This is a genomic window from Streptomyces sp. NPDC091371, from assembly GCF_040684275.1.
In the GTDB taxonomy this organism is placed as follows: domain Bacteria; phylum Actinomycetota; class Actinomycetes; order Streptomycetales; family Streptomycetaceae; genus Streptomyces.
The window spans coordinates 229,354-458,873 of the sequence record NZ_JBFBFP010000002.1 but is presented as its reverse complement, the minus strand read 5'-3'; the positions used below and the strand labels follow the sequence as shown (position 1 = coordinate 458,873).

Genomic DNA, 229,520 nt, shown 5'->3' with positions numbered 1-229,520 from the left:
GATCGCCCGTACCCCACGTCTCGGACGACGGCTCGGACCCAGTGGTTCGTGGACCCGCACATACAGACTCGCTTGTTCTTGGAAAAATTGAACTTGCGTTTCACAGTGTGAGACGCGAATATCGTTTCATGGACAACTCTAGCGGCGTCGGCGTTCTCGACAAGGCAGCTCTGGTATTGAGCGCACTGGAGTCCGGTCCGGCCACCCTCGCCGGGCTGGTCGCGGCGACAGGGCTCGCACGACCCACGGCACACCGGCTGGCCGTGGCACTGGAACACCACCGGATGGTGGCGAGGGACATGCAGGGCCGGTTCATCCTCGGTCCGCGGCTGGCGGAGCTCGCCGCCGCGGCCGGCGAGGACCGCCTGCTGGCCACGGCGGGACCGGTACTGACCCACCTGCGCGACGTGACGGGCGAGAGCGCGCAGCTCTACCGCCGTCAGGGAGACATGCGCATCTGCGTGGCGGCCGCCGAGCGGCTGTCGGGCCTGCGGGACACCGTCCCGGTGGGCTCCACGCTCCCGATGAAGGCCGGCTCGGCCGCGCAGATCCTGATGGCCTGGGAGGAGCCCGAGCGGCTCCACCGCGGCCTGCAGGGCGCGCGCTTCACGGCGACGGCGCTCTCGGGCGTACGGCGCCGCGGCTGGGCGCAGTCGATCGGCGAGCGGGAGCCCGGCGTGGCCTCCGTGTCGGCGCCCGTGCGCGGGCCGTCGAACCGCGTGGTGGCCTCCGTGTCGGTCTCCGGGCCGATCGAGCGCCTGACCCGCCACCCGGGCCGGATGCACGCCCAGGCCGTCATCGACGCGGCCGCCCGCCTCACGGAGGCCCTGCGCCGCTCCGGCTGACCCTGCACCACCTTCCCCCGTCCACTTCCGGGCCCGGGGGCGCGTACGACGCCGCACACGTCCGAACACGCGCCTCCGGGCCCGCACTTGTGAGGTGTGCGCGGACAAAGCGAAGAGGCCCTCCGCGATGAACGCGGAGGGCCTCTCCTGTGCGTACCCCCGACCGGATTCGAACCGGCGCTACCGCCTTGAGAGGGCGGCGTGCTAGGCCGCTACACAACGGGGGCTTGCAGGTACTGCGCTGGGCTACCAGGACTCGAACCTAGAACAAAGGAACCAGAAACCTTCGTGTTGCCAATTACACCATAGCCCAAGGGTGGTCTAGACCAGACCACAGTACCCCCGACCGGATTCGAACCGGCGCTACCGCCTTGAGAGGGCGGCGTGCTAGGCCGCTACACAACGGGGGCCCTAGCGATCCTGCATCAAAACATCCGGGTGCGACCCTGGAGATCTCGCGGGAAGGATCTGTACCCCCGACCGGATTCGAACCGGCGCTACCGCCTTGAGAGGGCGGCGTGCTAGGCCGCTACACAACGGGGGCAAAGCACTGCGTTACTGCTGCACTGCGCTGGGGTACCAGGACTCGAACCTAGAATAAGGGAACCAGAAACCCTCGTGTTGCCAATTACACTATACCCCACTGAAAGTCAAGCCCTTGGGGGGATTTTCTTTCGAGTGGCGCCCCCGTCCGGCCTTTCGGCCCGCTCCGGCGGCGCAGAAAGAACATTACCGGATGCCTGACCGTGCTCCAAAACGGGTATCTGCCGCCAGCAGCTCCGGGAGCTGGTCGAGGCCCTCGATCCGGTGTGCGCCCTCGGGTCCCGGCCCCCGGCCGCCGGTCCTGTCGAGCCAGAAGGCCCGCAGGCCGGCATCACGGGCCCCGCGGGCGTCGATCTCGGGCTGGTCCCCCACGTACGCCACCTCGCCCGGCGGCAGCCCGAGCGCCTCGCACGCCGCGAGGAAGGCGCCCGCCTCGGGCTTGCTCACCCCGAGCTCGACGGCGCAGACCAGCACTTCGAAGCGGTCGCGCAGGCCGAGGTCGCGGAGCTTGGGGTCCTGGTTGACGAGGGAGGAGTTGGAGAGCACCCCGTGCCGGTAGTCCGCCGCGAGGGTGTCGAGTACGGGCACCACGTCCGGGAAGACCTTCCAGCCGGCCTTGTAGTGCTCGACGTACTGGTCGAACCAGGCATCGGCCTCGTCATCGGTCATCCCGGGCTCCTCCAGGAACTCCCGCACCCGGTCCCGGCGCTGCCCCTGGAAGGTGCCCTCACCGGCCGCGAACCGCTCCCAGTACCGGTCGGTGATCCGCCGCCACAGCGCGAGCGCCTCCACGGGGGTCCCGTACCGCTCCGCGATCCCCTCGGCCGCCAGCTGCCGCGCGAGCCCGGCGGCGTCGGCCCCGGTGTAGTCGAACAGGGTGTCGTCGATGTCCCACAGCACGGCGCGGATCGGCATGGTGCCGAGCCTACGCCCGGCGCGCGTCCTCGGTGGGCACGACGAAGAAGTCCGTCAGGAAACAGGTGATCTCCCCCGCGGCGTCCCGGCCGACCCAGGTCGGGTAGGCCCCGTCGCCCCAGCCGGACGTGAAGGCGGCGAGGTTGTGCCCGTCCCGTCCCTCGGCGAGGAACATCATGGGGCCGTCCCCGGCGGCCTCCATGGCCGCCCAGACCGGCCCTTCCTCCTCCTCGGTGCCGGGGAACGCCCCGTCCGCGGAGGGGTCGTAGAAGCAGCCGGTGCCCGCGTCCACTCCGTAGCCGTAGAACTCGTCCTCGCCGAGCTCCGCCGGGTCCTGCCCCTCCTGGAGTGCGATCTCCCAGGTCACCGCGGGGACGTCACGGATCACGAGGCGGGCCGCGGCGACCCGGGTGTGCGGGCGCGCCGCCGCGGGCTCCCCCGGACGCGCCAGCGTGGCGATCGCGGCCTCCACCCGGTAACGGCCCGGGGGCACCTGCGCGGTGAAGGGCTCGACGTCGCCCGACCCCAGGTAGACGAACGGGTCGCAGGCCACGACCCGGCCGGTGGGCAGCGACAGCTCGCCCACCCCGACCGTCGCCATGGTCCCCGTCACGCCGCTCTCGTACGAGAAGGTGTGACCGGGGGTGAAGTGCAGGGAGTAGTCGGGGGCGGTCATGGGCACGGCTGCGGCCTTCCTGGTGGGGCGGAGATCAACTGTGCGCACCATAGGGCCCGGCTCCGACAACGCCACAGGGGGCGGCGGCCGGAGGTCCGGGCGCCGCCCCCTGTGGGACGTACGGGAAAGCTACGCGGAGAGCTTCGCCAGGGCCGCGTCGATGCGGGACAGGGAGCGGTCCTTGCCCAGGATCTCCAGGGACTCGAACAGCGGCAGGCCGACCGTGCGGCCGGTGACCGCCACGCGGACCGGGGCCTGGGCCTTGCCGAGCTTGAGGCCGTGGGCCTCGCCGGCGGTCAGGACGGCCTGCTTGAGGGACTCCGGGTCCGACCAGTCGGCGGCGGAGAGGTTCTCGCGGGCCGTGGTGAGGAGGGCCGCCGGCTCGCCCTTCATCGCCTTGTCCCAGGACGCCTGGTCCTCCACCGGCTCCTTGAGGAACAGGAAGTCGACGTTGGCCGTGATGTCGGAGAGGACCGTGACGCGGGTCTGGGCGTACGGGGCGATGCGCGCCCACGCCTCGGTGTCGAAGTCCTCCGGCGCCCAGTTGGCGTGCGGGGCCTGGAGCCACGGGGCGCAGCGGTCCGCGAAGACCTTCGGGTCGAGCAGGCGGATGTGGTCGCCGTTGATCGACTCGGCCTTCTTCAGGTCGAAGCGCGCCGGGTTGGCGTTGACGCCGTCGATGTCGAACTTCGACACCATCTCCTCGATCGAGAAGACGTCCTGGTCCTTGGAGAAGGACCAGCCGAGCAGCGAGAGGTAGTTCAGCAGGCCCTCGGGGAGGAAGCCGCGCTCGCGGTACAGGTTGAGCGAGGCCTCGGGGTCGCGCTTGGAGAGCTTCTTGTTGCCCTCGCCCATCACGTACGGCAGGTGGCCGAAGGCGGGGGTGGTCTTGGCGACGCCCAGCTCGATCAGCGCCTTGTAGAGGGCGATCTGGCGGGGGGTGGAGGAGAGCAGGTCCTCGCCGCGCAGGACGTGCGTGATCTCCATCAGCGCGTCGTCGACCGGGTTGACCAGCGTGTACAGCGGGGCGCTGTTGGCCCGGACGATGCCGAAGTCCGGCACGTTGTCCGGGGTGAAGGTGAGCTCGCCGCGGACGAGGTCCGTGAAGGTGATCGGCTCGTCGGGCATCCGGAAGCGGACGATGGCCGCGCGGTGCTCGCCCTCGTACGCCTCCACCTGGACCTGGGTCAGCTCGCGGCAGTGGCCGTCGTAGCCGGAGGGCTTGCCGGCGGCGCGGGCGGCCGCGCGGCGCGCGTCGAGCTCCTCGGTGGTGCAGTAGCACTTGTAGGCGTAGCCGCCGTCGAGGAGCCGCTGGGCGACGTCCTTGTAGATGTCCATGCGCTCGGACTGGCGGTACGGGGCGTGCGGGCCGCCCACCTCGGGACCCTCGTCCCAGGTGAAGCCGAGCCAGCGCAGCGAGTCGAGCAGCTGGTCGTACGACTCCTCGGAGTCGCGCGCCGCGTCGGTGTCCTCGATGCGGAAGACGAACGTGCCGCCGTGGTGGCGGGCGAACGCCCAGTTGAAGAGTGCCGTGCGGACCAGGCCCACGTGGGGGTTGCCGGTCGGGGACGGACAGAAACGTACGCGGGGGGTCGCGTTAGCCACGCTTGATCACCTTGTTGGTGAGAGTGCCGATGCCTTCGATGGTGACGGCGACCTCGTCGCCGACGTTGAGGGGGCCGACTCCGGCCGGGGTCCCCGTGAGGATGACGTCGCCCGGGAGCAGCGTCATGGCCTCGGTGATGTGCACGACCAGGTCCTCGATGGAGCGGACCATGTCGCTGGTGCGGCCGAGCTGGCGCTGTTCGCCGTTGACCGTGCACTGGATGGTCAGATCGCTCGGGTCCAGGTCGGTCTCGATCCAGGGGCCGAGGGGGCAGGAGCTGTCGAAGCCCTTGGCCCGCGCCCACTGCTTCTCGCGCTGCTGGACGTCGCGCGCGGTGACGTCGTTGGCGCAGGTGTAGCCGAGGATGACGTCCTTGACGCGCTCGCGCGGGACCTCGCGGCACATGCGGCCGATGACGACGGCGAGCTCCGCCTCGTGGTGGAGGTCCTGGGAGAAGGAGGGGTACGCGATCGGGTCGCCCGGGCCGACCACCGAGGTGGAGGGCTTGAAGAAGGTGATCGGAGCTTCCGGGACCTCGTTGCCGAGCTCCGCCGCGTGCTCCGCGTAGTTGCGGCCGATGGCCACGACCTTGTTCGGGAGCACCGGCGGCAGCAGCCGGACCTTGCTCAGCGGGACCTTCGTGCCGGAGAGCTCGAAGTCCGCGAACGGGATGCCCTTGATGATGTCGAGGACGAGCTCCCCCTCGGCGCCGGGGGCGGCGTCGCCCTCGACCGCGCCGAAGGCGACATTGCCGTCGATCGAGAACCTGGCGATGCGCACGTGTTGCGTCTGCCCCTCTTGTGTTTCCGCTGGCTGGAGTCTGCGGACTCCAGGCTAACGCGCGGGGCTGGGGCGCTTCGCGTTGATTCCGGGGGCGGCTACGGCGCGGCGGTGACGACCGGCGCGTCCATCAGGACCGTGCGGCGCGGGTTGGCGGTCTGGGCCGGCAGCTCGACGGAGTGCTCCGGGGTGGCCGGGGCCGCCTGCAGCTCCTCTGCGTCCTTGAGGTGCGCGAGGGTCGTGCGGCGGGGGTTGGCTATGTTGCGGAACATCGACGTCGTCTTCATGGGAGCTTCGGGCCTCGGCTAGGTCGGTGAGGGTCGGTTGACGCGGCCGTCAACCGTGTAAAGGGCAAGGCTAAACATCTAAATCCCTCGCCGAACCGGTAAGTAATGGCCAGGGCTATGTGAGTTTGCTCACCAGCGACCCGGCAATACGGGCATAACAGGCAGTCAATACGCCCCGAAGAAACGGACATTGCGCCACTGAATGCTCCATTCCGCTCCTGATCATCTCGACTGGGACACCCCATAGCCCTTGACGTTTGGGCGATGTACGTCCGGTTTCTCCCGAAAGGGACTCCACATCCCGTAGCACGGCTGTCACAAGCCGTCACCGACTCTCCGGGCCGACACGCGCACCTTGTTGGAGATCCGCCACTGTGCTGGAATTCGCGGGACCACCGCGGGAATCAACCGGCGCGCAGGTGGCGCGACTAGCGCCGAGCGCGGTGGCACATGAGAGGGAGACGCGCCGGTCACCGACGACCACCATGGGGCCGTTAGTGCCCCACGACTCGACACCGTTCCACCGGTCGCCCGGGGGAACGCCTGGTCCAGAGGTTGCGACGCTAGTGCAGGGACGATTCAAGAGGGATGGCAAGGGGTCTCCCCAGGCCCGCCAGGGCCGTGGGGATGCCGCGGCCGAGCAGGAGCCGCGCGGGACCGACCGTGGCACCTCGCCCCAGCACGCCCAGAACCGCGGGCCGGCTGTCGAAGGCGCGGGCCACGACGCCTCCGCCACGGTGAAGGCGAAGGGCCGCGGGAAGCCCGCCAAGGCCGGGCAGACCGAGCAGCAGGACACGGCGATACCGAAGGCCCCCAGCGGGCCCGGTTCCCGTCTCGCCATGCAGAACTGGCGAATCAGCACGCGCCTCGTGTCGCTGCTGACCCTGCCCGTCGTCGCCGCCACCACGCTCGGTGGCGTCCGTATCAACGACTCGCTCAACGACATCGCGCAGCTGGAGCACATGCAGCTGCTGACGACGATGACCCGGCAGGCCACCCACCTGGCCGCCATGCTCCAGGAGGAGCGGGACATCTCGGCGGGTCCGCTCTCGCTCTCCCAGGGCAAGAGCAACAGCACGGTCGACGGCAAGCGCCAGGAGACCGACAACGCGGCGAAGGCCTTCGCCGCCGCGACGGACAAGATCGAAGACGTCGAGGGCAAGGACGACACCCTCAAGTCGATCCGCAACAACATCCTGCAGATCGCCCGTCAGCTCGGCAACATCGAGGACATCCGCAAGCACGCGTACGCCAGCGGTGCCCAGCAGACCGTCACCGAGTACAACGCGCTGATCGTCTCGCTGCTCTCCCTCTCCCAGGACATGGCCCAGGCCACCTCCAACCCGGAGATGATCAAGCGCACGCGCGCCCTGGCGGCGTTCTCCTCCGCCAAGGAGTACGCCTCCATCCAGCGCGCGATCATCGCCGCCTCGCTCCCCGAGACCTCGGACCGGCAGGGCAACCTGAAGGAGAACGACCGTCTGTACGCGCTCTCCGCCCAGCGCGGTGAGCAGCAGTCGAAGAAGACCTTCGAGCTCGTCTACCAGGGCAGTTCCACGGAACTCCTCGCCGGCCTCGGCGACGGCAACTCCGAGATCGCCACCGCCGACCACTACGCGCGCCGCGTGCTCTCCACCCAGGACGCCTTCCTCCGCGAGAAGAACCGCTCCTGGCTCGACTGGTACGACGCCGACGGCACCAAGCTCTCCGCCATGAAGCAGATCGAGCTCAGCCTGCTCGAGGACATGGAGCAGAAGGCCCGCGAGCTCAAGCAGGAGTCGCAGCAGGACGCCATCATCAACGGTGCCCTGATCCTCCTCGTGCTCGGCGTCTCCCTCGTCGGCGCCTTCGTCATGGCCCGCTCGATGATCCGCTCGCTGCGCCGGCTCCAGGACACCGCCACCCGCGTTGCCCAGGACCGCCTGCCCGAGCTCGTCAAGCAGCTCTCCGAGTCCGACCCGCAGGACGTCGACACGTCCGTGGAGTCCGTCGGCGTGCACACCCGCGACGAGATCGGCCAGGTGGCCGCGGCCTTCGACGACGTGCACCGCGAGGCCGTCCGCCTCGCCGCCGAGCAGGCCCTCCTGCGGGGCAACGTCAACGCGATGTTCACCAACCTCTCGCGCCGTTCGCAGGGCCTCATCCAGCGTCAGCTCTCGCTCATCTCCGAGCTGGAGTCGCGCGAGGCCGACCCGGACCAGCTCTCCTCGCTCTTCAAGCTCGACCACCTCGCGACCCGCATGCGCCGTAACGGCGAAAACCTCCTCGTCCTCGCGGGCGAGGAGCCGGGCCGCCGGTGGACCCGCCCCGTCCCGCTCGTCGACGTGCTCCGTGCCGCCGCGTCCGAGGTGGAGCAGTACGAGCGCATCGAACTGGCCTCGGTGCCGGGCACCGATGTCGCCGGCCGCGTCGTCAACGACCTCGTGCACCTCCTCGCCGAGCTGCTGGAGAACGCCACCTCGTTCTCCTCCCCGCAGACCAAGGTCAGGGTCACCGGTCACGCGCTTCCCGACGGCCGCGTGCTCGTCGAGATCCACGACACCGGCATCGGCCTCTCCCCCGAGGACCTCGCCGCGATCAACGAGCGCCTCGCGGCGCCGCCGACCGTGGACGTCTCCGTCTCCCGCCGCATGGGCCTGTTCGTGGTCGGCCGGCTGTCCCTGCGACACGGCATCCGCATCCAGCTGCGCCCCTCCGACTCGGGCGGTACGACGGCCCTCGTCATGCTTCCGGTGGACGTCGCCCAGGGCGGCAAGAAGCCGGGTGGTCCGGGCGGCCAGGCTCCGGCCGGCGGCCCCGCCGCGCAGGGCTCCGTTCCCGGTCCGGCCGCACGCCAGTCCGTCGGCGCGGGTCCGCAGCGCGGCCAGGTCGGCGCGGGCGGTCAGCGTGCCGCGCTGCCGGGCCGCGACGGCAATGGCGGCCCGCAGGGTGGCCGGCCGCAGCAGCCGTCCGGTCCCGGTGCCCGCCCGCAGCAGGGCGGCCAGGGCGGCTTCGGCGGCGGTGCTCCGACCGGTCCGACCGGCACGGGCCAGGGCCAGGGTGCTTTCGGCGGCGGTGCTCCGCTGCCGGGCCGCGGTGCGGCCGGCGCGGGTGCCGGCGCTCCGGGCTTCACGGGTGCCGGGCTGTCCGGTGGCCCGCAGGCCCGTCCGACGGCCGGCCCCTCGGGGTTCCCGCAGGGCAACGGCTTCGAGCGCCCGCAGCAGCAGCCGCAGGCCCCGCAGCCCCAGCAGCAGCCGCAGCAGCCGCAGCCGCAGCCGCAGCCGCAGCCCCAGTCGTTCCAGCAGCAGTCCGCCCCCGCGGCGCCGGCTCAGAACGGCCAGCGGCCGCAGCTGCCGCCGCGCGGCGGTGCTCCGCGTGCGGAGCTTCCCGCCCCGCAGACCACGAGCTGGGGTGCCGACCAGGCCCGCGGCCACGACGAGCTCTCGGGCCCCGGCTCCACTGCCGAGTTCGCCCGCCCGGACTTCAACGCCCCGCTCCCCCAGGGGAACGCCGGCAACAGCACGACCGGGCAGTTCGAGCGTCCGGACGTACGGGGCTTCCAGGACCAGTCGACCACCGGCCAGTTCGAGCGCCCGGGTGCTTACCAGCCCCAGCGTCCCGGCGGCCCCGGTGTCGGCGGGTACGCTCCGCAGCAGGCCCCGCAGCAGCAGCCGCAGGCTCCGCGCCTTCCGCAGGCGCCGCAGCCCGAGGCCCTGCCGCCGGCCCCGAGCCGGGGCGAGGCCCGCAGCCCGATCTTCGACACGCTGGAGTCGAACTGGTTCCGCGAGGAGGGGCAGCCGCCCGCCCCGCAGGCACCGGCCACGGCGATCCCCCAGCAGGGTCAGCAGCCGCAGCAGTCCGCCCCCGCGGTCCCGGCCCCGCAGCAGCACCAGCTGCCGCAGCGCGGCCAGGAGCACGCGGCCGAGCCCGCCGCGGCGACGACCGGCGCCACGCCGACCGTCAGCTGGCGCTCCTCGCCGAACGACGAGCTGATGCGGCAGGCCGAGCGCGTGCGCCAGCCCGCCGCCGGCGGGATCACCACCTCGGGGCTGCCCCGCAGGGTCCCGCGGGCGAACCTCGTGGCCGGTACCGCGCAGCAGCAGTCCGACGCGCAGGCCGGTCCGCAGGTCTCGCGGGCACCCGACGACGTCCGCGGCCGTCTGACCAACCTCCGACGGGGTATTCAGCAGGGTCGCCAGGCCGGCAACAGCGGTCCGGCGACCGGCAGTTACCACATCGACCCCACTTACCAGCAGGAGCGTTAGTTGAGTTCGATGAGCCAGGCGGCACAGAACCTGAACTGGTTGATCACCAACTTCGTGGACAACACCCCCGGGGTGTCCCACACGGTGGTGGTCTCCGCCGACGGCCTCCTTCTGGCGATGTCCGAAGGCTTCCCCCGCGACCGCGCCGATCAGCTGGCGGCCGTGGCCTCCGGTCTGACCTCGCTGACCGCAGGAGCCTCCCGCATCTTCGAGGGCGGCGCCGTCAACCAGACCGTGGTCGAGATGGACCGCGGATTCCTCTTCCTGATGTCCGTCTCCGACGGATCCTCGTTGGCCGTGCTCGCGCACCCCGAATGCGACATCGGCCTCGTGGGCTACGAGATGGCCCTCCTCGTGGACCGCGCCGGCAGCGTCCTCACCCCGGACCTGCGCGCGGAGCTGCAGGGAAGCCTGCTCATCTGACTGCCCGCCTCCCGGTCGGCCGGTACTGCCGGCCGGGAGCCCGGGGCCCCCGACCCGGAACCCAGTACACCCGACAGGCCGTCATACCGTCCCCCCACCGGCCGCCCCGTCAGACGGCACGCTGACCACTGCTGTCCAGCCCGGAGGATCAATGACCCCGCCCCCCGCCTACCCCGATGCGTACGGAGATTCGTACTCGGAAGGCGAACAGCCGCTGGTGCGTCCGTACGCGATGACCGGCGGCCGTACCCGGCCTCGCTACCAGCTCGCCATCGAGGCCCTGGTCAGCACCACGGCCGATCCGATGCACCTGTCCGGCCTGCTCCCCGAGCACCAGCGCATCTGCACCCTGTGCCGTGAGGTCAAGTCGGTCGCCGAAGTCTCCGCACTGCTGTCGATGCCGCTCGGTGTCGCCCGGATCCTCGTCGCCGACCTGGCGGAGGCCGGAATGGTGGCCATCCACCAGCCGGGCAATGGAGAGGCCGGCGGCACGCCGGACGTGACACTGCTCGAAAGGGTGCTCAGTGGACTTCGCAAGCTCTAACGGAGGGGCGGCCCGCTCCACCACCTCCGCGAAGATCGTGGTGGCGGGCGGCTTCGGCGTGGGCAAGACCACGTTCGTCGGCGCGGTCTCCGAGATCAACCCGCTGCGCACCGAAGCCGTCATGACCAGCGCCTCCGCCGGTATCGACGACCTCACGCACACCGGTGACAAGACGACCACCACGGTCGCCATGGACTTCGGCCGCATCACCCTGGACCAGGACCTGATCCTGTACCTCTTCGGTACCCCCGGACAGGACCGCTTCTGGTTCATGTGGGACGACCTCGTTCGCGGCGCCATCGGCGCGATCGTGCTGGTCGACACCCGTCGTCTCGCCGACTGCTTCCCTGCGGTGGACTACTTCGAGAACAGCGGCCTGCCGTTCGTCGTGGCCCTCAACGGCTTCGAGGGACACCAGCCGTACACCCCGGAGGAGGTGCGCGAGGCCCTGCAGATCGGTCCCGACGCACCGATCATCACCACCGACGCCCGCCACCGCGCGGACGCCAAGAGCGCGCTCATCACACTCGTCGAGCACGCCCTCATGGCACGCCTCAAGTAACACCCACACCGCCTGGCCGGCTCAAGCGGCACCACTCAAGTACCACCGGTTCTTCACAACGTGAGAGGGCGGGCTGTGTCATAGAACACGGCCCGCCCTCTTCGTTCATAACGTTTCGACAGACAATTGCGGCCAGTTCGCCACAGGGCGCGTTCGTTTGATGCCGCTGCGCTCACAACTCCCCCCATTTTTGCCGCGGGACGCTCTTTATGTCCGTTTTACGTGGGGCATACGGCTCTGGGAGCGGCCGGTTTCAACTGTTTGGAACACAGCCGTCAACCGTGCTGGAATTCAACGAACTAGCTAGTAGCACCGCCGGAAGGTTGTTGGTCGAGTGAGGCGAAGCAACGCAAGCCCCGCGGATGAACCCGCGCGCGGCAACTTCACCCCGCCGCCGCGAGCGGCCGCGTCGCCCGTCGACGTGCCCGTGGCCCCGCCCGTGAGCAGCGGGAGCACCTCCAGGTTCTCCCCCCGCAACTGGCGCGTGCCGACCCGTCTGAACGCCATCCTGCTCGTGCCGGCCCTCGTCGGCCTGGTCATGGGCGGCTTCCAGGTGAAGGGCTCCGTCGACACCTGGAACGAGGCCAAGGACGCCGAGAAGATAGCCAGGGTCGTCCAGGCGGCCTCGGAATACAGCCAGGCGTTGCTCAACGAGCGTGACCTCACCGCCGAGCCCCTGCTGTCCGGCGATTCCAAGAACGACATCGTCACCAAGGTGCGCGGGACGACCGACTCGGCCAAGCTGAAGTTCGACCAGGCCGTCAAGGACGTCCCCAAGAACCACGGCCTGGAGCGTCGCCTGGAGCTCTTCCGCGCGGAGGAGCCCAAGCTGACCCAGGTCCGCGACAAGGCGTACCAGGCGGCACTCGAAACCCAGAAGAAGAACCTCGCGAACGGCCAGCCGGGTCCCATCCCGACTGAAGAGGGGTACGTGCTGGTCCAGCACTACCTCATGCAGTTCGCGAACGAGCTCGGCCTCGGCACCGGCAACGTGACCTCGTACGGCCGCATGGTCTACGCGATCCAGCTCGCCAAGGCCGCGAACTCGCTGCAGCGTTCCGTCGGCACCCACCTGCTGGTCCGCCCGAACCCGGACGAGAACATACGCAAGTCCCAGCTCGTCGCCTTCTCCTCCTACGCCTACCTCGAGGAAATCGCCATCGGCGAGTACGTCGCGGCGGGCACCGAGGAGGACGTGAACCGGCTCAAGCAGGTCATGGCCGAGAAGTCCAAGGCGGGCGAAGCCCGGCTGGCCGCGGCCAAGGCGCAGGCGGAGCAGGCCGGCGTCAAGTTCGTGCCGCCGCCGGTCGGGGCCAACAACTCCCCGCTCGCCGGCATGACCGACGCGATCGCCAGCGGCGCCTCCAAGAAGACGCTGATCGACGGCGGCACCACGCCCATGGCCTGGCAGGCCGCCGCCACCGCGAAGTTCGACGGCTACGACGACGTCGAGAAGGAACTCCTCGACAAGGCCGTCAAGGACGCCGTCGCGGTCTCCGAGGACGCCCGCAACGAGGCCATCACCAACGGCGCCATCGTGGTCGTGGCCCTGCTCGCGGCCTTCATCCTCGCGGGCCTCATGGCCCGCCAGATGGGCCGTGCGATGCGCCGCCTGCGCTCCGCCGCCTTCGACATCGCCGAGCAGCGCCTGCCGTCGCTCGTCGACCAGCTCTCGCGCACCGACCCGGGCAAGGTCGACACCCGCGTGCACCCGATCCCGATCGACTCCGCGGACGAGATCGGCGAGGTCGCCCGCGCCTTCGACCAGGTCCACCGGGAAGCGGTCCGGCTCGCCGCCGAGCAGGCGCTCCTGCGAGGGAACGTCAACGCGATCTTCACGAACCTCTCCATGCGCAACCAGTCGCTGATCGAGGGCCAGCTGACCCTCATCACCGACCTGGAGAACAACGAGGCCGACCCGGACCAGCTGGAGAACCTCTTCCGCCTGGACCACCTGGCCACCCGCATGCGCCGCAACGGCGAGAACCTCCTCATCCTCGCGGGTGAGGAGCCGGGCCGCCGCTGGGACCAGCCGGTCCCCCTCGTCGACGTCCTGCGCGCCGCCTCCTCCGAGGTGGAGCAGTACGAGCGCATCGAGCTCTCCGGGGTCTCCGACGCCGAGATCCACGGCCAGGCCGTGACCGACCTCGTGCACCTGCTTGCCGAGCTGCTGGAGAACGCCACCACGTTCTCCTCCCCGCAGACCAAGGTCCGCGTCAACGCGACCCGTCTGCCGGACGGCCGCGTGATGATCGAGATCCACGACAAGGGCATCGGCCTCACCGCCGAGGACTTCGCGGACATCAACCACAAGCTCGCCAACCCGCCGACCGTGGACGCCGCGATCTCGCAGCGCATGGGTCTGTTCGTGGTCGGCCGGCTGGCGGACCGCCACAGCATCCGCGTCCAGCTGCGCCCCTCGGGCGAGGCGGCCGGAACCACCTCGCTGATCATGCTCCCGGACGCCATCACCCACGGTGGCGGCGGCGAGGGCATGCCGGAGGACGACTTCACGGTCTCCTCGATGATCCCGCAGCAGCAGGCCCAGCAGGCCGCCCCGCTGCGCACGGCCGCCGAGCTCGGCTTCGACGACTCGCGCTATGACCAGCAGGGCTCCGACGGTCGCGACCTCGACCCGGTGGGCCGCTCCCTCGTCCGCGAGGAGCGCCGTGCCGCGCTGGAGGCCCAGGCCCAGGGCGGTTACCCGCAGGATCAGCAGCAGGGCTATCCGGAACCTCAGCCTGAACACGGGTACCAGCCGTACCAGGGCTACGAGCAGCAGGCCGAGCAGGGCTACGACTCCCCTTACGAGGCTCAGCAGCCGCAGCAGGGCTACGAGGCCTACCAGCAGCAGGACTACGGCTATGCGGAAGCCGGCTACCCGGACCCGCAGCAGGCCGGGCAGAATTACGACGGCGGCTACGAGGCCCAGCAGGAGCAGGCCGAGTGGCCGGAGCGGAACTCCTACCAGCCGGCGTACGAGCAGGACTACCGCACCGAATCGGAATCCCCTGCCGTACCCGAACAGGCCCCGGAGCGCGTAGGCTTCGACCGTCCGGGCGCCGCTGCGGACACCGGTCACGCGATGACCGGAGCGGGCCTGCCGCGCCGTGGCAGCCAGCAGCAGTGGCAGCCGGCACAGCAGGAAGCGGAGTCCTCCGGATCCCTCTTCGAGCAGCGGCCGCCGCGTCAGCAGCAGCCCGCGGCCGCGGAGCGGGAACCGGAGAGCACGGAAGACGGCGGCGCGTGGCGCTCGGGCAACGACGAGCGCTGGCAGCAGGCCGCCAAACTCCGTGAGCCGAAGGCGGGCGGGGTCACCCCGTCCGGTCTTCCTCGGCGGGTGCCCAAGGCCAACCTGGTCGAGGGCGCGGCGGAGACGACCCCGCAGGGAGGCCCCCAGGTCTCCCGCGCCCCGGAGGACGTCCGCGGCAGGTTGAGCAACCTGCGGCGGGGTGTCCAGCAGGGACGCAACGCGGGTTCCGAGCAGTCAAGTAACAGCTATGACCAGGAGCGTTAGTGTGAGCGCGATGAGCCAGGCGGCGCAGAACCTGAACTGGTTGATCACCAACTTCGTGGACAACACCCCCGGGGTGTCCCACACGGTGGTGGTCTCCGCCGACGGCCTTCTGCTGGCGATGTCCGACGGATTTCCGCGCGACCGCGCCGATCAGCTGGCGGCGGTTGCCTCCGGTCTGACCTCGCTGACCGCAGGAGCCTCCCGCATCTTCGAGGGCGGCGCCGTCAACCAGACCGTGGTCGAGATGGACCGCGGATTCCTCTTCCTCATGTCCGTCTCCGACGGGTCCTCCCTCGCGGTGCTGGCGCACCCCGAGTGCGACATCGGCCTCGTGGGCTACGAGATGGCCCTTCTGGTGGATCGCGCGGGCAGTGTCCTGACCCCGGACCTGCGTGCGGAGCTGCAGGGAAGTCTTCTCAACTAATAGACAGGCAGTGTGTTTCGCGTCATCGCACCGTAGGGTGCGGTGGCGCGGTTCCACAGGGAGTACTGCGTTCTTGGAGTCGGAGGAGGAAACGTGACAACACCCGGAGGACATCCTTATGGCGGCGCGCAGCAGCCGCAGGGTGGGCACGACCAGAACCGCTTCAACTTCCCCTCCGCTCCCAGCCGGCCCATGCCGGAGCACAACCCGTACCAGCAACAGCCGTACGGACAGCCCCAGCAGCCCCAGCAGCCGCACATGCCTCCGCAGCAGCCTCCGCGCGCTGCGCGGCAGCCGGCTCCCAAGGCGCACAACCCGCTGGTGCGCCCGTACGCGATGACCGGCGGCCGTACCCGGCCGCGCTACCAGCTCGCCATCGAGGCGCTGGTCAGTACCACGGCCGATCCCGCCCGGCTGCAAGGGCAGTTGCCCGAGCACCAGCGCATCTGCCGCCTGTGCCAGGAGATCAAATCCGTCGCGGAGATCTCGGCACTTCTCTCCATTCCTCTTGGTGTCGCCCGCATCCTCGTCGCCGACCTGGCGGAGGCGGGCCTTGTCGCCATTCACCAGCCCGGCGGCGACGAGTCTGCCGGCGGCCAGCCAGATGTGACACTGCTCGAAAGGGTGCTCAGTGGACTTCGCAAGCTCTAACGGCGGAGCGGCTCCCGCTCGCTCCACCACCTCCGCGAAGATCGTGGTGGCGGGCGGCTTCGGCGTGGGCAAGACCACGTTCGTCGGCGCGGTCTCCGAGATCAACCCGCTGCGCACCGAAGCCGTCATGACCAGCGCCTCCGCCGGAATCGACGACCTCACCCACACCGGTGACAAGACGACCACCACGGTCGCCATGGACTTCGGCCGCATCACCCTGGACCAGGACCTGATCCTGTACCTCTTCGGTACCCCCGGACAGGACCGCTTCTGGTTCATGTGGGACGACCTCGTCCGCGGCGCCATCGGCGCGGTGGTCCTCGTGGACACGCGCCGCCTGGCGGACTGCTTCCCCGCGGTGGACTACTTCGAGAACAGCGGCCTGCCGTTCGTGATCGCGCTCAACGGCTTCGACGGCCACCAGCCGTACACCCCGGAGGAGGTGCGCGAGGCCCTGCAGATCGGCCCCGACGCACCGATCATCACCACCGACGCCCGCCACCGCGCGGACGCCAAGAGCGCGCTCATCACGCTCGTCGAGCACGCCCTCATGGCACGCCTGCGGTAGGCGAGCCCGCCGGAACCCGACGAAGGCCCCCGTGTCGTACGACGCGGGGGCCTTCGCCCACGTCTCCCAGGCTCCCGGCGCCGGACACGCGGAAGGCCCCGCACCCATCAAGGGTGCGGGGCCTTCTCGGCTACTCGGCCAGGGGGATCAGCCCTGCCAGCTGTGCGGGGCGCGGAAGCCCGGGGTGCGCTCCAGGCGGCGCCAGCCGGCCTGGGAGCGGGGGGTGGTGACGGCCTCGGGGGTGGCGGCGGCGCGGGCCAGCAGGATCGCGGTGATCGCGGCCAGCTCCTCGGGGGCGGCGTTGCCCTTTTCGACGCGCAGCAGGGTGTCGGTGCTCATCGGTGGCTTCTCTCCTTTACTGCGGCGGGTTGCCGTGCTTGCGGGACGGCAGGTCGGCGTGCTTGTTGCGGAGCATGGCGAGGGCGGCCACGAGGGTCTCGCGGGTCTCGGCGGGGTCGATCACGTCGTCGACGAGGCCGCGCTCGGCCGCGTAGTACGGGTGCATCAGCTCGGCCTTGTACTCCTTGACCATGCGGACGCGCATGGCCTCGGGGTCCTCGGCATCCGCGATCTGCTTGCGGAAGATGACGTTGGCGGCACCCTCGGCGCCCATGACGGCGATCTCGTTGGTGGGCCAGGCGTAGGTGATGTCGGCGCCGATGGACTGGGAGTCCATGACGATGTACGCGCCGCCGTAGGCCTTGCGCAGGATCAGCGAGATCCGCGGGACGGTGGCGTTGCAGTACGCGTACAGCAGCTTGGCGCCGTGGCGGATGATGCCGCCGTGCTCCTGGTCGACGCCCGGCAGGAAGCCGGGGACGTCCAGGAGGGTGATGATCGGGATGTTGAAGGCGTCGCAGAGCTGGACGAAGCGCGCCGCCTTCTCGGAGGCGTGGATGTCCAGGACGCCGGCGAGGTGGCCGGGCTGGTTGGCGACGATGCCGACGACCTGTCCGTCCATCCGGGCCAGGGCGCAGATGATGTTGCGGGCCCAGCGCTCGTGGATCTCCAGGACGTCGCCCTCGTCGACGAGCTCCTCGATGACCTTGAGCATGTCGTACGGGCGGTTGCCGTCGGCGGGCACCAGGTCCAGCAGGACGTCGCTGCGGCGGTCGGCCGGGTCGCTCGTCTCGTGGACGGGCGGGTTCTCGCGGTTGTTGGAGGGCAGCATCGAGATGAGGTAGCGGACCTCGGAGATGCAGGTCTCCTCGTCGTCGTACGCGAAGTGCGCGACGCCCGAGGTCTCGGCGTGCACGTCGGCGCCGCCGAGGCCGTTCTGGGTGATCTCCTCGCCGGTCACCGCGCGGACCACGTCCGGGCCGGTGATGAACATCTGCGAGGTGTCCCGGACCATGAACACGAAGTCCGTCAGGGCCGGGGAGTACGCGGCGCCGCCGGCGCACGGGCCCAGCATGACCGAGATCTGCGGGATGACCCCGGAGGCCTTGGTGTTGCGCTGGAAGATGCCGCCGTAGCCGGCGAGGGCGGAGACGCCCTCCTGGATGCGGGCGCCGGCGCCGTCGTTCAGGGAGACCAGCGGGGCACCGGCCGCGATGGCCATGTCCATGATCTTGTGGATCTTCGTGGCGTGGGCCTCGCCCAGGGCGCCGCCGAAGATGCGGAAGTCGTGTGCGTAGACGAAGACCGTGCGGCCCTCGACCGTGCCCCAGCCGGTGATGACACCGTCGGTGTAGGGCTTCTTGGCCTCCAGGCCGAAGCCGGTCGCGCGGTGGCGGCGCAGCTGTTCGACCTCCTTGAAGGAACCTTCGTCGAGCAGCAGCGCGATGCGCTCACGGGCGGTGAGCTTGCCCTTGGCGTGCTGGGTCTCGGTCGCCCGGTCACTGGGGCCGCGCTGCGCCTGCTCGCGCAGGGAGTGCAGCTCGGCCACGCGCCCGCGGGCGTCCGTCGGCTCGCTCGGGGTCTGGTCCACAACGGTCATGTACCGACCTTACGAAGCGCGCCATCAAAAACCTCCGTTCATTCCACACAGTCTCGGGAGTCTTCCGCTGTCCGGCCCGCACAGTACGGCGGAGGGATGCAAGGACTCCACCAGAGGGGACCTTCGTCCTTTGTGGGCCTTCCACAAAACGACCTGACACCCCCACTAGATGTTGAAATTTGAACGGAATGGGTCTAGCGTCATTCCCGTTGAAGTCGTTGAAGATTCAACAGGACACAGACCAAGGAGCACGTCATGGGCATCTTCAGCCGCCGCAGCCAGGAGAACACCGCCGTCGCCACGCCGGAGGTCGACCCGGCACTCGCCGCCCTCACCGGCGACTACGCCATCGACCCCGCCCACAGCAGCATCGGCTTCACCGTCCGGCACGCCATGGTGACCAACGTCCGCGGCGGGTTCGACGCCTTCGAGGGCAGCCTGCACCTGGACGGCAGCGAGCCCGCCCGTTCCACCGCCTCCATCGACGTGACGATCGGCTCGGTCAGCACCGGCATCGCCGACCGCGACGCCCACCTGCTGGGCAGCGACTTCTTCGACGCCGAGCTGTTCCCGAAGATGACCTTCCGCTCCACCGGGGCGGCCCAGCTCGGCGGCGACAAGTACCGCATCACCGGTGAGCTGACGATCAAGGACGTGACCCGGCCGCTCTCCATCGACCTGGAGTTCAACGGCTCCGCCACCGACGTCTACGGCAGCGAGCGCGTCGGCTTCGAGGGCTCCGCCGAGATCCTGCGCTCCGAGTGGGGCCTGACCTGGAACGCCGCGCTGGAGGCCGGCGGTGTCATGGTCAGCGACAAGGTCAAGCTGACCTTCGACATCTCCGCGATCAAGCAGGCCTGACCGGCGTGACCCGGGGGCGGCTAGAAGCCGCCCCCGCCGTCGAACCCGCCGCCCCCGTCGAATCCTCCGCCGCCGCCCCAGTCTCCGCCGCCGAAGTCGGAGCCGTTGAAGTCGGCCCCGGAGACGTCCCCGCCCTCGAAGCCGTTGCCGCCGCCGAAATCGGAGGCGTAGGCGGGGCTGGACATCATCGAGCCGAGCATCGTGCCCATGAGCAGGCCGGGCAGGATGCCGCCGCCGAAGTAGCCGCCGGCCCAGGGACCGTACGCCGGGCCGGCGTCGTAGTAGGGGCGCGGCCCGTACTCGGTGTCGACCGTGCGGACCGCCGGGTCCAGGCCGTCGCGCAGCCGTACGGCGTCCGCGGTGCAGACGGGCACGGTACGGGCGGCCCCGCCGGCCGGAGCCCAGGTGGCGTCCTCGGTGCTCGGCCCGTGCCGCGGGTCGAAGAAGCAGGGCGAGCGGCGCTCGGGCAGCGGCTTGCCCTGCCGGCGCGCGTCCAGGCAGGCCAGCGCGTACCGGCCGTCCTCCAGGGCCTGGGTCACGCCCTTGACCTCTTCCGGGTACTGGACCGAGGCCATGATCTGCTTGGCCCTCTCGTACGAGTCGAGCCCCTGGCCGTAGTCCTTGCGCATGGCATCGTCGGCGCCGGGCTCGCCGGGGTGGAAGTCGAGCCGGTCCAGCTCCTCGCCGAAGGCCGTGATGTCCTCGTCGACGACCACGCCGAGCCGCTCGATGGCCTCGCGCCGGGTCTCTTCCTTCTTCTTCCGGTTGCGCCGCACCAGCGCGTACGCACCGCCGCCGCCGATCGCGGCCACCGCGCCGAGGGTGATCAGCCCGCCGACGGGGACACCGCTGTCGGTGCCCGTGCCGGCCCAGGAGGCCGGGGCGCCGCCCTTGGCCTGGCTCAGGGCCTGGTCCACGAAGTTGTCGAGCTGCGTGGCCGCGTCCGGCGACCCCACCTTCACCGCGTCGGTGAGGTTGCGCACGGCGTTCACCGGCATGACCGCCGGGTCGGCTCCGGCGTTGAAGCCGTCGCCCAACCGGATCCCGTAGACCCCGGTGATGCCGGTCTCGGCGCGGACGGCGCTGAGCACCTTGTCCTGCGGGAACTCGGCCGTGGCGGGCAGCACGGCGATGAACACCGGCTTCCCCGCGTCCTTGATCTTCTGCGCGAGCGCGTCCGCCTCGGCCTTCGGCAGCTGGGCCTCGGCCCGGGGGTCGACGTACACCGGACCCTCCTTGAGGGCCTCTCCCACGGCGGCGACTCCGGTGTCGGCCGATGCCTGTGGGGCGACCGCGAGAGCGGTCGCCGACAGTGCCAGCAGCAGACCGGACAGTATCGATCCCAAACGTACGGATATCAGCCTGGTCCTCATACTCACGAAACTACCCGAACGGGCTAATTCGCGTGTGAGTAGGACATAAGCCCGCCCGGCGAAGGGACTACTCGGCCGGTTCCACGCCCGCGTGCAGGAGGCCGTAGGTGAAGGCGTCCTCCAGGGCCTGCCAGGACGCCGCGATGACGTTCTCGCCCACGCCGACCGTGTTCCACTCGCGGGTGCCGTCCGTCGTGGCGATCAGGACGCGGGTCGTGGACTCCGTGCCGTGGGTGCCCTCCAGGATGCGGACCTTGTAGTCGGTCAGCTCGAACTTGGCCAGCTGGGGGTAGAACCGCTCCAGGGCCACCCGCAGCGCCCGGTCCAGGGCGTTGACCGGGCCGTTGCCCTCCGCCGTGGCGACGATCCGCTCGCCCTTGGCCCACAGCTTGACCGTGGCCTCGTTGGCGTGGGTGCCGTCCGGGCGGTCCTCGACGATCGCGCGCCAGGACTCGATGCGGAAGTACTTGCGGGCCCGCCCCTCGGCCTCGGCGCGCAGCAGCAGCTCGAAGGAGGCGTCGGCGGCCTCGTAGGTGTAGCCCTTGAGCTCCCGCTCCTTGACCCGCTCCACGACGCGGGAGATCAGCGCGCGGTCCCCGTTGAGGTCGACGCCGAGCTCCTTGCCCTTGAGCTCGATGGAGGCCCGGCCGGCCATGTCGGAGACGAGCATCCGCATGGTGTTGCCGACCCGCTCGGGGTCGATGTGCTGGTAGAGGTCCGGGTCGACCTTGATGGCCGAGGCGTGCAGGCCGGCCTTGTGCGCGAAGGCGGAGAGGCCGACGTAGGGCTGGTGCGTGGAGGGGGTGAGGTTGACGACCTCGGCGATGGCGTGCGAGATCCGGGTCATCTCGGCGAGCGCGCCCTCGGGGAGCACCTTGCGCCCGTACTTGATCTCCAGGGCGGCGACGACGGGGAAGAGGTTGGCGTTGCCGACGCGCTCGCCGTAGCCGTTCGCCGTGCACTGGACGTGCGTGGCGCCGGCGTCCACCGCGGCCAGGGTGTTGGCGACGGCGCAGCCGGTGTCGTCCTGGGCGTGGATGCCGAGGCGGGCGCCGGTGTCGGCGAGGACGGTGGCGACGGTCGCGGTCACCTGGGCGGGGAGCATGCCGCCGTTGGTGTCGCAGAGGATGACGACGTCGGCGCCGGCCTCGTGGGCGGCGCGTACGACGGTCTTCGCGTACTCGGCGTTGGCCCGGTAGCCGTCGAAGAAGTGCTCGCAGTCGACGAAGACGCGGCGCCCCTGTCCGACCAGGTAGGAGACCGTGTCGCGGACCATCTCCACGTTCTCTTCGAGGGTGGTGCGCAGGGCGAGCTCGACGTGGCGGTCGTGGGACTTGGCGACGAGGGTGATCACCGGGGCGCCGGACTCCAGCAGGGCCCGCACCTGCGGGTCCGTGGCGGCCGAGCCGCCGGCGCGGCGGGTCGCGCCGAAGGCGACGAGCTGGGCGTTCTTGAAGTCGATCTCGGCCTGGGCGCGGGCGAAGAACTCCGTGTCGCGGGGGTTGGCGCCGGGCCAGCCGCCCTCGATGAAGCCCACGCCGAAGTCGTCCAGGTGCCGGGCGATCGTCAGCTTGTCGGCGACCGTGAGGTTGATGCCCTCGCGCTGGGCGCCGTCGCGCAGGGTGGTGTCGAAGACGTGGAAGCTGTCGTCGAGGACCGCTGCTGCCTCTGGTGTCGTCGTCATGCTGATCTGACTCCTGTCGGATGAGTGGTTCCGGAGATCCGGGATCCACTGCCCCCATCATCGCGCGCGTTCACGTCCCGGCAGGGATGAGGCCGGGAAACGAAAAAACCTCTCGCGGGTGCGAGAGGTTTGCGCGCGGGTCTGGGGCACGGTGGCCGCTTCCCGCGAAGGTCTTCCACGGTTCAGCGGCCACTGAGGACCGGCGCGCTGCTGGCGATAATCATGAGCTGAGCAGGCACGCTCGCAGTGTGCCATAACGCTCGCCGCGGATGGACGGGGATCTCACCATGCGGGCACCGCGCCGGACCCGCCCGGGTGCGGCGCCGTTGCCGGGGCTCCGCCCCGGACCCCGCGCCTCAAACGCCGGCGAGGCTAGTGGTTCGGGGTCAGGGCTTCGGTGAGGAACTCGCGGACGTGGTCCAGGATTTCCGCGCGGTCGACCGTCGGCAGACCCACCGCCAGCTGGATGCTGAAGCCGTCGAGCAGCGCACGCGTACGGGCGGCCAGGCGGTCCGGGTCCACCGCCCGGAACTCGCCGCGCGAGATGCCCTCGGCGAGCAGGGCCACCAGGTCGCGGTGCCAGGCGCCCTCGATGGCCGCCTGCCGGTCGCGTTCCTCGGGGCCGGCGTTCTGGGAGCGGTTCCAGACCTCCAGCCACAGCGTCCAGTGCGGGTCGCGGGCCCCCGTGGGCACGTAGAGGTCCACGTACCCCTGCAGGCGCTCGCGCACCGGGCCGCGCCGGGACAGCAGGGCGCGCCGCTCCGTGCCCAGTTCGGCCTCGCTCCACTCCAGGGTCTGCAGCAGGAGCTCGTCCTTGCTGCGGAAGTAGTAGAGGAGGTGGCCGCTGCTCATGCCGACCTCACGGCCCAGACCCGCCATGGTCAGGCCTTCCAGCCCGCGCTCGGCGATCGTGGCCATGGCGGCGACGAGTACGTCCTCGCGCGGGGGCGCGTTCTTGCGCGCCGCCCGTACCGGTACTCCACCCGCCACCATGGTCCACTCCTTCGAACGTGTCAGCCGCGGGTCAGACCTTCGGCTGCTGCTGGGTGATGCAGTGGATACCGCCACCCCCGGCGAAAATCGTACGTGCGTCGACGAGGGTCACCGTCCGCTCCGGGAACAGTCCGCGGAAGATCTCGGCGGCCTCCTCGTCGCGCGGGTCGTCGAAGGCGCACAGAACAACACCGTCGTTGCACAGGTAGTGGTTGATGTACGAGTAGTCCACCCACTCCCCGTCCTCTTCGAGCACGGTCGGCGCCGGGATCTCCACGACCTCCAGCAGCCGGCCCTGGGCGTCGGTGGACGCGCGCAGGATGGCGGCGATGGTCTTGCAGCGCTCGTGGTCCGGGTGCGCCGGGTCGGGCTGGGAGTGCACCATGACGACGCCGGGGCGGGCGAAGGCGGCGACGATGTCGACGTGGCCCTGCGTGCCGTAGGTGCCGTAGTCACCGGCCAGGCCGTACGGGAGCCAGATCGCCTTGGTGGTGCCGAGGTGGGCGTGGATCTCCTGCTCGACCTGCTCGCGGGTCCAGTCGGGGTTGCGGCCCTTGCCCAGCTGGACGGTGTCGGTGAGGAGCACCGTGCCCTCGCCGTCGACGTGGATGGCGCCGCCCTCGTTGACGAGCGGGGTGCTGTAGGTGCGGGTGCCGATCGTGTCCGAGATGTGCCGGGCGATCTTCGAGTCGTGCTCCCAGCGGGCCCATTCCTGGGCGCCCCAGCCGTTGAAGGTCCAGTCGACGGCCGCCAGCTCGCCGGCGCCGTTGGTGACGAAGGTGGGGCCGATGTCGCGCATCCAGGCGTCGTCGAGCTCGCGCTCGACCAGCTCGATGTCGTCGCCGACGATGGCGCGGGCGCTGTCGGCGTCACCGGGCGAGACGACCAGGGTCACGGGCTCGTACGAGCGGACCGCGCGGGCGACTGCTCCCCAGGCCTGGCGGGCCTCGGCGAGCTCCTGCTCGTTGGTGAAGGTGGGGTTGGGGCTGGGCCAGGCCATCCAGGTGCGCTCGTGGGGCATCCACTCGGCGGGCATCCGGAATCCGTCGTTCACGGGCTTGTTCGTGGTCATGGCAGGGTCCTTACGGGCTTTACAGGAAGTACAGGCGGTTGAGGGAGACCGAATCGGCCGCTTCGGAGCGCAGCGGTTCCCCGTCGAGGGAGACGAGGCCGCTGCGCGCGTCCACATCGACCGCGCCCACCCGGGAGTTGAGGAGCAGGTCCTTGGGGCCGATCCCGCGGGTGCCGCGGACGGCGACCCGGCGTCGGCGGGTGGGCATCTCGTCGCTGCCGAGGGCCGCCGCGGCGGCCGAGACGAAGGCGACGGAGATGTCCGCGGCCGTGGCCCCGTACGAGCCGAACTGCGGGCCGAGGACCAGCGGTTCGCAGGTGTCGGTGGCGGCGTTGGGGTCGCCGGTGACGCCGTAGGCCGGGAAGCCGGACTTGAGGACCAGCTGGGGCTTGGCGCCGAAGAACGGGGGGCGCCAGAGCACGATGTCGGCGAGCTTGCCGACCTCGATCGAGCCGATCTCGTGGGCCAGGCCGTGGGCGATGGCCGGGTTGATCGTCAGCTTGGCCATGTAGCGCAGCACGCGGGCGTTGTCGTCGCCCTCGCCATCGCCGTCCAGGGGGCCCAGCTCGCCCTTCATCTTGGCGGCCATGGCGAAGGTGCGGCGGACGGTCTCGCCCGCGCGGCCCATGCCCTGGGCGTCGGAGGAGGTGATGCCGATCGCGCCCAGGTCGTGCAGCACGTCCTCGGCGCCCATGGTGCCCGCGCGGATCCGGTCGCGGGCCATGGCGGCGTCGCCCGGGAGGTCGGGCTTGAGGTCGTGGACGGAGACGATCATGCCGTAGTGCTCGGCGACCGCGTCCCGGCCGAAGGGCAGGGTCGGGTTGGTGGAGGAGCCGATGACGTTCGGCACGCCCGCCATCTTGAGCACGTTCGGGACGTGCCCGCCGCCGCAGCCCTCGATGTGGAAGGCGTGGATGGTCCGGCCCTCCAGCACCCGCAGGGTGTCCTCGACGGAGAGGCACTCGTTCAGGCCGTCGCTGTGCAGGGCGACCTGTACGTCGTGCTCTTCCGCCACCCGCAGAGCGGTGTCCAGGGCGCGGGTGTGGGCGCCCATGTCCTCGTGGACCTTGAAGCCGGATGCGCCGCCCTCGGCGAGGGCCTCGACCAGGGGGGCGGCGTCGGAGGAGGAGCCGCGGGCGAGGAAGCCGATGTTGACGGGCCAGGCGTCGAAGGCGTTGAAGGCGTGCTTCAGCGCCCACGGGGAGTTGACGCCGACGCCCCAGACCGGGCCGAACTCCTGGCCGATGATCGTGGTGACGCCCGCGGCGAGCGAGGCCTCCATGACGCGCGGGGAGAGCAGGTGGACGTGGGTGTCCACGGCTCCGGCGGTGGCGATGAGGCCCTCGCCGGAGACGATCGACGTGCCCGTGCCGACGACCACGTCGACGCCGTCGAGGGTGTCGGGGTTGCCGGCCCGGCCGATCGCGTGGATCCGGCCCTCGCGGATGCCGATGGACACCTTGCGGATACCGAGCACCGCGTCGATCACCAGCACGTTGCTGATCACGACGTCGCAGGTCTCGCGGACGGCCGCGGCCTTCAGGTGCAGGCCGTCACGGGCCGTCTTGCCGAAACCGGCGAGGAACTCGTCACCGGGCTTCTGCGCGTCCGACTCCACCCGGACGGTGAGCCCGGAGTCGCCGAGCCGCACCCGGTCGCCGGCCCGGGGGCCGAAGACGGAGGCGTACTCGTGCGGGTCGATGTGCCGGCTGCCTGGTGCGCAGTGCGCGCTGTGGTCGGTGTGGGGGGTCTGACGGCTCACGCCTGGTCTCCGTCCTCGTCGGGGGCGGTCACTCCGAGGTAACCGCAGGCCGCCGCGCGGCGCAGGGCCTCTTCCTTGGCGCCGGGGGCGTCCAGGGGGCCGTCGACCAGGCCCGCGAAGCCGACGGCGATGCGGTCGCCGCCGATCGGGACCAGGCCGACCTCGCCCTCGCCGTGGGGGTCGAACCGGACGGACGAGCCCGCCGGCACGCACAGCCGCATGCCGTAGGCGGCGGCGCGGTCGAAGTCCAGGCGCGGGTTGGCCTCGAAGAAGTGGAAGTGCGAGGTCACGCTCACCGGCACGGAGGCCGTGTTGCGCACCAGCAGGTGCAGGACGGGCTCCGGCTGGGGGACGCCGGGGCCGGGCACGACCGCGCCCGGGGCGTCGTCGCCGAGCCGCACGGCGCCCTGGATGGGCGACGAGACCACCGCGAGGCGGGATCCGTCGTCGAAGACGGCCTCCACGTGCACCTCGGCGACCACGTCGGCCACGCCGGGCAGGACGTCGTCGGGGCCCAGCACGCCGCGGGCCTCTTCGATGGCCTCCGCCAGCCGCTTGCCGTCGCGCGCCGCCTCGCAGACCGTGTCCGCGATCAGCGCGGTGGCCTCCGGGACATTGAGCCTGAGGCCCCGGGCCCGCCGGGCCCTGGCCAGTTCAGCAGCGCTGCGGAGCAGCAGCCGGTCGCGCTCCGTAGGGGTCAGCCGCACGCCGATCCACCACCTCTTGAGTCGATGGGTTAGAGCATCACTCTAACTCTTCATTTCCTCGCAAGGAATCATTGACCCGAGACCAGGGAGTAAGTCACATTGAATGTCGCTCAAACGAATGCGCAACCACCCCCCGCCCTGCCAAGGGAGTCCCCCCATGCCCATCGAACAGCGCGGAGTCGACACGATCCCGGAAGAGGAGCGGACGAGCGGTCCCCGTGACCTGATCTCGATCCTCCTCGGCTCCAACCTCTGCCTCGGTGTGATCGTCTTCGGCTGGCTGCCCCCGTCCTTCGGGCTGGGTCTGTGGCCTTCGGTCACCGCCATCGTGACCGGCACCCTCGTCGGGATCGCCTTCACCGCGCCGCTCGCGCTCGTCTCGCTGCGGACCGCCACCAACCTCTCCACCTCCAGCGGAGCGCAGTTCGGCGTCCGGGGCCGGCTCGTCGGGTCGGTGGTCGGCCTGCTGCTCTCGCTCGGGTACACGGCGCTCACCCTGTGGATCGGCGGCGACGTGATGGTCGGCGTACTGTCCCGGCTGACCGGGCTGCCGAACAGCGGCGTCTCGCGGGCCGTGATGTACGGCGTACTCGCCGCCTGTACCGTCGTCGGGGCCGTCTTCGGCTACCGGCTGCTGCTGCGCATGAGCAAGGTGCTGTCCATCGGCATGGTGGTGCTGCTGGCCATCGGCATCTACGCCTACGCCCCCGACTTCACCACCGCCGCCCCGCCGGACACCGAGCTCCTGCTCGGCTCCTTCTGGCCGACCTGGCTGCTGGCGGCCGTCGCGGCCGGGCTGAGCGGTCCCGTCGCCTTCATCACCCTGCTCGGCGACTACACCCGCTACATCTCCCCCCGCAAGCACAGCCCCCGCAAGGTGTACTGGGCCACCGGTCTCGGCCTGCTCGTCGGCCTGCTGATCCCGCAGCTGTTCGGCACCTACACCGCGCTCGCCGCCAAGGCCGGCGCCGACTACGCGGGCCCGCTCGTGGACGCCGCGCCCTTCTGGTACCTGGTTCCGCTGCTCGCCGCCGCCGCGGCCGGCTCCGTGGGCAACGCCGGGCTGATGCTCTACTCCATGGGCCTCGACCTCGACGCGATCGTCCCCAAGGCCACCCGGACCACGGCCACCCTGGTCGCCGCGGCCGTCGCCACCGCCTTCGTCTTCATCGGCTCGTTCGAGTGGGACGTCCAGGCCGCGATGACCTCGTTCGTCCTGCTGCTGACCGCGATCGGCACCCCGTGGGCCGTCATCACCCTCATCGGCTACCTGCGCTGCCGCGGCCAGTACGACGCCGACGCCCTCCAGGTCTTCAACCGCCGCTCGGTGGGCGGCGTCTACTGGTACCGCGGCGGCTGGAACATCGCCGCCACCGCCTCCTGGGCGATCGGCGCCGGGGTCGGCCTGCTCGCCGTGACCACCCCGTTCTACGAGGGCCCGCTGCTCGCCCTCACCGGCGGCGTGGACTGCTCCTTCGTCCTCTCCGGCCTGGCCGGCGGCCTCGTCTACACGGCCCTGACCGCCCGCACCGCCCCGGCCGCCGTCGTCACCGAGCAGCCGGAGCCGGAGCCCGCGGCCGCCTGAGCCGCCCGCATGCGCGCAGGGCCCGCCTCCCCATCGGGAGGCGGGCCCTACCCGCGTACGAAGCGCTACGCGTCCACCGCCCGCGCCAGCGCGAAGCCGCCGCCCTGCATGTCCTCGCACAGGGCGCGGCAGCCGCCGAAGTGTTCGGCGAACTCGGGCTTGTCCTGCCAGGCCTTCATCGCGTCGACATCGCGCCAGGAGGCGAAGGACACGTAGTGGCCCGGATTGCCCAGGTCTCGGATCAGGCGGGCGAAGAGGAACCCCTCGTTCGCTTCCTTGGTCCAGGTCAGGAAGGCCGTCCAGCGGTCGACGAACTCGTCTTCCTTGCCCTCGGAGACCTTCCAGTTCCCTGAAGCCCAGTAGTTGCTCGCCTCGGACATCGCACACCACCTCGGTACGGTCCCCCACCTTCAGGTTCCCCGGTTCGACCTCGGTGTTCAACCGTCGGGCCTCCGGTGGCGTCTACAGGTACAGCGGCGGCCGACAGAACGGGGCCGCCACGAACAACACGGGGAGACGTCGTGGAAGAACTCGCATACGTGGCCGGCAAGATCGTCAAGGGGTTCGCGGGCCTGGCCTACGCGTTCGGCGACACCCTGGTGGGCCTCGGCCCGGAAGGGAACGACCGGGAGCGGAAGAAGAAGCGCGAGGGAGAGGCCGAAGAGGAGCGCTGACCACGCCCCTCCCGCCGCCCGTCACGACTGAAGGCCCCCGCGCAGCGCGCGGGGGCCTTCAGTGCGTTCGGGGCTGGACGGGCTAGCCCAGCGGGTGCATCCAGCCGTGGGCGTCGGCGGCGTGGCCGGTCTGGAGCTCCAGCAGGGCCTTGCGCAGGCGCATGGTGACCGGGCCGGGCTCGCCGTCGCCCTGGGTCCAGTTGGCGCGCTCGGACTTGACCGAGCCGACCGGGGTGATCACAGCGGCGGTACCGCAGGCGAAGACCTCGGTGAGGCTGCCGTTCGCATTGTCGCGCTCCCAGTCCTCAGTGGTGATCCGGCCCTCCTCGGCGGTGTAGCCGAGGTCGCGGGCGATGGTGAGGAGGGAGTCGCGGGTGATGCCCGGGAGGAGCGAGCCGGTGAGCTCGGGGGTGACGATGCGGTCGCCGTACACGAAGTACAGGTTCATCCCGCCCATCTCCTCGATCCAGCGGTGCTCGACCGCGTCGAGCCAGACCACCTGGTCGCAGCCGTGCGAGGCGGCCTGGGCCTGGGCGACCAGGGACGCCGCGTAGTTGCCGCCGGTCTTGGCCGCGCCGGTGCCGCCCTTGACGGCGCGGACGTACTCCTCGGAGAGCCAGACGGAGACGGGCTTCACGCCGCCCGGGAAGTACGCGCCGGCGGGCGAGGCGATGACGATGAACAGGAACTCGTTGGCCGGGCGGACGCCGAGGCCGACCTCGGAGGCGAACATGAAGGGCCGCAGGTACAGCGAGGCCTCGCCGGAGTCCGGAACCCAGGCGCGGTCCTGCTGGATCAGGGCGTCGCAGGCCTGGATGAACAGCTCGGTCGGCAGCTCCGGCATGGCCATGCGGCGCGCGGAGGACTGGAAGCGCTCGGCGTTGGCCTGCGGGCGGAAGGTGGCGACGGTGCCGTCGGGCTGCTTGTACGCCTTGAGGCCCTCGAAGATCGTCTGCGCGTAGTGCAGGGTCATGTTCGCCGGGTCGATCGACAGCGGGGCGTACGGGACCAGCTCGGCGTCGTGCCAGCCGCGGCCCTCGGTCCACTTGATCGTCACCATGTGGTCGGTGAAGTGGCGGCCGAAGCCGGGGCTGGCCAGGATCGCCTCGCGCTCCGCGTCGGACAGCGGGTTCGAGGAGGGCTTGAGCTCGATCGTGGGCGTCGTCATGAGTGCTTGTCCTTCACCGGTTGTGTATGGCGGACCGCGCTCACGGCGTACTAGGACGTCCGAGCTTCCCCGCATTCCGCGGCCTCGCGTTCGATTATCGCGCGCACGAGGACTTCGGAGAAGCGGGGGTAGCGGCCCAGGGGAGATGGTGGCACCCGGGGCCGCGCAGGAAAAGCCGCCGGGTCCCCTATGTGACCCGACGGCTTCCTGGAGTGGTGCGGCCGGGTCAGCCGGCTACGCGCGCGGCGAGGGCGTCGCCGATCTCGTCGGTGGAGCGGAAGGTGCCGTCGCGCTCCGCGAGGTCGGCGGAGACCGCGTCCTCGATGCGGACGGCCTGGGCCTCGTAGCCCAGGTGGCGCAGCAGGAGGGCCACGGAGAGGATCGTCGCGGTCGGGTCGGCCTTGCCGGTGCCCGCGATGTCCGGGGCCGAGCCGTGGACGGGCTCGAACATGGACGGGAACGCGCCGGTCGGGTTGATGTTCCCGGAGGCGGCGAGGCCGATTCCGCCGGTCACGGCGGCGGCCAGGTCGGTGAGGATGTCACCGAAGAGGTTGTCCGTCACGATGACGTCGAAGCGCTCGGGCTGCGTGACGAAGAAGATCGTCGCGGCGTCGACGTGCAGGTAGTCGGTGGTGACCTCGGGGTACTCCTGGCCGACCTTGTCGAAGATGTTCTTCCACATGGTGCCCGCGTACACGAGGACGTTGTTCTTGTGGACCAGGGTCAGCTTCTTGCGGGGGCGGGCGTTGGCCCGCTCGTACGCGTCGCGGACGACGCGCTCGACGCCGTACGCGGTGTTGATGCTGACCTCGGTGGCCACCTCGGCGGGGGTGCCGGTGCGCAGGCTGCCGCCGTTGCCGGTGTAGGGGCCCTCGGTGCCCTCGCGGACCACGATGAAGTCGATGTCGTGATCGCCGGCCAGCGGGGTGGCCCCAGAGGGATTGAGCGCAGTCGGGAAGAGCTTCGACGGGCGCAGGTTGATGAAGTGGTCGAAGGCGAAGCGGAGCTTCAGCAGCAGGCCGCGCTCCAGCACGCCGGACGGGACCGACGGGTCGCCGATGGCGCCCAGCAGGATCGCGTCGTGGTGCTTGAGGGCTTCGAGCTCCGCGTCCGGGAGGGTCTCACCGGTGCGGTGCCAGCGCTGGGCGCCGAGGTCGTATTCCTTGGTCTCCAGCTTCACATCCTGGGGCAGGACCGCGGTAAGGACCTTGAGGCCCTGAGCCACGACTTCCTGGCCGATGCCATCACCGGGGATCACTGCGAGATTGATGCTGGTCGACATGGCGAAACCGTACTCCCTGTCCCAGCCCTCAGACATATCGCGTCCACCATCTGGACGCTGGATCGCAATATGTCCGATGAGCGGGTTGGTCAGTGGCCGGTCGATCCGCCGTTGTCACGGCGGTCGAGAGCCCGCTGGAGGGCGGCGGCGGCGTTCTTGCGGTCGACGTCGGCCGGGGAGGAGCGGCGGACGCGGCGGGCTGCGGTGGTGACGGTGTTCATGGGGATGCGACTCCTTGAGATCACGGCGTGGCGGGGCCACGGATGAGGGGTTCCTTCAAGGCGCCGGAAGAGGCGGGGAGCGGTGCGCCGCAGGGGTTGCCTGCCGGGGGCGCGCGCTCTCTACCGCCATTCGCCTGATCGGCGACACGTTCGGCTTCTACAAAGCTAGGGCAGGTCCCGCTGTCTGTCTCCGCAATTACTCGGACTTCCTACTATCTGAGACGCGGAACCGCCCGGAAAGCCGCTCAGGGGGCTCCGTTTTCAGCCGTTCGCGGAGCGAAGTTCCCTGATCAGAGCCCTTACGGCGGAGGTGGAAGCAGATTCCGGCGTGGTGACGTACCCCACGCGCCTCACCGGCCCCCGGGGACCCAGACCGGTGATGTCGACCGCCCCGGTCGCCTCCCGGAGGGACAGCTCGGGCATGATCGCCATCCCGAGCCCGCGGCCGACCATGGTCAGCACCATCGCGTCGTCCTCGGCCTTGACGGTGGCCCGCGGGATCCAGTCCTGCGCCAGCCACCAGGAGCGGGTGTAGGAGCCGCAGTTCTCGTCCCAGTCCATCAGCGGCAGCGCCTTCGGGTCCGGATGTCCGGCCGGGTGCACCAGGGCGTACGCCTCCTCCACGAGCACCCCGCTCAGCAGGCCGGGCGGCAGGTCCTGAGCGCCGCCCAGGGTGGCGATGCCGAGGTCCGCGCGGCCCGCGGCCACCTCCCCCGCCGTGCCGGGGCCGATCTCCCGGACCACCCGGACCTCGGGACGGATGCCGGGGTGCCGGGCGGCGAGCCGCTCCAGGGCGGGCGGCAGCAGGTGCAGGGCCGCGCTGCGGAAGGCGGCGATGCGGAGCACCCCCTCCGCCGGGTCCGCGCCCCGGCCCGCGGCACGCGCCTCCGCGCCCATCACCTCGTACAGCCGCAGGATCCGGCGGGCGTGGCCGACGGCCCGCTCCCCGGCCGGGGTGGGGCTGGCCCCGGCCCGGCCGCGCTCGAAGAGGACCGTGCCGAGCTTGCCCTCGCTGCCGCGCACCGAATGCGAGACGGCCGACTGGGTGAGGCCGAGCGCGCCGGCCGCGGCGGAGAAGCCGCCCGTCTCGGCGACGGCGACCAGGACCCGCAGTTCCTGCGGCCCCAGTTCGGCGGCTGCCATGGCCTTCACCTCGTTCTATGAGCGTCGTTCATGGACGTGCGGCTTCCATGAGGCGAACCCCCTGCCCGGCCCGGTGATTCCCTCCTAGCGTCAGGGCCATGACCACGAACACCGCTTACGCCGTCCACCAGATCGCCCGCCCCACCGGCTTCCCCGAGGCTTCCGACTTCACGTACGTCCGCACCGCCGTACCCGAGCCGGGGCCCGGGACCGCCCTCGTGCAGAACCTGCTGCTCTCCGTGGACCCTTACCACCGCGGAATGATGGACGGCGGCGACGGCGGATTCGCGCTCGGCACCCCGCTGGAAGGCCGCTCCGTGGGCCGGGTCGTCGCCTCCCGCGACCCCGGCCTGGCGGAGGGCGACCTGGTCTTCCACCGCGCGGGCTGGCGCACGCACGCCCTCGTCACCCTCGGCGTGGACGGCACGCGCAGGCTGCGCGGGCACGAGGGGGTCCCCCTGGAGGCGTACCTCTCCATCCTCGGCGGCACGGGGCTCACCGCGTACGCCGCCCTGACCCGGACCGCGGCCCTGCGCGAGGGCGAGGACCTCTTCGTCTCGGCCGCGGCCGGCGGGGTCGGCACGGCCACCGGCCGCATCGCCCGGCTGCTCGGCGCCCGCCGGATCATCGGCAGCGCCGGCTCGGCGGCGAAGGTCCGCCACCTGACCGGGACCCTCGGGTTCGACGCGGCCTTCGACTACCACGACGGCCCGGTCGGCGAGCAGCTCGCGCAGGCCGCGGCTGTCAGTGGGGGCGGTATCGACGTGTACGTGGACAACGTGGGCGGCGAGCACCTGGAGGGCGCGATCGACGTGCTGCGCGAGTTCGGGCGGATCGCCTGGGTCGGCGCCCTGTCCACCTACAACGGCGACCGGTCCCCCGCCGCGCCCCGGAACCTCTTCGAAGTCGTACACAAGTCACTGCGGCTGGAAGGGGTATTGGTTCGCCATCACACCAATCTCCAGGACGAGCTGGAGGACTTCCTCGTCCCGCATCTGCGCAGCGGCCGGATCGGCACCGACACCACGGTTGTCCAGGGGTTCGACCACACGGTGGACGCCTTCCTGGGCCTGTTCCGAGGGGACAATCTGGGCAAGATGCTCGTGCGGATCAACGACTGAATCCAGCCACCCGGATGTTCACCGAGTTCTTACCGCACGGATGTAGACCTTTGCAGCGGCTGCCGCCACTCTGTGCGTCAATGTGCCAACCGGGCACTGGAGTTGGAGGCGAGGACTCAGTGACACCGATCAGCCGCAGAGGTTTCGTGGGAATCGGCGCGGGACTGGTGGCGGGGGCGGCCCTGCCCCCGCTCCTGCCGACGACGGCGGCCGCTGCCGCCGCGACCGGCACCATCACCGACGTGAAGCACGTGGTGATCCTCATGCAGGAGAACCGCAGCTTCGACCACTACTTCGGCAGGCTGAAGGGTGTCCGCGGCTTCGGCGACCGCGCCGCCGGCAACATCCCGGGCGGCTGGGGCACGTTCAACCAGTACAACTGGGGCGGCCGGCAGTACCCGTGGAAGCTGTCCGCCACCCCGCCGGCCGGCGGGGCCGACAGCGAGACCCTGGCCCAGTGCACCGGCGACCTCCCGCACAGCTGGGGCTCGCAGCACGGCGCCTGGAACAAGGGCCGGATGGACAACTGGGTCACCGCCGTCGGCAAGACCCACACCCTCGGCTACCTCGACCGCGGGGACATCCCCTTCCACTACGGGCTCGCCGACAACTACACCATCTGCGACGCCTACTTCTGCTCCACGCTCAGCGCGACCGGCCCGAACCGCACGTTCCTGTGGAGCGGCAAGATCGACGCGGGCAGCAAGGACGGCGGCGAGGAGTCCGGGCTCACCTGGGAGACGTACGCGGAGGCCCTGCAGCGGGCCGGGATGACCTGGAAGGTCTACCAGAACGCCCAGGACAACTACGGGGACAACGGGCTCGCCTACTTCAAGAAGTTCACCGACGCCAAGCCCGGCGACCCGCTGTGGGACCGGGGCATGGGCTCGGTCCCGAAGGCCACCGGTTCCACCCCGGACGACATCGCCGCCGCCATCCGCGCCGACGTCGTCGCCGGGACCCTCCCGCAGGTCTCCTGGGTCGTGGCGAACGAGGCCTTCTCCGAGCACCCCTACGCCCCGCCCGGCGACGGCGCGCACTTCGTGGACCTGGTCTACCGGGCGCTCGCCGCGAACCCGGAGGTCTTCGACTCCACCGTCCTCTTCCTCAACTACGACGAGAACGACGGCTTCTTCGACCACGTGGCCCCGCCCGTCGCCCCGCCGGGCACCCCGGGCGAGTACATCGACGGCACCCCGATCGGGCTCGGCTTCCGCGTCCCCATGCTGGTGATGTCCCCGTGGACGCGCGGCGGCTGGGTCAGCTCCGAGGTCTTCGACCACACGTCCGTGCTGCGCTTCATGGAGACCTGGACGGCCGCCCTGGGCACCCCCGCCACCTGCCCGAACATCAGCGCGTGGCGCCGCAAGGTCGTCGGCGACCTGACGGGCGTCTTCGACTTCGCGCACCCGGTCTACGGCGTGCCGGCCGGCCTCCCCTCCACGGCCAAGGTCATCGGCCAGTCGACCTGCGGCCCGCTGCCCAACCCGGCGCCCCAGGACAACGCCCTCCCGGCGCAGGAGGCCGGCACGCGTCCCGCCCGTTCCCTCCCCTACCAGGTGAACGGCAACATGGACCGGCTGGAATTCGGCGCGTCCGGCAAGATCCTGGCCTGGTTCTCGATGACCAACCAGGGCACCGAGGCGAAGCGGGCGGCGCACTTCTCGATCCACCCGCACCAGTACCGGGACACGGCCGCCTGGCAGTACACGGTGGACCCGGGCGCCGCCGCCTCCGACTACTTCAACATCGGGCTCGGCCACGGCTCCGGCAAGTACGACATCTCCATGTACGGCCCGAACCGCTTCCTGCGCCGCTTCCTCGGCGACGCGACGAAGCCGGGCAAGTCCCTGGAGGTCGCGGCCCGCTTCGCCGTCGAGCCGGGCACGGGCAAGACGGCGGTCTACTTCAAGATGACGAACGCATCGGCGGCCCCGGTCACCTTCACGATCCGCTCCAACGCCTACCGCACCGACGGCCCATGGACCTACACCGTCCCGGCGAACTCCTCGCGCGAGGACTACTTCAACGCGGTGGCGTACAGCAACGGCTGGTACGACTTCACGGTCCTCGCGGACTCGGACGGCACCTGGTCGCGCCGCTACACGGGCCACATCGAGACGGGCGCCGCCAGCGTCTCGGGCTCGTAGCCCCCGACGGCTACAGCACGTCCCCGTCGCGCCAGTCGAAGTCGAGCCGCCCGGCCGGATCCAACCGGACCCCGCCGGGCGGCGTCCACACGTAGGTGGACCCCTCCTCGTCCGGGAGCCGCACCGGCCCGTCCGGGGAGAGCGTCCCAATCCGGCCCGGCCACACGGCCCAGCCGCGGCTGAGGTACAGCCCGGCCCCGTCCTCGGACGCCGAGAGCGCCCCGAGCACGTAGGCCCGACCGATCACCGCCTCCAGCGCGGCCATGACGGTGTTCCCGTACCCCCGGCGCCGATGGTCGGCCCGTACGGCCACCGCCTCGACGTACCCGGTCCGCAGCGCCCGCGCCCGGTGCAGGACCCGCCGCTGCACCACGCTCCCGTGCGCGACGAGCCGGCCGTCCTCACGGACCAGCACGTGCATCCCGCCGAGCGCGTGCTCGAAGTCCTCGTCGGCGAAGTCCCCGTCGAACGCCGCGTCGAGCAGGTCCCGCACCTCACGCAGCTCACCGGCGGCCAGCTCCGAAGTGTGCGCGGTCCGCGTGTCCATCACTGCTCCAGCCAGTCGGTGTACCAGGTGCGGAAGTCCGGGCTCTCGGGCACGCAGCTCCCGAAGTCCTGGTCCACGTGCCAGACCTGGCCGGCCCGGGGGCCGGTGACGACGAGCCGGGAGTACGTGCCGCAGCCGTGGTCGGCGAGGACGAGCGTGCCCCGGGTCACCCCCTCGCGCTCGTCGAACCGCCGGTTCGCGTCAAAGGGCCGCGGTTTGTCCATCGGGCAGGGCGCGGCCAACCGTCCCGGCTGCCGGTCCTGCTCCCACTCGTCGTCCACCGCCCAGTCGTCGGCGGGGCGCGGGGTGAGCAACGGCATCAGCCCGTACCCGGGACCGGCCGGGCCGTCGCCGACGGTCGCCACGAAGGCCCGGTACGAGGCCGGCAGCCGGATCCCGTGTTCGTCCTCGAAGGCACGGATCCGGGCCTCCGGGAGCGGCGGGGACAGCTCGTACCCGTGCCATCCGTCGTCCCTGCTCCTGGGGCCGCGCGCCGCCCTCTGCCGCAACCGTGCCCGCACGGCGTCCGCGTCCCAGTCGCTCATCCACGGACCGTAGCAAGGCGCGCATTGCGGACGCGAGGTGATTCGGGGCTGCCGGAATCGGCCGACGCGGCTCTGGCGGTCTGGACCATTGGCTCGGCAGACTCGCCCCATGTCGCCCGATACCGAAGCCTGGACCCCGATCCACGGCCAGCCGTACCGCCCCGCCGCCTACCGCCCCGCGCGGATGCCGACCGCCGAATCACTCGCCCGAGCAGCCGAGTTGCGCGCCCGGATGGACGAGCGCCGCACCGTGCGCCACTTCTCCCCCGACCCCGTGCCCGAGCAGGTGGTCCGCGACGCCATCGCGTGCGCCGCGACCGCGCCCTCCGGGGCGCACCAGCAGCCGTGGACGTTCGTGCTGGTCAAGGATCCCGCCGTGCGGGAGCAGATCCGGGCCGCCGCCGAGCAGGAGGAGGAGCTCTCCTACGACGGCCGACTCGGCGACGAGTGGCTCGCCGCCCTGCGCCCCCTCGGCACGGACGCAGTGAAGACCCACCTCACCGACGCCCCGGCGCTCATCGTGGTCTTCCAGCAGCGCTACTGGCTCGGCCCGGACGGCGCGAAGCGCAAGCACTACTACGTCGACGAGTCGGTCGGCATCGCGGTCGGCATGCTCCTCTCCGCCCTGCACCTGTCCGGCCTGGCGGCCCTGGTCCACACGCCGAGCCCGATGCGCTTCCTCTCCCACGTCCTGCGCCGCCCCGAGAACGAGAAGGCCTTCGCGGTGATCCCGGTGGGCTACCCGGCGGACGACTGCGAGGTCCCGGACCTGGTCCGCAAGTCCCTGGACCAGGTCATCGTGGAGGTCTGACCGGCTCTCTCCGGGAATGGAAACCGCCCCCGCTCCGGACTTGGGGGTACCGGAACGGGGGCGGGGTTCAGCCGGGCGGGAGGTCAGCCCATGTGGGGGTAGCCGTACTCGGTCGGGGCCACCAGGGTCTCCTTGATGGAGCGGGTCGACGTCCAGCGCTGGAGGTTGGTCGCCGCGCCGGCCTTGTCGTTCGTGCCCGAGGCGCGGCCGCCGCCGAAGGGCTGCTGGCCGACCACGGCGCCCGTGGACTTGTCGTTGATGTAGAAGTTGCCCGCCGCGAAGCGGAGCTTCTCCATCGCGTCCGCGGCCGCGTAGCGGTCGGCGGCGATGATCGAGCCGGTCAGGGCGTAGGCCGAGACGGACTCCATCTGGGCCAGCATCGCGTCGAAGTCGGCGTCCTCGTAGACGTGCACGGCGAGGATCGGGCCGAAGTACTCGGTCGTGAAGACCTCGTTCTCCGGGTCGGTGCAGGCGATGACGGTCGGGCGGACGAAGTAGCCCTCCGAGTCGTCGTACGTGCCGCCCGCGATGATCTCGCAGGTCGGGTCGGCCTTCGCGCGGTCGATGGCGGCCTTGTTCTTCGCGAAGGAGCGCTCGTCGATGACGGCGCCGATGAAGTTGGTCAGGTCGCGGACGTCACCCATGGCGATGCCGTCGACCTCGGCCGCGAAGGCCTCCTTGAAGCCGTCGTTCCAGATGGAGGCCGGGACGTAGGCGCGCGAGGACGCCGAGCACTTCTGGCCCTGGAACTCGAAGGAGCCGCGGGTCAGGGCGGTCTTCAGGACGGCGCGGTCCGCGGACGGGTGCGCGACGACGAAGTCCTTGCCGCCGGTCTCGCCGACCAGGCGCGGGTAGGACTTGTACTTCTCGATGTTGTTGCCGACCGTCTTCCACAGGTACTGGAAGGTCTTGGTCGAGCCGGTGAAGTGGATGCCGGCCAGCTCGGGGTGGTTCAGGGCCACCTCGGATACGGCGATGCCGTCTCCGGTCACCAGGTTGATGACGCCCTTGGGCAGGCCGGCCTCCTCCAGCAGCTCCATGAGGAGGACCGCGGAGTGGGTCTGCGTCGGGGAGGGCTTCCACAGGACCACGTTGCCCATGAGGGCGGGGGCGGTCGGCAGGTTGCCGGCGATGGCCGTGAAGTTGAACGGCGTGATCGCGTAGACGAAGCCTTCGAGCGGGCGGTGGTCGCTGCGGTTCCACACGCCGGCGGAGTTCGCGACCGGCTGCTCGGCCAGGATCTGGCGGGCGAAGTGGACGTTGAAGCGCCAGAAGTCGACGAGCTCGCAGGGGGTGTCGATCTCGGCCTGCTGGGCGGTCTTGGACTGGCCCAGCATGGTCGAGGCGGCGAGCTTCTCGCGCCACGGGCCGGACAGCAGCTCGGCGGCGCGGAGGATGATCGCGGCGCGGTCGTCGAAGGACATCGCGCGCCAGGCCGGGGCGGCGGCGAGGGCGGCGTCGACGGCCTCCTGCGCGTCGGCCTGGGTGGCATTGGCGTAGGTGCCGATGACCGACTTGTGGTCGTGGGGCTGGACCACGTCGAAGCGCTCGCCGCCGCCCATCCGCTTGACGCCGTTGATCGTCATCGGGAGGTCGATCGGGTTCTCGGACAGCTGCTTGAGCTGCGTTTCGAGACGTGCGCGCTCCGGGGTGCCGGGGGCGTACGAGTGGACCGGCTCGTTGACCGGAGCGGGGACCTGGGTCACAGCATCCATGGCTCAGTTAACTCCTTGACCTGGGGTGGGCTAGTTCTTGGTGATCATCGAGCGGACGAAGAAGAGGAGGTTGGCCGGCTTCTCCGCGAGGCGGCGCATGAAGTAGCCGTACCAGTCCGTCCCGTACGCGGTGTAGACGCGCATCCGGTGGCCTTCGGCGGCGAGCCGCAGGTGCTCCTCGCTGCGGATGCCGTAGAGCATCTGGAACTCGTACTCGTCCAGCTTGCGCCCTGCCGCCCGGGCGAGCTCCTGTGCGATGGCGATCAGGCGCGGGTCGTGCGACCCGATCATCGGGTAGCCCTCGCCCTCCATCAGGATCTTCATGATGCGGACGTATGCCTTGTCGATCTCGGCCTTGTCCTGGTAGGCGACCTCGGCGGGCTCCTTGTAGGCGCCCTTCACGATCCGGACGCGGCTGCCGGCGGCGGCCAGGCGGCGGGCGTCGGCCTCGGTGCGGAAGAGGTACGCCTGGATCACGCAGCCGGTCTGCGGGAAGTCCCGGCGCAGTTCCTCGTGGATGGCGAACATCGAGTCGAGGGTGGTGTGGTCCTCGGCGTCGAGGGTCACGGTGGTGCCGATGGCGGCGGCGGCCTCGACGACGGGGCGGACGTTGGCGAGGGCGAGCTCGTGGCCGCCCTCCAGTGCCTGGCCGAACATGGACAGCTTCACGGACATCTCGACGGTCTCGCCGAGGCCGAGCTCCGCGAGGCGCTCGATGAGCTGGAGGTAGGCGTCGCGGGCGGCGTGCGACTGGGCCACCTCGGTGATGTCCTCGCCGACGACGTCGAGGGTGACCTCCAGGCCCTTCTGCGTGAGGTCCTCGACGATCGGGATCACCTGGTCGACCGTCTCACCGGGGATGAACCGGTTCACCACGGGCTTGGTCACCGGGGCGGCAGAGACGATTCGGCGCATCTTGTCGCTGCGCGAAGCGGCGAGGATCACGGGACCCAGCACGGGGGCACCTCCAGCGGGTGGCAGAAGAAAAGCTCAAGTAAAACCTCCGTGAAACCTAAGGATCGCTTCGATGCTCTGCCATCGACAGCTGTCACGCATCCGTGTCCCGGATCTCATACATCTGTCTGAAGAGTCGGTGCGCGGGTGGGAGAATGTCCGGGTGAAGGGCGATTACCAGGACCTGGTGGACGAGATCTCGGCGCTGCTCGGCGCCCCGGCGACGCTGGAGAACCGGGACTTCCGCCTCATCGCCTTCGGCGCGCACGACAGCGAGGACGACGCGGCGATGGACCCGGTCCGGACCCGGTCGATCCTGACGCGGCAGTCGACGGCGGCCGTCCGCTCCTGGTTCGAGGGCTTCGGCATCGCCCGCGCCACCGGGCCCGTCCGGATCCCGGCGGCCCCCGACGCGGGGGTGTTCCGCGGGCGGCTGTGCCTTCCGGTGCGGTACCGGGGCATCGTGCAGGGTTACGTGTGGCTCCTCGACCCGGAGCCCGGCACCGCCCCCGGCACCGGCCCCGGGCCGGCGGCGCTGGACGCGGCGATGGAGGTGGCCGAGCGGATCGGGGTCCTGCTCGCCGAGGAGGCGAAGGCCGGGGCCGACCTCTCGCGGGAGTTCCTCGCGGTGCTCACGGCCGGGCGGGGCTGGCAGCAGGACATGGCGGTGGCCGCGCTGAGGCTCGCCCTGGGCCCGGGCGGCGACGGGCTGCACGCCGCGGTGTGCGTGGCCCCGTGGCCCGGGGAGCCTCCGGCCTCCGTTCCGGGCGCGGCGGCCGTGTGCGTGGTCCCGCGCGGGGCGGGGGGCGGGAACGACGGGGAATCGAACAGTAGCCCCGGCGGCGGCTCGGGCGACCTCGCCGTGCTGCTGCGGCTGCGCTCGCCCGACGCCCTGGAACCGGCCCTGGCGGCGGTGGCCCGGCTGCTCCCGCGCCCGGCCGGACCGGCCGGGTCCGCTGCACCGGCCGGGGCCCGCCCGATGGCCGCCGGCGTCGCCGAACCCGCGCGGGGCCTCGCCGGGCTGCCCGCCGCCTGGGAGCAGGCCGTCGCAGCGGCCCGGGCTGCCTCGGCGCAGCCCAGGCTCGGTCCGGTCGCGCGCTGGTCGGCCATCGGCCCGTACCGGCTGCTGGCCGCACTTGCCGCCGACCCGGTGAACGACCCGGCGGCCCGCCCCCTGTTGGACCCGGCCCACCGCGAACTGGCCCGTACGGCCGAGGTGTTCCTGGACTGCGCCGGGCAGGCGGGGCGCGCGGCGGCCGCCCTGGGGATCCACCGGCAGACCCTGTACTACCGGCTCTCGCGGGTGGAGCAGCTGACGGGGCTGGACCTGGACGAGGGCGAGGACCGCCTGTTGCTGCACATGGCCCTCAAGGCGGCCCGCCTGCACGGCTGATGCCGTGTACGACTCCAGACGTACGGCGGCACCGCTGACGTCCGGGCCGCGTCAGGGGTCGTCCCCGATGACCCGCCCCGGTCCGGCCGCCTACAGTCGCGAGCACCGCTCAGCCCTCGTGCCATGGAGGCCCCATGAAGGCGATCGTCCAGGACCGGTACGGACCGCCCGACGTCCTGGAGTACCGGGAGGTCGACCGGCCACAGCCCGGCGACCACGAGGTACTCGTCAAGGTCCGCGCCGCCGCGGTCAACGCGGCCGACTGGCATCTCATGCGCGGTGACCCGTACGTCGCCCGCCCGGTCCTCGGGCTGCGCCGGCCGAAGGTGCCGATCCGGGGCCGCGACTTCGCGGGCACGGTGGAGGCGGTGGGCCGGGGCGTGACCGGGCTCCGCCCCGGGGACGAGGTGTACGGGGAGGCCGACGGGGCGTTCGCCGAGTACGTGTGCGCCGCGCAGGACGTCGTGGGCCGCAAGCCGGCCGGCCTGACGTTCGAGCAGGCCGCGGCCATACCGCTGGCCGGGAACACCGCCCTGATGGGCCTGCGCGATCTGGGGAAGGTGCGGCCGGGGCAGCACGTCCTGGTCAACGGCGCCTCGGGCGGCGTGGGCACGTTCGCCGTGCAGATCGCCAAGGCGCTGGGCGCGGAGGTGACCGGCGTGTGCAGTACCCGGAACGTGGACCTGGTCCGCTCGCTGGGAGCGGACCACGTCGTCGACTACACCCGGGAGGACTTCACCCGGACGGGCCAGCGGTACGACCTCCTCCTCGACCTCGTGGGGAACCGCACGCTGGCCGAGTGCCGGCGCGCGCTGACGCCGACGGGCGTGCTCGTGCTGTCCGGCGGCGGCGTGTCCGATGGGGGCAGCCTGTTCGGCCCGATGGGCCTCATCATCCGCGGATCGGCCATGTCGCTGTTCGGCCGGCGGGTCCGCGTCCTGACGGCGAAGCCGAGCACGGACAACCTGGCGGCGCTGCGCGAGCTCGTCGAGGGCGGGAAGGTCACCCCGGCCGTCGACCGGACCTACCCGCTGAGCGAAGCTGCCGAGGCCATCCGCTACCTCGAAGTGGAGCACGCGAGCGCCAAAGTGGTCATCACCTGCTGAGGGTGCATCAGCCTCGCCGGGCCTCCTGCTCGATCGGTGCACCGCTCTCGGAGTCGATGAGGATCCGGTCGCCCACCGGCCGGGTCAGGGTGACGGTGACGTTCTGCATGCGCATGGCCAGGTCGCAGCCCTGCCCAGGGGCCGGCTCCTTGCCGGGCAGGATCCGCCCGGCGAGGACCACGGTGTCCGTGCCTTCCAGCACGTCGACGGCCACACCGCCGTCGCAGCTTCCGTGGCCCGCCGTCACCTCGAAGGAGGCGGTGTCCGGGGACCCGGCCGAGTGGCCGGAGATCCGGGCCGTGCCGCCGCCCGAGAGGCCCAGCGGTTCGATCGGCGGCTTCGGCAGCTCCTGCGGCCGGATCGCGATCTGCGCCAGCGGGGTGTCGTAGCCCTCGATGGTGAACAGCCAGGCGGGCACCTGGGCCTGGCCCCGGCTGGTCCGTACGGTCGTCTCGCCCAAGCGGACGGCCGTGACCGGCACGGGGCGTTCGCTGCCCGCCGGGGCCTTCGGCTGGGCGAACTGCCCGTACGCCTCCCGCGCGCTCAGCAGCGGCAGGGTGAGCTCGCCTCCGCCGGCCCAGCGGATGGGGGCGGCCGCCGGCGGATCGGCGGGCAGGTCGGCGCGCAGCTCGAAGTGCCCGTTCACGGCGGCGAGCTTGTCCTCGGAGCGGAATCCGCCCGGCGGCGCCCAGTCCAGCGCGCCCAGCGGGTGGAAGCCCTCCCGCCACTGTTTGAGGGCCGCCGAGCCCTCCCAGGCCGCGGCCACCTGCTGCATGCGCGGCCGGGTGTCGGCCGGGGCGGTCCGCTCGCTCCGCCCCGGCGGCTCCACGCGCGCGGTCGTGCCGCATCCGCCTGCCAGCACCGCCACCACCAGGGCGCCCAGCGCCACCCCGGCTCGCGCAATCCTCGCCGCCATCGCAATTCCCCCTCGCCTCGGACCGATTCGGGGATGGGACGGGTGCCGCCCCGCGGTGGTTCCGCCTCCGCTTACTCCGCCGGGCGAGCCAGCGCCGCGGTGGCGGCCATCCGCATGCCCTCGGTGAACTCCTCGGCGCTGGCGGCCGACTTCGGGTCGAACAGCCACTGGATCATCAGGCCGTTCAGCAGCGCCTGGTAGAAGGACCCGAGCGTCCGCTCGTCCCGCTCGCTGATCTCCTCTTCCGGGGTTCCCGTGAGCATCGCGATCAGGCCGCGGCGCCCCTCGCCCTGGGAGGCCGCGATCATCGCGTACAGGTCCGGGAGCCGGTCGCGGGAGAGCGCGATCTCCAGGCTGGCCGCCCATACCGGGCCGGCCTGCTCGCGCTGGGCGAGGAAGCCTTCCCAGACCGCGCGGAAGCGTTCCAGCGAGCCGCCCTCTCCCGTCACGCCCTCCTGGAAGCCCGCGCCCAGCTCTTGCATCAGGGCGACGAACGCTTCGGCGAGCAGCGCGTCCTTGGAGCCGTAGTGGTAGCCGATGGAGGCCAGGTTCGCGCCCGAGGCCTTCACGACGTCACGCGCCGTCGTGCGCACGAAACCCTTCTCGACCAGGCATTTCTTGGCACCTTCGAGCAGATCTTCGCGATGTCCCATGCCGCCACCGTAGCAAGACGGACGTCACAGACGGAAGTTCAAGACAACCGATCCATACGGCCGTCATAGACAAACGTTTATGACGTCTGTACATTGCTTCTCATGACGAACCCCAGCGCCACCGCGCGTCTCGCCGGCCGCCGCGAATGGACCGCGTTCACGGTCCTCCTGCTGCCTCTGCTCCTGGTCTCGATGGACGCCTCCGTCCTCTACTTCGCCATCCCCGCCATCACCGAGCAGCTGGACCCGAGCGCCACCCAGCAGCTCTGGATCTTCGACAGCTACGCCTTCGCCCTCTCCGGCCTGCTGATCACGATGGGCTCGCTCGGCGACCGGATCGGCCGCCGCAAGCTGCTGCTGATCGGAGCGGCCGCCTTCGGCCTCGCCTCCATCGGCGCCGGCTACGCCACCAGCGCCGAGATGCTGATCGCGGCCCGCGTGCTGCTCGGCATCGGCGGCGCGACCCTGATGCCCTCCACGCTGGCGCTCATCCGCAACCTCTTCCAGGACGACAAGCAGCGCGGCAAGGCCATCGCCCTCTGGTCCGGGGCCATGACCGGCGGCATCGCCCTCGGCTCGGTGCTCAGCGGCGTGATGCTGAACCACTTCTACTGGGGCTCCGTCTTCCTGATCAACGTGCCCGCGATGCTGCTCCTGCTGGTCCTGGCCCCCGTGCTGGTCCCGGAGTTCAAGGACCCCGCCCCCGGCCGCTTCGACCTGCTGTCCGTCCCCCTGTCCATGGCCGCCGTGCTTCCGGTCGTCTACGGGCTCAAGGAGATCGCCGCCGAGGGCGTCACACCGCTCTACCTGGCCTGCCTGCTCGTCGGCCTGGCCTTCGGATACGTCTTCCTCCGCCGCCAGCGCACCCGTGAGGACGCGATGGTCAGCCGGTCGCTGTTCCAGGGCCGCGGTTTCGGGGCCGGCGTCGGCCTCAACACGATCGCTGCCTTCGTCATGCTGGGCTCTGCCTACTTCACCACCCAGTACCTGCAGTCCGTGCTCGGCATGGGCACCCTGGAAGCCGCGCTGTGGAGCCTCGCGCCCTCGGTCGTCATCGGTGCCGCCGCCCCGGCCTCCGCCGCCCTGGCCCAGAAGGTGGACCGGGCCTACGTCATCGCCGGCGGGTTCGTCCTCGCCGCCGCCGGATTCGCCCTGATGGCCCTGGTGGGCACCGACTCGCTGTGGCTGCTGCTGACCGGCGCCGGAGTGCTCGCCTCCGGCATCGTCACCGTGATGTCCCTGGTCTCCGACATGGCGCTCGCCTCGGCCCCCGCCGAGAAGGCCGGTTCCGCCGCCTCGGTGCTGGAGACCGGCCAGGAGTTCGGCGGCGCCCTCGGCATGGCGGTCCTGGGCTCGCTGGGCACCGCGGTCTACCGCAGCGACCTCGCCGACGCCGACCCGGCCGTACGGGAGACCCTCGGCGGAGCCGTGGCCGTCGCCCACCAGCTCGGCGGGGAGGCCGGCGCCCAGGTGCTGGCCCTGGCCCGGGAGGCCTTCGTCCACGGAATGCAGTACGCGGCCTGGGGCGGCACGGCGCTGCTGCTCGGGGCGGCGCTGCTCGCCGCGGCCCTGATGCGGGGAATCGGAACCCCTGCCCCGGCCGCGGCGGAGCCGGCCGGAGTTCCCTCGGCCCCGGCGAACGAGCCGGCGTACAACTGACGCGCACACGGGAGCCGTACGACGCGAAAGGGCCCGGGGGATCTCCCCCGGGCCCTTCCCCGTACTTCCTGCCGGTCAGCCGAGGCTGACGGTGCGCGCGGAGACCGCGCCGATCTCGGTGGCGATGTCCGCGAGGACGTCGCTCGGGACCTCGGCGTCGACCGTGAGGACCGCGAGGGCCTCACCGTGCTCCTCGGCGCGGGCGACCTGCATGCCCGCGATGTTCAGGCCGGCCTCGCCGAGCAGCTGCCCGACCTTGCCGACCACGCCCGGGCGGTCGGTGTAGCGCAGCACGACCATGTAGTCGGCGAGCGCGAGGTCCACGTCGTACTCGCCGATGCCCACGATCTTCTGAAGGTGCTTCGGGCCCGCGAGGGTGCCGGAGACCGACACCTCCTGGCCGTCCGACAGGGTGCCGCGCACGGTCACCACGTTGCGGTGGTCCGGGGACTCCGAGCTGGTGGTCAGCCGGACCTCGACTCCGCGCTCCTGCGCGAACAGCGGGGCGTTGACGTAGGAGACCGTCTCGTCGACGACGTCCTCGAAGACGCCCTTGAGCGCGGAGAGTTCGAGCACCTTGACGTCGTGCTGGGTGATCTCGCCGCAGACCTCGACGTCGAGGCGGACCGCGACCTCGCCCGCGAGGGCGGTGAAGATGCGGCCGAGCTTCTCGGCGAGCGGCAGGCCCGGACGCACGTCCTCGGCGATGACGCCGCCCTGGACGTTGACCGCGTCCGGCACGAGCTCGCCGGCGAGCGCGAGGCGCACCGACTTGGCGACCGAGACACCGGCCTTCTCCTGGGCCTCGTCCGTGGACGCGCCGAGGTGCGGGGTGCAGACGACCTGGTCGAGCTCGAACAGCGGGGAGTCCGTGCAGGGCTCCTTCGCGTACACGTCGAGGCCGGCGCCGGCGACGCGGCCCTCCTTGATGGCCGAGTACAGGGCGGCCTCGTCCACGATCCCGCCGCGCGCGGCGTTGACGATGCGGACGGAGGGCTTCACCTTGTGCAGCGCCTCGTCCCCGATGAGACCGAGGGTCTCGGGAGTCTTGGGCAGGTGCACGGTGATGAAGTCGGCGACCTCGAGGAGCTCGTCCAGCGTCAGCATCTTGACGCCCATCTGGGCGGCGCGCGCGGGCTGCACGTAGGGGTCGTACGCGACGATCTTCATGCCGAAGGCCGACATGCGCTGGGCGACCAGGACGCCGATGCGGCCGAGGCCGACGACACCGAGGGTCTTCTCGCTCAGCTCGACGCCCGTGTACTTGTTCCGCTTCCACTCGCCGTTCTTCAGGGCGGTGTTGGCCTGCGGGATGTTGCGGGCGGTGGCGACGAGCAGACCGCAGGCGAGCTCGGCGGCGGTCACGATGTTCGAGGTCGGGGCGTTGACGACCATCACGCCGGCCTTGGTGGCCGCGGAGACGTCCACGTTGTCCAGACCGACGCCGGCGCGGGCGACGACCTTCAGCTTCTTCGCCGCGGCGATGGCCTCGGCGTCGACCTTGGTCGCGGAGCGCACGAGGATCGCGTCGACGTCGGCGATCGCGGGCAGCAGCTCGGCGCGGTCCGCGCCGTTGCAGTGCCGGATCTCGAAGTCCGGGCCGAGCGCCTCGACGGTGGCGGGCGACAGCTCTTCGGCGATGAGTACGACAGGTTTCGAGCTCACGTGGGTCCTCACAAGTCCAGTGCGGACGGCCGTCCCGACGGCCGCAGGCGGTGGAGGGGGTAGCCGCGTGGAAGACGCACGACACTGTGGGCCTGACGCGTATGTGTTGAGCAGTGTAGTGGCGCTGACGGACCGGATTTCCGCCTGTACGGAAGGATCACCCGTCCGTGGTTGGCCGCGTTGGACAACCCGGGGCGTCCCGGGCCGGTCCGGTGACGCGCGGCGGGGCCGGGACGCAGTGTCCCGGCCCCGCCGAGTGCGAGATCAGCTCTCGTCGCTGTCGACCCAGCTCATGAGCTTGCGCAGCTTCTTGCCGGTGGTCTCCAGCAGGTGCGCCTCGTCGGCCTTCTTGTACTCGTTGTACTTCGGCAGACCGGCCTTGTACTCGGCCATCCAGGTGTTGGCGAACTCGCCGGACTGGATCTCCGCGAGGACCTTCTTCATCTCGGCCTTGGTGGCGTCGGTGATGACGCGCGGGCCGGTGATGTAGTCGCCCCACTCGGCGGTCTCGGAGACCGACCAGCGCATCTTCTCCAGGCCGCCCTCGTACATGAGGTCCACGATGAGCTTCAGCTCGTGCAGGCACTCGAAGTACGCGATCTCCGGCTGGTAGCCGGCCTCGGTCAGGGTCTCGAAACCGGCCTTGACCAGCGCGGAGGCGCCACCGCAGAGGACGGCCTGCTCACCGAACAGGTCGGTCTCGGTCTCCTCGGTGAAGGTGGTCTTGATGACGCCGGCGCGGGTGCCGCCGATACCGGCCGCGTACGACAGCGCGAGCGCGAAGGCGGAGCCGGAGAAGTCCTGCTCGACGGCGGCGATGCACGGGACGCCGCGGCCTTCCTCGTACTGGCGGCGGACCAGGTGGCCCGGGCCCTTCGGGGCGACCAGGGCGACGTCCACGTTGGCCGGGGGCTTGATGAAGCCGTAGCGGACGTTGAAGCCGTGGCCGAAGAAGAGCGCGTCGCCCTCCTTGAGGTGGTCCTTGATGGACTCCTCGTAGATCTCGGCCTGCAGCGGGTCCGGCGTCAGGATCATGATGACGTTCGCCCACTCGGCGGCCTCGGCCACGGGGACGACCTTCAGACCCTGCTCCTCGGCCTTGGCCTTGGACTTCGAGCCCTCCTTCAGACCGACGACGACGTCGACGCCGGAGTCACGGAGCGACAGCGCGTGGGCGTGGCCCTGGCTGCCGTAACCGATGACCGCGACCTTGCGGCCCTGGATGATGGACAGGTCGGCGTCGTTCTCGTAGAACAGCTCGGCCACTGGGATATCTCCTTGGTGCGCTGGTGTTGCACCCACCGTACGGCGGGGAACGGAATCTGAGTTTTCGGTCTCGCTATGCGAGCGTGAGCGTGTCTGACGCTTCTTGCGTGTCCGTTGCGTCCCAGGTGCGTCCGGCGTTTCCGCCGGACGCCCCCCGGACGTGTGACCGATGCGTCAGGCGCTGCGGTCGAGGGCCCGCAGGCTGCGGTCCGTGATGGACCGGCCGCCACGCCCTATGGCGATCGTGCCGGACTGGACGAGCTCCTTGATGCCGAAGGGCTCCAGCATCTTGAGCATCGCACCGAGCTTGTCGGCACCGCCGGTGGCCTCGATGGTGACGGCCTCCGGAGAGACGTCGACCGTCTTGGCGCGGAACAGCTGGACGATCTCGATGATCTGCGAGCGGGTCTCGTTGTCGGCGCGGACCTTCACCAGAACGAGTTCGCGCTCGATGGCGTTGTGCGACTCCAGCTCGACGATCTTGAGCACGTTGACCAGCTTGTTGAGCTGCTTGGTCACCTGCTCCAGCGGGAGGTCTTCCACGTTCACGACGATGGTGATGCGGGAGATGTCGGGGTGCTCGGTGACACCGACCGCGAGGGAGTCGATGTTGAACCCGCGGCGGGAGAACAGCGCGGCGATCCGGGCAAGAATGCCGGGCGTGTTCTCGACCAGAACGGAGAGCGTGTGCTTGGACATGTGAGGCGTTCTCTCTCTCGGCTCTCTGGGCTCAGTCGTCTTCGTTGTCGCCGAAGTCGGGGCGGACGCCCCGGGCGGCCATGACCTCGTCGTTGGAGGTGCCGGCGGCGACCATCGGCCACACCATGGCGTCCTCGTGGACGATGAAGTCGATCACGACCGGACGGTCGTTGATCGCATTGGCCTCGGCGATGACCTTGTCCAGATCGGCCGGGTCCTCGCAGCGCAGCGCCACACAGCCCATGGACTCGGACAGCTTGACGAAGTCCGGGACGCGGGTACCCATGCGGGGGGCGACGGACTCGCCGAGCTGGGAGCCCACCGCGTCGAAGCCGGTCTCACCCGCGTGCAGCACGGTGCTGGAGTACCGCTGGTTGTAGAACAGGGTCTGCCACTGGCGGACCATGCCCAGCGCACCGTTGTTGATGATCGCGACCTTGATCGGGATGTTGTTCAGCGCGCAGGTGGCCAGTTCCTGATTGGTCATCTGGAAGCAGCCGTCGCCGTCGATCGCCCACACCGTCCGCTCGGGCATGCCGACCTTGGCACCCATCGCGGCGGGCACCGCGTACCCCATGGTTCCGGCACCGCCGGAGTTCAGCCAGGTACGGGGCTCTTCGTACTGGACGAAGTGCGAGGCCCACATCTGGTGCTGGCCGACGCCGGCCGCGTAGATGGTGCCCTTGGGCGCCAGCTGGCCGATCCGCTCGATGACCTGCTGCGGCGACAGGGTGCCGTCCTCGGGCAGGTCGTAACCCAGCGGGTAGGTCTCGCGCCAGCGGTTGAGGTCGTTCCACCAGGCGGCGTAGTCGCCGGTGTTGCCCTCGGTGATCTCGGCCTGGACGGCCTGGATCAGGTCGGCGATGACCTCGCGGGCGTCACCCACGATCGGGACGTCGACCTCGCGGTTCTTGCCGATCTCGGCCGGGTCGATGTCCGCGTGGATGACCTTCGCGAACGGGGCGAAGCTGTCCAGCTTGCCGGTGACGCGGTCGTCGAAGCGGGTGCCGAGGGCGATCAGCAGGTCCGACTTCTGCAGCGCGGTGACGGCGGTGACGGCACCGTGCATGCCCGGCATGCCGAGGTTCTGCGGGTGGCTGTCCGGGATCGAGCCCAGGGCCATCAGGGTGGTGACGACCGGGAGGCCGGTGAGCTCGGCGAGGACCTTCAGCTCGGCGGTGGCGCCGGCCTTCATGATGCCGCCGCCGACGTAGAGGACCGGCCGCTTGGCGGCGGCGATCATCTTGGCCGCCTCGCGGATCTGCTTGGCGTGCGGCTTGGTGACCGGGCGGTAACCGGGCAGGTCCTGGCTGGGCGGCCAGGAGAAGGTGGTCTTCGCCTGGAGCGCGTCCTTGGCGATGTCGACCAGGACCGGGCCGGGACGACCGGTCGCGGCGATGTGGAACGCCTCCGCGATGGTCTTCGCGATGTCCTCGGCCTTGGTGACCAGGAAGTTGTGCTTGGTGATCGGCATGGTGATGCCGACGATGTCCGCCTCCTGGAAGGCGTCCGTACCGATCGCCTTCGAGGAGACCTGACCCGTGATCGCGACGAGCGGCACGGAGTCCATGTGCGCGTCCGCGATCGGCGTCACCAGGTTCGTCGCACCCGGGCCCGAGGTGGCCATACAGACGCCGACCTTGCCCGTGGCCTGCGCGTACCCGGTGGCCGCGTGACCGGCCCCCTGCTCGTGGCGGACCAGGATGTGACGGACCTTCTTGCTGTCCATCATCGGGTCGTACGCCGGAAGGATGCAGCCGCCCGGGATCCCGAAAACGGTGTCGCACCCCACCTCTTCGAGAGAGCGGATGAGGGACTGCGCACCCGTGACGTGCTCAACTGCGGCGGACTGCTGTCCGCCGGAACGGGGCCGCGGCTGCGGATGGTGGGCCCCGGTGGCCTGCTCGGTCATCGGCATTCTCTTCTCGAAGCTGAGGGTTTTACGGGATTCGGCTCTGTGCCAGTGCAACAAAAAACCCCTCGTGCCGGTGGGCAAGCGAGGGGAGCGCGTCGGGTGCGTTGAGCGGGGACATGCTGGTCCCGGCTTCAGCCGACGCGCTTTCCAAGTACGAGAATTCGGGTGCGCATGGCACTGACCCTCCCTCCGGCGGGAGGTGGATGTCAAGTAGGTGGGACAGCCGTCTCATTATGTGAGCCTCTACGGATAACCATGGAGCCCCCGGGGGAACCACCGGCCAGGGCTGGTTGGACTGCTCCGCCCGGTACTGGGAACGTACCGCGCACGAGCGCGCGGCGCAGCCGGTATTCGTCCAGCGGCCCCGAGAAGGCCATCCCCTGGCCGTGTGTGCAGCCCATGGCGCGCAGGGCCATGACCTGCTCGGGGAGGTCCACCCCGTCGGCCACGGAGCGCATGCCGAGGTCGTTTGCGATCCGCAAGAGGCCTGCGGTGATCTTGTGCAGCCGGGGGGACTCGACGACCCCTTCCACCAGGCCCCGGTCCAGCTTGAGCATGTCCACGGGGAGGCGGCGCAGGGCGCTGATGGCCGCGTAGCCGCTTCCGAAGCCGTCCAGGGCGATTCCCACCCCGAGCCGGTGCAAGGCCGTCAGACGGCGCTCCAGGTCGTCGAACGGCACCCTGGGATCGGAGACGGCCAGCTCCAGCACGAGGGCCCCGGAAGGCAGCCCGTGCCTGGTCAGCAAGGCCTCCACGGAACCCAGCGGCATCGCCCGGTCCAGCAGCCGCTGGGCGGTCATCCGGACGGCGACGGGCACGTCGTGCCCGGCCCGGTGCCGGTCGGCGGCCTGCTCCACGGCCTGCTCCAGCAGCCAGCGCCCCAGCTCGGCGGTGCGCGAGGCGTCCGGCCCGGAGCCCGCGCCGCCCGCGCCCTCGCTGTACTCGGCGACCCGGAGGAACTCCGCGGGGGTGAAGAGGATCCCCTGCGCGGAGCGCCAGCGGGCCTGCGCGGCCACCGCGGCGACCTCGCCGGTGGCCAGCGAGACCACGGGCTGGTGCAGCAGGGCGAACTCTCCCTCGTGCAGCGCGGTCCGCAGCCGGCCCGCCAGCTCGGCCTTGCGCACGACCTCGGCCTGCATCTGCGGGGCGTACATCTCCACGCGGTCCTTGCCGCCCGCCTTGGCCCGGTACATCGCGAGATCCGCGTTGCGCATCAGGTCCGAAGGGGTGATGCCGGGGTCGGCGAAGGCCACGCCGATGCTCGCGGCCACCCTGACCTCGCTGCCCCCGATCCGGTACGGCTGGGAGAGGGTGGTCCGCAGCCGGTCCGCGATCTCGTGGACCTGGTACTCACGGGCGCTGCGGTCGCGGCTGCCGTCGCCCAGGATCAGCGCGGCGAATTCGTCGCCGCCGAGGCGGGCGGCGGTGTCCCCGGCGCGCACCGAGTCCTGGAGCCTGCGGGCGGCCTCGATGAGCAGCTCGTCGCCGGCCTGGTGGCCGATGGTGTCGTTGACCGCTTTGAAGCCGTCGAGGTCGATGAAGAGCACGGCGGTGCTGTGGTCCCCCGCGCGCCGGCCGGTCAGGGCCTGGCGCACCCGCCGGGTGAACAGGGCCCGGTTGGGCAGGTCGGTCAGCGGATCGTGCTCGGCGCTGTGCTGGAGCTGGGCCTGGAGCCGGACCCGCTCGGTGACGTCCCGGCTGTTGAGGATGAGCCCGCCCTGGTGGCGGTTGACGGTGGACTCCACGTTGAGCCACTCGCCGCCGCCCGACTTGAAGCGGCATTCGATGCGGGTGGTGGGCTCCTCGGCCGGCGGTGCGGCGAGGAAGCGGCGTACCTCGTGGACCACCCGGCCGAGGTCGTCGGGATGGATCAGGGTGGCGAGCTCGGTGCCGACCAGCTCCTCGGCGTCGCGGCCGTAGACCCCGGCGGCGGCGGGGCTGACGTAGCGCAGGGTGCCGGTGGGCGCGGCGATCATGATGACGTCGCTGGAGCCCTGGACCAGGGAGCGGAAGTGGTTCTCCTTCTGGGCCAGTTCCTGGGTCAGCGCGATGTTGTCGAGCAGCATGATGCCCTGGCGGATGACGAGGGCGAGCACGACCGTGCAGCCGGTGAAGACGACCATCCGGTCGACCTTCCGGCCGTCCACGACGTTGTAGAGGATGCCGAGGGTGCACACGGCGGCCGCGAGGTACGGGGTCAGCGCGGGCAGCGAGCCGGTGATCGGGCGGCTGTGCGGCCGTTCGGCGCGCGCTGCCGCGGCCGGGTCGGGCCCGTGCTGGGGGCGCCGGGCGCCCCAGGGCGCGTACGCGAGGAGCAGCGAGCCCGCGAACCAGCCCGCGTCGAGCAGCTGCCCGGACTGGTACTCGGCGCTGAGCAGGGGCGAGGTGAACAGGGCGTCGCTGAGGACGGTCAGGGCGAGCGCCGCGATGGCGGTGTTGACGGCGGAGCGGTTGGTCTCGCTGCGCCGGAAGTGCAGGACCAGGACCATCGAGACCAGCGCGATGTCCAGCAGCGGGTAGGCGAGCGAGAGCGCCGCGCGCGGGACGCTGCCGGGGGCGCCGGACTGGGCGGTCCGCGCCGCGTGGGCGAGGGCCAGGCTCCAGGACAGTGTCAGCAGGGAGCCGCCGATGAGCCACGAGTCGAGCCCGAGGCACACCCAACCGGCCCGGGTGACCGGGCGTTTGGCGAGGACGAGCAGGCCGACGATGGCGGGCGGGGCGAAGCAGAGGAAGGCGAAGTCGGCGAGCGAGGGCTTCGGCACGGCCTGGCCGAGGATCACCTCGTACCAGCCCCAGACCGCGTTGCCGCTCGCGCCCATGAGCGAGGAGAAGGCGAACAGCAGCCACGCGGGGCGTTCCCGGCTGTCGATCGCGCGGGCGTAGCTGTAGCAGGAGACGGCGGCGAGTAATCCGGCGGCACTGAGCCCGAAGTCGCCCATGATCTCGGCAAGTTCCTCCGAGCCCCAGTTGAGGGCGGCGCCGACGGCGTAGCCGCCGCTGACCACCGCGAGGAGCAGCTGCATCGCCAGGCTCCGGCCTCCGCCGGCACCGGTGCCACCGTGCGAGACGGACGGCCGGTTCAGGAGCGCCGCCCCCGGGGCACTCACCGGTCCCCCTCGCCGGCTGGTTCCGGAGCGGTCCAGTCCCTGCAGCGTCGCCTCCGGCGGCTCTGCCGCATCGGATCCTTCGTCCATTGGCCGTGCATCGCCCGTCGCCCCCCAAAGTGTCCGATCACTCCCCAGCGCCAGACGTTCGTGGCGCAGCCCCTTCTTCCGGACGATACACCACTTTCGTCACTCAGCGACATAGGTTCTCTACTCTGAGTCACCAATACGGGAGTTGCGCCTACCGGGTGCATCCGGGCGAACGCGGAGCGTGCCCGCCCGGCGTCACTCGGTGATCAACACCGTGTGCTCCACGGGCTCTCCGGCGGCGAACCGGCCGAGCTGGCGTGCCAGCAGGCGCTTGGCCCGCGGCTCGAACGCCGAGCTGCTGCCGCCGACATGAGGCGTGATCAGGACATTCGGAGCATGCCAGAGCGGGTGGCCGGCCGGCAGCGGTTCCGGGTCGGTGACGTCGAGCGCGGCGCGCAGCCGGCCCGACTCCAGCTCCGCCAGCAGGGCCTTGGTGTCGACGACCGGTCCCCGCGAGACGTTCACGAGCAGCGCGCCGTCCTTCATGCGGCTCAGGAACCCGGGCCCGGCCAGGCCCCGGGTGGCGTCGGTCAGCGGGGTCACCAGGATGACCACGTCGGCCTGCGGGAGGAGCCCGGGCAGGTCGGCGAGAGCGTGCACGGGGCCGTGCGGGGTGGTCCGCGCCGAGCGGGCGACGCGGGTGACGGGCCCGCACTCGAAGGGCAGGAGGCGGTCCTCGATGGCCGAACCGATGGATCCGTAGCCGACGATCAGGACGGACTTGTCGGCGAGGGCCTCGTAGAAGCCGCCGCGCCATTCCTCGCGGTCCTGGCCGCGGACCATGCCGGGGATGCCGCGCAGGGAGGCGAGGGTGAGGGCGAGGGCGAGTTCGGCGGTGCTGGCCGTGTGGACGCCGACGGCGTTGCACAGCCGTACGCCCGGGCGCAGGTGGCCCAGCCCGCCAAGGACGTGGTCGATGCCCGCGGTCAGGGTCTGTACGACCTCCAGCGCGGGCATCGCCGCCAGCGGGCGCACGGTGACCTCGGGGGACTTCATGTACGGCGTGACGTAGAAGACGCAGTCGGCCGGGTCGGCCGGGAAGGTGTCCTCGCCGTCCCAGAGGCGGTAGCGGAAGGAGTCGGGCAGGCCGGCGATCTCGTCGGCGGGGAAGGGGAGCCAGACGTCCCCGGTCTTTGAGGTCATGATCACGAGGCTATGCCAAGCCATCCGGATCAAGCCGTTAGTTTGTGTGCCGGAGCGGGAGGGGGACTCAGGGGTGGAGCGCAGGTCGATCGGGGCGGGGGCGCTGGCGGTGGGTGCCATAGGCCTCGGCTGCATGCCCATGAGCTGGGCGTACGCGCCTTCGCGGCGCCGGGGGCACGAGTCGCTGGCCGCCGTGCACACGGCCTTGGACCTGGGGTCGACCCTGCTGGACACCGCCGATGTGTACGGCCCGTTCACCAATGAACTGCTGCTCGGGCGGGTGCTGCGGGAGCGCCGCTCCGAGGCCTTCGTCTCGGCGAAGGTGGGGCTGCGCGCGGGCGAGCAGCACGTCGTGGCCGACGGGCGGCCGGGCTATCTGCGGCGGGCGTGCGACGCCTCGCTGCGGCGGCTGCGGACGGACGTCATCGACCTCTACCAGCTGCACCGGGTGGATCCCGAGGTGCCGGTGGAGGAGACCTGGGGGGCGATGGCGGAGCTGGTGGGCGCGGGCAAGGTGCGGGCGCTGGGGTTCTGCGCGCTGGGCGCGGGGGCCGGGCCGGGGGCGGGGCGGCGCGGGGACCGGGCGTACGGGACGACCCTGGCGCACCTGGAGCGGGCCCAGCAGGTGTTCCCGGTGAGCGCGGTGCAGGCGGAGCTGTCGGTGTGGTCGCCGCAGGCGGCGTGGCAGCTCCTGCCGTGGTGCGCGGCGCGGGGGGTGGGGTTCCTGGCGGCGATGCCGCTGGGCAGCGGGTTCCTGACGGGGACGCTCACGCCGGGCGAGGGGTTCGAGCAGGAGGACGTACGGGCCCGGCACCCCCGGTTCACGGCGTACGCGATGGCGTCCAACCAGGGGCTTCTGGCGGGGCTGCGGCGGGTGGCGCTGCGGCACGGACCCGAGGTCACCGCGGCGCAGGTGGCGCTGGCCTGGGTGCTGGCGCAGGGGCCGCAGGTGGTGCCGGTGCCGGGGGCGGACCGGGCGCGGTGGGCCGCGGAGAACGCCCTGGCGGCGGAGGTCCGGCTCTCGGCGGAGGATCTGGGGGAGATCGCGGCGCTGCCCGCGGCGGTGGGAGCCTGGGACTGAGCGGGCTGCCCGCGGGCCTCCCCCGCGGCCCCGCCACAACCACTCGATCGAGTGTACGAAGGGTGGAACTCGGGGTACGGCCGGAGCTGTTGAGAGAGATGGAAGGCACGACTGGCGCACGGGAGGGGAGCAGGGCGATGCGATACGGATCGAGGATGTACGGGGGCACGGGCGCGCGGCGTCGGAGCGCGCTGGCGGCGGTGGCGCTGGCCGGGTGCGGCGCTCTGCTGGCGGCGGGGTGCTCCCCGCCCGGCGGCGCGGGGGCCCGGCCGGGCGGTTCCCCACCGGGCACGCCCGCAGCGGGTTCCGGGTCGTCCGGCCCGTCGGGGAGCGCGTCAGGCTCGCCGCCGCCCTCCGGTCCCCCGGCGAAGGGCGCGGTGACGGTGACCGGGGAGGTCGCCAAGGGCCTGGAGTCGCCGTGGGGCGTGGCCCCGCTGCCCGGCGGGGACCTGCTGGTGGCCTCGCGGGACAAGGGGACGATCAGCAGGGTCGCGGTGGGCTCGGGCGCGGTGACGGAGATCGGCGAGGTGCCGGGGGTGGCCCCCGGCGGCGAGGGCGGGCTGCTGGGCCTCGCGGTGTCGCCGTCCTTCGCCTCGGACCGGCTCGTGTACGCCTACTTCACCACCGAGTCCGACAACCGCATCGCCCGGATGCGCTATGACGAGAAGAGACCGCCCGGTCAGCAACTGGGCGCTCCGGACACGGTGTTGCGGGGCATCCCCAAGGGGACGATCCACAATGGCGGCCGGATCGCCTTCGGCCCGGACAAGATGCTCTATGCGGGGACGGGCGAGACCGGTGACACCGGGCTCGCGCAGGACAAGAAGTCGCTGGGCGGCAAGATCCTGCGGATGACTCCGGACGGGGATCCGGTGCACGGCAATCCCGAGGCGGATTCCGTCGTCTACTCCTACGGGCACCGCAATGTGCAGGGCCTCGCCTGGGACAAGGACAAGCGGCTGTGGGCGGCCGAGTTCGGGCAGAACACCTGGGACGAGCTGAATCTGATCGAGCCGGGCGCGAACTACGGCTGGCCCGAGGCCGAGGGAAAGGCCGGCCGGCCGGGGATGCGGGATCCGGTGGCCGTGTGGGGGACCGATGAGGCCTCGCCGAGCGGGATCGCGTGGGCGCAGGGCTCGGTGTGGATGGCCGCGCTGAAGGGCGAGCGGCTGTGGCGGATTCCCCTGGCCGGGGCGGAACCCGTGGCGGCACCCGAAGCGTTCCTCGAGGGGAAGTACGGCCGGCTGCGCACGGTGGTGGCACTCGGCGGGGACAAGCTGCTGCTGGTCACGAGCGAGACCGATGGGCGCGGGTCGCCGGAAGCGGGCGACGACAGGATCCTGACACTGACGGTGCAATAGCCGGCCCGGGGGCACCAGCCCCGGCAGGGCACGGAGAGGGCGCGGTGGGCACGGTGTTCAACATGATCGAGGAGCTGTTCAATCCGGGTCGCAAGCACACGGACGAGGAGAAGAAGCGGTTGGAGCTGTCCCGGGTCGACGTCAATGACGGCGACCCGGGGCGGGGTCCGATAGACCTGGACTCCGGCAAGGTGCTCATACGCCTCGACGAGCAGACCCAGCAGCCTCCGGCCGGGTGCTGACGGGGCCGGGCGGCACGAAGAGCCTCAGCCGGTGGGCGAGGGCGGCCGCCTCGCCGCGGCCGGCGACGCCGAGCTTCGCCAGGATGTTCGAGACGTGCACGCTCGCCGTCTTCGGGGAGATGAAGAGCTCCTCGGCGATCTTGCGGTTGGTGCTGCCGGCGGCCACGAGGCGCAGTACGTCCCGCTCCCGGCTGGTCAGGCCGAGGGTCTCGACCGGGTCGGCCTCCGGGGCGGGCGCGGCCGGGGCTGTGTCGGCGGCGGCGAGCGGGAGCCGGGCGCGCTGGGCGAGCAGGGCCAGGTCCTCGCGCAGCCGGCGTGAGCCGAGCCGGTCGGCGGTGGCGTAGGCCGCGCGGAGCAGGGCGGCGGCGGGCTCCCGGTCCCCGCCGGCGGCCAGCATGGCCTCGGCGAGCTGGTGGCGGGCGCGGGCCAGCAGGTAGGGGCGTTCCAGCGGGCGGATGGCCTCCTCCACCGCGGTCCAGTCGGCGACGGTGTCCCGGGCCTCGGCCCGGAGCAGCTCGGCGCGGACGTACTCGGCGTGGGCGCGCCACACCGGGGCCGGGGTGGCGAGGGTGCGGGCGGCGTTGCGCAGGACGTCCAGGGCGGCTTCCCGGTCCGCGTCGGCGGCCGGGAGTCCCCGGGAGTCCGCCTCCGCGGTGGCGGAGGCGAGCAGCAGCGGCCAGGCGTAGCGGTGTTGTCCCTGGGGGAACCCGTAGGCGAGGGCGGCGGCTGTCTCGGCGCGGACGTCGGCGATCCGGCCCTCCCCCGCGGCGACGCCGACGGCGAGGCGGTAGAGCGGTATCCGGTGCTGGGGCTGGATGTCGTGGCTGCCGAAGTGGGCGTGGGCCGCCGCGAGCTGCTGGGCCGCTTCCGCCAACTCGCCGCGTGCCAGCGCCAGATAGGCGAGCCGGGAGGCTCCGGAGCCGCGCGGGGCCGCGCTCTGCCCGACCAGCAGGGTGCGCTGGGCCGCCTCGACGGCCTCGTCCCAGCGGCCGAGGGTGTAGAGGCTCTCCGCCATGTTTCCGCGGACCCAGGCCTCGGTGTCCAACAGCCGGGACTTCCTGACCAGTTCCGCCCCTTGTTCGGCCAGTTCCACGGCTTCCCGGGACCGGCCCATGCTTTCCAACTGAGAGGTGAGATTGATATGCGCACGTCCCGCGAGCAGGATGAGGCCCAGTTCCGTGGCCCGTTCCCTGACCGCGTGCATCTCGGCCAGGCCCCGTTCGGGGTCGCCCGAGTCGGTGAGCAGGCAGCCGACCGTGATCCGGGCGTTGAGCTCGATGTCCTCGGCGCCGACCATCCGCGCGTACTCGACGGCGCGTTCGGCGGCGACGATGTTGTCCGGACCGGGGTCGTGGAGCATGCCCCAGCCCGCGGCCCGGACGAGGACCTCGGCGTGCACCTGGGACGGGGGCAGCCCCTGGACGAGCTCCTGGGCCTTGGCGATCTCGTCCCAGCCGTCGCCCCGGCCCAGGCTGGCGACCAGCCGGGAGCGCTCGGTCCAGAACCAGGCCGCCCGCAGCGGGTCGTGGCCGTCGTCCAGCGTGCGCAGGGCCGTCTTGCAGAACTTCAGGGCGCGTTCCCGTTCGCCGCCGTAGCGGGCCGCCACGGTCGCCTCGGCCAGCAGGTCGAGGCGCTGGAGCGGGGTGCTGGCCGGGTCGCAGCCGCACGGCGGGTACACGTCGGTGTAGTCCACCGGGCGAAGCTCCTCGCGGACCTCCTCCGGGGCGCTGTCCCACAGGTCCAGCGCGCGTTCCAGGAAGCGCAGCTGCTCCGAGTAGGCGTGCCGGCGGCGGGCGGCCACGGACGCGGAGAGCACGGCGGGAAGCGCCTTGGACGGGTCGTTGGCGTGGTACCAGTAGCTGGCCAGCCGGATGGCCCGCTCCTCCGCGCGGACCAGCGAGCCGTCGGCCTCCATGGCCTCGGCGTAGCGGCGGTTGACGCGGGCGCGCTCGCCGGGCAGCAGGTCGTCGCTGACGGCCTCGCGGACCAGCGAGTGGCGGAAGCGGTAGCCGTCGCCGTCGGGGGTGGCGAGCAGGATGTTGGCTCCGACCGCGGACCGCAGCGCCTCGATCAGCGCGTCCTCGCCGATCCCGGTGACGGCGCGCAGGAGCGGGTACTCGACGGTGGAGCCGCCCTCGGCGACGATGCGGACCACGCGCTGGGCCTCGTCGGGCAGGACCTCGACGCGGACGAGGAGCAGGTCGCGCAGGGATTCGGTGAGCCCGGCGTGGCAGCCGCTCTCCCGGGAGGCGACGAGTTCCTCGACGAAGAAGGCGTTGCCGTCGGACCGGTCGAAGACGGAGTCGACGAAGTCCTCGTCGGGCTGCGTGGCGAGGATCCCGGCGAGCTGGCGGCGCACCTCGGCCCGGTTGAAGCGGGGCAGCTCGATGCGCTGGACGGTGCGGAGCCGGTCCAGTTCGGCGAGGAGCGGGCGCAGCGGGTGACGGCGGTGGACGTCGTCCGCGCGGTAGGTGGCGACAACGACGAGCCGGCCGCTGCCGAGGGTCCGGAAGAGGTAGGAGAGCAGGTGCCGGGTCGAGGTGTCGGCCCAGTGCAGGTCTTCCAGGACGAGGACGACGGTGCGGTCGGCGGCGAGCCGCTCCAGCATCCGTGCCGTCAGTTCGAAGAGGCGGGCGGTGCTTTCCTCGTCGTGCGGGCCGCGCGGGGTTTCGCCGAGTTCGGGGAGGATCCGGGCGAGCTCGTCCTCCTGGCCGACGGCCGCGGCGGCCAGCTCCTCGGGGAGCGCGCGGTGCAGGCTGCGCAGGGCGGTCGAGAACGGGGCGAAGGGAAGTCCCTCCGCCCCGATCTCCACACAGCCTCCGACGGCGACGACGGCGCCGCGGCGGGCGGCCTCACAGAGGAACTCCTCCGTGAGGCGGGTCTTGCCGACCCCTGCCTCTCCCCCGATGAGCAACGCCTGCGGTTCCAGGCCGGCGGCTCGCGTCAGTGCGTCGGTGAGTACGGCCAGTTCGTCGGCGCGGCCGACGAACACCGGGCTGACAGATCTGGTCTCCACGTCGCCGAGCATCGCACAGACGTCCTGCCCGGCGGCACTCGTTATCGGTGCGCTTCTCATCACGTGTCAGTCCGCACGGATCGCGGCGCGGGTTACGCGGCGCGGGCGAAGCGGCTCCGGTGCCCGCTCACCGGCCCTTCGGTTTCCTGGCTTCGAGAGGACGCGCGCCGCGCCTTCTTGGCCTCGCGGATCAGCCGGTACTCGTCGGCCTCGCGGATGAGGTCGGCGCGGCGGGCGGTGGCGATTTCGTACTCGAACATCTCGTACTCCCTGGTTGCGTTTCCCGGTCACCTCGTTCGGTGTGATCCAAGCTTCGCGTCCCAGGGGGTACCGGCACATCGGTCGCATGCCGCATCCGGCGGGGGCAGGGGGCCTTAGACCCGGGCCGAAGGTCCCTGAGTAGGCCTAAGCACACCTAAGGCGGTGCTTAGCCGGTGGTGGGGCGGTGCCTAGCCGGCTGTCGCGGCGGCCTGCGGGATGGTCAGGAGGAGGTCGAAGTACATGAGGGCGAACAGCAGGACGCCGATGGCGCCCAGGGCGACGGCCGCCCAGGAGACGGACCGGACCCAGGTGGGGAGGGTGCGCTGGGGGGAACCGAGGGCGGGCAGGGCCAGCGTGAGGATGCCGACGATCAGGGCGAGGGCGGCGAAGACCCCGTTCACCAGGGCGGTGGCGTGCCACGGCTGGACGAACTGGGCGGCGATCTGCGCGTTCACGTCGGCGGCCTGGGTCAGCTCCAGCCGGCCGACGACGCCGGCGCGCTCGGACACGATGCCGCCGACCCAGCTTCCGCTGAGGGCCACGACACCGAGGCCCGCGGCCACGATCGCGGAGGCCGCGGCTCCGACGTGGCTCTGCTCCTCCGTGCCGGCCTGCTCGTCGGCGAACTCGTCGTCGTCCAGGTCCGCGTCGGTGAGCTCGGCCCCGGTGGGCTCGACGTCGGTGGGCTCGGCGTCGGTCCCGGCCTTGGTCAGGTCGGCCGGGGTGGTGTCCGCCTCGGGGGCGTCGGTGGTCTTGGTGGTGTCCATGCGGGGCACCGTAGGTGCCTTGTCTGAGAGTTTTCTGAGAATCCGCTGGTCGGGGCCGTTTCGGGCCCCGCGATCCGCGGGGCCCGGGTGCGGACGCGGGTCAGGCCGGGTGGGCCGCGGCCCATTCGTGCGCGAGGACCGACCAGACCTCGGTGCTCTGGCGCACGCCCCGGTGCAGGTGGTTCTCGCGCATCACGCCCTCGCGGGTCAGGCCGAGGCGCTCGGCGACCGCGATGCTCTTCTTGTTCCCGGTGGCGACGTGCCACTCCACGCGGTGCATGCCGCGCCCGTTGAAGGCCCAGTCGATGAGCACGCGGCAGGCGGCGGTGACCAGTCCGCGTCCGGCGGCGGCGGGCTCCAGCCAGCAGCCGACCTCGCAGTTGCCCGCGGCGGCGTCGAAGGCCGGGTAGAGCACTCCGCCGACGAGGGTTCCCTCGACCCAGATGCCGAAGAACCGGGTGCCGTCGTTCGCGGCCTTCTCGGCGTTCGTACGCAGCAGCTCGCGCGCCGAGTCGAGGTCCGTGGCGCGGTTGGGGAAGCCCACGTACTGGCCAATGAAGTCGCGGCCGCGGTCGATGTGGGCGAGGAACTCCTCGGCGTGCCACACCTCCAGCGGCTTGAGCTGGGCGTCGTCGGCCAGGTCTATCGCGAACATGTGTGGTCCTTACGGCTGGTCAGCTGGACACGGGTACGGAGTCAGCAGGCTCCGCGCTGTCTTCGCTCGGCCGCTGTGCCGGAAGTTTCCCATGCGGGCGGTGCTCGGGGGGCTCGATGCTGATCTTGGGAAGTCGGCGGTCGAGCCAGCCGGGCAGCCACCAGTTCGCGCCGCCGAGCATGTGCATCAGCGCGGGGACGAGCAGGGTGCGCAGCACGAAGGCGTCGAGGGCCACGGCCGCGGCGAGCGCGATGCCGAACATGGCGATGATCCGGTCGCCGCTGAGCACGAAGGCCAGGAAGACGGAGATCATGATGACGGCCGCCGAATTGATGACCCGGCTGGTCTCGGCGAGGCCGACGCGGACGGCCCGCTTGTTGTCGCCGGTCTCCAGCCACTCCTCGTACATCCGGCTGACGAGGAAGACCTGGTAGTCCATGGACAGCCCGAACAGCACGGACACCATGATCACGGGCAGGAAGGGTTCGATGGGGCCGGCGCTGCCCAGGCCCAGCAGCTCGCTGCCCCAGCCCCACTGGAAGATCGCGACCACGACTCCGAAGGAGGAGGCGACGGCGGCGATGTTCATGGCCGCCGCCTTCAGCGGGATGCCGACGGACCGGAAGGCGAGCAGCAGGAGCACGCAGCCGAGGGCGACGACCACGCCGACGAAGAGCGGCAGCTTCCCGACGACCACCTCGGCGAAGTCGTCGTAGCCGGCCGTGACACCGCCGACGTGGACCTCCATGGAGTTGCCGTGCTCGGCACGCGGGACGACGTCCTCGCGGAGCCGGTCGACGAGCTCGCTCGTGGCCCGGGACTGGGGGGCGGAGTCGGGGATGACGGTGAGGACGGCGGTGTCGCCGCTGCGGTTGAAGACGGCGGGGCCGGCGGAGGCGACGCCCTTCGTTCTGCCGAGCGCGTCCGCCAGGTGCTCCACGGCGAGCCGGTCGCCGGCCCCGTCGAGGCGGGCGACGACGGTGAGCGGGCCGTTGGTGCCGGGGCCGAACCCGTCCGCCAGCAGGTCGTAGGCCTGCCGGGTGGTGGAGGTGGCCGGGTTGTTGCCCTGGTCTGAGGTGCCAAGGTGCAGGGAGAGCGTGGGCAGGGCCAGCACCAGCATCACGGCGGTGGCGGCGATGCCCAGCAGCTTGGGGTGGCGCTCCACGAAGGCGGACCAGCGGGCGGCGAAGCCCGTGGGCTGCTCGGACAGCGGGCCCTCGGCTGCGAGCTTGCGGCGCTCGCGGCGCGACAGGGCGCGCATGCCGATCCAGGACAGGAGGGCGGGCAGCAGGGTGACCGAGGCGGCGACCGTCAGGACTACCGTCACGGAGGCGGCTATCGCGACGCCGTTCAGGAAGTTCAGCCGCAGCACCAGCATGCCGAGGAGCGCGATGCAGACGGTGGCCCCGGCGAAGACCACGGCCCGGCCGGTGGTGGCGACGGCGCTCTCGGCGGCCTCCTCGACCGGGACGCCCCGGGCGAGGGCCTTGCGGTGTCTGGTGACGATGAAGAGGGCGTAGTCAATGCCGACGCCGAGGCCGATGAGGGTGCCGAGCATCGGGGCGAAGTCGGCGACCGCCATCGCGTGCCCGAGGAGGGTGATCCCGAAATAGGCGGTGCCGACGCTGACCAGGGCGGTCGCGATGGGCAGCAGGCTCGCGGCGAGCGAGCCGAAGGCCAGGAAGAGGACCAGGGCCGCGACGGCCACGCCGATGACCTCGGCGAGGTGGGTGGCGGGCGCCTCGGTCAGGCCGATGGCGCGGCCGCCGAGTTCGACCTGGAGGCCGTCGGTCTCGGTGGCCGGGTTCTTCGCTGCGTCGACCACCGCCTTGGCCTGGGCCTTGGGTACGGAGTCGGCCTGCCGGTCGAAGGTCACCACGGCGTAGGCGGTGCGCCCGTCGGGGCTGATCCGGGCGGCGCTCTCGGGGCCGGGGCCGTAGGGGCCGGCGACCGAGCCGACGCCGGGAAGGCCGGCGATGGCGTCGAGTGCGCGGGTCATGCGCTGCTCGATGTCCGGGGTGCGGGCGCTCTGGTGGTCCGGGGCCCGCCACACGATGGTGTCGGTGTCGCCGCCCTGGCCGTGGAAGCCCTCGCGCAGGAGCGCGTGCGCCTTGCCGGACTCGGTGCCGGGGACTTCGTAGTCGTTGGAGAACGCCGATCCCGCGGTCCCGGCGGCCGCCGCGGTCGCGCCGAGCGCGAGCAGCCAGATCAGGACGGCGAGGAGACGGTGGCGGATGCACCACCGTGCGATTGCTGCCAACGGACGTGCTCCCTGGTGGTTCGGATCTTTACCGGGGACGGCCCGTCGCAAAGAACGCTGGAACTCGTGAAGGCCCGGCCGCGCGTGCGGGGGGTCGCCCCAGGGCGCGCCGAGGTGGTCTATCCCGCCACGATCGCAGCGTTTCGTGATCGTTGGCCCGATTCGTGGGCATCGTCACAGGGCTGCGGCGGGGTGCGGGACGTAGGTCACCGGGGTGGGTGGCCCAAGGGCCGGGTGTTCGTGCCGTCGTGGGGCCCGTCCTGCCGGTCGTCTTGCTCGTCCTGCCGGTCGTCGGGCCCGTCGTCGGGCTCGCCCGGCTCGTCCACCCGGTAGCCGGGGATCGAGGGCCAGCGCACGGTGAGGACCACCGCGTCCTCCTCCGCGTACCAGGAGTGGTCGACTCCGCGGCCCCACAGCACGTAGTCCCCCTGCTCCGCGAGGACGACGGTCCGCCCGGGGAACTCCAGCCGGAAGCGCCCGCTGATCAGCACCAGCAGCGCGGTGCGCTTCTCCGCGGTGGCCCACCGCTCGCGCTCCTCGCCCTTGGGGTGGACGCCCCATTTGATCTCCACGTCCTCGCTGTGACGGGGATCGCCGGGAGCCTTGAAGTGGCCGAGGAGCCAGCCGCGGTCGGTGGCCGCGTCGGCTCCGGCCTTGCCCGTGTAGATCGTGGAGTCGTCGTTCACGGGGCGAGGCTAATGCAGTTGTGGAAGGCGGACGGACACTGGTCAGCTGGGGCAATGACGATGGATCTTGATGAACTTGTGAAGGTACGGGCCCTCTTCGACTCGGAGATGCGCGAGGGCGTGCAGCCGGACTCGGCGGAGGCCCGGGTGGAGCGGGTGGGCGCGGTCGTCCGGCACACCGTGCCCGGGCTGGGGTGGAACGGCGTGGTCTGGTCGGACCTCGACGAGGGGACGGCGGACGCGGAGATCGCGGCGCAGGTGGCGTTCTTCTCCGGGCGCGAGGACCCGGAGTTCGAGTGGAAGCTGTACGACTACGACCGGCCGGCGGACCTCGGGGACCGGCTGCGGGCGGCCGGGTTCGTGGCGGAGCCGGCCGAGACGGTGCTGGTGGCGCGGACTTCGGACCTTGCCGCGCTGCCGGTGGAGCCGCCGGAGGGGATCACCCTGCGGGTGGTGGAGGACGAGGCCGGGGTGGACCTGATGATGGAGGCCCACCACCGGGCCTTCGGCACCGAGCGGCCGCGGATCCGGGAGCACGTGCTGAGCCTGCTGCGGAACGAGCCGGAGAGCGTCGAGGCGGTGCTCGCGATGGCGGGCGACACCCCGGTGTGCGGGGCCCGGATGGAGATGCGGCCGGGGTGTTCCTTCGCGGGGCTGTGGGGCGGCGGGACGGACCCGCAGTGGCGGGGCCGCGGCATCTACCGCCTGCTGGTGGCCCACCGGGCGCGCGTCGCGGCGGAGCGCGGCATCCCGTACCTCCAGGTGGACGCCTCGGACGACAGCCGCCCGATCCTGGAACGGCTGGGCTTCGCGAGCCTGGGCGTCACGGTGCCGTACGTCTGGCCGACGGCGTAAGGGTGCGGGCCTCCTTGGCCGGGCGGGGGCGGGGGGCCGCCGGGGCCGGGCGCGCGCCGGGGCGTCTCCTCGGACACCGAACGTTTCCAGGGGCCGGAGGCCGAGGGTGATTGCGTTCGGTGTCCTGCGGGGACGCCCCGGCGCGCGCCCGACCCCGGCGGGGGTGTTCCCCCAGCGGGGCGGCGGGCAGGATCGGGGCATGGAACGAATCTCACCGCCCCTGGTCGGCGGCGAACGCGAGACGCTGCGGGCCTATCTCGACTACCACCGGGCCACCCTCGCCTGGAAGTGCGAGGGCCTGAGCGACGAGGAGTTGCGGCGCGCCTCGATGCCGCCGTCCGGCCTGTCCCTGCTGGGGCTGGTCCGGCACATGGCCGAGGTCGAGCGGCACTGGTTCCGCAGGGTGCTGAGCGGTGAGGAGCTGCCGCACCTGTGGTCGGACACCCACGACTTCCAGGCCGCCTACGACGCATCCGGCTCGACGCGCGCGGAGGCGTTCGCCGCCTGGGAGGCCGAGGTGGCCCGTGCGCGCCGCATCGAGGCGGAGGCCGAGTCGCTGGAGGTGACGGCGTACGTGCCGAGCTGGAAGGAGGAGGCCTCGCTGCGCCTGCTCATGCTCCACCTCATCCACGAGTACGCCCGCCACAACGGCCACGCCGACTTCCTCCGGGAGGCGATCGACGGCGCGACGGGCGCTTAGGGGGTGTCCGCGCGCCAGTAGCCGAGGGAGTTGACCCGCTGCTTCGGCAGGCCGAGCTCCTTGCGCAGGTACGCCGTGAGGGTGCGCGTCGTCGCCGTGTCGCAGGCCAGCCAGACGTACGCCGAGGCCGGGTCCCCGGCCAGCTCCGGGAGCTCGGCCTTGACCCGGTCGACCAGCGCGCCGCCGTCGCGCGCCACGCGCCGGACCTCGTGCCGGGCCGCGTCCACCCGCAGCGGCAGGTCGGCGTCCGAGGCGTGCTGCGTCTCGAACCAGATCGTGGCCGGGGTCTGCGGGTACGCGTCCAGCAGGGAGTTGATCGCCGGGAGGGACGCCGGGTCGCCGATGACCAGCAGGCGCGGCGGAGCCGGCTGCGGGGCGGTGAACCCGGTGCCCTGCACGGTGGCTTCGATGGTGTCGCCGGGCCGGGCTGTCCGCGCCCAGGCGCTGGCGACACCGTCGTGCAGGGCGAACTCGAAGCTGAAGGTGCCCGCCTCGGGGTCCGGGTCCACGAGTGTGTAGGCCCGCTGGTGCGGCCGCGCTCCCTCGAACCAGACGCGCACCCACATCGTCGGGTGTGGAGCCTGGACGGCCAGCAGGCCGCCGTCGGTGAAGGAGACGCGGCGGTAGTCCGCCGTGACGTCCTCCGCCCCCGTCACCGTGAACGTGAAGTCCTTGCCCTTCATGAGCTTGAGGACCACGCCCTCCCAGCCCTTGCCGCCGGCCATGTCCAACCCCTCCCCTGACACCTCTATAGTTAGGCCAGCCTAACCTAATTCTCGATTCGCCTTGGGGGAGAGTGTGAGCAGCGAAAGCGGTGCGTACGAGGTCTTCCGCGACCCCTGGGGCATCCCCCACCTCCGCGCGGCCGGCCACCTCCGGCTCGCCTACGCCCAGGGCCGCGCCACCGCGTTCGACCGCGCCTGGCAGCTGGAGGTCGAACGGCACCGCGCCCAGGGCTCCAGCGCCGCCTTCCTCGGCGCCGGATCCGTCGCCTGGGACCGCTTCGCCCGCCAGTGCCGCCTCGCCGACACGGCCCGGCGGTGCCACGAGGCCCTGGACGCGGAGACCGCCGCCTGGGTCGGCTCCTACGTGGACGGGGTCAACGACGGCCTCGCCGCCGGCGCCGCCCGCGACGGGCGCTTCGCCCGCACCGGCCTGACCCCCGCCCCCTGGGAGCCGTGGGTTCCGCTGGCGGTCTGGGCCGCCACCCACGTGCTGTTCGCCGGGTTCGCCACCAAGCTGTGGCGCGAGCGCGCGGCCCGCGCCCTCGGCGACGAGGCGGCCACCCTGTTCGCCACCGACGGCCCCGGCACCGCCGGCAGCAACGGCTGGCTGGTGCCCGGCGACCGGACGGCCACAGGGGCGGCGATCATCGCGGGCGACCCCCACCGGTTCATCGAGGACCCGGGCGTCTACCAGCAGATACGTATCTCCTGCCCGGAGTACGACGTCCTCGGCCTCGCCGTCCCCGGCGTCCCCGGCCTCGCCCACTTCGGGCACACCGGCACCGCCGCCTGGGCGATCACGAACGCGATGGCCGACTACCAGGACCTGTACGTCGAGAAGCTGCGCGGGCAGGGCCCCGCTCTGGAGGCGCTGGGTCCGGGCGGCGTCTGGGAGCCCGTCGACCGCCGCACGGAGACCATCACCGTGGCCGGCGGCGCGGACATCGAGGTCGAGGTGCTGGAGACCGCCCGCGGACCGGTCGTCGTGCGCGAAGGCTCCGACGGGAGCGAAGACACCCTCTCCCTGCGCTACCCGCCCCGGGTCCGCCGCGACCTCGGCTTCGCCGCCCTCCCCGCCCTGTTGCGCGCCCGCACCGTCGCCGACGTGGACCGGGCGCTCGACGGCTGGGCGGAGCCCGTGAACGTCGTCCACGCCGCCGACTCCGAGGGCGGCCTGCTGCACCGGGTCGCGGGCGCCGTGCCGCTGCGCGACCCCGCGGGCCGGCTGCGGCCCGTCCCCGCCTGGGAGTCGCGCCACGCCTGGCGGGGCTGGGCCGAGACGCCCGCCGAGCCGGTGCAGGGCTTCGCCGTCATGGCCAACGCACGCGGGATCGCCTCCCCGCTCGGGGTGGAGTTCGCTCCCCCGCACCGCGCCAACCGCATCCGCGAGCTGCTCAGCGGCCAGGCGGAGTGGTCCCCGAAGGCGATGGCCGACGTACACCGGGACACGTACCTGGGCTCGGCCGGGCCGCTGCTCGCCCTGCTGCCCGGCTTCGCGGACCTGACCCCGGCGGCGCGGGCTCTGCGCGAGCGGCTGCTGGCCTGGGACCGGCACATGGAGGCCGACAGCGCCGACGCCACCCTCTTCGCGGCGTTCCGCACCGCGACCGTCCGCCGCCTCGCCGCCGATCCCGTGTTCGCGGACCTGTGGGGCGCGCCGGCCGGCCCGGAGGTCTTCCACCCCTGGCTGTACCTGGTCCCCCGGATCGGCTACGCCCTCGAAGGCCTGCTCGCCAGTCCCCTGCTGCCCGGCCTGGACCGCTCCGCGCACGTCCGCGCCGCGCTGGAGGAGACGGCGGCGGCCGGCGCCCCCGACACCCCGTGGTCCGAGGTCCACCGCCTCGCGCCCTGGTCGGCGCTCCCGGACGACGGGGCCGCGTGGCCCGGCCTGGGCGGCGACCACGACTGCGTGAACGCCACCTCCTCCGTCCCCGGTTTCACCGACCTCACCGCCCGCGCATCGGCGGCCCGTTACGTCTGGGACCTCGCCCGCCGCGAGGACAGCCTCTGGGCGGTACCGCTCGGCGCTGACGGCGTCTCCGGCTCCCCCCACCACCGCGACCAGCTGCCGCTGTGGGCGCGGTGCGAACTCGTACCGGTCGTCACGGACTGGTCCCGCCTCACCAAGGAATCGATATGACCCCCGCCTCCACCCGGCAGCCCGTGTACAGCCACCTCGTCGAGGGCTTCGGCACGGTCACCATCACCCCCGTCGACCCGGCCGCCGACTCCGCCCTGATCCACAGCTGGGTCACCGAGGAGCGCGCCCGCTTCTGGGGGATGGGCGAGGCGAGCCGCGAGCTCGTCCAGGAGATCTACGAGGACGTCGACCGGCGTACGACGCACCACGCGTTCATGATCGCCCGCGACGGCGAGCAGGTCGCGCTGTTCCAGACGTACGACTGCGCCGAGGACCGGGTCAGCGAGTGCTACGAGGTGCTGCCCGGGGACGTCGGCGTGCACCTGCTCATCGGCCCGACCAAGGGGGCGGTCGAGCACGGTTTCACGGCGGGCCTGCTGACGGCCTTCATCGCCTTCGTCTTCTCGGACCCGGCCACCCGGCGCGTGGTCGGTGAGCCGGACGCCCGCAACGCCAAGGCGATCGCCCTGCTGGAGCGCACCGGTTTCACGCTCGGCCCGGAGGTCGAACTCCCGGAGATCGACCTGCCCGAGGTCTACCTGCCGACCAAGAGGGCGCGCCTGGCATTCCTCGGCGCGCCGGGAACCCACTGATCCCATTGACCCCGCCCGCCCCGGCCAGCGAAGCTGATCTCCATTCAACTCTCTGGTGATGGGGGCACGTTGAACAGCCAGAGGCTGTGTATCGGACCTGATGCGGCGCCCGACCGGTACCGGTTGCTGCGGCCCATCGGACGCGGCGGCGAGGCCGTGATCCACCTCGCGGAGATCGACCTGGCCGGCGGGGTCGAGCCGGTCGTCGTCAAGGTGCTGGACTCCCGGCAGACGATCACCGCCGAGGAGTTCGACCGGATCAGCCGGAAGTGGAACGAGCAGGCGGAGCTGCTGCGCTTCGTCCACCGGCCCGGTGTCGTGGGCGTACGGGAGCACTTCGAGGGCGCCCCGGTCCACCGGCCCGGCGAGTCGGCCGACGTCACCGGGCGCTCCCTGGTGCTCGTCATGAACCACGTCGACGGGCTCGACCTGCGCGACTGGCGGGCCGAGCGGACCCTCGCCGCGGCCGCCGAGCGGGGCGAGATCATGCGGACGCTGGAGCAGCTGGCCGACGTACTGGACTGGCTGCACTCGGGGAAGGCCACCCCGTCCGGGCGCCAGGTCATCCACGGCGACCTCTCCCCCGGCAACGTCATGGTCGACGCCCACGGGCAGGCCACGCTGGTGGACTTCGGCCTCAGCAAACTGACAGCCGACCACCAGACCGCCGAGATCTGGTTCACGCCCGGCTACGCGGCCCCCGAGGTCTTCGACGGCAAGCGCACGCCGGGCACGGACCGGTACGCCTTCGGGGCCATCGCCTACTTCCTGCTCAGCGGGCAGTCCCCGCCGGCCGCACCGGGCCTGCTGGCCGACGCGATCGCCGCGCTGCCGCAGATCGCGGCACTGGACGGAGAGCGGCGGGCTCGGATCACCGCGCTCTGTTCGGCCGACCCGGAGCAGCGGCCGTCGAGTCTGACCGCCTGGGTGCGGGACGTCCGCGGGGCCGTGGTCTCCGTACCGCGGGACGTCCAGGACGCCCCGCCGATGCCGTCCGCCCCGCCGCTGCCCCCAGCCCCGCCCCCGCCCTCACCCTCGCGCAAGCGGCGTCGCGGCCCGGTGCTGAGCGCCGTGGCCGGGGTGCTGGTCCTGGCGGCGCTCTCGGTGATCGGCGTACGGCTCCTCGGCGACACGGACGGGGACGGCTCGAAGCAGGCGGGCGGTGACCGGCCGGCGGCGCAGCCCTCGGGTTCGGGTTCGGGCTCCGCCCCGCCCGGCACCGACGAGGTCTCGCTCACCACCCTGGCCCTGGTCGCCAAGGGCGAGGACGCGTGGTTCGAGGTGGGCAAGGGGAAGCTGAACAACCAGCGGTACGAAACCGCGCTGGTGTCCGCCGGCCCCTACAAGATCTGCAACGGCTCGGCCGCCTACGACCTGGGTGGCGGCTGGAAGACCCTGAACATGGTCGCGGGCGTCGACGACACTTCCACGTATCCGACGGCGCGGATGAAGGTGACGGTGGACGGCTCGTCCGTGTGGGCCGGCGAGCTCCGGATCATGTCGCCGAAGCCCCTGTCGCTCGACGTCGCGAACGGCCGGCGCCTGGAGATCTCCTACGAAGACCCCGGACGCAACTGCGGTCTGGGCCCGCTCACGCTGGGCGCCCCCACCCTGAAGAAGTAGCGGAACGCGAGGGGCCGTGCCCGGGAGATCCCGGGCACGGCCCCTCGTACGGAACAGCGTTCGGGCTCAGCCCTCGCTCACGCCCAGGCGCTCCAGGATGAGCTCCTTGACGCGGGCCGCGTCGGCCTGGCCGCGGGTGGTCTTCATGACCGCGCCGACCAGGGCGCCGACGGCGGCGACCTTGCCGCCGCGGATCTTGTCCGCGATAGCCGCGTTGCCCGCGATGGCCTCGTCCACGGCCGCGCCGAGCGCGCCCTCGTCGGAGACGACCTTCAGGCCGCGCTTCTCGACGACCTCGTCCGGGTCGCCCTCGCCTGCGAGGACGCCTTCGAAGACCTTGCGGGCGAGCTTGTCGTTGAGCGAACCGTCGGCGACCAGCGCCGCCACCCGGGCCACCTGGGCCGGGGTGACCGGCAGCTCGTCCACGGAGACGCCCTGCTCGTTGGCGTTGCGGGCCAGCTCGCCCATCCACCACTTGCGCGCGGCGGTCGAGTCGGCGCCCGCCTCGATCGTGGCGACGATGGAGTCCACCGCGCCCGCGTTGAGGATGGACTGCATGTCGTGCTCGTTCACGCCCCACTCCTCGCGGAGCCGGTTGCGGCGCACGCGCGGCATCTCGGGCAGCGCGGCGCGCAGCTCCTCGACCCACTCGCGGGCCGGGGCGACGGGGACCAGGTCGGGCTCCGGGAAGTACCGGTAGTCCTCGGCGTTGTCCTTGATGCGGCCGGCCGTGGTGGAGCCGTCCTCCTCGTGGAAGTGCCGGGTCTCCTGCACGATCGTGCCGCCGGCCTCGAGGACGGCCGCGTGGCGCTGGATCTCGAAGCGCGCCGCGCGCTCGACGGAGCGCAGCGAGTTGACGTTCTTCGTCTCCGAGCGCGTGCCGAACTCCTCGCGGCCGTGCGGCCGCAGCGAGAGGTTCACGTCGCAGCGCATCTGGCCCTTGTCCATGCGGGCCTCGGAGACGCCGAGCGCCTTGATGACCTCGCGCAGCTCGGCCACGTACGCCTTGGCGACCTCGGGGGCGCGCTCGCCCGCGCCCTCGATCGGCTTGGTGACGATCTCGATGAGCGGGATGCCGGCGCGGTTGTAGTCCAGCAGGGAGTGGGACGCGCCGTGGATACGGCCGGTGGCGCCGCCGACGTGCAGCGACTTGCCGGTGTCCTCCTCCATGTGGGCGCGCTCGATCTCCACGCGGAAGATCTCGCCGTCCTCCAGCTGGACGTCCAGGTAGCCGTTGAAGGCGATCGGCTCGTCGTACTGGGAGGTCTGGAAGTTCTTCGGCATGTCCGGATAGAAGTAGTTCTTCCGGGCGAAGCGGCACCACTCGGCGATCTCGCAGTTCAGCGCGAGACCGATCTTGATGGCCGACTCGATGCCGATCGCGTTGACGACCGGGAGCGCGCCGGGCAGGCCCAGGCAGACCGGGCAGGTCTGCGAGTTGGGGTCGGCGCCCAGCTCGGTCGAGCAGCCGCAGAACATCTTGGTCCTGGTGCCGAGCTCGACATGGACCTCGAGGCCCATGACGGGGTCGTACGCCGCGAGGGCCGCGTCGTACGACAGCAGTTCGGTGAAGGTGGTCACGGTGAAACTTTCCCTCTCAGCCCAGCAGGACGTCGTCGTCGCCCAGGCGCTTCAGCTCGCGGTACAGGATCGCGAGGCCGGTGACGATGGCGGCGGCGGACACGACGGCATCGACCAGCTTCAGCGTGTCGTGCTCGACGCGGGCCTTCTTGACCTGCTTGATCACACTGATGGCGCCGAAGGCGGTGGTGCCGATCGACAGGTAGGTGCCGGACTTGGACTTCTTGAAGCCCTTGGCCTTGGACAGTGCACTGGTGCTCACAGCGACGGTGCCTCCTCAAGCAGCGGGTGGCCCCAGCGCTCGACGAAGGCGGCCTCGACGGCCGCACCCACCTTGTACAGGCGGTCGTCCTTCATCGCCGGGGCAATGATCTGCAGACCGACCGGCAGGCCGTCCTCCGGCGCCAGGCCGCACGGGAGCGACATGGCGGAGTTGCCGGCCAGGTTGGTCGGGATGGTGCACAGGTCCGCGAGGTACATGGCGAGCGGGTCGTCGGTGCGCTCGCCGATGGGGAAGGCGGTGGTCGGGGTCGTCGGGGAGACGATCACGTCGACCTGCTCGAAGGACTTCTCGAAGTCCTGCGAGATGAGCGTGCGGACCTTCTGGGCGGAGCCGTAGTACGCGTCGTAGTAGCCGGAGCTGAGCGCGTACGTACCGAGGATGATGCGGCGCTTGACCTCGTCGCCGAAGCCGGCTTCGCGGGTCAGGGCCGTGACGTCCTCGGCGGACTTGGTGCCGTCGTCGCCGACGCGCAGGCCGTAGCGCATGGCGTCGAAGCGGGCCAGGTTCGAGGAGCACTCGGACGGCGCGATCAGGTAGTACGCGGCCATCGCGAGGTCGAAGGACGGGCAGTCCAGCTCTACGATCTCGGCGCCGAGCTCCTTGAGGAGCTCCACCGACTCGTTGAAGCGCTGGACGACGCCGGCCTGGTAGCCCTCGCCGGCGAACTGCTTGACCACGCCGACGCGCATGCCGGCGACGGAGCCGTTGCGGGCCGCCTCGACGACCGGCGGGACCGGGGCGTCGATGGAGGTGGAGTCCATCGGGTCGTGGCCGGCGATGACCTCGTGGAGGAGGGCCGCGTCCAGGACCGTACGGGCGCACGGGCCGCCCTGGTCGAGGGAGGAGGAGAAGGCCACCATGCCGTAGCGGGAGACGCCGCCGTACGTGGGCTTGACGCCGACGGTGCCGGTGACGGCGGCGGGCTGGCGGATGGAGCCGCCGGTGTCCGTGCCGATGGCGAGGGGCGCCTGGAAGGCGGCCAGCGCGGCCGCGGAGCCGCCGCCGGAGCCGCCGGGGATCCGGGTGAGGTCCCACGGGTTGCCGGTGGGGCCGTACGCGCTGTTCTCGGTGGAGGACCCCATGGCGAACTCGTCCATGTTGGTCTTGCCGAGGATGACGACGTCGGCTTCCTTCAGCTTGCGCGTCAGGGTCGCGTCGTAGGGCGGGATCCAGCCTTCGAGGATCTTCGAACCGACGGTGGTCGGGACCCCGACGGTGGTGAAGATGTCCTTGAGGGCGAGCGGTACGCCGGCCAGCGGACCGAGCTTCTCGCCGCGCTCGCGCTTGGCGTCGACGGCGCGGGCCTGCGCGAGGGCGCCTTCGCGGTCGACGTGCAGGAAGGCGTTGACCTTCTCGTCGGTCGCGTCGATGCGGGCCAGGTGGGCCTCGGTGACCTCGACGGCCGTGAGCTCGCCGGAGGCGATCTTCTCGGCGGTCCGGGCTGCCGTGAGCTTGATGATGTGGTCGGTCATGGCGGTTAGCCCTCCCCCAGGATCTGCGGCACCTTGAAACGCTGCTGCTCCTGGGCGGGAGCGCCGGAGAGCGCCTGCTCGGGGGTGAGCGAAGGACGGACCTCGTCCGCGCGGTAGACATTCGTCAGCGGCAGCGGGTGGGAGGTCGGCGGTACGTCTCGGTCGGCGACCTCGGAAACGCGGGCGACCGCGCCGATGATGTCGTCGAGCTGTCCGGCGAAGTGGTCCAGCTCTTCGGCCTTGAGCTCCAGACGTGCCAGCCGAGCGAGGTGGGCGACCTCCTCGCGCGTGATGCCAGGCATGCAGCGATCCTCTGGGGGTGGTGAGTGTGTAGGTTTCGGGCCCAATCCTATGGGGCCGGGTGGCTGCGCCGCTAAACGGTTGGTGGTGCGGTCCGGCTGCCGGGTGCGGCTCACCGATTCGGGGCTCCGCCCCGGACCCCGCTCCTCAATCGCCGGAGGGGCTGGGGTTTCGCCCGGCGGGGCTGGATTTGCGGAGCAAATCTCAGCCCCGCCGGGCGGCGGAGTCAGACGGCGTCGGCCTCCGCGGCCGCCAGCTCCGCCGTGATGTCGGCCGGGCGGCGCCAGCCGCGTTCGCCGCGGGCCAGGAGCCAGGCCGTGGCCTCCTGCGGGGGCATGGCCGCTGCCACCAGCCAGCCCTGGACCGCGTCGCAGCCCAGGTCCCGCAGCCGCTCCCAGGTCTCGTCGTCCTCCACGCCCTCGGCGACGACCAGGAGGCCGAGGGAGTGGGCCAGGTCCACCGTGCAGCGGACGATCTCCGCGTCCTGCGCGTCGACCGCGAGACGGCCCACGAAGGAGCGGTCGATCTTCAGCTCGCTGACCGGGAGCCTGCGCAGGTGGACCAGGGAGGAGTAGCCGGTGCCGAAGTCGTCCAGGGACATCTTCACGCCGTGGCCGGTCAGGCCCGCCATGGTGTCGGCCGCCCGCTGGGGGTCTTCCAGCAGGACGTGTTCCGTTATTTCCAGCTGGAGCCCGCTCGCCGGGACCCCGTGCCGGGCGAGGCGCGCGGCCACCGCGCCGGCGAAACCGGGGGTGTGGACGTCGCGCGGCGAGACGTTGACGGCGACCGGGACCTTCAGGCCCTGCGCCCGCCACCGCGCGACCTGCGCCAGGGCCGTCTCCAGGACGTATTCCGTCAGGTGCGGCATCAGCCCGGAGGTCTCGGCGATGGCGATGAACTCGTCGGGGGGTACCCGGCCGCGTTCCGGATGGACCCAGCGGACCAGGGCTTCGAGCCCGGCCACCTGCCCGTCGAAGCGGACCTTCGGCTGGTAGTGGAGTTCCACTTCGCCGGCGTCGAGGGCCCGGCGCAGGTCGCCGAGGAGGCCGAGCCGGTCGGGCGTGTTGCTGTCCCGCTTGGACTCGTACACCTCCACGCCCGTGCGGTCGCGCTTCGCCTGGTACATCGCCACGTCCGCCCGCCGCAGCAGCCCTTCCGCGTCCAGCGCGTGGTCGGGGAAAACGGCGAGGCCGGCGCTGGCCTCCAGGACGAGGGTGAGGCCGTCCAGGTCGAGGGGGGAGCTGAGCTCGGCCACCAGGTTGCGGGCGATCCGCTGGGCGCTGGTGGTGGAGTCGGCGACGGGCAGCAGGACGGCGAACTCGTCGCCGCCGAGCCGGGCCGCCTCGGCGTCCTCGGGCAGGGCCTGGCGCAGCCGCTCGGCGATCTGGAGGAGCAGCCGGTCGCCCGCGAGGTGGCCCAGCGTGTCGTTGACCGCGCGGAAGCGGTCCAGGTCGATCAGCACAAGAGCTGCCCGGGTGCCCAAACGTTCAGCCTCGTCCAGGGCGGTCCAGGCCCGCTCCAGCAGCCACTGCCGGTTCGGCAGGCCGGTCAGCGGGTCCCGCAGCTGTTCCTCGGCACGCGCCCGGGCGATCCACAGGGTGGAGTCCAGTGCGATCAGCGGCACGGCGAACAGCGGCAGCAGCACCGGCTGGGTGACGGCCACGGCGCAGATGAGGGGTGCGATGCCGAGCAGCGCCACGGCGACCAGGGCCTGGCGCAGCAGGGCGGTGCGGGCGACGGTGGGCAGCCCGCCACCGCGCGGGGTGAGCGCGGCCCACAGCACCACCCGGGTGACGACCAGGTAGGCGAGGGCGACGAGGATCACCTCGGGGACCGCATCCAGCCCCCAGCTGGTGGGCTTCCAGGGGGTTTCGACGGAGGGCCGCTCGCCGAAGGCGGAGAGGACGAGGGCTCCCGCGCCGATGCCGAGGACGTCCACGGAGCCGTGCAGCAGCCCCTGCCGCCAGCGGTGCCGGCGGGCGGCCCCGACCAGGGAGACCACGGCGAGGGAGACCAGTCCGGCCGGGACCCATCCGTAGAGGATGAGGACGCCGAGGGTGAGCGCGGCGCCCGACCCGGTGCCGCCCCACCAGCGGTCGCGGCCGAGCGCGACGAGGTGGCCGACGATGATGCCGGTGAGCAGGGCCAGGGCCCAGCCGACCGAGCCGCCGGGGAACAGCGCCTGACGGCTGCTCAGTGCGGAGACGATGCCCGCGACGAGGACCACGGCGGCGAGGCCCACGACGAGGAAGGGCAGCACGTTGCCCCGCCCCGCTCCGCCCGCACCCGTGTCGAGCGGTCGGGTCTCCGGTGTCCTGGCACCCAGGACACCGAGCCGGCCCGCCCGCATGGACGGGATGTCCCCGCCGAATTCAGGTGACGGGTCGGCGCTTTCGGTGGGTTTCATGCCCGTCCCTCTCACAGCCGGCGATGCCGATGTCACGCGATGGCCCCGATGTCATGCCATCACGGCCGGAATCGCATCCCGCTGCCGTGCACGACAGGCGCACCCCTCAACAGTAGGACGCGGGAGGCTCCCAGGGGCAGCCGTCGGCAGTGGTTGCCCGAATGCGTCCCAGCCATCCTCATCAGTACGGTATCCGCCGAACGGGTGAGTTTGGACCAGGACCCCCTGGTCACCCATCCGATGATCCGACAGGTCACCGGCCTGCGACCAGCCTTGTACCAGCCGTTTGCCACCACCGGTCGCGCCTGGCGTGCGCCCGCCCGTACGGCCGCACGCCACGCATCCGTTCGCCTTCGCTACTCCGCCGCGGCCGCGCCGTCCACCGGGAGGGCGGCCTCGCGCGCCGCGTCCGGACCCTGTTCCAGGAGTACCGCGAAACCGGCGTCGTCGAGGATGGAAAGCTTCAACTGCACGGCCTTGTCGTACTTGGAGCCGGGATTGTCTCCGACGACGACGAAGGAGGTCTTCTTCGAAACGGATCCGGTGACCTTGGCGCCGCGGCTCTGCAGGGCCTCCTTGGCGCCGTCCCGGGTGTGGCTCTGCAAAGTACCGGTGACGACGACGGTCAGCCCTTCGAGGGGGCGCGGACCGGCCTCCTCGGCGGAACCTTCCTCCTCCATCCGGACCCCGGCCTCCCGCCACTTGCGCAGGATCTCCTGGTGCCAGTCGACGGCGAACCATTCCTTCAGGGAGGCCGCGATGATCGCGCCGACCCCGTCGGTGGCGGTCAGCTCCTCCTCGGTGGCCTGCTCGATGCGCTCGATCGACCGGAACTCGCGGGCGAGGGCCTCGGCCGCGACCGGGCCGACGTGACGGATCGACAGGCCGTTGATGATGCGTGCAAGGGGGCGCTCCTTGGCGGCGGCGATGTTCTCCAGCATCGCCAGGGCGTTCTTCTTCGGCTCGCCCTTCTGGTTGGCGAAGACCGTGACGATCTTCTCCTCGCCGGTCTTCGGGTCCCGCTTGGGCAGGCCGCTGTCCTGGTCCAGGACGTACGCCTTGATGGGCAGGAGGTCCTCGATGGTGAGGCCGAAGAGGTCGCCCTCGTCCAGCATCGGCGGCTGGGCCGGCTCCAGCGGGCCGGTCAGGGCGGCCGCCGCCACCATGCCGAAGTTCTCGATGTCCAGGGACTGGCGCCCGCCGAGGTAGAAGAGGCGCTCGCGCAGCTGGGCGGGGCAGGTCTGCCCGTTGGGACAGCGCACGTCGATGTCCCCCTCCTTCATCGGGCGCAGCTCCGTACCGCACTCGGGGCAGACGGCCGGCATCACGAACTCCCGCTCGCTGCCGTCCCGCAGGTCCACCACCGGGCCGAGGATCTCGGGGATGACGTCGCCCGCCTTGCGCAGCACGACGGTGTCCCCGATGAGCACGCCCTTGGCCTTGACGACCTCCTGGTTGTGCAGCGTCGCGAACTCGACCTCGGAGCCGGCCACCGTCACCGGCTCCACCTGTGCGTACGGGGTCACGCGGCCGGTGCGGCCGACGCCGACCCTGATGTTGATCAGCTTGGTGTTGACCTCTTCGGGGGCGTACTTCCAGGCGATGGCCCAGCGCGGGGCGCGCGCCGTGGAGCCGAGCCGGCCCTGGAGGGCGATCTCGTCGAGCTTGACGACGACGCCGTCGATCTCGTGCTCCACCGAGTGCCGGTTCTCGCCGAAGTAGGCGATGAACTCGCGGACTTCGGCGAGCGAGGAGACCACCTTGTTGTGCTGGGCGGTGGGCAGGCCCCACTCGTGGAGCAGCTCGTACGCCTGCGACTGGCGCTCGATCTCGAAGCCCTCGCGGGCGCCGATGCCGTGGACCACCATGTGCAGCGGACGGCTCGCGGTGACCTTGGGGTCCTTCTGGCGCAGCGAACCGGCTGCGGCGTTGCGCGGGTTGGCGAAGGGCTTGCCCTCGCTCTCGACGAGCCGGGCGTTGAGCTCCTCGAACTTCTCCATCGGGAAGTAGACCTCGCCGCGGATCTCGACCAGGGCCGGGATCCGGTCGCCCTTCAGCCGGTCGGGGATCTCGGCGATGGTGCGGACGTTGGGCGTGATGTCCTCGCCGGTGCGGCCGTCGCCACGGGTGGCGGCGCGGGTGAGGCGGCCGTTCTCGTACGTCAGGTTGACGGCGAGGCCGTCGACCTTCAGCTCGCACAGGTAGTGGAAGTCCGGGGTGTTCACGTCCCGGGCCACGCGCTCGGCCCAGGCGGCCAGTTCCTCGTCGTCGAAGGCGTTGTCGAGGGAGAGCATGCGCTCCCGGTGCTCGACCGAGGCGAAGTCCGTCTCGTACGCCCCGGCCACCTTCTGGGTGGGCGAGTCGGGCGTGCGCAGCTCGGGGTACTCCTCCTCCAGCGCCTCCAGCGAGCGCAGCAGCTTGTCGAACTCGGCGTCGCTGACGACCGGCTGGTCGTTCACGTAGTACCGGAAGCGGTGCTCCTCGACCTGCTCGGCGAGCAGCTGGTGCTGCTCACGCGCCGCCGTCGGTACTGCCGTGTCCTGCTGTTCGGCTGCCATGCCGTGTCCTCCCGTGCCCCGTCTCGACCGTCACTCAGGGTTGTCGGCGAGCGACCTCGCCGCCCTGACGCAATGCGCCTGCACCGCGCGGGCGTAGGCGGGTGAAGCGCCCGCCAGGCCGCACGACGGGGTGACCACGACGGACTCCGCCAGAGTCCCCGGGGCCAGCCCCAGCCTGCGCCAAAGCTTCCTGACACCCATGACGCTACCGGCAGGGTCTGACAACGGGCCGTCGGTGCCCGGCACCACTCCGGCGAAGAGTTTCGCACCGCCTTCGACGGCCTCCCCGATGGCGTCATCCTCGCGCTCGGTGAGCAGGGAGAAATCGAACGACACGCCCGTGGCGCCGGCTCGCCGCAGCAGTCCGAAGGGCACCTCGGGCGCGCAGGAGTGCACGATCACCTCTGCGCCCGCGACGGAGTCGGTCACGGCGAACAGGTCCCGCAGGGTGCCCTCGACGACCTGCCGGTCGACGGCGCGGTACGTCCGGTACCCGCTCGCGGACCGCACCCGCCCGAGCAGCACGGCGGTCAGCGACGGCTCGTCGAACTGCAGCACGACCTCGGCGCCCGGGATCCGCTTGCGCACGTCGGCGAGGTGCTCGCGCAGCCCCTCGGCCAGCGATCCCGCCAGGTCGCGGCAGGCGCCGGCGTCCTGGAGCATGGCCTCGCCGCCGTGCAGTTCGAGGGCGGCGGCGAGCGTCCAGGGCCCGACTGCCTGGATCTTGAGCTTGCCCTCGTACCCCTGGGTGAACTCCTCCAGCGCGTCCAGGTCCTCGCCGAGCCAGGACCGGGACCGCCTCGTGTCCCGGCCCGGCCGGTCGCTGATCCGCCAGCCGCTGGGCTCGACGTGCGCGTACATGTCGACGAGCAGTCCGAGGGACCGGCCGATCATGTCCGCGCCGGGCCCGCGGGCGGGCAGCTCGGGGAGGTACGGGAACTCCTCGAAGGATCCCGTGACGGTCTTGGCGGCCTCGCGGGCGTCGCCGCCGGGCAGCGAACCGACGCCGGTGGCGCTCGCGCTCATCGCCCGGGCCTGACGGTCAGGTCGTTGACCTCCGCGTCGCGGGGCAGGTCGACGGCCATGATGATGGTGGTCGCCACCGACTCGGGGTCGATCCAGGCGGCAGGGTCGTACTCCTTGCCCTCCTGGGAGTGCACCTTGGCCTGCATGGGGCTTGCGGTGCGCCCCGGGTAGACGGAGGTGACGCGGATGCCGTTGGGCTTCTCCTCCGCGCGCAGCGAGTCGGCGAGGGCCTTCAGCCCGTGCTTGGAAGCGGCGTAGGCGCTCCAGTCCGCGTGGGCGGTGAGTCCGGCGCCGGAGTTCACGAAGACGACGGTGGCCTTGGAGGCGCGCAGGGTGGGCAGCAGCAGCCGGGTCACCTCGGCGGGGGCGATCAGGTTGACGTTGAGCTGCTGGTGCCAGGTCTTGGGCCGCAGTTCGCCGACCGGGCCGAGGTCCACGATCCCGGCGACGTGCAGCAGGGAGTCGATCCGCTCGGGGATCGGCTGCTTGGAGAAGGCCCACGAGAGCCGGTCCGGATCGGCGAGGTCGCCGACGAGGGCCCGCGCTCCGGGGTAGCGCTCGACGAGCTGCTTGCCGCGGGCGGCGTCCCGGGCGAGGAGTACGAGGTCGTCGCCGCGTGCGTGCAGGCGGGCCGCGACGGCGGCGCCGATGCCGGATCCGGCACCGGTGATCAGGTGAGTAGCCATGCGCCCATGCTCGCATTCCGCCGCGCGCGGGTGCGGCCCCGCGGGTGGTTTGCCCGCGGGACCGCGCCGTTGCCCGGACGCGGGCGGGTGTCAGTCCGCGAACCAGGCCCGGATGACCGTGATCTCGGACTTGTTGCCCGAGCCGTCGGTCGTCGTGCCGCGGAGGGAGACGTGCCCGCCCTTCGCCGGGTTCTTGACCGTCACCGCGCCGGACCGGACCGGGACGGTGCGCCAGGTGTAGCCGTCGTCGTACGAGACCTGGACCGCGAGGGACTTCGCGGCCGCGCCCTGGACGGTGACCGGGACGCGGAGGGTCCGGCCCGCCGGGGAGGTGCCGGCCAGGGACAGGTCGGCGGTGAAGCGGACGGCGGACAGCGGGATCGGGGTCTCGGTGTCGGCGGGTGTGGTCCCGGAGCGGAACCACCAGGTCGCGGTCACCTTGGAGGAGATGCGGGAGACCGTGTCCGACCGGGTGGTCGAGGTGACCAGTTTGTACGAGCCCGTGGCCGCCGGGACGGCGAAGCGCGACGCCCAGGCGAGTTCCGCGTCGTAGGAGCCGACCGGCACGCCGCCCCGGTAGAGGACCGTCCGGCCCTTGGTGAAGTAGTCGGCGCCCACGTGTCCCGCGCCGTCCGCGAGCAGCGGCGCCGTCCCCCACAGCTCGTCGCCCTGGCGGTAGAGGCCCAGCCCCGCCGCGGTGTCGACGCGCGGGCCGAAGACCCCGGCGTTGAAGCGCTCCCGGTAGGTGCGGCCGGCCTGGAAGGTGCGCGGGCCGCCCGTGTCGTACTGGGTCTCCTCGCGCGGGAAGCCGTTCTCGTCCGGCTCGCCGGACTGGCTGGCGCTGATCGCCCACGTGGCCCCGTCCACCGCCGCCAGGTGGAGCGTCGTCGTGCCGGGCAGGGCCCGGTTGCGGGACAGCGAACTGCCGCCGGTCGCGCCCGGCAGTTCGCCCTGCGCCATGACCATGCCCACCTTGCCGGGCACCGAAGCGCCGTGTTCCACCGCGACGGTGGCGAGGTCGGCCGCCTTCAGCTGCCGCTGGTAACCGGTGGCCAGGCGGGTGACCGGGCCGCCGAGGGTGGCGTGGTACTCGTCCGCCGGGCCGTCCGTCCAGTGCGCGTCCCACTGCTGGAACAGGTTGGTGCCCGGCTGTACATCCGGGCCCTGCTGGCGGGTGCGCAGGCCGGTGTAGGAGTCGAGCCACCAGCCGAAGCCGTGCCCCGAGTCCTCCGTCGTCAGGCTGTACAGGGGCATGGCGAACTCCATGGTGGCCGTCCGCGAGGGCACGGTGATGTCCACCGGCTCGGTGGTGCGCGCGTCGAGGGTCACCGTCGTGTCACCGGTGATCTCCAGCCAGGGCTGGGCGATCCAGTCGATCCCCCGGGTGAAGTCGTCGGGGTCGACCACGATGTTCGTGTTGAGCAGGTAGCCGCCCGCCGGCACCCGCAGGGTCTCGGCCCCGGTGTCCGGGTTCCACGCGAAGCGCCTGCCCGCGGCGCCGCCGGTCAGGCCTCGGAGGGCGGAGGCGTAGGCCGTGGCGGGCTTGCCGTCCCGCCCGAGGTGCTTGAGGGTCAGGTCGTACGACTCGGCCTCGCGCTCGACGGCCACGGCGGTGCGGACGCTCTGCCCGGCCGGATCGGTGGCCACCACGTACGCGGTGTAGGTGCCGTCCACCGAACCGCCCGGCCGGGTGTCGACGATGACGCCGACGGAGGCGCTGCCGCCCGCCGGGACGGTCACCCGGGGTGCGTCGAAGGTGACGATGCCGGCCGGGGCGGGCTTGTCGTCGGGGTCGGTGACGGTCGCGGCCAGGTCGAGGGTGACCGGGGCGGTGCCGAGGTTGCGGTAGCCGAGCTGCTTCTTCTCCGGGGTGTCGTCGTGGTGCGGCCACTGCTGGCCGGCGAAGACCAGCGAGACCGGTTCGGCGAAGATCTCCAGGCGCAGCGCGTTGTCGACGGCGATCCGGCCGTTGCCCTGCTGGTACGCCCCGTTCCGGCGGGGCTTCGCGGAGCCCGCGAGGACGCCCTTGAGCTCGGTGCCGGTCCACTGCGGGTGCTGCTGCTTGAGCAGCGCGGCGGCACCCGCGGCGTGCGGGGCGGCCATCGAGGTGCCGGAGAGCGTGAGGTAGCCGTCCGGGTCCGGGGCGGTCCCGCCGCCGAGGGAACCGCCGTCGGCGGCGGCCGCGGTGATGTCCACGCCCGGGGCGGTGACGTCCGGCTTGACCGCGCCGTCGCCGAGGCGGGGCCCGATGCTGGAGAAGTCCGCGAGGGCGTCGTCGTCGTTGACGGCGCCGACGGTGAGCGCGGCGTCCGCGCTGCCCGGGGAGCCGATGCTGCCGCGGCCGGACCGGCCGCTGTTGCCCGCGGCGATGGCGAACAGCACGCCCCGGTCGGCGCTCAGCTTGTTCACGGCCGCTTCGAGCGGGTCGAGGCCTGGGCTGTCGGGGGCGCCGAGGCTGAGGTTGACGACCTGGGCGCCCTGGGCGACGGCCCATTCCATGCCGGCGAGGATGCCGGAGTCGTCGCCGGAACCGCGGTCGTCGAGGACCTTGCCGTTGAGCACCTTGGCCCCGGGGGCGACGCCCTTGAACGCGCCGCCCGACTTGGCGCCCGTACCGGCGGCGATGGAGGCGACGTGGGTGCCGTGCCCGTAGCGGTCCTTGGCGTCGGCGGAGGCGGAGAAGTTCTGTTCGGCGACGACCTGCCCGGAGAGGTCGGGGTGGGTGGCGTCGACACCGGTGTCGAGGACGGCGATCTTGACGCCGGTGCCGTCGTAGCCGGCGCTCCAGGCCTGGTCGGCGCCGATCTGCCGGGTGCTCTTGTCGAGGGAGGCGGTGCGTACCCCGTCCAGCCAGACGGTGGCGATGCCGGGGGCGACGCCCCGGGCCCGGTCTCCGGTGAGGGCGGTCCAGACGGCCGCCGACCCGTCGGGGCCCGCGCTGACGGCCTCGGCGCCGAGGAGGGCGTACGTACGGTCCACCCGGAGCCCGGCGGCGGCGCGCAGGGCGGACGTGGCCGCGGGGGCCGCGCCGGGCTCGTAGCCGAGGATCAGCTTGAGGCGGCCGCCGCGGGCCTCGCGGTACTCGGGCCTGCTGAGCTCGGTGATGTCGAAGAGGCGCGGGTCGAGGCGGCCCGTGTCGATCAGGTGCTGGGCGTCCGCGGGGACGAGGCTGGTCCGGTCGCCGTCGCGTTCCACCGCGACGGGCGTCTTCTCGCGTCCCGGGGCGGGCTGGAAGCCGACGGGGCGGCCCCCGGCGTCGACGGTGACCCGGTCGCCGGTGATGAGGGTGAGGTGGATCAGGCCCTGCCGGGCGGTCCGGTGCGGCTGCCCGGTGCCGGACGGGCCGGGTGTCGGCGCGGCCGAGGCGGGGACGGTCAGGCCCGCCGCGAGCGCGAGGGCGGCGACGGCGGCCGTCGCGGCCGCCCCCGTCCGCCGATGGCGATGTATTCGCACGTCGATTCCCCCTGGGTGAACGGCGATGACCCGCGGGGCGCGGCCCGCCCGGCGGATCACGAAGTATCACCCAGGTGTGACGAACACTCAATTGGGCGTCAGGGCAATGCTGTTGGGGCGATTGAAGGTGCGCCGGTAGGCGATCGGCGAGATGCCGATCGCGGAACGCATGTGTGCGCGGAGGGAGTTGGCGGATCCGAATCCGGAGCGGTGGGCCACCAGGTCGACGGGGAGGTCGCTGGACTCCAGCAGGTTCCGGGCGATCTCCAGGCGTTGGGCGGTGAGCCACTGGACCGGGGTCGCGCCGACCTCGTCGCGGAAGCGGCGGGTGAAGGTGCGCAGGCTCATCCGCGCGTGGGCGGCGAGCTCGGCGAGGGTCAGGGGTTCGGCGAGGTGCTCCAGGGCCCAGGCGCGGGTGGCGGTGGTGGTGGCGACGGTGGGCTCCGGGACGGGCCGGTCGATGTACTGGGCCTGCCCGCCGTCACGCCAGGGCGGTACGACGCAGATGCGGGCGGCGCGGTTGGTGACCGCGGCTCCGTGGTCGCGGCGGATCATGTGCAGGCAGAGGTCGACGCCGGAGGAGACCCCGGCGGAGGTCAGGATGTCGCCGTCGTCGACGAAGAGGACCTCTTCGTCGAGGAGGACCCGGGGGTAGGCCCGGCGGAACTCGGGGGCGAGGTTCCAGTGCGTGGTCGCGGGGCGGCCGTCGAGGAGTCCGGCGGCGGCGAGCACGTAGGAGCCGGTGCAGATCGACACCAGGCGGGTGCCGGGCCGGATGCCGGCGATGGCCGCCGCCACCTCGGGCGGCAGCGGGCCCCCGTGGGCCAGCTCGGGCATGGCGTGGGTGGGCGGGATGATCACGGTGTCGGCGGCGGCGAGGGCCTCGGGGCCGGCGGCGGGCTGGAGGGTGAACCCGGAATCGCTGGGCACGGGACGGCCGTCGGCGGTGCAGACGACGACCTCGTACAGGGCCTCGCCGCGCTCGTTCATGGCGCTGCCGAAGACGCGGGAGGGGATCCCCAGCTCGAAGGGCGGGAAGCCGGGCAGCGCGAGCACCGCGATCCGGTGCCGGCCGCGCCCGCCGCTCCCCGTCGCCGCCTCCATCGTGCCTGCCGCAGTCACCTCAGCCATGGCCAGATCCTGTCACATAGTGGCCATCCGGCCAACACCACAAGGGCCGCGCCCGGCCGATGCTGGAGGCACATCAGCGGTCGGAACCGGCCGGGAACTGCGGAAACGTTCGAGGAGAAGAAGAAATGCGCGCTGTCGTCGTGAGCCAGTGGGGCGGCCCCGAGGTCCTGACCGAGACCGAGATCGAGCGTCCCGTGCCGGGCCTGAACGAGATCCTGGTGCGCGTCCACGCCGCCGGCGTGAACCCGGTCGACGGGAAGACTCGGGCCAGCGGCGGACTGATCACCTGGGGCGAGACCCCGATCGTCGGCTGGGACGTCTCCGGCACGGTCGAGGCGGTCGGCCCCGGCGTGACCCTCTACTCCCCCGGCGACGAGGTGTACGGCATGCCGCACTTCCCGCGGCAGGCGGGCGGATACGCCGAGTACGTGGTGGGCCCGGCCCGGCACTTCGCCCGCAAGCCCGCCTCCCTGGACCACGTGGGGGCGGCCGCGCTGCCGCTGGCGGCGCTGACCGCCTGGCAGGCGCTGGTGGACACCGCGGGCGTGACCGCCGGGCAGCGCGTACTGGTGCACGCCGCGGCCGGCGGGGTCGGCCACCTGGCCGTGCAGATCGCCAAGGCCCGGGGCGCGTACGTGATCGGCACCGCGAGCGCGGGCAAGCACGAGCTGGTGCGCGAGCTGGGCGCGGACGAGGTGATCGACTACCGCACCGCGGACTTCGAGGACGTCGTCACGGACGTGGACATCGTGATCGACTCCCTCGGCGGGGAGCACGGGCAGCGCTCCCTGAAGGTGCTGAAGCCGGGCGGCCACCTGGTCACCCTGCCCTCGCCGGACGACGTGCCGGCCGCCGGCGCGGAGGGCGTGCACACCGGCTGGACGCTGGTGGAGCCCGACTTCCGCGGCCTGGTCGAGATCGCGGCCCTGGTCGAGGCGGGGAAGCTGCGCCCGGTCATCGACACGGTGCTGCCGCTGGCGCAGGCTTCGAAGGCCCACGAGATCGTCGAGCAGGGCCGGACCACCGGCAAGATCGTCCTGACGGTGGCCTGACGCCGCCTAGTGCTGTGGCCGGAAAGGTTTGCCGGGTCGCGGTGTCCGGTGCATGGGGCCTCCCCAGGCCCGCAGGGCCTAGGGGAAGCATCGCAAGGCTGAGGGCCGCGGCTCGTACTGGACGTACTTGCGCGGTCCGACAACGCAGCGAGGTGCCGTGCCGGGCGCCGTGACCCGGTGAACCTTGCCGGTCACAGCACTAGACCGAGGCGGCCGCGCGCCGGGTCGTGGCGATGGTGGCCGAGCCGACCACGCGTGTGCCGTCGTAGAGCACGATCGCCTGGCCGGGGGCCACGCCGCGGACCGGTTCGGTGAAGGAGACGCGCAGCTCGCCGTCCACGAGCTCGGCGAAGACCTCGGTCTCGCCGCCGTGGGCGCGCAGCTGGGCGGTGTACGTGCCCGGGGCGGCGGCCGTGGAACCGCACCAGCGGGGGCGGATCGCGGTCAGGGCGGTCACGTCGAGGGCCTCGGCGGGGCCGACGGTGACGGTGTTGTTCACCGGGGAGATGTCGAGGACGTAGCGCGGCTTGCCGTCGGGGGCGGGGTGGCCGATGCGCAGGCCCTTGCGCTGGCCGATGGTGAAGCCGAAGGCTCCGTCGTGGCTGCCGATCTTCTCGCCGGTCTCGTCGACGATGTCGCCCTCGGCCTTGCCGAGGCGGTTCGCGAGGAAGCCCTGGGTGTCGCCGTCGGCGATGAAGCAGATGTCGTGGCTGTCGGGCTTCTTCGCCACGGCCAGCCCGCGGCGCTCCGCCTCGGCGCGGATCTCGTCCTTGGTGGTGACCGTGTCGCCGAGCGGGAAGAGGGCGTGGGCCAGCTGCTTCTCGTCGAGGACGCCGAGGACGTACGACTGGTCCTTGGCCATGTCGGAGGCGCGGTGCATCTCGCGCGTCCCGTCCTCGTTCTCCACGATGGTCGCGTAGTGGCCGGTGCAGACGGCGTCGAAGCCGAGGGCGAGGGCCTTGTCGAGCAGCGCCGCGAACTTGATCTTCTCGTTGCAGCGCAGGCAGGGGTTCGGGGTGCGCCCGGCCTCGTACTCGGCGATGAAGTCCTCGACCACGTCCTCGCGGAAGCGGTCGGCGAGGTCCCAGCAGTAGAAGGGGATGCCGATGACGTCGGCGGCGCGGCGGGCGTCGCGGGAGTCCTCGATGGTGCAGCAGCCGCGTGCACCGGTCCGGAAGGACTGCGGGTTCGCGGAGAGCGCCAGGTGGACGCCGGTCACGTCGTGCCCGGCTTCGACCGCGCGGGCGGCGGCGACGGCGGAGTCCACGCCACCGGACATGGCGGCCAGGACGCGAAGGGGGCGGGCGGTGCGCGGCAGGTTCTCAGTCATAGCACCGTCCAGAGTACGGGGAACCGCAAGGGGTCACAGCGCGTTATCGGCTGTGGGGGGTGCGATCACATGGGGAAGCAGGGAAGCGGAGAGGGAAAGAAGCCGCCGGGCCGGACGCGCAGGGCGGTGCTGATCGGGGGGCTCGGGATCTTCACGGCGGCGGCGGTCGTCGGGCGGGACGAGATCGGCCGGGCCTGGTGGCTGGTGCCGGGGGTGGCCAAGCCGCGCAAGGAGGGCGAGATCGACCACGCGGGCGCGAGCTGGACGGCGGCCTCGCCGGCGAACTGGCGGCTGGCGGACCGGCCCGACGACTACCGGGTGGACCGGATCGTCGTGCATGTCACACAGGGCGGCTTCGCGTCCTCGGTGGACGCCTTCAAGAACCCGTGGCACAAGGCGTCGGCGCACTACATCGTGCGCGGTGACGGCCACGTGGAGCAGATGGTGCGCGAGCTCGACGTGGCCTTCCACTCCGGCAGCCGCTCGATGAACGAGCGCAGCATCGGCATCGAGCACGTGGGGTTCGTGGACCGGCCGAAGGACTTCACGGACACGATGTACGCGTCCTCGGCCCGGCTCGCCGCCGACATCTGCCGCCGCTACCGCATACCCGCCGATCGCAAGCACATCGTGGGCCACTCCGAGGTCCCGGGCGCCGACCACACGGATCCCGGCCGCCACTGGGACTGGAACCGGTACATCCGCCTGGTCCGGGAGGCCCTGGCTAGCTGAGGCCGGCCGTGCGGGCGCGTTCCACGGCCGGGCCGATGGCTGCCGCCAGGGCCGCCACGTCCTCCTGGGTGGAGGTGTGGCCGAGGGAGAAGCGCAGGGTGCCGCGGGCGAGCTTCGGGTCGGTGCCGGTGGCCAGCAAGACGTGGCTGGGCTGGGCCACCCCGGCGGTGCAGGCGGAGCCGGTGGAGCACTCGATGCCCTGCGCGTCCAGCAGGAGCAGCAGGGAGTCGCCCTCGCAGCCGGGGAAGCTGAAGTGGGCGTTGGCCGGGAGCCGGTCGTCGGGGTCTCCCCCGAGGACGGCGTCCGGCACGGCCGCGCGGACGGCCGCGACGAGCTCGTCGCGCAGCGCGCCGATCTCCGCGGCGAAGCGCTCGCGCCGCTCGGCGGCGAGTACGGCCGCCACCGCGAAGGAGGCGATGGCCGGCACGTCGAGGGTCCCGGAGCGGACGTGCCGCTCCTGGCCGCCGCCGTGCAGGACGGGTACGGGGGTCTGGTCGCGGCCGAGGAGCAGGGCGCCGATGCCGTAGGGGCCGCCGACCTTGTGGCCGCTGACGGTCAGGGCGGCGAGGCCGCTGTCGCCGAAGTGGACGTCGAGCTGCCCGAAGGCCTGCACGGCGTCGGAGTGCATCGGGATGCCGTACTCGGCTGCGACGGCGGCCAGTTCGCGGACCGGCATGACGGTGCCGATCTCGTTGTTGGCCCACATGACGGTGACGAGCGCGATGTCGTCGGGGTTGCGGACGATGGCCTCGCGCAGGTCCTCGGGGCTCACGCGGCCGTAGTGGTCCACGGGCAGGTACTCGACCTGGGCGCCCTCGTGCTCGGCGAGCCAGTGGACGGCGTCGAGCACGGCGTGGTGCTCGACGGGGCTGGCGAGGACGCGGGTCCGGGCGGGGTCGGCGTCGCGGCGGGCCCAGTAGAGGCCCTTGACGGCGAGGTTGTCGGCCTCCGTGCCGCCGGCGGTGAAGACCACCTCGCTCGGGCGGGCGCCGATCGCCTCGGCGAAGGCCTCGCGGGCCTCCTCGACGGTACGGCGGGCGCGGCGGCCGGCGGCGTGGAGGGAGGACGCGTTCCCCGTGGCGGAGAACTGCGCGGTCATCGCCGCGGCGGCCTCCGGCAGCATGGGGGTGGTTGCGGCGTGGTCGAGGTAGGCCATGATCCCCCGATTCTACGAGTCCCCTGCGGGGTGCTCCGACGCGCCGCCGTTTCCTCCGGGGGGCGGGCGCGGGTGCGGGTGGGGTGCGGGTGGGGCCGCTGCGCGGAGCCGGTCCCCTACCCGCCCTTCCTCCATCCCCCAGACTCCGTCCGGGGGACCCCCAGCCCGGGCTCCGCCCCGGACCCCGCTCCTCAAACGCCGGAGGGGCTAAATCGGGCGCGGGGCGCGGGCCAGTTGGCGGGACTGGGCCACCAGGTGGTTCGCGGAGTCCCAGACCTCGGCGTCCTCCTCCAGGAAGCCGCCCGCCAGGTTGCGGGTGGTGATGGAGACCCGGAGCGGGCCGGGGGCGGGGCGGCGGCGGATGTGGGTGGTGAGTTCCACCGTCGGGGCCCAGCCGATCAGGCCCAGGTCGAAGGCGGTCGGCGGCAGCGCGTCCACCGCGAGGAGCATGGACAGCGGGTCGGCGTCGCGGCCGTCGGCCAGCTCGAACCAGGCCCGCATCTCCCCCTTGCCCGAGGGCGCGCCGACGGCCCAGCCGGCGGTCGCCGGGTCCAGGCGCAGCCGGAGCCGGTCGACGATCGCGGAGCTGCCGGGGATCGGGGCCGGACCGGCCTCCGCGCCGAGGCAGTCCTCGTACGGCGGCATGACCGGAGCAGCCGCGGTGGTGCGGACGTCCTCCGGGAGCGCGGCGAGGTCGCCGAAGGAGGCGAGGACGCGGATGCGCTCGACCTCGGCGCCGTTCTCGTCGTACTGGAACAGCGAGGCCTGGCCGGTGGAGAGGGTGCGGCCGACGCGGACGACCTGCGTGCGGATCACGGCGGGGCCGGGCACGGAGGAGGTCAGGTAGTGCGCGGAGACGGTGAACGGGTCCGGGTGCGGGAGGGCCGCCGAGAGGGCCCGGCCGACCAGGGCCAGCAGGTAGCCGCCGTTGACGGCGGTGATGATCGTCCAGCCGGCGGAGAGTTCCGCGTCGTACACCCCGGGCTCGCCCGCCCGGGCGGTGACGGTGGTGTCGCGGTCGAACTCGCTGTCGCCGATGGATGCCTTGGCAGCTGCGTGTGACATGCAAACGACGGTACACCGGCTCGCTACTAAGCGGTAGCTTTGTTTGATTACGGCTCTTCGGCCACCGACGAGCGGCGGTTCCAGGCCAGCGGGGCCCGCCAGTGGTAACGCATGGCGAGGATGCGCAGCACGAAGGTGGTCACGATCGCGAGGCCCGTGGTGAAGGCGTTGAGGGACTCGAAGGCGATCGACAGCGCGACGATGGCGGCGCCCACGACGGCGGGGACGGCGTACATCTCGCGGTCGCGCAGCAGCGAGGGCACCTCGTTGACGAGCATGTCGCGCAGGACGCCGCCGCCGACGGCCGTGGCGACGCCGAGCGCGGCGGACGCGGTGAGGCCGAGGCCGTACTCGTAGGCCTTGGTGGTGCCCGTCACGCAGAAGAGGGCGAGGCCGGCGGCGTCGAAGACGTTGATGGCGCGGTTGATCCGCTGGACCTCGGGGTGCAGGAAGAAGACGATCGCCGCGGCGATCAGCGGGGTCACGAAGAAGCTGGGTTCACCGAACGCGGCGGCGGGGGTCGCCCCGATGACGAGGTCGCGGAAGAGGCCGCCGCCGAGGGCGGTGACCAGCGCGAGGACGGCGATGCCGAAGACGTCGAAGTTCTTGCGGACGGCGAGCAGCGCGCCCGCGGTGGCGAAGACGAAGATGCCGGCGAGGTCCAGGGCATGCTGGATCCCGGGCGGGAAGAGATCGTGGAGCACCGGCCCATTGTCGCCCGACGGGCCGGTGCCCTTGCCCCACCGGGGGTCGGCGCGGGTTCAGGGGCCGGATGTGCCGTGCGGCACCGCTGCCGGGGCTCCGCCCCGGACCCCGCTCCTCAAACGCCGGAGGGGCTGGTTTCTGCTCGGCGGCGCCGGCAAGCAGTCGGCGGGGCCGGGACTGCCGCTCAGCGGCAGTCCCGGCCCCGCCGGATTTCGGCCGCTACTCCGAAACCGCGGCCACCGCGTCGGCCGCGCCCGGCAGGGGCTGGTCGCCCGGCGCCTGGTCGGGGGCGTTCTCCGGGTGGTGGCAGGCCACCTGGTGGCCGGTCTTCAGCGCCAGCATCGGCGGTTCCTGCGTCGTGCAGATCTGCGTCGCCTTCCAGCACCGCGTGTGGAAGCGGCAGCCGCTCGGCGGGGAGATCGGCGACGGCACGTCGCCCTTGAGCAGGATGCGGCCGGTCGCCGCACCCCGCCGCCTCGGGTCGGGCACCGGGACGGCCGACAGCAGGGCCTTGGTGTACGGGTGCATCGGGTTCTCGTAGAGCGACTTGCGGTCGGTCAGCTCCACGATCTTGCCGAGGTACATCACCGCGATGCGGTCGGAGACGTGCCGGATGACCGACAGGTCGTGCGCGATGATCACGTAGGTCAGGCCGAGTTCCTCCTGGAGGTCGTCCAGCAGGTTCACCACCTGGGCCTGGATCGACACGTCCAGCGCCGAGACCGGCTCGTCGGCAACGACCAGCTTCGGCTTCAGGGCCAGGGCCCGGGCGATGCCGATGCGCTGGCGCTGGCCGCCCGAGAACTCGTGCGGGTAGCGGTTGTAGTGCTCCGGGTTCAGGCCGACCAGCGACAGCAGCCGCTGCACCTCGGCCTTGAGACCGCCCTCCGGGGAGACACCCTGCAGCTTGAAGGGGGCGCCGACGATCGTGCCGACCGTGTGCCGCGGGTTCAGCGAGCCGTACGGGTCCTGGAAGATCATCTGCACGTCGCGGCGCAGCGGCCGCATGCCCGCCACCCCGAGGTGCGTGATGTCCTTGCCCTCGAACTCGACCTTTCCGCCGGTCGGTTCGAGCAGCCGCGTGATCAGCCGGCCCATGGTCGACTTGCCGCACCCGGACTCGCCGACCACGCCCAGCGTCTCACCGCGACGGACCTCGAAGTCGATCCCGTCCACGGCCTTGACGGCCCCGACCTGCCGGCGCAGCAGCCCCTTGTTGATGGGGAAGTGCTTGACCAGGCCGGTCACCTTCAGCAGCGTTTCCGCGGATTCCTGCTCGGAGGTCTCCGCCGCGCCGGTCTTCTTCATGTCGGTCACAGCTTCGGCGCAATCTCTTCGGTCCAGATCCGGGTCCGCTCCTCCTGCGACATGTGGCAGGCGGACCAGTGCCGGCTGTCGTCCTGGGTCAGCTCGGGCCGCTGGGTGCGGGTGATGCCGCCCTTGGGGATGTCGGCGTACGGGCAGCGCGGGTTGAAGGCGCAGCCGCTGGGGATGTTGATGAGGCTGGGCGGCGAGCCCTTGACCGGGATGAGGCGCTCGGTCTGGTCGCGGTCGATGCGCGGCATCGAGCCCAGCAGGCCCCAGGTGTACGGGTGGCGGGGCTCGTAGAAGACCTTCTCGGCGGTGCCCCGCTCGACGCAGCGGCCGCCGTACATGACGAGGATGTCGTCGGCCATCTCGGCGACCACGCCCAGGTCGTGCGTGATCATGATGACCGCGGAGCCGAACTCCTTCTGCAGATCTCGGATCAGGTCCAGGATCTGCGCCTGGACGGTGACGTCCAGGGCGGTGGTCGGCTCGTCCGCGATGAGCAGCTCGGGGTTGTTGACCAGAGCCATGGCGATCATCGCGCGCTGGCGCATGCCGCCGGAGAACTCGTGGGGGTATCCGTCCACGCGCCGGTGCGGCTCCGGGATGCCCACGCGGTCGAGCATCTCGACGGCCCGCTTGCGCGCCGTCTTCTTGTCGACGTCGTGGTGGGTCCGGTACGCCTCGACGATCTGCGCGCCGACCGAGTAGTACGGGTGCATCGCGGAGAGCGGGTCCTGGAAGACCATGGCCATCTTGCGGCCGCGCAGGCTGCGCACGTGGTCGGCGTCGGCGCTGACGAGGTCCTCGCCGTCGAGCACGACCTCGCCCGAGATGTGCGGGCGGCTGCGCGCGTTGCCGGTGCGGTGCAGGCCCATGATGGCCAGCGAGGTCACCGACTTGCCGGAGCCGGACTCGCCGACGATCCCGAGCGTCTTGCCGCGCTCCAGGTCGAAGGAGAGCCCGTCGACGGACTTGACCAGTCCGTCGTCGGTCGGGAAGTGCACCTTGAGGTCGCGCACCGAGAGGTAGGCGCCGTCGCGCGGCCCGGCCTGCTCGGGGATGAAGGCGGGCCCGGTGGAGGTGCCGTTGGAAGAGGCGGGGGTCTCGGTCACGTCAGCCTCACGCGCGGGTCGATGACGGCGTACAGCAGGTCCACGATCAGGTTGGCCATCACCACGAAGAGCGCGGCGAGCAGGGTGACTCCCATGATCACCGGGAGGTCGCCGGCGCTGATCGCTGCCACCGCGGCCGTTCCCAGGCCCTGGAAGTTGAAGGTCGTCTCGGTGAGCACCGCGCCGCCGAGGAGTCCGCCGAGGTCGAGGCCGAACATGGTCACGACCGGGGTGAGGGTGGAGCGCAGGGCGTGCTTGCGGATGACCACGCCCTCCTTGAGGCCCTTGGCGCGGGCCGTGCGGATGTAGTCCTCGCCGAGCACTTCGAGCATCGTGGCGCGGGTGATGCGGGCGTAGGTGGCGGCGAAGAGGAAGGCCAGGGTCACCCAGGGCAGGATCATGGAGTTGAGCCAGGCCACCGGGTCTTCGGTGAGTGGTTTGTAGTTGGATACGTCCAGCCAGCCGAGGCCGTAGACGAAGATCGCGGGGGCCACCATGCCGGTGAAGAAGATCGGCAGGGAGACACCGGCGAGCGCGCCGACCATGACGGTGCGGTCGATGGCGGTCCGGCGCTTGAGGGCCGAGACCACGCCGGTGGCCACACCGGCGATCACCCAGATCACGGCCGCCCCGAGGGCGAGCGAGAGGGTGACCGGCATCCGGTCGAGCATGGTCTCCCAGACGGGCGCCTCGGTCTTGAACGAGTAGCCGAAGCAGGGCGCCGCGCAGTGCGTGACATCCGTGCCGCCGTCGTAGTCGCGGCCGGCGAAGATGCCCTTGAGGAAGAGCAGGTACTGCTCGGAGATGGGCTTGTCGAAGCCCATCTTCACGCGGATGCCCGCCAGGGCGGTCTCGTTGGTCTCGCGACCCGCGTACATGAGTGCGGGATCGCTGCCGGTCAGCTTCGGGACCGCGAAGAAGATGCCGAAGGTGACCACGGAGACCACCAGCAGCGTGGCGGCGACGTTGAACAGCCGCCGTATGAGGTAGACGAGCACTGCAGTCGGCCGCCCGGGGCGGGTGGCCGCCGTCCCTTGTGGGGACGGCGGCCACCGCCTGCGGCCTTCACCTGCCCTTCGGACTAGCGCATGTGCGGTGAAGGCACTTACTTAGGTGCTTTGCTGGGCCTGCGGTTACTTGTTGACGCCGACGACCGCGAGGTCGATCTTGCCCAACGAGTCGTTGAAGTAGACGTTGGTCAGGCGCGGGTTGTGGTACACGAAGGCCTTGTCGAAGTTGATCGGGAGGTAGAGAGCCTTCTCCATGATCTTCTTGTTGATGTCCGTGTAGAACGGGGCTGCGGCCTCGGGCGTGGCGGCGGCAGCGGCCTTGTCGAAGAGCCCGTTGACCTCGGGGTCGTCGAGCATCGTGTAGTTGTTGTTGCCGTTCGGCAGGATGAACGATCCGTCGACCAGCGGCTGCAGGAAGCCGGCGCCGGAGTTGTAGTCGGCACCCCAGCCCATGACGATGATGCCGTAGTTCTTCTTCTTCACGTTCTCGGGCGAGCCGATCGTGGAGGAGGAGAGCTTGCCGTCGTACTGGTCGATCGTCGCCTTGATGCCGACCTTGGCGAGGGCCGCCTGCAGGGACTCCGCGGACTTCACCTCGGGGGCGCGGTTGTTGCGCACGGCGATGGTGGTCTCGAAGCCGTCCGGCTTGCCACAGGCCTTGAGGGCCTCCTTGGCCTTGGCCTCCTGCGGCTCGCCCTTCGTCAGACCGAAGGGGTCGTAGGACTTGTCCGAGCCGGGGATGCCGGGCGGCAGCATGTTGGCGCCGAGGTCACCGCTGGTCGGGCCGCCGCGGGCGGTCTGCAGGGACTTCGGGTCGGCCGCGTAGATGACGGCCTTGCGGCACTCGATGTTGTCGAACGGCGCGACCGTCTGCGGGAAGGCGAAGTAGCGGATGTAGCCCGTGAACGGGTTGTCCGCGTTCTTCTTCAGGTTCTCGTCCTTGAGGACCTTGTTCTTGCCGGCCTGCTGCATGCCCGTGCCGTCGACCGCGAGGTCGATGTCACCGGACAGCAGACGCTGGTCCATGTCGTCCGGGTTGGTCGTCACCGTGAAGGAGACCTTGTCCGGCAGACCCGTGCGGATCGTGTCCGTCTTCGGGTCCCAGTGCTCGTTGCGGACGAAGGTGGCGCCCTTGCCCGCGGTGAAGCTCTCGACCTTGTACGGGCCGGTGGAGACCGGCTTGTTGGTGTACGTGGCGCCGTCGTCCTTGGCCACCGGGACCGGCGAGGAGGAGGGCATGGCCAGCAGGTAGCTGAAGTCGGAGTTGGCGCTCGCCAGGTTGAAGACGATCGTCTTGTCGTCCGGCGTCTCGACGGACTTCAGACCCATCTTGTTGGGGTCGGTGTCCTTGTACGGGCCGGGGTACTTCTGGCCCTGGTCGAGCAGGTCGATCAGGTAGGTGGGACCGCCGGACAGCACGTCCTGCGCGAAGACCCGCTCGATGCCGTACTTGAAGTCCTTCGAGGTGATCGGCGTGCCGTCCTCGAACTTCACGCCGTCCTTGATCTTGACGGTGTACGTCTTGCCGTCGTTGCTCAGGACCGGCAGGGCCTCAGCGAGGTCCGGGACCAGCTTGGTGCCAGCCTCACCCGGCTTGCTGTCGTACGCGAGCAGCTGGCGGATGTACAGGCGCTGCATGTTCCACACGAAGCCGTAGTAGGCACGCGCCGGGTCGAGGTAGTCGACGTCCTGCGGCGACCAGAGCTTGAGCTCGCCGCCCTTGGTGGTCGACGGGTTCACGACGCCGGTGGTGGCGGCGTTGAACGCGGCGGCACCCCCGGTGTTCTTGCCCTCGGTCTTCTTGCCGTCATCGCCACCGCACGCGGCGGTCAGCGACAGGGCGGCGATCACGGCGGTGATCGCGAGTGCCTGCTTTCTGCGGATCACGGTTGTCCAACCTCCATAGGTGGGTGAATCGTTGAGCGGTTCAGCTGCCCTTGGGGTCGAGTGCGTCACGCAGCCCGTCCCCGAAGAGGTTGAACGCCAGGACGGTGATGAAGATCGTGATACCGGGGACCACCATGTACATGGGGTCGTCCTGGTAGATGGGGATGGCGTCGGACAGCATCTTTCCCCAGGAGGCCGTCGGCGGCTTGACGCCGGCGCCGAGGAAGCTGAGGGCCGCCTCCGTCAGGATGTTGGTCGGGATGATCAGCGTCGAGTAGACGAGGATCGGGGCGACCAGGTTGGGCAGCAGCTCCTTGATCAGGATGTAGCCGCGCCCGGCGCCGAGGCTGCGAGCGGCCTCGACGTACTCGCGTTCCCGCAGGGAGATCGTCTGGCCCCGGACGATGCGGCCGATGTACGGCCATCCGAAGAAGCCGATGACGATGACCAGGACGCCCATGCGGACGCCTGAACCCTCGAACCCCCAGAGGGAGTTGGGAACCACGGAGACCAGGGCGATGGTGAACAGCAGCTGCGGGAAGGCCAGCAGCAGGTCCATCGTGCGGCTGATGAGCCCGTCGACCCAGCCGCCGAGGAACCCGGCGAGGGCGCCGAGCAGGCTGCCGATGACGACGGACACGAAGGCCGCCAGGAAGGCGACGATCAGGGAGATCCGGGCGCCGTAGACGATCCGGCTGAACACGTCGCGCCCGTTGGTGGGTTCGACGCCCAGCAGGAAGTCGGAACTCATGCCGCCGAAGGAGCCGATCGGCGTGCCCAGGTCCGGGTCGATCAGGTCCTCGTGGAACTCGTTGGGCGGGTGGCCCAGCAGGCTCACGATCTGCGGCGCGAAGACCGCCACCAGGATCAGGAGGATCACGACCACGCCGCCGGTCAGCGCGACCTTGTCGCGCTTGAGCCGCATCCAGGCGATGCGGCCGGGCGAGCGGCCTTCGATGGCCTTGGCTGGGACGTCGGCTACGGACACGGGTGCGGCTGTTTCCGCGCTCGTGTCGTGCAGTGGTGCCGTCATCGTGGTGGGGACCCCTCTCGGCCGACGGGTGGCCGGCCCATGCCCGCCGCTGTGGCGGCGTTGGTGCGGAGTGGCGCTCGGAGTGCGTGGGACACACAGGACGCGTGTGAAGTGCAGGAATTGCCGTGTGGAACAACAAGCGAAGTGCACGTGCCGAACCGGGTCTCGGAGGACTGACCGGCTCTTGGGTGGGGAGTCTTCATGGGGCGCTCAACCGGCCGCCAGACCTCTCGGGGATGTGATGCGCAACCGTGATCTGCATCGACACCTTCCGTTATCCGAACGGCAGGCCCTGTTCAGCGGTGAAACACCGCCCGTTCGGCGCGGAACGGACATCCTGCCCAACTGCCATTTCAGTCAAGGATCTTGGGCGGATTCGGCGGATATGACGAAGGCCGCACCGATGTGTTCGGTGCGGCCTTCGAGACGGATGTCTCAATATGTGGATGCCGGGAGGCCGGCGGTCTACTCGCTAGTACGCGGGTGCCTGGCCCTCGCGGTCGTAGAAGGGGCGGGTCTGCGCGCGCAGCCACATCGCGACGGGATCGTGCTCGTCCGCGAGCGCGACCGTGCACACCGGTACGCCCTCGGGAACGACGCCGACCGACTGCCGCATCATCTCCCGTACGGACTCCAGCGCGGGCGCGGAGGCGTCGTACAGGTCGAGCCCCACCGCGAGGTACGGCGACCCGAGCGCCGGCTGCACCCAGGCGCGGCGCAGCGAGCGCACGGCGGGGGTTCGGTGGGCGTGCTGGGTCAGCAGCCCGTAGAACTGCGGGAGCTCGATGGCGGGCTCGGACAGCCGCAGCGGGCCGGCCGGCATCCGGTCCAGGCCGGTCGCGATCCGGCGCAGGTCGGCCCACGGGACGCCGAGGCCGCCGCCCTGGGCGTGCGGGTTGAGCCACAGGCCCCAGCGGTCGGGGTAGAGGGCGCGGGCGATGTCCCGGCCGGTGACCACCTCGTAGCCCCGGTTCCAGCCGCTGGCGGTCAGCTCCTGCGGGGAGGTCACGCAGGGCGCGTACCCGAGGCCCTCGACCTCCATGCCGCCGTACTGGGCGTCAGGGGAGCCCGGCTGCCCCTGCCAGAGCAGCATCCACAGCCTGCCCTCGGAGAGGGCGTGCAGAAGCGACTCGTAGCTCTCGTAGCGCCCGGGAGTCACCTGGCGCAGCATGTGCTCGACCTGCCCGGCCGCGGCCGTGCCTGACGCACTCACCCGGTACCCCTCCTCGTCTTTGCTTCCGCCCGACGGAACGCGTGAACAGCTTAAGCGGCCCTACGGGAGGTAGAAGGGGCGTACGCGCTCACGAATCCAGTCCGTGACCGGGTCCTCGGCGGCGTCCAGCAGGATCAACTGCACCGGCCAGGGCGCCGGTACGCGGTTCAGGGCCCGGCCGAGGGCGTCCATCGGGGCATTGCGGGACTCGGACTCCCATCCCACCAGTCGGACACCGATGAACAGCTGCGGCTCCCCGCCCTCGACGCTCGCGAGGCAGCGGTACGCGGCGGAGACGACCCCGTCGGCGCGGAACTCCTCGGCCGCGGCGGCCAGGAAGTCCACCGGGTCCTCCTGCCAGTCCGGCTCGTAGAGCCGCACCCGGCCGCCGGTGGCGGGCCCGTCGAGGGGGGTCCGGCCGGTGCGGCAGAGCTCCGCGACGGCGGGCGGGGGGAGGGGGACGCCGACGGCGCCCTCGGGGTTGAGCGCGATGCCGAGCTGCGGGGGCAGGCCGCGGGCGAACTCGACGGCGGGGGCCACCGCGAAGTCCATGCCGGGGCCGACGCAGGCGAGGAACTGGGCCTCGGAGCTGTAGACCGGGACGTAGGCGGCGCCGCCGATGTCCATGGTGGGCAGGGTCAGCCCCTCGGCGCCGCCCTGCTCTTTGCCCGCGCCGGCCGGGAGGGGCACCCACACCTGGCTCCGCCCGAGCACCTCCAGGATCCGCCCGCCGGCGTCCGGCTGCCCGAGCGCCGCTCCGAGCACCTGCTCCAGCTCATTCCCCGGCCAGCCGTTGCCCTGCATGTCCCCTGCCTCCGTGTTCCCACCGTGTCGCCCCGCAGGGTACCGGCCCCGGGCTGCGCCGCACGCCTCCGGGCCGGTCCGCTCTGCGGCGCCGCCGCGCAAGCGCCCCCGGGCTGCGCCCGGGCCCCTGGGGCTCCGCCCCAGACCCCGCTCCTCAAACGCCGGAGGGGCTGGATTTCGCTCCTGCCGTCCGTCAAGCGCGGCCGCATCGCCCGCGGGGCGCTTCCGGTCCCGCCGGGCAACCTCCCAGCCCCGCCGGCGTTTGAGGCGCGGGGGTTCGGGGGCGGAGCCCCCGACAACGGCGCCGCACGCGGGCGGGTCAGGGGTGGAACGCGATCCGCGTCACCGCGGCGGCGGAGCGGCGGTCCAGGAGCGTGGCCGAGGCGCAGCCCGCCGGGGGGCGGCCGGCTTCCGCTTCGCGCAGGAGGCGGGTCACCGCACCCCGGTGGCGGGCGAAGGCGTAGGTCGAGACCCCGCGCCCCCGCGCCTCCTGGCCGGACAGGGCCTCCTCGGGGCTGGTGTCCAGGAGGAGCATGTGCAGCGCCCGCCCCCGCCGCCGCGCGGCCGCCGCGAGCAGCGCCCGCACCCAGCTCTGCGTACCGCAGTCGTGGACGACGACGGAGCGCCCGGAGCGCAGGTGCCGCCAGAGCCCCCAGTAGTGCGCGGCACGCACCATCGGCCGGTACACCGCGTACGGCAGCGCCCCCGGCATCCGGCGCTCCCAGCGCTCACGGGTGTCCTGGGAGTCGATCGCCGCGCCCCCGCTCCCGCCCCCGGTGCCGCCCTCGCCCGCGGCCCGCTTGATCAGCGTGCTCTTGCCGCCGCCCGGCAGGCCGGACACGACCACGATGTCGCCCTCGGCGAAGCGGAGCCGCTGCGGGCCCCGTACACCCGGCCCGCGCAGGTCCCGTACCGGCCCCGCGTCGAGCCCGAGCCCGCGCACGCGGCGCGCGCCCCGCTGCTCCGGCACCGCACCCACGGTCCCCGCGGTCGCCGCCACTCCTACGAATCTCCGCACAGCGTTCGCCTCCCCCGAATCGGGTCACCAGGACCCTTGCCCACTGAGTGTAAAGAGACGGTAATCCGGCACCCCCGGTTCCGGTCCGCCCCCGTCCAGACCCTGGACACCCGTACGATCTTTCGGGCCCGGCCGCCCGATCTCCACCATGGCGTGCAATGATGTGCGCCATCTGGACCAACCGCATCACCAATTGCATACCGGCCGCTTGAATCCGCGCGGGAGAGTCCCGGCACGCCGCAAGGCCGTGCGTGGGCGCCGAAGGAGCAAGAACCTCCCTTGAATCTCTCAGGCCCCGTACCGCGTGGATGAGGCAGATCTGAAAAGCGAGCTGTTCGGCAGCTCCACCCAAGGTGCAAGCCGGAGACCCTGACGCGTCAGGAACTCTCGGCGAACCTCTCAGGTTCCGATGACAGATGGGGAGGACCTCTCCTCGTCATGTCATGCCCTGGGACCCGGGAGCCACACCCATGAGCACTGCCCCCCGCCTGACCGCACTCGATGCGCTGCACCGTTCCCTCGGTGCGACCATGACCGACTTCGCGGGCTGGGACATGCCCCTGCGGTACGCGAGCGAGCGCGACGAGCACAACGCCGTCCGCACCAAGGCCGGTCTCTTCGACCTCTCCCACATGGGCGAGATCACGCTGACCGGCCCGGAGGCCGTCAAGGCCCTGGACTACGCGCTGGTCGGCAACATCTCCACCGTCGGCGTCGGCCGTGCCCGCTACACGCACATCTGCCAGGAAGACGGCGGCATCGTCGACGACCTGATCGTCTACCGCCTCGGCGAGACCGAGTACATGGTCGTCGCCAACGCCTCCAACGCCCAGGTGGTGCTGGACGCCCTGACCGAGCGCGCCGCCGGCTTCGACACCGAAGTCCGCGACGACCGCGACGCGTACGCGCTGATCGCCGTGCAGGGCCCGGAGTCCCCCGGCATCCTCGCCTCCCTCACCGACGCCGACCTGGACGGTCTGAAGTACTACGCCGGTCTGCCGGGCACCGTCGCCGGCGTGCCCGCGCTGATCGCGCGTACGGGCTACACGGGCGAGGACGGCTTCGAGCTGTTCGTCTCCCCCGAGCACGCCGTGGAGCTGTGGCAGGCGCTGACCAAGGCCGGCGAGGGCGTCGGCCTGGTCCCGGCCGGCCTGTCCTGCCGCGACACGCTGCGCCTGGAGGCGGGCATGCCGCTGTACGGGCACGAGCTGACCACCTCCCTCACCCCGTTCGACGCGGGGCTGGGCCGGGTCGTGAAGTTCGAGAAGGAGGGGGACTTCGTCGGCCGCGCCGCGCTGGAGTCCGCCGCCGAGCGCGCCGCCACGAACCCGCCGCGCAAGCTGGTCGGCCTGATCGCCGAGGGCCGCCGTGTCCCGCGCGCCGGCTTCCCGGTCGTCGCGGACGGCCAGGTCATCGGCGAGGTCACCTCCGGCGCCCCGTCCCCGACGCTGGGCAAGCCGATCGCGATGGCGTACGTCGACGCGGCGCACGCCGCGCCCGGCACCTCCGGCGTCGGCGTCGACATTCGCGGTACGCATGAGCCGTACGAGGTCGTCGCTCTGCCGTTCTACAAGCGGCAGAAGTAGTCCTTGTAGTCAGGCCTGCCGCCCGGGTGCCCCGTGCGGCGACATCGCAGTACCCAAGACCCCGTTCGTTCCCACTCCCCCGCATCCAGGAGAATCAGGCCATGAGCACCCCCCAGCAGCTGCGTTACACCAAGGAGCACGAGTGGCTGTCGGACGCCGAGGACGGCGTCGCGACGGTCGGCATCACGGAGTTCGCGGCCAACGCGCTCGGTGACGTCGTCTACGCCCAGCTCCCCGCGGTCGGCGACACCGTGACCGAGGGCGAGACCTGTGGCGAGCTGGAGTCGACCAAGTCGGTCAGCGACCTGTACTCCCCCGTCTCCGGTGAGATCGTCGAGTTCAACCAGGACGTCGTGGACGACCCGGCGCTGGTGAACTCCGCCCCGTTCGAGGGCGGCTGGCTGTTCAAGGTGCGTCTGACGGAGGAGCCCAAGGACGCGCTCTCCGCTGACGAGTACGCCGCACTCACCGCCGGTAACTGACCCCAGGGGATCCTGATGTCCGTACTGAACACCCCTCTCCACGAACTCGACCCCGACGTCGCCGCAGCCGTCGACGCCGAGCTCGTGCGCCAGCAGTCGACCCTGGAAATGATCGCGTCGGAGAACTTCGCTCCGGTCGCCGTCATGGAGGCCCAGGGCTCGGTCCTCACCAACAAGTACGCCGAGGGCTACCCGGGCCGCCGCTACTACGGCGGCTGCGAGCACGTCGACGTCGTCGAGCAGATCGCGATCGACCGCATCAAGGCGCTGTTCGGCGCCGAGGCGGCGAACGTGCAGCCGCACTCCGGTGCGCAGGCGAACGCCGCCGCGATGTTCGCGCTGCTGAAGCCGGGCGACACGATCATGGGCCTGAACCTGGCCCACGGCGGTCACCTGACCCACGGCATGAAGATCAACTTCTCCGGCAAGCTCTACAACGTGGTCCCGTACCACGTCGACGAGACCGGCCGGGTGGACATGGCCGAGGTCGAGCGCCTCGCCAAGGAGACCCGCCCGCAGCTGATCGTCGCGGGCTGGTCCGCCTACCCGCGCCAGCTGGACTTCGCCGCCTTCCGCCGCATCGCGGACGAGGTCGGCGCGTACCTGATGGTCGACATGGCCCACTTCGCCGGCCTGGTCGCCGCGGGCCTGCACCCGAACCCGGTGCCGCACGCCCACGTCGTCACCACCACCACGCACAAGACCCTCGGCGGTCCGCGCGGCGGTGTCATCCTGTCGACGCAGGAGCTGGCCAAGAAGATCAACTCCGCGGTCTTCCCGGGCCAGCAGGGCGGTCCGCTGGAGCACGTGATCGCGGCCAAGGCCGTCTCCTTCAAGGTCGCGGCCTCGCCCGAGTTCAAGGAGCGCCAGGAGCGCACCCTGGAGGGCGCGAAGATCATCGCCGAGCGCCTGGTGCAGCCGGACGTCACCGAGGTCGGCGTCTCCGTCCTCTCCGGCGGCACGGACGTGCACCTGGTCCTGGTCGACCTGCGCAACTCCGAGCTGGACGGCCAGCAGGCCGAGGACCGGCTCCACGAGATCGGCATCACGGTCAACCGCAACGCCATCCCGAACGACCCGCGGCCGCCGATGGTCACCTCGGGTCTGCGGATCGGTACGCCGGCCCTGGCCACGCGCGGTTTCGGCGCCGAGGAGTTCACCGAGGTCGCCGAGATCATCGCGGCCGCGCTGAAGCCCGCGTACGACAGCGAGGGCCTCAAGGCCCGCGTCTCCGCGCTCGCCGCGAAGTTCCCGCTGTACCCGTCGCTCTAGGCACGGCCAGGGAGGGCCCGGCCTTGGTTTCCACAGGGTCGGGCCCTTCTCATGACCAAAGCCCCAGGCGGATGCGGCCCATTGCCACTGAATCCACCAATAGATGGCAAATAGGCTCCGAATAAAGGCATCACGGCATCCCCTGGCAGGACGGAAACGCACCTCATGGACATGAGCGCAGCCAACAAGAAGGGACTCAGTCTCTTCGCGCTGGTCATGATCGGCATAGGTTCGATCTTCGGATCGGGCTGGCTCTTCGGCGCCGGCACGGCCGCCCAGGTCGCCGGACCGGCGGCGCTCGTGGCCTGGGTCATCGGCGCCGTCTTCATCGGCATGATCGCCATGTCCTACGCCGAGGTCGGCGCGGCCTACCCGATCCCCGGCGGCATGGCCCGCTACGGCTCCATCTCGCACGGTCCGGTGCTCGGCTTCATCACCGGCTGGGCGGTGTGGATCGCGGTCGCCTCGCTGATCCCGATCGAGTCGATCGCGGCCACCCAGTACATGTCCTCCTGGAGCTTCGGCTGGGCCAAGGACCTGGTGGACGCCCAGTCCCACCAGCTGACCGCCTTCGGCATGGCCGTGGCGCTGGTCCTCACCGTGCTGCTGTGGCTGTCCTGCTACTGGTCGGTCCAGCTGCTCGCGAAGATCAACTCCCTCCTCACCCTGGTCAAGTTCGCGATCCCGGTGCTCGCCGTCGTCGCGCTCATCGCCTCCGGCTTCCACACCGACAACTTCACCGCCCACGGCGGCTTCGCGCCGAACGGCTGGACCGCCGTCCTGACCGCCGTCACCACCTCCGGTGTCGTCTTCGCCTTCAACGGCTTCCAGGCCGTCGTGAACCTCGGCGGCGCCGCCAAGAACCCGGGCCGGGCCATCCCGATCGCCCTGGTCGGCGCGCTCTCCCTGGGCCTGGTCATCTACCTCGCCCTGCAGGCGGCCTTCCTGGGCTCCGTACCGCCGGAGCACCTGGCGCAGGCCGGCGGCTGGGCGGGCGTCAACTTCAACTCCCCGTTCGCCGAGCTCGCCAAGCTGCTGATGATCCACTGGGTCGTGGTGATGCTCCAGTTCGGCGCCTTCATCTCCCCCGCCGGCTCCAACATCGCCAACGTGGCCTCGGCCGCGTACATGGTCCAGAACCTCTCCGAGACCGGCTTCTTCCCGAAGAAGCTCGCCCGGACCCACCCCGTCTACGGGACCGCGCGCCCCGCGATGTGGATGAACCTCGGCTTCTCGGTCCTGCTGCTGGTCACCGTCGGCCACAGCTGGAAGACCCTGGCCCCGATCATCTCGGCCGCCATGGTGATCTCGTACCTGATCGGCCCGATCGCGGTGGGCGTCTTCCGCCGCACGAAGCCGGACCTGCCCCGCCCGTTCCGCCTCCCGGCGGCCCGGATCCTCTGCCCGCTGACCTTCGTCTTCGCGGCCTGCGCGCTGTACTGGTCGAAGTGGCCGAACACCGGCATCGTCACCGCACTGACCCTGCTGGCCGCCCCGATCGCGGCGCTGGTGCTCTCCCGCAAGGGTGAGAAGGGCCTCATGCGCCAGTTCGGCCCCGCCTGGTGGATCGTCTTCTTCCTCGGCGCCCTGTCCCTGCTCTCCTGGCTCGGCTCCGCCGACTTCGGCGGCCGCGGCGCCATCCCCGGCGGCGTGGACATCGCCCTCGTGGCGGCCATGGCCCTGGTGACGTACTTCTGGGCCGTGCGGGCGGGCGTCAAGGCCCACTACGCGGGCCTGCCCGGCCCCGACCCGGTCCTCGACGCCGACTCCGGGGCCGACGCGGCCGAGCGGGACGGCGTAACGGCTCCGGAGCGTGAGCTGACACCTGCCTGACCCGTCCGCGTAATCCTCACCACCTCGTCCGGCAGGCGGGCGGTTCACCTCGCCGCGTTAAGCTCGTCTGCCGGACAAAATCCGCAATACACCTCTCCTGCCCCCTCCCACCCCACGAGCAGACAAGGGAGTCCGCCAGTGGCCATCTCCGTCTTCGACCTCTTCTCCATCGGCATCGGCCCGTCTTCCTCCCACACGGTCGGTCCGATGCGCGCGGCGCGCATGTTCGTGACGCGACTGAAGAAGGACGGGGTCCTCGCCCAGACCGCGTCCGTGCGCGCCGAGCTGTTCGGCTCCCTGGGTGCGACCGGCCACGGCCACGGCACTCCCAAGGCCGTGCTGCTGGGCCTGGAGGGCCACTCCCCCCGCACGGTGAACGTGGAGACGGCGGACGACGAGGTCGAGCGCATCCGCAAGACCGGCCGGCTGCGGCTGCTGGGCGCGGAGATAGGCGATGGCCACGAGATCGCCTTCGACGAGCCGAACCAGCTGATCCTGCACCGCCGGCGCGCGCTGCCGTACCACGCGAACGGCATGACCCTCTTCGCGTACGACGCGGCCGGCACCCCGCTGCTGGAGAAGACGTACTACTCGGTCGGCGGCGGTTTCGTCGTGGACGAGGACGCGGTCGGCGAGGACCGGATCAAGCTCGACGACACCGTCCTGAAGTACCCCTTCCGCTCCGGCGACGAGATGCTGCGCCTCGCCAACGAGACCGGCCTGTCGATCTCCTCGCTGATGCTGGAGAACGAGAAGGCCTGGCGCACGGAGGAGGAGATCCGCGAGGGCCTCCTGGAGATCTGGCGCGTCATGCAGGCCTGCGTCTCGCGCGGCATGTCCCGCGAGGGCATCCTCCCGGGCGGGCTGCGCGTCAAGCGCCGGGCCGCCTCCACGGCGCGCCAGCTGCGCACCGAGGGCGACCCGATGATGCACCGCAGCGAGTGGACGACGATCTACGCGATGGCGGTCAACGAGGAGAACGCGGCGGGCGGCCGCGTCGTGACCGCCCCGACCAACGGCGCGGCGGGCGTCCTGCCGGCGGTCCTGCACTACTACATGAACTTCGTGCCGGGCGCGGACGAGGACGGCGTGGTCCGCTTCCTCCTCGCCGCGGGCGCGATCGGCATGCTCTTCAAGGAGAACGCCTCCATCTCCGGCGCCGAGGTCGGCTGCCAGGGCGAGGTCGGCTCGGCCTGCTCGATGGCGGCGGGCGCCCTCGCGGAGGTGCTGGGCGGCACCCCGGAGCAGGTGGAGAACGCGGCCGAGATCGGCATGGAGCACAACCTGGGCCTGACCTGCGACCCGGTCGGCGGCCTGGTCCAGATCCCGTGCATCGAGCGCAACGGCATGGCGGCGGTCAAGGCCGTCACGGCGGCGAAGATGGCGATGCGCGGCGACGGCAGCCACAAGGTCTCCCTCGACAAGGTCATCAAGACCATGAAGGAGACGGGCGCCGACATGAAGGTCAAGTACAAGGAGACGGCCCGCGGCGGCCTCGCGGTCAACGTCATCGAGTGCTGACCCGCCGGGGCTGACGCGATCCGGCGGGACGTGTGCCCGGGAAGCCGTTCCCGGGCGCACATCCCGTTCAAATCGACAACTGAATTCGGCAGGAAATCCCCTCACACGGAAGACACTATTCCTGCACGAGTGGACCGGCGAAGCACCGGGGAAGTGGTCTTGCACTCCACCGACTCCCTGCATAACATCTCAAGGTTGTTCAGGATCGGACAGCTCGGAGATGTGATGATTTTCTTTGCCCTCGGCCCGCTCCAGGCCGGTACCGCCGGTCGGAAATTCTCCATTGAAACACCGTCCGCGAGAACCACGCTCATCGCCCTTCTCATCGAGGAGGGACGCCCGGTGCAGACCCCCGTCCTGCTCAAACGGATATGGGAGAGCCCACCGAAGTCGGCGGCCAGCAATCTCCGCTTATACGTGTCGCGATTACGCGATCAGCTGAACTCGATCGACCCCGAACTCGGCGGGCGGATTTCGACCATTCGCGGCGGGGGCGGCGAGAGCGGGGGCTACCTCCTGCGCATCACCGCGGACGACCTCGACATCATGCGCTTCCAGCAGATCACCGCTCGCGGCCTGGGCGAGCTGCGTGCGGGAGACCCGGACGCCGCCAGCGCCTCGCTGACCAGGGCCCTGGGCCTGTGGCGCGGGGCCGTCGGCCAGGATTGCGTGTTCTCCAGCCGGGTCCGGGCCCAGTTCGACACGCTGGACCAGTTGCGGACCACCGCACGGGAACGCCTCATCGAGGCACTGCTCAGTCTGGGCCGGTCCGCGGAGCTGCTGCCCGAGATTCGCCGGGTTCTCGAACTGGAACCCCACCGGGAGAAGTCCTGGGAGAACCTGATCCGCGCGCACTACCTGAGCGGGGACATCGCCAACGCCCTCGGCGCCTGGAATCTTGCGTCGGAAGCACTCCGGGACGGATTCGGCCTGGATCTGTCACCTGATCTCCGCAGGCTCCACCTCGCGGTGCTGCGCAGGGACGACGACGCCATTCGGCGGTTCACCGAATTCTCGTAACCGATCCGCCGGAAACGAGAATTCACCAGGCGCGGGTCGCCCGGTGAATCTCCTTCGCACGCCTTCCCGTTCGCTTCAGCCGGATCCTCCGCCCGGCCGGCGCTGTCCCTTGCGCACGACTCGGCCCAGAACGTCCTCGAGCGGCAGATAGCCGTGGTGGCGCGAGTCGATGCTGTCCGCCGGATTGTCGCCCAGCGCGATGAAAGAGCCCTGCGGGACCACCGCCCCCTCCACCCGGTCCAGCACCGCCGCGGGCACGGGCTCGCCCGGCATGGCGGCGACCCTCTTGATCACCCAGGTGTCCCGGCCGCCCGGACTCCCGCTCGTGTGCGGCTCCCACGAGACCGGCTCGTACGTCCTTCCCTCGGCCTTGAACTGCTCCAGGCTCGGCGCGGGGCTGGCGAGCACCACGACGTCCCCGGTCGCGATCCGCGACTCCGGCACCCTGCGGGCCAGCACCCGGTCCCCCGGCCTGAAGGTCGGGAGCATGCTGACGCCGGAGATCCTCACCCGGATGACGCGCAGGCGCAGCCACACCAGCGTGGCGGCCCCGCCCGCCGCGAGCGCGCTCACGCACCAGACCAGCAGCATCACGGCACCTCCGACAAGGTCGTCTGGTAACCCTCGGCCTGGACGTGGAACATCCGGGCGTAGAGGCCGTCGAGGGCGATGAGCTCGTCGTGCGTGCCCCGCTCGGTGATCTCCCCGTCATCGAGCACGACGAGGAGGTCCGCCTCGCGGACCGCCCCGAGGCGGTGCGAGATCAGCACGCTGGTCCGGCCCTTGCGGTGCTCGCGCAGCCCGACGTGGATCCGGTGCTCGGTCTCCGCGTCCAGGCCGGAACTCGGCTCGTCGAGGATGAGCAGGTCACGGGCCCCGCGCATGTAGGCGCGGGCCAGGGCCATGCGCTGCCACTGCCCGCCGGAGAGGGTGACCCCGCGGGTGGCGCCGGCCAGTCCGCCCTTGAAGAAGATCCGGGACAACAGGGTGTCGTACGCGTCGGGGAGCTGCTGGATGAGCTCGTGCGCTCCGGCGTGTTCCGCCGCCGCGGTGAGCGCCTGCTGGTCGTGGGATCGCGACAGGTCCCCCAGCGCGATGTTCTCCGCTGCCGTCAGGTCGTAGTTCATGTAGTCCTGGAACACGGCCCCGATGCGTTCCCGCAGCTCCGCCGGGTCGATGTCGCGGAGGTCCACGCCGTCCCAGAGGATCGCCCCGCGCTCGGGGTCGTACATCCGGCACAGCAGCTTGACCAGCGTGCTCTTCCCGGCCCCGTTGCGGCCGATCAGCCCCAGGGTCTGGCCGTGGGGGATGGTGAGGTCGACCCCGCGGACCACCCACGGCTGCTCGGCCGAGTACCGGAACCACACGTCGCGGAACTCGATCCCGCTGCTCAACGGTGCGGCGGCGACGGGCTCGCGGGCCACCGGGAGATCCGGCTCGCTGTCGAGGATCTGCCGGAAGTGCTGGAAGAGCAGCAGCTTCTGGTGCACCTGCCCGATCTCCCTCATCAGCGCGACGCTCGCCGACTGCACACCGGCGATCGACGCGATCAGCAGCGAGACGTCTCCGATGGAGATCCGGCCGGCGGCCGCCGCGAGCACCGCCCACATGAGGGCGCCGCCCGCGAACAGCGCCGTCGCGAAGCCGGTCATCGCCTGGAGGAGGAGCTCGCGCCGGTCCACCCGCGCGGTCTCCCGGTTGGCCTTGCCGCGCTCCGCCATCATCCGGTCGCGCAGGTGCGCGCCCGTGCCGAACAGCCGGATCTCCTTGGCCGCCTGGACGCTGGTCAGGAGGTCCCGGTAGAAGATCTCCCTGCGCTCCGTCGGCCCGAGTTCCCACTGCAGCATCGCCCGCCGCTTCGCCAGCCACAGCTGACCGCCCAGGGCGGGGACCGCGGACAGGACGACCATCAGCGGCATCCACGGCGAGAGCACGAACAGCGAGCCGAGGAACCCGAGCACCATGATGGTCGTGCGGACGATGGACAGCGCCGCCGCGACGACCGCCCCCGGCGTGGATCCGCCGCTCTGCAACGCGAGCCGCAGGCGGTCGAGGAACGCCGGGTCCTCGAACCTGGCCAGTCCGACGAACCGCTCCGTCGCCAGGAACAGCTGGTTCTGCGCGAGCAGTCCCACCCGGCGCTCGGTCTCCGCGTTCAGGTACACCATCACGTGCGGCAGCAGGCCCGCGAGGAGTCCGGTACCGCCCAGCACGGCGCCCAGTACCGCGATGTGCCCGGTATCGGCTTCGCCGCGGCCGATCACGTCCAGCAGGAGCTTCGTCACCCACGCCAGCGCGATGGGGATCGTCGCGCTCACGATCGTGCAGACCAGGAACACGCCGACGAGCCACTTGCCGGCCCGCCAGGTCATGCCCAGTGCCTGGACAATGCTCCGCATGTCAGACGGCTCCGGCGGACGCCATGCTCACGTCGTCGACCATGGTGCCCGCGGCCCTCACCGCACCCGAGGAGTCCAGCAGCGCGAAGGCCGGGTAGCCCGTGACGCCGAGCGCGCCGGCGACCGGTCCGCCCTGCTCCTCCGTCACGACCCTCGCCACGGGCGCGAGCCGGTCCCGCTTCTCGGTCACGTGCTCCGCGGGGCCGACGACCACGGCGAACACCCGGTCCTTGCCGCCGGGGAAGCTCCGGGCGAGTTCCAGGAACGCCGGGAGCCGCTCGTCGCAGGACGAACATCCGTACGCGAACGCGCCGACCAGGGTGGTGCCCTCGGCCAGGTCGCCCTGCGACACCTCGGCGCCGTCGACGGTCACGGCGCTGAATTCACCGACCTTCTCCCCCTCGCCCAGCATCACCTTGGGCCCGGAACCCTGGACCCGGTTGCCCTTGGTCAGCATCTCGGTGTGCTCGCGCAGCCGGCGGACCACGCCGAAGGTGAAGACCAGGTTGAGGAGCGCGAGGGCCCCGACCAGAGCGACGAGGACATATATGTAGGACATGGTGCGAACCTCCCGTTATGTAATGGAGCGAAACAGCTCGGCGATGTCGTCGGTGCGGAGCGTGACCCAGGTGAGGACGGCGGCGCACAGGACCGCCGTCACGAGTCCGGCCGGTTCCACGGGTACGCGCGGGACCGCCGTCAGAACCGCTCCCGCGCCCGCACCGGCCAGCAGGATCAGATTGCGCAGGACGTGCACCGGACCCACCGGGACCGACGAGGTGCCGAAGCACTGGCAGAGCACGCGCCGTCTGCGGCGGACCGCGACGAGGATGGCGGCGGTGAACGCGAGCAGCAGGGCGATCGCGACGGCGAAGCCCGCCGGCGCCGTCGCGGGCAGCCCCACGAGAACCACCGCGGCGGCTTCGGCCGCCACCACCGCGGGGGCCGCGGCCTTCGCCGGCAGCCACGGCGCCAGCTCTCCCGCGGCCGTGCGGAAATCCGCGTACCGCGCCGGCGTCCGGACCTTGCCCGCGAAGGAGGTGAGGAAGACGACGCCGATGAAGACCTGGCATCCGATGAGGACGGCGGAGGAGGTCATCGGGTCACCTCCCGGTGGGCGAAGGCCAACGCCAGCAGCGGGGCGGGCAGTACGGCCAGCCAGACCTGGTGGATCCGGTCCCAGTCGGGGCTGCCGGGATACGGCCAGACCGTTTCGAACCAGGGCAGGGTGCCGACCGCGAGACCCAGGAGCACGGCCGCCCCGATCACCGCGGCGAACCGCTCGGGCCGCCGCCGCACGAGGAGGGCCGTGCAGGCCAGCCCCGCCGCGACGGACACCGCCGCCTCGGTCGCCAGCCCGGCAGCCGCCAGCTCCGTGCCCTCGGCCAGCCGGGCCGACAGGAGGAGGAGCGCGGCCGTCCAGGCGGCGCCCGCGGCGACCGCCACCAGCAGCAGCCGGAGCCACTGGCGCAGCCAGCGCGGCACCGGGACCACGGTTGTGGTGGCCGCGGCGGTGTCCACCAGGGCGAACCCGGCGGCGGCCCCGAGGAGCACCCCGCACATCCGCAGCGTGATCGCGGCGTTGTCGGGATCCACCGGGGAACCGGGTGTCGTCGCCAGCGCGAGCACGGCCGCGACCGCGGCGGCCGCCGCCACCGGGATCCAGTCGATCGCCCGGACCAGCGGTCCGAGCAGGGGTGCGGAAAGGCGGATCACTCGCACGGCGTTCCCTTCGGTGTCCCGGAGCCGGGCTCGGGCGTCAGACCCAGGAGCGGCAGCGCCTGATCGAGGGTGGTGGCCGGGGCGGTCAGCACGGCCCAGTGCTCCCAGATCCGCTCGCGGGCCCCGGGGCTCGCCAGCAGCTGCCGGGCATAGCCGAGTTCGGCCGGGCCGTAGTCCACGGAGCCCAGGTCCGACGCCGGCACCTCGGTCGCGGACTGCTTTCCGTCATCGGTCGTGATCGACTTCCGCGTCTTCGTGGCGGCGACCGGCTGCTCGGTCTGGCCGATGAGCCAGAGGGCGACGACGGTCCGTGCCTGCCCGCGGGCGTCGCAGCCCTGCGGGCTCGCGGCCCGCTGGGTCCCCCAGGGGAAACCGCTGGCCGCCGCGGCCATCTGCGCGGCGAGTGCCCGGCGGGATTCCCGCTCGGCGCCGTTGCGGCCCCACTGGGTCGTGGTCAGGATGTTCCGGCCGGCGACGGCGGGATCGAGGACGCCTGTGGCGGTCCGCTGCACGATGCCGGGAAGCCGGTCGCGCGGCCCCTCCGGCACCGCCTCCGTAACGGGCTCGACGGCGCCCCGCCACAGCGGGATCCACTGTGCGTACGAAGGGAACGCGCAGTACGTGGTGGTCTTCTCCTGACGGCAGTCATCGGCTCCGTCGCTCACGGACAGGGTCGACTTGCGGAGGTCTCCGGTACGCGCGGCGGCGGCCGCCGCGGGCGAATCCAGGGTCAGCGCGCCGGCCGCGACGACGGCCACCGCGCCGACGGCCGCCGCGAGGACGGGAGCGGGACGCCGCCCGTCCCGCAGCAGCGCGACGGACCCGGCCAGCAGGACCAGTGCGGCGACGTAGACCAGGTGCCAGACGGGCGGCCGGACCGGATCGACGGCCAGTTTGAGGTCGGGTACGACCGGCAGGAGCCAGGTCCGGGGAAACTGGACCACCGACCAGAAGAACAGCAGGATCCCGATCGGCGCCGCGATCAGGACCGGGGTCCACCGGCCCGCGGCGACGCCCAGGGCCCCCATCAGGGCGACCAGGAGGACCCCGGTGGCCAGTTCCCGTACGTCGGCGTGCCCGGCGGGCCGGCTGCCGACCAGCAGGCTGCCCATCTGGACCGCCATCGCCGGCACGGTCACGCACACACCGGCGAGCGGGTAGGCGACCAGGACGGCCAGGGTCCGGGTCCGGGGCCGCACCGGCAGCGGCTCCATCAGTTCCGCCGCGTCCGCACGCGCGTCCCGCAGGACCGCGAGCTGGGCGGCCAGCATCGTGCCGGCGCCGATCACCAGTGCGGAGGTGGCCGTGTCCACGGTCTGGACCGACCAGTTGGGCATGTCCTGCCACGTGGTGGCGATCCGCCCGGCCACCGTCAGGAGCGCCAGCGCCCACAGCAGGGGGCTGCGCAGGGCGAGCGCCGACTCCGTGAGGATCAGCGCGACGAGCGGCTTCCTCATGCCGCGGCCTTCGCGTCCGGGCCGAGGAGCCGCAGGTACCCGTCCTCCACGGTCGGATCCGCCGGCTTGCCGCCCGGCGGCCGCTCGCCGACCACGCGGTAGCGGCCGTCGGCCGTCCGCCAGAAGATCCGCCCCTGGTCGGGCCTGACGTCGGAGGACCAGACGCGGCCCTTGGCCCCGTCGGCGAGTTCCGGCGGGGTGCCGTCGAAGAGGACGGCTCCCTTGCTGAACACGATGACCCGGTCGCAGAGCGCGGCGATGTCCTCGGTCTGGTGCGTCGAGAGCAGCACCGTCCGGTCCTCGCCCAGTCGCGAGGTCAGCGTGCGGAACCGCATCCGCTGCTCGGGGTCGAGGCCGACGGTCGGCTCGTCCATGATGAGGAAGCCGGGATCGCCGATGAGCGCCTGCGCGATGCCCAGCCTCTGGCGCATGCCGCCGGAGAGCTTGCGGACCTTGGTCCGGGCCGAGTCCTCCAGGTCGACCTCGGCCAGGACGCGCCGCACCTCGCTCTTCCGCGCGCGCCGGTCGGTGATCTCCTTCAGGATGGCGATGTAGTCCACCATGGCGGCCGCGGTGAAGTGCGGGTACAGCCCGGGGTTCTGCGGCAGATAGCCGATCAGCCTGCGTAACCGGGTGCGCTGGGCCGGATCCGCCGGATCCAGCCCCAGGACGTCGATCCGTCCGGAGTCCGGGGTCAGGGCGGTGGCCAGGCAGCGGAGCAGCGTGGTCTTCCCCGCGCCGTTGGGTCCCAGGAGGCCGGTCACGCCGGGACCGAGCTCCAGGTCCAGCCCGCCGATCACCTCCTTGGCGCCGTACCGCTTGGCCAACTCCCGGACCGTCACTGTGTGTTCCATATTCAACATTTCGATAGGTGTTCATCGGATAGGCTCGTGGCAGGGGTGTCGTGCCCTCTTCGTCAAGGCACGACACCCCCGTACCGCGGCTATCCGAGCAGCGCGGCTACCTCAGGCGTCTCAGCAGCCGCAGCCGCAGCACTCGTACTCGGTCCACGAGGCCCCGTTGGTGCAGGTGATGTAGTGCGCGCGCCGCCAGAACCAGAACGGACAGTTGCCGTTGCAGTAGTTACGAGCCTCACTACAGGTGACGGCCGCGGCCTCGACCTCGGGAACCACCAGCCCGACAAGCTTGTCGCTCAACTTCGCAAACATTCAAACCTCCTTCAGGTGTGTCGCCTTCAACGTCGAAATGTTTCGACGCCGTGAAGATTAACCGGCCATTGCATGTCCTTTGCATATGCGTCGACCGACCCCCCGCGGAACCGCGCGAGGCCGCCCCGCGTCCTCAGAAGTGACACCCATGTCCCCGTCTCTCGCGAATCGAGGGGACGTCATGAACCACCCGCACTTCCGCAGGATCGTGGCCCTGGCCTCCGGTGTTCTGCTCACCGCCGGGCTCTCGCTCGCCGCTCCGGCCGCCGCCGCCGCCACCGCCGCCACGACGGCCACCACCCAGACCCCGCTCGTCGTCAACGCCCGCTGGGGCGGGCACCCCACGTACGACCGGATCGTCATCGACCTCCAGGGGTACGTCCCCACGGCCACCGTCACCCCCGTCCCGCGGCTGGTCTACGACGGGTCCGGCAAGCCCGTGCCGCTGCCCGGGAAGTACTTCCTGGAGATCCGCCTCCACCCCGCCGCCGCCCACGACGAGGCGGGCGGGAACGTCTACCTCGGACCCAAGCTGCGGCAGATCAGCCTGCCCAAGCTCAAGGGCATCGCGCTGACCGGCGACTTCGAGGGGTACGTCACCTTCGGCGCCGCCTTCGACACGCTGCCGTACTACCGGGCCTTCCCCCTGCACTCCCCGGAGCGGTTCGTCGTGGACATCGCCCGCTGACGGGAGGGCCCCGCTACCGGTGCTCGGGGTTCGGGAAGTCGAAGCGGCAGCCGGCGTCCCACAGGGAGCGCTGGTTGCCGTGGGCCGGGATGCCGCCCGCGCCCTTGAGCAGGGCGGCCAGGTGCATGAGGTTCCACGACATGAAGGCGGTGTTGCGGTTGGTGAAGTCGTTCTCGGGGCCGCCCGAGCCCGGGTCGAGGTAGGACGGCCCGGGCCCGGCCTCGCCGATCCAGCCGGCGTCGGCCTGCGGGGGGATCACGTAGCCGAGGTGCTGGAGGCTGTAGAGGAGGTTCATGGCGCAGTGCTTGACGCCGTCCTCGTTGCCGGTGATGAGTGCGCCGCCGACCCGCCCGTAGTAGGCGTACTGGCCCTGCTCGTTCAGGATCGAGGAGCAGGCGTAGAGCCGCTCGATGACCTGCTTCATCACGGAGCTGTTGTCGCCGAGCCAGATCGGGCCGCAGAGCACGAGGATGTCGGCGTCCATGACCTGGCTGTACAGCACCGGCCACTGATCACTCTCCCAGCCGTGCTCGGTCATGTCCGGCCAGACGCCGGTCGCGATGTCGTGGTCGACGGCGCGGATGAGCGAGGTGCGGGCCCCGGCCGCTTCCATGACGGCCCGGCTCTTGTCGATCAGGCCCTCGGTGTTGCTGACCTCCGGCGAGCGCTTGAGGGTGCAGTTCACGTAGAGGGCGGAGAGGTTCGAGTAGTCGTATTCGGCAGCCATGCCCTCAGCCTGTGCACCGGCGTACGGGCCCGCCAGCCGGCCGCGCCCGTACGGGGCGTCGGTCGCGGGTTTGGGGCGGGTTGGTACCGGTCCGCGCGGCCGACTAGGGTCAGTGGGCCTTGGTGTTCGGGAAACCGGTGGGAAACCGGTGCGGCCCTCGCCACTGTGATCGGGAAGTCCGGCTCTACTCCTGCGGGAAGCCACTGGGTCCGCGCGGGAGACCGCACGGCCCCGGGAAGGCGGAGCCCGGGCATCAGTACCCGTGAGCCAGGAGACCGGCCGGGGCGCGCATTCCATCCACGAGGTGCTGGAGAGGTCTTCCCCACTCATGCATATAGCCGAGGGGTTCCTGCCCCCTTTGCACGCGGTCGCCTGGGGCGCCGCGTCCGCCCCCTTTGTCGTACACGGTGTCCGCGCCCTCACCCGCGAGGTGAAGGAGAACCCGGAGAGCACGCTGCTGCTCGGGGCGTCCGGAGCGTTCACGTTCGTCCTGTCCGCACTGAAGATCCCTTCGGTGACGGGCAGTTGCTCGCACCCGACCGGCACCGGGCTCGGCGCGATCCTGTTCCGGCCGCCGGTCATGGCGGTGCTGGGCACGATCACCCTGCTCTTCCAGGCGCTGCTGCTGGCGCACGGCGGGCTGACCACCCTCGGCGCCAACGTCTTCTCGATGGCCATCGCCGGGCCGTGGGCGGGCTACGCCGTCTACCGGCTGCTGCGCGGACTCGACCTGCCGCTGATGGTGCCCGTGTTCTTCGGCGCCTTCTTCGCCGACCTGGTCACCTACTGCGTGACCTCGGTGCAGCTGGCGCTGGCCTTCCCGGACCCGGGTACGGGCTTCCTCGGCGCGCTCGGGAAGTTCGGCGGGATCTTCGCCGTCACCCAGCTCCCGCTCGCCGTGAGCGAGGGCCTGCTGACCGTGCTCGTGATGCGGCTGCTGATGCGGTCGAGCCGGTCGGACCTGGTGCGCCTCGGCGTCGCGAAGCTGAAGGAGGCGACCGCCCGATGAGCAGGAACGCGAAGATCAACACGCTGCTGCTGGTCCTGGTCGCGGCGCTCGCCGTGCTCCCGCTCGCGCTGGGGCTCGGCGAGGGCAAGGAGGAGCCGTTCGCGGGCGCCGACGCGCAGGCGGAGGCCGCCATCACCGAGCTGAAGCCGGACTACGAGCCCTGGTTCACCCCGCTGTACGAGCCCCCCTCCGCGGAGATCGAGTCGGCGCTCTTCGCCCTCCAGGCGGCGCTGGGCGCGGGCGTGCTGGCGTACTACTTCGGCCTCCGCACGGGCCGGCGCCAGGCCGCCGCCGCGGGCCTGGCGGGCTCGGGCACCCCGCGCGACGCAGACGACCCTGCGGGTGGCGCGGCCGCGAGCCCGGCCGGTTCGGGCGCGGGCCCGGCGGTCGGCCCCGGCTCGACGCCGGCCGCGGATCCGGCTGCTGCCGGACCTGTCCCGGCCGCCGACTCCGGCACCGCACCTGGCCGGAACCCGGGTACGGGGCCCGCGGCCGACGGCGCGGAGCGCTAGCCGTGCTGCCGATCGACGCGGCCGCGCACAGCAGCCGCTGGCGCCGGCGCCACCCCCTGGAGAAGGCGCTGCTGGGGATCGGGCTCACCGTGACCGCCGTGTGCCTGCCGCCCTGGCCCGGGGGGCCGCTGGTGGCCGCCGCCACGCTCGCCGTGCTGCTCGGGCCCGCCGGGGTGGCGGGGCGGCAGCTGTGGCGGGCCTTCCGGATCCCGCTCGGCTTCTGCGTCACCGGGGCGCTGCCGCTGCTGTTCGCGGTCGGCGGGCCCTCGGGGTGGGTCGCGCCGGCCCCCGACGGCCCCCGGCACGCCGCCGAACTGCTGCTGCGCACTTCGGCGGCCTCCCTCGGCGTGCTGCTGTTCGCCTTCACCACCCCGGTGTCGGACGTGCTGCCCCGGCTGGTCCGGGCGGGGGTGCCGGCCCCGGTGGTGGACGTGGCCCTGGTGATGTACCGGATCGCGTTCCTGCTGCTCGACTCCCTTGCCCGGATCCGCCAGGCCCAGGCGGCCCGCCTGGGGAACACCGGCCGGGCGGCCGCCTGGCGTTCGGTGGCCGGGCTCGCCGCGACCTCGTTCGTACGGGCCTTCGACCGCGCGGGGCGGCTCCAGGCCGGCCTGGCGGGCCGCGGCTACGACGGCACGCTGCGGGTGCTCGTGCCGCAGACGACGCTGTCCTGGCGGTTCCTGGCGTGGTCCGCCGCCCTGCTGGCGGCCCTGGTGGCCGTGACCCTCGTACTGAAGGAGCTGTACCTGTGAGGCCGTTGGTGGAGCTGGTGGGCGCGGGCTACGCGTACGAGGACGGGCCCGCCGTGCTGTCCGGCGTGGACTTCGGGATCGCCGAGGGGCGGGCGCTGGCGCTGCTGGGCCGCAACGGCTCCGGCAAGACCACGCTGATGCGGCTGCTGAGCGGCGGCCTGCGGCCCGGCTCGGGCGCGCTGCACCTCGACGGCGCGGAGGTGACGTACGACCGTGCGGGCCTGACCCGGCTGCGGACGGCGGTCCAGCTGGTGGTCCAGGACCCGGACGACCAGCTGTTCGCGGCCTCGGTGGAACAGGACGTGTCCTTCGGGCCGATGAACCTGGGCCTGCCGGTGGCGGAGGTCCGCGAGCGCGTCGATTCGGCCCTGGCGGCCCTCGACATCACGTCGCTGCGGGACCGCCCGACCCACCTCCTCTCCTACGGCCAGCGCAAGCGCGCGGCGATCGCGGGGGCGGTGGCGATGGCTCCGCGGGTGCTGATCCTGGACGAGCCGACGGCCGGGCTGGACCCGGACGGGCAGGAACGGCTGCTGGACGTCCTGGCGGGCCTGCGGACGGCGGGGACCACGGTCGTGATGGCCACGCACGACGTGGACCTGGCGGTGCGGTGGGCCGACGACGCGGCGGTGCTGACCCCGTCGGGCATCCGGACGGGCCCGGCCGGAACCCTCCTCTCGGACCCGCCCCTGCTCACCGAGGCGGGCCTGCGCCAGGCCTGGTCCCCGACGGTGACGGCCTTCCTGCGTGCGCGTGGGCTGCTGGCGCCGGACGCCCCCGGGCCACGTATTCCGGAGGCGCTGACCGCCTGGCAGTAGGTAGGTTCACCGCTCATGAGGATGATCAAGGCATCGAGCACCCCCGGGTCCCTGCGGTGGGACGGTGACGAACTGGTCGACGCGGTGGGCGGGTTCCGCCGCTGGACACCGGACGGGGTGGAGCACGCGAGCGGCTTCGAGTTCGCGTACCGCTTCGACCGGGCCGTGCACTCGGCCTCCGGCCGCTGGACGGTGGTGTACGAGGAGCGCGGCACGAAGGGCGTGCTGCTCGACGGGAACGACGTCGTGCGCGAGGTCGACCGGAGCGACTACTGCGCCGAGGACTCCGACTACCCGGTCGCCCTCGGTGTGCTGCGCAGCGGTCGCGAGGTGCTCATCCACTGCCCCGACGCGTACGACGTCCTCCAGATCGAGGACCTGATCACGGGAGAACGGCTGACCCCCGGCGAGCGCGCCGCGGCCGACCGGTTCCACTCGCGCCTGTCGATGAGTCCGGACGGCCGGCGCCTGCTGGTGGCGGGCTGGGTGTGGCATCCGCACGGTTACGCCCAGGTCTTCGACCTGGAGGGCGCGCTCCGCGACCCCGCTGTGCTCGACGGTCCGGGCCTGCTGAGCGAGCCGGCGGTGAACTGCGAGGTGGCCTCGGCCTGCTGGCTCGACGCGAACCGGCTGGCCGTGGCGGGCAGCGACAGGGGCTTGGGCCCCGGCGCGGAGAGCCTCGGCACGCGGCAGCTCGGCGTCTGGTCCTTCGCGGACGGCCGCTGGCTGCACCGCTCCGGAGGCGACGCGGTCTGGGGGACCCTCATCGCCTGCGGCTCCGACCGCGTGGTCTCGCTGACCGGACACCCCAGGCTGGTCGACGCCACGACGGGCGCCGTCCTCGAGGAGTGGCCCGAGGTGGAGGTCGCCCACCGCGAGGGGGCGTACGGGGTCGACCACCTCCCGTCCCCGGTGGCGGCCCTGCACCCCGACGGGACGCGCCTGGCCGTGGCCCAGCCCACCGGGGTCGCCGTGCTCGAACTCGCGTAAACCTAGGATGACGCCATGTCCCTCCCGCACGCCATCCTCACCGCCCTGCTCGAGAAGCCCTCGTCGGGCCTGGAGCTGACGCGGCGTTTCGACAAGTCGATCGGCTACTTCTGGTCGGCGACGCACCAGCAGATCTACCGGGAGCTGGGCCGGCTGGAGGAGGCCGGGCTGATCCGGGAGCTGCCCAGCGAGGTGCCGCTGCGGGGGCAGAAGAAGGAGTACGAGGTCCTGCCGGCCGGCGGCGCGGAGCTCGCGCGGTGGGTCGGCGAGAGCCAGGACCCCAAGCCGATGCGCGATCCGCTGCTGCTGCGCATCCGCGCGGCGGGCGTCGTGGGTCCCGGGGGCCTCGGCCCCGAGCTGCGGCGCCACCTGGAACTGCATCAGCGGCAGCTCGCCCAGTACGAGGCCATCGAGGAGAAGGACTTCCCGCCGGGGCGGGATGCCGTGGAGGACCGGCTGCGCCGGCTCGTCCTGCACGGCGGGATCGCCCTGGAGACGTTCTGGCTCCACTGGCTGGAGGAGGCCCTGGCCGAGGTCGAGGACATGACCTCCTCGGACGGGCCTTCGACCTGACGGCACTGTCAGTGGCCACCGCTACGGTGAGCGGGTGAGGGCGGACATGGGTCGCAAGTACCGCGCGTACCCCACCGAGGCTCAGGATCAGATCCTGACCGGGTGGGGGCATACGGTACGTGCGCTCTGGAACGTAGCCCTTGAGCAGCGCGCGTATCTGTGGAAGCAGCGCAGGTACAGCCTGCGGTCGGCCGAGCAGTGCACGTACCTCACCGCTGCTCGCCGTGAGCTGAATTGGGTGAACGACCTCCCGGCTCAGGCTGGGCAGCAGGTCCTGCGGCAACTGGACCGGGCGTACGACAACTTCTGGAACCCCCGTCATCCGGCGGGGTACCCCATGCGGAAAAGGCGCGGGCACCGCCTGTCGGTCCCGTTTCCCGGGCAGGCGGTCGAGGTCCGCAGGCTGAACCGCAAGTGGGCCGAGGTGCGTCTGCCGAAGTCGGGCTGGCTGCGGTTCCGGCTCTCCCGCGCCATCGGGGGGACGATCCGCAATGCCACCGTGTCCCGGGACGGAAACGGGTGGCACATCTCCTTCGGCGTCCACACCGGCCGCAAGCCGGACGCACCGAACGGGAAGCCTGCGTGCGGGGTGGACTTCGGGGTCGCCGCGTCCGCTTACGTCTCCACGGAGAGCGCGGCCCGCCGCATGCCCCCGTCGCTGACCGACAAGGAGACGAAGCGGCTCAGAGCGCTGGAGCAACGCAAGGCCCGTCAGCTCAGCTACGCGAAGAAACATCAGGGCGGGAAGTACAGCCGCCGCCTGCGCACGACGATCGCCCAGATCGCAAAGCTCACCACCCGCCGGGCCAACCGGCGGCGCGACTTCACGCACAAGCTCACCACCGACCTCGCCAAAAACCACGGCCTGATCGGCATCGAGGACCTGCGCGTGAAGAACCTGACAGCCACCGCGAAGGGAAGCGCCGAGGTGCCGGGGAGGAACGTCCGGCAGAAGGCCGCGCTGAACCGCTCGGTCCTTGACAACACACCCGGGGAGCGGCGGCGACAGCTTGAGTACAAGGCCCACATGTACGGGTCCGTACTCGTGGCCGTCCCGCCGTTCCATACATCCCAGACCTGTGCCGCATGTGGTCTGGTCGACCCGGAATCCCGTAAGGGTTGCGGCCGGCTGTTCATCTGTGTCCGTTGCGGACACGAGGACGACGCCGACCACAACGCCTCGGTCGAGATCGAGGCCCGAGCCCGCCGGACGGGCGGCTCGGACATCAACAGCACGCGCAGCACCAGAGCGGTGCAAGTCCCGGCCGTCGGCCGGAGGCGTACGCGTGAAGCCCGGAAGCCCGCCCACGCAGGCTGAAGGGAATCGCCCCACTCATGGGGCGAGCATCGTCACTTGTTCAGGGAGGCCCAGAACTCGTCGAAGCTCAGCAGGCCGTCGCCGTTCGCGTCCTTCGACGCGATCACGGCGTCCGCTATCGGGCCGGTGACGAACGGGTCGCCCATGGCCGCCATGGCCGCCTTGAACTCGTCGGCCGTGACGAACCCGTCACCGTTCACGTCGAACTTGCCGAACGTCGTCCGTGCGCTCTCGATGTCCGCCACTGGGTCCACCCCTTCTTGGTGCTTGTTGACCGGCCCAGGGTAGCGGCCCGCCGGAACCGGGCCCGCCGCGGGTCCCGTTCGAGCGGCAGACAGAAATTCCATTACCGCTCCGAAAAATTCGGAATCTATAGTTCCGGCGAACAATTGTGACACCCCCTTGTCACGCTCCGGGAGCAGCGCATAACGTAACGCCATTGCCGCCACACCAGGAGCGCAGGGCTCCCAGGGACTAGTGGCATAAAGGGCGATCACGCAGATGACGATCACGGTCGATGCATCCTTCGAAGTTCTGCCCTTCACCCGCACCTGCCGCCATATCTGGGAAGACGGCGACCATGTGCTCATCGGGGTCAGCCCCGGGAACAGCTACTTCAGTTCCGAGCGCATCGCCGGCCTCGCCCAGTGGGCCGCGAACCGCTTCGCGCAGGTCGACTTCGTCTACGCCGACCTCCACGTGGACCGGATGTTCGCCGCCTTCGGCTACACCCGGGAGCATGCGGAGAAGCGGGCGGCGAAGGAGATCAAGGCAGTCCGCAGGAGGATCCTCAAAGGCGTTGCGGAATCAGTGTCCCCGCAGGCCGAGATCCGCGTAAGGGCACTTTCCGAGTTCCAGTCGCACCACGTTTACCAGCTCCTGCACCGGCGCGTCCTGCATTTCCTGGAGACCGACGACGAATTCCGAAAGGGCTGCGAGCAGATGGCCCTGCATTTTGTCGGTTCCAAGTTGCCTGAAGGTGAATCCATCACCGACGAGCAGTTGCAGGTCTGTTTCGACTACATGGCGGCCGAGCTGCCGTTCTTCGTGGATACCCCGAGCATCCTCGACGTGCCGTCCTCGGTGGCGGCGTACCACGTCAAGATGCCGCTGACCGACGTCCTCTTCGCGCGCGGCGGGGGCCTGCGCGCGACCCGCAACCAGGCCTACGCCGTCGTCCGGCCCGAGACCGGCACCGTCCACCAGCACGCAGCGACCGAAGGGAACGTCGATGAGCGTCGAGCAGCTTGAGGGCCGGGGGGAGCAGCCGCTCCTCGACTTCCCGCTCTCACGGCGCGGGGACGTCCTGCCCGAGGAGTGCGCCTGGCTGCGCGAGAAGGCGCCGGTCGCCAGGGTCCGGACCCTCACCGGGGACCCGGCCTGGCTGGTGAGCAGCTACGCGCTGGCCAAGCAGGTGCTGGAGGACGAGCGGTTCAGCCTCAAGGACACGGCGAACGCCGGCGTCCCGCGCCAGTACGCGCTGACGATCCCGCCCGAGGTCGTCAACAACATGGGCAACATCAACAGCGCGGGCCTGCGCAACGCCGTGATGAAGGCGCTGAACCCGCGCCAGCCGGGGCTCCAGGAGTGGCTGCGCGCCAAGGCCGGTGAGCTCATCGACGGGATCGTCGCCGAGGGCGGCCCGGCCGACCTGCGGGGCGGGTTCGCCGATCCCTTCTCGGCGGCCCTGCACTGCCAGGTGCTCGGCGTGCCCTTCGAGAACTGGCGCCGGCTGATGTCGGGGCTGGACGTCGCGTTCATGACCGCTCGCGAGCCGTTCGCCGACTCGGCCCTCAACTGGTACAAGGACGTCGGCTACTTCGCCGGGCAGCTGAACGCCCAGCTCGCGCGGGACGCCGAGGAGCGTACGGGGCTCCTCGGAAGGTTCGCCGGGCTGAAGGAGGCGGACCCGGAGTCGGCGCACCTGACCGACGACATGTTCGCCACCGTCGCCGTCTCGCTCTTCGGGGCGGGAGCGGTCTCCACGTCCGCCTTCCTGACCCTCGCGGTCCTCGCGCTGCTGCAGAAGCCCGAGCTCATCGGGTACCTGCGCGAGCACCCCGAGCGCATGGGCGGGGCCGTGGAGGAGCTGCTGCGCTGGAACCTCTCGGTCGGCGACGGCCTGCCGCGCATCGCGATGGCGGACATCCAGGTCGGCGACGTGCTGGTCAAGGAGGGCGAGCTAGTGCTCGTCCTGCTGGAAGGGGCCAACTTCGACCCGGAGGCCTTCGAGAACCCGGACGAGCTGGACCTGGAGCGCGCCGGCAAGAACGCCAACCTCGCGTTCGGCGCCGGCCGGCACTTCTGCCCGGCCTCCGCGCTGGGCCGGGCGCACGCCGAGATCGCCCTGGAGGTGCTGGTCGAGCGGCTGCCCGCGCTGCGGCTGGCGGTTCCGGCGGAGAACCTCGTCTGGCGCACGGGGTTCATCAAGCGCCTGCCGGAGCGGCTGCCCGTCGCCTGGTAGCACCGGACCGGGGTCCCGGGAGTTGTGCGAGCTCCCGGGGCCCCTTCCGTTCCGCGTCCGCTACCGGAAGATGCCGGTGTGGCCGAGCGAGTAGCGGCCGGGCTGCGGGTACACGGCGAGTCCGTGCGGGCCGCCGCCGACCGGGATCCGGGCGAGCTGCTTCCCGGTGACGGTGTCGATGGCGTAGACCTCGGAGTTGTAGCGGCCCGACAGCCACAGCACCTGGCCGTCGGCGGAGACCCCGCCCATGTCGGGGCTGCCGCCGTCGGGCAGTTCCCACTTCTTGGTCAGCTTGTTCTGCGGGAAGTTGAAGACGGAGATGGTGCCTTCGCCCCGGTTGGAGACGTACATCTCCTTGGAGTCGCGGCTCACGTACAGGCCGTGGCAGCCCTTCCCGGTGGGCAGCAGCTTCGGGGTGTCGAACTTCTCTCCGCTGAGCACCCACATGCCGTGCGCCATCATGTCGGCGACGTAGAAGGTCTTGCCGTCCGGGGAGATCTTGACGTCCTGCGGCATGGCGCCCTCGAAGGGGAGCTTCTGCTGCCCGATGACCTCCATCTTCTCGGTGTCGACCTTGAGGAGTTCGCCGGAGAACTCGCAGCTCACGATGAAGTAGCGGCCGTCGGCGGAGAAGTCCGCGTGGTTGACCCCGTAGCAGCTGACCGGGACCGTCTTGACCCGGTCCATGGTGTGGGGGTCGCGGAAGACCAGCTCCTTGTCCATCGAGGCCATGACGACCGCGTACTTGCCGTTGGGCGTGAAGTACAGGTTGTACGGGTCGTGCACCTCGACCGGCTTGCCGGCCTCCCCGGTGGCCGGGTTGATCGGGGTGAGCGTGTGGCCCCGGTTGTTGTTGACCCAGAGGGTCTTCATGTCCCAGGACGGGACCACGTGCTGGGGCTGGACGCCGACCGGGATGGTGTCGATGACCTGGTAGGTCGCCGGGTCGATGACGGACACCGTGTTGGAGTTGGTGTTCGGCACGTAGACGCGGGACGGGAAGTCCTTCACCACCGGGGAGAGCTTGTTCGGCCGGTCCGCCGCGTAGACGTCGTCGGGGTCGAGGACGGGCGGCATGCCGGCCAGGCCGGGCGGGGCCGCGGGTACGGCCTTGGCGGGCTTGGCCGGGCCCTTCGTGCCCATGGCCTCGGCGGGCCCCTTGTCGGCTGATCCGCAGCCGGCCAGGGCGGCGAGGACCAGACCGGCGATCAGCACGGTGGCCTTCCGGGGAAGGCGGATGGTCGTCATGGGGTCAGCAGCTCCGTGGTGGTCACCGCGCGCAGCTTGCGGCGCGCGAGTTCTTCGAGGAGGGGCGGCATCGCGTCGACCGTGTCCGCGTAGCCGAAGTGCAGGCTCACCACCGATCCGCCTTGGATCGTCCCGGTGACGGTGCGGATGACGGCCGCGGCGCCGGGCGAGGTGAAGTCGAGGGAGTCCACGTCGTACGAGAGGACGTGCGGGTACCCGGCCCGCTGGGCCAGTTTCCGGACGAGCGGCGTGGCGTACTGCGTCTGCGAGGGCCGGAACCAGGTGCCGATGGAGCCCGTGAGGCGCTTGATCCGCTGGGCGCAGCCGGTGATCTCGGCGTAGGCCTCCGACTCCGGCAGCTCGTTGATCGCGAGGTGGCGCTGGGTGTGGTTGCCGAGCTCGTGGCCGCCGTCGAGGACCCGGCGGGCCATGTCCGGGTGGGCGTCGAGCCAGCTCCCGATCGCCAGTACGGTCACCCGCGCGCCCGCCTTCTCGGCCTCGGCCAGGACCGACCGGGCGATGGCGGGGTCCCCGTTGCCGTGGAAGGTGAGGGCGACCCGGGGGCGGTCGCGCGGCCCGTGCCCGATCTCGACGGGCTGCCCGGCGAACCGCCGCGGGGAGGCCACGGCGGGGCGGGCCGGCCGGGCCGGCGGTCGGGCCGGACCCGGGGGCGGGGCGGAGGTCGCGGTGGCGGGGCGGTCCGATCCGCAGGCGGCGGTGAGACCGGCCGCCGCCGCGCCGGCCATGCCGAGTGCGGCCGTGCGCAGGGCCGCGCGGCGGCCTGGATGTGAGAGCACCTGCCCATTTAAGGGGTGGATGGCCCGGAAGGTAATGATTGACCCAATTCGGGACGTTCGCCGGAAGAGACCCCAGGAGGCCTCCGTTCGCTATCCGGGCAACGATTTACACGCATCGTTCGATAGTTATTCATCGAATGAGAGGTGAGTGGCCCACCTCACCTAGGATTTAACGCGAAAGTCTTCCGATTTGCACACTTATGTCCGAGTAAGGACTTTTGGCGTTTGAGCCCTCGTCTGCCATAGTCGGATCCACGACTTCCCATTGACCCGAGCGAAGTCGCCACGCCGAGGATCACACCCCCTTCGATCCTCGGCACCTTCATGAAGCCCCCGCAGCGCCCCACCACGGCGAACCGGGGGCTTCAGGCGTTCTGGCGGTCGGCGACCCGCATCTCGAACCAGGTGATCTTGCCGCGGGGCAGCAGGTCGGCGCCCCAGCGGTCGGAGAGCTTGTCGACGAGGAACAGGCCCCGGCCGGTGGTGTCCAGCTCGTGGACCGGCATCAGGCAAGGCAGCCCGCGCGAGGGATCGCGCACCTCGACGCGGATCCAGCCGCGCCGGCGCAGCATGCGTAAGCCGAAGGAGCGGGCCCCGGTGTGCCGGACCGCGTTGCCGACGAGCTCGGAGACCAGCAGGACGGCGTGCTCGGCGGTCTGCGGCGAGAGGCCCCAGAGGCGGATCACCACGCACTGGGTGAGCCGGCGAGCCGTGCTCGCCGACTCCGGCATGGACGGCAGCGTCACTTCAGCCTCGGCGGGATTCCCGTACTTCTCCAGCGCTTTGAGGCCCTGTTCGTCCTCAAGAGCCGCCGTGAGCCGCACGGCCGAAGCGCCACTGCGCTGCCGCGGCTGTTCCACACCCTCCAGGCCCGCCATGCACCCATCATGGACGGCCGCACCGCCCCTCCGGGCCGTTCCACAGGAAAACACCCCCCGGATTCAACGAATCCAAGGGGGTGTCCTGTCATATGCGGGAGGCATGCGGAGGGCCAAGAAACCCGCCCTGACCTGCCGTTACGCACCGCACGGGAGCGATCACCGTGAGTGGATCACCGTTTCTTCTTAAGGTTGCCTTAAGGCCTGGCTAATCCACCCCCAGGGAGGAGCCGTCGAAAACGGGCGGCTCAGACGAACTTCGCCTTGCCCGGGCCCTCTTCGACGAAGCTGCGCATGCCGCGCTCGCGGTCCTCGGTGGCGAACAGCCCCGCGAACCAGTTGCGTTCGATGGTGAGCCCCGTGTCGATGTCGGCCTCCAGGCCCGCGTCCACGCACTCCTTGGCGGCACGCAGCGCGAGCGCCGGACCCTGGGCCAGCTTGGCGGCCCAGGCGTGCGCCTGCTCGTACACCTCGGCGGCGGGCACGACCCGGTCCACCAGGCCCAGCGCGAGCGCCTCGTCGGCCTTGACCATGCGGCCGGTGAAGATGAGGTCCTTGGCCTTGGACGGGCCGACCAGCCGGGAGAGCCGCTGGGTGCCGCCCGCGCCCGGGATCAGGCCGAGCAGGATCTCGGGCTGGCCCAGCTTCGCGTTGTCGGCGGCGATCCGGTAGTCGGCGCACAGCGCAAGCTCGCAACCGCCGCCCAGCGCGTAGCCGGTGACGGCCGCGACGACGGGCTTGGGGATGCGGGCCACCGCGGTGAAGGCGTCCTGCAGGCCGCGGGACCGGGCGACCATCGCCGCGTGGTCCATCACCTGCATCTCCTTGATGTCCGCGCCCGCAGCGAACACCTTCTCGCCGCCGTAGAGGATGACCGCGCGGACGTCCGCCCGGTCGGTGGCCTCCACCGCGAGCTCGCGCAGCCGGTCCTGGGTGGCGATGTCCAGGGCGTTCATGGGCGGCCGGTCCAGGCGGATGGTGCCGACGCCTTCGGAGACTTCGAGAGAGATGGTCATAGCGGCCAGGTTAGCGCCGGTTAACGCGAAGTGGCCCGGTGCTGTGGGTCACAGCACCGGGCCACCGACTACGTACGGGCGGGGCTTACTTGATCCACTCCGCCCAGTCCATGTTCCAGCCGTTGAGGCCGTTGTCCGGGGCGATCTGCTTGTCCTTGGAGTTCTTCACGACGACCACGTCGCCGATCAGGGACTCGTTGAAGAACCAGGCCGCGGGCTGCTTGTCGTCGCCGGCGCCGCGCACGTCCTTCAGGCCGACGCAGCCGTGGCTGACGTTCTCGGAGCCGAAGGTGCTGGAGGAGGCCCAGTAGTTGCCGTGGACGAAGGTGCCCGAGTTCGACAGCCGCATCGCGTGCGGGACGTCGGAGATGTCGTACTCGCCGCCGAAGCCGACGGTCGCGCCGTTCATCCGGGTCACCTTGTACTTCTCGCTGATGACCATCTGCCCGTTGTAGGTGGTCGTCGCCGGGGCTCCCGCGGTGATCGGGAGGTTCTTGATCACCTGGCCGTCGCGGACGACTTCCATGGTCTTCTCGCCCGCGTCGACCGTGGAGACCTGCGAGCGGCCGATCTTGAAGGTGACCGTGCGGGTCTGCTTGCCGTAGACCCCGGGGCGTCCTTCGACTCCGTCGAGGGCGAGCCTCACCGTGACCGTGGTGCCGGCCGCCCAGTACTTCTCGGGGCGGAAGTCGAGGCGGTCGTTGCCGAACCAGTGGCCCTCGACGGGGACGGCCGGCTCGGCCGTGACCGTGATGGCCTTCTCGACGGCCTCGGTGTTGGTGATGCCGCGGGTGAAGTTGATCGACACCGGCATGCCCACGCCGACGGTCGAGCCGTCCTCGGGGGTGTAGTGGCCGATGAAGGTGTTCTGCGGGGTGAGGGTGGTGAACGTGGTGTCCTTGGCCGACTCCCGGCCGGCCTCGTCCTTGGCGACCGCGTGCACCTTGTACTCGGTGGCCGAGGCGAGGTGGCGGACCGGCTCCCAACTCGCGCCGTCCTCGGACAGCTTGCCCTCGACCGCGTTGCCCTTGGTGTCGGCGACGGTCACCGTGGTGAGCTTGCCGCCGGCGCTGGTGATCTTCAGGACGCCGCTGGTGGCGACCTCCTTGGCCCCGTCGTCGGGCTTGACGCTCACGACGGCCTTGGAGGCTTCGGTACCGGTCTTGCCGCCGGTGCCCCCGCCGTTGTCTCCGCCGCTGCCGCTGCCGTTACCGCCGCCGCCTCCGCTGCACGCGGTGGTGAACAGCAGGGCCGCCCCCAGCAGAAGGGCCGGCAGGCCGGTGCGGACGCGGCCGCGAATCGGCTGCAGGTTCACTCGTGTTCTCCCCATGTCCCCCGCGCGCGGGCAGTCGCGCGCTTCTCGACAGGAAATCACACGGGGGGATCACGAAGAGAAACGGTCGTGTCACCGTTCCGTCCCAAGAAGCGGAACCGGCGGCCGGCCGGCCGTGGCCGTAGGTCAGCCGTAGGTCAGCCGTCGGTGCCCGGCTTGGTGCCCCAGACGTAGACGGCGTCGCCCTCGGTGAGCAGGTCCCACAGGCGCTCGGCCTCCGGCTCGGCGAGGTTGACGCAGCCGCCGGAGCCGCCGTGGGCGTAGAGGTAGTCGCCGCGGGCGTGGATGGCCTGGCCCCCGTCGAAGAACTGGGCGTACGGCATGGGGGCGTTGTCGTACAGCGTGGACTTGTGGTCCTTGCTGCGCCAGTAGATCTCGTGCCAGCCGCGCCGCGTCTCGTCCCCGTCCCGGCCGGTGCGGATGGGGACGACGGGGAAGACGATCCGGCTGCCGCGCTGCACCCAGAGCAGCTGCCGGTCCATGTCCACGCAGGTCACCCGGTGATCGCGGACCGGGCAGTCGCCTTCGGCGTTGGGGTTCGGGCGGGCCTGCACGACGAGCAGCATGCGGTACGTGTCCACGCCCGCGTAGCCGTCGGCGGGATCGACCCCGTTCTTCCACTGGAAGGCGCGGATGGCGAGGCAGTCCGCCACGGACTGCGCCCCGTCGACCGGCCGGCGCAGATGGGCCTCCAGCTCCCGCTGGTAGGGGCCGGTGAGCGACCAGCACGCGGTGGTCGGCTCCCGGCCCGCGGCGGGCGCCTGCGCGGGCGCCTCGGCGGACGCCGGCTCCGGCGGCTGCGCCGGGTCGGGGACCTGCGCCGGTTCCGGGGCCGCCGCCTGCGCCGGGTCCGGGACCTGGAGCGGGGCCGGCACCTGGACCAGGCCCGGAGGCCGGGCCGGTTCCGGGGCTGCCTGCGCCGGGTCCGGGGCGGCCGCCGCCTGCGCGGAGCCGGGGACCGCGCCCGTCAGGGCCAGCACGGCGGCGAGAGCGACCGCTCGGGCTGTCACGGCTGTCGTCCGACCTGGGGCCATCCGAGCCTCCTCGGGCCCGCCGGCCGGGCCTCCCTCCCTCCCAGCCAACCCGACCGGGCGGCTGGAGGGCGCTCGGGGATGGGCCTGCGGGGTGAACGCGTCACTCCACCGGCTCAGCGGGCCCGTCTGCCGGGCAGCTTGCCGTAGTAGTCGCGCGCGTGCCGGTGCGTGAAGACGAGCCGGCGGCCCGGGGTCCCGCCGTCCAGGCGCACGGGTCCGGTCACCGGGCGGTCCGGCAGGACGTATCCCTCCGGGCCGTCCCGTTCGACCCGGTAGTACGAGCCGTCGGAGAGCCCGTGGAAGTCGCAGGCGCCGTTGCCGTCGGACGCGCGGCCGGGGCCGCCGGTCTGCTGGTCGGCGGACAGTCCGTGGTCCTGGAGCCCCTTGACGCCGTTGGTCTCCTTCCAGACCTCGAACACCACGCCGCGCAGTGGTCGGCCGGTCTTGGCGTCCTTGTTCAGGATCCGGATCGAGCCGTGGTGCACCGCGCCCTTCCTGCGCTGCGGGACGCCCAGGACGATGCCCTCCGGGAGATCGTCCTGCTCCAGGTCGAAGGGGGTGACCGGGTCCGGGAGCAGCGCGTAGCCGGGGGCGGCGGAGGTCTGCCGCCAGTAGTACGTCTCCCCGACCGGCGGCGCGGCCGTGCAGGTGCCCTTGGCGTCGGTCACGCAGCCGCTGCCGCGCAGCGCGTCGGCGCCCGCGCCGGCGGTCTGCAGCCCGGGCCGCCCGTTGGCCTCCCGCCACAGCTCGAACCGGGCGCCGCGCAGGGGCGCGCCGGTGTCCAGGTCCGTCTGCCGCAGCACCACCCTGGCCGTGTCGGCCGGCGGCGCCGCGGCGAGCACCGCGACGGCGGCGAGGGCGAGCGACCACGCCCTCGCCCTGGGAGTCCTGCGTGCCATGACACTCCGTCCGTAGCCCGGCCGATCCGCTGCCCAGGCTGCGCGGAACCTCGTACGGGAGTGCGGGAGGACACTCGGCCGCTACGGCATTCCGATCACACGAATCACCCGTCCGGGTTCGGGGCGGGCGCACGGCTCACGCGATGGCGGAGCCGGCCACCCAGTCCGCCCAGGACATGTTCCAGCCGCCCAGGCCGTTGTCCGGGGCCACCGTCTTGTCCTGCGAGTTCACGACCTCCACGACGTCCCCGACCAGGGTCCGGTCGAAGAACCAGCCCGCGGGGGTGTCCGAGCCGCCGCCCCGGTCGTCGCGCAGGCCCACGCAGCCGTGGCTCATGTTGCTGGAGCCGAAGGTGTCGGGGCTGAGCCAGTAGTTCCCGTGCAGGAAGGTCCCGGAGGAGGTGAGGCGCATGGCGTGCGGGACGTCGGGGATGTCGTACTCGCCGCCGAAGCCGACGGTCTGGCCGTTCATGCGGGTGACGTCGAACATCTCCATCACCACCATCTTCCCGTTGTAGGTGGTGGTCTTGGGCGCTCCGGCGCTGATCGGCACGGTGGAGAGCAGCTGCCCGCTCCGGCGCACCTCCATGGTGTGCGCGGCCGCGTCCACGGTGGAGATCTGGGAGCGGCCCACGGTGAAGGTGACGGTCTTGTCCTGGATGCCGTACGAGCCGGGCGCGCCCTCGATGTCGCGCAGGTTCAGCTTCACGGTGACCCGGGTGCCGGGCTTCCAGTACTCCTTGGGCCGGAAGTCGAGCCGTTCCTTGCCGAACCAGTGGCCCACGACCTCCACCGCCGGGTCGGAGGTGATGGTGATGGCCCGCTCCACGTCGACCTTGCGCTCGATGGCCCGGTTGAAGTTGAAGGAGACGATCATGCCGGTGCCCACGGTGGAGCGGTTCTCGGGCTTGAAGTAGCCGATGAACCGTTCCTCGGGGACGTAGGTGGTGAAGGTGGTGTGCCGGGCCTGGCGGCGGTCGTGCCCGTCGAGGGCGACGGCGTCGACGGTGTACTTGGCCGCGAGCGCGAGCCGGCCGGCCGCCGGGTCGGGGCTCCAGCTGAGCCCGTCCTCGGCGATGGTGCCGGGGACCTGTTCCTCCTGGGCGTCCTCCACCTTGGTGACCACGACCCGCTCCAGCCGGCCCTCGGGCACGGTGACCATGAGCCGCCCTTCGGCCGGGACCTCCTTGGCGTTGTCCTCGGGGGTGATGCGGATGGCCTCGTCCGGCGAGCGGGGTTTGCCCGGCAGCGCGATCTCGACCGGGGACCGGCCGTCCCCGGTGCATCCGGTCAGGCCGCCGAGGAGGCCCGCCCATGCCGCCACGGCGGCCAAGCCCGCCCCTGCCCGCCTCGTCAGAAGTGTCACGATCCCTCCAACGACCGGGCCCCTCCGGGGGAAACGTGAGCGCGGCGGACGTTCCGGGTACGGCAGTCCGGGCAGAACAGTGTGAAGGACCAGACGGGGGCGGGCCCAGGCCGGGACGCCGGGGCCGGACCCCCGCCGGTACCCAGGAGCCGTGGAGGCGGGCAGTGTCGAGCGCAGCCGAGCAAGAGGCGGTGGAAGCCGTCATGGACGCCGTACCGGCGGTGCGGAGCGGCCCGGCCGCGCCCGTACCGCAGGTCGACGGCGCCGAGATCCATCCGAACGGCCTGGTCAGGGGGCAGGTGTTAAGGGCGTCCGGGCGCCCGGGGCCACCGGTGTGGCCCGGGTCCTCGCATCCGCTGGGGGCCCGGTTCCACCACGGTCCGGACGGGACGGCGGGGACCAACTTCGCGCTGTGGGCACAGGGCGCGGAGGCGGTGGAGGTGTGCCTCTTCGACGCCGAGGGGGCGGAGACGCGGTGCGCGCTCACCGAGCTCACGCACGAGATCTGGCACGGCTTCGTGCCCGGGGTGCGCCCCGGGCAGCGGTACGGGTTCCGGGTGCACGGCCGCTGGGACCCGTGGACGGGCGCCCGGTACAACCCGGCGAAGCTGCTCCTGGACCCGTACGCGCGGGCCGTCGACGGGGACTTCAGGCTGCCGCCGGAGGTGTACGGGCACGTCCGCGACTGGCCGCAGCAGTACATCGCGGACACCGTCCGCGACGACCGCGACTCGGCGCCGTACGTCCCGAAGGGGGTGGTCGTCCACGATGACGACGACTGGGCGGACGACGTCCGGCCCAAGACCCCCTGGGCCGATTCGGTGATCTACGAGCTGCACGTGCGCGGCTTCACGATGCGCCATCCGGGTGTTCCCGAGGAGCTGCGCGGCACGTACGCGGGGCTCGCCCATCCGGCGGCGGTCGAGCACCTGACGCGGCTCGGAGTGACGGCGGTGGAGCTGCTGCCGGTGCACCAGTTCGCGCACGAGGACCACCTGCTGCGGCGCGGCCTGCGCAACTACTGGGGCTACAACTCCATCGGCTACTTCGCCCCGCACGCCGGGTACTCGTCGAGCGGGACGGCCGGCCAGCAGGTCGGGGAGTTCAAGCGGATGGTGCGGGCCCTGCACGCGGCCGGGATCGAGGTCATCCTCGACGTGGTCTACAACCACACGGCGGAGGCGGGCGAGCTGGGTCCGACGCTGTCGCTGCGCGGGATCGACAACCGGGGCTACTACCGGCTCCAGTCCGACCAGCGGCGGTACTCCGACTACACGGGCTGCGGGAACACCCTGCACGCCGGGCGGCCGCACGTGCTGCGGCTGATCACGGACTCCCTGCGCTACTGGGTCACGGAGATGGGGGTGGACGGCTTCCGCTTCGACCTGGCGGCCGCGCTGGCCCGGTCGATGCACGACGTGGACATGCTGTCCCCGTTCCTGGCGGTGATCGCGCAGGACCCGGTGCTGCGGCGGGTGAAGCTGATCGCCGAGCCGTGGGACGTGGGCTCGGGCGGCTACCAGGTGGGCGCGTTCCCGCCGCTGTGGACGGAGTGGAACGACCGCTACCGCGACGCCGTCCGGGACTTCTGGCGGGGCGCGCTGCCCGACGTACGGGATCTGGGGTACCGGCTGTCGGGGTCGAGCGACCTGTACGCGTGGGGCGGGCGACGCCCGTACGCCTCGGTCAACTTCATCACCGCGCACGACGGTTTCACCCTGCGCGACCTGGTGTCGTACGAGCGCAAGCACAACGAGGCGAACGGGGAGGCGGGCCGGGACGGGACCAACGACAACCGCTCGTGGAACTGCGGGGTGGAGGGCGAGCCCCCCGAGGGCGTCGACCCCCGGATCGGCGTGCTGCGCCGGCGCCAGCTGCGCAACCTCCTCACCACCCTGCTGCTGTCCACGGGGGTGCCGATGCTGGTGGCGGGGGACGAGTTCGGGCGCACGCAGGGCGGCAACAACAACGCGTACTGCCAGGACAACGAGACGGGCTGGGTGGACTGGTCGCTGCTGTCGGATCCGGCCTGGCAGTCGCTGTTCGCCCTGGCCTCCCGGCTGATCTCCCTGCGCCACGCCCATCCGGTGCTGCGGCGGCGGGCCTTCTTCTCGGGGCGGCCGCAGGGCGCGGACGGGCTGCGGGACCTGGCCTGGTTCACCCCGGCGGGGGTGGAGATGACGGAGCGGGACTGGTACGCGCCGGCCGCCGCGCTGGGCATGTACCTGTCGGGGCGGGACATCCCGGGCCGGGACGAGCGCGGCCGGCAGGTCACGGACGACAGCTTCCTGGTCCTGCTGCACACCGGGGACCGGCCGCTGGCCTGGGTCCTGCCGGGGGCGCCGTGGGCGGAGCACTACGAGGTGGTCCTGGACACCTCCCGCGAGGACCAGGCCGCTCCCCCGGCCACCCGCCACCGGGGCGGGGAGACGGTGACCGTCCCCGCCCGCGCGGTGCTGCTGCTGCGGGTGGCGACCTGACGGGCTCAGCGCGCGGAGCGCAGCACGCGCAGGAGGAACGCCGGGGTGAGGAGCGACTCGGGGCGGCGGACGAGGCCGACGACCTCGCTGAAGCGGATGTTGACCGTACCGTCGTGCCGGGCGGCGCGGATGACGCGTTCCATGTACCTGTTCAGCAGGTCGGTTCCCGGCGGCTTGGGGCCCGTGGTGCCGGCGTAGGCGAAGTCGCCGCCGACGGCGATGGACCACGGGGCGGCCACCGTGTGGGCGGCGGCGCGGAAGTAGCGGCGGCCGAAGCCGCGGTCCACCGCCCGGTCGAAGCGCTCCGACAGGACGCGGGCGGCGCACAATCCCGCCATGCTCGCGCCGATCACGACAGCCGTCTCCGCCATGCGGCGGGGCTCACCTCGCGTCATGCGGACTCCTACGACGGACCTCCGCTTCACCCGGTCCGATTGTCCCACCGCAGGCCCGGACATTCCCGTCGGCCGCCCCTGCGATGATGTGTTCGACATCGTCACGAGGGGGCTTCCGGATGGGCAGAGTCGGAACCGCGCTGCGAGAGCTGCGCGGGGCGCAGAAGTCGGCGAAGGGGGTGTCGCTCTACTCCCGGTTCGTCAACCGGCCCGTCGGGCGGTACCTGGCAGCCGGGTCGTACGCGCTCGGGCTCACCCCGAACCAGGTGACGCTGATCAGCGCCGCCCTCAGCTTCGCCGCCGTGGCCCTGGTCGCCGTGGCCGCCCCCTCGTGGGGGCTGGGGATCGCCGTCTGGGCCGCCCTCGCCCTCGGCTTCGCCTTCGACTCCGCCGACGGCCAGCTGGCGCGGCTGCGCGGGGGCGGCAGCGCGGCGGGCGAGTGGCTCGACCACGTCGTGGACTGCGCGAAGCTCACCGCTCTGCACAGCTGCGTACTGGTCGCCTTCTACCGCTTCCCCGAGGCGTACGGAACCGGCTCGGCCGGGTGGCTGCTGGTGCCGCTGGGCTTCCAACTCGCCGCGGTGGTCACGTACTTCGGCGGGCTGCTGACCGAGAAGCTCAAGGCCGCGCCGGCTCCGGGCAGCCCCGCCGGGCAGCCGTCGGCGCTGCGCGCGGTGGCCCTGCTGCCCGTGGACTACGGGGTGTTCTGCCTGGTGTTCCTGCTGCTCGGCGGCGGGCGGCTGTTCGCTTGCGCGTACGCGGTGTTCGGCGCGGTCGCCGCGCTGTTCCTGGCGGCGTTCCTCGCGAAGTGGTTCCGGGAGCTCAGCGCAGTTCGGCGGTGAACTGCCCCGGGACCGCGGGGGTTTCGGCGAGCGCGTCCAGGGCCCGGCGCAGCTGGGTGCTGGACGTGTGCACCGTGTACGGGAAGTAGACGACGTCGACGCCGTGCACGGCGAAGTCCTGCTCGAGCTTGTCGCCCTTGGGGGTGCCCCGCCAGTCGTCGCCCTTGAAGATGACGTCGAAGCGGACCTGCTTCCAGGTCTCCACCTTGTCCGGCACGGTCTCGACGAAGGCGGCGTCCACGTACTTGACGCTGCGGACGATCTCCAGCCGCTCGACGAGGGGGATCATCGGCCGCCGCCCCTTGGCGAGTTCGGCCATTTCGTCGGAGACCACTCCGGCCACCAGGTAGTCACACCGGCTGCGGGCGTGCCGAAGGATGTTGAGGTGGCCTATGTGGAAGAGGTCGTAGGCACCCGGCGCGTAACCGACCCGATAGGGCCGCGCGTTCCCCCGCGCGGGCTCGCCAAAGTCCGACATGTCCCGCTCCGTCATCTGTTAGCCCCAGGACCGCGCCCCCCGGCACGGTCGGATCAGCAGACAATAGCGTGCACGTTCCGTACCACGCGGGTGAACGAATAGGGTGGCCTGCGCATCATCCAGGGGTGGAAGGGACGTTCAGTGTCGCGATCCGGCAACCGGCGCCTCCTGCTGGTTTCCACGAATTACGCTCCCGAGCACGCGGGGATCGGGCCGTACGCCACCCAGATCGCGGAGCACTGGGCGGATCTCGGCCACGAGACACACGTGTTGGCGGGCATGCCGCACTACCCGGCCTGGTCGGTCGAGCCGGAGTACAAGGGGGCGCTGCGGCGCACGGAACGGCGCGCGGGGGTCATCGTGCACCGGCGCGCGCACACCGTGCCGCCCCGTCAGACCGCCGTGAAGCGGGCCCTGTTCGAAGGATCGATTCTGCTGCACGGGGCCGTCGCCCCGCCCCGGATGCCGAGACCCGACGCGGTCCTCGCCCAGATGCCCAGCCTGGCCGGCGGGGTGCTCGCCGCCCGGCTCGCGGCCCGCTGGAAGGTCCCGTACGTTCCGGTCGTCCAGGACCTGATGGGCGCCGCCGCCGAGCAGAGCGGGATCAGCGGCGGCGAGAAGGCCGCCGTGATCGCGGGCCGCGCCGAGGCGTACGCCCTCAAGCGGGCCGCGCTCGTCGGCGTCATCCACGAGACCTTCGTGGACCGCGTCGTCGGCATGGGCGTGGACCCGGAGAAGATCCGCCTGGTCCCCAACTGGTCCCACGTGGCGAAGCCGACCAGGCCGCGCGCCGAGACCCGCCACCACCTGGGCTGGGCACCCGGCCAGACCGTCGTCCTGCACTCCGGGAACATGGGGCTCAAGCAGGGGCTCGAAGTCCTCGTGGGCGCCGCCCGCCTGGATCCGGAGGTCCGCTTCGTGCTGATGGGCGACGGCAGCCAGCGGTCGGCGCTCGCCGGCCTCGCGGCCGACGTCCCGAACCTCGACATCATTCCCCCTGCCGCCGACGGCGAGTTCCCCGATATCCTCGCGGCGGCGGACGTGCTCGCGGTCACGCAGCACGCCTCCGTACTGGACATGAGCGTGCCGTCGAAACTCACCTCCTACTTCCAGGCCGGCCGGCCCGTCGTCGCCTCGGTGGCGGCCGAGGGCGGAACGGCCCAGGAAGTGGAACGCTCGGGCGCGGGGGTGCTCGTACCGCCGGAGGACCCCGGGGCCCTGCTGAAGGCCGTACGGATCCTGGCCGAGGACCCCGACGGCGCGGACGCGATGGGAGCGGCCGGACCGCGCCACGTGGCTGCCCACCTGAGCCGCGAAGCGGGCCTGGCCCGGATCGACGCACTGATGGACGAAGCACTTGGGGGGCCCAGGCCGTGATCGAGACGAACCGCCCCGCAGCGGCCCCGGCCGAGGACGAACCCGACCTCCTGCGGGACCAGTTCCGTCAACTCCTGCGCTACCGCCGGCTCATCGGCGCCGGCATCGGGGTCGGGCTGCTGGGCGGCGTCTACCTCGGTGTCTCCACGGCCGACACCTACGTCGCGACCGCCGACGTGGTGCTCCGCGCGCCCACCGACGACCCGTTCAACCCGAGCCTGGCCCCCGACAAGGCGATCAACATCGGCTCCGAGCGCCAGGTCGCGCTCAGCTCCTCCACGGCCGACGAGGCGGCGAAGAAGCTCGGCGTCCCGGCCTCCGGTTTCGCCGCGCTGCGCAGCGGCCTGCAGGTGACCAACCCGCCGCAGACGATGGTGCTCCGCTTCACCTACACCGCCTCCTCGCCGCAGGAGGCCGCCAAGCGGGCCAACGTCATGACGGAGGCGTACCTGCTCAAGCGGCAGGAGTCCCTCGACGCGACACGCGACAAGATGGTCAAGGGCTACCAGGACCAGCGCGACCCGGTCGCCAAGCAGCTCGACGACCTCGTCAGGCAGATCAACTCGATGCCGGCGGGTCCCGCCCGTGACGCGGCCTACTCCTCCAAGACCGACCTGCAGAGCAAGGTCAACACCCTCAACGGCAACATCACCAAGCTCCAGGCCCTCGACATGACCCCGGGCCGGGTCACCAGCGCCGCGACCCCGCCGTCCGGGGCCGACGGCCTCGGCATCGCGATGTCCCTCGCGCTCGGCGCGGCCGTGGGCCTCGCGCTCGGCCTGCTGGCCGCCTGGGTCCGGCTCGTCTTCGACCCGGCGCCGCGCTCCGAGGGCGACGTGGCCCGGGCCCTGCGGGCGCCCGTACTCGGCTACCTGCCGCGGGACAAGACCGGCGGCGGGCCGATCCTCGCGGCCGGCGAGGCCGATCCGCGGCTCGCCGAGGAGTACCGCTCGGTGGCCTTCCGGCTCGCCTACGACGCGCGCTTCGCCGACCGGCGGCGCCTCCTCGTCGTCGCCCCGCGCGGCAGCAGCGAGATCGCCGCCGCGGCGGCCGTGAACCTCGCCGCCTCCTTCGCGGAGACCGGCAAGGACGTACTCCTCATCGAGGCCGACCTGCGCACCCCGGTACTGGCCAGCCAGCTGCCCACCGACGCGGGCGACCGGCCCCGCTGGAGCCGGCCGCAGGGCGGCCCGGCCGCCGGGCAGCGGCCCGCGCAGCACGGGGACACCGAGTGGCCCGACGGGCGCCAACTGGTCGTCGACGCCGGGGAGTCCGGCGCGTTCGACCTGATCCCGGGCCGGCCGGTCCGCAACGTCGCCCGCTCGCTGACCTCCCCGCGCGCCACCCGGCTGATCTCCGAGGCCGACTCCCCCAACTCCACCGTCGTCGTGCTCGCGCCGCCCGTGCTCTCCTACGCCGACGCCCTCGCCCTCGTCGACCGCGTCGACGGGGTCCTGGTCGTCTGCGACCCGCGCGCGGTGCACCGCTCCGACCTGGCCCGGATCCGCGAGCTCATCAGCGGCGCCGGCGGGACCGTGCTGGGCGCGGTGCTGCACGCGCCGCTGCCCGGCGAGAAGCGGGGCCGGAGCAAGGACCGCGGCGGGTCCGCGGTCGCCGAACGCCCCGCGCCCGCCGCGCCGCAGCCGCAGCCGCTCGCGTACGAGGTCGACGAGGTCGACGAGGTCGACGAGGTCGACGAGCAGCACGTCCCGGGCGACGGGACGGACACGGTCGCCCTGCGCACCGTCCGCCCGGGCCGGCGGTGAGCCGGCGCGGCCTCGCGGCGATCGCGTCGGTCCTGGACCAGGCGGCCTCCAGCGCCACGAACATCCTGGTGCTGGTGCTGGCGGCCCGGCTGTCCTCGGCGGCCTCCTTCGCCGACTTCTCCATGGTGTACGTGACCTTCAGCGTGCTCCTCGGACTGAACATGGCCTACGTCGGCCAGAGCCTCGTCCTGGAGAAGGGCGAGGGACTCGGCGCGGTCTGCCGGTCGGCCGCCGGCTTCACCGGGGCCGCGTCGGCCGCCGCGGGCGCGGTGCTCGCGCTGCTGGGCCTCGCGCTGCCCGGGGCCACCGGTCGGGCCTTCCTCGCGCTGGGCCTCGTACTGCCGCTGGTGCTCCTGCAGGACGGGCTGCGGTACTGCTTCTCCGCGCTGCGCACGCCCGAGCGGGCGCTGGCCGCCGACGCACTGCGACTGGTGTGCGTGGTCGCTGCGCTGGCCGGGCAGCCCGACGGGGCTACGGCGGGGCGGCTGGTGCTGGTGTGGGGGGTGTCGGCGCTGCCGGCGCTGGCGCTCGGGCTGTTCCTGCTGCGGCCGTACGTACGGGGCGTGCGCGCGGACCTGCGTCCGTACCTGCGGCGCGGGCACCTGGGGCAGCGGTTCGTGGTCGAGTTCGCGGTGGGCAACGGCGCCGGCCAGCTCGCCGTCCTGGGCCTGGGAGTCCTCGCGACCCCCCTCTCCGTGGGTGCGCTCCGGGGCGCGACCACCCTCTTCGGGCCGCTGAACGTGCTGTTCAACTCCGCGACCGCGTTCGCCCCGCCGGTCCTGGGGCGGCTGCGCGGCAAGCGGGCCACCGTCCGGGTGACGGCCCTGCTCGGCCTGGGGCTGGCCGCGGTCGGCGCGGGCTGGGGCGCCGTGCTGTACGCGCTCCCCGACCGGGCGGGCCGCGCCCTGCTCGGCGACACCTGGTCGGCGGCGTCCGCGCTGCTGCCCGCCACCGGGACCCAGTACGCCGTGATGGGGCTGGGCACCTGCGCGCTGCTCACCCTGCGGGTGCTCGCCCCGAAGGCCACGCTGTCGCTGCAGGTGGTGTACTCCCTGCTGGCGGTGGGGCTGCTGCTGGGCGGCTACGCGCTGTGGGGCGTGGCGGGCGCCGCGTGGGGCCTGGCGGGCGGCTCGGCGGCGAAGGCGACGGCGGGCTGGCTGCGCGTGGGCCGACTCCGAACACCCGCGCCCGAGCTCGCCCCCGCGGCCTAGTCGTTCCTCTCGGGTCGGGCCGGTGTGGTGCCGGTCCGGCCGGGGCCGTGCGCGCGCCAGGGCGTCTCCTCGGGCGTCGAACGTTTCCAGGGGCCGGTGGGCCGAGGGTGGTTGTGTTCGACGCCCTGCGGGGACGCCCCGGCACACACCCGACCCCGTCCGGCCCGGCGGGTACCCCTGAGCTGGGGAAACGCCCTAGACCGGCCGGACTGTCTCGACGGTGCCCGCGAGCCGGGCGCGTTCGGCGGCCAGTACCGTCAGGTGGCTGATCAGGGACTCCCGCGGGCCGGACTTCACCAGGCCCTGGTCGCCGGTGGCGACGGCGGCGACGAACGCGGCCATCAGCCCGGCGTCGCCGCCTCCGTGGCCGCCCGCGGCGTCCATCGATCCGCCGGTGGTCAGGTCGATCTGCTCCTCGGTGCGCGTGAGGAAGTCGTAGAGCATCAACCGCTTTCCGTCGCCGCGCAGTTCGCCGCGGGTGCCGAAGACGCGGGTCTGGCGGTCCGCCGATTCGGTGAAGGCGGTCATCGTGAAGGTGGCGGTGGCTCCGGAGGCGAACTCCATGGCCACCACCTGGTGGTCGACCACGTCGTTGTCGCAGGCGTACACGCACCGCCCGTACGGGCCCTCGCGCAGCGCCGTCTCCAGGGCCTGCGGGGCGAACTCGTCCACGACCACGCCCAGCGGCCAGCCTCGTTCACCGCGCGCGAGCCGCTCCCCGTACTCGCGCTTGGCGGAGTACGCGCAGGTGGTCTCCACCGTGCAGTCCAGACAGCGGTCGGCGGCGCCGGCCGGCCTGTTCTCCGGCCGGAAGTGCGAGAGGCGGCCGAAGCTGGAGACGCGTACGGGCGGCTGCCCGAGCACGTACTGCAGCCAGTCCAGGTCGTGGCAGGACTTGGCCATCAGCATGGAGGTGGCCTCGTCCTCGCGCCGCCAGTTGCCCCGGACGAACGAGTGGGCCTGGTGCCAGAAGCCGACCGGTTCCAGGTGCTGGACGCTGACGATCTCGCCGAGCGCGCCCGAGTCGACGACGCGCTTCAGCGCCTGGGTATAAGGGGTGTAGCGCAGGACGTGGCCGACCGCGAAGGTCACCCCGGCCTCCTCCACCGCCGCCACGATGCGCCGGCACTCCTCCTCGGTGAGCGCCATCGGCTTCTCCAGCATGATGTGGTAGCCGAGCGCGGCGAAGGCCAGGGCCGGTTCCAGGTGGTCCCGGTCCAGGGTGCAGATGAGGACCGCGTCCGCGATCCGGCCGCGGGCCGCCAGCTCCCGCCAGTCCGCCACCGCCGCCCCGGGGTCCAGGGCGTGGTCGGCCGCGAACCGGTCCCGCCGGATCCCGCGCGGCTCGGCCACCGCGACGACCCGGGCCCGGCCCGGATGGGCCAGGGCCCACCGGGCGTGACCGACGCCCCGGTCTCCGGCGCCTACCACTGCGAGCGTGACAACCGAGGACATCCGACCTGCTTCCCGAACCGGCGACCGACGCCGCGAAGGTAGCGACCCGCGCGGCGCGCGGGCAAGGGTGCGGCTCAGCGCATCGTGGCGGCCCGGTCCTGGCGGTACGTCGCCACGAGCGCGAGGCACAGCCCCGCGATGGCGACCCGCCCGGACGCCTGGAGCAGCGGCCCGCGCAGCAGGATGAAGGAGTACCCCGCGACCAGCGGGACCACCACCGAGATCAGGCTCCCGGGCGGGGACCGCCGGGTGGCGCGCTTCGCGTAGCGGCGGTCCACGCGGGCGGAGGCGTAGCCGATGCCGAGCAGCCCGGCCCCCATGCCCAACGGACCGAAGTCGAGCCAGAGTTCCGCCCAGATCGGGGAGGACAGGTTGGTGTTGACCGTGCCCATCCACTGGCCGACCATCACGCCCGTGTCGCGCGGCTTGCCGGGCCACACGGCGCGCGGCACCGCGAAGAAGACCGATCCCGCGAGCTGGCGCCCGTAGAAATGGCCGGGGCCGGAGTTCGAGAAGGTGATGGTGTTCGCGAACATGCCGATCTGGTCGTAGTCCTTGAGCGCCATGGGCTCCAGGAACGACGTGGTCTCGACCGGCTTGTAGTTCTTCTCGTCGTAGCGGAAGCGGTCCGCGAACGGGAAGACGAGCAGCGCGACGATCACCGCCATGGACAGCGCCACCCGGTACATCGCGGCGCTCACCGGGAAGACGGTGAACAGCAGCGCGAACAGGACCGTCAGGAACCAGTAGCGCGGGTTCGAGATCGGGTTGTTGACGACCAGGTTGAGGACCGCGAGCGCCGCCCAGGTGACGATGACCGACACCTTGCGGCGGGCGAACTTCGAGGTGATCAGCCAGCGCGTGTACAGCAGCAGCGAGAGCAGCGCCGGTACGGTGCCGAAACCGCGCAGCAGCGCCTGCCCGGCCTGGCCGTCGCCGTCGGAGATGCCCGCTTCCTGGATGCCCGCGATGATCTCCTGGCGGCTGGAGAAGAACACGGCCGGGCCGCCCAGCTTCATGACGAAGACGGCGCTGCACAAGAAGGAGACCGCGGTGAGCAGTTGCAGGCGCCGCCGGTGGGCCATGACCGGGCGCGAGGCCTTCTGCGAGCCGCCCGCGCGGCCGGTCGGCCGGTGGCGGGCCAGCAGGGCGCCGACGTCGAAGGCCAGACAGCCGAGCAGCACCAGCCCGATGGCGACGGTCAGATCGGAGCGGGGGCCGACGACCGGCGTCGGAACCCTGCCGAGGACGGCCTGTGCGAGCGGTGCCACGCCCATGGCCATGTAGACGAACAGCCAGAAGGAGCCCTGGAGCAGTTTGCGGCGGCTGGTGAGCACCATCGCGGAGAGCCGGGCGCCCGCGTACATGGTGAGCAGGAGCTGCAGCCAGAAGGCCGCGTCGCGCCGGCCCTCGCCGGTCTGGACGGCGACGAACAGCGGCAGGAAGACGGCGAATCCGAGGGCGAGGGGAACGGACAGCGCGCGGGAGAGAAGGGTGCGCGGGGTGGTGACCCTGCCCCACTGCCGCTCGTCCCCGGCGGCCGGCGGCGCGGGCGCGGAGGGGGGCTCGTGCACGTCCGTTGCCACTGCCGCCCCCAGCCCATGTGCCTGATCCGCGCGCAGTCTAGTCTGGGCGCGCGGCGCCAGGGGAGGCGCCGGGGTGGAGACGATCGGGGCTTTTCGTTGCGTGACCTTCCTGCCTTCACGCTGGCCGGATACGACAAGGGGCGCGGGCTGTTGACGCAGGCGCTCTGGTTCGCCGTCATGAACACGCTGTTCATGAGCTGGTTCTGTCCGGCACGGCTGCGGGTCGCGCTGCTGCGGGCCTTCGGGGCTCGGGTCGGCGAGGGCGTGCTGATCCGGCACCGGGTGCGGGTGCTGTGGCCCTGGAAGCTCACCGTCGGGGACCACACCTGGATCGGCGAGGGCGCCTGGCTGTTGAACCTGGAGCCGGTGACGATCGGCGCGAACGTGTGCCTCTCGCAGGAGGCCCTGCTGTGCACCGGCTCGCACGACCACCGGGCCGCCGACTTCCGCTACCGCAACGCGCCGATCACCGTCGAGGACGGCGCGTGGGTGGCGGTGCGGGCGACCGTGCTGGCCGGGGTGACCGTGGGGCGCTGCGCGGTCGCGGGCGCGGGCGCGGTCGTGCACCAGGACCTGCCGGAGCTGACCCTGCAGACCCAGGACGGGCGGCGCCGCCCGGTCGAGGAACCGAAGTGAGTACGGGTCCGGGCCTGCGGGTCCTGCACGCCGTCACCCTGCACTCCCCCTCGCACGCCTTCGGCGGGCCGGTCCGGGTCGCGCTGAACCTGGCCGAGGGGCTGCGGGCGCGCGGCCACGAGGCGCGGCTGCTGGCGCTCGGCGAGGGCTTCGGCAAGCCGTGGCCCACGGAGGTGGAGGGGGTTCCCGCCAAACTGTTCCCGGCCCGGCGGCTGCTGCCGCTCGGCTTCAGCGGGATCACCTCGCCCGCGCTGCTGGCCTCGGCCGGCCGCCTGGTGCGGGAGGCCGACGTGGTCCACGTCCACCTGGCGCGGGACCTGGTGACCCTGCCGGTGGCGCTGGCCGCGCTGCGGGCCGGCAAGCCGCTGGTGCTGCAGACCCACGGCATGGTGGACCCGAGCGGGAAGCTGCTGGCGAAGGTGCTGGACGCGGTGGCGGTACGCCGCCTGCTGCGCGGCGCGGACGCCGTGCTGTACCTGACCCCGTACGAGCGGGAGGGCCTGGAGGCGGTGGTGGGCGCCGTGCCGCTGGCGCGGGCCGTACGGCTGGTGAACGGGACCCCGGCGCAGGAGCCGCGGCCCCCGCTGGGCGGCCCGCCGCGGATCCTGTACTCGGCGCGGCTGCAGGCCCGCAAGCGGCCGGTGGACTTCGTGGACGCGGCGCCGGCGGTGCTGGCCGTGCACCCGGACGCGCGGTTCGTGGTCGCGGGCCCGGACGAGGGCGAACTGGCGGCCGTACGCGCGCGCATCGCGACGCTCGGCCTGTCGGACCGCTTCACGGTGCCGGGGGCGCTGTCCAGCGAGGCCGTACGGACGGAGCTGCGGCGCGCCGATGTGTACGTACTGCCGTCGGTGGACGAGCCGTTCCCGATGTCGGTGCTGGAGGCGCTGGCGGTGGGCGTGCCGGTGGTGCTGACGCACTCCAACGGGCTGGCCAAGGATGTTGCGCGGGCGGGAGCGGGGCGGGTCGTGGACCCGGGTGCGGAGGGGGTGGCCGCGGCGGTGCTCGCGCTGCTGGACCCTGCGGCCAACGGGGCGGCCTCGCGCGCGGCGCGGGTGCTGGCGGCGGAGTCCTTCTCGATGGACGCGGTCCTGGACGAGTTGCTGCCGGTATACGAGCGGGCCCTGCGGGGCTGACCCCACCCCGCCCTAACGCCGGCGAGAATCCAGCCCCTCCGGCGTTTGAGGAGCGGGGGTCCGGGGGCTGGCCCCCGGCAACGGCGCCGCGCCGAACCAGCCCGGAGCGGGCCGGGCCTTACGCGGGGATCCAGGCGTAGCAGCCGGACGAGGTGAACTCCGCCGTGCCCGGGGGGATCGCGGCCGTGATCCCCGTGCCCGGCTGCGGCGCCGCCTCGGGGCTCGCCGCGAGGACCGAGCCGTCCTTGCCCTTCGCCTCCCACTTGCACGTGGCGGCCTGGGTCAGCGCCCGGTACGTGCCCGCCGCAGGCGACTGGCGGGTGCCGTCGGGGAAGCCCTTCTCGGCCGCCGCGAGGATCGGCTTCTGCTCCGGGCACAGGAAGGTGATGGCGTCCTTCGCGCCCGCGATCTCCCCGGCGATGACCGATCCGGTCGCCGCGTCCTTGTCGCGCTTCGCCGTGCGCTCCACCCGATCGCAGGCCTCCTGGCCGCTCTGCAGGACGGCCGCCGGGTCCGTCTTCTCGGGGACCCGCCCGCTCAGGTACTGCTTCTCCTGCGCGGTGAAGGTGCCCGTCTTCGGGGTGAGCTTCGCGTCGGGCAGGACCGGGCCGGTCGGCTTGGCGTTCGGGTCGGTCGACGGCGCGGGGGTGTCCGCCGGTTCGGGGGCCGCGGAGGCGGCCGGGTGCTGGGCCTTCGGCTGCGCGCCGGAGTCGGCCTTGCCCCCGTCCGAACTGCAGGCGGTCAGCGTCAGGGCGGCGGCCAGCAGGACAGCAGCCGCTGCGGAGCGTCGGTACATCGGGTGGCTCCCGTACTTACGTGCTGGTTGGGACAGGGGTGCGGGGCCCGGCCGGGTGTGGCCGGGCCCCGCTCCTACGGCTACTTCGCGCCGAAGGTGAGCACCAGCTGCGGGGCGCCCTCCGCCGCGGTGGACTCCGCGGACCAGAGCCACAGCGGGTCGGTGCCCGTGCTGGTCAGGGCCAGGCTGTAGCTGCTGCCCAGCGCCGCGGAGAGCGTGGCGGTGTCCAGCGTGACGTTCTGGACCGCGGAGCCGTCCGGCACGCTCGCGATGCTGCCGAGCGAGGTGGTGCCCAGGGTGGGCTTGGTGTTGAAGGTGGTGCCCGCGCCGCTCCAGGTACCGGTGACCGGGACCACGGACACCTTGTCGGCGGTGCCGGCGCCCGGCTGCGTCGTGGTCTTGAACTGGAGGGAGGCCGACTTCAGGACCTGCCCGGCCGGGGCGGCCGGGAGGCTGAAGCGCATGTACGTCTCGTACGCCGAGGTGCCGCGCACCGCGAGCGAGGCGGAGGTGCCGTATGCGGCGCTCGGGGCGCCCTGGTTGATGTAGGTGTCCTCGGTCGGCTTGACCGTGGAGACCGTGTCGGTGGGGACGCCGGCCAGGTCGAAGTGGCTCTTGACCTGGGCCTGGGTGAGCGCCGACGGGTAGACGGCCGTCTCGTCGAGCTGGCCGGCCCAGTAGTTGCTCGTCGGGCGGTTCGGCCAGCCGGCGAGGTTGTCGCCGCCGGCGTGCCAGTAGCCCGCGTAGGCCGGCGAGCCGGTCACGTTCAGCGTGCCCTTGCTCTGGCCGTCGACGTACAGGGCCATGCCGCCGGGGCCCTGGGTGCCGACCACGTGGTGCCACTTGTTGTCGTTGTACGTGTCGAGCAGACCGGTGGTGATGGTCTTGGCCCCGCCGCTGTAGACGCCGAAGACCAGACGACCGGTGTTGGTCATGTAGATCTGCTTGTCGTACGTGCCGCTGCTGCGGGTGGTGTTGTTGCCGAAGCCGATCAGCTTGCCGCCGCGCGTGGTGTTCGTCTTGAACCAGGTCTCGACGGTGAAGGCGTTTCCGACCGTCTGGCGGTGGTCGCCGTACACCTGCTGGCTGGTCCCGTTGAAGCCCATCGCGGTGCCGGCGCCGGAGATGGCGCCGGGCGACTGGCGCAGGGCCGGGGCGTTGTACTGCAGACCGCTGGTGTTGCCGCTGGTGGAGGAGTCGGCGACGTACGGGCTGACGGTGTCGTCGTAGCGCCAGTACAGCTGGGCGCCGTCCGCGCGGACCTGGTTCGGGTACGCCTGGACCGCGGTCGGAACGGTCACCGAGGCGGTGGCCGACAGGGCGCTGGTGTTGCCCGCGCCGTCGGTCGCGGTCACGCGGTAGGTGTACGTCTGGCCGGCCTTGACCGTGGTGTCGTTCCAGGAGGCCTGGGGGCGCTCCCACTCCAGGGAGCTCGCGGTGACGGTGGCGATCGGGGTGGCCGAGCCGTTGCGGTAGATGCGGTACGTCAGCTTGCTGTCGTCCGCGTCGTAGCTGGTGCGCCAGCGGACCTGGGCCTCGCCGGGCTTGACGCTGCCGGCGCTGGCCACCGGGGTGGTGGGGGCGCCGCGGTCGCCGGTGGAGGCGAAGCGGGTCAGGCCCTGCTGCGGCTTGCCGTTGATGAGGGTGAACTCACCGCCGACCCACATGTACTTGACGTCGTTCTTCTCGGCCACGGCCATGACGCGCGGGCCGATGCCCTCGCCGATGCCGTCGTTGGCCGTGGGGTGCCAGCCGAGCTTGCCGGGGCTGCGCACGAAGCCGTCGACGGGCGCGGGGGCGGCGCCTTCCCAGTGGGTGCGCTGGGCCAGCAGGAAGTTCCGCTTGCCGTCGGGGAACTCCAGCTCGGTGGAGCAGTCGTGCGCGTGCGAGGAGCTGTACAGCACGCCCTGGTACGGAAGGACGAACTGGGTCGCGCCGAGGCAGCGGTCGCGCCACCGCTCGCTGAAGTCGCTGAGGTTCAGGGCGATGCGGCCGTCGAAGACGCCGCCGCCGGAGCCCTCGTTGCCGGTGTAGAAGCCGCCGTTGTCGTCGGTGGAGATGTCCTTGACGACCGAGTTCGACGGGATGTTGGTGTAGGTCTTGGTGACGGCGCCGGTGCCGGCGTCGACCACGGCCAGGGCGTGGCTGGTCTTGCCGTTGACCGTGAAGAAGTCGCCGCCCAGCAGCACGTTCTTGCCGTCGGGGGTGACCTCGACGGCGCGGCCCGGCTCGTCGACGTCGGCGACGAACGGCTTGACCGCTCCGGAGGCCGCGTCGACCGCGGCGAACCGCTCGCGGGTCTGGCCGTCGACGGCGTTGAAGTCGCCGCCCGCGTACAGGGTGTCGTCGCTGACGGCGAGCGCGCGGACGGTGGCGGGGAAGCCCGGGTGGAACGAGGCCTTGGGGGTGCAGCTCGCGATGTCGATCGCCGCGAGGCTGGAGACCGGGGTGCCGTTGACCGCGCCGAAGGAACCGCCCGCGTAGAGGGTCTTCTTGTCCTTCGACACGACCAGTGCGCGCACGGTCGCGGTGCCGTCGCTGATGGTGAAGGCCAGCTTGCAGGAGGTGGGGTTGCCCGTCGCGGCGTCGAGCGCGGCGAAGTTCACGGCCTCCTGCTCGGTTCCGGCGGTGCCGTCCGGGGGGCGCACGGCGGAGAAGGTGCCGCCGGCGAAGACGGTGCCGTTCGCCTCGGCCATCGCCCAGACGATGCCGTTCGGCTGCCAGGTGGGCAGCTCGTCGGCGGTGAAGGCCACCGGCGGCGTGATGGCGGACGCCGCCGGCATCAGCACCAGGCCTATGCCGGCGCCCGCACCGGCCAGTGACAGGACGAGGGCAGCAGTCAGCCCTCTGGATCTACGCATGAGCCCCCCAGGGCAACGGCCCGGTTTGATGGCTGGAACTGTCCGAACAGCCGTATGTACAGCCGCACACTAGGGCTCGCGAATCGGCCCGGTCACCGTGCTTGACCCATTGCATACCAACTTGGAATCAACGGGTTCCGCAGGGCGGGTGCACTCCGGACATACGGCAGGCATGCCCCCGGTCGTACCTGACGGTGTGACCGGGACACGGCAAATCGTAGGTGAAATATATGGGTTCAGCGGTCGATGCGGACCGTCGCACCGGCCAGTTGGTCCTCGACATGGCGGACGTCGGCGTCGACCATGATGCGGGCCAGCTCCGCGACCATGACCGTCGGCTTCCAGCCGAGCAGCCGCTCGGCCTTGGAGGCGTCCCCGATCAGCGCGTCGACCTCGCTCGGGCGCTCGTACTTGGGGTCGTAGCGCACGTGCTCGTTCCAGTCGAGACCGGCGTGGTCGAAGGAGGCCTCGACGAACTCGCGGACGGTGGCGGCCACTCCGGTGGCGACCACGTAGTCACTGGGCTCGTCCTGCTGGAGCATGCGCCACATGGCGTCCACGTACTCGGGGGCGTAACCCCAGTCGCGGACGGCGTCGAGGTTCCCGAGGTAGAGCCTGTCCTGGAGTCCGGCCTTGATGCGGGCGACCGCGCGGGTGATCTTGCGGGTCACGAAGGTCTCGCCGCGGCGCGGGGACTCGTGGTTGAAGAGGATCCCGTTGACGGCGAACATGTCGTACGCCTCACGGTAGTTCACGGTGGTCCAGTACCCGAACACCTTCGCGGCGCCATAGGGGCTGCGCGGGTGGAAGGGGGTCCGCTCGTTCTGCGGGGGCGGGGTGGCGCCGAACATCTCGGAGGACGAGGCCTGGTAGATGCGGGTGTCGACACCGCTGGCCCGGATGGCCTCCAGGAGGCGCAGCGCGCCGAGGCCGGTCACGTCGCCGGTGTAGAGCGGGGCGTCGAAGGAGACGCGGACGTGCGACTGGGCGCCGAGGTTGTAGACCTCGTCGGGTCGTATCTCGCGCAGCAGGTTCACCAGGGCGACGCCGTCGGCGAGGTCGGCGTGGTGCAGGACGAAGGACCGGTTGGCCGTCTGCGGGTCCTGGTAAATGTGGTCTATGCGCTCGGTGTTGAAGCTGGAGGACCGCCGCACGAGCCCGTGCACCGTGTAGCCCTTGGAGAGCAGCAGCTCGGAGAGGTACGAGCCGTCCTGTCCCGTGACGCCGGTGATCAGTGCGGTCTTGCCCATGTGGTGCCCCCTGGGGTGTGTTGCTGCTCGTCGCTGGTCGGCGCTGGTCGTGGCGCCGAGCGGGCTGTCCCCCCGCCCCGGCGCCTGCGCACCTGTCCCTGAGGACAGGATGGGTACCGTACAACCAACTCCCGCCCGGCGTCCGCACCCCCGCCACTCCCGCCACAACGGGCTGGCATCATCGGCGGTATGACACGTACGCCTCTCCTGCCCCCGAACGCCCGCGTCTTCGTCGCGGGACACCGCGGCCTCGTGGGGTCCGCGGTCGCCCGTCGGCTGACCGCCGACGGCCACGAGGTGCTCACCCGCGGCCGCGCGGACCTCGACCTGCGGGACGCCGCCGCGACCGGGGCGTACCTGAAGGACGTCCGCCCGGACGCGGTCGTGCTGGCCGCGGCCAAGGTCGGCGGGATCATGGCCAACAGCACCTACCCGGTGCAGTTCCTGGAGGAGAACCTCCGGATCCAGCTCAGCGTGATCGCCGGCGCGCACGCCGCGGGCGTCGGCCGGCTGCTGTTCCTCGGATCGTCCTGCATCTACCCCAAGCTGGCCCCGCAGCCCATCCACGAAGACGCCCTGCTCACCGGCCCGTTGGAGCCGACCAACGAGGCGTACGCGCTGGCGAAGATCGCCGGCATCGTCCAGGTCCAGTCGTACCGCAAGCAGTACGGGGCCTCGTACATCTCGGCCATGCCGACGAACCTCTACGGTCCGGGCGACAACTTCGACCTGGCGTCCTCACACGTGCTGCCCGCCCTGATCCGGCGGTTCCACGAGGCCGCCGCGGCGGGCCGCGAGGAAGTCACCCTGTGGGGATCGGGCACCCCGCGCCGGGAGTTCCTGCACGTGGACGACCTCGCGGCGGCCTGCGCGGTGCTGCTGGAGTCGTACGACGGCGACGAGCCCGTCAACATCGGCTGCGGCGAGGACCTGACCATCAGGGAACTGGCCGAAACGGTCGCCGAGGTGACCGGCTTCCGCGGCCGGCTCGCCTGGGACACCTCCAAGCCGGACGGAACCCCCCGCAAGCTGCTGGACGTGGGCCGTCTGACCTCGCTCGGCTGGAAGCCCGGCATCCCGCTGCGCGACGGCATCGCGGCGACGTACCGGTGGTGGCTGGGCGGGCAGAGCGGCTGAGCCCGCCCGGACCGTTCAGTACGCTCCGCGACCGTCGACCACGGCGCGGAGCGTGCGGCCCATGACGTCGACGTCACTGGTGAAGGACCAGTTGTCGACGTACTGCAGGTCGAGCTGGATCGTTTCGTCCCACGACAGGTCGGAGCGCCCGCTGATCTGCCACAGCCCCGTCATCCCGGGCCGCACGGCGAGCCGGCGCAGCTCGACCTCGTCGTACTTCGCGACCTCCTCCGGCAGCGGCGGTCGCGGGCCGACCAGCGACATGTGGCCGGTCAACACATTGATCAGCTGCGGCAGTTCGTCCATCGAGGTGCGGCGCAGCAGCCGGCCCACGCGCGTCACACGGGGGTCGCGGCGCATCTTGAACATCAGGCCGTCGTTCTCGTTGGCCCCGGACAGCTCGGCCTTCTGCGCATCGGCGTCCACGACCATCGTGCGGAACTTCCACATGGTGAACGGGGCCCCGCCGCGGCCGACGCGCCGCTGCCGGTAGAAGGCCGGGCCGCGCGAGCCGAAGCGGATGGCGAGGACGATCCCGAGGAAGAGCGGCGCGAGCAGGACGAGCCCGGCCGCTGCTCCCGCCCGGTCCAGGGCGGACTTGAGCAGGGGCTGCACGCCCCGGCTGACGGGCGGCGCGACCCGCAGTACGGCGAGCCCGCCCGCGGAGAGGGTCTGCAGCCGCTTGACGGAGATCTCCACGAGCCCCGGGAAGACGGCGAGTTCGAGTCCGGCGTCGTGCAGGGCCCAGGCGACCCGGCGCAGCCGCTCCCCCGCGATCCGCGCCCCGGGGGCCACCAGGACCAGGTCGGCGCGGAGGCCGCCGACGGCGCCGAGCACGGCGGCGGAGTCGCCGTTCGGGGCCTTGGGCATGTCGGCGCCGAGCCGGGCGGCCACGGGCACCCCGCTGCCGAGCGGGCCGTCGCCGACCGGGACGACGCCGACGACGACGTACGGGTGGTCGGTGCGCGAGGCGAGGTGCGCGATCACGTCCTCGGCGGCGTCGGGCTCGCCCACGACCAGGACCCGGCTGACGGCCTGGGCTTCGCGGCGGGCGGCCGACAGATGACGGTACGTCAACTTGTGGCAGGTGACGGTGATGAGGAGGGTGGGCAGCAGCGCGGCCAGTGCGGACAGCCGGGGCGTGTGCTCCTCGGTCACCACGCGGGCCACGGCCAGCACGCCGATCAGAATCAGCCAGTCGTGTACGACGGGCAGCACTCCGCGGGACTCGCCGAGGACCCGGGTCGCATAGCGCCGGCGCAGCGCCTGCACGCCGGTCCACGCGAACGCGGCGGCGAGGGCGCAGGCGAGGGGTCGTACCTGATGGGCCGCCCGGAAGGCGAGTCCTACGGGTACGGCGGCTCCCAGGAAGTCGGCGACGAGGGCCGCGGGCAGGTACCACCGGGCCTTGTCACCGAGGCTCCGCGCGGGCACCAGGGTGCCACGGGCCGTCCTGGCCACTCTTTGCTCAGGAATATGGACATGCCTCATGGGCCCCCCTGGCACGTGGTCTACGACAGTGGCGAGCGTCCGCGGCTTCCCCAGGCAACGGACATCTCACGCACCGAGAAACAGTACGACAAACGCCAGTACGGTAACCGCCGTTTGGGACAACCTGACCTCCCGCCGCCCGAGCGCCGGCGGCCGGCAACGGCCGCTCCGAAGCCGGACCCCGGCCCCGGCATGCGAATGTGAACAGTCCGGATACCGGATATGTCGGTTCGGACAACGAACCGTTTTTGGCCAATCGTTTGACGCGGTCCTGACATTTTCCCGCGCGAGTGGCACTCTTCGACCGTTCATCGCACCAGCCCTGTTCTGCCCGGAGGCCCACCCAGCCATCCGGAACCCCCCTTGCAGAAGGAGTCTGCGTTGAGTCCCACCCCCCAAAGGCGTGCCACCGCGGTCGGCGCGCTGTTGGCCACGGCAGCCCTGCTCGCCGTCGGCATACAGGCCGGAACCGCAACCGCCGACGCCACCGCGTCGCAGGCACCCGCGGCCGCCAAGTCCAACCCGGGCGCGGCCAACCTCAAACTCAGCGCTTCGGAGCGTGCGACGCTCCTCGCCGAGGCCAACTCGACCACCGTGCAGGCCGCCAAGGCGCTCGGCCTGGGCAGTGGCGAGAAGCTCGTCGTCCGTGACGTGGTCAAGGACGCCGACGGCACCACGCACACCACGTACGAGCGCACCTACGACGGTCTGCCCGTGCTCGGCGGTGACCTCACCATCCACGCCAAGGACGGCGTCACCAAGTTCGTGACGAAGGCCACCAACCACGAGATCAAGGTGGACACCACCGCCACGGTCACCCCGGCCGCCGCCGAGACCCAGGCGCTCTCCGCCGCCAACGCCGAAGGCGCCAAGGACGCCAAGGCCGCCAAGAACGCCCGCAAGGTGGTCTGGGCCGCCGAGGGCGCTCCGGTCCTCGCGTTCGAGACCGTCGTCGGCGGCCTCCAGCACGACGGCACCCCGAGCGAGCTCCACGTGGTGACCAACGCCAAGACCGGTGCGAAGATCACCGACTGGCAGGCCATCGAGACCGGCACCGGCAACACCATGTACAGCGGCCAGGTCACCATCGGCACCTCGCAGTCGGGCAGCAGCTACACGCTGAACGACGCCACCCGCGGCGGCCACAAGACGAACAACCTCAACCGGGCCACCTCCGGCACCGGCACGCTCTTCTCCGGCCCGGACGACGTCTGGGGCAACGGCCTGCCGGCCAACCTGGAGACGGCCGCCGCCGACGCCCACTACGGCGCCCAGGTGACGTGGGACTACTACAAGAACGTCCACGGCCGCAACGGCCTGCGCAACGACGGGGTCTCCCCGTACAGCCGGGTCCACTACGGCAACAACTACGTGAACGCCTTCTGGGACGACAACTGCTTCTGCATGACCTACGGCGACGGTGACGGCAACGCCAAGCCGCTCACCTCCACCGACGTGGCCGCGCACGAGATGACCCACGGTCTGACCTCGGTCACCGGCAACATGACCTACAGCGGTGAGCCCGGCGGCCTGAACGAGGCGACCTCCGACATCTTCGCGGCGGCCGTCGAGTTCTACGCCAACAACCCGCAGGACGTCGGCGACTACCTGGTCGGCGAGAAGATCGACATCCGCGGCAACGGCACCCCGCTGCGCTACATGGACAAGCCGAGCAAGGACGGCAGCTCCAAGGACGCGTGGTACTCGGGCATCGGCTCCATCGACGTCCACTACTCCTCGGGCCCGGCCAACCACTGGTACTACCTGGCCTCCGAGGGCTCGGGCGCCAAGGTCGTCAACGGCGTGAGCTACGACTCGCCGACCTCCGACGGCCTCCCGGTCACCGCGATCGGCCGTGACGCCGCCTCGAAGATCTGGTTCCGCGCGCTGACCACCGGCCTGTTCCGGTCGAACACCAACTACGCGGCGGCCCGTACGGCCACCCTGCAGGCGGCGGCCGACCTGTACGGCGCCGGCTCGGCGACCTACAACAACGCGGCGAACGCCTGGGCGGCCATCAACGTCGGCCCGCGCATCGTCAACGGCGTCTCGGTCACCAACCCGGGCAACCAGAACACCGTCACCGGCAGCGCCGTCAGCCTCCAGATCCAGGCCACCAGCACCAACGCCGGTGCCCTGAGCTACGCGGCGACCGGTCTCCCGGCCGGCCTCTCGATCAACTCCTCGACCGGCCTGATCACCGGTACCGCCAACACCGCGGGCACGTCCAACGTGACCGTGACGGTGACGGACTCCGCGAACCAGACCGGCACGGCGTCGTTCACCTGGACGGTCGGCACCCAGCAGCAGACCGTCTTCGAGAACACCACGGACTACGCGATCAACGACAACTCCACCGTCGAGTCGCCGATCACCGTGAACCGCACCGGCAACGCGCCGAGCACCCTCAAGGTGGACGTCAACATCATCCACACCTACATCGGGGACCTGAAGGTCGACCTGATCGCCCCGGACGGCAGCGTCTACAACCTGCACAACCGCTCCGGCGGCAGCGCTGACAACATCATCAAGTCCTACACGGTCAACGCCTCCTCCGAGGTGGCCCAGGGCGTGTGGAAGCTGCGTGTCAACGACAACGCGAACATCGACACCGGCAAGATCGACAGCTGGAAGCTCACCTTCTAGCCCCCACCGGGGTCCGATGAGCACCCGCTGAACCGCAAGACACGGGGCCGCCCGGGAGAAGACCTCCCCGGGCGGCCCTGTCCCATCCACTCGGGACCACCGCCCCCCGGTCCGGGGACCTTCGCCACGGGCCCGCGCCCGCCCGCACGGGGACACTGAGAACGAGCGAACCTACGCAGCCGTAGGTTCGGGTGACCCACCGAGTGACGGACGTGCCCCATGCCCCAGCCCCCCACGAACGGTCCCGCCGCGCAGCGCCCCTGGCTGATCCAGGGCGGCATGGGCGTCGGGGTCTCCGGCTGGCGGCTGGCCAAGGCCGTCTCCCGCGAGGGACAGCTCGGCGTGGTCTCCGGGACCGCGCTGGACGTCGTACTGGCCCGCGTCCTGCAGACCGGCGACCCGGGCGGGCACGCCCGGCGCGCGCTGGCCGCCTTCCCGCTCCCCGAACTCGCCCAGACCGCGCTCGACTGCTACTTCCGCGCGGACGGCCCGGGCGAGGGCGTCCCCATGCGGACCACCCCGCGGCTGCGCGCGACGGGCGGGGTACCGGCCGAAATCCTCACCGTCCTCGGCAACTTCGTCGAGGTCTGGCTCGCGAAGGAGGAACCAGGGGGCACCTCCCGGACGAAGTCTGGGGGCGGCGTCGTCGGCATCAACTACCTGGAGAAGATCCAGCTGGCCACTGCCCCCGCGATGTTCGGCGCGATCCTGGCAGGCGTCGACTACGTGCTCGTGGGCGCGGGAGTCCCCGGTCAGATCCCTGCCCTCGCCTCGCGACTGGCGCGCTGTGAACCCTGCGTGACGAAGATCGCCGTCGAGGGCGACGAGACCCCGCTGGACCACCTCTTCGATCCGGCCGCGCTGCTCGCAGGGCACCTGCCCGGCCCGCTGCGCCGCCCGGACGTACTGGCCATCGTGTCGCTGCCGGTGCTGGCCGCCTACCTCGCCCGCGACGAGGCGACCCGCCCCGACGGCTTCGTGATCGAAACCAGCCAGGCCGGCGGGCACAGCGCCCCGCCGCGCGGGCCGATGAAGCTCGACGAGCAGGGCGAGCCGGTGTACGGGCCGCGCGACCACCCCGACCTCGCCAGGATGGCGGCCCTCGGGCTGCCGTTCTGGCTGGCCGGCGGCCAGGCCTCCCCGGAGGCGGTGGCCGCCGCGCGGGCCGAGGGGGCCGCCGGGGTACAGGTCGGCAGCGCCTTCGCCCTGTGCGAGGAGTCGGGGATGGCCCCCCACCTGCGCGCGGAGCTGCGCGGCCGGTCCCTGGCCGGCACCCTCACCGTCCGTAACGACCCCGACGCCTCACCGACCTCGTTCCCCTTCAAGGTGGCCGAGCTCCCGGGCACGGTCTCGGAACCCGAAGTGGCCGCGGCCCGGCGCCGGGTGTGCGACCTGGGCTTCCTCCGTACGCCCGTACGCGGGCCACGCGGCCTGGTCTACCGGTGCGCGGCCGAGCCCGTGGCCGCGTACGTCCGCAAGGGCGGGGACCCGGCCGACGCGAAGGGCCGCCAGTGCCTGTGCAACGGGCTGCTGGCCACCATCGGCCTGGCCCAGCGGCGGCCCGGCGGCCGGGTGGAGCCGCCGCTGGTGACCATCGGCAAGGACCTGTCGTTCCTGCCGGAGCTCTCTCCCGCCGCCGAGCCGTACGCGGCGGCGGACGTGGTGAACTGGCTGGCGGCCGGCGTCGTCAGCCCCGCGGGACGACCCTGACCGTGCGGCGCCGGGTCAGCCGGTGGCCCCGAAGATCCTCCCGAAGAAGCCCTCGTCACCGCCACCGTTCCAGCCGCCGTTGCCGCCCCCGCCACCGTTCCAGCCGCCGTTGCCGCCGCCACCGCCGTCCCAGTCACCGTTGCCGCCACCTCCACCACCGTTCCAGCCACCGCCTCCGTTCCCTCCGTTCCCTCCGTTCCCTCCGTTCCCTCCGTTCCCTCCGTTCCAGTCGTGCCGGCCGTCGCCGCCCCGCCCGTCCGGCTTGAAGAAGACGGAGACGACCTCCACGTTCCGCGCCCGCTCGCCCGGCTCCAGCACCGTCTCCGCCTCGCCGTTGCAGCCGCGGTTGCCGAAGAGCACGGCCAGCGACTCGGTGTCGTTCCACACCTCGATGGCGGGCTCGTCCCGGGAGGTGTGCGTCAGCACGTAGCAGGTGTCGTTCTCCTGGGGCCGGATCTGCCCGCTGCGCTCCACGCCGGCCTCGTCCAGGAACCGGTAGTGCAGCGTGCCCAGGTCCCGGCCGTCGAAACCGTCGGCCAGTGACGGCCCGGCGGTGGGCAGGACGAGCGCGGCAGCGCCGACGAGCACGGCGGCGGCGGTAGTACGAAGACGCATGGGGAAAGTCCGTTCCTCGGGTCCGCGGACGCCGGTTCCGCCCGGCCTCCGCGGGCAGCGTAGGAGCGCGAAGGCCTGCCGAATCGATTCAGCAGCCCGGTCGCGCCCGTGGTTCACCCATGAGGCCGGGAATCCTCCGTGACCGCGCCCGGCCCCGTCCGGGCCCGACCCCCGGCCGGCCCGCCCCCTCGCGGGCCCGAGCGCAGCGTCAAGCGGGCCGGGATGCTCGTGGAGGACGGGCGGCTGGTGGACCCGCCGCCCGCCCCCTGACACGGGCCCGCCGCGGCTACCGCAGCAGTACGCCGCCCCCCGCGTCCGAGTCCACCGGGGCGGCGACCAGGCCCAGTTCGGCCGGGGTCGCCAGCAGCGGGTGCGCCGGCAGGATCCGTACCGTGTAGCCGAAGGGACCCGTGCGGTCGAGGGCGAGCGGGCCCTCGTACACCCAGCGCCCCTCCAGGTCGGGCCCGGCGGCCGGCTTGAGCGGGAAGCTCCGCCCGTCGCGGATCACGTCCTGCGGGTCCACCCGGCCCGCGAAGGCCTGCACCTCCACGTCCTCGGGGGCGAGGGCGTCCAGCGACACCTGCACCCGCAGGGTGAGGGTGGCCCCCAGCTCGGCGGTGCCGTTCACGGGAGCCGCGGCCAGCGCCTCCACGTGCTCGACGCCCACCCGCGGCCAGGCGGCCCGGACCCGCCCCTTCCACCAGGCCAGGTCGCGCGCCGCCTCGGGGGTCAGGGCCCGGTGGGCGCGCGCGGCCGGGGTGTAGAGCCGTTCCACGTACTCGCGCACCATCCGCCCCGCCAGCACCTTCGGCCCCAGCGAGACCAGGGTGCGCCGGACCATCTCGATCCACCGCACGGGGAGCCCGGTGCGCCCGACCCGGTCGTAGAAGCGGGGCGCGACCCGGCCCTCGATCAGCTCGTAGAGGGCGCCCGCCTCCAGCTGGTCGCGCCGGTCCTCGTCCGCGCCCAGCCCGTCGGCGGTGGGGATGGCCCAGCCGAAGTCGGGCTCGAACCACTCGTCCCACCAGCCGTCCAGCACCGACAGGTTGAGGCAGCCGTTCAGCGCGGCCTTCATCCCGCTGGTCCCGCAGGCCTCCAGCGGCCGCAGCGGATTGTTCAGCCAGACGTCGCAGCCCGGGTAGAGCTTCTGCGCCATGGCCATGCCGTAGTCGGGCAGGAAGACGATCCGGTGCCGCACCCGCGGGTCGTCCGCGAACCGCACCAGCTCCTGCACGAGCCGCTTCCCGCCGTCGTCCGCCGGGTGGGCCTTGCCCGCGACCACGATCTGCACCGGCCGGTCCGGGTCCAGCAGCAGCCTGCGCAGCCGCTCCGGGTCGCGCAGCATCAGCGTGAGCCGCTTGTAGGAGGGCACGCGCCGGGCGAAGCCGATGGTCAGCACGTCCGGGTCGAGTACGGAGTCCACCCAGCCCAGTTCGGCGTCGGCGGCCCCGCGCTGGCGCCAGGAGGCGCGCAGCCGGTCGCGCACCTCCTGCACGAGCTGCTCGCGGAGCACCCGGCGCAGGTCCCACACGTCCTGGTCGGAGATGTCGGCGACGGCGTCCCAGCGCTGGGAGCCGCCCACCGACAGGGCGTCCTCGGTGCGGCCGGCCCCGATCTGGCGGGCCCCGAGCCGCACGACCTCCGGCGCCACCCAGGTCGGGGCGTGCACTCCGTTCGTCACCGACGTGATGGGCACGTCGGCCGGGTCGAAGCCGGGCCAGAGCCCCGCGAACATCTCCCGGCTGACCGCGCCGTGCAGGGTGGACACCCCGTTGGCCCGCTGCGCCAGCCGCAGCCCCATCACGGCCATGTTGAACACCCCGGGATCGCCGCCGGGATAGCTCTCGGCGCCGAGCTCCAGGATCCGCTCGACCGGTACGCCCGCCAGCTCCCCGCCCTCCCCGAAGTGCCGGGCGACCAGGGACCGGTCGAACCGGTCGATCCCGGCCGGGACGGGGGTGTGCGTGGTGAACACGGTCCCGGCGCGGACCGCCTCGACGGCGGCGTCGAAGCCGAGGCCCTGCACCCGCTCCAGTTCCCTTATGCGCTCCAGCCCCAGGAACCCGGCGTGCCCTTCGTTGGTGTGGAACACCTCGGGGTCGGGATGCCCCGTGATCGCGCAGTACGCGCGCACCGCGCGCACCCCGCCGATGCCCAGCAGCATCTCCTGGAGCAGCCGGTGGTCGCTGCCGCCCCCGTAGAGCCGGTCGGTCACCTCGCGGGCGGCGGCGTCGTTGTCCTCGACGTCGGAGTCCAGGAGCAGCAGGGGTACCCGCCCGACGCGGGCCTGCCAGATGTGCGCGTGCAGGGCCCGCCCGCCGGGCAGCGTCAGCGACACGCGGGCCGGTGCCCCGTCCCCCTCCCGCAGCAGTCCGACCGGGAGTTCGTTCGGGTCGAGCACGGGATACTGCTCCTGCTGCCAGCCGTCCCGCGACAGCGACTGCCGGAAGTAGCCGTGCCGGTAGAGCAGTCCCACCCCGATGAGCGGGACGCCGAGGTCGCTGGCGGCCTTGAGGTGGTCGCCCGCGAGGATGCCGAGGCCGCCGGAGTACTGGGGCAGGGCGGCGGTGATCCCGAACTCGGGCGAGAAGTAGGCGATCCCGGCGGGCAGCTCCGCGCCGTTCTCCCGGCTCTGGTACCACCTCCCGCCGTTCACGTAGTCATCGAGGTCGGCGGCAACGACGGCGAGCCGCCGCAGGAACCGCCGGTCGCCCGCCAGTTCGGCGAGCCGGGCGGCGGAAACGGACCCGAGCAGCCGGACGGGATCACCGCCGGCGGCCTGCCAGCCCTCGGGGTCGACGGATTGGAAGAGTTCGCGGGTCTCGGCGTGCCAGGACCAGCGCAGATTGCGCGCGAGGTCGTTGAGCGGCAGCAGGGTCTCCGGGAGGACGGGGCGCACGGTGAATCGACGGATAGCCTTCACACGTTCCACCTTCGCAGGGGATTGCGGATCGGAGCGGGCTCACCACGCTGTGTGCCCACGCATCACTCCCGGAAGGCTAAGACTTGTTCCACAAATCACCAGAGGGCGAGCTGAGGATTGCGGCCGGGGCGGTGTCCGGGCTTTCCGGCGTGGTCACGCACAGGGCGTGTCTCATCCGGGGTTGCTCGGGGCCGCTGTCCGGCGGTTCGGTGAGCAGAGGTCCCGCGCTGGGGCGGGACTGCCACGCGACCAGCGCCCCGAGGGGTGTTCTGGCACGGTGTGGTTGACTCACGCAGGGCTTCTTCCAGCCCTTCTCCGTACGTGATCTGTGCGTGCCGGGACATCGTTGTGTCCAGGTACGCGGTCCTGGGGTCGTCCACGTCGGTGAGGCCGACGAACGCGCCCAGCGCGGCAGACACGAGATCCCGCTTACCGGTCAGGCCGCAGGCGGTGCACTTGTGTTCCCGGTCCCGCAACCCCTTGTTGACACGCTCCCCGCACAGGCACTGCTGGGACAGGGCCGTGGACCAGGTTGAGGCGCGGATGAGCCGTCCTCGCGCTGCCCGGCATTCGCGGTCGAGGGCGGCGATGAGCAGACCGGGGGTGGTCTGGGACAGGCGTTTGCCCCACAGCCGGTACCAGGTTCGGATGTCACAGTCCTCCACCACAAGCATCGGGCCGTGGGCGGCGATGATCTGCCGGGCCACGTCGCGGGCGCGGTGACGCCGGTGCTCTGCCGCAGACGCGGCATGCTCGGCCTGGCGGGCGCGCACCTGGTAGTAGTTGACGGACAGCCGGTCGCTACGGAACGCCTGCTTCGGCACCCCGTCCGACCGGGCAGCGCGGGCACCGCCCGGCACGGTGACTGCCTTTTCGGGCAGGCCTTTGGCGGTCCGCCGTTCGGCGCGTCGAGTCTGGTTCTTCGAGAGCCCGTACTGCGCGGTGTTCGTCGCCCTGCGGGAGCGTTCCAGCGCCCGCGCCCGTCCGCGCTGCTTCTTTGCCTGTTTCTCCAGCAAGGCGCGATCGGCGTCGGTGAGGGTGATCTCGGTGGACGCCGGGGAACCAGTGGCGGTGTCCATGCTGGCGGGGAAGGAGACGATGGAGAGGTTGGAGACGTTGCCGTCGACTCCACCGATCCGGTCCAGGGCGGCCGCCTGTTCGCGCATGGCGCAGACGGCTGGGGCCGTGTAGCCGGGGCCGAGGATCATCAGGTGCGCCTCGTACACCCAGCCGCCCGACGCGGATGCCTTGCGGCGGCGGACGAGATCGACCTTGTGCCAGCGGGCGGGGTTGGTGAGGAAGTGTTCGACGCGGGCGTACTGGCCGGGCTTCTGCGGCACCCGGACCGGCAGCACGAGGTCACCGGCCGCACTGTCGGGTCCGCCCGCGAAGACGACGGCGAGGGGGCCGGCGTGGTCCCACCACGTAGCCTTCCGCATCAACGGCTCTCCGGATGCGGTGGCCTTGCCGGTGGGCACGGTGCCGGTGGAAAGCTCGGGCTTGGGCATCCGGCGGGGCTGCATCAGCGGGTGCCGGCCGCCCTCGGTGTAGGCCATGGCATGGCCGTGGAGAGTACCGACGAGGCGGAAAGTCTCCCACTTGTTCGCGATGGTGTGGGAGCGAGCGCGGCCGGGGATCCGGGTGAAGTCGCGCCAGCGGCCGGTCTTCGGCCGTCCGAAGAGGTGGCCGGTCGCGTCGGGGAACAGATGCCGCTGCACCCCGTTCCATACCTCGTCGGCCATGTGCATCGCCAGGGCTTTTGAGGCGTGGTGCTTGAGGTGCCCGGAGGCTTCCAGGTGCTTGTACGCGCACCGCTCCAGTGCCTCACGGGACAAGCCGAGACGCTGCCGGACCGTCTTCGCCCCAACGCGGTCGCGTTCGCGCTTCGCCGCCCAGTACGCATCGACCCTCTCGCGGGCATCTCGCTGGACGGCCCGTTTGATGCTCCACATCACGCCGAACAGCTTGTTCAGCCGGGCGAGGTCGGCGGGATCGGTGACGGCCAGCGGCAACACCATCACCGACACCATCCCGTCATCGGGCTTGGTCCACTTCGGGGCTTTGTTCTTCCCCCGGAACTTCCGAGTCTGGGCAGCCTGCATCACCATCACCCCCCGTCATGGATTGGCCGACCTGCGACACGCTACGTGATTGCCTCGGCTACTACAGCCGAAGTCGGAATGCGGTCGCCCGCTGCTCGCTCGGGCTGAGTCCGTACGCCTCGCGGAAGGCGCGGCTGAAGACGGCCGCGCTGCCGAAGCCCCAGCGGGCGGCGATGGCGCCGATGGGGCGGGAGAGGAGTTCGGGGCGGGTCAGGTCGGCGTGGCAGCGCTCCAGGCGGCGCAGCCGGATGGTGGCGGCGACGCTGTCCTCCTGGTCCTCGAACATCTGGTGCAGCCGCCGCACCGAGATGTGGTGGCGGTCGGCGATGAGCTGCGGGGTCAGGCCAGGGTCGCCGAGGTTGTGGTCGATGAAGGAGTTGATGCGCTCCATCAGGACCCGGCCGCGCGACTCCGACGGCAGGTCGTCGTAGGTGTCGCTGCGCTCGGCGAGGCAAGCACTGATCAGGTCGAGGGCGACCCGGCCCAGCCGGCTCCGCTCGCCGGGCCCGCATTCGGCCGCGTGGGTTTCCAGCGTGGTCATGAATCCGGCCAGGATCGCGCCCATGCCCGACTCGCCGGAGATCCGCTGGGCGAGCAGCCGGTCCATCTTGTCGGAGGGGAGGGGCAGCTCGCTCCTGGGCATCTGGATGACGATGTTCCGGATCGAGCGGTCCTCGCTCCGGGCCCCGGCGCCGTTGGGGTGTGCGGTGTCGAGGAGCACCATGTCACCGGGGTTCAGTTCGGATGCGTTGCGGTTCTGCTCGATCCACATGGGGGATCCGGTGACGAGCGAGAACTGATACCGCTCCGGGTCGTTCTGTCTGACCTGTGCGGGTGTACGCCGCGACCGGCACGGGGTGCACTCGAAAGTGGACAGCACGACGGGGTCCAGATCGATCGCGCCGGCCTCCGCCCGGAAACCTCCGGCGGCCATGGGCCCGTGGAGCTCGGTGGGCGCCAGCTCGTTGGCGACGACGTCCGCGAACCATTCGAACCTGTCCGCCGCCGGCACCACGGCCGAGGACATTTTCGACCACATCTTCCAAGACCCCCGCACACCACATCGGCCACTCCCGCCACTCGGGATGACAGGCCATTCTCTCCCGCCGGCCTGCCACGAAGGCTTCCGCGACACCGACTTGACGGAGCATCGGCGGATGTCGACCCGGCCCTTGGCCGCGACCGTGCCAGTACGTACGAGTAGTTAACCGAGCACCCGGATTGGGCGGGGCGAGAGTGGGAAGGGCTCCCCGGGTACACGCGATGCACGCACGGTGCACGCGCCGTACACGCACGGCGCACCCGCCCACCCCCTCTCCCCGCCACCCGAGTGAACGCGGACAGGAGCGGCCATGCCCGCAGCCCAGCCGTCCCTTGAGCGGCTAGAAACAGAGCGAACAGAGCGTGCACTACCGGCCGTGGTACCGGCCGGCCTGTTGTCACCGAGCCCTGCGAACTGCCCCCAGGTGAGCCCATCATGATCGGTCGCATTCCCGTGCTGGACGTCCGCCCCGCCGTCGACTGCGGCGCCAGACCCGCCAAGGCGGTCGTGGACGAGGTCTTCGAGATCTCCGCCACCGTGTTCCGCGAGGGGCACGACGCCCTCTCCGCCCACGTCGTGCTCCGCGATCCGAGCGGGCGGCTGCGGCCGCCCGTGCCGCTGCGCGAGCTCGCCCCCGGCACCGACCGGTGGGGGGCCCGCGTCTCCGCCGAGGTCGAGGGGAGGTGGACGTACACCGTCGAGGCGTGGAGCGACCCGCTGGGCACCTGGCGGGCGCACGCCGCCGTCAAGATCCCCGCCGGGATCGACACCGGGCTGACCCTCCTCGAAGGCGCCGAGCTCTACACCCGGGCCGCCGCCAAGATCCCCAAGCGCGACGGCCGCGACGCCGTGCTCGCCGCCGCCGAGATCATGCGCGACGACGACCGCGAGGTGGGCGTCCGGTACGCGGCCGCCCTCGACCCGGCCGTGGAGGCCGCCCTCGCGAAGAAGCCGCTGCGCGAGCTGGTCACCGCCTCCAAGCCGCTGCCGCTGCTGATCGAGCGCAAGCGGGCGCTCTTCGGCTCCTGGTACGAGATGTTCCCCCGGTCGGAGGGGGCGGTGGTCGAGCCCGGTGAGGCGCCGGTCAGCGGGACCTTCCGGACGGCCGCCGAGCGGCTCCCCGCGATCGCCGCGATGGGCTTCGACGTGGTCTACCTGCCGCCCGTCCACCCCATCGGCTCCACCTACCGCAAGGGCCCGAACAACACCCTCTCCGCCGGGCGTTGGGACCCGGGCGTGCCCTGGGCCATCGGCTCCCCCGAGGGCGGGCACGACGCCGTCCACCCGGACCTCGGCACCATCGAGGACTTCGACGCCTTCGTCGCGCGCGCCCGCGAGCTGAAGCTGGAGATCGCGCTGGACTTCGCCCTCCAGTGCTCCCCCGACCACCCGTGGGTGGAGAAGCACCCGGAGTGGTTCCGCCACCGGGCCGACGGGACGATCGCGTACGCCGAGAACCCGCCGAAGAAGTACCAGGACATCTACCCGATCCACTTCGACACCGACATGGCCGGGATCGTCGAGGAGACCGTACGCATCCTGCGGTACTGGATGGACCACGGCGTGCGCATCTTCCGCGTCGACAATCCGCACACCAAGCCGGTGGTGTTCTGGCAGAAGGTGATCGCGGACATCAACAAGTCCGACCCGGACGTCATCTTCCTGGCGGAGGCCTTCACCCGGCCCGCGATGATGCGCGCGCTCGCCTCCGTCGGCTTCCAGCAGTCGTACACGTACTTCACCTGGCGCAACACCAAGGCGGAGCTCACCGAGTACCTGACGGAGCTCGCCGACACCCCCTCGGCCTCGGTCATGCGGCCGAACTTCTTCGTCAATACCCCCGACATCCTCCACGAGTACCTCCAGAAGGGCGGCCGCCCCGCCTTCGAGGTGCGCGCGGTGCTCGCCGCCACCCTCTCCCCCGCGTGGGGCGTCTACGCCGGCTACGAGCTCTGCGAGAACGAGCCGGTGCGGGAGGGCAGCGAGGAGTACCTGAACTCCGAGAAGTACGAGCTGCGGCCGCGCGACTGGGCCGCCGCGGACCGCGAGGGCCGCACCATCGCCCCGCTGATCACCTCCCTGAACCGGCTGCGCCGCCGCAACCCCGCGCTCCAGCAGCTGCGCGACATCCACTTCCACCCGACCGACAACGAACAGGTGATCGCCTATTCGAAGCACGCCGGCGCCAATTCCGTACTGGTGGTCGTCAACCTCGATCCGCACCACACCCAGGAGGCGACGGTCTCGTTGGACATGCCGGTACTCGGCCTCGACTGGCACGGGTCCCTCGCGGTGCGCGACGAGCTCACCGGCGAGACCTATCACTGGGGCAGGGCGAACTACGTGCGCCTAGAGCCGGGCCGCACGCCCGCGCACGTACTGGCCGCTCTGCGACCGTCCCCGCCCACCGGAGGGTCACCCACCACATGATGATCAACGACCCCGTCCCCGACACCTTCGAGGACACCCCCGCCAAGGACCGCGATCCCGACTGGTTCAAGCGGGCCGTCTTCTACGAAGTCCTCGTCCGCTCCTTCCACGACAGCAACGGCGACGGCGTCGGGGACCTCAAGGGGCTGACAGCCAAGCTGGACTACCTCCAGTGGCTCGGCGTCGACTGCCTGTGGCTGCCGCCGTTCTTCGCCTCGCCCCTGCGCGACGGGGGCTACGACGTCGCCGACTACACCTCCGTGCTCCCCGAGTTCGGCGACCTCGCCGACTTCGTGGAGTTCGTGGACGCCGCGCACCAGCGCGGCATGCGGGTGATCATCGACTTCGTCATGAACCACACCAGCGACCAGCACGAGTGGTTCCAGCAGTCCCGCAAGGACCCCGACGGCCCCTACGGCGACTACTACATGTGGGCCGACAACGACAAGCAGTACCAGGACGCCCGCATCATCTTCGTCGACACCGAGACGTCGAACTGGACGTACGACCCGGTGCGCAAGCAGTACTACTGGCACCGCTTCTTCTCCCACCAGCCGGACCTCAACTACGAGAACCCGGCCGTGGTGGAGGAGATCGTCTCGGCCCTGCGCTTCTGGCTGGACCTCGGCATCGACGGCTTCCGCCTCGACGCCGTGCCCTACCTGTACGCCGAGGAGGGCACCAACTGCGAGAACCTCCCGCGCACCCACCAGCTCCTCAAGCGGGTCCGGGCGGAGATCGACGCGCACTACCCGGACACCGTGCTGCTCGCCGAGGCCAACCAGTGGCCCGAGGACGTCGTCGACTACTTCGGCGACTTCGCGAAGGGCGGGGACGAATGCCACATGGCCTTCCACTTCCCCGTCATGCCGCGCATCTTCATGGCCGTACGAAGAGAGTCGCGCTACCCCGTCTCGGAAATCCTGGCCAAGACCCCGGCGATCCCGGACCGCTGCCAGTGGGGCATCTTCCTGCGCAACCACGACGAGCTCACCCTCGAAATGGTCACGGACGAAGAGCGCGACTACATGTACGCCGAGTACGCCAAGGACCCGCGCATGCGGGCCAACATCGGCATCCGGCGCCGGCTCGCCCCGCTGCTGGACAACGACCGCAACCAGATGGAGCTGTTCACCGCCCTGCTGCTGTCGCTGCCCGGCTCGCCGGTGCTCTACTACGGCGACGAGATCGGCATGGGCGACAACATCTGGCTGGGCGACCGCGACGGCGTCCGCACGCCGATGCAGTGGACCCCGGACCGCAACGCCGGTTTCTCCTCCTGCGATCCGGGCAGGCTGAACCTGCCGGTCATCATGGACCCGGTCTACGGGTACCAGGTCACCAACGTCGAGGCGGCCATGGCGTCGCCCTCCTCGCTGCTGCACTGGACCCGCCGGCTGATCGAGATCCGCAAGGCGAACCCGGCCTTCGGCCTCGGCTCCTACACCGAACTGCCCTCGTCCAACCCGGCGGTGCTCGCGTTCCTGCGCGAGTTCGGGGACGACCTGGTGCTGTGCGTGCACAACTTCTCCCGTTTCGCGCAGCCCACCGAGCTGGACCTGCGGTCGTTCAACGGGCGGGTCCCGGTGGAGCTCACCGGTGACGTGCGCTTCCCGCCGATCGGCGAGTGGCCGTACCTGCTGACGCTGGCGGGGCACGGCTTCTACTGGTTCCGGCTGCGCACGGAACAACGCGGCGAGCGCGCCGAGTAGCGGGCCGCCGGGTACGGGGCGGGCAGCTCGAACGGGTCAATCGCCCGCCCCTGTACGGATCATCCTGACCCGACACCCCCACATACCGGAGAAGCAACTGCCGCACATCCGGGACACTCTGCGCATTCTGTGACGGCCCGGGGAAAGGACGCGACGCCATGTCAGAGGCTGCATCCGCCCGGAACCGGCTCACCGCCGACCGGGCCGCCGGGATCGGCCCGCTGGAACCGATGCTGCGGGCCTGGCTGCCCGCGCAGCGCTGGTTCGCGGGCAAGGGCCGCGCCATCGGCAGGCTGCGAGCCGTCTCCGCGGCCGAACTGCTGCCGCCGGGCTCCACCCCCGGGCTGCTGCACCTGCTCCTCGACGTCGACGGGGACTGCTACCAACTCCTGCTGGGCATCCGCCCCGCCCCGCTCCCCCCGGCCCTCGCGCCCGCCCTGATCGGGCACGCCGAGGACGGCCCGTACCGGGGCCGGGCGGTGTACGAGGCGCTGGGCGACCCGCGGCTCGCGGCGATGCTGCTGGAACGGTTGCGCTCGCCCGGCGCCCTCGGGCCGCTCCGCTTCGACCACGACCCGGACGCGACGGTCCCGGCCGGGCTCGCGCCCCGGCCGCTGTCCGGCGAGCAGACCAACTCCTCGCTGATCTACGGGGACGCGTACATCCTGAAGGTGTTCCGCCGGGTCGGCCCCGGGGTCAACCCCGACCTGGAGCTGCCCCGCGCGCTGGCCGCCGCCGGCTGCGCCCGCGTCCCGGCGCCCGTCGCCTGGTACGAGGCGGAGCTGCCCGGCAGCGAGGCGCTGACCCTGGGCGTCCTCCAGCCGTACCTGCGCGGCTCCGACGACGGCTGGCAGCTCGCGCTGCGCCGGCTCGGCGCCGGGGCCGACTTCACCCCCGAGGCGCACGCGCTGGGCCGGGCCACCGCCGAGGTGCACAGCGCGCTCGCCTCGGCCCTGCCCACCCTCGCGCTCGGCCCGGAGCAGACGGCCCGGCTGGCCGCCGGGATGACGGCCCGGCTGGCGGCCACCGCCCGGGAGGTACCGGCGCTGCGGCCGTACGAGGCGGGGCTGCGGGGGGCTTTCGACGCCCTGGCCGCCTCGCGCGGGGCGGGGGTGCCGGCCCAGCGGATCCACGGGGACCTGCACCTGGGCCAGACCCTGCGCACCCTCGACGGGAGCTGGGCGCTGATCGACTTCGAGGGCGAGCCGGCCCGGCCGCTGGCCGACCGCCGGCGCCCCGAACCGGCCGTCCGCGACATCGCGGGGATACTGCGCTCCTTCGACTACGCGGCCCGCTCGCACCGGCCCTTCGCCCCGGCCTGGGCCGACGACTGCCGGGCCGCCTTCTGCGAGGGCTACGCCCGCACCACCGGCCGCGACCCGCGCGAGGATCCCGTACTGCTGCGCGCGTACGAGACCGACAAGGCGGTGTACGAGGCCCGCTACGAGTTCCGGCACCGCCCCGACTGGCTGCACGTCCCGATGGCCGCGATCCGGCGGCTCGCCTCCGGCGCGGACGGCGCGGTGTGGCGGCCCCGGCCCGGCCCGCTCGGCAGCCGGCCGGAAGCCGCGCCGCCCCGGCGGCCCGGGCTGCCGCCGCGCCCCGCACCGGGCTCCGGCCCGGGGCCAGGGTCCGGCGCAGGACCCGAATTCGGCCCGGGGCCCAGGTCCGGCCCAGGACCCGAATTCGGCCCGGGGTCCAGGTCCGGCCCAGGACCCGAATCCGGCCCGGGGCCCAGGTCCGGCCCGGGGTCCGGAGCCAGGTCCGGAGCCGGCTCCGGCTCCGGACCACGCCCTGCCCCGGGCACCGGTCCCGGCACCGGGCCCGGCACCCGGCCCGACGGCCTTTCCTCCCCCTTCTCCCCACACCCCCGCCCGCAGCCGCCTAGGAGGCCGCACACGTGAGCGCCGCTCGTCAGTCCCCTTCCACCACCCCGCCGTCCCCGGTCCAGGCCGCTCCGGCCGCCGGCCGCACGGCACCCGCCGCCGGCCCGCGCAAACCGCAGGCGCCACGGGCCCGGAGGGCACCCGGCCACGGGGTCCGGCCCGCGGCGGCGCTCGGCGGGGAGGAGCGGGCCCGGCTCCTGGAGGGCCGCCACCACGATCCGCACGCCGTGCTCGGCGCCCGCACCCAGCGGGGCGGGGTGGCCTTCCGCGTGCTGCGCCCCTACGCCAAGACGGTGACCATCGTCGCCAAGGGGCTGCGCGCCGAGCTCTACGACGAGGGCGACGGCCTGTTCTCCGGGCTGCTGCCGCTGACCGGGGTGCCGGACTACCGGCTGCTGGTCGCCTACGACAGCGACGAGATCGAGGTGCACGACCCCTACCGGTTCCTGCCCGCCCTCGGCGAACTGGACCTGCACCTGATCGGCGAGGGCCGACACGAGCAGCTGTGGAAGGCGCTCGGCGCCGAACCGATGGAGCACCAGGGCGTGGCCGGGACCCGGTTCACCGTGTGGGCGCCGAACGCCCAGGGGGTCAGGGTCACCGGGGACTTCTCGTACTGGGACTCCGTCGCCTACCCGATGCGCTCGCTGGGCGCGTCCGGGGTGTGGGAGCTGTTCCTGCCGGGTGTGGGCGCCGGCGCGCTGTACAAGTACGACATCACGCGCCCCGACGGCAGCCACACCCTGCGCGCCGACCCGATGGCCCGGTCGGCGGAGGTGCCCCCGGCGAACGCCTCGGTGGTCACGGCCTCCCGGTACGTGTGGCAGGACGCGGAGTGGATGGCGACGCGCGGGGCCCGGCCCGCGCACCAGGCGCCCTTCTCGGTGTACGAGGTGCACCTGGCGTCCTGGCGGCCGGGGCTCTCGTACCGGCAGCTGGCCGAGCAGCTCCCGGCGTACGTGAAGGAACTGGGCTTCACCCACGTCGAGTTCATGCCGGTCGCGGAGCATCCGTTCGGCGGCTCGTGGGGCTACCAGGTCACCGGCTTCTACGCGCCGACCTCGCGGATGGGATCCCCGGACGACTTCCGCCTGCTCGTGGACGCGCTGCACCGGGCGGGCATCGGCGTGATCGTCGACTGGGTTCCCGCGCACTTCCCGCGGGACGACTGGGCGCTCGCCGAGTTCGACGGCAGGCCGCTGTACGAGCACCACGACCCGCGCCGGGCCGCGCACCCGGACTGGGGGACACTGGAGTTCGACTACGGCCGCAAGGAGGTCCGCAACTTCCTCGTCGCCAACGCGGTGTACTGGTGCGAGGAGTTCCACGTGGACGGGCTGCGCGTGGACGCGGTGGCCTCGATGCTCTACCTCGACTACTCGCGCGGCGAGGGCGAGTGGGCGCCCAACGAGCACGGCGGCCGGGAGAACCTGGACGCGGTGGCGCTGCTCCAGGAGATGAACGCGACGGTGTACCGGCGCTGCCCGGGGGTGGTGACGATCGCGGAGGAGTCCACGGCCTGGGACGGAGTCACCCGGCCGACGGACTCGGGCGGGCTGGGCTTCGGCCTGAAGTGGAACATGGGCTGGATGCACGACACGCTGCGCTACATGTCGAAGGAGCCGGTGCACCGCAAGTACCACCACCACGACATGACCTTCGGGATGATCTACGCCTTCAGCGAGAACTACGTGCTGCCGATCTCGCACGACGAGGTGGTGCACGGCAAGGGCTCGCTGGTGTCCAAGATGCCCGGGGACGACTGGTGGCAGAAGCGGGCCGCGCACCGGGCGTACCTGGGCTTCATGTGGGCCCACCCGGGCAAGCAACTGCTGTTCATGGGACAGGAGTTCGCACAGGGCTCGGAGTGGTCTGAGATGTACGGGCCGGACTGGTGGCTGCTGGACGACTCGTACGCGGCGGCCGGCGACCACCGGGGCGTACGGAGCCTCGTGCGCGACCTGAACCGCACGTACGCGGCGGCGCCCGCGCTGTGGGAGCGGGACACCGTGCCGGAGGGCTTCGCGTGGGTGGAGGCCGACGCCGCCGAGGACAACGTCTTCGCGTTCCTGCGGTACGCGCAGGACGGCTCGCAGCTCCTGGCGGTGTCGAACTTCTCCCCGGTGGTCCGGCACGGGTACCGGATCGGCGTCCCGGAGGAGGTGCCGCTGTGGCGGGAGGTACTCAACACCGACCAGGAGCTCTACGGCGGCAGCGGCGTGCACCACGCGCGCCCGCTGCGGCCCGAGCCGGTGCCGGCGCAGGGGCGCCCGGCCAGCCTGCGCCTGACGCTCCCGCCGCTGGCGACCCTCTGGCTCAGGCCGTAACGGCCTTCGCCATCTCCTCTTCCAGCTCCTGGAGCAGCTTGCGCTTGGCGCGCAGGCCGACCATCTGCTGGACGGGCTCGCCGTCGCGGAAGACGAGCATGGTCGGCATGGACAGCACCCCGTACCGCGCGACGGATGCGGGGTTGCGGTCCACGTCGATCTGCACGACCTTCAGCCGGTCGGCCTCCTCGGCGGCGACGGCGGAGAGCACGGGCGCGAGCTGGCGGCACGGCGGGCACCAGTCCGCAGTGAACTCGACGAGGACGGGCCGCCCCCGCTCCTCCAGTACCTCGGCCGCGAAGTCGGTGTCGGTCACCTCGGGTACCCCCTGGGCGTGGATCATGTCGTTTTCCCCTCTCGAGTCGGTGCGGCGGTCATCCCGTGACGGCTTCGGCGCGGCGGCGCTCCAGCGCTTCAGCCCGTCATCTCGCAGCGCGGAGCGGCGGCCTCACCGGCGGCCGCCTCGGCCTCGGCCAGCTGCCGCGCGACCTGCTCCCGCACGTCCGCCAGCTGCCCGATCAGCGCGTCCATCTCGGCGAGCTTGCGCCGGTAGACGGCCAGCGAGGCCGGGCAGGAGTCCCCGGCGGGGTGCCCGGCCCGCAGGCAGTCCACGAACGGCCGGGTCTCCTCCAGGTCGAAGCCGAAGTCCTGGAGCATCCGGATCTGGCGCAGCAGGCGCAGGTCGTCCTCGTCGTAGGAGCGGTAGCCGTTGCCGCTCCGCCGCGCGGTGAGCAGCCCGCGCTCCTCGTAGTAGCGCAGGGTCCGCGTGCTGGTCCCGGCCCGCTCCGCCAGTTCGCCGATTCGCATGCCCCGACGCTATGCCTTGACGCCGACGTCAAGGCAAGAAGGTGCTGCAGGGCCCTCGCCACCCCCGTATGCGAGGGCCCTGCAGGGGATCACGTGCGGCGGGGAGGGGCCGTTCACCTGCGGGGAGGAATCGGACCCGTAGGCACATCTTCCGGTTTCTTCGTGAAGCCGGTGTGAAGACTCTTGCGCCGCCGGACTTCGACTGGAACCGTAGGGGCAAGTGGATCTTCGAGTGCACCGATTACCGGACAGTCGCCTCGCAACCCGGCAAAAGCCCTTAACTCCGTAGGACTTTCCTACGAGTTATGGGCTTGTTTGTTTGGTCTGTAGGCGCCGCCCCTTGGCCACTCCTACGGTTTGCCGTGTGCACTCCAGCCCACCTTTCAATGCCCCCGCCGCGCGCCGCCTGCGCGCGGCCCTGGGCATGGCACCCGGTCACGTCGCCTACGGCCTTCACGCCCAGTACGGACTCGTCGTCGCGCCCGAGACCGTGATGGCCTGGGAGCGTGGCGAGATATCGCCGACGTCCGCCGAGCTCACCGCGCTCGCCGGCGTCCTGTGGTGCTCTCCCGGTGAGCTGCTCGCCGAGCCGGTCACCCTGCGGGAACACCGCATCGCCCGGGGCCTGGCCCCCGAGGAGCTGGCCCGGCGGATCGGCGTGGAGCCGGGCGCCTACCAGAAGATGGAGGACACCGGGCGCTGGAAGGGCAACGAGCGGCAGTCCGCGGCGCTGGCGACGGTGCTGGGGCTGACCCTGGCCCAGTTCCTGACGGCGACCGGCAAGAACGAGGAGCTGGCCGACGTCCTGCGCAGTGCGGTGACCACGCGCTGGCAGGCGTACGTGAAGCCGCTGGGCAAACTGCTGCCGATCCCCAAGGCCCACCTGGAGCGGGTGCTGGAGCAGCTGCACGTGGACTACCAGTCGAAGATGGTCGCGACGCTCAGCTGGGGCGGCGGCGGGGGCGAGGCGGCGAACGGGGATGCGGGGCGTGAGTTCCTCGCGGAGATCGTGGACCGGTTCTGGTACCTCGCAGGCGGTGCGGCTTAGGACACACACGGCACTATGCGAACGGCCCCGGACCGTCCTGGAGAGGGACGGAACCGGGGCCGTTCGGCTGCGCAAGTCGGGGCCAAGGTCCCGCCGCGCCGGGTTAGAAGACCGACTCCGCTTCGTACATGCGGTCCTCGGGGACCGTCTTGAGTTCGGTGACGGCGGAGGCAAGCGGGGCCATCACGATGTCGGTGCCGCGCAGGGCCGTCATGTTGCCGAATTCACCGCGGTGGACGGCCTCGACGGCGTGCCAGCCGAAACGGGTCGCGAGGACGCGGTCGTAGGCGGTGGGGGTGCCGCCGCGCTGGACGTGGCCGAGGATGACCGGGCGGGCCTCCTTGCCGAGCCGGTGCTCCAGCTCGATCGCGAGGCGGTTGCCGATGCCGGCGAAGCGCTCGTGGCCGTACTGGTCGATGGCGCCCTTCTCGTACGGCATGGACCCCTCGGCGGGGTGCGCGCCCTCGGCGACGCAGATGACGGCGAACTTCTTGCCGCGGGAGAACCGTTCCTCCACCATCTTCACCAGGGCGTCCACCTCGAAGGGGCGTTCCGGCAGGCAGATCCCGTGGGCGCCGCCGGCCATGCCGGACTCCAGGGCGATCCAGCCGGCGTGCCGGCCCATGACCTCGACGACCATCACGCGCTGGTGCGATTCGGCGGTGGTCTTCAGGCGGTCGATGGCCTCCGTGGCGACCATGACGGCGGTGTCGAAGCCGAAGGTGCGGTCGGTGGAGGAGATGTCGTTGTCGATGGTCTTCGGCACGCCGACCACCGGCATTCCGGCGTCCGACAGCATCCGGGCAGCCGTCAGGGTGCCCTCGCCGCCGATCGGGATGAGGGCGTCGATGCCGTACCGCTTCGCCAGTTCCTGCGCGTTCTCGGCCGCTTCGTGGAGGCGGGCGCGCTCCATGCGGGCGGAGCCGAGGATGGTGCCGCCGCGGGCGAGGATGCCGCTCACGGCATTGATGTCGAGGGGGCGCCAGTTGCCGTCGAGCAGGCCCTTGAAGCCGTCCTCGAAGCCGATGACCTCGTCCCCGTGGCCGACCAGGGCCCGGTGTACGACCGACCGGATGACAGCGTTGAGGCCCGGGCAGTCGCCGCCTGCGGTGAGAACTCCGATACGCATCGTGCTGTGTCTCCTGCTCCTGGTCGTACCCGGCCGCTCGTGCGGGTTGCGCGCGTCCGGCCGGCCGTACATATGAAGGGCGTATTGGTGAAGCCTGTCCGATTGTTCCACGGGCCGGGGGTGGGCCGCGCTTTGTGCTGCTCCGCTCCGAGGGCCTTTCGACCCCCCGGACAGGCCCGAATTCCGGAGGGCGTCCTATCCGCCCGCAGCGGTATCGTCAAGAGGGCAAGCCCGCACCAACCGGGTCAATCAGCGACATCATGGGACGGAGAGCACGCGTGACGCGCAGCGTGTACGTGACCGGCATCGAGCGGGGTGACGGCCGGCAGGTCGTCGAGCTGGGGATCATGGAGCTCCTGACCCGGCAGACGGGGCGGGTGGGCGTGTACCGTCCGCTGCTCCACGACGGACCCGACCGGCTCTTCGACCTCCTCAAGGCCCGCTACCGGATAGACCAGGACGCGGCGACGGCCTACGGCATGGAGTACCAGGAGGCCTCGGCGATCCTGGCGGAGAAGGGCACCGACGAGCTGGTCTCCCGGCTGGTCGACCGCTACCACAGGGTGGCCCGCGACTACGAGGTCATGCTCGTGCTCGGCACGGACTACGCGGAGACCAACCTCCCCGACGAGCTCGCGCTCAACGCCCGGCTGGCCAACGAGCTGGGCGCGGTGGTCGTTCCCGTGGTGGGCGGCACCAAGCACCCCGCCGAGGCCGTGCGCGCCGAGGCCCGCAACGCCTTCCGCGCCTACGAGGGCCTGGGCTGCCACGTCGTCGCGATGGTCGTGAACCGGGTGGCCCCCGAGGACCGCGACCTGATAGCCGAGCGCCTGGCCGCCCGGCTCCCCGTGCCCTGCTACGTGCTGCCGGACGACAAGTCGCTGTCCGCCCCGACGGTCGCCCAGATCACCCGGGCGCTCGGCGGCGAGGTCCTCCTCGGCGACGAGGCCGGGCTGGCCCGCGACGCGCTGGACTTCGTCTTCGGCGGCGCCATGCTGCCGAACTTCCTGAACGCCCTGACCCCGGGCTGCCTGGTCGTCACCCCCGGGGACCGCTCGGACCTGGTCGTGGGCGCGCTGGCCGCGCACACCTCGGGCACCCCGCCGATCGCGGGCGTGCTGCTGACGCTGAACGAGCGCCCGACGAAGGACATCCTGACGCTGGCCTCGAAGCTCGCGCCGGGCACCCCGGTCGTCTCGGTGGCCGGCAACAGCTTCCCCACCGCCGCCGAACTCTTCTCGCTCCAGAGCCGGTTGAACTCCGCGACCCCGCGCAAGCTGGAGACCGCGCTCGGCCTGTTCGAGCGCCACGTGGACACCGCCGAGCTGCGCGGCCTGCTGTCGGTGGCCCGCTCGGAGCGCGTCACCCCGATGATGTTCGAGCACGAGCTGCTGGAGCGGGCCCGGTCCGAGCGGCGCCGGGTCGTCCTGCCGGAGGGCACCGAGGAGCGCGTGCTGCGCGCCGCGGACGTGGTGCTGCGCCGGGGGGTCTGCGACCTGACCCTGCTGGGCGAGGAGCAGGCCATCCTGAAGAAGGCCGCCGACCTGGGCATCGACATCTCGGGCGCGCAGCTGATCGACCCGGCGACCTCCCCGCTGCGGGAACGGTTCTCCGAGTACTACGCCACGGCCCGCGCCCACAAGGGCATGACCGTCGAGCTGGCCAACGACGTGGTCACCGACGTCAATTACTTCGGCACCCTGATGGTGCAGCAGGGCCTGGCCGACGGCATGGTCTCCGGCTCCGTGCACTCCACCGCCGCGACCATCCGCCCGGCCTTCGAGATCATCAAGACGAACGCAGCCGCGCGAAGCGCGTCAGGCAGGGTGGTGGCGGGCGACGGGAGGGCCAAGCCGGAGGCGTCGATCGTCTCCTCGGTCTTCTTCATGTGCCTGGCCGACAAGGTCCTCGTCTACGGGGACTGCGCGGTCAACCCGGACCCGAACGCCGAGCAACTGGCCGACATCGCCGTCCAGTCGGCCGCCACCGCCGCCGCCTTCGGCGTCGAGCCGCGGATCGCGATGCTCTCGTACTCCACGGGCACCTCCGGTTCGGGCGCGGACGTGGACAAGGTCCGCAAGGCCACCGAGATCGTCCGCGAGCAGCGCCCCGACCTGCTCATCGAGGGTCCGATCCAGTACGACGCGGCCGTGGAGCCCTCGGTCGCCGCGACCAAGCTGCCCGAGTCCGAGGTGGCCGGCCGCGCGACGGTGCTGATCTTCCCCGACCTCAACACGGGCAACAACACGTACAAGGCCGTGCAGCGCTCGGCGGGCGCCGTCGCGGTCGGGCCGGTCCTGCAGGGCCTGCGCAAGCCGGTCAACGACCTCTCGCGCGGGGCCCTGGTCCAGGACATCGTCACCACCGTGGCGATCACCGCGATCCAGGCGCAGTCCCAGCCGCTGCCGCAGGCCCGGTAGTCCCCCACCGCACTCGAAGGAAAGACCCCTCACCGTGACCGCATCGCGCGTACTCGTCCTCAACTCCGGCTCCTCGTCGGTGAAGTACCAGCTGCTCGACATGGCGGACTCCGCCCGCCTGGCGGTCGGCCTGGTGGAGCGGATCGGGGAGGAGACCTCCCGCCTCGTGCACGAGCCGCTGACCGGTCCCGGTGCGGCGGCCGGCAAGAGGGAGCGGCTCGGCCCGATCGCCGACCACGAGGCGGCCCTGAAGGCGGTCGCGGCCGAGCTGGCCGCCGACGGGCTGGGCCTGGACTCCCCCGAACTGGCCGCGGTGGGACACCGGGTGGTGCACGGCGGGACGCGGTTCACCCAGCCGACGGTGATCGACGACGAGGTGCTGGCGGAGATCCGCAGCCTGATCCCGCTCGCCCCGCTGCACAATCCGGCGAACGTGACGGGCATCGAGGTGGCGCGCTCGCTGCGCGCCGACATCCCGCAGGTGGCCGTCTTCGACACGGCCTTCCACTCGACGATGCCGGAGTACGTGGCCCGGTACGCGATCGATGCGGCGACGGCCGACAAGTACTCCATCCGGCGGTACGGCTTCCACGGGACCTCGCACGCCTACGTCTCGCGGGCGACGGCCGCGCTGCTCGGCAAGGCGCCCTCGGACGTGAACGTGATCGTGCTCCACCTGGGCAACGGCGCCTCCGCCTCGGCCGTGCGGGGCGGGGTGTGCGTGGAGACCTCCATGGGGCTGACCCCGCTGGAGGGCCTGGTGATGGGAACCCGTTCGGGCGATCTCGATCCGGCGGTCGTCTTCCACCTCGCCCGGGTGGGGGGCCTCTCGGTGGATGAGATCGATTCGCTCCTGAACAAGAAGAGCGGTCTGCTGGGCCTGTGCGGCGACAACGACATGCGCGAGGTGCAGCGGCGGGCGGAGGAGGGCGACGCCTCGGCGCAGCTCGCGCTGGCCTCGTACATCCACCGGCTGAAGAAGTACATCGGCGCCTACTCGGCGGTGTTGGGCCGGGTGGACGCGGTCACGTTCACCGCCGGGGTCGGGGAGAACTCCTCCTGGATCCGGGAGGCCGCCGTGGAGGGTCTGGCCGAGCTGGGCCTGGCGCTGGACCTGGAGGCCAACGCGGTGCGCTCCCCCGAGCCGCGGCTGGTCTCGGCGGACTATGCCCGGGTGGCCGTGGCCGTGGTCCCGACCGATGAGGAACTGGAGATCGCCACCCAGGCGTACGCGCTGGTTACCGGCTAGTCACTTGGACTTTCCGCCAGACGGAATATTCCGCTACGAAACAAACCGATAGGATCCGCTCCATGCGCCGTTCCAAAATCGTCTGCACGCTGGGCCCCGCCGTCGACTCGTATGAGCAGCTGAAAGCACTCATCGAGGCAGGCATGAACGTGGCCCGATTCAACTTCAGCCACGGATCCCAGGCAGAACACCAGGAGCGGTACGACCGCGTCCGGAAGGTCTCCGAGGACACCGGGCGCGCCGTCGGCGTCCTCGCCGACCTCCAGGGCCCGAAGATCCGTCTGGAGACCTTCGCCGAGGGTCCCGTCGAGCTGGTGCGCGGTGACGAGTTCACCATCACCACCGAGGACGTCCCGGGCGACAAGTCCATCTGCGGCACCACCTACAAGGGCCTGCCCGGCGACGTCGCCAAGGGTGACCAGGTCCTGATCAACGACGGCAACGTCGAGCTCCGCGTGACCGAGGTCGACGGCCCCCGGGTCAAGACCATCGTCATCGAGGGCGGTGTCATCTCGGACCACAAGGGCATCAACCTGCCGGGTGCCGCCGTCAACGTCCCCGCGCTGTCGGAGAAGGACGTCGACGACCTCCGCTTCGCCCTGCGGATGGGCTGCGACATGGTCGCCCTGTCCTTCGTCCGCGACGCCAACGACGTCAAGGACGTCCACAAGGTCATGGACGAGGAGGGCCGCCGGGTCCCCGTCATCGCCAAGGTGGAGAAGCCGCAGGCCGTCGAGAACATGGCGGCCGTGGTCGACGCCTTCGACGCGGTCATGGTGGCCCGTGGCGACCTGGCCGTCGAGTACCCGCTCGAGAAGGTCCCGATGGTCCAGAAGCGGCTCATCGAGATGTGCCGCCGCAACGCCAAGCCGGTGATCGTCGCGACCCAGATGATGGAGTCGATGATCACCAACTCCCGCCCGACCCGCGCGGAGGCCTCCGACGTCGCGAACGCGATCCTCGACGGCGCGGACGCGGTCATGCTGTCCGCCGAGTCCTCGGTGGGCGCCTACCCGATCGAGACCGTCAAGACGATGTCGAAGATCGTCGCGGCGGCCGAGGAGGAGCTCCTCGCCAAGGGCCTGCAGCCGCTGGTCCCGGGCAAGAAGCCCCGCACCCAGGGCGGCGCCGTCGCCCGCGCGGCCTGCGAGATCGCGGACTTCCTCGGCGGCCGGGCCCTGATCGCCTTCACCCAGTCCGGTGACACGGCCCGCCGGCTGTCGCGCTACCGCGCCACGCAGCCGATCCTGGCCTTCACCACCGACCCGCACACCCGCAACCAGCTCACCCTGAGCTGGGGCGTCGAGTCCTACATCGTTCCGCACGTGAACAACACCGACGCGATGGTCGACCTGGTGGACGGCGAGCTGCTCAAGCTCAACCGCTACAACGAGGGCGACACCATGGTCATCACCGCCGGCTCGCCCCCCGGCGTCCCCGGCACCACCAACATGGTCCGGGTCCACCACCTGGGCAGCGGCGCCCGCGACTGAGGTCGCAGCTCCGCACCGCACGACTCTGCCGCACAGAGGCCGAGGGCGGCACCCCGATCGGATCGGGGTGCCGCCCTCGGCGCTTTCTCATGTCCTGCTACTCCGGCGGGCCGATGTAGTTCTTCAGGCCGGGAACCGTCAGGGTGCCGCCGAACTGGCCGGCCTGGACGACCTTGACGTTCGTGAAGAACGCGAACGGGACGTTCAGCGGCGGCGGGCTGTTCGGGGTGAACTCGATCGGGATCAGACCGAAGAGGTTGCCCTTGAGGCTCTCGGTGTACATCGTCACCGTGCCGCCGCGGATCTTGGACGTGGAGCCCGGACGCGACTTCAGGTGGGCGACGTTCCCGTCCTTGCCGACCGTCTGGTACAGGTCCTTGATGTCCAGCGAGTCCGCGGTGAACTTCAGGACCTTCTTGGTCTTGCCGCCGGCCGTCTTCACCTCGACGATGCCGTGGTAGTCCAGGCCGTAGAGGGTCAGCAGCGAGCTGTCGAGGTACCAGGGCTCGTCCGGCAGGAGCGGGATGTCCTGCTCCAGCTCGGCGTCGGCCAGGGCCTGGGCGTCGTAGGTCGGGCACGGGAAGGGTTCCTTCCCGTCCGCGTCCTTCTCCGCCTCGTCCTTGGTCTCGTCCTCGCCGGCCGCTCCGCCCGTCTCGTCCTTCGGGTTCTTGGCGGTGTCCTTGACCTCGTCGGACAGCTCCTCGACCGTGACGCCCGCCGTCTTCGCCGCGCCGCGGATGGCGTCCGCTGCCGGGTCCGTGCCCGTCGTCGGGGGCTTGGTCTCGGGCTTCGCCGGGGTCGTGGACTGCGTGGGCGCGGGCGCCGGACCCGTCAGCGGCTTGGTGATCCCGTCGACGAGGCCCTTGAGCGCGTCTCCGACGCCCAGCGGGTCCAGCGGGTTGGTGCTCTTGGTCGGCGTGGGCGCCGCGGCCGCGGGGGCGGCCTGCTTGTCGGCCGTGGACTTGCTCGCCGTCGGGGCCGGGGTCTCCGTCCCGCTCGGCTTCGGCTTCGCCGACGAGGAAGGGGACGGCGAAGGGCTCGTCGTGGCCGACGGGGTCGGCGAAGGCGACTTCGAGGGCGACGGCGACTTCGACTCGGACTCCGCGGGCTCGTCGGACCGTGTCACGCACGGACCGGGCGCGAAGGGGATGTCCTTGTCGTCGGCCACGGCCAGCTTGGGCGCCATCCCCATCCCGACGAACACAGCCGTCGGCATCGCCGCCAGCGCCATCGTCTTGCCGACGGGTATCTGGAGCTTGTTCAGCAGCGACTTCCTGGGGGCCGCGTGCCGCGGACCCCTAATCTCACGGGACTCTGCGCCTGGGGCCACGCCCCGCTGCGTCTCGTCACCCCGCACTGTTCCTCCCGCCATCGGCGTGGGCAGTCGTCTCGCTCGCGTGTGCCGGCGTTTCCATCTCGCGCTGTCCCGGGAAGCCCTGGGGGGCCTCCATCGGCTCCGCCTTGGCCATGTCGACCCGGCCTGCGGCCCGCGGGTCCACCGGCTCCTCTTCCGCCGGGCGGCCCGGGGACCACGACAGCGCGAGGGCGCCGCCGATCATGGCGGGGATGAAGCCCAGGCCGAAGCCGCCCAGGTTGGACACCGGGATCGACACCAGGGCCAGCAGGATCGCGGCCACTCCGGCGAAGACGCGGATGGCCTGCTGGAACCACAGGGCCAGGCCCAGCGTGATCAGCAGGATGCCGATGATCAGCGCGCCGGCGCCACCCGTGGTGGCCATCGCGAGGCTGATGTTGCCCAGGCGGAGGTCGGCGTACGGGAAGTACGCGATCGGGAAGCCGCTGACGAGCGTGAACAGCCCCGCCCAGAACGGACGACTGCCGGTCCAGGCGTGGAAGTAGTAGTACGCCACGGTGAGCCAGGCGTCGTCTTCGGCGCGAACGTAAACCGGGGCCTGGGGGTTCATGGACAACAGCTCCCTGGAAACGGTGGTACGGAGAATCTGTGGAGCCCGGACGGAGCGGCCGGCGACGGCTGCCGCCGCCGTCCGCCCCTCCGGTCGCTCAACCGGGAACGATTACTTCTCGTCCTGGTAGCACGGCTGGTCGCCGCCGAGCAGGCGCAGCTTCAGGTCGGGAAGCTTGAACGTGCCCGCCGTGGTCGCCCACGCCTTCTGGCGCACGTTCGTCAGGATCGCCTTGTCGGCGCGCTGCGAGAACGCGTACGGGCTGGCGACCGTGCCGGCCTGCGGCTTGGTCTTGTGGCTCGCGTCGCCGACCGCGACACCGATGTCCAGGTTCTTGAACTCGGCGTCGGTGTCGAGCTCGGCAACATCCAGGTAGATGTTGTCGGCGACGGCCGGCTTGCCCTTGTGGCCGGTGCGCAGCTGCAGCGTGATGTTGCCCAGCGGAGTCGGGGTCACCAGCGACTGGCACATGTTGGTGATCTCGGCGTGGCTGAACCCGGAGATGGTGACCGGGTGGTGCTGCACGTTGCCCTTGAGGTCGTGCCCCTCGGCAATGCCGCCGTACTGGATCAGGTTGTCACCGTCGAGCTTGTCGGCCGAGACCTTGAAGTCCTGGCCGGAGACGCTGAAGGACGCCGCGAGGGCACCCTGCGCCAGACCGACACCGACCGCGGCCGTGGCCGCGATGCTCGGCACCATGACGAGCGCGAAGCGCTTCCATCTGGTCCCGCCACGAACCTGAGAACTCATTTCGTTCCTCCTTCTCGGACGTACATCTCCGGTCCGGGCCGTGCCCGTCCTGGGATGGGAGAAGTGCTACGTCCTCGGGAAGGAGCGCAGGCGGCCGGGCCGCGGCAGTGCCACGTCCCAAACACCGGCGATCACCCCCGAGCGACAACCACTGGGCCACGCGTTCGCGCAACCTGGAGGACAGGCCCCGCCGTGTGGCAGAGACCCCCCTGTCCAACGGCCGGTGCCACTGCCACCGGCCGACTCGGTGGGGACCCTTCACCGCGGCTCCGAGCGAGCGGCTCTGCGGGAAGGACCGAGCGTCGCCGATCGTGGTCCATTCCCGGCCGGGGCACAAGGGGGTTCGTTACTGGCGGGTAACGGCCTGATAACCCGAGTGCGACCCACTGCCGCCGGGTGGCGACACAGGGTGTCACCGGAGGCCACGACAGAACGGCGGAAGAGCGAACACTCCGGACAGTTCACAGGGTTCGACTTACTACGAGTAACAGCGGCCGCAATTGCCAAGTTTTGGCAAAGTGCGGCCGCTGTTTATCTCTCTGTCAACAAATCGTCGGCTTCTCGAGCCGGTCCGGAGCCCGCGCCGGGCCCGCCCTAGAACAGCACCCGGGCCAGCGCCGTGCGCGCCGCCGTGACCCGCGGGTCGTCCGCGCCGATGACCTCGAACAGCTCCAGCAGCCGCAGCCGTACGGCGTCGCGGTCCTCACCGAACGTCACCCGCACGGTGTCCACGAGGCGCCCGAAGGCGTCCTCCACGTGACCGCCGACCAGGTCGAGGTCGGCCGCGGCGATCTGCGCCGCCGGGTCGCGCGGGTTCTCGGCGGCCGCGGTGCGCACCGCCTGCGGGTTCATGTCCTGCACGCGGGCGAGGAGCTCGGCCTGGGCCAGGCCCAGCTTGGCCTCGCTGTTGCCCGGGTCGTCCGCCAGTACGTTCTTGTACGCCTGCACCGCGCCGCCCAGATCCCCGGCGTCCAGCGCGACGACGGCCGCCTCCAGCAGCGCGTCGTACGGACCGGCCGGGACCTCGGCCTCGGCGACCGGAGCGGCCTGCTCGGCGTTCGGGTCCACCTCGATGCCGATGATCCCGAAGCGCTCCTCGGCGACCTGGACCAGCTGGGCGAGGGTCTCGCGGATCTGCTGCTCGGGGGCCACGCCCTGGAACAGCGGCAGCACCTGGCCGGCGACCACGGCGAAGACGGCCGGGATGCCCTGGATGCCGAACTGCTGCATCAGCATCTGGTTGGCGTCGACGTCGACCTTGGCCAGCACGAGGCGGCCGTTCGCCTGGACGATCAGCCGCTCCAGGAGGGGGCTGAGCTGCTTGCACGGCTCGCACCACTCGGCCCAGAAGTCCAGGACGACCGGAACCTCTGCGGAGAGCTGGAGCACATCGCGTTCGAACCCGGCCTCGTCGACGTCGATGACGAGCGCGGACGGCGGCACGGCGCCGGCGGCCGGGCCGCTCCCGCCGCCCTGGCCCGCCTGGCGGGCCGCTTCGGCGCGGGCCTGCTCGGCCTTGGCCTTGGCCTCGCCGGCCGCCTTCACCGCGGCGAGGTCGACGACGCCGCTCATGGACATGTTTCTGGGCTGCATGCGTACATCCTCCCCCGTATGCGCGCACCGACGAAAAAGATCGCGTGAATTGGCCTGTTGCAGGTCGGCGCCGGGTCCCCACCTGGCGCCTGTAGCCCTTCGCGTGGTTGTCGCTCTTACGCTACGAGCCGTAGCGTAACTCCTCGCTGCCTCTCGGCGCCCCGTGATCTGAACCACAGCCCTTCGGGACCCGATCATTCCGCTACTGGCGGGTATGGTCTCGGCCATGCGCAACCCCAGCCCCGGCCGAACCGGCCGCCCCCGCAGCGCCGCAGCGGACGCGGCGATCCTTGCCGCCACGCGGGACGCGCTGGTCGATCTGGGCTGGTCGAAGCTGACGATGGGCGACGTCTCGGCCCGGGCCGGCGTCGCCAAGACCACCCTCTACCGGCGCTGGGCGGGCAAGAACGAGCTGGTCGTGGACGCGGTGGCCGAGCTCTTCGACTCCCTCGAACTGCCGGACCGGGGCTCCCTGGAAGCCGACATCGAATACGTGGTGCTCCAGTTCGCGGGCCTGCTGCGGCGCCCGGAGGCCCGGACGGCCCTGATGGCGGTCGTCGCCGAGTCCACCCGGGACGACGCCCTGCGTGACCGGATCCGGTCGGCCATCGTGGACCGGCAGAAACGTCTCGTCGTACTGGGCCGCGAACGGGCCCAGGCCCGCGGCGAACTCCCGCACGAGGAGGGCGAGGTCGCCGGCCACACCACGGACCTGATCTTCGACGTGATCGCGGGCACGGTCGTGCACCGTGCGCTGGTCAGCTCGGAACCGGTGGACGAACTGTGGGTCGGCATGTTCACGACCCTCCTGATGCACGGCCTGCGCGGCCCGAACGCCGGCGGGGCTGGAGAATCCAGCCTCGCCGGCGTTTGAGGCGCGGGGGTCCGGGGGCGGAGCCCCCGGCAACGGCGCGGCGGCCGCTAGAAGCCCGGCGGCTCCGTGTACGTGCCCCACTCCTCGCGGAGCACGTTGCAGATCTCGCCCATCGTGGCCTCGGCACGCACCGCGTCCAGCATGGCGGGGATCATGTTCGACCCGTCGCGGGCGGCGGCCAGCATGGCCTCCAGCGCGGCCCCCACCTTCGCGTCGTCCCGGCGCTCCTTGCGCGCGCCGAGCGCCCGGACCTGCTCCCACTCCACCTCGTGGCTGACCCGGAGGATCTCCAGGTCCCCGGTGACCGAGCCGTGGTGGACGTTGACGCCGACGACCCGCTTGTCGCCCTTCTCCAGCGACCGCTGGTACTGGAAGGCCGACTCGGCGATCTCCCCGGTGAACCAGCCGTCCTCGATGCCCCGCAGGATGCCCGAGGTGATCGGCCCGATGGGGTGCCGGCCGTCGGGGTGGGCGCGCAGGCCGCGCTCCTTGATCTGGTCGAAGATCTTCTCGGCGTCGGCCTCGATGCGGTCGGTGAGCTGCTCGACGAACCAGGAGCCGCCGAGCGGGTCGGCGACGTTGGCGACGCCGGTCTCCTCCATCAGCACCTGCTGGGTGCGCAGGGCGATCTCCGCCGCCTGCTCGCTCGGCAGCGCGAGGGTCTCGTCGAGGGCGTTGGTGTGCAGGGAGTTCGTGCCGCCGAGCACGGCCGCGAGGGCCTCCACTGCGGTGCGCACGACGTTGTTGTACGGCTGCTGCGCGGTGAGCGAGACACCGGCGGTCTGGGTGTGGAAGCGCAGCCACATCGACTTGTCGCTCTTGGCCCCGTACACCTCCTTCATCCAGCGCGCCCAGATCCGGCGGGCGGCGCGGAACTTGGCGATCTCCTCGAAGAAGTCGAGGTGCGCGTCGAAGAAGAAGGAGAGGCCGGGCGCGAAGTCGTCCACGTCCATGCCGCGCGAGAGCCCGAGCTCCACATAGCCGAAGCCGTCCGCCAGGGTGTACGCGAGCTCCTGCGCGGCCGTGGCCCCGGCCTCGCGGATGTGGTAGCCGGAGACGGAGAGCGGCTTGTAGGCGGGGATGCCCTTGGTGCAGTACTCCATCAGGTCGCCGATGAGGCGCAGGTGCGGCTCCGGTTCGAAGAGCCACTCCTTCTGGGCGATGTACTCCTTGAAGATGTCGGTCTGGAGCGTGCCGTTGAGCACGGCCGGGTCCACGCCCTGCCGCTCGGCGGCGACCAGGTACATGCAGAAGGCGGGCACGGCGGGGCCGGAGATCGTCATGGAGGTCGTCACGTCGCCGAGCGGGATGTCCTTGAACAGGACCTCCATGTCGGCGGCGGAGTCGATGGCGACCCCGCAGTGCCCGACCTCGCCCAGCGAGCGCGGGTCGTCGGAGTCGCGCCCCATGAGGGTCGGCATGTCGAAGGCCACGGAGAGCCCGCCGCCGCCGGCGGCCAGGATCATCTTGTAGCGCTCGTTGGTCTGCTCGGCGTTGCCGAAGCCGGCGAACTGCCGGATCGTCCAGGTCCGGCCGCGGTAGCCGGTGGCGTGCAGGCCCCGGGTGTAGGGGTACTCCCCCGGCCACCCGATGCGCTCGAATCCCTCGTACGAGTCCCCGGGCCGGGGCCCGTAGACGGGGTCGACGTCATCTCCGGAGAGCGTCGTGAAATCGGCCTCGCGCTTGCGGGCCTTGTCGTAACGGGCCTGCCAGCGGCGGCGGCCCTCCTCGATGGCGTCAGCGTCCATACCCACGAATTTACTAGGACGTCCTAGTAAATGTCGATGGGCAACCCCGGAGAGTCTCTCCCCGGGGTTTGTGCGCTACGCGTTCGCGGCGGCGGGAGCGCCGACCACCAGCGGCTCGACCTCGGCGCGGACCTTGCGCTCGACGAAGAACGCGGCCAGCGGGATGGTGCCCGACGCGAGCACCCACAGGAGCTTGCCGAAGGGCCACTTGGCCTTGGAGCCCAGGTCGAAGGCGAAGACCAGGTAGATCATGAAGAGGAGACCGTGGGCCTGCGAGACCGCGAAGGTCAGGTCGGCGCCGGTGTCGAAGCCGTACTTCGCCACCATGCAGGCACAGAGGATCAGGAGCATGACCGCGGTCACATAGGCCATGACGCGGTAGCGGGTCAGCACGCTTCGTTTCATGCCGTCGAGCGTAACCGTCCGTTTTGCTCGATCTTGACGGGGGCTACTTCTCCTCGAAGTCCGCGGCGGCCACGCGCAGGGGGCGCAGGAGGGCGAAGATCTCCGCGCACTCCTCCGAGTCGTACACGCCGAGGCCGAAGTCGATCTCCATCAGGTCCCGGGTGGCGGCCTCGACGACCTCGCGGCCCTTGTCGGTGATCGAGGCGAGCGTGCCGCGCCCGTCGTTGGGGTTGGGCCGCTTGTCGACCAGTCCGGAGCGCACCAGCCGGTCCACGGTGTTCGTCACCGACGTCGGGTGGACCATGAGCCGCTCGCCGATCTTCGACATCGGCAGTTCGCCGGCCTTGGAGAAGGTGAGCAGCACCAGCGCCTCGTAGCGGGCGAAGGTCAGTCCGTACGGCTTGACCACCGCGTCGACCTCGCCGAGGAGGATCTGGTGCGCCCGCATGATCGAGGTGATGGCGGCCATCGAGGGCACCGGCCCCCAGCGCTGCTGCCAGAGTTCGTCGGCGCGGGCGATGGGGTCGAAGGGAAGGCTGAGCGGCTTGGGCACGCACCCGACCCTACCGGGCGGTCATTTGGTGACCACCCCCGTCTCACTCCTCGGCCCTTCCGGCTGCCGGGCGCAGCGGCGCAGTTCGGCCAGGAGCAGCAGGACGGCCACCGTGCCGAGGAGTCCGGCCGCGGTGACGACCTCGTGCACGGGCAGGAACTCGGCGGCGAGGCCGGCCAGCGCCATGCCGACGCCCTGAAGGGTCATCAGGCCGGTGCTGAGCAGGGTCATCGCGCGGCCGCGCAGTTCTTCGGGGACGGCTTCGACGTACCACTGGTCGAGCCCGAGGGTGTGGGCGTGGGCGAGGCCGACGAGCAGCAGGGCGAGGAGGGTGACGGCCACGCCCGGCCGGACCCCGTAGAGGAGCAGCGGCAGCAGGCCGGCGGCGGCGAGCGGGGCCACGATCCGGGAACGCGTTCGGGCGGTGAGCGCGGAGCCGGCCCAGAGTTCCCCCGCGATGGTGCCGACGGGCATGGCGCACATCAGCAGGCCGAGGACGGCGGTGCCGGCGCCGAGGCCGGCCGCGTAGGGGGCGAGCAGCGCCTCGGGTACGACGACGAAGATCGGCGGCACCCAGAAGAGGAGGGTGAGCGCCCGCAGCCGGCGGTTCGCGAACACGGCGCGGGCTCCGGCGAGCGGGGAGGTGCGGGCGCTCGCGCGGGCCGGCCGCAGTGCCGTTCCGTACCGCAGCAGCAGGGCGGAGGCGAGGAATCCGGCGGCGGTGAGCGCGATGGCGCCGCGCGGTGCGAGGACGGTGAGCAGGACGCCGCCGAGCCCGAAGCCGAGGAGCAGGGCGCTCTGGGCGACCATCCGCAGGAGCGAGCGGCCGAGTACGAAGACCTCGCCGGAGCCGAGGACGTCGGCGAGGGAGGCGTTGCGCGTGCCCTGGAACAGCGGCGCGACGAAGGCCATGGCGCAGCGCAGTACGAGGAGCACCGCGACGGGCGTGCCGGGTACGGCCATCGCCGCGGCGGCGGCCGCACAGAGCAGGTCGCACCCGACGAGCACCCGCCGGGCGGGGTGCCGGTCGGCGACCGGGGCGAGCAGGGTGCCGCCGAGGGCGTACGGGAGGAAGCCGAGGGCGAAGGTGAGCGCGCTCATCAGGGGCGAGCCTGTGGCCCGGAAGACGAGGACGGTGAGGGCGATCTCGGCGACGACGATGCCGAGCACGGACATCAGGTGCGCGGCGAAGACGGCCCGGAACTCCCGTATCCGGAACACGGAGCGGTAGCCGCGCGGGGCGGCCGGGGTGACGGTTGCCATGCCCCGCAGCTTGGCGGGGGCTACGGTGGCCGGGTAGAGATTCGCCCTGACCCGAATGTCCCGCGCCCCCCGCCTCGCCGGCCGGTGCTACCTCCGGCTCCGCCTGGGGCAATGCCGGCCTCGCCGGGGGGCAACCCAGCTCCGCAGATCCGGCCTCGCCGGGGCAGATCCAGCCTCGCCGGCGTTTGAGGCGCGGGGTCTGGGGCGGAGCCCCAGGAAACCCGGCTCCGCCGGGCACCGGGCTCCGCCCGGACCCTCCCCCAGCTACCGCTGGGAGGTGCCCCCCGCTCAAACGCCGGAGGGGCTGGGTTTGCCCCCGGCGGAGCCCGGCAGGCGCGGGCGCAGGCCCGGGAGAAGGCCCGGGGCGCAAGCCCGGGAGGCGGCCCGGGCGCAGGCTCGGGAGGAGGGTGAGGGGTGGCGTTCCACTATCGGTTCGGGCCCGGGGACCTGTTGCGGTGTCGGTTCGCCGTGTCCCCCCGGTGGGAGACGCAAGAGGCGGTCCGGACCCTCCTGCGCCCGCACCGCCAGGCGTACCACCTGCCCTGGCTGCGCCGCGTCCGCGCGGCGGCCGAGGGGCTGGACCTGCGGCCGCTGTGGCTGCTCATGCCGCGGGCCGGGCACAACCCCGACTTCCTCAGCCCCTCGCCGCTGGGGCCCTCCGTGACCTTCGAGGAGGAGCTGGCCCGGGTGCGGGCCGCCGATCCCGGCCTGGTCCGCGACGACCTGCGACGCTCCCTCGCCTGCACTCCGGGGGCGCTGGACAGCGACATCGGGCAGCGCCTGCTCGCGGATCCCGCCCGGGCGGTGCGGGAGCTGGCCGATCTGATGGAGCGGGCCTGGGAGACGCTGGTCGCCCCGGACTGGCCCCGGCTGCGCGCCCTGCTGGAGGCCGACATCCTGTTCCACTCCCGGCGCCTGGCGGCCGGCGGGCTCCAGGCCCTGTTCGACGGCCTGCATCCGGACCTGCGGTGGCACGAGGACACCGACACGCTGACGATCGACCGGCCCGGCCACCACGACCGCGCGCTCGGCGGCCAGGGCCTGCTGCTGATGCCGAGCGCGTTCGGCTGGCCCGACGTGGTCGGCGGCTACGACCCGCCCTGGCAGCCCACGCTCGTGTACCCGGCGCGGGGCATCGGCGCGCTGTGGACCGCCACCGCCGGACCCACCCCGCAGGCGCTGGCCCGGCTGCTCGGCCGGGCCCGGGCCGAGGTGCTCTGCGCGCTGGACGAACCGGCCTCGACCACCGCCCTGGCCCGCCGGCTCGGCCTGGCCCCGTCCTCCGTCTCGGCGCACCTGACCGTCCTGCACGCGGCCGGGCTGCTCACCTCCGCCCGCCACGGCCACCAGGTGCTGTACGAGCGCACCCCGTTGGCCATCGCCCTGACCTCGGTGTCGTACGGGGACGACCACTGACCGTTATGTCACGATGATCCCGCTCCCCCGCCCCTCCCCGACCCTTCGTCCCGAGGAAGCCGGATGCCCCCCGCAGCTCCACGACGCCGCCTCCCGACCGTCCTCGGCCTCCTCCTGCTCCTCGCGGCCGCCCCGGCCTGCTCCGACGGGCCGTCGGCCGAGCCGGGCACCCCGGCCGCCACCGCCGGGGCCGCCGGAGCCGCCGAGAGCTCCGAATCCCCCTTCTGGGTCGACCCGCAGAGCGCGGCCGCCCGGCAGGTCGCCGCCTGGGAGGCGGCGGGCCGCCACAGCGACGCCCAGGTACTGCGCAGGATCGCGGACCGGCCGATGGCTCTGTGGGCGGCGGGTGACGACCCCGGCCCCGGGATCCGCCGGGCCGCGGCGGGGTCCAGGGCCGCCGGGCGGACGATGGTGCTGACCGCCCACAACATCCCGTACCGCGGCTGCGGCCGGGACTCGGCCGCAGGCGGGGCCAAGGACGCCCGCGCGTACCGCGGTTGGATCGGTGCCTTCGCCGACGGCATCGCCGGCCAGAAGGCCGTCGTCGTCCTGGAGCCGGGCGCCGTCGCGCACGTCGTCGACGGTTGCACGCGCGCGGAGCACCACGCCGAGCGCTACCGGCTGCTCTCCGAGGCCGTCGACCGGCTCAAGCGGAACCGGAACACCAAGGTCTATCTGGACGCGGGCGATCCGGCCTGGATCCGCGACCCGATGGACCTCGTGCAGCCCCTCTACAAGGCGGGCCTGGAGCGCGCCGACGGCTTCGCCCTCAACGTCTCCGGCTTCCAGCCCGAGGCGGCCGCCCGCGCCTACGGCGCCAAGATCTCCAAGGCCGCCGGGGGAAAGCACTTCGTCATCGACACCAGCCGCAACGGCGACGGCCCGCTGTCCGGCGACCGCGTGCAGGCCCGGTGCAATCCGCCGGGCCGCTCCCTCGGCCCGGCGCCGACCGACCGCACGGGCGACCCGCTCGTGGACGCGTACCTGTGGGTGAAGCGGCCGGGCGAGTCCGACGGGACCTGCCGCGGCGGCCCGGCGGCCGGCACCTGGTGGCCGGACTACGCCCTGGGGCTGGCCCGCCGCGCGAGGGAGTAACCCCTTCAGCCCCGCCGGCGTTTGAGGCGCGGGGCCCGGGGCGGAGCCCCAGGCAGCCCGGGCGCAGCCCGGGCCCCACTACGCGGCCCGCGCACGCGACACGGCAGGGCCTAGCCCTCGGCGAGGTGCCGTTCGACCGTCTCCACCTTCGACGTGATCCCGTCCGAGACCCCGGGGCGGATGTCGGCCTTCAGGATGAACGAGACCCGCGGTGCCCGCTCCTCCACGGCGGCCACCGCGCGCCGGACCACGTCCATGACCTCGTCCCACTCGCCCTCGACGGTGGTGAACATGGCGTCGGTGCGGTTCGGCAGGCCCGACTCGCGGACCACCCGCACCGCGTCGGCCACGTACTCGCCGACCTCTTCGCCGACCCCGAGCGGGGTCACGGAGAACGCGACGATCATGCGCCGGCCGCCTCACGCGCGCGGGCGGCCAGCACGCTGTCGGCCTCGTCCCGCTTGAGGAGCTTGTCGCCGTACAGGCCGCCGAAGGGCAGCAGCGCGAGCACGAAGAACAGGGCGACCTTCTTGACCGGCCACTTCGCCTTGTTCCAGACGTCCAGCAGGAAGACCGCGTAGATCACGAACAGGATCCCGTGGAGGACGCCGAGCGGCATCATCAGGTAGTCGATGTCCGAGATCCGGCTCAGCAGCGAGCCGAAGATCAGCAGGGCCGGGAACGACAGCGCCTCCGGGACGGAGATGAGGCGCAGCCGGTGCAGGGCGGAGGCGGTCTTGATGTCCACGGGGAACCTTCGGGGTGGAGGCCAGGGTCCGTCCCAGTGTCTCAGCCGCTTTGCGGGATCTTGACTCGGCCCCCGGCCCCAGGACGGCGCGAGCTCGCGCGCGGTTGCACCGCGCGGGTGTGGCGTATATCGGCCACCGGGCCCTGTTCGGCTCCGCCCCCTGCCGATAACGTCATCCCGTGGCTCAGTTCCGACTCCAAGGCAGCAAGGTGCTCGCCGTCGACCTGACCGGGGATGCCGTGAAAGCGAAGAACGGCTCCATGGTCGCGTACGACGGTCAGATGGCCTTCAAGAAGATGACCGGCGGCGGCGAAGGCCTGCGCGGCATGGTGACGCGCCGGCTGACCGGCGAACAGATGACCGTGATGGAGGTGCAGGGGCACGGCACCTGCTTCTTCGCGGACCGCGCGAGTGAGATCAATCTGGTCAATCTGCGCGGCGAGAAGCTCTACGTGGAGTCCAGCAACCTGCTGTGCACCGACGCCGGCCTGCGCACCGGCACGACCTTCACCGGCCTGCGCGGCGCGACGACGGGCAACGGCCTGTTCACCACGACCGTCGAGGGTTCGGGGCAGGCGGCGATCATGTCCGACGGCCCGGCGGTGGTGCTGCGCGTGAGCGCCCAGTACCCCCTCTCCGTGGACCCGGGGGCGTACATCGCGCACACCGGCAACCTCTCGCAGTCCTTCCAGTCGGGTGTGAACTTCCGCACGCTGATCGGCGAGGGCTCCGGCGAGTCGTTCCAGATCCGCTTCGAGGGCGAGGGCCTGGTGTACGTACAGCCCAGCGAGCGCAACACGATCGGCGGCGACATCTGATGCCGTTCCGCGAGATCAACTCGAAGATGGTCGAGGCCCAGGTGGTCCCGGGCCAGAAGATGTACAGCCAGCGCGGCGCGATGCTCGCGTACCGCGGCGACGTCTCCTTCACCCCGAGCATCACCGGCGGTCAGGGCGGCGTGATGGGCATGATCGGGCGCCGCGTGGCGAACGAGCAGACCCCGCTGATGTCGGTCGAGGGCAGCGGCACCGTGATGTTCGGCCACGGCGGCCACCACATCCAGGTGATCAACCTGACCGGCGAGACCCTCTACGTCGAGGCCGACCGGCTGCTCGCCTTCGACGGCACCCTCCAGCAGGGCACGATGTTCATGGGCTCGCAGGGCGGGGTCATGGGCATGGTCCGCGGCCAGGTCACCGGCCAGGGCCTGTTCACCACCACCCTCAAGGGCCACGGCTCGGTGGCCGTGATGGCCCACGGCGGGGTCATCGAACTGCCCATCCACCCGAACCGGCCGGTCCACGTGGACCCGCAGGCGTACGTGGCCCACCACGGGGACGTCCGCAACAAGCTCTCCACCGCGCTCGGCTGGCGGGACATGGTGGGGCGCGGTTCGGGAGAGGCGTTCCAGCTGGAGCTGTCCGGCCAGGGCGCGGTGTACGTACAGGCCTCGGAGGAAAAACTGTGAGCTACGGACCCGCATCCGGATACGGCCCGGCCCCGGTACCCGGCCAGGGCGGTTTCGGCCCCCCGCCGGGAGGCCCCGGCGGCCCGACGGTCTTCGACCCGTACACCCTGCCCTCCGACGACAACGTGAACCCGTACACCTTCTGCGTGGAGCTCAAGGGGAGCCAGTGGTTCCTGCAGAAGGGCAAGATGATCTCGTACTACGGGAGCATCGAGTTCAACGGCATCGGCAACGGCCGCTTCGACCGCCTGCTGCGCACCAGCTTCCACTCGCCGCTGCACGCCAGCGACTGGGTGGTGGCCGAGGGCCAGGGCAAGATGCTGCTGGCCGACCGGGCCTTCGACGTGAACTCGTACGACCTGGACAACGGGAACCTGACGATCCGGTCCGGCAACCTGCTGGCCTACCAGCCCTCCCTCGCCCTCAAGCAGTCGATCGTCCCGGGCTTCCTGACGCTGATCGGGACGGGCAAGTTCGTGGCCGCGTCCAACGGCCCGGTGGTGTTCATGGAGCCGCCGCTGCGCGTGGACCCGCAGGCACTGGTGGGCTGGGCGGACTGCCCGTCGCCGTGCCACCACTACGACCACGGCTACATGTCGGGGGTCATGGGCGGCCTGCGCTCCCTCACCGGCATCGGGGGCACCTCGGGCGAGGAGCACCAGTTCGAGTTCGTCGGGGCGGGCACCGTGCTCCTGCAGTCCTCGGAGATGCTGATGGCGGAGCAGGCGGTCGGCGCGGTCGGCGCCGGCGCGGCCGGGGGCCAGGCGCAGGGCGTTCCGGGGGCCGGCCAGGGTCCGCTGGGGCAGATCGGCGTGCCGCGGATGCCGGGGCAGCTGGGGGATCTGCAGCGCCGCTTCGGCCTGTGACCGCGGCGGGCATCCCATCCGATTTTTGTACGTAATTCAACTTCTTAGGTAGAGTTCACTCATGGAGACCATGGAGACCGAGACCGCCACACGCTGGCTGACGGACGCCGAGCAGTGCGCCTGGCGCACCCACCTGGACGTCAGCAGACTGCTGATGCACCAGCTGGAAAAGGACCTCCAGCCCTTCGGACTCACGAACAACGACTACGAGATCCTCGTGAACCTCTCGGAGTCGGACGACCACCGGATGCGGATGAGCGACCTCGCGACCGCCACCCTGCAGTCCAAGAGCCGTCTCTCCCACCAGATCACGCGCATGGAGGCGGCCGGCCTGGTCGTCCGCGTGAACTGCGAGTCCGACCGCCGCGGCCTGTACGCGGTGCTCACGGACGAGGGCCTGGAGACCATGCGCAAGGTCGCCCCGCACCACGTGGCATCGGTCCGCCGGCACTTCATCGACATGCTGGCCCCGGAGGACCTGGCAGCCCTGCGCGCCTCCCTCACCCCGGTGGCCGACCACCTCCGCGACACCCGCGGCAAGGCCTGACGCCTACGCCCCCGCGGGGCCACACCCAGCCCCGCGGGGGCACACCCAGCCCCGCCGGGCAAATCCAGCCTCGCCGGCGAGGCTGAGGGTGCCCCGCGCCTCAGCCCTCCGTCAGCGTCGCCAGCAAGGCGTCGGCGGCGGCGTACGGGTCCAGCTCGCCCGCGGCGACCCGCCCGGCCAGCGCGTCCAAGTGCGCGTCGCCGTGCAGATCGGCCATCCTCGCCCGCAGCGCCGTCACGGCGATCGTCTCCACCTCACGGGCGGCACGAGCAGCGCGCCGCTGCCCCAGCACCCCCCGCTCGTCCATCCACGCCCGGTGCTTCTCCAGCGCCTCGACGAGCTCGTCGACGCCCTCTCCCCGCGCGGCGACGGTCTTCACGATCGGCGGCCGCCAGTCCTCGCGGCCCCGCGCCTCCCCCAGCCCCAGCATGTGGTTCAGCTCCCGCGCCGTGGCGTCCGCCCCGTCCCGGTCGGCCTTGTTCACCACGTACACGTCGCCGATCTCCAGGATCCCCGCCTTCGCGGCCTGGATCCCGTCGCCCATCCCGGGGGCCAGCAGCACCACCGAGGTGTCGGCCTGCGAGGCGATCTCCACCTCCGACTGCCCGACCCCGACCGTCTCGACCAGGATCACCTCGCAGCCGGCCGCGTCCAGCACCCGGATCGCCTGCGGCGCGGCCCAGGCCAGGCCGCCCAGGTGCCCCCGGGTGGCCATGGACCTGATGTACACGCCCGGGTCCGAGGCGTGGTCCGACATCCGCACCCGGTCGCCGAGCAGCGCCCCGCCCGAGAAGGGCGAGGACGGGTCGACGGCGAGCACGCCGACCCGCTTCCCGGCCTTGCGGTACGCGGACACCAGCGCCGAGGTCGACGTCGACTTGCCGACGCCCGGCGACCCCGTCAGCCCCACCACGTACGCCCCGCCCGTCAGCGGGGCCAGGGCGGCCATCACCTCCCGCAGCTGCGGGGACGCCCCCTCGACCAGCGAGATCAGCCGGGCCACCGCTCTCGGCCTGCCCTCACGGGCCTGGGCCACGAGCTGGGGGACGTCCACCGCCGTCATACGTGCTGCGCTCCTCGGGGTTCTGGTAGGGCTACGGGTACGGGCCTGGTACCGGCCGTCAGGCCTGCGGCACGCGCACGATCAGCGCGTCGCCCTGACCGCCGCCACCGCACAGCGCGGCCGCGCCGACCCCGCCGCCGCGGCGCCCCAGCTCCAGCGCGAGGTGCAGCACCACGCGGGCGCCGGACATGCCGATCGGGTGACCCAGCGCGATGGCGCCGCCGTTGACGTTCACCATTTCCGGGTCGACGCCGAGGTCCTTCATTGACTGCACGGCGACGGCCGCGAAGGCCTCGTTGATCTCGATGAGGTCCAGGTCGCCGACCTCCAGGCCCTCCTTCTTCAGGGCGTGCAGGATCGCGTTGGACGGCTGCGACTGCAGGGAGTTGTCGGGACCGGCCACGTTGCCGTGGGCGCCGATCTCGGCGAGCCACTCCAGGCCCAGCTCCTCGGCCTTGGCCTTGCTCATCACGACGACGGCGGCCGCGCCGTCGCTGATCTGCGAGGAGGTGCCGGCGGTGATGGTGCCGTCCTTCGCGAAGGCCGGGCGCAGCTTGCCGAGGGACTCGACGGTGGTCTCGGGGCGGATGCCCTCGTCGTGCGAGAAGACGACCGGGTCGCCCTTGCGCTGCGGGATCTGGACCGGGGTGATCTCGGCATCGAAGACGCCGTTCTTCTGCGCGGCGGCGGCCCGCTGGTGGGAGGCCACGGCGAACTCGTCCTGCGGGGCGCGCTCGATGCCCAGGCGGGTGTTGTGCTTCTCGGTGGACTCGCCCATCGCGATGTTCTCGAAGGCGTCGGTGAGGCCGTCGTAGGCCATCGCGTCGAGCATCTCGATGGCGCCGTACTTGAAGCCCTCGCGCGACTTGGGCAGCAGGTGCGGGGCGTTCGTCATGGACTCCTGGCCGCCGGCGACCACGATGTCGAACTCGCCCGCGCGGATCAGCTGGTCGGCGAGCGCGATCGCGTCGAGGCCCGACAGACACACCTTGTTGATGGTGAGCGCCGGGACGTTCATCGGGATGCCGGCCTTGACCGCGGCCTGGCGGGCGGGGATCTGGCCGGCGCCGGCCTGGAGCACCTGGCCCATGATCACGTACTGGACCTGGTCGCCGGAGATCCCGGCCCGCTCCAGCGCGGACTTGATGGCGAAGCCGCCGAGGTCGGCACCCGAGAAGGACTTCAGCGAGCCGAGCAGCCGCCCCATGGGCGTGCGGGCCCCGGCGACGATCACTGACGTGGTGTTGTTCGTTCCGGACATGAGGCACAGCCCCTTGAAGATGAGGAGTGAACGAGGGTTTACCCGAATGTACTGAGCGGTACCCGCGCCGTCACCGGGCATTCGGTGTGATCGCTGGCACGTTGCGTCACCACCCTCCTCGGCGGTGCACTGGTCCCATGCTGACAAGAATCGACCACATCGGGATCGCCTGCTTCGACCTGGACAAGACCGTCGAGTTCTACCGTGCCACGTACGGCTTCGAGGTGTTCCACTCCGAGGTCAACGAGGAGCAGGGTGTCCGCGAGGCCATGCTGAAGATCAACGAGACCTCCGACGGCGGCGCCTCCTACCTCCAGCTCCTGGAGCCCACCCGCGAGGACTCCGCGGTGGGCAAGTGGCTGGCCAAGAACGGCGAGGGCGTCCACCACATCGCCTTCGGCACCGAGGACGTCCAGGGCGACTCGGAGGCCATCCGCGGCAAGGGCGTCCGCGTCCTCTACGACCAGCCCCGCACCGGCTCCATGGGCTCCTCGATCACCTTCCTGCACCCCAAGGACTGCCACGGCGTCCTGACCGAGCTCGTCACCTCCAACCCCGACCAGTCAACCGCCCATCAGTAATGGGCTTGCGTTACGGCAACCGGGCCTGGGAGGCCCGGTTCGCCTTTTCGATGTGGCCGCATTCGGCGCAGGTGCGGGAGGTGTACGCCGGGTCGACGTACACGACGGGCACCCCCGCCCGGCGGGCCTTGTAGGCGATGAACTCTCCAAGCTGAGCGAAAGCCCAGCTGTGCAACGCGGCCCGTTGGGGCTTCCTGAGCCGTACCCGTTCACGGATGCCGGTCAGGTTCTCCAGACCGATCCCGCGCCCGGTGCGTGCAGCCTCGGCCGCGATGCGTTTGGCGATCTTGTGGTTGACGTCCCGGGTACGCCGGGCCTCCTTACGGCGTCTGCGCTGGGCGCGACGCTTGGCGGACTTGGTTCCTTCATCCGTCCGCGGGTGGTCCAGATCGAGATCGTCTGTGCATCCACCTGCCAAGACAGCATTCTGTCGTCATACGGCTGAGCCGCCGCCCCCCGGAACGCGATCGGCTTCTCCGAGGCCTGGCGGTAGCGCTTCGACCCGGGCGGGCCGAGATGACCGGCCCGTAGATTCGCCCTCAGCGTCGCATAGGCGCCGCAGGTCTTCTTGATCACATGCTGGGCGGCCTGCGCCCCCAGTCCCCACCGGGTCTTGATCTCGACGTAGGCGTGCTTGCGCAGGTCGAAATTCCGGTACGCGGCCCGCTCGACGGCCACCTCGCTCACCCACGGGGCCGCTTCGTTGCAGGCGCGCAAGGTCGCTGCGAGCGCCGGCTCCTGCGCCGCCGTCGGCAACAGCCTGACCTGTACCACGAGCTTCACGTCGGCGACGGGACGCTGCGATCCCGACACATGTATTCGAACACCGCAAATCGTCGCGCCGTGGACCCGAAGAGGGAATTGCCACGAGGTCAGCTTCGGGGATCCCCGCGAGAGCGCACTGATGCCGCCATTCCCCGGCCGGTAGAGTGGCCATGGCTCGGCCGGGGTTCGGTGCGGAGACGGGGTCGGGGCCTGTGAGCTCTGCCCCGGTATCTGACACCATTCCCCGGGGGCGTCGTTCAGCGGGCGAGCGATGCTCATTTGGGAGTGAGCTTGCGACCAGGGGACGGATGGGACCGCGCTGTGCGGGGCTACGAAAGCCAGGAGAGCCATCAGGCCGAGGCCGACCATCTCTCGCGCTTCGAGGCCGAGATGGAGCGGCTGAAGAAGGAGCGCGGGAAGGCCGTCCAGCACGCTGAGGACCTGGGTTACCAGGTCGAGGTGCTGCGCGCCAAGCTGCACGAGGTGCGGCGCGCGCTCGCGTCCCGGCCCGCCTACGACGGCGCGGACATGGGCTATCAGGCCGAGCAGCTGCTCCGCAACGCCCAGATCCAGGCCGACCAGATGCGCTCCGACGCCGAGCGCGAGCTGCGCGACGCCCGGGCGCAGACCCAGCGCATCCTGCAGGAGCACGCCGAGCACCAGGCCCGGCTCCAGGCCGAGCTGCACGCCGAGGCCGTCAACCGCCGCCAGCGCCTGGACCAGGAGCTCAACGAGCGCCGCCAGACCGTCGAGGCGCACGTCAACGAGAACGTGGCCTGGGCCGAGCAGCTCCGGGCCCGTACGGAGTCCCAGGCGCGCCGGCTCATGGAGGAGTCCCGCGCCGAGGCCGAGCAGTCCCTGAACGCGGCCCGCGCCGAGGCCGCCCGCGTCGCCGAGGAGACCCGGCGCCGGATGGCCGCCGACTCGGAAGCCGCGCGCGCCGAGACCGAGGCCACGCTGCTGCGTGCCCGCAAGGAGGCCGAGCGGCTGCTGACCGCCGCCTCCACGCAGGCCCAGGAGGCCACCGAGCACGCGGAGCGGCTGCGTTCCACCACCTCCGCCGAGGCCGAGCAGACCCGGCAGCAGACCCTGGACCTCGGCCGGGCGGCCGAGACCCGGGCGCAGGAGGCCGAGGCGGCGCTGCGCGAGGCCCGTGCCGAGGCCGAGAAGCTGCTCGCCGAGGCCAAGGAGAGCGCGGCCCGCCAGCTCTCGTCGGCGGAGTCCGTCAACGAGCAGCGCACCCGTACCGCCAAGGAGCAGGTCGCCCGGCTGGTCGGCGAGGCCACCAAGGAGGCCGAGACCCTCAAGGCGGAGGCCGAGCAGGCCCTGGCCGACGCCCGCGCCGAGGCCGAGCGGCTGCGCACCGAGGCCGGCGAGAAGGCCCGTACGGCCGCCGCCGAGGACATGGCGGCGCAGCTGGCGAAGGCGGCCCGCACGGCCGAGGACGTACTGAACAAGGCCTCGGAGGACGCCCGGGCCACCACCCGGGCCGCGTCCGAGGAGGCCGAGCGGATCCGCCGCGAGGCCGAGGCGGAGGCCGACCGGCTGCGCCTGCAGGCGGCGACGACGGCCGATGAGCTCAAGGGCGCCGCGAAGGACGACACCGAGGAGTACCGGGCCCGCACGGTCGAGCTCCAGGAAGAGGCCCGCCGGCTGCGCGGCGAGGCCGAGCAGCTGCGCGCGGAGGCCGTCGCCGAGGGCGAGCGGATCCGCGGCGAGGCCCGCCGCGAGGCGGTCCAGCAGATCGAGGAGGCGGCCCGGACCGCCGAGGAACTGCTGGGCAAGGCCAAGGCGGACGCGGACGAGCTGCGCGGCGGGGCGACCGCCGAGAGCGAGCGGGTGCGCGCCGAGGCCGTCGAGCGGGCCGGGACCCTGCGCAAGCAGGCCGAGGAGACCCTGGAGCGGACCCGCGCCGAGGCGGAGCGGCTGCGCGCCGAGGCCGAGGAGCAGGCCGAGGCCGTACGCGCCGAGGCGGAAGCGGCGGCCCTCGCACGGCGCGAGGAGACCGAGCAGGCACTTGCCGCGAAGCGGGCGGAGGCCGACGAGGAGCTCGTACGGCTGCACACGGACGCCGAGGCCCGGCTGACCACGGCCGAGCAGACGCTGCGCGACGCCCGCGCGGCGGCGGAGAACATCCGCCGGGAGACCACCGAGGAGAACGACCGGCTGCGCGCCGAGTCGGCGGAGCGGATCCGCGCCCTCCAGACGCAGTCCGAGGCCGAGGCCGACCAGCTGCGCACCGACGCCGCGGACGACGCCGGCCGGGTGCGCGCCGAGGCCGAGCAGGTGGCCGTACGGCTGCGCGGCGAGGCCGAGGCCGAGGCCGAGCGGGTGCGCACCGAGGCGCAGGAGACCGCGGACCGGCTGCGCGCCGAGGCGAAGGCGGCGGCCGAGCGGGTCGCCGAGGAGGCCGCGGAGGCCCTGGCCGCCGCGGCTGAGGAGGCCGCCCGGCGCCGCCGGGAGTCCGAGGAGACCCTGGCGTCGGCGCGGACCGACGCGGACAGCGAGCGGGCCCAGGCCCGCGAGCAGAGCGAGGAACTGCTGGCGCAGGCCCGCAAGCGCTCCGAGGAGGCGCAGGCCGAGGCGGTCTGGCTGACCGAGGAGGCCGAGCGGCGCGCGTCGGAGGTCGTGTCGGCCGCCGAGGCCACCGCCCAGCAGGTGCGGGACTCCGTCGCCGGTCTGCACGAGCAGGCCGAGGAGGAGGTCGCCGGGCTGCGCAGCGCCGCCGAGCACGCGGCGGAGCGTACGAAGACGGAGGCCGGGGAAGAGGCCGCCCGGGTCCGCGCGGACGCCTACGAGGAGCGGGAGCGGGCCACCGAGGACGCCAACCGGATCCGCAGCGAGGCCCGTACGGAGACGGACGCGGCGAAGGCGCTGGCCGAGCGCACGGTCGGCGACGCGATCGCCGAGGCCGAGCAGCTGCGCAGCGACACCGCCGAGTACGCGCAGCGGGTGCGTACCGAGGCCACGGACGCGCTGGCCGCGTCCGAGCGGGACGCGGCCCGTACCCGGGCGGACGCCCGCGACGACGCGAACCGGATCCGCGGCGAGGCGGCCGAGTCCCTGGAGGCCTCGCGCGCCGAGGGCGCCCGGATCACGGCCGAGGCGACGGCGGAGGCGGAGCGCATCACCGGGGAGGCGGCGCAGGCGGCGGAAGCCACCCGCGCCGAGGCGGCCGGCACCCTGGACGAGGCCCGCGCCGAGGGCAACCGGCTGCGCACGGAGGCCGCCGAGCAGGCGGACCGGCTCATCACCGAAGCCGCCGCGGAAGCCGAGCGGCTCACCGAGGAGACCACGGCCGCGAACGCCGCCACCGTCGGCGAGGCCGAGGCGGCCGCGGAGGCGCTGCGCACGAAGGCGGAGCAGCTGCGGGCCCAGGCGGCCGAGACGCTGGTCGCGGCCGAGCGGGACGCGGCCCGCGTCCTGGTCGACGCCCGCACCGAGGGCGACCGGCTGGTCGACGAGACCCGCAAGGCCAACGAGGCCACGGTCGGCGAGGCCGCGAAGGTCCTGGAGGACGCGCGGGCGGAGGGCGGCCGGATCATCGGCGAGGCCACCGCGGAGGCGGAGCGCGTCACGGTCGCCGCGAACGAGACCCTGGCGAGCGCCGAGCAGGAGTCCGCGAGGACCCTCGACGAGGCCCGCGCCGAGGGCAACCGGCTGCGCAGCGAGGCCGCCGAGCAGGCGGACCGGCTCATCACCGAGGCCGCGGCGGAGGCCGACAAGCTCACCGCCGAGACCGCCGCGGAAGCGGACCGGCTCACCGCGGAGACCCGCAAGGCGAACGAGCGGACGGTCGGCGAGGCTTCGAACGAGGCCGAGCGGCTGCGCGCCGAGGCGTCGGAGGCGCTGTCCTCGGCCCAGGAGCACGCCACCCGCACCCGGTCGGAGGCCGAGCGGGTCAAGGCGGAGGCGGCGACCGAGGCGGAGCGCATCCGCGGCGAGGCCCGTACGGAGTCCGAGCGGCTGCTGGACGAGGCGCGCGAGGCGGCCAACAAGCGCCGCAGCGAGGCCGCGGAGCAGGTCGACCGGCTCATCACGGAGGCCGCGGCGGAGGCCGACAAGCTCACCGCCGAGGCGGGCAAGCAGGCCCTGGCCGCCACCACGGGGGCCGAGGAGCAGGCCGACGCGATGGTCGACGCGGCCCGCAAGGAGGCCGCGCGGATCACTTCGGAGGCGACCGTCGAGGGCAACTCCATGGTGGAGAAGGCCCGTACGGACGCGGACGAGCTGCTGGTCGGCGCGCGCAGCGACGCCGCCGCCATAAGGGAGCGGGCGGAGGAGCTGCGGGGCCGCGTCGAGGCGGAGGTCGAGGAGCTGCACGAGCGGGCCCGCCGGGAGTCGGCCGAGCAGATGAAGTCGGCCGGCGAGCGCGTGGACAAGCTGGTGCGCGCGGCGACCGAGCAGAGCGTCGAGGCCGAGGCGAAGGCCAAGGCGCTGGTGTCGGACGCGAGCAGCGAGGCGAGCAAGGTGCGCATCGCAGCGGTGCGCAAGGCCGAGGCGCTGCTCAAGGAGGCCGAGCAGAAGAAGGCGGAGCTGGCCCGGGAGGCGGAGAACGCCCTCGCGGAGGCCAAGGCGGAGGCCGAGCGGCTCGTCGAGGAGGGCCGTCGTGAGCTGGAGGTCCTGGTGCGCAGGCGCGAGGACATTCAGGCGGAGATCTCCCGTGTCCAGGACGTTCTTGAGGCGTTGGAATCATTCGAGGCGCCCTCGGGCGGCGCGAAGCCCGCGGTCGGCGGCCAGGGCGCGGGGGGCGTGAAGGCGGGCGCGACGGCAGGTTCCACTCGTTCGGGTGGGAAGACGTCGGAGGGCTAGTCGGCGCACGAGGATGTGTGCTCCTGATGGAGGTTCAGGCGAACGAGTGACAAGCATTCTGTCGCCTTGCCACTCAAAAGGGGTGTCATTGTCCAGATCAATCGCGGATTGACTCGAAGACACGCCGCCCGGGCGCCTAGGATTCCCCTAACACCTCACGTAGCACCTCATCGGTCTCATTCGACAGGAACCCCATGAGCGACCCTTCCTCCCCCTTCGGCTTCGAGCTCGTGCGGCGCGGTTACGACCGCGGTCAGGTGGACGACCGCATTACCAAGCTGGTCTCCGACCGCGACAGCGCCCTTGGACGTATCAACTCTCTGGAAAAGCGGATCGAGGAGCTGCACCTCGAAACGCAGAACGCCCAGGCCCAGGTGAACGACGCCGAGCCGTCGTACGCGGGTCTCGGCGCCCGGGTCGAGAAGATCCTGCGCCTGGCCGAGGAGGAGGCGAAGGACCTGCGCGAGGAGGCCCGTCGCGCGGCCGAGCAGCACCGCGAGCTCGCCGAGTCTGCGGCCCAGCAGGTGCGCAACGACGCCGAGTCGTTCGCCGCCGACCGCAAGTCGAAGGCGGAGGACGAGGGCGTCCGCATCGTCGAGAAGGCCAAGGGTGACGCCTCCACCCTGCGCGCCGAGGCCCAGAAGGACGCGGCCTCCAAGCGCGAGGAAGCCGACGCCCTGTTCGAGGAGACCCGCGCCAAGGCCGCCCAGGCCGCCGCGGACTTCGAGACCAACCTGGCGAAGCGCCGCGAGCAGTCCGAGCGCGACCTGGCTTCGCGTCAGGCGAAGGCGGAGAAGCGTCTCGCCGAGATCGAGCACCGGGCCGAGCAGCTGCGCCTGGAGGCGGAGAAGCTGCGTACGGACGCGGAGCGCCGGGCCCGCCAGACGGTGGAGACCGCGCAGCGCCAGGCCGAGGACATCGTGGCCGACGCCAACGCCAAGGCGGACCGTATCCGCAGCGAGTCCGAGCGCGAGCTGGCGGCGCTCACCAACCGCCGCGACTCCATCAACGCCCAGCTGACCAACGTCCGCGAGATGCTGGCGACGCTGACCGGCGCGGCCGTCGCGGCGGCCAACCCGATCGTGGACGACGAGCCGGTCACCCGCGGCGTCCCGGCGCAGCAGAGCCGCTGACCTCAGGGTTTCGGTTACCGGGCGGTACTGTTCGCCCGTTTCGCGACCAAAGCAGGGCCGTACGTCACCTTTCGTAGGTGGCGTACGGCCCTTCTGCGTTCTAGCGTTGGCCCATGATCGAGCTTGAGGGCCTCACCAAACGATTCGGCGCCAAGACCGCCGTGGACAACCTCAGCTTCCAGGTCAGACCGGGGGTGGTGACCGGCTTCCTCGGCCCCAACGGGGCGGGGAAGTCCACGACCATGCGCATGATGCTCGACCTCGACAACCCGACCAGCGGTACGGTCCGGATCGACGGGAAGCACTACCGGGACCTGCCGGAGCCGCTGAAGTACATCGGGGCGCTGCTGGACGCGAAAGCCATGAACGGCGGTCGCAGCGCCTACAACAACCTTCTCTGCCTGGCCCAGTCGAACCGGATCCCGAAGAGCCGGGTCTCCGAGGTGCTGGACCTGGTCGGCCTGACCGCCGTGGCGAAGAAGAAGTCCAAAGGATTTTCGCTGGGCATGGGCCAGCGCCTGGGTATCGCCTCCGCTCTGCTGGGCGACCCGGAAATCCTGATGTTCGACGAACCCGTCAATGGTCTGGACCCGGAGGGAATTCTCTGGATCCGCAATCTGATGAAGGGGCTGGCGGCGGAGGGGCGGACGATCTTCGTCTCCTCCCACCTGATGAGCGAAATGGCCCTGACCGCTGACCATTTGGTCGTCATCGGGCAGGGAAAACTGCTGGCAGACCTGTCGATGGCCGATTTCATCCAGCAGAACTCGCGCAGTTACGTGCGACTGCGCTCGCCCCAGCAGGAGCGGTTGAAGGACGTCCTGCACGAGGCCGGGATCGACGCGATCAGCGTCCCGGCCACCGGCGCGCTGGAGATCGACGGCGTGGAATCGGAGCGGCTCGGCGAGCTGGCCGCCCAGCACCAGATCGTGCTGCACGAACTCAGCCCGCAACGGGCTTCACTGGAGGAAGCGTTCATGCGCATGACGGCGGATTCCGTCGAGTACCACGCCCACGCGCCGGGCGCTCCCGTACCCGCGGGGATCGGCAACCCGGCCCGGCCGGCCGACGTCCCCGCGTGGGGCGCGGGCTTCGAGGCGACGCGCAAGGGCGGCGAGTGACCGTGTCCTCCTTCTCCGCCGTTCTGCAGTCCGAGTGGACCAAGATCCGCACGGTCGCCTCCACCAGCTGGTCCCTGATCTCCGCCATGGTGGTCACCGTCGGGATCAGCGCCGCGCTGTGCGCGGTGATCAGCAATTCCTTCGAGGGCATGAGGCCGGAGGAGCAGGCCACCTTCGACCCGACCCTGGCCAGCTTCGCCGGGATGACCCTCGGCCAGCTCGCCATGATCGTCTTCGGCGTCCTGGTCGTCGGCACCGAGTACAGCTCGGGCATGATCCGCACCTCGCTGGCCGCCGTGCCGCGGCGCGCGGAGTTCCTCGTCGGCAAGCTCGTCGTGGCCACCGGGCTCGCGCTCGTGGTGGGCCTGGTCACCAGCTTCCTGTCGTTCTTCCTCGGGCAGGCGATCCTGGGCGACCGCAGCATCGGCATCGACGAGCCGAACGTCCTGCGCGCGGTGATCGGCGCCGGCCTCTACATGGCGATGATCGCCCTGTTCTCCATGGGCGTGGCCACGATCCTGCGCAGCTCGATCCTGTCGCTCGGCATCCTGATGCCGTTCTTCTTCCTCGTCTCGAACATCCTCGGGGCGGTCGAGGCCACCCGGAAGGTCGCGCAGTACTTCCCGGACCAGGCCGGCGGCAAGATCATGCAGGTCGTCCCGGGTGCGATGGGCAGCACCGAGGCCCCCTACAGCGCCTGGGGCGGTTTCGGGATCATGGCCCTGTGGACGCTGGCCGCCGTACTCGGGGGCTACCTCGTCCTCAAGAAGAGGGACGCGTGAGCGCCGCCTCCGTCTGAAGGACTACGGGTCATCCCCGGGTCGGCCTCAGGGTCGGGCTCGGGGATCGGCCCGGGACGGAACCACAGGAAGCTCGATATCCTCTTAAGCCTTACGCGGGCGAGAGTCGTCCCGGCCTGGTAAGGGGCAGTAAAAATGATCGAGGCAGTCGGCCTGACCAAGCGCTTCGGCGCGAAGACCGCCGTCGACCAGCTGTCCTTCCAGGTCAAGCCGGGTCACGTCACCGGCTTCCTGGGGCCCAACGGCTCCGGGAAGTCCACCACCATGCGCATGATCCTCGGCCTGGACCGGCCCACGTCCGGCCGGGTCACGATCAACGGCCACCCCTTCCGGGAGCTGCCGAACGCCCAGCGGCACGTCGGGGCCCTGCTCGACGCCAAGGCCGTGCACGGCGGCCGCCGGGCCCGCAGGCACCTGCTCTCCATCGCGCAGCTCTCCGGGATCCCCGAGAAGCGGGTGGACGAGGTACTGGCGGTGGTCGGCCTGCAGGACGTCTCCCACGTGCGTACGAAGGGCTTCTCGCTCGGCATGGGCCAGCGGCTCGGCATCGCCACCGCCCTGCTCGGCGACCCCCGGGTGCTGCTGTTCGACGAGCCGGTCAACGGCCTCGACCCCGAGGGCATCCTGTGGGTGCGCAACCTCATGAAGCGGCTCGCCTCCGAGGGCCGTACCGTCTTCGTCTCCTCGCACCTGATGAGCGAGATGGCGCTGACCGCCGACCACCTGATCGTGATCGGCCGGGGCCGGCTGCTGGCCGACATGGGCACCCAGGAATTCATCACGCACAACTCGGCCGGATTCGCTCGGGTCCGCGCGGCCGACACCCGTCCCGATGGCCGGGACGCACTGGGTGCGGCCCTGCGCGGGGCGGGCGGCCGGGTCCTCCAGGAGCCCGACGGGGCCCTGCGCGTGACCGGGCTGGAGCTCCCGCGGATCTCCGACCTCGCGCACGAGGCCGGCGTCCGGCTGTGGGAGCTGTCACCGCACCGGGCCTCGCTGGAGGAGGCGTACATGCGGATGACCCAGTCCTCCGTCGAGTACACCTCCACCGAAGACCCCCGCGAGGAGCTGTGGGAGCCGGAGCCGCTCACCGTCCCCGCCTGGGAGGAGGAGACGGCCGCCCCCGAGGTCCCGCGGGCCGGGTTCTTCGCGCCGCCCCCGCCCGGAGCGGGCGGGCAGCCCTTCCTGATGCCGAGCGACCCCGGCGAGCTCGCCGGCGCCGCCAAGAACGACCCCGAGGACGCACGATGACCGCGCCGGCCACCTACAGCTCGCCGCTGCCGACACCGCGGCCGCACCTGGGGCACGCCCTGGCCTCGGAGTGGACCAAGATGGTCTCGGTGCGCTCCACGCTGTTCACGCTCGGGGCGCTCGTGCTGACCGTCGTCGGCGTCGGAATGCTCTTCGTCGCGCAGACCGTGGACCAGGACTACCTGAACATCTCCTTCACCACGCCGGCCCTCTTCGGCCTGCTGGTCGGGCAGCTCGCGGTGATGGTCCTCGGCGTGCTGACGATCACCTCGGAGCACGCCACCGGCCTCGCCCGGACCACCTTCACCGCCGCCCCCGACCGGCACCGGGTGCTCACCGCGAAGTACCTCGTCTTCGCCGTCACGGCCCTCGTCACGACCGTCTGCTCCGTCTTCGTGGTCGGCATCGCCGCGGCGCTCCTCCACAGCGGCTCCGCCGCCGGACCGCACGCGGGCGTCGAGTGGCTCGGCGCGCTGGCGGGCTGCTTCTACGTGACCCTGCTGGGCGTGCTGGCACTGGCCGTCGGCGCGCTGCTGCGGCATTCGGCCGGGGCGATCGCCGTGATGCTGGGCGTGGTCACGCTGCCGCCGGTGATCGGCGGCATGCTCAGCATGTGGGAAGCGCTCCAGCCGCTCGGGGAAACGATCCTCCGGCACAACGCGCCGGTGGCGCTGATGCAGCTGTTCGGCATGCCGGCCGGCGCCGACATGGGCGCTCTGCCCACCGCCTTCTCCCAGCTGGCGCTCATCCTGCTGATCACGGGCGGGTCGGTGGCCGCCTCCTACGTGGCGGTCGGCCGCCGGGACGTCTAGTTCCGGGCCTAGTACCGGGGCGCGTTGCGGGACCGCTGCACCTTCGAGGTGCGGCGGTCCTTCGCGTTCCAGCAGGCCTTGTGCCAGTGGCGCCGGTCGTCCACGCCGCCGTACTCCGGCCAGGCCACCAGGTGCGGGGTGCCGGAGGGGATCTCCTGGTCGCAGCCGGGGCAGCGGTAGCGCTTGCCCGCCGCGCTCGCGCCCGCGACGTGCCGCACCTTCCACTCCTCGCCCTGGTACTCCTCGGTGCGCTCCAGCCCGTAGCGGTCGAGGCCGGTGGACGGGCGTTCGTCCGGAGTCTCGCCGCCTCGGGGGCGGTTGTGGCGCGGTGACACGTATACCTCACGGATGGGCGGACGGCAGTGACTTTCTCCCAGACTACGCGCAGCGAGCCCCGCTACCCGCAGGGTGGTCGTGGAGGGGACGGCTCCGCCCGGGGAATGGCCCGACAATCCCAATAACTTTCCTGTCAGCCCGTGCCTTTGGCACGTGTCAGACGTTGTTGCCATAGGAAGAACCGGTCCGCCTGGGGGAGGCCGCGTCAGCCGCGAGGAGGCTAAAGGCGATGCGCGTAGGAGCGTTTGTACTGGCTGCCCAGTTCCCGGGCCAGGGACAGGGCGAGGCACTGCACCGGGCGGTGCGGACCGCCGAGGTGGCCGAGGAGGCCGGGCTCGACGCCGTCTGGCTCGCCGAGCACCACTTCGTCCCGTACGGGGTCTGCCCCTCGGCGGTGACCCTGGCGGCGCTGCTGCTGGGCCGGACCCGGCGGCTGCGGGTGGGCACGGCGGTGACCGTGCTGCCGAACGCGCACCCGGTGGCCCTCGGCGAGCAGGCGGCCCTGCTGCACCTGACCTCCGGCGGCCGGTTCACCCTCGGCGTCGGCCGCGGCGGGCCGTGGGTGGACCTGGAGGTCTTCGGGGGCGGCCTGGACGCGTACGAGAGCGGCTTCCCGGAAGCCCTGGACCTGCTGCGGCGCTGGCTGACCGAGCCCCGCGTGGCGGCTGCGGGCGAGCGGCACCGGTTCCGCGAGGTGGCCGTCGTACCGCGCCCCTCGGAAGCCCTGGACGGGGACGGGACGGGCCCGGAGGTCATCGTGGCCTGCACCTCCCCGTCGTCGGTCCGGCTCGCCGCGCAGCGGGGACTGCCGATGCTCCTCGGCATGCACTGCGGGGACGAGGACAAGGCGGAGATGGTCGCCCTGTGGCGCCGCACGGCGCTGGCGGCGGGCCACTCGCGGTCCTTCGTGGCCGGCGCGGGCCATGTGTCCGCCGGGGTGTGCCAGCTGGCGGACAGCACGGCCGACGCCTGCGAGACGCTGCTGAAGGCGATGCCGGGCTGGCTGAAACAGGGCCTGGACGCGCACGTGACGGTGGACGGCCGGATCCGCTCGATGCGGGATCCCGTCGCGTACACGGAGCTCCTCTGCAACTTGCACCCGGTGGGGACCCCGGACCTGGCGGCGGACCGGCTGGCGGCCACGTCCGCCCGGACCGGCATCACGCGCTTCGCCCTCCTGACGGAGGGCTCCGGGGATCTCGCCGCGACGGAGGAGAACGTACGACGCCTCGGCGCCGAGGTCCTGCCCCGTCTCGGCTGAGATCCGCCGGAGGTACTGCTGGTGCGGGTGGTGCTGGTGGTGCTCGTCGTGCTGGCAGTACTGGCAGTACTGGCAGTACTGGCGGTACGAGTTAGCAGTCGCGCAGTTCCGGCGACTGGTTGAGCAGCTGACCGCGGATCGAAGTGAACTTGGCCAGCCGGTCGTCCACCGAGGAATCAAGCGGGAACACCGCTACCCGGTGGCAGTTCTGGAATGCCAGGCGCACTCCGAAGTGCCGCTGCAGCGCACCTCGTATCGCGTCACTCGCGAGGGCGCGCAGCAGCTGCCCACGCGCCTGCTCGTCCGGCGGCGGCGTCTGGTTGTCGGCGAACTCTCCGCCGTCCACTTTCAGCTGGGCCACCAACGAGCTGATCATCTCCCATGCGTAGGGCAGGGAGGTCCGGACGCAGTCGACGAAAGCGGCTTCGTCGACCTCGCCTCGCTCGGCCTGTTCGAGTAGGGCCGGTGAGACGTCGAGCGACATGGGTTCTCCTCTCGCGACCCCGGCGATTGGGTTGCCGAGGTCTTACGGGCAGGGAAGGAGGCCGCAACGCAGCGTGCACGCTTCGCAACCTCCCGCTCACCACGGTAGGCGCCCCATGGGTGGCGCACCAGGAGAATGCGCATACAACGCGCCATCGGCGAAGGGGGCTTTCAGGGGCGAATCGCGTGGAGCCCCGTCGGTCGAGTAGCGTTGCGGACCATGCGTCTCGTCATTGCCCGCTGCTCCGTCGACTACGCGGGCCGGCTCACCGCCCATCTGCCCTCGGCACCCCGTCTGATCCTCGTGAAGGCTGACGGCAGTGTCTCGATCCACGCGGACGACCGGGCGTACAAACCGCTCAACTGGATGTCGCCGCCGTGCACCCTCAAGGAAGGGAGCGGGGACGAGGCCGGTGTCTGGACCGTCGTCAACAAGGCGGGCGAGAAGCTCATCATCACCATGGAGGAAGTCCTCCACGACTCCTCCCACGAGCTCGGCATCGACCCCGGCCTCATCAAGGACGGCGTGGAGGCCCACCTCCAGGAGCTCCTCGCGGACCGCATCGAAACGCTGGGCGAGGGCTACACCCTGATCCGGCGCGAGTACATGACGGCGATCGGCCCGGTGGACATCCTGTGCCGGGACGCCTCCGGCGCGACCGTGGCCGTGGAGATCAAGCGGCGCGGCGAGATCGACGGCGTCGAGCAGCTGACCCGCTACCTGGAGCTGCTGAACCGCGACCCGCACCTTGCCCCGGTGCGGGGTGTCTTCGCGGCACAGGAGATCAAGCCGCAGGCGAAGGTCCTGGCGACGGACCGCGGCATGGACTGCGTGGTCCTGGACTACGACGCCCTGCGCGGCATCGAGGACGACAAGCTCCGCCTGTTCTAAGACTTGTTCCGCAATTCACCAGAGGGTGAGCTGCGGGTCGCGGCCGGGGCGGCGTCCGGGCTTTCCGGCGTGGTCACGCACACGGCGTGGCTCATCCGGGGTCGATCGCGGGCCGCCAGGCGTGCGCGATGGCGGCGGTGCTCGGCAGCACTGGCGGCTGCTTCGGCTTACGGGGTGACGGGCGGCGCGACCGTGTCCGACGCCGAGGGCGAGGGAGTGGGAGGCTGGGTCGGGGACTCGCTCGGCTGCGTCGTCGAAGGGTCCGGGGACGTCGGCGGCCGCGTGGACGAGGACGGCGGCGGGGACTTCGGCGGGGTCGCCGACGGCTTGCGCGACGCGGTCTTGCCCGGGGTCTGGGGGGTCGTGCCCCCCGGGGCCGGTGACTCCGACGTCGGGGGCGCCACGGGCGGCTCCACGGCGGGGCCGGTCGTGCCCGGCGCCGACGACGGGGCCGTGCGCGGCGGGGTCGTGGACACCGCGGGGCCCTTGGCCGGCGGCGTGCTCTCCTCGGACGTCATGCCCAGGCTCACCACGGTGCCCAGCGCCACCACCGTGAGGGCACCGGCCGCGGCCAGCAGCACCGTACGGCGCCGGCCGCGCTCCGCGGCAGGCGGCGCGGCGGGATCCGGTTCGGGGTCGGCGGTCTTCGGCGTCATCGGGAACGCGTCCTCGAACACCGCCGACAGGGTCGTGGGGGTCTCCGCGCGCCGGGTCACCGGCACCACGGGGGTCACCCGGGTCACTGCCTCGGGCGAAACCGGCACCGGCAGGGGCGACGTCACCTCTCCCGCGCCGCCGGGGCCGCCGGGCGCCTTCGCGTCCGCCGCACCGGCGGGGCCGGCCGCACTGGATCCGCGCAGCGCGACCGCGCCGCCCGCGCCCGCCGCGCCACCGGAGCCGGCCGCACCGGCCGCAGGGGCGACACCGGGGCCGCCCACACCGGGCCCGCGCAGGGCGACCCCGTCGCCGGATCCGGCCCTGCCGGCGGGACCGGCCGCACCGGCTCCACCGGCCGCACCCGGCCCGCGCAGGGCGACCGCGGCTCCGGAGCCACCCGCGCCGCCGGGCGCCAGGGCTGCCGGACCGCCCGGGCCGGCCGGGCCCGCAGGGCCCGCAGGGGCAGCCTTACCCGCCAAGCCCGCCGAGCCCGCCGGCAGGGCAGCGGCGGCCGGCGGCTCCAGGCGCAGCGGCGGCGAGGACGTCGCGCCCGCCGCCTCGCGGTCGACGACCAGCGCCAGCGCCCGCCGCCCCGCGACGGTGCCCCGCTTGTCCGCCAGCGCGCCCCGCAGGCCGATCGAGGTCTCCAGCTCGGCCCGGGCGCGGTCGAGGCGCCCCTCGCACAGTGCGAGCACGCCGAGTTCGTGGTGGAAGTACGCCTGCTCGGCGACCTCCCCCGCCTTGCGCGCGGCCTCCGCGCCCGCGCGCAGCACCCGCTCCCAGGCCTCCCAGTGCAGCGAGGCCGCGAACGCCGGGGCCGCCGTGCGCGCGAGCAGCACCGCCGCCACCACGTCCGCGCCGGCCAGCGCGGCGAGCACCGCCTCCGCCTCCGCCGCGACCCGCTCCGGGGTCACCGAGGCGTGCCCGGTCCACCAGGCGTAGTGCCGGGCGGCCGTCCGGGCCTCCTCGGCGGCGGTGTCGCCGTAGCCGGCCTCCTCCAGCTGGCGTGCGACGCCCGCGGCGAGCCGGTAGCGGACGCCGACGGGGGTCAGCAGCCCGCAGGCGAGCAGTTCCGCCACCGCCGAGTCCGCGTGGGTGTCCCCCACCAGCGCCGGCAGGTGCGTGTGGTGCGGCATCTCCCCGCCGAGCGCGCACGCGATCCGCAGGGCCGCGCGCGCCGACTCGCTGACCCGGGAGGCCAGCAGCTCGGCCGGGGCCGCGCCCTCGGCGAGGGTCGGCAGGGGTACCTGCGCGGCGTCACGCGGGCGTTCCTCGAAGACGCCGGGCTCTTCCCCGTCGTCGTCCTCGTCGGTGTGGTTGAGCTCGTCGCGCTGCCTCAGCAGCGCGGTGGCCTGGACGAAGCGCAGCGGCAGCCCCTCGGAGGCGAACCGCAGGTCGGCCGCCCAGGCGGTCTCCTGGTCGGTCAGGGGCCGTCCGACGCCCGCCTCCAGGAGGGCCAGGCAGTCGGCCTTGCCGAGGCCGCCGAGGAAGACCTCTTCGAGGTGCGAGTCTTCGGAAGGGGCCCGGGTGTCGGGGGTCGCGGCCAGCAGGTAGGCGCACTCGGGGGTGGCGCGCAGCAGCTCGTCGAGGGCGCTCCCGCCCATCTCCAGGTCGTCGAGGAGGACGATGGCGCCGATGTCCCGGACGCGGGCGAGGAGCGTGATCCGGTCGGGCCGCTCGCGCGGGGCCTCGTACACGGCCGCGTACAGCGCCTGGAGCAGTTCGCCGGGCTGCTGGTGCCCGTGGCCGGAGAGCCGTACGACGCCGTCGGGCGCGAGGTTCGCGCAGCGGGCGGCGACCTCGTCGAGCAGGGCGGTGCGGCCGGAGCCGGCGGGCCCGGTCAGCCGTACGGAGCGGCCGCGGCCGAGCAGCCGGACGAGCCGCTCCCGCTCCTCCTCGCGCTCGAAGAGGGGCCGCGCGGATATGGGCGGTCCTGGCAGTACGGGCGGCCGCGCGGCGGCGTCCCGGGCGGCGCGGGCGGCCGCGTCGCGCTTGGCGGGGCGGGTCGTCTCGGTGCCGGGGCGGGGCGGTTCGATCTCGCTGCCGTCGACCGGGTTGACGGCGAGGGTGTACTCGCCGGCGGTCAGGGTGACCAGCCGCCCGGCGGGCGCGGACGCCGACGTCCGTGCGGACGCCCCGGACTTCCCGGGGCGCTCCTCCGGATCGGCCTGCCCCTGCGTAAGGTCCATGACCAAGTCCCCCGATCGCGCTGCGCGCCGTCGCCGTCTTACCGCCCGGCCTTCGCACACGCCGCTCTCGCTACTGGTCCGGTTTCCGCCCGAACCCTAGACGGTGGCCGGTCGTGCGGGGAACCGCAGGGTGGCCTTCACCACCGGACCGTTACGTTTCCGCAGGAAATGTGCAGGTCAAACCCGGGGCAGGGACTCGGCTTCCAGCCCGCCCTCGATCGCGAGGATCCGGTGCAGCCGGGTCGCCACCAGCAGCCGCTGCATCTGCGGCGGCACCCCGCGCAGGACGAGGCGCCGTCCGGTCCGGCCGGCCCGCCGGTGGGCTCCCATGATCACGCCGAGTCCGGTGGCGTCCCACGAGTCGAGCCCGGTGAGGTCGAGCACGAGGTCGCCGTGTCCGTCGTCGAGGGCGGTGTGGAGGGCCGTACGGGCGTCCGCCGCGCTGCGCACGTCGAGGCGGCCCCCGACAGCGAGTTCGGTGTGGTCGCCCCTGATGTGCATGTGTGCTCCTGGCAGTACCGCGTACGTATGGTCCCGGGTCCGACTGGTCCGTGGTCGGCAACTCTCACTGCAACTGACTGCCTCGCGGGCAGGGAAGTTGCCGACCGTGAGCGAACCGATACCTAATTCACCCCGAAGGGTGATGGCATTCGAACGGTGGTGCTCAGTGCTTGTAGAAGCCCTGTCCGCTCTTGCGGCCGATGTCGCCGGCGTCCACCATCCGGCGCATCAGCTCCGGCGGGGCGAACTTCTCGTCCTGGGACTCGGTGTAGATGTTGCTGGTGGCGTGGAGCAGGATGTCGACGCCGGTGAGGTCGGCGGTGGCCAGCGGGCCCATCGCGTGCCCGAAGCCCAGCTTGCACGCGATGTCGATGTCCTCGGCGGAGGCCACGCCCGATTCGTAGAGCTTCGCGGCCTCGACGACGAGGGCGGAGATCAGACGGGTCGTCACGAAGCCGGCGACGTCGCGGTTGACGACGATGCAGGTCTTGCCGACGGACTCGGCGAACGCCCGGGTGGCGGCGAGGGTTTCGTCGCTCGTCTTGTAGCCGCGGACGAGCTCGCAGAGCTGCATCATCGGGACGGGCGAGAAGAAGTGCGCGCCGACGACCCGCTCCGGACGCTCCGTCACGGCCGCGATCTTGGTGATCGGGATGGCGGAGGTGTTGGAGGCGAGGATGGCGTCCTCGCGCACGATCTTGTCGAGGGCGCGGAAGATCTCGTGCTTGATCTCGATCTTCTCGAAGGCGGCCTCGACGACGATGTCCACGTCGGCGACGGCGTCGAGGTCGGTGGTCGTCGTGATCCGCGCGAGCGCCGCCTCGGCGTCCTCGGCCGTGAGCTTGCCCTTGGAGACGAACTTGTCGTACGAGGCCTTGATCCCGTCCGTGCCCCGGGTCAGCGCCGCGTCGGTGACGTCCCGCAGCACGACGTCCCAACCCGCCTGAGCGGAGACCTGAGCGATTCCGGAACCCATCAGCCCGGCACCGATGACGGCGAGCTTCCCAGCCACTGCACACCCCAAGTTTTTGATCGGATCCCGGCCCGGCAAGGCCCGGTCTCGTAGCCACTCCGGCGGAGACTAGCGCCCGGGCGGCGCGGAGTGACCGCGAAGTAACACGCGTCACGTCTCAAATGACGGACATCACACCGGTACGGCCCAGGACCCGTGCGCCGTCCCCCAGTTCATCCGGGCTCCGGATCCCGGTAGCGCTCCTCGATCCCCCGCAGCCGGTCCAGCTCGCGCCGCGCGGCCGGAACGTGGCCGAGGTCCAGAGCCGTCTCGGCGCGGGCCACCAGGTAGCGGACGTCCTCCCGCGCCGGCGCGTCCACGTCGGCGCGGGCGAGCAGTTGCCGGGAGATGACCGACACGGAGCCGCGGATGCGGGAGAGCCGGTCGAGCTCGTCACGGGAGAGCCGCCCGCGCAGCAGGTCCTTGACGTAGTCCCGCACCAGGGCGTCCGCCTCCGCGGGGCGCGGCTCCCACACGTGGTGCGGGTGTCCCGCCCACTCCTGTGCCCGCTCGTGCAGGAGGGAGTACTGGCGGGCGGCCTCGCCCGGACGGCCGGCGGCCGCGGCCGCGCGGCCCGCGTCGGCGATCCCGTCGATCTCCCGGCGCACGCCCGGGCTGTCCGGGTACCGCGAGACCAGGAAGCCCGCCAAGGCGTCGATGAGCTGGACCGCTTCGGCCCGTCGCCAGATGTCGTGGAAGTCGGCCAAAGCGTGGTTCCCCCGGTTTCCGGGCCCGCGCGGCCCTGGGCGACCGTACGCGGGGGACGGGGGCTGCCGCCCGGAGTTTCCCCGGGCGCCCGCACTACGCTGGCCGCATGGTGAACCTCACGCGCATCTACACCCGTACCGGCGACAAGGGCACGACCGCCCTCGGCGACATGAGCCGTACGGCCAAGACGGACCTGCGGATCTCCGCGTACGCCGACGCCAACGAGGCCAACGCGGCCATCGGGACGGCGATCGCGCTCGGCGGCCTCTCGGCGGAGGTCGTGAAGGTGCTGGTCCGCGTGCAGAACGACCTGTTCGACGTCGGCGCGGACCTGTGCACCCCGGTGGTCGAGAACCCGGAGTACCCGCCGCTGCGCGTGGAGCAGTTCTACGTCGACAAGCTGGAGGCGGACTGCGACCTCTTCCTGGAGCAGGTGGAGAAGCTGCGCAGCTTCATCCTCCCCGGCGGCACCCCCGGCGCGGCCCTGCTGCACCAGGCCTGCACGGTGGTCCGGCGTGCCGAGCGCTCGACCTGGGCGGCGCTGGAGGTGCACGGCGAGGTGATGAACCCGCTGACGGCCACCTACCTGAACCGCCTCTCGGACCTGCTGTTCATCCTGGCCCGGGTGGCCAACAAGGAGGTCGGCGACGTCCTGTGGGTGCCGGGCGGCGACCGCTAGGCCGCATCCGCCGCGGGGGCCTTTTTCGGCCAGATCGTGTAGGCGGCGGCGACCAGGGCGTGGATGCCGACCGCCCGCAGGGCGGCGAACTGCCAGGCCCTGAGCGAGCTGACGTCGCCCGCGTCGCCGACGTACGCGATCGCGGCCTGGAGCAGGCCGAGGGCCACGGCAGCGGCGACGACGGTACGCAGCCACAGCTTCCACTCGTGGACGGCCCGGGCCTTCCCGTATCCGGCGCCGGGCGGCTTCGGCCCCCCGGCCAGCCGGTGCGCGGCGTGCCCGTCGAGCCACTTCACCGTGTAGTGGCCGTAGGCGACGGTGTAGCCGATGTACAGGGCGGCGAGGCCGTGCTTCCAGTCCGGCTCCGCGCCGTTCTTCAGGTCCAGCGTGGTCACCACGAGCAGGACCAGCTCCAGCAGCGGCTCGCACAGGAGCACGGCGGCCCCCAGCCGGGGCATCTTCGCGAGGTAGCGCAGGGCCAGGCCGGCGGCCAGCAGGACCCAGAAGCCGACCTCGCAGGCGATGATCAGCGTGACGATCACGGGAGTCTCCGTTCGGGGCGGTTCGTCGATGCCTTCCCAGCCTTCCTTCCGGCCGGGCCCGATACGTCGTCGCCGTGGACGACGTCGGGCTGCATCCTTCGATGTAGGGGAAACTCGGCCCCTCCGCCGAGGCCCCGGGCCGCGCCGCCCTGTTGGATGGGACCGTGACCGCGAAGAACCCGACCGCGCCGACGCCGGCCCCGCCGACCGCGACCGCGCCCGTGAGCGCGCGGAGCCTCCGCCCGCACCGCGACGACGTCCTCCTCGCGGTGGTCAGCGTGCTGGCTGGCCTCGCGCTGTGGTCGCTCGGCGTCCACAGCAACAACAGCCGCCACCTCCTGCCCGACTGGGCGGCGCTGGTGCCGCTCGTGGTGCTGGGCGCGATGGAGCTGCTGCGCCGCACCGCGCCCCGCGTGACCTTGGCCGTCGGCACCGCCGGGATCATCGCGGACCAGTTCACACTGGGAAATCTGGCCACCGTCCTGATCTTCACCGACCTGATGTACGCCGCCGTCGTCTACGGCAAACCCGCCATGGCCCGGCGGCTCCCGGTCAGCACCGGCCTGATCACCGTCGCCGTCACCATCGCCGCGGTGGCGTGGCTGCGCACCCCGCAGGCCCTCCTCATCGGCGTGATCACCGGCATCGTGAGCTTCGGCCCCGCCCTGACCGGCGCCACCCTGCGCAACCACCGCGAGGCCGCCGTGGCCGCCCGGCTGCGCGCCGAGCAGACGGCGCTGCTGGCCGAGATGGACCGCAGCCAGGCCGTGGCCGCGGAGCGGGCCCGGATGGCCCGGGAACTGCACGACATGGTGGCCAACCACCTCTCCGCCATCGCCATCCACTCCACCGCGGCGCTGTCCATCGACACGCCCGAAACCAGCCGGGACGCGCTCGGGGTGATCCGGGAGAACAGCGTGCAGGGGCTGGCCGAAATGCGCCGGCTGATCGGGCTGCTGCGCGACGCTGGGGCGGAGCAGGAGGCGGTGGCCGTGCCCTCGCTGGACGGACTGGAGGCCCTGCTCGGGCAGGCCCGGACGAACGGGTCGGCGAGCGGGCTGGACTTCGTACTCGTGGACGAGCGGCCCCCCGGCCCGCCCCTGCCGGCCCCGGTGGAGCTGGCGGCGTACAGGATCGTCCAGGAGTCGCTGACCAACGCCCTCAAGCACGCCTCCCCCGGTTCGGTCGCGGTCCGCGTGGCCCGCACCGGCGGGACGCTGACGGTGGCCGTGGACTCCCCGTACGGGGACCGGCCCGGCCCCCGCGCCCCCGGCTCCGGCGCGGGGCTGGTCGGCATGCGGGAACGGGCGGAGCTGCTGGGCGGGGAGTTCACGGCCGGCCGGAGCGGCTCGCTGTGGCGGGTGCGGGCGTCGCTGCCCGCGGAAGTGGAGGCGGTGGAGGCATGACCATCCGGGTGGTGGTGGCGGAGGACCAGAGCGCGGTACGGGCCGGGCTGGTGCTCATCCTGCGCAGCGCGGGCGACATCGAGGTGGTGGGCGAGGCGCCCGACGGGGAGGAGGCGGTGCGCCTCGCCCGGGAGCTGCGGCCGGATCTCGTCCTCATGGACGTGCAGATGCCGAGGCTCGACGGGGTGTCGGCGACCCGCCTGGTGGTGTCGGAGGGCCTGGCGGACGTACTGGTGCTGACCACCTTCGACCTCGACGCGTACGTGTTCGGGGCGCTGCGGGCGGGGGCCGCGGGCTTCCTGCTGAAGAACGCGGAGGCGTCGGAGCTGATCGCGGCGGTACGGACCGTGGCGCGCGGGGAGGGCCTGATCTCCCCCGCGGTGACGCGGCGGCTGATCGCGGAGTTCGCGGCTCCGGCGCGCCCGGAGCGGCCTCCCGCACCGCCGGCCCTGGAGACGCTGACCCGGCGCGAACGCGAGGTGCTGTCGTGCCTGGGCGCGGGGCTGTCGAACGCGGAGATCGCCGTACGCCTGGACATGGCGGAGGCGACGGCGAAGACGCACGTCAGCCGCCTGCTGGGCAAGCTGGAGCTCCGCAGCCGGGTCCAAGCGGCCGTACTGGCCCAGGAATTGGGGATCTAGCGCGTCTCCAGGAGCACCGGTCTGGACCTCTTGACGCTTGGTCCAGACCTTTCTACTCTCACCGCAACACTGTGGTGAGCGTGCCATGACAAAGCGTGCTCACGGGCGGCGCAGGTCCCACCCCCATGTCGACGTCGGCCCCACGGCGGAGACGGACCTACGGAGGAGCACCCTTGAGCACAGCACCCCCACCCCGCACCAGGCGCACCAGGTTCTTCACCAGAGTCGCGGCCGTCGTCGCCGCGCTCGCCGTGCCCGTCACCGGGCTCGTCGCGCTCGCCGGCCCGGCCCAGGCCGCCACCTCCGCGACCGCGACGTACACCAAGGTCTCCGACTGGGGCACCGGCTTCGAGGGCAAGTGGACGATCAAGAACACCGGTACCACCACCCTCACCAGCTGGGCGGTCGAGTGGGACTACCCCTCGGGCACCCGCGTGACCTCCGCCTGGGACGCCACCGTCACCAACTCCGGTGACCACTGGACCGGCAGGAACGTCGGCTGGAACGGCACCCTCGCCCCGGGCAACAGCATCAGCTTCGGCTTCAACGGCTCCGGCAGCGGCGCGCCCAGCGGCTGCAAGATCAACGGCGGCCCCTGCGACGGCACCACCCAGCCCGGCGACAACCCGCCCTCAGCCCCCGGCACCCCCACCGCGAGCAACGTCCAGGAGACCTCCCTCAGCCTCGCCTGGACCGCGGCCACCGACGACAAGGGCATCAAGAACTACGACGTCCACCGCAACGGCAGCAAGATCGCGACGGTCACCGGGACGGGCTACAACGACTCCGGCCTGACCAAGGGCACCACCTACACCTACAGCGTCACCGCCCGGGACACCATCGACCAGACCGGCCCCTCCTCCGGCCAGCTGTCCGTGACCACCCCCGGCGGCACCATCCCGCCGGACCCGGGCGGCAAGGTCAAGCTCGGCTACTTCACCGACTGGGGCACCTACGGGCGCAACTACCACGTGAAGAACCTGGTCACCTCCGGCACGGCAGCCAAGATCACGCACATCAACTTCGCCTTCGGCAACGTCCAGAACGGCCGCTGCACCGTCGGCGACTCCTACGCCGACTACGAGAAGGCCTACACCGCCGACCAGAGCGTCGACGGCGTCGCCGACACCTGGGACCAGCCGCTGCGCGGCAGCTTCAACCAGCTGCGCAAGCTGAAGAAGCAGTACCCGAACCTCAAGGTGCTGTGGTCCTTCGGCGGCTGGACCTGGTCCGGCGGCTTCGGCCAGGCCGCCGCGAACCCGGCCGCCTTCGCCGACTCCTGCTACTCCCTGGTCGAGGACCCGCGCTGGGCGGACGTCTTCGACGGCATCGACCTCGACTGGGAGTACCCGAACGCCTGCGGCCTGAGCTGCGACACCTCCGGCGCGGCCTCCTTCAAGAACCTGATGCAGGCCGTCCGGGCCAAGTTCGGCGCGAACAACCTGGTCACCGCTGCCATCACCGCCGACGCCTCCAATGGCGGCAAGATCGACAAGGCCGACTACGCGGGCGCCGCCCAGTACGTCGACTTCTACAACGTGATGACCTACGACTTCTTCGGCGCCTGGGCCGCCCAGGGCCCGACCGCCCCGCACTCCCCGCTCACCGGCTACACGGGCATCCCGCAGGAGGGCTTCAACTCCGAGGCCGCCATCACCAAGCTCAAGGGCAAGGGCATCGCCGGCTCCAAGCTCAACCTCGGCATCGGCTTCTACGGCCGCGGCTGGACCGGCGTCACCCAGGCCGCCCCGGGCGGTACCGCCACCGGACCCGCCGCCGGCACCTACGAGCAGGGCATCGAGGACTACAAGGTCCTCAAGAACGGCTGCCCGGCCACCGGCACGATCGCCGGCACGGCCTACGCCAAGTGCGGCAGCAACTGGTGGAGCTACGACACCCCCGCCACCATCGCCGGGAAGATGACCTGGGCCAAGCAGCAGGGCCTGCGCGGCGCCTTCTACTGGGAGTTCAGCGGCGACACCGCGAACGGCGAGCTCGCGAACGCGGTCCACACCGGGCTCCAGTAACTCCGACAAGGACGGAAGCCGGGGAAACGGGTCCGCCCCCGTCTCCCCGGCTTCTCCGGTGCCGGCTCCTAAGCGATCGAGTCGCCCGTGTCCCCGTCGCCGGGCGTGAAGTCCGTGGCGATGTCACGGCCCGGCCCGCCGCTGAACTGGTCGCCACCCGGCCCGCCGGTGAACTGATCGTCGCCGGGCCCGCCGATCATGGTGTCGTCGGCGAACCCGCCGCTGATGATGTCGCTGCCGGGCCCGCCGCAGAGCAGGTCGTTGCCCTCGAGGCCGGCCAGGTTGTCACCGCCGGACCGGCCGAGAAGCACATCCGCGTCCGTGGTGCCGATCAGGGTGTCCGCGCCGCTACCGCCCGCCTTCACCGTGACGGTGGCGCTGCCGGTGCCCTGACCGTCGCTGACGGTGATGGTCAGGACCGCCGTGCCCGTACGGCTCCCGACGGTGGCGGCGGTGACGACCCGGTTCGCCCCCGTCCCCGAGAAGGACACGTTGCCGACGGGCAGCAGGGCGGCGTTCGACGAGGCCGCGCTGAGCGTCAGGCCGGACGCGTCGGTGTCCGGGTCGAATAGCGCGAGGTTGAAGGTGGAGGTCCGGCCGTCGGAGCCGCAGTCGCCGCCCGCCGAGACACTCACCTCCGGATCCACCGGGACCGGCGGGGCGATGCCGAGATCGGAGAAGGTGTCGACGGGGAAGCCGTTCCATTCGACTGCCGGATCGAAGGCGTCCGACGGGTTCGTGTCGCCCGCCTCGATCCCGGACTTGCGCCGCAGCGTGTTGTCCATGGTGCTCTGGAGGCCGCTCCCCCACTCGATCCCGGGATCGACGCCGACCTGCCCGATCGCGTCGATGACCGCGGTGCCGTTGTAGAGCACGACGGCGTCGTTGCCGTTGAAGAAGCCCGACGTGCTGGTCTGGTCGGCCACGGCGAGCACGGCCGCAGCCGCGTTGTCGTCCGCCAGGACGAAGACGTCGCCTGCGGGGATGCTCCCGGTGAGGTTGATCGTCGTGCCCGGCACCGGGGATCCGTTGAAGAAGATCTGGACGCTGTAGCCGGACAGGTTGACCGCGCTGCCCGTGTTGTTGAAGATCTCCAGCGCCTTGTTGTTGCCGGAGCCCTCCACGTACTCGCTGAAGAACAGGTCCGTCGACTGCGACTGCGCCGACGGCACCAGCAACGCCATGGGTACGGCAAAGGCGGCGAGCAACACCAGCATCCGCCGCGACCACCCCGTGGCGGCTCCTCTGCCGCCGACCGGGAGATTCCGCTTCGCGCCCGCCATGGCTCCTTCCGTGACACCGTCGGCCAGGGAAGGCCCACGTTCACGGACATCACAGCAGCGGCCCCCGGAACCCCGCCCCAGGCGCACCCGGGGTTCGGCCGGTTGGTCAGGCCACGTTCACCCTCTGCCCGGGCGGCGCAGCCTCCAGCCACGCCAGGAAACCGGTCAGCGCGTCCTCGCTCATCGCCAGCTCCAGGCGCGTCCCTTTGTGGAGACAGCCGAGCACGACGGCGTCGGACAGCAGGGCCAGCTCTTCCTCGCCCTCGGGCGCGCGGCGCGCGATCACCTCGATGGAGGCCCGCTCCAGCACCCGGCGCGGGCGGTGCGAGTAGCTGAACACCCGGAACCACTCGATGCGGTCACCGCCGTAGCGGGCGACCCCGTACACCCAGCCCTTGCCGGATACGTCGGGTTCCTCGGCCACGCCCCAGCGCAGGCTGCAGTCGAAGGTCCCGCCGGAGCGCTGGATGAGCCGGCGGCGCAGCCCGAAGACAAACAGCCCGATCACCACCAGGGCTACGACCAGGCCGCTCACAAGCAGAGCGAGGAGCATCTTCACCGACCTCCTCGCTCATCGAATACAGACGAAAAACAGAGCTGCATCGCCTCAGCCGCGACCCGCTCCGGAAAATTCCGGAACGGACCGCGGCTGAGGTTTCACACAGTGGTACGGGGGTCAGTGCCCCGCACTTACGGCGCGCAGCCGGACTTCGGCGCGCCGCTCGGATGCCGCATCGGCGTCCGACTTGGCGCGCTCCAGTGCCCGCTCCGCGCGCTGGACGTCAATCTCGTCCGCGAGCTCGGCGATCTCGGCCAGCAGGGACAGCTTGTTGTCCGCGAACGAGATGAATCCGCCGTGCACCGCGGCGACGACGGTGCCGCCCTCGCTGGTACGGATGGTCACCGGGCCCGATTCCAGCACACCGAGAAGCGGCTGGTGACC

195 protein-coding genes, 5 tRNA genes, 3 pseudogenes and 2 riboswitches (1 of these 205 running past the window's edge) are annotated in these 229,520 nt (G+C 71.7%); of the genes and pseudogenes, 83 read left to right on the top strand and 120 right to left on the bottom strand.

What is annotated here, in order from left to right; translation table 11 throughout:
- Nucleotides 1–128: 128 nt before the first annotated feature.
- Nucleotides 129–845 carry an IclR family transcriptional regulator NdgR gene (gene ndgR / locus AB0O21_RS04930; protein WP_007266782.1) on the top strand — a complete coding sequence of 239 codons (717 nt, stop codon included), beginning with the start codon at nt 129–131 and terminating at the stop codon, nt 843–845.
- Nucleotides 846–999: 154 nt separating this feature from the next.
- On the opposite strand, the gene AB0O21_RS04925 is transcribed toward ndgR, so the two are convergent.
- From AB0O21_RS04925 to AB0O21_RS04880, 10 genes are all read right to left on the bottom strand, one after another.
- Nucleotides 1,000–1,072: transfer RNA gene (locus AB0O21_RS04925), tRNA-Glu, on the bottom strand.
- Nucleotides 1,073–1,086: 14 nt separating this feature from the next.
- Nucleotides 1,087–1,158 (bottom strand) — tRNA-Gln (locus tag AB0O21_RS04920).
- A gap of 24 nt (nt 1,159–1,182) precedes the next feature.
- Nucleotides 1,183–1,255 (bottom strand) — tRNA-Glu (locus AB0O21_RS04915).
- 61 nt (nt 1,256–1,316) lie between these two features.
- Nucleotides 1,317–1,389, bottom strand: a tRNA-Glu gene (locus AB0O21_RS04910).
- Nucleotides 1,390–1,416: 27 nt separating this feature from the next.
- Nucleotides 1,417–1,488 (bottom strand) — tRNA-Gln (locus tag AB0O21_RS04905).
- An 86-nt stretch (nt 1,489–1,574) separates the two neighbouring features.
- On the bottom strand, nt 1,575–2,303 hold the full coding sequence (locus AB0O21_RS04900; RefSeq protein ID WP_365166242.1) for an HAD family hydrolase: 729 nt from the start codon (nt 2,301–2,303) through the stop codon (nt 1,575–1,577).
- Nucleotides 2,304–2,313: 10 nt separating this feature from the next.
- Nucleotides 2,314–2,985 (bottom strand): DUF4241 domain-containing protein, encoded by a 672-nt coding sequence (locus AB0O21_RS04895; protein ID WP_365166240.1) that lies wholly within the window; start codon nt 2,983–2,985, stop codon nt 2,314–2,316.
- Nucleotides 2,986–3,108: 123 nt separating this feature from the next.
- Nucleotides 3,109–4,584: a glutamate--tRNA ligase gene (gltX, locus tag AB0O21_RS04890; protein WP_365166237.1), complete on the bottom strand. Its 1,476-nt coding sequence runs from the start codon at nt 4,582–4,584 to the stop codon at nt 3,109–3,111.
- Nucleotides 4,577–5,365: a fumarylacetoacetate hydrolase family protein gene (locus AB0O21_RS04885; protein WP_365166234.1), complete on the bottom strand. Its 789-nt coding sequence runs from the start codon at nt 5,363–5,365 to the stop codon at nt 4,577–4,579. Before AB0O21_RS04885 ends, gltX begins: the two co-directional genes overlap by 8 nt.
- Before the next feature lie 98 nt (nt 5,366–5,463).
- The gene (locus AB0O21_RS04880; RefSeq protein ID WP_365166232.1) at nt 5,464–5,652 is read right to left on the bottom strand and encodes a hypothetical protein; all 189 of its coding nucleotides are present in this window, start codon (nt 5,650–5,652) and stop codon (nt 5,464–5,466) included.
- Between the two features lie 566 nt (nt 5,653–6,218).
- Here AB0O21_RS04880 and AB0O21_RS04875 point away from each other — a divergent pair.
- The 8 genes from AB0O21_RS04875 (at nt 6,219) to AB0O21_RS04840 (ending at nt 16,585) form a co-directional block, all read left to right on the top strand.
- The gene (locus tag AB0O21_RS04875) at nt 6,219–9,896 is read left to right on the top strand and encodes a nitrate- and nitrite sensing domain-containing protein (RefSeq protein WP_365166230.1); all 3,678 of its coding nucleotides are present in this window, start codon (nt 6,219–6,221) and stop codon (nt 9,894–9,896) included.
- A gap of 9 nt (nt 9,897–9,905) precedes the next feature.
- Complete coding sequence (locus AB0O21_RS04870) at nt 9,906–10,319, top strand: roadblock/LC7 domain-containing protein (protein ID WP_008739864.1); 414 nt, start codon at nt 9,906–9,908, stop codon at nt 10,317–10,319.
- Nucleotides 10,320–10,470: 151 nt separating this feature from the next.
- Nucleotides 10,471–10,863, top strand: coding sequence for a DUF742 domain-containing protein (locus tag AB0O21_RS04865; RefSeq protein ID WP_365166228.1), 393 nt, complete (start codon nt 10,471–10,473; stop codon nt 10,861–10,863).
- Entirely contained in the window at nt 10,844–11,425 is a 582-nt protein-coding gene (locus tag AB0O21_RS04860; protein WP_365166226.1) for an ATP/GTP-binding protein, read from the top strand. The genes AB0O21_RS04865 and AB0O21_RS04860 overlap by 20 nt, the downstream gene beginning before the upstream one ends.
- 334 nt (nt 11,426–11,759) lie before the next feature.
- The gene (locus AB0O21_RS04855; protein WP_365166223.1) at nt 11,760–14,942 is read left to right on the top strand and encodes a nitrate- and nitrite sensing domain-containing protein; all 3,183 of its coding nucleotides are present in this window, start codon (nt 11,760–11,762) and stop codon (nt 14,940–14,942) included.
- 10 nt (nt 14,943–14,952) lie between these two features.
- On the top strand, nt 14,953–15,366 hold the full coding sequence (locus AB0O21_RS04850; protein ID WP_030037347.1) for a roadblock/LC7 domain-containing protein: 414 nt from the start codon (nt 14,953–14,955) through the stop codon (nt 15,364–15,366).
- A 93-nt stretch (nt 15,367–15,459) separates the two neighbouring features.
- The gene (locus tag AB0O21_RS04845; protein WP_365166220.1) at nt 15,460–16,017 is read left to right on the top strand and encodes a DUF742 domain-containing protein; all 558 of its coding nucleotides are present in this window, start codon (nt 15,460–15,462) and stop codon (nt 16,015–16,017) included.
- On the top strand, nt 15,998–16,585 hold the full coding sequence (locus AB0O21_RS04840; protein ID WP_073911148.1) for an ATP/GTP-binding protein: 588 nt from the start codon (nt 15,998–16,000) through the stop codon (nt 16,583–16,585). Before AB0O21_RS04845 ends, AB0O21_RS04840 begins: the two co-directional genes overlap by 20 nt.
- A gap of 147 nt (nt 16,586–16,732) precedes the next feature.
- Here the strand turns inward: AB0O21_RS04840 and AB0O21_RS04835 are convergent, their stop codons facing one another.
- Entirely contained in the window at nt 16,733–16,924 is a 192-nt protein-coding gene (locus AB0O21_RS04835) for an acyl-CoA carboxylase subunit epsilon (RefSeq protein ID WP_365166217.1), read from the bottom strand.
- 16 nt (nt 16,925–16,940) lie between these two features.
- On the bottom strand, nt 16,941–18,524 hold the full coding sequence (locus AB0O21_RS04830) for an acyl-CoA carboxylase subunit beta (RefSeq protein WP_365166215.1): 1,584 nt from the start codon (nt 18,522–18,524) through the stop codon (nt 16,941–16,943).
- Between the two features lie 255 nt (nt 18,525–18,779).
- Here AB0O21_RS04830 and AB0O21_RS04825 point away from each other — a divergent pair, with 255 nt between their 5' ends.
- On the top strand, nt 18,780–19,385 hold the full coding sequence (locus tag AB0O21_RS04825; RefSeq protein WP_365166213.1) for a YceI family protein: 606 nt from the start codon (nt 18,780–18,782) through the stop codon (nt 19,383–19,385).
- Between the two features lie 20 nt (nt 19,386–19,405).
- On the opposite strand, the gene AB0O21_RS04820 is transcribed toward AB0O21_RS04825, so the two are convergent.
- From AB0O21_RS04820 to ureA, 6 genes are all read right to left on the bottom strand, one after another.
- Nucleotides 19,406–20,758, bottom strand: a complete 1,353-nt coding sequence (locus AB0O21_RS04820; protein ID WP_365166211.1) for a hypothetical protein — start codon at nt 20,756–20,758, stop codon at nt 19,406–19,408.
- Between the two features lie 67 nt (nt 20,759–20,825).
- Nucleotides 20,826–22,442, bottom strand: coding sequence for a citramalate synthase (gene cimA, locus AB0O21_RS04815; RefSeq protein WP_365166209.1), 1,617 nt, complete (start codon nt 22,440–22,442; stop codon nt 20,826–20,828).
- A 372-nt stretch (nt 22,443–22,814) separates the two neighbouring features.
- Nucleotides 22,815–23,435, bottom strand: a complete 621-nt coding sequence (locus tag AB0O21_RS04810) for a TetR/AcrR family transcriptional regulator (RefSeq protein ID WP_365166207.1) — start codon at nt 23,433–23,435, stop codon at nt 22,815–22,817.
- A gap of 31 nt (nt 23,436–23,466) precedes the next feature.
- Complete coding sequence (locus AB0O21_RS04805; protein WP_365166205.1) at nt 23,467–24,507, bottom strand: agmatine deiminase family protein; 1,041 nt, start codon at nt 24,505–24,507, stop codon at nt 23,467–23,469.
- Between the two features lie 19 nt (nt 24,508–24,526).
- On the bottom strand, nt 24,527–26,209 hold the full coding sequence (locus AB0O21_RS04800) for an urease subunit alpha (protein ID WP_365166411.1): 1,683 nt from the start codon (nt 26,207–26,209) through the stop codon (nt 24,527–24,529).
- A 56-nt stretch (nt 26,210–26,265) separates the two neighbouring features.
- Nucleotides 26,266–26,976, bottom strand: a complete 711-nt coding sequence (ureA, locus tag AB0O21_RS04795; protein WP_365166203.1) for an urease subunit gamma — start codon at nt 26,974–26,976, stop codon at nt 26,266–26,268.
- A 157-nt stretch (nt 26,977–27,133) separates the two neighbouring features.
- Between ureA and AB0O21_RS04790 the strand changes: the two genes are divergently transcribed.
- Complete coding sequence (locus AB0O21_RS04790) at nt 27,134–28,561, top strand: cytosine permease (protein WP_365166201.1); 1,428 nt, start codon at nt 27,134–27,136, stop codon at nt 28,559–28,561.
- 65 nt (nt 28,562–28,626) lie between these two features.
- Here the strand turns inward: AB0O21_RS04790 and AB0O21_RS04785 are convergent, their stop codons facing one another.
- Nucleotides 28,627–28,941, bottom strand: coding sequence for an antibiotic biosynthesis monooxygenase family protein (locus AB0O21_RS04785; RefSeq protein WP_365166198.1), 315 nt, complete (start codon nt 28,939–28,941; stop codon nt 28,627–28,629).
- Between the two features lie 141 nt (nt 28,942–29,082).
- Here AB0O21_RS04785 and AB0O21_RS04780 point away from each other — a divergent pair, with 141 nt between their 5' ends.
- Nucleotides 29,083–29,235, top strand: coding sequence for a hypothetical protein (locus AB0O21_RS04780; protein WP_365166195.1), 153 nt, complete (start codon nt 29,083–29,085; stop codon nt 29,233–29,235).
- Between the two features lie 82 nt (nt 29,236–29,317).
- On the opposite strand, the gene AB0O21_RS04775 is transcribed toward AB0O21_RS04780, so the two are convergent.
- From AB0O21_RS04775 to AB0O21_RS04760, 4 genes are all read right to left on the bottom strand, one after another.
- Nucleotides 29,318–30,403, bottom strand: a complete 1,086-nt coding sequence (locus AB0O21_RS04775; RefSeq protein ID WP_365166192.1) for a branched-chain amino acid aminotransferase — start codon at nt 30,401–30,403, stop codon at nt 29,318–29,320.
- Nucleotides 30,404–30,629: 226 nt separating this feature from the next.
- Nucleotides 30,630–31,685, bottom strand: a complete 1,056-nt coding sequence (locus AB0O21_RS04770; protein ID WP_365166189.1) for a 3-isopropylmalate dehydrogenase — start codon at nt 31,683–31,685, stop codon at nt 30,630–30,632.
- Between the two features lie 89 nt (nt 31,686–31,774).
- The gene (locus AB0O21_RS04765) at nt 31,775–31,906 is read right to left on the bottom strand and encodes a hypothetical protein (RefSeq protein WP_365166187.1); all 132 of its coding nucleotides are present in this window, start codon (nt 31,904–31,906) and stop codon (nt 31,775–31,777) included.
- A gap of 261 nt (nt 31,907–32,167) precedes the next feature.
- On the bottom strand, nt 32,168–33,049 hold the full coding sequence (locus tag AB0O21_RS04760) for a LysR family transcriptional regulator (protein WP_365166184.1): 882 nt from the start codon (nt 33,047–33,049) through the stop codon (nt 32,168–32,170).
- 98 nt (nt 33,050–33,147) lie between these two features.
- Between AB0O21_RS04760 and AB0O21_RS04755 the strand changes: the two genes are divergently transcribed.
- Nucleotides 33,148–34,170, top strand: a complete 1,023-nt coding sequence (locus AB0O21_RS04755) for an NADP-dependent oxidoreductase (protein WP_365166182.1) — start codon at nt 33,148–33,150, stop codon at nt 34,168–34,170.
- A 119-nt stretch (nt 34,171–34,289) separates the two neighbouring features.
- Complete coding sequence (locus tag AB0O21_RS04750; protein WP_365166179.1) at nt 34,290–36,320, top strand: phosphocholine-specific phospholipase C; 2,031 nt, start codon at nt 34,290–34,292, stop codon at nt 36,318–36,320.
- 10 nt (nt 36,321–36,330) lie between these two features.
- Here the strand turns inward: AB0O21_RS04750 and AB0O21_RS04745 are convergent, their stop codons facing one another.
- Entirely contained in the window at nt 36,331–36,867 is a 537-nt protein-coding gene (locus AB0O21_RS04745; RefSeq protein WP_365166177.1) for a GNAT family N-acetyltransferase, read from the bottom strand.
- A complete protein-coding gene (locus AB0O21_RS04740) occupies nt 36,867–37,412 on the bottom strand; it encodes an SMI1/KNR4 family protein (RefSeq protein WP_365166174.1) in 546 nt (181 codons plus the stop codon). The genes AB0O21_RS04745 and AB0O21_RS04740 overlap by 1 nt, the downstream gene beginning before the upstream one ends.
- Before the next feature lie 109 nt (nt 37,413–37,521).
- On the opposite strand from AB0O21_RS04740, the gene AB0O21_RS04735 reads away from it, so the two are divergent.
- Nucleotides 37,522–38,223, top strand: a complete 702-nt coding sequence (locus AB0O21_RS04735; RefSeq protein WP_365166171.1) for a nitroreductase family protein — start codon at nt 37,522–37,524, stop codon at nt 38,221–38,223.
- A gap of 83 nt (nt 38,224–38,306) precedes the next feature.
- On the opposite strand, the gene pruA is transcribed toward AB0O21_RS04735, so the two are convergent.
- Both pruA and AB0O21_RS04725 read right to left on the bottom strand, forming a co-directional pair.
- Nucleotides 38,307–39,938 (bottom strand): L-glutamate gamma-semialdehyde dehydrogenase, encoded by a 1,632-nt coding sequence (gene pruA, locus AB0O21_RS04730; RefSeq protein WP_365166168.1) that lies wholly within the window; start codon nt 39,936–39,938, stop codon nt 38,307–38,309.
- 30 nt (nt 39,939–39,968) lie between these two features.
- Complete coding sequence (locus AB0O21_RS04725) at nt 39,969–40,895, bottom strand: proline dehydrogenase family protein (protein ID WP_365166166.1); 927 nt, start codon at nt 40,893–40,895, stop codon at nt 39,969–39,971.
- Between the two features lie 160 nt (nt 40,896–41,055).
- Here AB0O21_RS04725 and AB0O21_RS04720 point away from each other — a divergent pair, with 160 nt between their 5' ends.
- Complete coding sequence (locus AB0O21_RS04720; RefSeq protein WP_365166164.1) at nt 41,056–42,285, top strand: helix-turn-helix domain-containing protein; 1,230 nt, start codon at nt 41,056–41,058, stop codon at nt 42,283–42,285.
- A 134-nt stretch (nt 42,286–42,419) separates the two neighbouring features.
- A complete protein-coding gene (locus AB0O21_RS04715; RefSeq protein WP_365166162.1) occupies nt 42,420–43,391 on the top strand; it encodes an NAD(P)-dependent alcohol dehydrogenase in 972 nt (323 codons plus the stop codon).
- Nucleotides 43,392–43,398: 7 nt separating this feature from the next.
- Here AB0O21_RS04715 and AB0O21_RS04710 read toward each other — a convergent pair whose 3' ends face one another.
- A complete protein-coding gene (locus AB0O21_RS04710; protein WP_365166160.1) occupies nt 43,399–44,307 on the bottom strand; it encodes a hypothetical protein in 909 nt (302 codons plus the stop codon).
- A gap of 71 nt (nt 44,308–44,378) precedes the next feature.
- The gene (locus AB0O21_RS04705) at nt 44,379–44,960 is read right to left on the bottom strand and encodes a TetR/AcrR family transcriptional regulator (protein ID WP_365166157.1); all 582 of its coding nucleotides are present in this window, start codon (nt 44,958–44,960) and stop codon (nt 44,379–44,381) included.
- 102 nt (nt 44,961–45,062) lie between these two features.
- Between AB0O21_RS04705 and AB0O21_RS04700 the strand changes: the two genes are divergently transcribed.
- Nucleotides 45,063–46,619: an MFS transporter gene (locus AB0O21_RS04700; RefSeq protein WP_365166155.1), complete on the top strand. Its 1,557-nt coding sequence runs from the start codon at nt 45,063–45,065 to the stop codon at nt 46,617–46,619.
- 75 nt (nt 46,620–46,694) lie between these two features.
- Here the strand turns inward: AB0O21_RS04700 and serA are convergent, their stop codons facing one another.
- From serA to AB0O21_RS04670, 6 genes are all read right to left on the bottom strand, one after another.
- On the bottom strand, nt 46,695–48,284 hold the full coding sequence (serA, locus tag AB0O21_RS04695; protein WP_365166152.1) for a phosphoglycerate dehydrogenase: 1,590 nt from the start codon (nt 48,282–48,284) through the stop codon (nt 46,695–46,697).
- Between the two features lie 264 nt (nt 48,285–48,548).
- Nucleotides 48,549–49,550, bottom strand: a complete 1,002-nt coding sequence (gene ilvC / locus AB0O21_RS04690) for a ketol-acid reductoisomerase (RefSeq protein WP_365166150.1) — start codon at nt 49,548–49,550, stop codon at nt 48,549–48,551.
- A gap of 174 nt (nt 49,551–49,724) precedes the next feature.
- Nucleotides 49,725–50,249 carry an acetolactate synthase small subunit gene (gene ilvN / locus AB0O21_RS04685; RefSeq protein WP_329378942.1) on the bottom strand — a complete coding sequence of 175 codons (525 nt, stop codon included), beginning with the start codon at nt 50,247–50,249 and terminating at the stop codon, nt 49,725–49,727.
- Between the two features lie 31 nt (nt 50,250–50,280).
- Nucleotides 50,281–52,167 carry an acetolactate synthase large subunit gene (locus AB0O21_RS04680; RefSeq protein WP_365166148.1) on the bottom strand — a complete coding sequence of 629 codons (1,887 nt, stop codon included), beginning with the start codon at nt 52,165–52,167 and terminating at the stop codon, nt 50,281–50,283.
- 203 nt (nt 52,168–52,370) lie between these two features.
- On the bottom strand, nt 52,371–55,187 hold the full coding sequence (locus tag AB0O21_RS04675; RefSeq protein WP_365166409.1) for an EAL domain-containing protein: 2,817 nt from the start codon (nt 55,185–55,187) through the stop codon (nt 52,371–52,373).
- A 366-nt stretch (nt 55,188–55,553) separates the two neighbouring features.
- Nucleotides 55,554–56,501 carry a 2-hydroxyacid dehydrogenase gene (locus tag AB0O21_RS04670; RefSeq protein ID WP_365166145.1) on the bottom strand — a complete coding sequence of 316 codons (948 nt, stop codon included), beginning with the start codon at nt 56,499–56,501 and terminating at the stop codon, nt 55,554–55,556.
- A 73-nt stretch (nt 56,502–56,574) separates the two neighbouring features.
- Between AB0O21_RS04670 and AB0O21_RS04665 the strand changes: the two genes are divergently transcribed.
- The 3 genes from AB0O21_RS04665 (at nt 56,575) to AB0O21_RS04655 (ending at nt 59,185) form a co-directional block, all read left to right on the top strand.
- Nucleotides 56,575–57,582, top strand: coding sequence for an aldo/keto reductase (locus AB0O21_RS04665; protein ID WP_365166142.1), 1,008 nt, complete (start codon nt 56,575–56,577; stop codon nt 57,580–57,582).
- Between the two features lie 155 nt (nt 57,583–57,737).
- Nucleotides 57,738–58,943: a PQQ-dependent sugar dehydrogenase gene (locus AB0O21_RS04660; protein WP_365166139.1), complete on the top strand. Its 1,206-nt coding sequence runs from the start codon at nt 57,738–57,740 to the stop codon at nt 58,941–58,943.
- A gap of 53 nt (nt 58,944–58,996) precedes the next feature.
- Entirely contained in the window at nt 58,997–59,185 is a 189-nt protein-coding gene (locus AB0O21_RS04655) for a DUF6191 domain-containing protein (RefSeq protein WP_365166407.1), read from the top strand.
- Here the strand turns inward: AB0O21_RS04655 and AB0O21_RS04650 are convergent.
- The 6 genes and pseudogenes from AB0O21_RS04650 to AB0O21_RS04625 form a co-directional block, all read right to left on the bottom strand.
- Nucleotides 59,139–62,213: an AAA family ATPase gene (locus AB0O21_RS04650; protein ID WP_365166405.1), complete on the bottom strand. Its 3,075-nt coding sequence runs from the start codon at nt 62,211–62,213 to the stop codon at nt 59,139–59,141. The genes AB0O21_RS04655 and AB0O21_RS04650 overlap by 47 nt on opposite strands.
- An 80-nt stretch (nt 62,214–62,293) precedes the next feature.
- Complete coding sequence (locus tag AB0O21_RS04645; RefSeq protein WP_365166136.1) at nt 62,294–62,461, bottom strand: hypothetical protein; 168 nt, start codon at nt 62,459–62,461, stop codon at nt 62,294–62,296.
- 189 nt (nt 62,462–62,650) lie between these two features.
- The gene (locus AB0O21_RS04640) at nt 62,651–63,229 is read right to left on the bottom strand and encodes a hypothetical protein (protein WP_365166133.1); all 579 of its coding nucleotides are present in this window, start codon (nt 63,227–63,229) and stop codon (nt 62,651–62,653) included.
- A 100-nt stretch (nt 63,230–63,329) separates the two neighbouring features.
- Nucleotides 63,330–63,884 carry a GNAT family protein gene (locus tag AB0O21_RS04635; RefSeq protein WP_365166130.1) on the bottom strand — a complete coding sequence of 185 codons (555 nt, stop codon included), beginning with the start codon at nt 63,882–63,884 and terminating at the stop codon, nt 63,330–63,332.
- Nucleotides 63,885–63,903: 19 nt separating this feature from the next.
- A complete protein-coding gene (locus AB0O21_RS04630) occupies nt 63,904–66,144 on the bottom strand; it encodes an MMPL family transporter (RefSeq protein ID WP_365166127.1) in 2,241 nt (746 codons plus the stop codon).
- Between the two features lie 320 nt (nt 66,145–66,464).
- Nucleotides 66,465–66,830 (bottom strand): annotated as a pseudogene (locus AB0O21_RS04625) (signal peptidase I); the annotation flags it as partial.
- A 60-nt stretch (nt 66,831–66,890) separates the two neighbouring features.
- Between AB0O21_RS04625 and AB0O21_RS04620 the strand changes: the two are divergent.
- Together AB0O21_RS04620 and AB0O21_RS04615 are read left to right on the top strand one after the other, a co-directional pair.
- A complete protein-coding gene (locus tag AB0O21_RS04620) occupies nt 66,891–67,685 on the top strand; it encodes a GNAT family N-acetyltransferase (protein ID WP_365166125.1) in 795 nt (264 codons plus the stop codon).
- 199 nt (nt 67,686–67,884) lie between these two features.
- Complete coding sequence (locus AB0O21_RS04615) at nt 67,885–68,385, top strand: DinB family protein (protein WP_365166122.1); 501 nt, start codon at nt 67,885–67,887, stop codon at nt 68,383–68,385.
- Here the strand turns inward: AB0O21_RS04615 and AB0O21_RS04610 are convergent.
- Nucleotides 68,382–69,110 carry a siderophore-interacting protein gene (locus AB0O21_RS04610; protein WP_365166120.1) on the bottom strand — a complete coding sequence of 243 codons (729 nt, stop codon included), beginning with the start codon at nt 69,108–69,110 and terminating at the stop codon, nt 68,382–68,384. The genes AB0O21_RS04615 and AB0O21_RS04610 overlap by 4 nt on opposite strands.
- Before the next feature lie 73 nt (nt 69,111–69,183).
- Between AB0O21_RS04610 and AB0O21_RS04605 the strand changes: the two genes are divergently transcribed.
- The 3 genes from AB0O21_RS04605 to AB0O21_RS04595 all read left to right on the top strand — a co-directional run bounded on the left by AB0O21_RS04605 (nt 69,184) and on the right by AB0O21_RS04595 (nt 73,466).
- Nucleotides 69,184–71,250, top strand: coding sequence for a penicillin acylase family protein (locus AB0O21_RS04605; protein WP_365166118.1), 2,067 nt, complete (start codon nt 69,184–69,186; stop codon nt 71,248–71,250).
- Nucleotides 71,247–71,843: a GNAT family N-acetyltransferase gene (locus tag AB0O21_RS04600; RefSeq protein ID WP_365166116.1), complete on the top strand. Its 597-nt coding sequence runs from the start codon at nt 71,247–71,249 to the stop codon at nt 71,841–71,843. Before AB0O21_RS04605 ends, AB0O21_RS04600 begins: the two co-directional genes overlap by 4 nt.
- A gap of 123 nt (nt 71,844–71,966) precedes the next feature.
- Nucleotides 71,967–73,466 (top strand): protein kinase, encoded by a 1,500-nt coding sequence (locus tag AB0O21_RS04595; protein WP_365166114.1) that lies wholly within the window; start codon nt 71,967–71,969, stop codon nt 73,464–73,466.
- 66 nt (nt 73,467–73,532) lie between these two features.
- Here AB0O21_RS04595 and gatB read toward each other — a convergent pair whose 3' ends face one another.
- From gatB to AB0O21_RS04545, 10 genes are all read right to left on the bottom strand, one after another.
- Nucleotides 73,533–75,047, bottom strand: coding sequence for an Asp-tRNA(Asn)/Glu-tRNA(Gln) amidotransferase subunit GatB (gatB, locus tag AB0O21_RS04590; protein ID WP_365166112.1), 1,515 nt, complete (start codon nt 75,045–75,047; stop codon nt 73,533–73,535).
- A 16-nt stretch (nt 75,048–75,063) separates the two neighbouring features.
- Entirely contained in the window at nt 75,064–75,309 is a 246-nt protein-coding gene (locus AB0O21_RS04585) for a hypothetical protein (RefSeq protein ID WP_365166109.1), read from the bottom strand.
- Nucleotides 75,306–76,802, bottom strand: coding sequence for an Asp-tRNA(Asn)/Glu-tRNA(Gln) amidotransferase subunit GatA (gene gatA / locus AB0O21_RS04580; RefSeq protein WP_365166107.1), 1,497 nt, complete (start codon nt 76,800–76,802; stop codon nt 75,306–75,308). Before gatA ends, AB0O21_RS04585 begins: the two co-directional genes overlap by 4 nt.
- 5 nt (nt 76,803–76,807) lie before the next feature.
- Nucleotides 76,808–77,104 carry an Asp-tRNA(Asn)/Glu-tRNA(Gln) amidotransferase subunit GatC gene (gene gatC / locus AB0O21_RS04575; protein ID WP_365166104.1) on the bottom strand — a complete coding sequence of 99 codons (297 nt, stop codon included), beginning with the start codon at nt 77,102–77,104 and terminating at the stop codon, nt 76,808–76,810.
- A gap of 224 nt (nt 77,105–77,328) precedes the next feature.
- On the bottom strand, nt 77,329–79,509 hold the full coding sequence (locus AB0O21_RS04570; RefSeq protein ID WP_365166101.1) for a bifunctional diguanylate cyclase/phosphodiesterase: 2,181 nt from the start codon (nt 79,507–79,509) through the stop codon (nt 77,329–77,331).
- Between the two features lie 356 nt (nt 79,510–79,865).
- Nucleotides 79,866–82,067, bottom strand: coding sequence for an NAD-dependent DNA ligase LigA (gene ligA / locus AB0O21_RS04565; protein WP_365166098.1), 2,202 nt, complete (start codon nt 82,065–82,067; stop codon nt 79,866–79,868).
- A 30-nt stretch (nt 82,068–82,097) separates the two neighbouring features.
- Nucleotides 82,098–83,093, bottom strand: a complete 996-nt coding sequence (locus AB0O21_RS04560; protein ID WP_365166096.1) for a methionine synthase — start codon at nt 83,091–83,093, stop codon at nt 82,098–82,100.
- The gene (locus AB0O21_RS04555) at nt 83,090–83,779 is read right to left on the bottom strand and encodes an SDR family oxidoreductase (protein ID WP_365166094.1); all 690 of its coding nucleotides are present in this window, start codon (nt 83,777–83,779) and stop codon (nt 83,090–83,092) included. Before AB0O21_RS04555 ends, AB0O21_RS04560 begins: the two co-directional genes overlap by 4 nt.
- A 90-nt stretch (nt 83,780–83,869) precedes the next feature.
- Nucleotides 83,870–87,232 (bottom strand): S8 family serine peptidase, encoded by a 3,363-nt coding sequence (locus tag AB0O21_RS04550; RefSeq protein ID WP_365166092.1) that lies wholly within the window; start codon nt 87,230–87,232, stop codon nt 83,870–83,872.
- Between the two features lie 87 nt (nt 87,233–87,319).
- Nucleotides 87,320–88,336: a helix-turn-helix domain-containing protein gene (locus AB0O21_RS04545; RefSeq protein WP_365166403.1), complete on the bottom strand. Its 1,017-nt coding sequence runs from the start codon at nt 88,334–88,336 to the stop codon at nt 87,320–87,322.
- Between the two features lie 152 nt (nt 88,337–88,488).
- On the opposite strand from AB0O21_RS04545, the gene AB0O21_RS04540 reads away from it, so the two are divergent.
- Nucleotides 88,489–89,415 carry an NADP-dependent oxidoreductase gene (locus AB0O21_RS04540; protein ID WP_365166090.1) on the top strand — a complete coding sequence of 309 codons (927 nt, stop codon included), beginning with the start codon at nt 88,489–88,491 and terminating at the stop codon, nt 89,413–89,415.
- 199 nt (nt 89,416–89,614) lie between these two features.
- Here AB0O21_RS04540 and mnmA read toward each other — a convergent pair whose 3' ends face one another.
- Nucleotides 89,615–90,745 carry a tRNA 2-thiouridine(34) synthase MnmA gene (gene mnmA, locus AB0O21_RS04535; RefSeq protein ID WP_365166088.1) on the bottom strand — a complete coding sequence of 377 codons (1,131 nt, stop codon included), beginning with the start codon at nt 90,743–90,745 and terminating at the stop codon, nt 89,615–89,617.
- A gap of 69 nt (nt 90,746–90,814) precedes the next feature.
- Between mnmA and AB0O21_RS04530 the strand changes: the two genes are divergently transcribed.
- Nucleotides 90,815–91,477, top strand: coding sequence for an N-acetylmuramoyl-L-alanine amidase (locus AB0O21_RS04530; RefSeq protein WP_365166086.1), 663 nt, complete (start codon nt 90,815–90,817; stop codon nt 91,475–91,477).
- Here AB0O21_RS04530 and AB0O21_RS04525 read toward each other — a convergent pair.
- The 11 genes from AB0O21_RS04525 to AB0O21_RS04475 form a co-directional block, all read right to left on the bottom strand.
- Nucleotides 91,470–92,633: a cysteine desulfurase family protein gene (locus AB0O21_RS04525; protein ID WP_365166084.1), complete on the bottom strand. Its 1,164-nt coding sequence runs from the start codon at nt 92,631–92,633 to the stop codon at nt 91,470–91,472. The two genes, AB0O21_RS04530 and AB0O21_RS04525, sit on opposite strands and share 8 nt — an antisense overlap.
- A gap of 207 nt (nt 92,634–92,840) precedes the next feature.
- A complete protein-coding gene (locus AB0O21_RS04520) occupies nt 92,841–93,698 on the bottom strand; it encodes a thioesterase family protein (RefSeq protein WP_365166082.1) in 858 nt (285 codons plus the stop codon).
- A gap of 47 nt (nt 93,699–93,745) precedes the next feature.
- Entirely contained in the window at nt 93,746–94,402 is a 657-nt protein-coding gene (locus AB0O21_RS04515) for a trimeric intracellular cation channel family protein (RefSeq protein WP_365166080.1), read from the bottom strand.
- 220 nt (nt 94,403–94,622) lie between these two features.
- Nucleotides 94,623–95,711, bottom strand: a complete 1,089-nt coding sequence (locus AB0O21_RS04510; RefSeq protein ID WP_365166078.1) for a dipeptide ABC transporter ATP-binding protein — start codon at nt 95,709–95,711, stop codon at nt 94,623–94,625.
- 5 nt (nt 95,712–95,716) lie between these two features.
- Nucleotides 95,717–96,775 (bottom strand): ABC transporter ATP-binding protein, encoded by a 1,059-nt coding sequence (locus AB0O21_RS04505; protein WP_365166401.1) that lies wholly within the window; start codon nt 96,773–96,775, stop codon nt 95,717–95,719.
- Nucleotides 96,776–96,822: 47 nt separating this feature from the next.
- On the bottom strand, nt 96,823–97,824 hold the full coding sequence (locus AB0O21_RS04500; RefSeq protein WP_365166076.1) for an ABC transporter permease: 1,002 nt from the start codon (nt 97,822–97,824) through the stop codon (nt 96,823–96,825).
- A 135-nt stretch (nt 97,825–97,959) separates the two neighbouring features.
- Entirely contained in the window at nt 97,960–99,723 is a 1,764-nt protein-coding gene (locus tag AB0O21_RS04495) for an ABC transporter substrate-binding protein (RefSeq protein WP_365166074.1), read from the bottom strand.
- Between the two features lie 40 nt (nt 99,724–99,763).
- Nucleotides 99,764–100,756 carry an ABC transporter permease gene (locus tag AB0O21_RS04490; protein WP_365166072.1) on the bottom strand — a complete coding sequence of 331 codons (993 nt, stop codon included), beginning with the start codon at nt 100,754–100,756 and terminating at the stop codon, nt 99,764–99,766.
- A gap of 472 nt (nt 100,757–101,228) precedes the next feature.
- Nucleotides 101,229–101,969 (bottom strand): enhanced serine sensitivity protein SseB C-terminal domain-containing protein, encoded by a 741-nt coding sequence (locus AB0O21_RS04485; protein ID WP_365166070.1) that lies wholly within the window; start codon nt 101,967–101,969, stop codon nt 101,229–101,231.
- Between the two features lie 60 nt (nt 101,970–102,029).
- Nucleotides 102,030–102,773, bottom strand: a complete 744-nt coding sequence (locus tag AB0O21_RS04480; RefSeq protein ID WP_365166068.1) for an enhanced serine sensitivity protein SseB — start codon at nt 102,771–102,773, stop codon at nt 102,030–102,032.
- 319 nt (nt 102,774–103,092) lie between these two features.
- Nucleotides 103,093–103,743, bottom strand: coding sequence for an AAA family ATPase (locus tag AB0O21_RS04475; protein WP_365166399.1), 651 nt, complete (start codon nt 103,741–103,743; stop codon nt 103,093–103,095).
- 257 nt (nt 103,744–104,000) lie between these two features.
- Nucleotides 104,001–104,104, top strand: a riboswitch (glycine riboswitch).
- 157 nt (nt 104,105–104,261) lie between these two features.
- Here AB0O21_RS04475 and gcvT point away from each other — a divergent pair.
- The 6 genes from gcvT to AB0O21_RS04445 all read left to right on the top strand — a co-directional run bounded on the left by gcvT (nt 104,262) and on the right by AB0O21_RS04445 (nt 111,505).
- Nucleotides 104,262–105,377, top strand: a complete 1,116-nt coding sequence (gene gcvT / locus AB0O21_RS04470) for a glycine cleavage system aminomethyltransferase GcvT (protein ID WP_365166066.1) — start codon at nt 104,262–104,264, stop codon at nt 105,375–105,377.
- Between the two features lie 101 nt (nt 105,378–105,478).
- The gene (gene gcvH, locus AB0O21_RS04465; RefSeq protein ID WP_365166064.1) at nt 105,479–105,859 is read left to right on the top strand and encodes a glycine cleavage system protein GcvH; all 381 of its coding nucleotides are present in this window, start codon (nt 105,479–105,481) and stop codon (nt 105,857–105,859) included.
- A 15-nt stretch (nt 105,860–105,874) separates the two neighbouring features.
- Nucleotides 105,875–107,131: a serine hydroxymethyltransferase gene (glyA, locus tag AB0O21_RS04460; protein WP_365166062.1), complete on the top strand. Its 1,257-nt coding sequence runs from the start codon at nt 105,875–105,877 to the stop codon at nt 107,129–107,131.
- 165 nt (nt 107,132–107,296) lie between these two features.
- Entirely contained in the window at nt 107,297–108,964 is a 1,668-nt protein-coding gene (locus tag AB0O21_RS04455; protein WP_365166060.1) for an APC family permease, read from the top strand.
- Between the two features lie 138 nt (nt 108,965–109,102).
- Nucleotides 109,103–110,485, top strand: coding sequence for an L-serine ammonia-lyase (locus tag AB0O21_RS04450; RefSeq protein WP_365166058.1), 1,383 nt, complete (start codon nt 109,103–109,105; stop codon nt 110,483–110,485).
- Between the two features lie 195 nt (nt 110,486–110,680).
- A complete protein-coding gene (locus AB0O21_RS04445) occupies nt 110,681–111,505 on the top strand; it encodes a BTAD domain-containing putative transcriptional regulator (protein WP_365166056.1) in 825 nt (274 codons plus the stop codon).
- 75 nt (nt 111,506–111,580) lie between these two features.
- Here the strand turns inward: AB0O21_RS04445 and AB0O21_RS04440 are convergent, their stop codons facing one another.
- From AB0O21_RS04440 to AB0O21_RS04405, 8 genes are all read right to left on the bottom strand, one after another.
- Nucleotides 111,581–112,096 (bottom strand): S26 family signal peptidase, encoded by a 516-nt coding sequence (locus AB0O21_RS04440; protein WP_365166054.1) that lies wholly within the window; start codon nt 112,094–112,096, stop codon nt 111,581–111,583.
- A complete protein-coding gene (locus tag AB0O21_RS04435; protein ID WP_365166052.1) occupies nt 112,096–113,904 on the bottom strand; it encodes an ABC transporter ATP-binding protein in 1,809 nt (602 codons plus the stop codon). Before AB0O21_RS04435 ends, AB0O21_RS04440 begins: the two co-directional genes overlap by 1 nt.
- A 1-nt stretch (nt 113,905) precedes the next feature.
- Nucleotides 113,906–114,463, bottom strand: coding sequence for a redoxin family protein (locus AB0O21_RS04430; RefSeq protein ID WP_365166050.1), 558 nt, complete (start codon nt 114,461–114,463; stop codon nt 113,906–113,908).
- 15 nt (nt 114,464–114,478) lie between these two features.
- The gene (locus AB0O21_RS04425) at nt 114,479–115,003 is read right to left on the bottom strand and encodes a MauE/DoxX family redox-associated membrane protein (RefSeq protein ID WP_365166048.1); all 525 of its coding nucleotides are present in this window, start codon (nt 115,001–115,003) and stop codon (nt 114,479–114,481) included.
- Entirely contained in the window at nt 115,000–115,620 is a 621-nt protein-coding gene (locus AB0O21_RS04420) for a hypothetical protein (RefSeq protein ID WP_365166045.1), read from the bottom strand. Before AB0O21_RS04420 ends, AB0O21_RS04425 begins: the two co-directional genes overlap by 4 nt.
- Nucleotides 115,617–117,083: a hypothetical protein gene (locus tag AB0O21_RS04415; RefSeq protein ID WP_365166043.1), complete on the bottom strand. Its 1,467-nt coding sequence runs from the start codon at nt 117,081–117,083 to the stop codon at nt 115,617–115,619. Before AB0O21_RS04415 ends, AB0O21_RS04420 begins: the two co-directional genes overlap by 4 nt.
- The gene (locus AB0O21_RS04410; protein ID WP_365166041.1) at nt 117,080–117,937 is read right to left on the bottom strand and encodes an ABC transporter ATP-binding protein; all 858 of its coding nucleotides are present in this window, start codon (nt 117,935–117,937) and stop codon (nt 117,080–117,082) included. The genes AB0O21_RS04415 and AB0O21_RS04410 overlap by 4 nt, the downstream gene beginning before the upstream one ends.
- 120 nt (nt 117,938–118,057) lie before the next feature.
- Nucleotides 118,058–118,252 (bottom strand): hypothetical protein, encoded by a 195-nt coding sequence (locus AB0O21_RS04405; RefSeq protein WP_365166038.1) that lies wholly within the window; start codon nt 118,250–118,252, stop codon nt 118,058–118,060.
- Nucleotides 118,253–118,433: 181 nt separating this feature from the next.
- Between AB0O21_RS04405 and AB0O21_RS04400 the strand changes: the two genes are divergently transcribed.
- The gene (locus AB0O21_RS04400; protein WP_365166035.1) at nt 118,434–118,940 is read left to right on the top strand and encodes a hypothetical protein; all 507 of its coding nucleotides are present in this window, start codon (nt 118,434–118,436) and stop codon (nt 118,938–118,940) included.
- Nucleotides 118,941–118,953: 13 nt separating this feature from the next.
- Here AB0O21_RS04400 and AB0O21_RS04395 read toward each other — a convergent pair whose 3' ends face one another.
- Complete coding sequence (locus AB0O21_RS04395) at nt 118,954–119,667, bottom strand: flavodoxin family protein (protein WP_365166032.1); 714 nt, start codon at nt 119,665–119,667, stop codon at nt 118,954–118,956.
- Nucleotides 119,668–119,770: 103 nt separating this feature from the next.
- Nucleotides 119,771–119,966, top strand: a riboswitch (cobalamin riboswitch).
- Nucleotides 119,967–119,995: 29 nt separating this feature from the next.
- Here AB0O21_RS04395 and AB0O21_RS04390 point away from each other — a divergent pair.
- The 7 genes from AB0O21_RS04390 to AB0O21_RS04360 are packed head-to-tail and all read left to right on the top strand — an operon-like array spanning nt 119,996 to nt 125,639.
- Entirely contained in the window at nt 119,996–120,676 is a 681-nt protein-coding gene (locus AB0O21_RS04390; protein ID WP_365166030.1) for an energy-coupling factor ABC transporter permease, read from the top strand.
- The gene (locus AB0O21_RS04385; RefSeq protein WP_365166028.1) at nt 120,673–121,188 is read left to right on the top strand and encodes an energy-coupling factor ABC transporter substrate-binding protein; all 516 of its coding nucleotides are present in this window, start codon (nt 120,673–120,675) and stop codon (nt 121,186–121,188) included. Before AB0O21_RS04390 ends, AB0O21_RS04385 begins: the two co-directional genes overlap by 4 nt.
- A 2-nt stretch (nt 121,189–121,190) precedes the next feature.
- A complete protein-coding gene (gene cbiQ, locus AB0O21_RS04380) occupies nt 121,191–121,940 on the top strand; it encodes a cobalt ECF transporter T component CbiQ (RefSeq protein ID WP_365166025.1) in 750 nt (249 codons plus the stop codon).
- Nucleotides 121,937–122,758, top strand: coding sequence for an ATP-binding cassette domain-containing protein (locus tag AB0O21_RS04375; protein ID WP_365166023.1), 822 nt, complete (start codon nt 121,937–121,939; stop codon nt 122,756–122,758). Before cbiQ ends, AB0O21_RS04375 begins: the two co-directional genes overlap by 4 nt.
- A 15-nt stretch (nt 122,759–122,773) precedes the next feature.
- Nucleotides 122,774–123,748 (top strand): hypothetical protein, encoded by a 975-nt coding sequence (locus AB0O21_RS04370; RefSeq protein WP_365166021.1) that lies wholly within the window; start codon nt 122,774–122,776, stop codon nt 123,746–123,748.
- Between the two features lie 15 nt (nt 123,749–123,763).
- On the top strand, nt 123,764–124,321 hold the full coding sequence (locus AB0O21_RS04365; protein ID WP_365166018.1) for a PadR family transcriptional regulator: 558 nt from the start codon (nt 123,764–123,766) through the stop codon (nt 124,319–124,321).
- Nucleotides 124,322–124,367: 46 nt separating this feature from the next.
- Nucleotides 124,368–125,639, top strand: a complete 1,272-nt coding sequence (locus AB0O21_RS04360; protein ID WP_365166397.1) for a transposase — start codon at nt 124,368–124,370, stop codon at nt 125,637–125,639.
- Nucleotides 125,640–125,671: 32 nt separating this feature from the next.
- Here the strand turns inward: AB0O21_RS04360 and AB0O21_RS04355 are convergent, their stop codons facing one another.
- A complete protein-coding gene (locus AB0O21_RS04355) occupies nt 125,672–125,884 on the bottom strand; it encodes an EF-hand domain-containing protein (RefSeq protein ID WP_365166016.1) in 213 nt (70 codons plus the stop codon).
- Between the two features lie 256 nt (nt 125,885–126,140).
- Between AB0O21_RS04355 and AB0O21_RS04350 the strand changes: the two genes are divergently transcribed.
- Complete coding sequence (locus AB0O21_RS04350; RefSeq protein WP_365166013.1) at nt 126,141–126,890, top strand: tRNA-dependent cyclodipeptide synthase; 750 nt, start codon at nt 126,141–126,143, stop codon at nt 126,888–126,890.
- Nucleotides 126,871–128,103: a cytochrome P450 gene (locus AB0O21_RS04345; RefSeq protein WP_365166010.1), complete on the top strand. Its 1,233-nt coding sequence runs from the start codon at nt 126,871–126,873 to the stop codon at nt 128,101–128,103. Before AB0O21_RS04350 ends, AB0O21_RS04345 begins: the two co-directional genes overlap by 20 nt.
- A 60-nt stretch (nt 128,104–128,163) precedes the next feature.
- Here the strand turns inward: AB0O21_RS04345 and AB0O21_RS04340 are convergent, their stop codons facing one another.
- The 8 genes from AB0O21_RS04340 to AB0O21_RS04305 all read right to left on the bottom strand — a co-directional run bounded on the left by AB0O21_RS04340 (nt 128,164) and on the right by AB0O21_RS04305 (nt 136,665).
- Nucleotides 128,164–129,351 carry a YncE family protein gene (locus AB0O21_RS04340; protein WP_365166008.1) on the bottom strand — a complete coding sequence of 396 codons (1,188 nt, stop codon included), beginning with the start codon at nt 129,349–129,351 and terminating at the stop codon, nt 128,164–128,166.
- Complete coding sequence (locus AB0O21_RS04335) at nt 129,348–130,097, bottom strand: polysaccharide deacetylase family protein (protein WP_365166396.1); 750 nt, start codon at nt 130,095–130,097, stop codon at nt 129,348–129,350. The genes AB0O21_RS04340 and AB0O21_RS04335 overlap by 4 nt, the downstream gene beginning before the upstream one ends.
- Before the next feature lie 416 nt (nt 130,098–130,513).
- Nucleotides 130,514–131,026 (bottom strand): ATP-binding protein, encoded by a 513-nt coding sequence (locus tag AB0O21_RS04330; RefSeq protein WP_365166005.1) that lies wholly within the window; start codon nt 131,024–131,026, stop codon nt 130,514–130,516.
- A gap of 248 nt (nt 131,027–131,274) precedes the next feature.
- Nucleotides 131,275–132,042, bottom strand: a complete 768-nt coding sequence (locus AB0O21_RS04325) for an enoyl-CoA hydratase-related protein (RefSeq protein WP_365166003.1) — start codon at nt 132,040–132,042, stop codon at nt 131,275–131,277.
- Between the two features lie 85 nt (nt 132,043–132,127).
- The gene (locus AB0O21_RS04320; protein ID WP_365166395.1) at nt 132,128–133,351 is read right to left on the bottom strand and encodes an Ig-like domain-containing protein; all 1,224 of its coding nucleotides are present in this window, start codon (nt 133,349–133,351) and stop codon (nt 132,128–132,130) included.
- 161 nt (nt 133,352–133,512) lie between these two features.
- Nucleotides 133,513–134,385 carry a L,D-transpeptidase gene (locus AB0O21_RS04315; protein ID WP_365166000.1) on the bottom strand — a complete coding sequence of 291 codons (873 nt, stop codon included), beginning with the start codon at nt 134,383–134,385 and terminating at the stop codon, nt 133,513–133,515.
- A 137-nt stretch (nt 134,386–134,522) separates the two neighbouring features.
- On the bottom strand, nt 134,523–135,308 hold the full coding sequence (locus AB0O21_RS04310) for a SpaA isopeptide-forming pilin-related protein (RefSeq protein ID WP_365165998.1): 786 nt from the start codon (nt 135,306–135,308) through the stop codon (nt 134,523–134,525).
- Nucleotides 135,309–135,444: 136 nt separating this feature from the next.
- Nucleotides 135,445–136,665, bottom strand: a complete 1,221-nt coding sequence (locus AB0O21_RS04305) for an Ig-like domain-containing protein (RefSeq protein WP_365166392.1) — start codon at nt 136,663–136,665, stop codon at nt 135,445–135,447.
- 212 nt (nt 136,666–136,877) lie between these two features.
- On the opposite strand from AB0O21_RS04305, the gene glgX reads away from it, so the two are divergent.
- The gene (gene glgX, locus AB0O21_RS04300) at nt 136,878–139,154 is read left to right on the top strand and encodes a glycogen debranching protein GlgX (RefSeq protein WP_365166390.1); all 2,277 of its coding nucleotides are present in this window, start codon (nt 136,878–136,880) and stop codon (nt 139,152–139,154) included.
- A gap of 5 nt (nt 139,155–139,159) precedes the next feature.
- Here glgX and AB0O21_RS04295 read toward each other — a convergent pair whose 3' ends face one another.
- Nucleotides 139,160–139,549, bottom strand: coding sequence for a hypothetical protein (locus AB0O21_RS04295; protein ID WP_365165995.1), 390 nt, complete (start codon nt 139,547–139,549; stop codon nt 139,160–139,162).
- 119 nt (nt 139,550–139,668) lie between these two features.
- On the opposite strand from AB0O21_RS04295, the gene AB0O21_RS04290 reads away from it, so the two are divergent.
- Nucleotides 139,669–140,391 (top strand): CDP-alcohol phosphatidyltransferase family protein, encoded by a 723-nt coding sequence (locus AB0O21_RS04290; protein ID WP_365165993.1) that lies wholly within the window; start codon nt 139,669–139,671, stop codon nt 140,389–140,391.
- On the opposite strand, the gene AB0O21_RS04285 is transcribed toward AB0O21_RS04290, so the two are convergent.
- Nucleotides 140,372–140,869, bottom strand: coding sequence for an adenylyltransferase/cytidyltransferase family protein (locus tag AB0O21_RS04285; RefSeq protein ID WP_365165991.1), 498 nt, complete (start codon nt 140,867–140,869; stop codon nt 140,372–140,374). The two genes, AB0O21_RS04290 and AB0O21_RS04285, sit on opposite strands and share 20 nt — an antisense overlap.
- Nucleotides 140,870–141,040: 171 nt before the next feature.
- On the opposite strand from AB0O21_RS04285, the gene AB0O21_RS04280 reads away from it, so the two are divergent.
- From AB0O21_RS04280 to AB0O21_RS04270, 3 genes are read left to right on the top strand one after another with little or no spacing between them, the layout of a single operon-like run.
- Nucleotides 141,041–142,246 (top strand): glycosyltransferase, encoded by a 1,206-nt coding sequence (locus tag AB0O21_RS04280; protein ID WP_365166387.1) that lies wholly within the window; start codon nt 141,041–141,043, stop codon nt 142,244–142,246.
- Nucleotides 142,243–144,012 (top strand): lipopolysaccharide biosynthesis protein, encoded by a 1,770-nt coding sequence (locus AB0O21_RS04275; RefSeq protein ID WP_365165989.1) that lies wholly within the window; start codon nt 142,243–142,245, stop codon nt 144,010–144,012. Before AB0O21_RS04280 ends, AB0O21_RS04275 begins: the two co-directional genes overlap by 4 nt.
- Nucleotides 144,009–145,223: a hypothetical protein gene (locus AB0O21_RS04270; protein WP_365165986.1), complete on the top strand. Its 1,215-nt coding sequence runs from the start codon at nt 144,009–144,011 to the stop codon at nt 145,221–145,223. The genes AB0O21_RS04275 and AB0O21_RS04270 overlap by 4 nt, the downstream gene beginning before the upstream one ends.
- A 195-nt stretch (nt 145,224–145,418) precedes the next feature.
- On the opposite strand, the gene AB0O21_RS04265 is transcribed toward AB0O21_RS04270, so the two are convergent.
- Both AB0O21_RS04265 and AB0O21_RS04260 read right to left on the bottom strand, forming a co-directional pair.
- Entirely contained in the window at nt 145,419–146,678 is a 1,260-nt protein-coding gene (locus AB0O21_RS04265) for a Gfo/Idh/MocA family oxidoreductase (protein WP_365165983.1), read from the bottom strand.
- A 74-nt stretch (nt 146,679–146,752) separates the two neighbouring features.
- Nucleotides 146,753–148,264, bottom strand: coding sequence for a hypothetical protein (locus AB0O21_RS04260; protein ID WP_365165981.1), 1,512 nt, complete (start codon nt 148,262–148,264; stop codon nt 146,753–146,755).
- A gap of 96 nt (nt 148,265–148,360) precedes the next feature.
- On the opposite strand from AB0O21_RS04260, the gene AB0O21_RS04255 reads away from it, so the two are divergent.
- Together AB0O21_RS04255 and AB0O21_RS04250 are read left to right on the top strand one after the other, a co-directional pair.
- A complete protein-coding gene (locus AB0O21_RS04255) occupies nt 148,361–148,900 on the top strand; it encodes a WcaF family extracellular polysaccharide biosynthesis acetyltransferase (RefSeq protein WP_365165978.1) in 540 nt (179 codons plus the stop codon).
- Nucleotides 148,901–148,914: 14 nt separating this feature from the next.
- Complete coding sequence (locus tag AB0O21_RS04250) at nt 148,915–150,036, top strand: glycosyltransferase (RefSeq protein WP_365166384.1); 1,122 nt, start codon at nt 148,915–148,917, stop codon at nt 150,034–150,036.
- A 118-nt stretch (nt 150,037–150,154) separates the two neighbouring features.
- Here AB0O21_RS04250 and AB0O21_RS04245 read toward each other — a convergent pair whose 3' ends face one another.
- The 3 genes from AB0O21_RS04245 to gmd all read right to left on the bottom strand — a co-directional run bounded on the left by AB0O21_RS04245 (nt 150,155) and on the right by gmd (nt 154,943).
- Nucleotides 150,155–150,832, bottom strand: a complete 678-nt coding sequence (locus AB0O21_RS04245) for a hypothetical protein (RefSeq protein WP_365165976.1) — start codon at nt 150,830–150,832, stop codon at nt 150,155–150,157.
- Nucleotides 150,833–150,912: 80 nt separating this feature from the next.
- Nucleotides 150,913–153,693, bottom strand: a complete 2,781-nt coding sequence (locus AB0O21_RS04240; RefSeq protein ID WP_365165974.1) for a LamG-like jellyroll fold domain-containing protein — start codon at nt 153,691–153,693, stop codon at nt 150,913–150,915.
- Nucleotides 153,694–153,929: 236 nt separating this feature from the next.
- Entirely contained in the window at nt 153,930–154,943 is a 1,014-nt protein-coding gene (gene gmd, locus AB0O21_RS04235; RefSeq protein WP_365165971.1) for a GDP-mannose 4,6-dehydratase, read from the bottom strand.
- 189 nt (nt 154,944–155,132) lie between these two features.
- Here gmd and AB0O21_RS04230 point away from each other — a divergent pair, with 189 nt between their 5' ends.
- Nucleotides 155,133–156,080: a GDP-L-fucose synthase gene (locus AB0O21_RS04230; protein ID WP_365165969.1), complete on the top strand. Its 948-nt coding sequence runs from the start codon at nt 155,133–155,135 to the stop codon at nt 156,078–156,080.
- 15 nt (nt 156,081–156,095) lie between these two features.
- On the opposite strand, the gene AB0O21_RS04225 is transcribed toward AB0O21_RS04230, so the two are convergent.
- Nucleotides 156,096–157,571, bottom strand: coding sequence for a sugar transferase (locus AB0O21_RS04225; protein ID WP_365165966.1), 1,476 nt, complete (start codon nt 157,569–157,571; stop codon nt 156,096–156,098).
- Between the two features lie 381 nt (nt 157,572–157,952).
- On the opposite strand from AB0O21_RS04225, the gene AB0O21_RS04220 reads away from it, so the two are divergent.
- The gene (locus tag AB0O21_RS04220; RefSeq protein WP_365165964.1) at nt 157,953–160,217 is read left to right on the top strand and encodes a M4 family metallopeptidase; all 2,265 of its coding nucleotides are present in this window, start codon (nt 157,953–157,955) and stop codon (nt 160,215–160,217) included.
- 219 nt (nt 160,218–160,436) lie between these two features.
- The gene (locus tag AB0O21_RS04215) at nt 160,437–161,927 is read left to right on the top strand and encodes a nitronate monooxygenase (RefSeq protein ID WP_365165962.1); all 1,491 of its coding nucleotides are present in this window, start codon (nt 160,437–160,439) and stop codon (nt 161,925–161,927) included.
- A 15-nt stretch (nt 161,928–161,942) separates the two neighbouring features.
- Here the strand turns inward: AB0O21_RS04215 and AB0O21_RS04210 are convergent, their stop codons facing one another.
- Complete coding sequence (locus AB0O21_RS04210; protein ID WP_365165959.1) at nt 161,943–162,542, bottom strand: hypothetical protein; 600 nt, start codon at nt 162,540–162,542, stop codon at nt 161,943–161,945.
- A 138-nt stretch (nt 162,543–162,680) separates the two neighbouring features.
- On the opposite strand from AB0O21_RS04210, the gene AB0O21_RS04205 reads away from it, so the two are divergent.
- Nucleotides 162,681–162,812: a hypothetical protein gene (locus AB0O21_RS04205; RefSeq protein WP_365165958.1), complete on the top strand. Its 132-nt coding sequence runs from the start codon at nt 162,681–162,683 to the stop codon at nt 162,810–162,812.
- Between the two features lie 16 nt (nt 162,813–162,828).
- On the opposite strand, the gene glgP is transcribed toward AB0O21_RS04205, so the two are convergent.
- The 3 genes from glgP to AB0O21_RS04190 form a co-directional block, all read right to left on the bottom strand.
- On the bottom strand, nt 162,829–165,465 hold the full coding sequence (gene glgP / locus AB0O21_RS04200) for an alpha-glucan family phosphorylase (RefSeq protein WP_365165956.1): 2,637 nt from the start codon (nt 165,463–165,465) through the stop codon (nt 162,829–162,831).
- Nucleotides 165,466–165,560: 95 nt separating this feature from the next.
- Nucleotides 165,561–167,567 (bottom strand): transposase, encoded by a 2,007-nt coding sequence (locus AB0O21_RS04195; RefSeq protein ID WP_365165953.1) that lies wholly within the window; start codon nt 167,565–167,567, stop codon nt 165,561–165,563.
- Between the two features lie 61 nt (nt 167,568–167,628).
- A complete protein-coding gene (locus AB0O21_RS04190; protein WP_365165950.1) occupies nt 167,629–168,594 on the bottom strand; it encodes a helix-turn-helix domain-containing protein in 966 nt (321 codons plus the stop codon).
- Nucleotides 168,595–169,044: 450 nt separating this feature from the next.
- Here AB0O21_RS04190 and AB0O21_RS04185 point away from each other — a divergent pair, with 450 nt between their 5' ends.
- From AB0O21_RS04185 to glgB, 4 genes and pseudogenes are all read left to right on the top strand, one after another.
- On the top strand, nt 169,045–171,039 hold the full coding sequence (locus AB0O21_RS04185) for an alpha-1,4-glucan--maltose-1-phosphate maltosyltransferase (protein WP_365165948.1): 1,995 nt from the start codon (nt 169,045–169,047) through the stop codon (nt 171,037–171,039).
- Nucleotides 171,036–172,751 carry a maltose alpha-D-glucosyltransferase gene (gene treS, locus AB0O21_RS04180; protein WP_365165946.1) on the top strand — a complete coding sequence of 572 codons (1,716 nt, stop codon included), beginning with the start codon at nt 171,036–171,038 and terminating at the stop codon, nt 172,749–172,751. The genes AB0O21_RS04185 and treS overlap by 4 nt, the downstream gene beginning before the upstream one ends.
- Before the next feature lie 158 nt (nt 172,752–172,909).
- Nucleotides 172,910–174,256 (top strand): annotated as a pseudogene (locus AB0O21_RS04175) (maltokinase); the annotation flags it as partial.
- 395 nt (nt 174,257–174,651) lie between these two features.
- Entirely contained in the window at nt 174,652–176,964 is a 2,313-nt protein-coding gene (gene glgB / locus AB0O21_RS04170) for a 1,4-alpha-glucan branching enzyme (protein ID WP_365165944.1), read from the top strand.
- Here the strand turns inward: glgB and AB0O21_RS04165 are convergent.
- Together AB0O21_RS04165 and AB0O21_RS04160 are read right to left on the bottom strand one after the other, a co-directional pair.
- Nucleotides 176,954–177,307 carry a thioredoxin domain-containing protein gene (locus AB0O21_RS04165; RefSeq protein WP_365165942.1) on the bottom strand — a complete coding sequence of 118 codons (354 nt, stop codon included), beginning with the start codon at nt 177,305–177,307 and terminating at the stop codon, nt 176,954–176,956. The two genes, glgB and AB0O21_RS04165, sit on opposite strands and share 11 nt — an antisense overlap.
- Before the next feature lie 71 nt (nt 177,308–177,378).
- Nucleotides 177,379–177,771, bottom strand: a complete 393-nt coding sequence (locus AB0O21_RS04160) for a MerR family transcriptional regulator (RefSeq protein ID WP_365165940.1) — start codon at nt 177,769–177,771, stop codon at nt 177,379–177,381.
- A gap of 364 nt (nt 177,772–178,135) precedes the next feature.
- Here AB0O21_RS04160 and AB0O21_RS04155 point away from each other — a divergent pair, with 364 nt between their 5' ends.
- Nucleotides 178,136–178,819 carry a helix-turn-helix domain-containing protein gene (locus tag AB0O21_RS04155; RefSeq protein WP_365165938.1) on the top strand — a complete coding sequence of 228 codons (684 nt, stop codon included), beginning with the start codon at nt 178,136–178,138 and terminating at the stop codon, nt 178,817–178,819.
- A gap of 103 nt (nt 178,820–178,922) precedes the next feature.
- On the opposite strand, the gene AB0O21_RS04150 is transcribed toward AB0O21_RS04155, so the two are convergent.
- A complete protein-coding gene (locus AB0O21_RS04150; RefSeq protein ID WP_365165936.1) occupies nt 178,923–179,948 on the bottom strand; it encodes an ATP-dependent 6-phosphofructokinase in 1,026 nt (341 codons plus the stop codon).
- A gap of 278 nt (nt 179,949–180,226) precedes the next feature.
- Here AB0O21_RS04150 and pta point away from each other — a divergent pair, with 278 nt between their 5' ends.
- From pta to pyk, 3 genes are all read left to right on the top strand, one after another.
- Nucleotides 180,227–182,368, top strand: coding sequence for a phosphate acetyltransferase (gene pta / locus AB0O21_RS04145; RefSeq protein ID WP_365165934.1), 2,142 nt, complete (start codon nt 180,227–180,229; stop codon nt 182,366–182,368).
- Nucleotides 182,369–182,402: 34 nt separating this feature from the next.
- Entirely contained in the window at nt 182,403–183,617 is a 1,215-nt protein-coding gene (locus tag AB0O21_RS04140) for an acetate kinase (protein WP_365165932.1), read from the top strand.
- 62 nt (nt 183,618–183,679) lie between these two features.
- The gene (pyk, locus tag AB0O21_RS04135) at nt 183,680–185,110 is read left to right on the top strand and encodes a pyruvate kinase (RefSeq protein ID WP_365165930.1); all 1,431 of its coding nucleotides are present in this window, start codon (nt 183,680–183,682) and stop codon (nt 185,108–185,110) included.
- 97 nt (nt 185,111–185,207) lie between these two features.
- On the opposite strand, the gene AB0O21_RS04130 is transcribed toward pyk, so the two are convergent.
- From AB0O21_RS04130 to AB0O21_RS04115, 4 genes are all read right to left on the bottom strand, one after another.
- Complete coding sequence (locus AB0O21_RS04130) at nt 185,208–186,467, bottom strand: hypothetical protein (RefSeq protein WP_365165928.1); 1,260 nt, start codon at nt 186,465–186,467, stop codon at nt 185,208–185,210.
- Nucleotides 186,457–187,035, bottom strand: coding sequence for a DUF6114 domain-containing protein (locus AB0O21_RS04125; RefSeq protein ID WP_365165926.1), 579 nt, complete (start codon nt 187,033–187,035; stop codon nt 186,457–186,459). The genes AB0O21_RS04130 and AB0O21_RS04125 overlap by 11 nt, the downstream gene beginning before the upstream one ends.
- Before the next feature lie 111 nt (nt 187,036–187,146).
- On the bottom strand, nt 187,147–187,785 hold the full coding sequence (locus AB0O21_RS04120; protein ID WP_365165925.1) for a DUF6230 family protein: 639 nt from the start codon (nt 187,783–187,785) through the stop codon (nt 187,147–187,149).
- 594 nt (nt 187,786–188,379) lie between these two features.
- Nucleotides 188,380–189,378 (bottom strand): tetratricopeptide repeat protein, encoded by a 999-nt coding sequence (locus tag AB0O21_RS04115; protein ID WP_365165923.1) that lies wholly within the window; start codon nt 189,376–189,378, stop codon nt 188,380–188,382.
- 226 nt (nt 189,379–189,604) lie between these two features.
- Here AB0O21_RS04115 and AB0O21_RS04110 point away from each other — a divergent pair, with 226 nt between their 5' ends.
- Nucleotides 189,605–190,252: a TetR/AcrR family transcriptional regulator gene (locus tag AB0O21_RS04110; protein ID WP_365165920.1), complete on the top strand. Its 648-nt coding sequence runs from the start codon at nt 189,605–189,607 to the stop codon at nt 190,250–190,252.
- A 47-nt stretch (nt 190,253–190,299) separates the two neighbouring features.
- Here the strand turns inward: AB0O21_RS04110 and AB0O21_RS04105 are convergent, their stop codons facing one another.
- From AB0O21_RS04105 to AB0O21_RS04090, 4 genes are all read right to left on the bottom strand, one after another.
- A complete protein-coding gene (locus AB0O21_RS04105) occupies nt 190,300–192,000 on the bottom strand; it encodes a methylmalonyl-CoA mutase family protein (protein ID WP_365165918.1) in 1,701 nt (566 codons plus the stop codon).
- Nucleotides 192,001–192,075: 75 nt separating this feature from the next.
- Complete coding sequence (locus AB0O21_RS04100) at nt 192,076–192,405, bottom strand: DUF3817 domain-containing protein (protein WP_365165915.1); 330 nt, start codon at nt 192,403–192,405, stop codon at nt 192,076–192,078.
- A gap of 43 nt (nt 192,406–192,448) precedes the next feature.
- Entirely contained in the window at nt 192,449–192,958 is a 510-nt protein-coding gene (locus AB0O21_RS04095) for a MarR family transcriptional regulator (protein ID WP_365165913.1), read from the bottom strand.
- Between the two features lie 21 nt (nt 192,959–192,979).
- On the bottom strand, nt 192,980–194,221 hold the full coding sequence (locus AB0O21_RS04090) for an MFS transporter (protein ID WP_365165910.1): 1,242 nt from the start codon (nt 194,219–194,221) through the stop codon (nt 192,980–192,982).
- Between the two features lie 414 nt (nt 194,222–194,635).
- Between AB0O21_RS04090 and AB0O21_RS04085 the strand changes: the two genes are divergently transcribed.
- The gene (locus tag AB0O21_RS04085; RefSeq protein WP_365165907.1) at nt 194,636–195,637 is read left to right on the top strand and encodes a DUF5937 family protein; all 1,002 of its coding nucleotides are present in this window, start codon (nt 194,636–194,638) and stop codon (nt 195,635–195,637) included.
- A 63-nt stretch (nt 195,638–195,700) separates the two neighbouring features.
- Nucleotides 195,701–196,732, top strand: a complete 1,032-nt coding sequence (locus AB0O21_RS04080) for a glycoside hydrolase family 6 protein (protein WP_365165905.1) — start codon at nt 195,701–195,703, stop codon at nt 196,730–196,732.
- Nucleotides 196,733–196,842: 110 nt separating this feature from the next.
- Here the strand turns inward: AB0O21_RS04080 and AB0O21_RS04075 are convergent, their stop codons facing one another.
- Together AB0O21_RS04075 and AB0O21_RS04070 are read right to left on the bottom strand one after the other, a co-directional pair.
- Nucleotides 196,843–197,139, bottom strand: coding sequence for an MTH1187 family thiamine-binding protein (locus AB0O21_RS04075; protein WP_365165902.1), 297 nt, complete (start codon nt 197,137–197,139; stop codon nt 196,843–196,845).
- Nucleotides 197,136–197,480: a DUF3817 domain-containing protein gene (locus tag AB0O21_RS04070; RefSeq protein ID WP_365165899.1), complete on the bottom strand. Its 345-nt coding sequence runs from the start codon at nt 197,478–197,480 to the stop codon at nt 197,136–197,138. Before AB0O21_RS04070 ends, AB0O21_RS04075 begins: the two co-directional genes overlap by 4 nt.
- Nucleotides 197,481–197,659: 179 nt before the next feature.
- Here AB0O21_RS04070 and AB0O21_RS04065 point away from each other — a divergent pair, with 179 nt between their 5' ends.
- From AB0O21_RS04065 to AB0O21_RS04050, 4 genes are all read left to right on the top strand, one after another.
- On the top strand, nt 197,660–198,298 hold the full coding sequence (locus tag AB0O21_RS04065) for an AIM24 family protein (protein ID WP_365165897.1): 639 nt from the start codon (nt 197,660–197,662) through the stop codon (nt 198,296–198,298).
- Nucleotides 198,298–198,948, top strand: coding sequence for an AIM24 family protein (locus tag AB0O21_RS04060; RefSeq protein WP_365165895.1), 651 nt, complete (start codon nt 198,298–198,300; stop codon nt 198,946–198,948). Before AB0O21_RS04065 ends, AB0O21_RS04060 begins: the two co-directional genes overlap by 1 nt.
- Before the next feature lie 107 nt (nt 198,949–199,055).
- Nucleotides 199,056–199,814: an AIM24 family protein gene (locus AB0O21_RS04055; protein ID WP_365166382.1), complete on the top strand. Its 759-nt coding sequence runs from the start codon at nt 199,056–199,058 to the stop codon at nt 199,812–199,814.
- A 70-nt stretch (nt 199,815–199,884) separates the two neighbouring features.
- A complete protein-coding gene (locus AB0O21_RS04050) occupies nt 199,885–200,361 on the top strand; it encodes a MarR family transcriptional regulator (protein ID WP_365166379.1) in 477 nt (158 codons plus the stop codon).
- Between the two features lie 100 nt (nt 200,362–200,461).
- On the opposite strand, the gene meaB is transcribed toward AB0O21_RS04050, so the two are convergent.
- Complete coding sequence (gene meaB, locus AB0O21_RS04045) at nt 200,462–201,424, bottom strand: methylmalonyl Co-A mutase-associated GTPase MeaB (protein WP_365165893.1); 963 nt, start codon at nt 201,422–201,424, stop codon at nt 200,462–200,464.
- Between the two features lie 58 nt (nt 201,425–201,482).
- Nucleotides 201,483–202,685, bottom strand: coding sequence for an acetyl-CoA C-acetyltransferase (locus tag AB0O21_RS04040; protein ID WP_365165891.1), 1,203 nt, complete (start codon nt 202,683–202,685; stop codon nt 201,483–201,485).
- Between the two features lie 137 nt (nt 202,686–202,822).
- Between AB0O21_RS04040 and mce the strand changes: the two genes are divergently transcribed.
- The gene (mce, locus tag AB0O21_RS04035; RefSeq protein WP_365165888.1) at nt 202,823–203,266 is read left to right on the top strand and encodes a methylmalonyl-CoA epimerase; all 444 of its coding nucleotides are present in this window, start codon (nt 202,823–202,825) and stop codon (nt 203,264–203,266) included.
- A gap of 22 nt (nt 203,267–203,288) precedes the next feature.
- Here the strand turns inward: mce and AB0O21_RS04030 are convergent.
- Nucleotides 203,289–204,049: pseudogene (locus AB0O21_RS04030) on the bottom strand (IS200/IS605 family accessory protein TnpB-related protein); the annotation flags it as partial.
- Nucleotides 204,050–204,352: 303 nt separating this feature from the next.
- On the opposite strand from AB0O21_RS04030, the gene scy reads away from it, so the two are divergent.
- The 6 genes from scy to AB0O21_RS04000 all read left to right on the top strand — a co-directional run bounded on the left by scy (nt 204,353) and on the right by AB0O21_RS04000 (nt 213,960).
- Nucleotides 204,353–208,843 carry a polarized growth protein Scy gene (scy, locus tag AB0O21_RS04025; RefSeq protein WP_365165886.1) on the top strand — a complete coding sequence of 1,497 codons (4,491 nt, stop codon included), beginning with the start codon at nt 204,353–204,355 and terminating at the stop codon, nt 208,841–208,843.
- 194 nt (nt 208,844–209,037) lie between these two features.
- Nucleotides 209,038–209,976, top strand: coding sequence for a cellulose-binding protein (locus AB0O21_RS04020; RefSeq protein WP_360888535.1), 939 nt, complete (start codon nt 209,038–209,040; stop codon nt 209,974–209,976).
- Between the two features lie 113 nt (nt 209,977–210,089).
- Entirely contained in the window at nt 210,090–211,097 is a 1,008-nt protein-coding gene (locus tag AB0O21_RS04015) for an ABC transporter ATP-binding protein (RefSeq protein WP_365165884.1), read from the top strand.
- A 2-nt stretch (nt 211,098–211,099) separates the two neighbouring features.
- On the top strand, nt 211,100–211,879 hold the full coding sequence (locus tag AB0O21_RS04010) for an ABC transporter permease subunit (RefSeq protein WP_365166377.1): 780 nt from the start codon (nt 211,100–211,102) through the stop codon (nt 211,877–211,879).
- Between the two features lie 153 nt (nt 211,880–212,032).
- Nucleotides 212,033–213,148, top strand: coding sequence for an ABC transporter ATP-binding protein (locus AB0O21_RS04005; RefSeq protein ID WP_365165882.1), 1,116 nt, complete (start codon nt 212,033–212,035; stop codon nt 213,146–213,148).
- Nucleotides 213,145–213,960 carry an ABC transporter permease gene (locus AB0O21_RS04000; RefSeq protein ID WP_365165880.1) on the top strand — a complete coding sequence of 272 codons (816 nt, stop codon included), beginning with the start codon at nt 213,145–213,147 and terminating at the stop codon, nt 213,958–213,960. Before AB0O21_RS04005 ends, AB0O21_RS04000 begins: the two co-directional genes overlap by 4 nt.
- Nucleotides 213,961–213,968: 8 nt before the next feature.
- On the opposite strand, the gene AB0O21_RS03995 is transcribed toward AB0O21_RS04000, so the two are convergent.
- Nucleotides 213,969–214,295: an ATP/GTP-binding protein gene (locus AB0O21_RS03995; RefSeq protein WP_150517804.1), complete on the bottom strand. Its 327-nt coding sequence runs from the start codon at nt 214,293–214,295 to the stop codon at nt 213,969–213,971.
- Between the two features lie 230 nt (nt 214,296–214,525).
- Here AB0O21_RS03995 and AB0O21_RS03990 point away from each other — a divergent pair, with 230 nt between their 5' ends.
- Nucleotides 214,526–215,557, top strand: coding sequence for an LLM class flavin-dependent oxidoreductase (locus AB0O21_RS03990; RefSeq protein WP_365165877.1), 1,032 nt, complete (start codon nt 214,526–214,528; stop codon nt 215,555–215,557).
- 91 nt (nt 215,558–215,648) lie between these two features.
- Here AB0O21_RS03990 and AB0O21_RS03985 read toward each other — a convergent pair whose 3' ends face one another.
- A complete protein-coding gene (locus AB0O21_RS03985) occupies nt 215,649–216,041 on the bottom strand; it encodes an SCO5389 family protein (protein WP_365165872.1) in 393 nt (130 codons plus the stop codon).
- A 219-nt stretch (nt 216,042–216,260) separates the two neighbouring features.
- Here AB0O21_RS03985 and nucS point away from each other — a divergent pair, with 219 nt between their 5' ends.
- Nucleotides 216,261–216,932: an endonuclease NucS gene (gene nucS, locus AB0O21_RS03980; RefSeq protein ID WP_365165869.1), complete on the top strand. Its 672-nt coding sequence runs from the start codon at nt 216,261–216,263 to the stop codon at nt 216,930–216,932.
- 167 nt (nt 216,933–217,099) lie between these two features.
- Here nucS and AB0O21_RS03975 read toward each other — a convergent pair whose 3' ends face one another.
- From AB0O21_RS03975 to AB0O21_RS03960, 4 genes are all read right to left on the bottom strand, one after another.
- On the bottom strand, nt 217,100–219,778 hold the full coding sequence (locus AB0O21_RS03975) for an ATP-binding protein (protein ID WP_365165867.1): 2,679 nt from the start codon (nt 219,776–219,778) through the stop codon (nt 217,100–217,102).
- 177 nt (nt 219,779–219,955) lie between these two features.
- Complete coding sequence (locus tag AB0O21_RS03970) at nt 219,956–220,279, bottom strand: STAS domain-containing protein (RefSeq protein WP_365165864.1); 324 nt, start codon at nt 220,277–220,279, stop codon at nt 219,956–219,958.
- Between the two features lie 163 nt (nt 220,280–220,442).
- Entirely contained in the window at nt 220,443–221,291 is an 849-nt protein-coding gene (locus AB0O21_RS03965) for a 3-hydroxyacyl-CoA dehydrogenase family protein (protein WP_030660329.1), read from the bottom strand.
- A 173-nt stretch (nt 221,292–221,464) separates the two neighbouring features.
- Entirely contained in the window at nt 221,465–221,998 is a 534-nt protein-coding gene (locus tag AB0O21_RS03960) for a hypothetical protein (RefSeq protein ID WP_365165861.1), read from the bottom strand.
- Between the two features lie 107 nt (nt 221,999–222,105).
- On the opposite strand from AB0O21_RS03960, the gene AB0O21_RS03955 reads away from it, so the two are divergent.
- Nucleotides 222,106–222,678, top strand: a complete 573-nt coding sequence (locus tag AB0O21_RS03955; RefSeq protein WP_365165858.1) for a cob(I)yrinic acid a,c-diamide adenosyltransferase — start codon at nt 222,106–222,108, stop codon at nt 222,676–222,678.
- On the opposite strand, the gene AB0O21_RS03950 is transcribed toward AB0O21_RS03955, so the two are convergent.
- Complete coding sequence (locus AB0O21_RS03950; protein WP_365165857.1) at nt 222,675–223,220, bottom strand: hypothetical protein; 546 nt, start codon at nt 223,218–223,220, stop codon at nt 222,675–222,677. The genes AB0O21_RS03955 and AB0O21_RS03950 overlap by 4 nt on opposite strands.
- Before the next feature lie 221 nt (nt 223,221–223,441).
- Here AB0O21_RS03950 and AB0O21_RS03945 point away from each other — a divergent pair, with 221 nt between their 5' ends.
- From AB0O21_RS03945 to AB0O21_RS03935, 3 genes are all read left to right on the top strand, one after another.
- Nucleotides 223,442–224,626, top strand: a complete 1,185-nt coding sequence (locus AB0O21_RS03945) for a histidine kinase (protein ID WP_365166375.1) — start codon at nt 223,442–223,444, stop codon at nt 224,624–224,626.
- A complete protein-coding gene (locus AB0O21_RS03940; protein WP_365165855.1) occupies nt 224,623–225,267 on the top strand; it encodes a response regulator transcription factor in 645 nt (214 codons plus the stop codon). The genes AB0O21_RS03945 and AB0O21_RS03940 overlap by 4 nt, the downstream gene beginning before the upstream one ends.
- A gap of 125 nt (nt 225,268–225,392) precedes the next feature.
- Nucleotides 225,393–227,294, top strand: a complete 1,902-nt coding sequence (locus AB0O21_RS03935; RefSeq protein ID WP_365165853.1) for a glycoside hydrolase family 18 chitinase — start codon at nt 225,393–225,395, stop codon at nt 227,292–227,294.
- Nucleotides 227,295–227,362: 68 nt separating this feature from the next.
- Here the strand turns inward: AB0O21_RS03935 and AB0O21_RS03930 are convergent, their stop codons facing one another.
- From AB0O21_RS03930 to AB0O21_RS03920, 3 genes are all read right to left on the bottom strand, one after another.
- Nucleotides 227,363–228,577 carry a lamin tail domain-containing protein gene (locus AB0O21_RS03930; RefSeq protein ID WP_365165851.1) on the bottom strand — a complete coding sequence of 405 codons (1,215 nt, stop codon included), beginning with the start codon at nt 228,575–228,577 and terminating at the stop codon, nt 227,363–227,365.
- A 106-nt stretch (nt 228,578–228,683) separates the two neighbouring features.
- Nucleotides 228,684–229,130: a DUF2550 domain-containing protein gene (locus AB0O21_RS03925; RefSeq protein WP_365165849.1), complete on the bottom strand. Its 447-nt coding sequence runs from the start codon at nt 229,128–229,130 to the stop codon at nt 228,684–228,686.
- A gap of 123 nt (nt 229,131–229,253) precedes the next feature.
- Nucleotides 229,254–229,520, bottom strand: the 3' portion of a protein-coding gene (locus AB0O21_RS03920) for a F0F1 ATP synthase subunit epsilon (RefSeq protein ID WP_365165847.1). The gene runs 111 nt beyond the window's last position; the window shows 267 of its 378 coding nt (coding positions 112–378); its start codon lies off the right edge, out of view; the stop codon is at nt 229,254–229,256.

Bases quoted from the DNA above. Each gene is read 5' to 3' on its own strand.
- AB0O21_RS04165 (WP_365165942.1), bottom strand. From the start codon at position 177,307: ATGATCCACGCCCAGGGGGTACCCGAGGTGACCGACACCGACTTCGCG.
- gatC (WP_365166104.1), bottom strand. From the start codon at position 77,104: ATGCCTGGCATCACGCGCGAGGAGGTCGCCCACCTCGCTCGGCTGGCA.
- AB0O21_RS04745 (WP_365166177.1), bottom strand. From the start codon at position 36,867: ATGGACACGCGGACCGCGCACACTTCGGAGCTGGCCGCCGGTGAGCTG.
- AB0O21_RS04510 (WP_365166078.1), bottom strand. From the start codon at position 95,711: ATGAAGAAGACCGGCGCGGCGGAGACCTCCGAGCAGGAATCCGCGGAA.
- AB0O21_RS04670 (WP_365166145.1), bottom strand. From the start codon at position 56,501: ATGACCTCAAAGACCGGGGACGTCTGGCTCCCCTTCCCCGCCGACGAG.
- AB0O21_RS04570 (WP_365166101.1), bottom strand. From the start codon at position 79,509: ATGAAACCCACCGAAAGCGCCGACCCGTCACCTGAATTCGGCGGGGAC.
- glyA (WP_365166062.1), top strand. From the start codon at position 105,875: ATGTCCGTACTGAACACCCCTCTCCACGAACTCGACCCCGACGTCGCC.
- meaB (WP_365165893.1), bottom strand. From the start codon at position 201,424: ATGACGGCGGTGGACGTCCCCCAGCTCGTGGCCCAGGCCCGTGAGGGC.
- AB0O21_RS04190 (WP_365165950.1), bottom strand. From the start codon at position 168,594: ATGTCCTCGGCCGTGGTGCCGGCGGCGGACAGGTTCGAATGGTTCGCG.
- AB0O21_RS03970 (WP_365165864.1), bottom strand. From the start codon at position 220,279: ATGCACATCAGGGGCGACCACACCGAACTCGCTGTCGGGGGCCGCCTC.
- AB0O21_RS03940 (WP_365165855.1), top strand. From the start codon at position 224,623: ATGACCATCCGGGTGGTGGTGGCGGAGGACCAGAGCGCGGTACGGGCC.
- AB0O21_RS04435 (WP_365166052.1), bottom strand. From the start codon at position 113,904: ATGCGGAGCATTGTCCAGGCACTGGGCATGACCTGGCGGGCCGGCAAG.
- AB0O21_RS04870 (WP_008739864.1), top strand. From the start codon at position 9,906: ATGAGCCAGGCGGCACAGAACCTGAACTGGTTGATCACCAACTTCGTG.
- AB0O21_RS04675 (WP_365166409.1), bottom strand. From the start codon at position 55,187: ATGCAGCTGCTCCTCGCGGTGGTCAGCGGCGGCTACGCCGTCGGCGCC.
- AB0O21_RS04710 (WP_365166160.1), bottom strand. From the start codon at position 44,307: ATGGCGGCGAGGATTGCGCGAGCCGGGGTGGCGCTGGGCGCCCTGGTG.
- mnmA (WP_365166088.1), bottom strand. From the start codon at position 90,745: ATGACTGAGAACCTGCCGCGCACCGCCCGCCCCCTTCGCGTCCTGGCC.
- AB0O21_RS04645 (WP_365166136.1), bottom strand. From the start codon at position 62,461: ATGTTCGAGTACGAAATCGCCACCGCCCGCCGCGCCGACCTCATCCGC.
- AB0O21_RS04020 (WP_360888535.1), top strand. From the start codon at position 209,038: ATGAGCGACCCTTCCTCCCCCTTCGGCTTCGAGCTCGTGCGGCGCGGT.
- gatA (WP_365166107.1), bottom strand. From the start codon at position 76,802: ATGACCGACCACATCATCAAGCTCACGGCAGCCCGGACCGCCGAGAAG.
- gcvT (WP_365166066.1), top strand. From the start codon at position 104,262: ATGAGCACTGCCCCCCGCCTGACCGCACTCGATGCGCTGCACCGTTCC.
- AB0O21_RS04760 (WP_365166184.1), bottom strand. From the start codon at position 33,049: ATGGCAGCCGCCGAACTGGGGCCGCAGGAACTGCGGGTCCTGGTCGCC.
- AB0O21_RS04635 (WP_365166130.1), bottom strand. From the start codon at position 63,884: ATGTTCGCGATAGACCTGGCCGACGACGCCCAGCTCAAGCCGCTGGAG.
- AB0O21_RS04390 (WP_365166030.1), top strand. From the start codon at position 119,996: ATGCATATAGCCGAGGGGTTCCTGCCCCCTTTGCACGCGGTCGCCTGG.
- AB0O21_RS04225 (WP_365165966.1), bottom strand. From the start codon at position 157,571: ATGAGGCATGTCCATATTCCTGAGCAAAGAGTGGCCAGGACGGCCCGT.
- AB0O21_RS04160 (WP_365165940.1), bottom strand. From the start codon at position 177,771: ATGCGAATCGGCGAACTGGCGGAGCGGGCCGGGACCAGCACGCGGACC.
- AB0O21_RS04410 (WP_365166041.1), bottom strand. From the start codon at position 117,937: ATGGAACACACAGTGACGGTCCGGGAGTTGGCCAAGCGGTACGGCGCC.
- AB0O21_RS04700 (WP_365166155.1), top strand. From the start codon at position 45,063: ATGACGAACCCCAGCGCCACCGCGCGTCTCGCCGGCCGCCGCGAATGG.
- AB0O21_RS04490 (WP_365166072.1), bottom strand. From the start codon at position 100,756: ATGACGGCACCACTGCACGACACGAGCGCGGAAACAGCCGCACCCGTG.
- AB0O21_RS04480 (WP_365166068.1), bottom strand. From the start codon at position 102,773: ATGCAGGGCAACGGCTGGCCGGGGAATGAGCTGGAGCAGGTGCTCGGA.
- gmd (WP_365165971.1), bottom strand. From the start codon at position 154,943: ATGGGCAAGACCGCACTGATCACCGGCGTCACGGGACAGGACGGCTCG.
- AB0O21_RS04090 (WP_365165910.1), bottom strand. From the start codon at position 194,221: ATGGCAACCGTCACCCCGGCCGCCCCGCGCGGCTACCGCTCCGTGTTC.
- AB0O21_RS04110 (WP_365165920.1), top strand. From the start codon at position 189,605: ATGCGCAACCCCAGCCCCGGCCGAACCGGCCGCCCCCGCAGCGCCGCA.
- AB0O21_RS04900 (WP_365166242.1), bottom strand. From the start codon at position 2,303: ATGCCGATCCGCGCCGTGCTGTGGGACATCGACGACACCCTGTTCGAC.
- AB0O21_RS04330 (WP_365166005.1), bottom strand. From the start codon at position 131,026: ATGGCGGGCCTGGAGGGTGTGGAACAGCCGCGGCAGCGCAGTGGCGCT.
- AB0O21_RS04230 (WP_365165969.1), top strand. From the start codon at position 155,133: ATGACACGTACGCCTCTCCTGCCCCCGAACGCCCGCGTCTTCGTCGCG.
- AB0O21_RS04005 (WP_365165882.1), top strand. From the start codon at position 212,033: ATGATCGAGGCAGTCGGCCTGACCAAGCGCTTCGGCGCGAAGACCGCC.
- AB0O21_RS04830 (WP_365166215.1), bottom strand. From the start codon at position 18,524: ATGACCGTTGTGGACCAGACCCCGAGCGAGCCGACGGACGCCCGCGGG.
- gcvH (WP_365166064.1), top strand. From the start codon at position 105,479: ATGAGCACCCCCCAGCAGCTGCGTTACACCAAGGAGCACGAGTGGCTG.
- ilvN (WP_329378942.1), bottom strand. From the start codon at position 50,249: ATGTCCAAGCACACGCTCTCCGTTCTGGTCGAGAACACGCCCGGCATT.
- AB0O21_RS03930 (WP_365165851.1), bottom strand. From the start codon at position 228,577: ATGGCGGGCGCGAAGCGGAATCTCCCGGTCGGCGGCAGAGGAGCCGCC.
- AB0O21_RS04325 (WP_365166003.1), bottom strand. From the start codon at position 132,042: ATGACCATCTCTCTCGAAGTCTCCGAAGGCGTCGGCACCATCCGCCTG.
- AB0O21_RS04440 (WP_365166054.1), bottom strand. From the start codon at position 112,096: ATGCTGCTGGTCTGGTGCGTGAGCGCGCTCGCGGCGGGCGGGGCCGCC.
- AB0O21_RS04125 (WP_365165926.1), bottom strand. From the start codon at position 187,035: ATGAACCCCCAGGCCCCGGTTTACGTTCGCGCCGAAGACGACGCCTGG.
- treS (WP_365165946.1), top strand. From the start codon at position 171,036: ATGATGATCAACGACCCCGTCCCCGACACCTTCGAGGACACCCCCGCC.
- AB0O21_RS04040 (WP_365165891.1), bottom strand. From the start codon at position 202,685: ATGTCCGGAACGAACAACACCACGTCAGTGATCGTCGCCGGGGCCCGC.
- glgX (WP_365166390.1), top strand. From the start codon at position 136,878: ATGGACGCCGTACCGGCGGTGCGGAGCGGCCCGGCCGCGCCCGTACCG.
- AB0O21_RS04680 (WP_365166148.1), bottom strand. From the start codon at position 52,167: ATGCCGATGACCGAGCAGGCCACCGGGGCCCACCATCCGCAGCCGCGG.
- AB0O21_RS04775 (WP_365166192.1), bottom strand. From the start codon at position 30,403: ATGACGACGCCCACGATCGAGCTCAAGCCCTCCTCGAACCCGCTGTCC.
- AB0O21_RS04050 (WP_365166379.1), top strand. From the start codon at position 199,885: ATGGAGACCGAGACCGCCACACGCTGGCTGACGGACGCCGAGCAGTGC.
- AB0O21_RS04080 (WP_365165905.1), top strand. From the start codon at position 195,701: ATGCCCCCCGCAGCTCCACGACGCCGCCTCCCGACCGTCCTCGGCCTC.
- AB0O21_RS04715 (WP_365166162.1), top strand. From the start codon at position 42,420: ATGAAGGCGATCGTCCAGGACCGGTACGGACCGCCCGACGTCCTGGAG.
- AB0O21_RS04335 (WP_365166396.1), bottom strand. From the start codon at position 130,097: ATGGCCGGCGCGGCGGCGGCCGGTCTCACCGCCGCCTGCGGATCGGAC.
- AB0O21_RS04540 (WP_365166090.1), top strand. From the start codon at position 88,489: ATGCGCGCTGTCGTCGTGAGCCAGTGGGGCGGCCCCGAGGTCCTGACC.
- AB0O21_RS04650 (WP_365166405.1), bottom strand. From the start codon at position 62,213: ATGCTCGGCGACGTGGAGACCAGATCTGTCAGCCCGGTGTTCGTCGGC.
- AB0O21_RS04525 (WP_365166084.1), bottom strand. From the start codon at position 92,633: ATGGCCTACCTCGACCACGCCGCAACCACCCCCATGCTGCCGGAGGCC.
- AB0O21_RS04615 (WP_365166122.1), top strand. From the start codon at position 67,885: ATGGAACGAATCTCACCGCCCCTGGTCGGCGGCGAACGCGAGACGCTG.
- mce (WP_365165888.1), top strand. From the start codon at position 202,823: ATGCTGACAAGAATCGACCACATCGGGATCGCCTGCTTCGACCTGGAC.
- AB0O21_RS04545 (WP_365166403.1), bottom strand. From the start codon at position 88,336: ATGGAGGCGGCGACGGGGAGCGGCGGGCGCGGCCGGCACCGGATCGCG.
- AB0O21_RS04850 (WP_030037347.1), top strand. From the start codon at position 14,953: ATGAGCCAGGCGGCGCAGAACCTGAACTGGTTGATCACCAACTTCGTG.
- AB0O21_RS04660 (WP_365166139.1), top strand. From the start codon at position 57,738: ATGTACGGGGGCACGGGCGCGCGGCGTCGGAGCGCGCTGGCGGCGGTG.
- AB0O21_RS04150 (WP_365165936.1), bottom strand. From the start codon at position 179,948: ATGCGTATCGGAGTTCTCACCGCAGGCGGCGACTGCCCGGGCCTCAAC.
- AB0O21_RS04185 (WP_365165948.1), top strand. From the start codon at position 169,045: ATGATCGGTCGCATTCCCGTGCTGGACGTCCGCCCCGCCGTCGACTGC.
- AB0O21_RS04395 (WP_365166032.1), bottom strand. From the start codon at position 119,667: ATGGCTGCCGAATACGACTACTCGAACCTCTCCGCCCTCTACGTGAAC.
- AB0O21_RS04290 (WP_365165993.1), top strand. From the start codon at position 139,669: ATGGGCAGAGTCGGAACCGCGCTGCGAGAGCTGCGCGGGGCGCAGAAG.
- AB0O21_RS04015 (WP_365165884.1), top strand. From the start codon at position 210,090: ATGATCGAGCTTGAGGGCCTCACCAAACGATTCGGCGCCAAGACCGCC.
- AB0O21_RS04100 (WP_365165915.1), bottom strand. From the start codon at position 192,405: ATGAAACGAAGCGTGCTGACCCGCTACCGCGTCATGGCCTATGTGACC.
- cimA (WP_365166209.1), bottom strand. From the start codon at position 22,442: ATGACGACGACACCAGAGGCAGCAGCGGTCCTCGACGACAGCTTCCAC.
- AB0O21_RS04365 (WP_365166018.1), top strand. From the start codon at position 123,764: ATGTCCCTCCCGCACGCCATCCTCACCGCCCTGCTCGAGAAGCCCTCG.
- AB0O21_RS04215 (WP_365165962.1), top strand. From the start codon at position 160,437: ATGCCCCAGCCCCCCACGAACGGTCCCGCCGCGCAGCGCCCCTGGCTG.
- AB0O21_RS04790 (WP_365166201.1), top strand. From the start codon at position 27,134: ATGCCCATCGAACAGCGCGGAGTCGACACGATCCCGGAAGAGGAGCGG.
- AB0O21_RS04555 (WP_365166094.1), bottom strand. From the start codon at position 83,779: ATGGCTACTCACCTGATCACCGGTGCCGGATCCGGCATCGGCGCCGCC.
- AB0O21_RS04075 (WP_365165902.1), bottom strand. From the start codon at position 197,139: ATGATCGTCGCGTTCTCCGTGACCCCGCTCGGGGTCGGCGAAGAGGTC.
- AB0O21_RS04000 (WP_365165880.1), top strand. From the start codon at position 213,145: ATGACCGCGCCGGCCACCTACAGCTCGCCGCTGCCGACACCGCGGCCG.
- AB0O21_RS04345 (WP_365166010.1), top strand. From the start codon at position 126,871: ATGAGCGTCGAGCAGCTTGAGGGCCGGGGGGAGCAGCCGCTCCTCGAC.
- AB0O21_RS04810 (WP_365166207.1), bottom strand. From the start codon at position 23,435: ATGGTGGCGGGTGGAGTACCGGTACGGGCGGCGCGCAAGAACGCGCCC.
- AB0O21_RS04530 (WP_365166086.1), top strand. From the start codon at position 90,815: ATGGGGAAGCAGGGAAGCGGAGAGGGAAAGAAGCCGCCGGGCCGGACG.
- AB0O21_RS04825 (WP_365166213.1), top strand. From the start codon at position 18,780: ATGGGCATCTTCAGCCGCCGCAGCCAGGAGAACACCGCCGTCGCCACG.
- AB0O21_RS03985 (WP_365165872.1), bottom strand. From the start codon at position 216,041: ATGTCGCTCGACGTCTCACCGGCCCTACTCGAACAGGCCGAGCGAGGC.
- AB0O21_RS04520 (WP_365166082.1), bottom strand. From the start codon at position 93,698: ATGTCACACGCAGCTGCCAAGGCATCCATCGGCGACAGCGAGTTCGAC.
- pyk (WP_365165930.1), top strand. From the start codon at position 183,680: ATGCGCCGTTCCAAAATCGTCTGCACGCTGGGCCCCGCCGTCGACTCG.
- AB0O21_RS04340 (WP_365166008.1), bottom strand. From the start codon at position 129,351: ATGACGACCATCCGCCTTCCCCGGAAGGCCACCGTGCTGATCGCCGGT.
- AB0O21_RS04115 (WP_365165923.1), bottom strand. From the start codon at position 189,378: ATGCAGCCCAGAAACATGTCCATGAGCGGCGTCGTCGACCTCGCCGCG.
- AB0O21_RS04805 (WP_365166205.1), bottom strand. From the start codon at position 24,507: ATGACCACGAACAAGCCCGTGAACGACGGATTCCGGATGCCCGCCGAG.
- AB0O21_RS04350 (WP_365166013.1), top strand. From the start codon at position 126,141: ATGACGATCACGGTCGATGCATCCTTCGAAGTTCTGCCCTTCACCCGC.
- AB0O21_RS04620 (WP_365166125.1), top strand. From the start codon at position 66,891: ATGGATCTTGATGAACTTGTGAAGGTACGGGCCCTCTTCGACTCGGAG.
- AB0O21_RS04740 (WP_365166174.1), bottom strand. From the start codon at position 37,412: ATGAGCGACTGGGACGCGGACGCCGTGCGGGCACGGTTGCGGCAGAGG.
- AB0O21_RS04880 (WP_365166232.1), bottom strand. From the start codon at position 5,652: ATGAAGACGACGTCGATGTTCCGCAACATAGCCAACCCCCGCCGCACG.
- AB0O21_RS04735 (WP_365166171.1), top strand. From the start codon at position 37,522: ATGTCGCCCGATACCGAAGCCTGGACCCCGATCCACGGCCAGCCGTAC.
- AB0O21_RS04385 (WP_365166028.1), top strand. From the start codon at position 120,673: ATGAGCAGGAACGCGAAGATCAACACGCTGCTGCTGGTCCTGGTCGCG.
- AB0O21_RS04865 (WP_365166228.1), top strand. From the start codon at position 10,471: ATGACCCCGCCCCCCGCCTACCCCGATGCGTACGGAGATTCGTACTCG.
- AB0O21_RS04415 (WP_365166043.1), bottom strand. From the start codon at position 117,083: ATGAGGAAGCCGCTCGTCGCGCTGATCCTCACGGAGTCGGCGCTCGCC.
- AB0O21_RS04295 (WP_365165995.1), bottom strand. From the start codon at position 139,549: ATGACGCGAGGTGAGCCCCGCCGCATGGCGGAGACGGCTGTCGTGATC.
- AB0O21_RS04560 (WP_365166096.1), bottom strand. From the start codon at position 83,093: ATGAGCGCGAGCGCCACCGGCGTCGGTTCGCTGCCCGGCGGCGACGCC.
- AB0O21_RS04640 (WP_365166133.1), bottom strand. From the start codon at position 63,229: ATGGACACCACCAAGACCACCGACGCCCCCGAGGCGGACACCACCCCG.
- AB0O21_RS04210 (WP_365165959.1), bottom strand. From the start codon at position 162,542: ATGCGTCTTCGTACTACCGCCGCCGCCGTGCTCGTCGGCGCTGCCGCG.
- nucS (WP_365165869.1), top strand. From the start codon at position 216,261: ATGCGTCTCGTCATTGCCCGCTGCTCCGTCGACTACGCGGGCCGGCTC.
- ndgR (WP_007266782.1), top strand. From the start codon at position 129: ATGGACAACTCTAGCGGCGTCGGCGTTCTCGACAAGGCAGCTCTGGTA.
- AB0O21_RS04405 (WP_365166038.1), bottom strand. From the start codon at position 118,252: ATGTTTGCGAAGTTGAGCGACAAGCTTGTCGGGCTGGTGGTTCCCGAG.
- AB0O21_RS04360 (WP_365166397.1), top strand. From the start codon at position 124,368: ATGGGTCGCAAGTACCGCGCGTACCCCACCGAGGCTCAGGATCAGATC.
- AB0O21_RS03935 (WP_365165853.1), top strand. From the start codon at position 225,393: ATGTCGACGTCGGCCCCACGGCGGAGACGGACCTACGGAGGAGCACCC.
- AB0O21_RS04265 (WP_365165983.1), bottom strand. From the start codon at position 146,678: ATGTCCTCGGTTGTCACGCTCGCAGTGGTAGGCGCCGGAGACCGGGGC.
- AB0O21_RS04705 (WP_365166157.1), bottom strand. From the start codon at position 44,960: ATGGGACATCGCGAAGATCTGCTCGAAGGTGCCAAGAAATGCCTGGTC.
- AB0O21_RS04285 (WP_365165991.1), bottom strand. From the start codon at position 140,869: ATGTCGGACTTTGGCGAGCCCGCGCGGGGGAACGCGCGGCCCTATCGG.
- AB0O21_RS04105 (WP_365165918.1), bottom strand. From the start codon at position 192,000: ATGGACGCTGACGCCATCGAGGAGGGCCGCCGCCGCTGGCAGGCCCGT.
- AB0O21_RS04370 (WP_365166021.1), top strand. From the start codon at position 122,774: ATGAGGATGATCAAGGCATCGAGCACCCCCGGGTCCCTGCGGTGGGAC.
- AB0O21_RS04785 (WP_365166198.1), bottom strand. From the start codon at position 28,941: ATGTCCGAGGCGAGCAACTACTGGGCTTCAGGGAACTGGAAGGTCTCC.
- AB0O21_RS04400 (WP_365166035.1), top strand. From the start codon at position 118,434: ATGAACCACCCGCACTTCCGCAGGATCGTGGCCCTGGCCTCCGGTGTT.
- AB0O21_RS04455 (WP_365166060.1), top strand. From the start codon at position 107,297: ATGGACATGAGCGCAGCCAACAAGAAGGGACTCAGTCTCTTCGCGCTG.
- AB0O21_RS04425 (WP_365166048.1), bottom strand. From the start codon at position 115,003: ATGACCTCCTCCGCCGTCCTCATCGGATGCCAGGTCTTCATCGGCGTC.
- AB0O21_RS04310 (WP_365165998.1), bottom strand. From the start codon at position 135,308: ATGGCACGCAGGACTCCCAGGGCGAGGGCGTGGTCGCTCGCCCTCGCC.
- AB0O21_RS03955 (WP_365165858.1), top strand. From the start codon at position 222,106: ATGGTGAACCTCACGCGCATCTACACCCGTACCGGCGACAAGGGCACG.
- pruA (WP_365166168.1), bottom strand. From the start codon at position 39,938: ATGGATGCTGTGACCCAGGTCCCCGCTCCGGTCAACGAGCCGGTCCAC.
- AB0O21_RS03990 (WP_365165877.1), top strand. From the start codon at position 214,526: ATGCGCGTAGGAGCGTTTGTACTGGCTGCCCAGTTCCCGGGCCAGGGA.
- AB0O21_RS03975 (WP_365165867.1), bottom strand. From the start codon at position 219,778: ATGGACCTTACGCAGGGGCAGGCCGATCCGGAGGAGCGCCCCGGGAAG.
- AB0O21_RS04770 (WP_365166189.1), bottom strand. From the start codon at position 31,685: ATGTCGACCAGCATCAATCTCGCAGTGATCCCCGGTGATGGCATCGGC.
- AB0O21_RS04195 (WP_365165953.1), bottom strand. From the start codon at position 167,567: ATGCAGGCTGCCCAGACTCGGAAGTTCCGGGGGAAGAACAAAGCCCCG.
- AB0O21_RS04820 (WP_365166211.1), bottom strand. From the start codon at position 20,758: ATGAGGACCAGGCTGATATCCGTACGTTTGGGATCGATACTGTCCGGT.
- AB0O21_RS04835 (WP_365166217.1), bottom strand. From the start codon at position 16,924: ATGAGCACCGACACCCTGCTGCGCGTCGAAAAGGGCAACGCCGCCCCC.
- AB0O21_RS04240 (WP_365165974.1), bottom strand. From the start codon at position 153,693: ATGCGTAGATCCAGAGGGCTGACTGCTGCCCTCGTCCTGTCACTGGCC.
- AB0O21_RS04600 (WP_365166116.1), top strand. From the start codon at position 71,247: ATGACCCCCGCCTCCACCCGGCAGCCCGTGTACAGCCACCTCGTCGAG.
- AB0O21_RS04120 (WP_365165925.1), bottom strand. From the start codon at position 187,785: ATGAGTTCTCAGGTTCGTGGCGGGACCAGATGGAAGCGCTTCGCGCTC.
- AB0O21_RS04610 (WP_365166120.1), bottom strand. From the start codon at position 69,110: ATGGCCGGCGGCAAGGGCTGGGAGGGCGTGGTCCTCAAGCTCATGAAG.
- AB0O21_RS04430 (WP_365166050.1), bottom strand. From the start codon at position 114,463: ATGTCCTACATATATGTCCTCGTCGCTCTGGTCGGGGCCCTCGCGCTC.
- AB0O21_RS04060 (WP_365165895.1), top strand. From the start codon at position 198,298: ATGCCGTTCCGCGAGATCAACTCGAAGATGGTCGAGGCCCAGGTGGTC.
- AB0O21_RS04245 (WP_365165976.1), bottom strand. From the start codon at position 150,832: ATGTACCGACGCTCCGCAGCGGCTGCTGTCCTGCTGGCCGCCGCCCTG.
- AB0O21_RS04755 (WP_365166182.1), top strand. From the start codon at position 33,148: ATGACCACGAACACCGCTTACGCCGTCCACCAGATCGCCCGCCCCACC.
- ligA (WP_365166098.1), bottom strand. From the start codon at position 82,067: ATGGCAGCCGAACAGCAGGACACGGCAGTACCGACGGCGGCGCGTGAG.
- AB0O21_RS04765 (WP_365166187.1), bottom strand. From the start codon at position 31,906: ATGAACACCGTCACCACCGCAGCCCGCCGCGTCCGCCGCTCCTCCCCG.
- AB0O21_RS03925 (WP_365165849.1), bottom strand. From the start codon at position 229,130: ATGCTCCTCGCTCTGCTTGTGAGCGGCCTGGTCGTAGCCCTGGTGGTG.